This window comes from Fodinicola acaciae (genome assembly GCF_010993745.1).
GTDB classification, from domain to species: Bacteria; Actinomycetota; Actinomycetes; order Mycobacteriales; family HKI-0501; genus Fodinicola; species Fodinicola acaciae.
In genome coordinates this window covers 1,954,672-2,185,357 of the sequence record NZ_WOTN01000001.1, presented here as the reverse complement: position 1 = coordinate 2,185,357, position 230,686 = coordinate 1,954,672, and the positions used below count along the sequence as shown (strand labels likewise).

Here is a 230,686-nt window from a genome sequence, read left to right as displayed (position 1 = left end):
CACCCTGGCAACCGACGTGGCAGAGTGGCTCGTCCGCCAGGGCGTCGCCTTCCGCGACGCACACGAGATCGCCGGCGAGTGCGTACGCGCGTGCGAAGCCCGCGATATCGAGCTGTCCGACCTCACCGACACCGACCTCGCCGCCATCTCCCCACACCTGACTCCAGCCGTCCGCTCAGTGCTCACCGTCGAGGGCTCCATCGCCTCGCGCAATGCCATCGGGGGGACGGCGCCTGAGCGCGTACGCGAGCAGCTGGCTGGGGCCCGGAATGATGTCGAGGTCCAGCGGGAGTGGGCTGCTCGGGGGTAGTCGGTCTAGGAGTGTCCTAGGAGCGGCTGGTTTTCATGATTGTTGCGTTTGGGGTGGTTGGGTTCTCATTTTTGTTGCGTTTGGGGGTGGTGGCGCCTTCGCGGCGGGCGCTCCTGCGCGGAGGGCGACCTCAAGGGGAGGGGCGCGCGGGGTTTCGTTGTTGGTTGGGTTGGGTGCGGCGGGTGCGGTTGTGTTTGTGGTGTGGTCCGGTTTGTCCGTTCTCCCCCGCCGGCGTCCGGAGGATGAGCACATTCTGGCCGGGCCTGCCGAGCTTTCGTGCGTGGTTGGTTTGCGTACGCGGCAGGCCCGGCCAGAATGTGCTCAAGCAGAGCTCGCCGACGGGGGAGAACGGACAAACCGGACCAGGAGTGTGGCTGGGGCGCCGGCGGTGCCGTGGCGTCTCAGCGGGTGGCGTGGGGGTCCAGTATGTGGGATGCGAAGGCGTATGGAGCGCTAAATGTCCGGCTTGTGAGGGTCGTGGATGGCATGAATGTCGAGTTACTTGCGTTGGACGCAAGGAACAAGGCTTTCACGCCGCCGTGATCTCCGGAGGCTGTGACGGGTGTGACTACCGAGGCTGATAATGCTGTTGTGGCTGCTCGGCTGCAACAGATGTCGGTTTTGATGTCTTGTTAAACAAGTATTACGCAGTCAGCCGCTACGGCACGATCGTTTAGCGTCCATCCCGACGGGTTGCTTCCCATACGTGACCGAGCAAGCCTGGAGAACCCAGCCCCGCCCGCAACCGCCGCCCGCATCCCCAATGCACATGATTGGCGGCCACGCGCCCCCTCCCTTGAGGTCGCTCGCCGCGTAGGCGCGCCCGCCGCGCAGGCGAAAAAACCAACCACCCCCTGACGCAACAAAACATAAAACGCAACCACCCACCCAACGCAACAATCAGAAAACCCAACCCCCTCGCCAACGCAGCAACCTGAAACCCCAACCACCCCTCACCGACGCAACAACCGGAAACTCCAACGATCCCCGGACACTCAGTCGTCCTCTTCCTCCGACACCGGCGACACCGACAAAATCCGACCGAGATGAAAAGCGCGATCGTCCTGCCGCAAACGACACCACGCATGCAGCACCGGACCGTCGAGATCGAGCTGCTCGATCACCCGACGGCTACGTTTCCCGCTCTGTGACCGATATTCGATCATCACCGGCCGCTCATCGTCGATAGCGAAGGCCAGCGTGACCAGCTCCGGGGCGCTGAGTTGCGGCACCAGTGGCGCGATCTGTTCGGCGGTGGGGCTTGGCTGTGGCAGCTCAGGTTCGCCGTCCTCACCGGCGAGGAGCTGGCGCGCGACGGCGGCGTAGTCGACGCGCTTCAACTGGACGCGGCGGCGCGGTGGCGAGCGGTGTGTCGTCAGGCGCTCGACGACCGGCTCGCCGTCGGCGGACTCGGCGACTGGTGCGAAGCCGGCGGCGCGGAGTGCAGCGATGGTGTCTTTGAGCGGCTTCGGACTCGCCAGTACGGTCGGCGCCAGCAAGCGCAGCCCGAGCTTGCGCAGCCGCTTGTCCGCGGCCACCTCCGCCAGCAGCGCGGTGTCCTCGGACCGCAGGCAGCAGGCGACCTTGATCGCGCGGATGTGTCCGTACGTACGGCCAACGTCGCGGATCAGGTAGCCGAGCGGCTGCGGCAACGTGCCGGCGGCGACCGCCTCGATCTCGGCGAGCAGCTGCTCGGCGGTGTAGCCGGCGTCGAAGGCACGGCGCACGCTGGCGGGCGAAAACCGCCATGTCGACGCGGTGCCGGACGCCTCCGGATCGGCGGCCAGGTCGAGCAGCTTGCGCAGTGCCGCGCTCGGTGTGCCGCCGACGATCGCGGTCAGATCGCTCTGCAGCCGTACGGAGTGCTCGGTCTCGCCGACACCGGCGAGCACCTTGGTCAGGTCGTCGCCGGCCAGCAGCGCGTGGCCGATCGGACTGACCGCGCCGGCGCCGACGACGCCGAGGAACTCCGCCTCCTGCCAGCACGCATGCGCGGCGGCCTCGTGTTCGGAGCCGTCCTGGCCGTCCTCGTCGGCTGGCCAGGCCAGCGCGGCCGACCAGCGGGCGTGCTCGATCACCGAGTCGAGGTCGACGCGGCCGTACGGTGCCGCCGACCTGATCAGCTGCTGGCGGAACAGCGCCACGCTGAGCTCGGGACGCCTGGCGATGGACCGTGACGGCGGGACGGGCACTTCCCACCAGATGGCCAGCAGGCTGGCGATCTGTTCGGCCGGCTGCTGCGCCCGCCAAGCGTCGTAGTCCGCTGTCGGCGACACGCCGCGCTCATCGACCGACGCGATCCCCAGCGATCCGGCGAGCCGCAGCGCGGTGTGCACCTCCAGCTCATCGGCGCTGTGCTCCTTGCCGATCCGGCGCAGCTCGCGTACGCCGATGTGGCCGCTCTTCAGCACTGGGATCGGCTTGACGCCGGCCTGGTCCAGCGAGGCGGTGACGACGCGCAGCAGCCTGCCGACGCTGGCCATCGCGTCGGCGGTGACGCGCTCGCTGTCGACCGGCTCGTGCGCTACCTCCGGCGGCACCGGCTGGAACGGAGCGTGGTGCTCGTCGTCGCGCAACGCGAGCATCACCTCGGCCGGCATCACCAGGGCGTTGTAGTACCAGTCGCTGGGGATCAGCAGTCCACGCTGCTGGGCCCACTGCGCCGGCGTCTGTCGCTCGGCGAACATCGGCGGAGCGACCACCTCGCCGGTACGCGAGATTCGGTGCAGTAGCGCGCCGACCTCCTCGTCCGCCTCGTCGACGACCTGCCGGACGAAGTCGTGGTCGGTCAGCGCGGCGACGACGGCGTCGATCAGGTCCTGCTTGCGGGACGGCCGGTCGCGGCCGAGCGCGGTGAGGATGCCGGCGAGGGCGGAGACGGTCAGCTCGGCCAGGTACGGGCCGATCGGGGGACCGAGGTCGAGCGGCGACTCCCAGGCCAGCGCGGCCGTGGTGACCAGCCGTACGCGGCCGACCGTCGCGCCGTGGTCGGTGACCACTGAGAGATGGCGCTGCGCCGCCACCTCGTCCAGCAGCCCGTATGCCCGAAGGACGCTGAGACAGCGCTGGAGGTCGTCGTCGCGCGGACTGACCCCCAGCAACCGCGCCAACTCCTTGACCGACGGTTCGCTGCCCAGCGCGGCGAGCGCTTCGCAGACCTGGATCGTCGGCAGGTCGAGCCGCTGCAGCGCGCGTACGACGGAGTTGGGGTGCTGGAGATGGTTGGCCAGTGCGAGCAGGCTGTCCGGCGCCGGGTCGGCGGCGTCCGGCCGGCGGCGGAGCAGCTCGGCGAGCCCGTCCTCACCGAGCCGGCGCAGGCCTTCCGCGTCCACGCCGTCAGCTCACCTTTCGCAGCCGGGTCGCGAAGAACTCTGCGGCGGCGCGCGGGTCCTCGGCCTGCGTGATGGCGCGTACGACCACGACTCGCCGCGCGCCGGCCTCGATCACCTCGTCGAGACGATCGGCGTCGATGCCGCCGATCGCGAACCACGGCCGCTCGGAGCCGGCGGTCGCGCGCACCAAGCTGAGGCCCGGCGCCGGCCGGCCCGGCTTGGTCGGCGTCGGCCAGCACGGCCCGGTGCAGAAGTAGTCGACGCCTGGCTCGGTCGCCGCGGCCGACGCCTGGCCGACGTCGTGTGAGGACCGGCCGATCACGACATCGTCGCCGACGATCCGCCTGGCCCAGGAAACCGGCAGGTCGTCCTGTCCGAGATGCAGGACGTCGGCACCGGCGGCGAGCGCGATGTCGGCGCGGTCGTTCACCGCGAACAGCGCACCGTGCCGCTCGCACGCCTCAGCGAGGATCTCCAGCGCGGCCAGCTCCTCGCGCGCTTCCAGCGGACCGTCCGGACCCTTGTCGCGCAGCTGCACGATGTCGACGCCACCGGCCAGCGCCGCGTTCACGAACTCGGCCAGATCTGCGCGGTCGCGACGCGCGTCCGTACACAGATAGAGCCTCGCGTCGGCGAGGCGGTGGCGGGGGTCGCTGTTCATGGTTCCGACCGTAGCGAGTCTCCGGGTTAGGATGGCAGTTGGTCCGCACGGGAGCCTGGGCAAGCCGGGCTGAGAGGAAGCGCGATCCGCTTCGACCGTCGAACCTGATCCGGGTCATGCCGGCGCAGGGAGCGTGGTGATCGGTGACAGCTCGTACGTTGATCGTGGTCGGCGGTGGCGTCGTCGGTCTCTCCATCTGTTGGCGCGCCTCGGCGTCATGGCAGGTCACACTGGTCGATCCTGCCGCCGGCAGCGGCGCGTCGGCGGTCGCTGGCGGGATGCTCGCGCCGGTCACCGAGGCGTGGCACGGCGAGGAGCCGTTGCTGGAGCTCGGCGCCGCCTCGCTCGATGCCTGGCCCGCATACGCCGATGATCTTGCGTCCGCCGCCGGCGTGCCGGCCGGTCTGCGGACGGACGGGACGATCGTGGTCGCCGCGGACGGCACCGATCGCGCCGAGCTCGACCGGCTGGCGGCCTTCCTGGACGGTCTCGGCCGCCAGGTGCGGTCGCTGCGGCCGCGCGAGGTCCGCGAGCTGGAGCCGGCGGTCGCCGGTCCGGTCCGCGGCGGGTTGTCCGTACCGCACGACCACGCGGTCGACAACCGTCAGCTGATGACCGCGTTGTCCCTGGCCATCCGTGACGTGCCGGTCGTACGGACAGCGGCCGCGTCGGTACGCGGCGGCGAGGTGACCCTCGCCGGCGGCGGTGTCCTGCGCGCCGATGCCGTCGTGCTGGCGGCCGGTGCGTACAGCGGCCGGCTCCACGAGCGGTTGTCGCGGGTCGTACGACCGGTGAAAGGCGAGATCCTGCGGCTGCGCGCGCGTCCTGGCACTGTCGGTCCACCGCGGCGGACCGTACGCGCGCTGGTCGCTGGCCGCGCGATGTATCTGGTGCCGCGCGATGACGGCGGTGTGGTGCTCGGCGCGACGCAGTACGAGGCCGGCTTCGACACGCGGGTGACGGTGGGCGGCGTACGCGATCTGTTGGCCGACGCCGAGCGGATCGTGCCGGAGATCGGGGAGTACGAGCTGGTCGAGTGCTCCGCCGGATTGCGGCCGGGCACGCCGGACAACCGGCCGGTGATCGGCTGGCTGGAGGACGGCCTGCTGGTCGCCACCGGCCATCACCGCAACGGCATCCTGCTCGCGCCGGTGACGACCGACATCGTGCGGGACGTACTGGCCGGTGGCGAGCCGCCGGCGGCGGTCCGTCCGGACCGCTTCAGCGTGGAGGTGGCGAGATGAAAGCGCAGGTCAACGGCGTCGATCGGGAGCTGGCCGACGACGCGACGGTGGCCGCGGTGATCGACCTTCTGGCGATCCCGACCGGTGGCATCGCGGTCGCGTTGGACGACGCGGTGGTGCCGCGGTCGGAGTGGGGCACGACGTACGTACCGGATGGCGGCCGGGTGGAGATCCTGACCGCCACGCAGGGAGGTTGACCGATGGACGACCCACTGGTGATCGCCGGCCGTGAGTTCACCTCGCGGCTGGTCATGGGGACCGGCGGGGCCACCAGCCTGGAGGCACTGGAACGCGCGCTCGTCGCGTCGAACACCGAGCTGACGACCGTCGCGATGCGGCGCGCCGACGCCGCCGGCCGCACCGGTGTGCTTGATTTGCTGCGAAAACTCGGCATCGAGCCGTTGCCGAACACCGCCGGGTGCCGGACGGCCGCCGAGGCGGTGCTGACCGCGCAACTGGCTCGCGAGGCGCTGGCTACGTCGTGGGTCAAGCTGGAGGTGATCGCCGACGACCAGACGCTGCTGCCGGACCCGGTGGAGCTGCTGGACGCGGCCGAGCGGCTCGTCGACGACGGCTTCACGGTGTTGCCGTACACCAACGACGATCCCGTCCTGGCTCAACGACTCGAACAGGCCGGCTGCGCCGCCGTGATGCCGCTGGGGTCGCCGATCGGCACTGGACTGGGGATCCGCAACACGCACAACATCGAGCTGATCGTCGCGCGCGCCGGCGTGCCGGTGATCCTCGACGCCGGCATCGGCACGGCCTCCGACGCGGCGCTCGCGATGGAGCTCGGGTGCTCTGCCGTGCTGCTCGCGACCGCGGTGACCCGCGCCGACGACCCGGAACGGATGGCCGCCGCGATGCGCCTGGCCGTCGACGCCGGCCGCCAGGCCCACCGTGCCGGCCGCATCCCCAAACGTTTCTGGGCCCAGGCCTCGTCCCCGGCCCGCTGAACTACCCGCTACGCCGCGAAACTGTCATACCCACCTGCCAATCTGGCCCCCACCCAGAACGGGTGGGGGGTGGGTTCGCGTGGAATGTTGACAAGCAAGAAAAGTTGATCTTGAGGAGAGGCGTGGCGAGGACGCTTGAGCAGGCACTGGCCGGCGACCCGGTGACGGCGGCGAAACGGCTGTTGGGCTGCACGCTGGTTGCCAACGGCGTGACCCTGCGGCTGGTCGAGGTCGAGGCGTACGCCGGCGTCGGCGAGGACCCGGGCTCACACGCTCACCGCGGCCGGACACCACGCAACACGTCGATGTTTTCCCAGCCTGGCACGCTTTACGTCTACTTCACGTACGGGATGCACTTCTGCGCCAACGTCGCCTGCCGGCCCGCCGGGGTCGGGTCGGCGGTGCTGCTGCGCGCCGGCGAGGTGGTCGACGGCGTGGAGCTGGCCAGAGAACGCCGGCGTGGCTCGACCGATCGCGATCTGGCGCGCGGCCCGGCGCGCCTGGCGCAATGCATGGGCCTGGATCGCACCTCCGACGGCGTCGATCTGCTGGCGGAGGGGTCGGCGGTACGCCTGGTCGCCGGCAAGCCGGTCGCGGCGAAGCGGATCCTCAGCGGTCCGCGGACCGGTGTCGCCGGTGACGGAGCGGCCACGCCGTGGCGGTTCTGGATCGACGGCGAGCCGACCGTCTCGCCCTACCGGCCGGCGGTGAAACGTGTTCGTACCGGCAAAAACCAGACCGCATAGCCGGTCACCAGCGCAAACAATCAGCTGTTGCGTGGGTGAACGGCTGTGGCTGGTGAGGTGTGACCGGCGACACTGGCCGCGGATTTGACTCGGCCGTCCACTCGCACGTAACTTTCTCTCTGCCAGCGGGGCACCGGACGGAAATCGGACGGCCTGCTGGAACCTCCGACCCCCACTCAGGCGGTGAAAATCCGCCGAGGTAAGGTTGTGGGGTTGGCAAAAACCAGGAGCGAACCGCACGACCGGGTGAGCGACTGGAGGGGGACCCCCACTACGACGGCGAAAACCGACGGAGTAAGGTTCTCCGAGGCGCCAGGGAGACCGAGAGGCGAAACTGGCGGCGGTTGTTCTTTGAGAACTCAACAGCGTGTTGGATTGTCAGTGCCAAATTATCCCGTGCCTGGCGTTCTGGCAAGGCCCCGTCGGGGCCGGTGTCGGTCGGCAGGTCGGATTCCTTTGGTATGAGAACAAGTGTCAGCTTGTTTGATTGCCAGGTTCTGCCAAGTTTTGCTTGGCGCTTCGTTGTGTCGATGATCCTGCTCTTTGTTGGGTGGGGGATTCTTATATGCATCTACGGAGAGTTTGATCCTGGCTCAGGACGAACGCTGGCGGCGTGCTTAACACATGCAAGTCGAGCGGAAAGGCCTTTCGGGGTACTCGAGCGGCGAACGGGTGAGTAACACGTGGGCAACCTGCCCCCAACTCTGGGATAAGCCTAGGAAACTGGGTCTAATACCGGATATGACCTTGCACTGCATGGTGTGGGGTGGAAAGTTTTTCGGTTGGGGATGGGCCCGCGGCCTATCAGCTTGTTGGTGGGGTGATGGCCTACCAAGGCGACGACGGGTAGCCGGCCTGAGAGGGCGACCGGCCACACTGGGACTGAGACACGGCCCAGACTCCTACGGGAGGCAGCAGTGGGGAATATTGCGCAATGGGCGGAAGCCTGACGCAGCGACGCCGCGTGAGGGATGACGGCCTTCGGGTTGTAAACCTCTTTCAGCAGGGACGAAGCGTGAGTGACGGTACCTGCAGAAGAAGCACCGGCTAACTACGTGCCAGCAGCCGCGGTAATACGTAGGGTGCGAGCGTTGTCCGGAATTATTGGGCGTAAAGAGCTCGTAGGCGGCTTGTCGCGTCGATTGTGAAATCCCGGGGCTCAACCCCGGGTCTGCAGTCGATACGGGCTGGCTAGAGTGCGGTAGGGGAGACTGGAATTCCTGGTGTAGCGGTGAAATGCGCAGATATCAGGAGGAACACCGGTGGCGAAGGCGGGTCTCTGGGCCGTAACTGACGCTGAGGAGCGAAAGCGTGGGGAGCGAACAGGATTAGATACCCTGGTAGTCCACGCCGTAAACGTTGGGCGCTAGGTGTGGGTTCCCTTCCACGGGATCCGTGCCGCAGCTAACGCATTAAGCGCCCCGCCTGGGGAGTACGGCCGCAAGGCTAAAACTCAAAGGAATTGACGGGGGCCCGCACAAGCGGCGGAGCATGCGGCTTAATTCGACGCAACGCGAAGAACCTTACCAAGGCTTGACATACACCGAAAACTCGTGGAGACACGGGGTCCGTAAGGGCGGTGTACAGGTGGTGCATGGCTGTCGTCAGCTCGTGTCGTGAGATGTTGGGTTAAGTCCCGCAACGAGCGCAACCCTCGTCCTATGTTGCCAGCGGGTTATGCCGGGGACTCATAGGAGACTGCCGGGGTCAACTCGGAGGAAGGTGGGGACGACGTCAAGTCATCATGCCCCTTATGTCTTGGGCTGCACGCATGCTACAATGGCCGGTACAAAGGGCTGCGAAACCGTAAGGTGGAGCGAATCTCAAAAAGCCGGTCTCAGTTCGGATTGGGGTCTGCAACTCGACCCCATGAAGTCGGAGTCGCTAGTAATCGCAGATCAGCAACGCTGCGGTGAATACGTTCCCGGGCCTTGTACACACCGCCCGTCAAGTCATGAAAGTCGGTAACACCCGAAGCCGGTGGCCTAACCCTTTGGGAGGGAGCCGTCGAAGGTGGGATCGGCGATTAGGACTAAGTCGTAACAAGGTAGCCGTACCGGAAGGTGCGGCTGGATCACCTCCTTTCTAAGGAGCAATACCGTTCCCGGGCCGAACGTGTCCGGACGGTGCTCATGGGTGGAACGCTGACAACGGATCGGCTCGATAGAGCCGCGTAACCAGTACTGCTCCCTACAGAGCGTGGAACGTGCGCGGGGATGTCGTTTCGATCTTCTGACACGCTGTTGGGTCCTGAGGGAACAACCGCAAGGTTGTGACCGAAGTGGATCCCATCCGCACCGAACAGCCCGTTCGCCGGACGTTTCGACAAGTCCGGCGAACGAGTATGCGGTGAGCACGGTTGGTGTCCGGGCGTACCTTGAGAACTGCACAGTGGACGTAGAGCATCTTTTATCTTTGTGGCCAAGTTATGAAGGGCACACGGTGGATGCCTTGGCACCAGGAGCCGATGAAGGACGTTGGAGGGTGCGATAAGCCTCGGGGAGTTCCCAACCTAGCTTTGATCCGAGGGTGTCCGAATGGGGTAACCCGGCTGGAGTTATGTCCAGTCACCCGCGTCTGAATATATAGGGCGTGTGGAGGGAACGCGGGGAAGTGAAACATCTCAGTACCCGTAGGAAGAGAAAACAATTGTGATTCCGTGAGTAGTGGCGAGCGAAAGCGGATGAGGCTAAACCTGGCACGTGTGATAGTCGGCGGGCGTTGCGTGTTGGGGGTCGTGGGACCATTTTGATCATTCTGCCGGATGGTCGGGGAGTTAGAAAATTCTTCGTTAGTCGAACATCATGGAAATGGTGGGCGTAGTGGGTGATACCCCCGTAGACGAAAACGAGGAGTCTCCTGAGTGGGATCCCAAGTAGCAGCGAGCTCGTGAAACTCGTTGTGAATCTGGCAGGACCACCTGTCAAGCCTAAATACTCCCTGGTGACCGATAGCGGACAAGTACCGTGAGGGAAAGGTGAAAAGTACCCCGGGAGGGGAGTGAAATAGTACCTGAAACCGTGTGCCTACAAGCCGTCAGAGCGTCCTCAGCCCTTTGTGGTTGTTCGTGATGGCGTGCCTTTTGAAGAATGAGCCTGCGAGTTAGTGGTACGTGGCGAGGTTAACCCGGGTGGGGTAGCCGTAGCGAAAGCGAGTCTGAATAGGGCGTTTGAGTCGCGTGCTCTAGACCCGAAGCGGAGTGATCTACCCATGGCCAGGTTGAAGCGCGGGTAAGACCGTGTGGAGGACCGAACCCACCAGGGTTTAAAACCTGGGGGATGAGCTGTGGGTAGGGGTGAAAGGCCAATCAAACTTCGTGATAGCTGGTTCTCCCCGAAATGCATTTAGGTGCAGCGTTGCGTGTTTCTTGCCGGAGGTAGAGCACTGGATGGCCTAGGGGGCCGACAAGCTTACTGAAGTCAGCCAAACTCCGAATGCCGGTAAGTGAGAGCGTGGCAGTGAGACTGCGGGGGATAAGCTTCGTAGTCGAGAGGGAAACAGCCCAGACCACCAGCTAAGGCCCCTAAGCGTGTGCTAAGTGGAAAAGGATGTGGAGTTGCATAGACAACCAGGAGGTTGGCTTAGAAGCAGCCACCCTTTAAAGAGTGCGTAATAGCCCACTGGTCAAGTGATTCCGCGCCGACAATGTAGCGGGGCTCAAGCACATCGCCGAAGCTGTGGCATTCACACGTTAGCTTGGCCCACTCTTTCGAGTGTGGGTCTAGGTGTGTGGGTGGGTAGGGGAGCGTCGTGCGGCGGGTGAAGCGGCAGGGTGACCTAGTCGTGGATGCCGTGCGAGTGAGAATGCAGGCATGAGTAGCGAAAGACGGGTGAGAAACCCGTCCGCCGGATGACCAAGGGTTCCTGGGCCAGGCTAATCCGCCCAGGGTAAGTCGGGACCTAAGGCGAGGCCGACAGGCGTAGTCGATGGACAACGGGTTGATATTCCCGTACCCGCGAAGAAGCGTCCATGATGAGGCAGCTTTGTGCTAAGCCCCCAAAGCCGCGGATCCCTTCGGGGTGAGGTGGTGGAGCGGGTGACCCCGGGTTGTAGTAGTCAAGCGATGGGGTGACGCAGGAAGGTAGCTGAGCCCGGTGGATGGTAGTGCCGGGGTAAGCGTGTAGGACGAGGTATAGGCAAATCCGTACCTCATGTGTCTGAGACGTGATGCCGACCCGATTGAGGGGAAGTCAGTGATCCTATGCTGTCGAGAAAAGCCTCTAGCGAGCTTCGAGTGGCCCGTACCCCAAACCGACACAGGTGGTCAGGTAGAGAATACCGAGGCGATCGAGTGAACTGTGGTTAAGGAACTCGGCAAATTGCCCCCGTAACTTCGGGAGAAGGGGGGCCGGACGCGTGAAGGCACTTGCTGCTGGAGCGTGGTATGGCCGCAGAGACCAGGGAGAAGCGACTGTTTACTAAAAACACAGGTCCGTGCGAAGTCGTAAGACGATGTATACGGACTGACGCCTGCCCGGTGCTGGAACGTTAAGGGGACCGGTTAGTCCATTCGTGGGCGAAGCTGAGAACTGAAGCGCCAGTAAACGGCGGTGGTAACTATAACCATCCTAAGGTAGCGAAATTCCTTGTCGGGTAAGTTCCGACCTGCACGAATGGCGTAACGACTTCTCCACTGTCTCAACCGCAGACTCGGCGAAATTGCACTACGAGTAAAGATGCTCGTTACGCGCGGCAGGACGGAAAGACCCCGGGACCTTCACTACAGCTTGATATTGGTGTTCGGTTCGGCTTGTGTAGGATAGGTGGGAGACTGTGAAGCTGGCACGCCAGTGTTGGTGGAGTCATCGTTGAAATACCACTCTGGTCGTACTGGATATCTAACTTCGGACCGTGATCCGGTTCAGGGACAGTGTCAGGTGGGTAGTTTAACTGGGGCGGTTGCCTCCTAAAGGGTAACGGAGGCGCCCAAAGGTTCCCTCAGCCTGGTTGGCAATCAGGTGGTGAGTGTAAGTGCATAAGGGAGCTTGACTGTGAGACGGACGTGTCGAGCAGGAGCGAAAGCTGGGACTAGTGATCCGGCACTGGCTGGTGGAAGCGGTGTCGCTCAACGGATAAAAGGTACCCCGGGGATAACAGGCTGATCTTCCCCAAGAGTCCATATCGACGGGATGGTTTGGCACCTCGATGTCGGCTCGTCGCATCCTGGGGCTGGAGTCGGTCCCAAGGGTTGGGCTGTTCGCCCATTAAAGCGGCACGCGAGCTGGGTTTAGAACGTCGCGAGACAGTTCGGTCCCTATCCGCCGCGCGCGTAGGAAACTTGAGAAGGGCTGTCCTTAGTACGAGAGGACCGGGACGGACGAACCTCTGGTGTGCCAGTTGTTCCGCCAGGAGCACGGCTGGTTGGCTACGTTCGGAAGGGATAACCGCTGAAAGCATCTAAGCGGGAAGCTCGCTTCAAGATGAGGTTTCCCACCAGGTTAACTGGGTAAGGCCCCCGGCTAGACCACCGGGTTGATAGGCCGGAAGTGGAAGCGTGGAAACACGTGGAGCTGACCGGTACTAATAGGCCGAGGACTTGACCACATACACAGATTTCTGCTGCTCTCACGTCCACTATATGGTTCCCGAGAAACGAGCGACCCGATCCGGTGTCAGAGTTTCGGCGTCATCGCCGAGATTGCGACGCCGGATCGGTCTGGGTCGAGTTTCTCGACAGTGTTTCGGTGGTCATAGCGAGAGGGAAACGCCCGGTCCCATTCCGAACCCGGAAGCTAAGCCTCTCAGCGCCGATGGTACTGCACTGGTGACGGTGTGGGAGAGTAGGACGCCGCCGGACTTACTTTCGAAAAGCCGCTAACGGGTAGTCCCGTTAGCGGCTTTTCGCTGTTGATGACAAGCTGGTGAGCGTACGACCGGCACCGCTGGTCGGCTCCTTTTGACGCGTCGGGGTGTGAAGTTCGGTGAACCAGAACGGGTCGCGCGGCTCCGGCGACGGTGGCTCGCGCCGCCAGGGCCCACGTGGCGGTGGCAGAGCACAAGGTGCGGCGGGTGGCCCGCGGAAGAGCTCCGGCGGAGCGGGGAAGTCGTCGGACTTTCGCGGCAAGTCCGCCGGACGTACGCCGAGAGGGCAGGACGGTCGAGGCGACGGCACGCGTGACCGCGCATCGCGCGAGCGGCAGGGCGACGAGCGTGGCCGAGGCGCACCGCGCGGTGGAGCGGCATACAGCCCAGGCGGCCGGCGGACTGGAAGGCCGGCCGGAGCCGATGACCGGCCGAAGCGAGAGCGGTCGAACGACGGCCGCGCTCGTCGTGACGAGAAAGGCGGTCGGCCCGCGCCGGCGGACGACAGAATGCGGCGTGATCGGCCGGCTGGAGGCGACCGGTCCGAGACTGGCTATCGACCGCGGCGCGAGGGTCAGACCGGTGGTGATCGGCAGCGTACGGGCAAGCCCGCGGCTGGCGGCCGGCCGGTGCACGATCGGTCAGCTGGCGGCAGTGATCGGCCGCGTCGCGAGGGTGCGGCCAGTGCTGACCGGCCGCGTCGAAGCCCTGCGGCGGGTACGGATCGGCCGCGGCGAGAGAGGCCGGCCGGAGGCGACCGCCGAGGCAGGTCCGCGGTTGGTGACCGGCCGGATCGTACGGCCGAGAAAACCGACAAGCGGCAGGACAACTGGCCGGTGTCGGCGCGTGAGCAGCAGCGTCGTGAGCAGAAGCGCGTCGCGATCCCGGAGGACATCGAGGCGTCCGAGCTCGACCCGGCGATCCGCCACCAGCTCTCGTCGCTGTCGAAGCAGACGGCCGACACCGTCGCGCGGCACCTGGTCGTGGCCGGTCAGCTGATCGACACGGATCCAGCGACCGCACTCCTACACGCCACCGCGGCTCGTGCCAGTGGTGGCCGGATTGGCGTGGTACGCGAGGCGGTCGGCCTGGCCGCGTACTTCGCCGGCGAGTGGTCGACGGCGTTGACCGAGCTGCGGTCCTTCCGGCGGATGACCGGCAGCGTCGAACACTTCCCGGAGGAGGCCGACTGCGAGCGTGCGCTCGGCCGGCCGGAGCGTGCGATCAAGATGCTGAAGGCGCCGGAGGCCGCACAGTTGGACGCCGACGGCAGGATCGAGCTGCTGATGGTCGCGGCCGGAGCGCGGCGCGATCTCGACGACGTGCCGGCGGCGTTGGCGATGCTGCTCACCGAGGCCAAGCGCGCGCGCCCGTCGCGGCCGTCGACGCCACGGCTGTGGTACGCGTACGCCGACACGCTGCTGGCCGCCGGCCGCGAGGAGGAGGCACGGCGCTGGTTCGCGCTGGCGGCCGAGGCCGACAAGGACGGCGAGACCGACGCGGCCGAGCGGCTGCTGGTCCTGGACGGCATCGAGATCGAGGAAGGCGAAGACATCGACGAGGCCGCTGGGGACGACGTTGAATGAGCTGCGGGGAAGCGGGCCGCTAACCGAGGCGTACGACGTGGCACTGCTCGACTTGGACGGCGTCGTCTACACCGGCGAGGAGCCAGTGCCCCATGCCGCCGAAGCGTTGGCCGAGGCCCGCAACCGTGGCATGAAGCTGGAGTTTGTCACCAACAACGCCTCGCGCCGGCCCGACGCCGTTGTGGCGCTGTTGGCGAAGGTCGGCGTGCCGGCCGAGGTCGACGCGGTGGTGACCTCGGCGCAGGCGGCGGCGAGCTCGTTGGCCGACCGGTTGCCGGCCGGGGCCGAGGTGCTGATCATCGGCAGCGACGCGCTGGCGGCCGAAGTCGCCGACGTCGGGCTCGCGCCCGTACGCGCGACCACCGAGAAGACCGTCGCCGTGGCACAGGGGTTTGGTCGCGAGGTCGGCTGGCTCGACCTCGCCGAAGGTGCCGTCGCGTTGCGGCAGGGCGCGCTGTGGGTCGCCAGCAACGGCGACAGTACGTTGCCATCGCCGCGTGGACCGCTGCCAGGAAACGGCGCGCTGGTGCAGGCACTTGCGACCGGCAGTGGCCGGCGGCCGGACGAGGTGGTCGGCAAGCCGCATCCGCGGCTGCACCAGGAGTCGATCACGCGCAGCCGCGCGCGGCGGCCGCTGGTCGTGGGGGACCGGCTCGACACCGACATCGAGGGTGCCAACAACGCCGGTACGGACAGCCTGCTGGTCCTGTCCGGCGTGACGACCGCCGCCGAATTCCTTGCCGCGGAGCCGAAACACCGGCCGACATATGTGGCGACCGACGTACGCGGCCTGCTCGTCCCACACGCCGCGCCGGAGACCGCCGGTGAGGTCGTGCGGTGCGGCGGCTGGACCGTACGCGTCGGCGATGACCTGACGCTGTCTGGCTCAGGCGACCCGCTGGATGCCTTGCGTGCGCTTGGTGCGGCGGCCTGGTCGGCGGCGGCCACATCCGTACGCGCGGATGGATCCGGCGCCGACCAGGCGCTGTCGGTGCTCGGCCTCAGTGCACCACGAGGAAACTGAGCGGACCGTAGGCCATCAGGAACACGATGAGGCAGAAGCCGGCCAGGAAGATCAGGCTCCACAGGAACGTACGCCGGACCAGCTGTCCTTCCTGACCCGCGAGCCCGACCGCCGCGGCCGCGACGGCGAGGTTCTGCGGGCTGATCAGCTTGCCGAGCGCACCGGCCTCGCTGTTGGCGGCGGCGGTCAGATACGGACTGAGGTGCGTCTGCTTGGCCGCGGCGACCTGTACGGCACCGAAAAGCGCGTTCGCCGAGGTGTCCGACCCGGTCGCCGCGACGCCGAGCCAGCCGAGTATTGGTGACAGGAAGGCAAAAGCGACGCCGGTGTGGGCCAGCAGCGTGCCGATCGTGACCGCCTGGCCGGAATAGTTGATGAGGTAGGCCAGCGCCATCACGAACATCACGGTGAGAGCCGCCGAATACACCTGGACGATCCCGCGGCCGTATTCCCTGATCGCTTCGGCCACCTTGATCCGCTGGATCGCCAACGTGATCAGTCCGGTGATCAGCAGGATCGTGCCGGTCGCTCCGATCCAGTTGATCGAGAAGAGCGGCAGCGTGAGTGGTTTGCCGCTGACGCCGATCGCGCCGGCACCTGGCCACTTGAACTGCGTGGTGATGCTCTGCACCCAGTCGCCGACCGGATTTTTCAGCGATACCAACGCGAGCAGCACGATCAGCACCGCGTACGGCGCGAACGACGGCAGCCAGTGCCGGCGATCTTCCGGCGCGGTCTCCTCGACCGGTTTCGCCTCGGTGCCGTCTGTCGGCGGCGAGAGCACCTCAGTCGGCGACCACAGCCGCAGCAGCACGGCGGCCGCCGCGCCGGCCAGCAGCGCACCGATCAGGTCGGCCAGCTGGAAGGCGATGAAGTTGGACGCGACGAACTGACCGATGGAAAAGCCGAGACCGGTGGCCAGCGCGACCGGCCAGAGCTGCTTGAGGCCGCGTTTTCCGTCCAGTACGAGCAAAAGCGCGAACGGTACGAAGAAAGCGACGATCGCCGACTGCCGGCCGACCATCTCACCGAGACCTTCGGTCGGCAGGCCGGTTGCCTTGCTGAGCGCGAAAATCGGGTTGCCGACCGAGCCGAAGGCGGTGCCGGCGGCGTCCGCGAACAGCGCGACCGTCGCGGCCCGGATCGGCGAGAATCCCAGTGCCAGCAGAATCGCCGCGACCACCGCGATCGGCGCTCCGAAGCCGGCCATGGATTCCAGCAGCGAGCCGAAACAGAAGGCCACGACCAGCCCCTGGACGCGATAGTCTCTGGACAGCAACAAAAACGTACGCCGGACCGTGTCCAGATGGCCGGACTTGGTGATCAACCGGTTGAGCCAGATCGCGTTGACGATGATCCACACGATCGGGAACAGGCCGAAGGCCGCGCCTTCCAGCGCTCCGCTGAACGCTGGCACCGGCGGCAGCAGATACACCGGGATGGCGATCACGAAACCGACGGCCAGGCTGATCAGCGCGGCCCAGTGCGCGCGCATGCGTACGATGCCGAGCAACACCAACAGCAGGATCAACGGCACCGCGGCCACCAGGGCCGACAGCGCCAGTGAGTTGAAGACCGGTGCCAGTATCTGATGATGCATATTCCGCCGCTCCCTTGAGGCGAAGAATTATGGCACTACGACAACCTTGACCGGATCGCCTTCTCGCTCGGACATGACCCGGAATGCTTCGGTGATCTGGTCTAGCGGAAAACGATGTGTCACAAGCTCTTTTCCGCGCATCTGCCCGGAAGCGGCCAATGCCACCGCGCGTTCGACGTTGTTACGGCCCTCACCGCGTGAGGTGTACATGGTGATGTCCTTACGGACGATCGCCGACAGATCCATCTCGACACGGCCGGAATAGAACGCGACGAACAGGATCTTGCCGCCGCGCTTGGTGATCTCCCCGCACTGCTGCGGAGTGTCCAGGCCGCCGGACGCCTCGATGGCGAGGTCGACGCCTTCGCCGTCGGTCAGCTCCAGTACGGCCTCGACGGTGTCGACCTCCTTGGCGTTGATCGTGTGCCTTACGCCGAGTTTGGTCGCCAGCTCAAGGCGGGACGGCCGGGTGCCGATCATGATCACCTTGGTGGCGCCCATCAGCTGGCAGACCTGCGCGGTCATCAGGCCGACCGGTCCTGGCCCGAAAATCGCCACGCTCTGGCCGGCGATGTAGCCGCCGGCCACGTCCAGGCCGTACAGGCCGGTGCCGGCCGTCGTGATCAGCACGGCGTCTTCCGGCGTGAGATGGGGCGGCAGGTGATAGAGCGCGCTCACGTGGTGCACGGCGTACTCGGCGAAACCACCGTTCGCGGTCATGCCGCTGGCCCGGTGACCCTTGGCCGGGTTGCCGTAGTTGAGGCAGGCGGTGTAGCTGCCGACCAGGCAGTTGGCGCACCGGCCGCAGCCTCGATGCGCTTCGATGCACACGCGGTCGCCAGGCTTGAACTCGTCGACCGTCTCACCGGTTGCGACCACCGTTCCGGTCCACTCGTGGCCCGGCGTGAACTCACCGTACGGCGGGGTCAGTGGAAAATGGCCACCGAGGATCTTCAGGTCGGTGCCGCACATCCCGCACATCTCGACGCGTACGAGCACGTCCTCGGGGCCCGGCTCTGGCACCGGACGGTCGACGACACGCATGTCGCCGGGTCCGAACAACACGGCGGCGCGCATGCTGGAGGGGGGCTTGGCGATCATGCGTAGAGGCTAGTGGCGCCGGCCACCCAATGCAATCGTTTGCGGTATCCGGATCGAGACACTACGCCGCGATCCGCGAGACGGACATGTGCTCGGCCTCCACGTAGCCGTAGACCTCCGGCAGGATGTAGCGAGCGGCCAGGAACCCGGCGAGCGCGATGAGCGAGACGATCGCGGTGGCACCGGCCGTGCCGACCGCCTCCAGCAGCACCGGAAACAGGAAGAGCGTCACGGCACTGCCGAGTTTTACGAAGATGTAACCGAAACCGCAGGCGGTGGCCTTGTAGCGGGTCGGCGCCACCATCGCGGTGACGGTCATCCCGTTGGTGCCGGCCCAGTACTGTCCCCACATCATCGCGGCCGCCGCGATCAGCAGCACGATGCCGAAGTTGGCCTGGATGGCGATCGCGGCGACCAGCAGCGACACGAACGAGATGCCAAAGCCCCACTGGGCGATGCCGCGGTGTCCGATCCGCGAGGTGATCTGCGGACCGATGAAACCGCTGACCGCGGCCAGGCAGTAGATCGCGCCGGTCATCAGGTTGGTGCCGATCGGGTCCTTCGAGAATCCGGCGAGCCCCAACACGGTCGGCAGGTAGAAGCCGAACGCGCCGAAGGACGCGGTCTGCGCGGCGTTGGAGATCCAGCCGAAGACGCTGGCCCGCCGGCGCACCGGATCCGACCAGATGCTCTTCAGGAAGTTGGCCGTACTCGGCCGCTTGATCCGGTAGTCGCGGTCCGGCAGCATGTCCAGCGGGTCGTGGAACATGACCTGCGAGACCTGCTTGGCCTGGTGGAACTTTCCGCGCAGGATAAGCGAAGGCGCGGTGTCGGTGATGTTCATCCGGCCCAGCAGCAGGAAAAGCGCCGGCACCGCACCGAGCGCGAGGCCGATCCGCCAGAGCAGCGAGTGGTCCACGCCGGCGATCATCATGACGGTGATGACGGCGATCGCCAGCACCTCGCCGACCGCGAACATCGCCTGTTTGCGGTTTCCCATCACCTCGCGCTTGCCGCGCGGCATCGCCTCCATGATGTACGCGTAACCGGAGGCGAGGTCACTGCTCAGCGGAAAGCCAAGCAGGAACCGGATGATCACCAGCTGCCACATCGCGGTCACAAAACCCTGCAGTGGCGCCAGGATGACGAAGAGCACCATCGTCGAGATGAACACCCAGCGGCGGCCGAGCCGGTCGGCCAGCCAGCCACCGAAGATGGCGCCGAACAGACCGCCGAGCTGGACCGCGCTGGAGGTGAGGCCCAACAGCAGGGCGCTGGGGTGGAAATCGTGCTTGATGAAGACCAGGAGAAACGAAATCGAGTAGATGTCCCAGGACTCCACCAGGATGGTGGCCATCATCAGCCAGCCCACGCCCTGGCCGCTCTTGGTGCCCTGGGTGTTCATCACGCGGCGCGCGGCCTGGTCGGAAAGAGCGAGCAGTTCTTCGTGTGTGGCAGCCGAAAATGGCCTGTCGCTGGACATGGAAAGAAATCACCTAGGTCAGGGGGACGTGGATGATCACCATAGCCCCGCGTACGAAAGTGGTAAACACCGTCCAGCGATGTCGCGGCACTTACCGCCAAAGTAAAGAAAATTTGGTGTTTAGCGCGAAAGTAGTGCGCTGGCTTCTTGCGCGGCCGGTCCGGCCTCGGCCAGGTGCGCCAGGTTGGCCGGCACCTGCTCGCCGCGGGTACGCACGGCCTGCGCGTACAGCCGGCCGGCGCGATAGGACGAGCGGACCAGCGGACCGGACATCACGCCGGAGAAGCCGATCTCTTCGGCCTTTTCGCGCAGCGAAACGAACTCCTCCGGCTTGACCCAGCGGTCGACGGGGTGGTGGCGTACGGAGGGGCGCAGATATTGCGTGATGGTGAGGATTTCGCAGCCGGCTTCGTAAAGGTCCCGCATGGCCTCGACGACCTCGTCGAACTCCTCACCCATGCCGAGGATCAGGTTGGACTTGGTGACCAGGCCGTCAGCGCGCGCGGCGGTGAGCACGTCGAGCGAGCGCTGATAGCGGAAGCCCGGACGGATCCGCTTGAAGATCCGCGGCACGGTCTCGACGTTGTGCGCGAGCACCTCCGGCCGCGAGCCGAAGACCTCGGCGAGCTGCGCGGGGTCGGCGTTGAAGTCGGGGATCAGCAGCTCGACGCCGGTGCCGGGGTTGAGCTCGTGGATCTGTCGTACGGTCTCGGCGTAGAGCCACGCGCCGCCGTCATCCAGGTCGTCGCGCGCGACGCCGGTGATCGTCGCGTAACGCAGGCCCATCGCCTGCACGCTCGCGGCCACCCGGCGGGGCTCGTCGCGGTCGAGCGCGGCCGGCTTGCCGGTGTCGATCTGGCAGAAGTCGCAGCGCCGAGTGCACTGGTCGCCGCCGATCAGGAAGGTCGCCTCGCGGTCTTCCCAGCACTCGAAGATGTTCGGACAGCCGGCTTCCTCGCAGACCGTGTGCAGGCCCTCGCGCTTGACCAGGCCCTTGAGCTCGGTGTATTCCGGCCCCATCTTGGCCTTGATCTTGATCCACGGCGGCTTGCGCTCGATCGGGGTCTGCGAGTTGCGGACCTCCAGGCGCAGCAGCTTGCGGCCTTCCGGCTGAACATCGGTCACGTTCGCACTCTACGTCGTACGCGGGTGAGCTTCCATTGGCCGTAAGCCAGCGAACACCACCTCGAGCATGCGGTCGCGCGCGGTGTCGTCCAGCTCCATCGCCGCGGCGCCTCGAGACGCGCCGATCAGGAGCGCGTAGAACTCGTCGAGCCCCAGGTCATCGCGTACGGCGCCGGCTTTCTGTGCTCGCGACAGCAGCTCGCCGACGGCCGTGTGCAGCGCGTACGACGCTCGCTCGGCCTCCGTGTCGTCGCCGCCGCTGGCTCGCAGTGCCTCGGCGATCGCGAGCTTGCCGGCCGCGTCGATGACCAGATGAGCGAAGAAACCGCTCAGGGCCGCGCCGGGATCGTCGGCGTCGAGCAGTGCCTGGGCCTGGTCGCGGAGACGTTCGAGGCGCGTGACGAGTACGGCCTCCAGGAGCGCGGCCTTGGTGGGGAAGTGGCGGAAGACCGTGGCGATGCCGACGCTGGCCAGCTCGGCGACCCGTTCGGTCGAGGCGTCCGCACCGGAGGCGTACACCTCCTCCGCCGCGGCCAGAATCCGCCGTCGATTGTCCTGAGCATCCGCGCGCATCATCATTGCCATCCGAAGTCGTCACTCCGTATAATCGGAGTCGTCACTTCGGATCATAGGAGAGCGTGTCGATGAGCGACAAACCACGTGAGGTGTTCCTGCGCCTGGTCACCGACATCTGCGACGGCAAGCTGGACGGCCTCGCCGATCTTTACGCGGAGAAGACGGATGTGCGGCATCCGATGGCGACTCCGGAGGTGCCGGCGCTGGTCAGCCGCGACGATCTGCGCGAGCACTTCGGCTTCGCCCGTGACCTCCGCCCGGAGTTCACGCGTCGCGTCGTCGATCTGGTCATCCACGAAGGTGCCGACCCGGAGGTCGTCGTCGCGGAGTTCAGCTATGAGTTCGCCTATCCGGACGGCCGGACGTTCCGGATCCCGGCGATCTTCGTGACGCGCGTACGCGACGGAAAGATCGTCGAGTCGCGTGACTATTTCGATCCGATCCGTGGTGCGCGAGCGCGCGATGGCATCGACCAACTGGTCGCGCATCTGATGTCAAGCCCGGCCTAGCCGCTCCGACCAGTCGGTGTCGCCAACACCAACTGGAGGATCGATGAGCACACCGCGGATCGGCGTCAGCCTGCCGCATTTCGGCCCGTATGCCGGACCCGACTCGGTCGCGACGATCGCGAAGGCCGCCGAGCGGCTCGGATTCCACGCCGTGTCGGTGACCGAGCGGCTGCTGATGCCGGTCGGTCCCGGCTGGGACAACGGCGCCGGACTGCCGGAGGCGTACGTCTGGGACCCGCTGGAGGTGCTGACCTGGGCCGCCGCGCACACGAGTCGTATCCGGCTGGCGACCACGATCGTCAACACGATCTTCCAGCCGCCGATCGTCCTGGCGCGCCGGCTGGCCACGCTGGACCAGCTGTCCCGCGGCCGGCTCGACGCCGGCCTCGGCCAAGGCGGTGGCGGCACGCCGGAGAGTCGGTTTGGTATTCCCGAGGAGTTCGTCGCCGCCGGGGTGCCGGTCAGCCGTCGCGGTGGCGGCTTCGAGGAGCACCTCGCGGCGATGCGCGCGTGCTGGGGACCGGATCCGGTCGAGTTTCGCGGCAGCCACTATGAAATCCCGCCGTCGACGGTCGGCCCGAAGCCGTACGCCGGCCGGATCCCGGTGCTGCTCGGCGGTAACTCGCCGGCGGCCGTACGCCGGGCGGCCAGGATCGCGGACGGTTTCATCACGGTCGGCCATCCGGCCGGGTGGGACGACGCCCGGCGGCAGGCGGAGGGCTATCGCGAGGCCGGCGGCACCGGCCGCCTGGTGGTGCTCGCCATCCAGCCGTTCGCGGACGCGTCGGTTTCCGAGCGGCAGTTCGTCGAGGCCGTACGCGCCGACCTGGAACGGACGGCGGCGATCGGTGGTGCGGAGATGCATTTCACCCTCAACCTGCTCGGCATGCCACCGGCCCGCCAGGTCGAGCTGCTGGAAGCATTGTCGAGTGCGGGAAAATCCCGCACCTGAGGGCCGGTCTTACCGGCATTTCCCGGACTCGTTCCTGCCTCGCCCGTCACGGGAGTGGCGAGCGCTTCGACCTCTACGAGAAAGGCATCGTTCATCGGCACGGTGGCATCGCTTCGGTGATCCGGTGGTCCGACATCGCGTCGGCCGAGCAGGCCGCTAGGTGATCTATTCCAAGGGTAGGAGTGCCAGGTTGGCGTGATGGCCAGGCGACGCCGGAGGGCGATGGCGTCCCGGTGAGCGGCTAGGAGGTCCACTATATGGGACTCAAATGGCGCATGTAGCGCTACATGTCCATCTTGCGAGGTTCGCCGATGGTGTGAATGTCGATTTACTAGCGATAGATGCAAGAAACAAGGCTTTCGCACCCGCGCGACCGGCAGGTGCTGTGACGGGTGTGACTGTTGAAACAGGTAATGCTGCTGTGACTGCCGGCGCGCAACGGATGTCCGATGCAATGTCTTGTTAACCAAGTATTACGCGGCCGAGCCGCCTCACCTGCACTGTCAGCCACACCAGTCCACCCCGGCCAAAGGCCTGATTCTGGCATCGGCATAAGACGTACGCGGGTGAGGCCTCTAAGCTAGATCGTCCTCAGTGGGCGGGCGGCAGCATGGGCTTGACCAGGTGGGTCAGCTCGGTCTGCTGACCGTCCAGCTGTGGTGCGGTGATGACGGTGGCGGCCATGCCGTCCTGGAGTTGTACGAGCACAGGGCCGGTCGCGAAGGCACGCAGTGCCTCGGTCAGATAGCGAGCGCGGAACGCCGTCGTCATGTGGTTGCCGGTGACCTCGGCCTTGATGGTCTCCTCCGACTCGCCGGCCAGCGGGTCGTGGCCGGTGACGGTCACGCCGGCGTCGGAGGTGGTCAGCGTGACGACGCCGCTCACGCCGGAGTAGAGCGAGGCGCGGCGGATCGCGGCGGACAGCTCGTCGGCGTCGGCCAGCACGGTGCACTCGATGGTGGTCTCTAGCAGCTTCGTCAGCTGGCGGTCCGGATACTGACCGGCGAGCAGGACGCTCGACACGCTGGTGCCACCCCAGCGCAGCGCGATCCGGTCGCCGTCGGCGTGCAGGTTGACCGCGTCCGCGTTGCCGAGCCGGCGTGCCGCGTCGATCAGCATGCCGGCCGGCGCGAGCGCGTCGACCGATGCCTCCGGCGCGGCGCCGACCCACGGCAGCCGGCCGACGGAGAGCCGATAGCGGTCGGTGGCCAGCAGCTCCAGCCGCTCGCCGTCGGAGCGGATGCGTACGCCGGTGAAGATCGGCAGCGCGTCCTCGGTGGAGGCGGCGCCGGCGACCGCGGACACGATGTTGGCGAACGTCTCGGCGTGCAGCGTGCCCTGCAGCGGGGGTGGCGCGGCCACACCGGGATGCACGCCGATGTCCAGCAACGGCAACGCGAACCGTGCCGACGGCGTACGGATGGCCAGCCGTGACCCCTCGGTCACCAGCCGGACCTCCGGATCCTCCAGCGCACGCAACGTGTCGGCGAGCGGCCGCGCCGGCACCAGCACGGTGCCCTCGGTGTGCGTGGTCGCGCCGGTGCTCGCCTCGGCGAACCGCTCGCGGTCGGTGCCGGCCAGCCGTACGCCGGTCGCGCCCGCGGTCAGCAGCACGCCGGCCAGCACCGGCTCGCTGATCCGGCCAGGCAGCAGCCTGGTGAGCTCGACGGCGGCCGCGGCCAGCGCGGACGTGTGTGCGGTGAAGTCGACGGCCATGACAGGACGGTAGCGGTCGGCTGTGACAGTTCAGCCGTCGGTCCTGGCCAGATAGCGCGCCGGCAGGCTGTCGACCAGCCAGGTACGCGGGTCGGACGTGCGATAGAAGACGACGCCGTCGTCATGGGCGGCTTTGGCGTCCACGCGGAAGATTGTCGGCGTGGGACCGCGTCGTGAGCCGACTTCGCGCGCGACGTCTTCGGTGGTGCTCAGGTGCACGTACTGCCGGCGCATCGACCTGAGACCGTCGCGTTCGATCGCCTCGGCGGCTTGCGTGCCGTGGAAAAGCGTGTCCGGCGGGGTCGCCGCCACCTGGTCGATGCGGTCGGCGGTGGAGTGGCCATAACCGGCGCGGATACGTTCGCCGCTGATCTCGTAGCGCTTTTTGGCCGACTCGTCGATCAGGCTCGTCACATCGTCGCGGCTGATCGCCGGCCAGCGTTTGGCGAGCGCGCCGACGAGTGCGTCGAGGGTGACCCAGCCTTCGGAGTCGAGCGTCAGGCCGTACGCGGCCGGGTCGTGCCGCAGCGCGTGCGCCATCGTCTTGCTGATCGCCACTCTGTCCACGCACGCATCATGCCATCGGCGTCTATAGGATCTTGGCTATGGCGATGACGTTGCGAATTTTCACCGAGCCCCAGCAAGGTGCCTCCTACGACGACCTGCTGGCGGTGGCGAAGAAGACCGAGGAGAACGGCTTCGACGCGTTCTTCCGCTCCGACCACTTCCTCAAGATGGGTGGCCACGTGCCGGGTCACCCCGGGCCGACCGACTCGTGGGTCACGCTCGGTGCGTTGGCGCGCGAGACCTCGCGGATCCGGCTCGGCACGCTGGTGACCTCGGCGACCTTCCGCAACCCCGGCGTACTCGCCGTCGAGGTGGCGCAGGTCGACCAGATGTCCGGCGGCCGCGTCGACTTCGGCCTCGGCTCGGGCTGGTACGAGCAGGAGCACACCGCGCTCGGCCTGCCGTTTCCGTCGCTGGCCGAGCGGTTCGAGCGGTTCGCCGAGCAGCTGGAGCTGATCACCGGCATCTGGGCGGTGCCGGACGGTGAGACGTACTCCTTCGACGGCAAGCACTACCAGATCGTCGACTCGCCAGGCCTGCCGAAGCCGGTGCAGTCGCCGCGGCCGCCGATCATCATCGGTGGGGGCGGCAAGAAGAAGACGCCGGCGCTGGCCGCCAAGTACGCCGACGAGTTCAACTTCCCGTTCCGGAATGCCGCCGAGACGGCCGCGCAGTTCGACGTCGTACGCGCCGCGCTGGTCGAGGCCGGCCGCGCGGAGAGCGACATGATCTGGTCGACCGCGCAGACGACCGTCGTCGCCAAGGACGAGCAGACGCTCAAGCGGCGCGCGGCCGCGACCGGTCGCGATCTGTCCGACCTGCGCGAGAACGGCCTTGCCGGCTCGCCGGCCGAGGTGGTCGACAAGATCGGCACCTACGCGGAGGCCGGGGTGTCGCGCGTGTACGTACAGATTCTCGACCTGGCCGACCTGGAGCACCTGGACCTGATCGCCGCCGAGGTCCTGCCGCAGGTATAGCCGAGGGACTCCCTGCGAGCACCACGCGCACGTAGGGAGTCCCCACGGTCAGAGTTGGCGGAAGGTCCAGCGCTGGCAGGCGCCTTCCCAGTAGAGCCAGGTGATCACCAGCGCGCCGTGGTTGGGGTCGCAGCCGGAGACGTCCATCGAATAGCCGGTGCTCACCATCGTCACGCTGAACGTGCCGCCGGCGCTCGGCTCGATCCGCCACAGCTGGCATTCGGAGTCACTGCGCGGCCACGTCTCGACCGTGCCGTGTGTGAGCTTCGAACAGCTGTTGACGTCGATCGGCCGGTTGGCGCGCGGATCAGGGTCGATGATCTTGTATACGTCGTCGCCGAGGCTTTCCAGCTGCCAACCCTGGCACGGGCTGCCGGTGACCCAGTCCCACATCCGCACCTGGCCGCCGCCGTTGTCCGGGGTCTCGCAGTTGGTCACGTCCAGCACCATGTTGTGGTTGGTGTCCGCCTCGACCCGATAGCGCGCGGTGCCGTTCTCGCCGAGCTGCGTCGGGTTGTACGTGGCGCGCAGGATCCACTGCTGGTCCGCGCTCTGTCCACAGGTGACCTGCTTGACCGGCGCGAGGTCGTCGGTACGCGCACCGTCGACGCCGGCGCATTTGCCGCTGTGCGCGAATTTCAGCTGTACGACGGTGTCATAGCTGGCACCTTCGACGTATTGCAACGTGACCTGCTGGTTGGCGTACGCCTCGCCGTTGCCGCCTCCACACGGATGTTGCACGAGCTGTGCGCCGTCGTCGACGCTCGCGTACGCGACATCCGCGCACATCACGCCGGCCGGACTGCCGTTGGCGATGTGCATCGGCCGGATCGTGTACGTGCCGAGACCGTTGACCGCGTCGATCCGGAAACGCGCGTTGAGGTCGAGCGGCAGGCATTGGTACTGGATGAAGTTCGCCATGTCGGCGGTGCTGACACCTTGTACGTTCAGGCATTTGCCGCTGTTGCGGTTGACCAGCTCGTAGTTTCGGTGCTCCAGGTCGAATTTCGGCCCGGTGCTCGCGTCGACCTCGCCGTCCCAGGCCAGCACCGCGTCCTCGAACGCGGTGCCGGTGGAATGGAACGTGAAGACCTGTTGGTGGCCGGCCGGCGCGCCGGCGTTGAGCAGCGCGACATCGGATTTGCCGTCACCGTCGTAATCTCCGGCCAGCAACGTCATGACCGAGAGGTCCAGAGCGCCTTGCCGCCGCAGCCAGCTCGACTGCGTCAGCGTGCTTCCGTTGGACAGGAACACGTTGTAGCCGGTGTCACTCGGTCCGTACTCGTAAAGCGAGACGATGTCGTCCTTGCCGTCGCCGTTCACATCGGCGACGACCGGTTTGTTCTTCTCCCAGCAGTAGTTTCCGGCGCCGGAGTCGTAGATCGTCGTGGGGGAGCCGAAACCGCTGCCGGTGGACGGATAGACGTCGATGGCGGTCCGGCACGTGCCGGCGCTGCGTACGCTCACCAGGTCGGCGTTGTGGTCGCCGTCGATGTCTGCGATGAGCGGCGTGCTCTGGGCCCAGCTGTTGCCGGCCGCTGCCGTCGTCCAGACCGTCGGCGTCTTGAACCCGGTTTTCGCGGTGAAAACCAGGGCCTGCCAGTTGTTGTTGGTGCCGGCGTTCTGGACGATGATGTCGGTCTTTCCGTCGTTGTCGACGTCGCCGGCCACCACACGCGCGGTGCTCAGCGGGAAGGCGTTGGCATCACTGGTCCACACCGCCGGGAAGGCGTTGTATCGGTTTCCGTCCGACAGCAGCAGGTAAAGCGAGATCGTCCGGCCGGCGCCTTCGCGGAACATCGCGATGTCGGCATGGCCGTCGCCGTCGAAGTCGCCTTGTACGGGACGCGTGCGATACAAGGCGAAACCGCCGCCGTCGCCGCTGTCCCAGCCGATGTAGCCGTTCACGAACCCGCCGTTGGCCGCCGAGGTCACGTTCCACACGGTCGTACGGCCGAAACCCTGGTCGATGACCGCGGTGATGTCGGCCTTTCCGTCACCGGTGGCGTCGGCGCGTACGTGCCGCACCGGATGCGGATTACCGGCGTCCTCGTCGAGTGCCTCCAGGTCCCAGGACGGCCGGATCGCGCTGACGTTGCCGGCGCGGTCCACCGCGCGGACGTAGAGTTTCTTGCTCGGTACGCCGGTTGTCGGGTCCGGCGCGACGGTGATCGGCACCTTGGCCGTGCCGTCGGCGGCGGCCTTCACCCGCATGGTGACCTTGTCCTGCTGGAAACCGTAGACATATTCGGCGATGTCGTTGTCGGCGGTGCTGCCGGGCTGGAAGGTGACCGTGCCGGTCGTCCGCACGTAGAGCGTCGGCTCGCCGTCAGGATAGTCCGCGGAAACGATCTTCGGGACGCTCGGTTTCACCGTGTCGACAATGAAATAGCAGTCGGGGGTGGCCGGACTGGTGATGCCGCTGCTGTCCGTACTGGTCGCGTGGTAGTGGTAGACGACGCCGTTGGCCAGGCTGCCGGTCGGCACCTGCGGCCAGGAGAACGACGAGCCGGCCACGGTCGGACCGACATCGTTCTGGTACGCGACATTGCCGCTGGGGTCGACGATCTGCAGCCGCGAGGTGATGTTGTCGCCGGAGTCCGGATCGTCGGCGGCGCCGGTGAACTGCGGGGTGTTGGTGCCGATCGCCACCGGGGCGGAGGCGGTGCCACAGGTGACCGGCCGCGTCATGTTCAGACCGCGCGGCATCCGCGGCGGATTGTCGTACGTGATCGACAGGACCGCGGTGTTCGGCTGGAATTTCTTCCACTGGTAGATGTTGCGCTCGTCCGGTGCTTTCAGGCCGATCGACATCGTGGTGGCTCGCCGGTTGGCGACGTCCTGGACGGCGTTTTTCAGGTTGTCGCCGGCAAAGGTCATGTTCTTGGGATCGGGCCGCGGATAGGCCTCGGCCGACTGTGTGCTGAACCAGGTCTTCCAGTAGCCGCCGGTGTTGTCCCAGTCGAGAAACGCGTTGGGGTCGAGGTCCTGGAGCAGCCAGGCCTCGACCGGAGTGGCCGTGCCGGACGGACTGTAGTCCAGCACGATGTGGAAGCTCGCGTCCGTGATCGTGGCGCCGGCGATGGTCTGCGCGCCGTTGACGGTCGACAGCAGGAACATCGAGCGATAGAGGTTGCCGCTGTTGTCGTAGGCCCAGCCGACTTTCGCGCCACCGTCATTGGTGTCGTAGCCCCAGCCGGTCTGGTTTCCCATCCGTACGTTGACGTGCATCCACCTGATCAGGCCGCCGCTCAGCGACGGGTCGATGTAGAGCGGAAAACGCGCGGCCGGGTCGTCGAGCATCCCGGTGTCCGGCGTCAGTACGAACTCGGTCGGACTGGCCGCGGCCGGTGCGGTGCCGGCCTTGGCCAGCTGTCCGGCGGCGGTCGTGGCCAGACCGACCCGCGCGTATTTCGGCGGCTGCTTCCCGCCGAGGCCGGCGACGGCGGCTTTCTGCGCGGCGCTGACCGGTGCCGGCGGCGTGTCCCACATCATCGGATTTCCGGCGGTGAAAAGGATCTTGCCGGCGCGGTCGACGGCGACCGTACGCCCGTCGGCCTTCGTACGCAGCGTCACGCCGGTCGCGCTGACCGGATAATGGAGCGTCCGCAGCGCCGGATTCTGTGCGGCGGCGCGGTCCTTCACCACGAGCAGATGCGAAAATCCGTCGATGGTGACCTGGATTCGCAGGTCGACGCCGGGAAAAACGTCGGGATAGGTGGCCGTGTCGGCGGAAACCTCCGGCGCCGGCAGTTTCGCGATCCATCCCATCCGCACCTGGGCGTCCGGATGTCCGATGCTGAGCAGGTTGGTGCTGCCGCCGCCGGAAAGCACGATCGGAACGGTCGTGGCGGCCGGCCGGATCGAGCCGTCCGGCTGGCGGTGCAACGTGGTGTCCGGCGCGACCCAGCCGTCGCCACGACGTACGCGCACCGGCATCGCGTGCTGCTCGAGCGTACGCGTGCCGTCCGGATTGGCGTACGTCGTCGAGGTTTCCGAGCGTAGGCTGGGAATCTCCACGCGTTTACCGGATGTTTTGGCGCTTTGTATCGCTTTCGCGTCCGGTGACGCGTATGGGTCGACCTTCCGCGCCGGCGTTTTGGCCGGAACTGGACTGGCCTGTGCGTCGGTGACCATGGACAGCGGCAGCAATACCGCCGCCACGAACGAGACAAATGCGATCAGACGTCCGCGACGGCGGCTTGGACCCATGGATTCACCCCGGAAAAAGGAGAGGTCAGCGCAGCAACCTTGGCACGTCGGCGTTTTCCCGGCCATCACTGCGATATCCCTCGAAGTAATGAAAAGGTAAAACACCGCGATGATTGTCGAACTGATGGCAGCCGCGATCGCGTACGTGTGAGACTCCGGCCGGAATATCGCCGGCTTTGGAGATCTCCATGCCTATTTCCCGCCGTTTACGACGCCGCGTCCAGGCGTCCCTGGTGCTCCTGCTGACGATCACGCTGGTGGTGACCAGCCATGACCCGGCGGTGGCCGCGCCGTGGAAACCGGCCGACCCGGTTTTCCAGCCGAAGAAGGAGAAGTCCGTACCGGTCAGCAAGGTCACGCCGAAGGCGTTGCCGGCCGACCCAGGTGCGAAGCTGCGGATGACGAAGGCACCGGCGGTGAGCTGGCCGGCGGCCGCGACCGCCGACGCTCAGGTCGCCGCGGCGCCGACGGCCAGGAGCGGCAAGATGGCCGCGCAGGTGCCGGCGACCGGCAGGGCCGGCACGCTGCCGGTGTGGGTCACCGCGCCGACCGGCAAGCAGGCCAAGGCTCAGGCCAACACGCCGGCACCGACCAAGGTGCGGGTGGAAAACCTCGGCCGCAAAGGCAACGCGCTGTGGCTGCGGCTGGCGCGTACGGACGGCGTCGAGCAGCCGGGGACGGTCGGCCTGCAGGTCAGCTACCAGTCCTTCCGCAACGCCTACGGCGGTGACTGGGCCAACCGGCTGCAGCTGGTGAAGCTGCCGGCCTGTGCGTTCGCCAACCAGGCGGCCGCCGAGGCCGGCCAGCCGCCGGCGGTCGCGGCCGGCTGCGTGCCGACCGTGGTCCCCAGCCACAACGACGGCTCCGGCGTGATCACCGCCGACGTGCCGGTGGCCGCCGACGGCGCCGCACCGGCCGCCTACGCGGTGCAGGCCGCGATCGGTGGCTCGGCCGGCACGTTCGCCGCCACCAGCCTGGCGCCGAGCGCGACCTGGCAGGTCGGCGGCGCGGCCGGCGACTTCAACTGGTCGTATCCGATGGAGATGCCGCCAGCGATCGGCGGTCCGGCGGCGAAGGTGTCGCTCGACTACTCCTCCGGTGGAGTCGACGGGCGTACGTCCGCGACCAACAACCAGCCGTCGTGGGCCGGCGAGGGGTTCGAGCTGACACCCGGCGGCTCGGTCGAGCGCCGCTATGCCTCGTGCGCCCAGGACACCAAGGGAAACAACGGCACCAAGCCGGTCGGTGACCTGTGCTGGAAGACCGACAACGCCACCTTCACGCTGAACGGCAAGGGTGGCGAGCTGGTCAAGGACGACACCACCGGCCAGTGGCACATGAAGGGTGACGACGGCACCGTCGTGACCCGGCAGACCGGCGCGCCGAACGGCGACAACGACGGCGAGTACTGGATCTTCACCACCAAGGACGGCACGAAGTACTACTTCGGCCTGAACCACCTGCCCGGTTACGACTCGACACCGGACGACCCGAAGAAGAACACCAACTCGGCGTGGACCGTGCCGGTGGCCGGCAACGACGTCAACGAGCCGTGCCACAAGACGGCGTTCGCCGACTCGTTCTGCGACCAGGCATACCGGTGGAACCTCGACTACGTCGTGGACCGGCATGGCAACACGATGAGCCTGTTCTATGCCACCGAGATCAACCACTACGCGCGCAACGCGACCGCCACGACGGTTAGCGCGTACGTCCGCGGCGGCAACATCGACCACATCGACTATGGCCAGCAGGACGGGCGCGTCTACACCGACCCGGCGATCGCGCGTGTGCTGTTCACCACCGCCGAGCGGTGCGTGCCCGGCAGCGCGTGCACGTACAGCCAGCCGCAGACCTATCCGGACACGCCGCTGGACCAGCTGTGCGACAGCACCACCAACTGCGACAAGCGGTTCAACCCCGGTTTCTTCACCACCAAGATGCTGACCAAGGTGACCTCGCAGGTGTGGCGCGGCAGCGCGTACGGCGACGTGGACTCGTGGTCGCTGGCGCACTCGTTCCGCGATCCCGGTGACGGCACGCGGGCTGGCCTGTGGCTCGACGGCATCGGCAATGCCGGTCTGGTCGGCGGCTCGGTGCAGACGCCGCAGGTCACCTTCGACTCCATCCAGCTGGCCAACCGCGTCGTCATCCCCGGCGACAACGAGCCGCCGATGAACTGGCTGCGGGTCAGCACGATCAAGTACGGCACCGGCGGCACGCTGGCGGTGACGTACTCGCCGCCGGAGTGTGCGGCCGGCAACCTGCCCGCGGCCGCGGACACCAACACCATGCGCTGCCATCCGATCAAGTGGACGGCACCGAACGAGACCGCGCAGCGCACCGACTGGTTCCACAAGTACGTGGTCACCCAGGTGACCGAGGCGGACCTGGCCGGCGGCAACGAGCCGGTGGTCACGCAGGTCAAGTACCTGTCCGCACCGGCGTGGCGACACGACGACGAAGACGGCCTGGTGCCGATCGGCGAGAAGACCTGGGGCCAGTGGCGCGGCTATGACCACGTCCAGGTGCTCAAGGGCAACCCCGGCGGACCGCAGACCGTCACCGACTCACGCTATTTCCGTGGCATGGACGGCGACCTGAAGGCCGACGGCAGCCACAAGAGCGTGCCGATCACCGACTCGACCGGCGGTACGGTCGCCGACCATGTGGCGCTGGCCGGGCAGCTGCGCGAGCAGGACACGCTCAACGGCACGCAGTTGGTGTCGCGGACGATCACCGACCCGTGGGTCTCGGCGGCGACCGCGGTCAGCAAGAAGGACTGGGGGACGACCAGCGCGTACGAGACGCAGCAGGCCGGCAACCACCAGGCCGAGAGCCTGGACGGCGGAGCGCTGCGGCAGAGCGCGGCCAACAACATCTATGCCGCCGACGGCACGCTGCTGGCATCCAACGACCAGAAGGACCTGTCCAACCCCAACGACGACACGTGTACGCGCTACGAATACGCCAACAACGCCAGCGCCGGCCTGTCCGAGCTGCCGACCCGCAAGCAGACGGTCGCGGTCGGCTGCGACAAGTCGTACACGCCGCAGCAGGTGCTCTCCGACGAGCGCACCTACTACGACGGCGCGACCTCGCCGACCACGCCGCCGACCAAGGGTGACGTGACGCGTACCGACCGGCTGTCCGGTTTCGACTCCGACGGCACGCCGCGCTACCAGACGGTGAAGACGGCCAAGTACGACGCGATCGGCCGCGCCACCCAGATCACCGACGCGCTGAACAACGTCACCACGACCGACTTCACACCGTCCGGCGCCGGACCGCTGACCAAGACGACCATCACCCAGGCCAACGGCCAGACCGCGGTCACCGAGCTGGAACCGGCCTGGGGCAAGGAAACCGCGGTCACCGACGCCGGCGGCCACCGCACCGAGGCCACCTACGATCCGCTCGGTCGCGCGGTCAGCGTCTGGCTGCCCGGCCGTTCCGGCGGTGCGACGCCGGCCGGCGACCCGGCGGCCAAGGCCGGCGCGAACATCGCCGGCAAGGCGGCCGCCGCGGACAACGCGTCGGTGCCCAACATGCACTACACGTACTCGGTGCAGGCCGACGCGGCGAGCTCGGTCACCACCGACACGTTGCAGACCGACGGCAGCCTGCGCACCACGTACACGATGTCGGACGGCCTGCTGCGCAAGGTGCAGACACAGGAGCCAGCACCTGGCGGCGGCCGTACGTTGACCGACGTACGCTACGACAGCCGTGGCCTCGAGGTGAAGAGCGACGGTCCGTACTACAACGACGCACCACCGAACACCGACGTCCTCACCCCGGACGAGTCGGCGCTGCCGACCCAGAAGATCACCGAGTACGACCTGGCCGCCCGGCCGACCGCCGAGGTCTTCCGGTCCGACGGCGAGGAGAAGTGGCGGACGACCCACACGTACGCCGGTGACCACCAGACCGACGACCCGCCGGCCGGTGACGCGCCGAGCACCAGGTTCACCAACGTGCAGGGACAGGTCACCGAGCTGCGCGAGTACGCCGGCAGCTCGCCGACCGGCAGCTACGACAAGACCGCCTACACCTACACACCGGCCGGTCAGCTGGCCAGCGTCACCGACCCGAGTGGCAACAAGTGGACGTTCGACTACGACGTACGCGGACGCAAGATCAAGGAGACCGACCCCGACCGCGGCGCCACCACCTACACGTACAACGACCTCGACCAGATGACGTCGAGCACGGACGCGCGCGGCACGACGCTGGCGTACACCTACGACGCCATCGGCCGTAAGACCGGTGAGTTCCTCGGCTCGACGAGCGGCACGAAGCTCGCCGACTGGGTCTACGACACGCTCACGGTTGGGTCGCCGACCTCGTCCACGCGATATGTCAACGGTCAGGCGTACACGACGCGGATCACCGGCTACAACTCGGCCGGCAAGCCGCTCGGCGCGCAGGTCACCATCCCGTCCTCGGAAGGTGGACTGGCGGGGACCTACACGACGACCAACACCTACAACGTCGACGGTGAGATCGCGACCTCGGCGCTGCCGGCGATCGGCGACCTGCCGGCCGAGACCATGCAGTATGGCTATGACGCCAACGACCAGCCGACCACGCTGTCGTCGAACCTGACCACGTACGTGCGCGGCACGCAGTACACGCCGTTCGGCGAGGTTTCGTTGGTGACGCTGGGATCCACCGGCGGCAAGTGGGTCCAGCTCGGCTACGAGTACGAGCAGGGGACCCGGCGGCTGCAGAAGGTCACCACCGACAAGGAGACGCTGCCGCGGCGGATCTCCAGCGTGGCCTACACGTATGACCCCGGCGGCAACATCACCAGCGTCACCGACACGCCGTCGTCCACCAGCGGCCAGCCGGCGGACACGCAGTGCTTCAACTACGACAACCTGCGGCGGCTGACGTCGGCGTGGACGCCGTCCAGCAACGACTGCTCGACCGCGCCGAGCCAGAGCGCGCTTGGTGGTCCGGCGCCGTACTGGAACGCCTACACCTACGACGCGAGCGGCAACCGCAAGACCGAGACGCGGACGACCCCGACCGCGTCGACCACGTCGACGTACAGCTATCCGGCGCCGGGACAGCCGCAGCCGCACGGCGTGACGCAGGTGCAGACCACCGGCAGCACGACCGGCACCAGCACGTATTCGTACGACGCCACCGGAAACCAGCTCACCCGCAACGGGGAGAGCTACACCTGGGACGCCGAAGGCAACCTCACCAAGGTCACCAACGGCGGCAAGTCGACCGACTTCGTCTACGACGCCGACGGCAACCGGCTGCTGCGCCGCGACTCGACCGGCACGACGCTGTATCTCGGCGACACCGAGGCACTGCTCAAGCCGGACGGCTCGGTGGCCGGCACGCGCTACTACAAGCACGGCAAGCAGACCGTGGCGATCCGGACCGCCGGCAAGCTGACCTGGCTCGGCGCCGACCAGAACGGCACGTCCAACACCGCGATCGCCGACACCGCGACGCAGGAGGTCGTACGCCGGTTCTTCGACCCCTTCGGCAACAACCGCGGCACCGCGGCGCCGGTCTGGCCGGGACAGCGGTCGTTCGTCGGCGGCACCTCGGATCCGTCGACCGGACTGATACACCTCGGCGCACGTGAGTACGACCCGACGATAGGCCGGTTCATCTCGGTCGACCCGAAGGTCGATTACCAGCAGCCGGACACGCTCAACGCGTACTCGTACGCGAACAACAACCCGGTGACCTTCACCGACCCCGACGGCACGTCGTGGTTCAGCGACATCATCACCTCGGTCAAGAGCGTCGCGCAGACGGTCGTCAACCGGGTCGTGGACACCGTCAAACAGGCGGTGCAGGTGGTCACGCCGGTGATCAACTGGGTGAAGGACCAGGCCACGGCGGCCTTCGAGGCAGTCAAGAGCTTCGTACAGAAGACCGTCGAGGTGGTGAAACAGGTCGTCAAGACGGTCGTCAAGGTCGTCAAGAAGGTCGTCAAGGAAGTCAAGAAGGTCGTCAAACAGGTCGCGAAAGTCGCGAAGAAAGTCGCCTCAGCCGTCAAGGACACGGTGAAGAAGGTCGCGTCCAAGGTCGGAGCGGCGGCCGTCGCGGTCGGAAAGGCCGTCGCGAAGGCGGCCACCGCGGCGGCGAAGTGGGCCTGGGAGAACCGAGAACAGATCCTCTGGACGGCGCTGGACGTAGGACTGACCATCGCCGCCTGTGCCGGCACCGCCGGCGCCGGATGCATCGCGCGCGGCCTGCTCGAGGTCGCGGCCTGGACAGCGGCGTCGAACCTGCTGCCTGACCCGCCGGCGCCGGCCGCGGAGTCGGCGGCCGAGCCGAAGCAGTATTCCGGCACGGTCACCTTCGGCAGCGACGGCAAGATCCAGCGGCCACCGGAGTACGACCCGGCCAACTGGAAGACCGGGACGGTCGCCGACCAGTCGATGGAGCAGTTGAGGCATGGCAAGGAGGAGGACTTCAAGTATCGAGGACACACTCCGTCGACCTTCGACGGCCCGGCGCCACGGCGAGCGAAGCTGGTCGGTTGGGCCCTGAGCGCGATGGACGTGATCTTCAAGATCGGCCACTGATCCGACGGCCCGGCCCGGACGCTGTGACGGCGTCCGGGCCGGCCTGTTTTTGGCCCCGTTTTTGGGCCCCCGATGCCAGAGTCCGTGGCGCGTACGACAAACCAGCGACCATCGCGCGGCCGGTGTCTGGCGGCGGTCAGCGCGCGAAGATCTCGACCAGGTTGTCGCCGCGTGCGGAGCGGTGGATCATCACCGAGCGCTGCCAGCGGCGGCGGTGGATGAGGCCGGCGCGCTCCAGATACTGGCAGTGGTGCGTCATCGTCGTGGCGCTGCACGAGGCCAGCGCGGCGGCGTCGCTCATCGTCATCGGCGCGGACAGCGCGCGCAGCAGGATCGCGCGTACGGACCCCACGACCGTGTTGAGCGGATCGTCGGTCTGGCCGATCACCGGCTGGCGTTCCCACACGCTGCCGATCGCCGGCACCGGATAGCCGACCCACACCATGTCCGGCAGGTCCGCGTTGAAGACGCTCGCGCGCAGGCCCGAGACCATCGGCACGAGCACGAGCGGACGGCCGCCGAGGTCGATCACGGTGGGGTGGCGGTCCGGCAGCGTCAGCGCGCCGTCCGCGTACGAGAAGCGGCTGCTCAGGCTGCCGAGCAACAGGTCGACGGCGTCGGTGACGACGGCGGCACCGACGCGCTCGGTCTCCAGCGACAGCAGGTTCTTGGCTCTGGCCCAGATCCGCTCGGTCGCGCTCCACGCCTCCCCAAGCGCGTCGGCGTACGCGCTCAGCCAGCGGCCCGGCTGCGCCAGCACCGGCCGCCAGGACTCCGGCGGATGTCCCAGGTAGGTCAGCTCGAGCTCGGTCACCAGCAGGTCCGGCCGTACGGATCGGATCAGGTCGAACTGCTCGGCGATCGGCACCTGTCCGGGCCGGCCGAGCGGCACCAGGCAGTCCGGGATGGACACCGTGTCCGGCGCGAACAGCGGCCGCAGCACGTCCGGCCGGGTCACCGCCCGGCGGACCGCGGCCCGCACCTCCTGCGGCGTACCCTGCGCCGGGCCGCCGAGGCTGTCCGCGACCGTGGACAGCAGGCTCACCAGCGGGTTGACCGACAGCTGTACGGTCGCGTCGCCGGACATCCGCAGCGACGTGCCGGCGACACGCCGCGTCCTTTTCGCCACTGCGCCAGTCATCCCATCGGCCCTTCGTCCGGCACACTGACCCGGTTGTCCGGTGACTCACCGTTTACTGAAAAGGCCTGACAACGTCAAGAGATCCCTGCCGGGAGGGTAGTTTCCGCTCAAAATCAACGGCGGCTATTCCGGCAACTGTGGCGTTACCGGATTTCTTCCCGCACCGACAAAACGGTTGAGCGCTAAATGGCGAGCAGCCGCGGCAGCGCCGCCTCGACGACCGGGGTGACTTCGGCGACGGTCACCTGGCGGCCGAGCTCGGCGGTCAGCGAGGTGACGCCGGCGTCGGTGATGCCACACGGTACGAACGTGCCGAAGGCGGCCAGGTCGGCGTCGCAGTTGATGGCGAAGCCGTGCATGGTGACCCCGCGGGCGACCCGCAGGCCGATCGCCGCGACCTTGCGGTCGGGGCCACGCTCGTCGGCGGCGACCCACACGCCGCTGCGGCCTTCCACCTGCACGCCGGTCACGCCGAAGGTGGCGCACACGTCGATCAGCATGAGCTCCATCCGGCGTACGAACGCGACCACGTCGACCGGCTCCGGCAGCTTGACGATCGGATAGCCGACCAGCTGTCCCGGCCCGTGCCAGGTGATCTTGCCGCCGCGGTCGACGTCGACGACCGGCGTGTCACCGGCCGGCCGTTCCCACGGCTCGGTCCGCTTGCCGGCGGTGTAGACCGGCGGATGTTCCAACAGCAGCACGGTGTCCGGCCCGTCGCCGGCGACCCGTGCCGCGTGCAGCTGTTTCTGCCGTTCCCACGCCTGGACGTACTCGACCGTGCCGGCGCGTACGACCGTCAGCCGCGATACAGATGTCGTCACGTCGCCAAATCTACGCCGACTTCATCCGGCCGGTCGCGATGCCGGCCAGCCGTCGTACGAGTGTGCGTGGAGTGAGCCGGGTGGCGGTGGACAGCGCGGAGTTCAGCGCACCGGGCACGACGGTGGCGCGGCCGTACGCGCAGGCCGTCAACGCCGCACGCGCGACGTTTTCCGGTGTGTCCCACAGCAGCGCCGACGCGCCGGTCTCGCCGACACCGGTGGCGCTGCCCATCTCCGTCCTGGTGAAACCCGGCATCGCGACCGTCACCACGACCGACTTGTCGCGCAGTTCCTCGTGCAGCGACTCGCCGAAGTTGGTCAGGAACGCCTTCGTCGCGGTGTAGACCGCGAACAGCGGCGCCGGCTGCAGCGCGCCGAGCGACGACACGAGCAGGATCCAGCCGCGTTGGCGCTTCACCATCAGCGGCAGCGCCGCGCGGGTCAGCCGCATCGGCGCGACCGTGTTGAGCTGCAGCAGCCTGGTCGACTCGTCGGCGCCGATGTCGGCGAACGGTCCGAACGTACTCGCCGCCGCGTTGTTCACCAGCAGGTCCAGCGGCCGGCTCGGGTCGCCGAGCCGCGCCTCCACCCTGGCCAGCTCCCTGGCGTCGCTGAGATCCGCCGGCAGCACCTCGACCTCGACGCCGTGCCGGCTGGTCAGCTCGGCGGCCAGCTGGTCGAGCTTGCCGGTCGACCTGGCGACCAGTACGAGATCGACGCCGGCGCCGGCCAGCAGCCGCGCCATGGCGGCTCCGATCCCCGAGCTCGCCCCGGTCACCAGAGCGCTTGTGTACGGCAACGGCATGGCGCTCACCGTACCGGCCTACTGCCTGTGTGGATGCGCGGAGTAGTGGGCGGCCAGGATGTCGTCGCCGAAGTCGGCGCGCGGGAACCGGCAGACGCTGTGGATGTGGTTGGCGTCGTTCTGGGTGTTGTCGTATTCGACCAGGAAGTCCGGTGCCTGCAGCCGGTAGTAGTGGCCGCGACCCGGCTCGATCGAGCCCTCCCAGGCGAAATGTACGTCGTCCAACGCGGGCCGGCGGGCGGCTGCGATCGGCGCCGGCAGCCGGTCGACGTATGTGTCGACCAGCCGGCGCAGGATGTCGCTGGCCGCGCCGGGCAGCTTGGCTCCGGAGACGCCGAGCGGTTGCAACGGATCTGGGCTGATCCGCGGCGAGTACGTCGTGTGGATGTCGTGCGGCGCCGCGTCCGAGACGATCGCGGCCGACCGGCAGCCGGCGCCCATCGCGGCCAGCAGCTCGCGCGGAAGCACGGCCTCCTGCGTCAGCGGCGCGATGATCGGGGTGCCGCGGTAGTCGACGATGGCCGGGTTGGCGCCGAGGAAACACGGACTGATCGACACGTCGTCGCCGACCACCGTCACGTTCACCGACACGTGGTGGCCTTCGAACCGCCAGGCCCAGGCCTCGTCTTTTCTCGGGTCACCGAAGAAAATCGTCCAGTAGTCGGTGTTGTGCCGCTGCCGGTCGCCGCCTTCGCGCAGGTCGAGCACGTCCTCCAGCGCGATGATGCTGGCCGCCTGCGCGTACGCGTGTGGACTGAGCGCGCTCGCCAGCAGCCGGTGCACACCCTTGCGCTGCGCGCGGTCCAGCTCGGCGAAGGTCAAACCGGCGCGGTCTCTGGGCACGTACGTCCAGTCGCGCCGCACCTGCTCCTCGGTGAGCGGTCGGCACATGTCGGCGCTCTGGTCGTCGGTCAGCGACCCGAAGAGCGCGGCCGCCGCGGCTGCCATGTCCGGTTGCGTTCCCACCGGATCACCCTATCGGGGATGCCGGACCGGCTCTAAGTCCGCAGCAGGACAACGGTTCATCCCGGTGTCGGACGCGACCGCGCGATCGTACGGAAATCGTAAGAGGGTCTCTATCCGAGCAAAAGGAGAGATCTATGCGAAAAATCAGACGTTGGGGAGCTGTGACGGCGGCCTTGGTGGTCACGGTGGCGTCGCTCGTCGGCAGCGCGCCGGCACACGCCGCCGGCACGATCGACTGGGGTGCCTGTCCGCCGGAGATCGCCAGCCAGCCTGGCGGCTCGGCGTTGCAGTGCGGGTCGGTGTCGGTGCCGCTGGACTATACGAAACCGGCTGGTCCACACATTTCCGTCGCGGTCTCCCGGCTCGCCGCGCCGCCGGAGCACCGGCGCGGAGTCCTGCTGCTCAACCCCGGTGGTCCCGGCGGTCCGGGACTCGACATGCCGCTGATGATCGGCCAGCTCGCGCCGGCGAGCGTGCTCGACTCCTACGACCTGATCGGCTTCGACCCACGCGGACTCGGCCACAGCACGGCGCAGACCTGCGCGCTGACGACTGACCAGCAGATGGGCCTCATCCCGTATCCGCGTGCCGGCGGATTCGACGCGGACGTGGCCTTCCAGAAGCAGGTCGTCAAGCAGTGCTTCGACAACAGCGGCGCGGTGCTGCCCTACATCACGACCGCCAACACCGCCCGTGACATGGACCAGATCCGGACGGCTTTGGGGGAGCGGAAGATCTCCTACTTCGGCGTCTCGTACGGCACCTACCTCGGTGCCGTCTACTCGTCGCTGTTCCCGCAGAACACCGACCGGGTGATCCTGGACAGCTCGGTCGGCTCGCAGCTGATCTGGCGTGATGAGTTCCGAGCCTGGGGACCGGCGACCGAGCTGCGGTTCCCGGACTTCGCGAAATGGGCCGCGGCGCGCAATGGCGCGTACGAGCTCGGAGCGACGCCGGCGGCCGTACGCGCCACGTACTTCCGGCTGGCGGCGAAGCTGGACAAGACGCCGGTCGGTCCGTACACCGGCAACGTCTTCCGCGGCCAGACCCGCGGTGGGCTCTACAACGACAGCCAGTTCGCGTCGCTCGCGCAGCTCTGGCAGGCACTCGACCGCGCCGACGCGGCGACGGCGACCGCCGTCGCCAAGCGGGCCTCGCTGGCCACGCCGCCGGCGGACGACGGGGCGGCCGTGCTGACGGGTGTCCTGTGTGGAGACACCGCGTGGCCGAAGGATCTTTCCCGCTATCAGGCCGATCGCGAGCGGGACGCCAAGCGTTATCCGATCTCCGGCGCGATGGCCTCCAACGTCTGGCCGTGCGCTTTCTGGCCGGTGCCACCGAAAGAACCGCTCGTGAAGATCGACGCGGACGGTCCGTCCAACATCCTGATCCTGCAGAACCTGCGTGATCCGGCGACCATCTACAGCGGCGGCGTTCAGATGCGGGCCTCTTTCGGCGACCGCGCTCGGCTGGTGACGGTCAACCAGGGCGGTCACGGCGTCTATCTGTTCACGCAGAACGCGTGCAGCACCAACCTCGCGACGCAGTGGCTGGTGAACGGGACGCTTCCCAGGCACGACCAGTATTGTTCGGCCGGTGATGTTTCGCTGAAATCCAAGGCGATCGGCGCCAACCGGGACAGGATCGTGCAGCAGTTGCAGGCCAGGCAACGACCCTTCTAGGGTCTGTTTCGAAACAGACCCCAACCCCACCCGCCGGCCGGCGTACGCGTGCGGCCGGCGGACCCAGAGGTCGGGGCTTGGCGGCGCCGCGCGACGATGGCGGCATGTGGCTTGAGCTGCTGAGGTTGACGTTGACCAGCGTCCACGTGCTGGTCGAGGCGCTGTGGTTTGGTGCGATGGCATACAGCATCGCGGTGGTGCAGCCGCGGATCCTGGCCGACGCCGGGTCCGCGGCGGCCGCCGAGCCGCTGGCGACGACGATCGCGGCCGGCGCGCGCTGGAAGGTCGTCGGTCTGATCGCGACCCTGGTGGTCACCGGCGTCGCTTTGGCTCTGTTGCACGAAAACCGTACGCCCCTGTGGTGGGTCGTCACCGGCGTACGCGCGTTGATCCTGCTGACTGTCGGCGGCCTGTTCTGGCACGTGTCGTGGCGCATGTGGCCGCGGCGGATTTTCGCGCTGCCCGCGGAGATCCCCGGTCATCAGGCGGCTTTTCGCCGTATCGGCTGGACAATGCTGAGCCTGGTCGGCGCTTTTGTCGCCCTGGGCGTCGATCTCTAGGAGTCCTCGCGGGCCGCCTCGATGAGGGCCTCCATCGCCTCGGCCATCTTCCGCAGCGCGTCGTCGTCCATCTTGCGCAGCAGCCGCCGCTTGTTTTCCCTGCCTGCGTCGCGCATCTCGTCGATCAGCCGGGTCGCCTTCGGGGTCAGGTGGACGCGGCGTATCCGCCGGTCGTTTGGATCGACCGCGCGGCGCACGTAACCGCGCGCGGACAGCCGGTGGACGACACCGCTCACGCCGGCCAGTCCGATGCCGAGCGCGGCGGCCAGCTGCTGGCCGGAGGCGGGGCCGCCGACCGCCACGATCATCAGCACCTTGAGCTGCTGCATGGTCAGGTCGACCGACTGCAGGGGACTGTTCACGGTGGCCGCGGCGACCCGGACGAACTCGTCGTCGGCCTGCTCGATCCGGTCGATCAGGCTGTCCTGCTCCGCCACGGCAAGAACTTTACACTATGCAAATAGTTCGCGTCATGCGTAGTATTCGGGCCATGGACGTACTCATCGCAGGTGCTGGACCTGTTGGCCTGTTTTTGGCCGCCGAGCTGCGATTGGCCGGTGTCGAGCCGGTTGTCGTCGAGCCGGTGGCGGAGTTCGCGACCGAGCGCGTGGACGACGACCGCGGACTGACCGACCGTACGATGCGGACCTTCGACGCGCGGGGGATCGCCGGCTCGTTCCGCGTGGTCGCGGCGTCGGCGATCCGCCGGCTCGCGGAGAGTGGAGGCGTGTCGACCGATGCCACCGATCTCGCCGGACTGTTGGAAAGCCTCGGCATGGCGCACATGAAAGGCGACTTCTCCATGCTGCCGCTGATCGACCCCGGCGACATCGCGCCGGAGCTGACCGCGCCGGTGATGGTGATGCAGAGCGACGTCATGCGGATCCTGGGCGCGTACGCCGACGGAGTGGCGGTCTGGCGCGGATGTGCGGTCGTCGGTGCCACGGCTGACGACGACGGCGTGACCGTCGAGCTCAGCGACGGCCGGACCGTACGGACGCGTTACCTGGTCGGCTGCGACGGTGGCCGGAGCGTGGTGCGCGAGGCCGCCGGCTTTGACTTCGCCGGCACGGATCCGTCGATGGTCGCGGTGGTCGGCGAGGCCGAGGTGACTGGCGTCGAACCGGGTTTTCACAGGTTTCGCAACGGAATCGCGGCCGTATCTGCGGGGCCGTGCGCGGTGATGGAGTTCGACGTGGACGACCTGGACCGTGCTGCCGACGTGACCGCTGAGGAGTTCGAGCGCCGGCTGCGCCGCGTGACCGGTGTCGAGGTGGAGGTGTCGTCGATCGCCGGTGCTTACCGGGTCACCGACCACGCTCGTCAGTCGTCGACCTACCGGCGCGGCCGAGTGTTCCTGGCTGGTGACGCGGCGCACGTACACTCGCCGATCGGCGGCCAGGGGCTCAACCTGGGGTTGCAGGACGCGGCGAACCTCGGCTGGAAGCTGGCCCTGGTCGTACGCGGCCTGGCGCCGGAGGCGCTGCTGGACACCTACACCGCTGAGCGGCATCCGGTCGGCGCGGCGGTTTTGCGTAACAGTCGGGCCGAAACGGCGTTGTTGCGCACCGATCCGCAAACCGAGGCTCTGCGCGACCTGATCGGTGAGCTCATGCCGGAGCCGGCGGTCACGCGGTTTTTCCTCGACCAACTGCATGGTGCCGGCGTGCGCTACGAATGTGGTGGATTCTTCGATGGCGATGTTTCGGTGCTACGAGCCGGATTGCCGGTGTTGCTGACCGACTCGCCGGACGCTCGCGAGGTCGCCGCCAAATGGGGGGCGCGCGTCCGGATCGTTGACAGTCAACGGCAGGCGCTCGTACGCCCCGACGGCTATGTCGCCTGGGCCGCGGACGACGGCCCCGACCTCGCCAGCCTCGCCGCGGCACTCACGCACTGGTTCGGCGCCGCCTGACTATCCGCTACGGCGAGAAACTGTCATACCCAGGTGAGAATGTGGCCCCCACCCAGTGGTCGGGGTGGGGGGTGGGTTCGTGAGGTTACCTAGGAAATGAAGTTGATCTTGAGCCCCGGTCCGACGATGTCGATCTTGAGACGCAGCCTGGCGACGTTGATCTTGAAACACGGCCCGACGAGGTTGATAGTGAGATGCCGTCCCGCGAGGTTGATTTGAGACGCCGCCTCGCGAAGTCGACCCTGGTCAGAGCAGCGACCGCGGCTCGATCCGCGTCTCGACGGCGGCGCCCTCGGGGGAGCGCTCCACGTGGTAGGCGCCCTTGCCGGGGATCTCGGTGACGGCCTCCACGAACCTCGTGCCGCGATACACGAGCCCGACGCCGTCGTCGGTGGCATAGCCGGCCGGCAGTGTCTTGTCGGCGATCAGCTCGTGAAACAGCGGCCGGCGCTGTCGCTCGCCGTCATAGTGCACGCCGTTGGAGTACGGCAGCATCGCGAGGCCGTTGGTGACCGGCCGCAGGTCCGGTCCGTACGAGTCGGTGGTGCCGCCGACGTGCCAGCAGATCGAGCCGGCCGACACGCCGGCCAGCACTACGCCGGCCTGCCAGACCCGCGGCATGATCGCGTCGAGTCCGTGCACGCGCCACACGGCGAGCAGGTTGGCGACGCTGCCGCCGTTGACCCAGATGACGTCCTGCTCCAGCAGGTGGCCTTCGATGTCCTCGACGTTCGGCATGCTGAACAGCGACAGGTGGCTCGCGTCCACGCCGGCGATGCGGGCCGCCTCGTCCTCCCAGGCCATGAACCACTGCTGGTCGCCGCCGGCGGTGTCGATGTGGCAGACCTTCGGCCGGCGGCCGTCGACACCGGACAGCTCGATGGCGTAGTGCAGGAGCGGAGCGTACGTGAGCTGGTAGCGCGCGCCGCGTCCCCAGCCGCCGGACGTGGCGAGAATCGTCGGTTCGTCAGTGGTCATGGCGCAATTCTGCTGCGCCGCGTCTGTCTGGTCACATCAGATAAAACCGGCATTGCCGGCCGGAACGTCACTTAGTTAAGCTAAGCTAAATATCTTGAGGAGGGGATCGGATGACCCGGACGTTCCCGATGAGCCGACAGTGTCCGTACGACCCGCCGCCGGACTACGGGCGACTGCGAGAGAGTGAGCCGGTCAGCCGGGTCCGCACCTGGGACGGCACGGAGGCGTGGCTGATCACCCGATACGCCGACTCTCGAGCCGTACTGGCGGACCGGCGGTTCAGCTCGGACAGCCGGCGACCCGGATATCCGTCGGTCAGCGCGGCAAGCGCGGTCAGCCGGCGGCAGATGCGGTCGTTCATCAACATGGACGATCCGGAGCACGCGCATTTTCGCCGGATGCTGATCAGCAGCTTCACGATGCGCCAGGTCGAGGCCTTGCGGCCGCGCATACAGTCCATTGTGGACAGTCTGGTCGACGACATACTGGCGGCCGGCCCGCCGGTCGATCTGGTCCAGGCTTTCGCGCTGCCGCTGCCGTCACTGGTGATCTGCGAGCTGCTCGGCGTGCCGTACGCGGATCACGACCGGTTCCAGGCCTGGAGCCGCACGACGATCAACGCGGCCAGTACGGCCGAGCAGGCGCAGCGGGCGGTCACCGAGCTGGCCGGCTATCTCGGTGAGCTGGTCGACGCCAAGGATCGCGAGCCCGGTGACGACCTGATCAGCCGGCTGGTCGTCAACCAGCTGCGGCCGGGGCACGTGACACGCGCGGACGTGGTCGGCATGGCGCGGCTGCTGCTGGTGGCCGGCCACGAGACCACGGCCAACATGATCGCGCTCGGCACGGCCGCCTTGCTGGCACATCCCGACCAGCTCGAACGGCTGCGTACGGACCCGTCGGTGGTGAAGTCGTCGGTCGAGGAACTGCTGCGGTATCTGACGATCACGCATTCCGGCCGGCGGCGCGTGGCGACCGAGGACGTGACCGTCTCTGGCCAGCTCATCAGCGCCGGCGAGGCGGTGATCGTCGCCGGCGACGCGGCCAACCGCGACCCGGAGGTGTTCGCCGAGCCCGACCAGCTCGACGTTGCGCGAAAGGCGCGGCAACATGTCGCCTTCGGGTACGGGATCCACCAGTGTCTGGGGCAGCCGCTCGCGCGCGTCGAGCTGCAGGTCGTCCACGGCACCTTGTACGGCCGGATTCCGACGCTGAAACTTGCCATACCGGCCGAGCAACTTCGGTTCAAGCACGACATGATCGTGTATGGAGTGCACGAACTTCCGGTGAGCTGGTAGGAGAGAAAGCATGAAGATAGTCGTGGACCGTGACAAGTGCATCGGGTCGGGCCAGTGCGTGATGACTGACCCGGCGGTGTTCGACCAGGACGAGGACGACGGCCTGGTGATCCTGCTGCAGCCCGAGCCGCCGGCCGATCACCAGGCGGCGGCCCGGGATGCCGCGATGATCTGTCCCTCTCAGGCCATCACGATCCAGGAGTAGGCGCGCGGCGGCGCAGGTAGTAACCGGCGGTGGCGACGATCAGCCCCACACCCCACAGCGGCAGGAGCAGCATCGTCGCCAGGCCGAACAGGCCGTTGACCGAGTCGACTGGCGCGGTGGATCCGTGCCGTACCAGCGCCGCGACCAAGTCCGGCACCATCGTCACCAGTGCGACGGCGACGAGCAGGAAACACGTGACCGGAAAGGCGACCGGCACGCGGCGGCCACTCAGCCAGAGCGTCCAGCGGGGGAAGACCTCACCCCAGCGGTGGATCAGGCCGAAGGTCATCACCACGCCGAACAACGCCATCAGTCCCAAGCTCAGGCCGGCCAGCCAGCCGCCGTTGCTGTGCAGCATGGCGACCAGCTCCGGTGAGCCGCCGAGCGGTACACCGAAGGCCCACGAGATCCGCTCGCTCGCGTAGAGGCAGGGCGGGATCATCGACAGGTACGCGGCCGCGCGACCCCACCGGGCCGCTGCCGCGGGAGTCGTCCAGCCGCATTTCTCGGACGCGTTTCGGCCACGCCGCAGATATCTGAGCGTGGTGACGGTCCACAGCGCCGCACCGCCGAGGCAGAGCAGCTGGAACCGCACCGGCCACGGATAGAGCATGCCGACCGCCTGGCCGAACGACATCCGGTCGGATCCGAGGCCCAACAGCACCGGCACGGTGTAGCCGAGCGAGGTGATCAGCCGCGAGTTGACCAGCAGACACAGCGAAACGGCCACGACTGCGCCGTAGCCGGCCGGTGCGTACGCACGACTGCGGCGTGTCATCCAGAGCGCCGCGCCGACGCCGACAGTGGCCATCGCGGCAACGATGAGGCCGGCCAGTCGCCGGTCCGGAAGCGCCAGCAGGCCGTCGGTCGCCGGAAACCCGGGACCACCGAGACTCCACACGACGCCGAGCGCCGCCAACACCGCGGACCACCCGGCCGCCGCGTACGCCGGCCAGCGATTACCTGCTACGGCGCGTAATTGTCGTACCGGTGCGTCATTCTGGCCCCCTCCCAACCGGGTGGGGGGTGGGTTCGTGGGTGTTTTCCCTAAAGAAAAACGATCTAGGTGCATCGGAGCCATCCCTTCGCATTCGGACGGCTCCAGCCTCGGCTCGCCGGACCTTCCGGCACAGGTGCCGATCGGCCACGGAGGCGACCTCTCGGCCGCCCACCAGTGCCGTTCGGCACGGGTTTTCTGTCGGTCGGCCGTTCTAGGCTGCAAGACGTGGGTAAGACCTGGTTGCGCCGGAGCGTGGCGGTGGTGTTCGCCGCCGCGTTCCTGGCCGCGACCACCACCGCGGCCTCGCAGCTGAGCGCGTACGACCTGGTGCCGGGTTCGGTCGTGGCCGCCGTCGCGACCGCCACGCTGCTCTGGTGGCCGCCGCGGTTCTGGCTGCTGGCGATCGCTGCGGCGGTCTCGATCGGCGGCACGATCGTCTACGCCGGTCCGCCGCGCGACCACGCACCCGGCTGGCTGTTGGTCGAGCCGGCGACTCTGGTCGCGCTGGTGTTCCTCGCCGTGCGCTGGGGCGGGACCAGGTGGACGTTCGGCGCGGCGGGCGTGGCCGGCCTGGCCGTCGCGTTGGCCGTGCTCCGTTTCCTGCCGCCGGCCTCGTTCGTTGAGGCGCTGGCGTCGTGCGCGCTGTGGGGGATGCCGGCGATCGCCGTGGCGGCGGCAGCCGCTTACCTTCGCTGGAACGCCGTCGAGCGCGTGCGCGCGGTGTCCGAGGCTCGCCGCGAGCAGCGGCTGCGGCTGGCTCGCGACCTGCACGACTTCGTCGCACACGACGTGAGCGAGATGGTCGCGCAGGCGCAGGCCGCGCGGTTTCTCAGCGACGGCGACACCGCGGCGCTTGAGCGCATCGAGGCCGCCGGCCTGCGTGCTCTCGGCTCGATCGACCAGACCGTGCACGCGCTGCACTGGGACAGCGACCGAGAGCCGGTGCCGGGGCTGGCCGACCTTGCCGAGCTCGCCGAGCGGTTCACCGCCGCCGGATCGGCGCGCGTACGGCTCGACATGTCGCCGGATCTCATTCAGGCCGTGCCGCGCGATGTCGGCAGCACGGTCTATCGCGTGGTGACCGAGGCGTTGACCAACGTACGCCGGCACGCGCCCGACGCTCAGGAGGTGCTGGTGAGCCTGGTACGCAGCGGTCAGAGCGTGCGGCTGACGGTGACCAACGACGGCGAGCCCGTCCTCGACACCGGCCGGCGCGGCGGCCTCGGCCTGTCCGGACTGGCCGAGCGGGTCGAGGTGCTCGGCGGCACGCTCACCGCCGGCCCGGCCGAGCCCGGTTGGTGCCTGTCGGTGCGGCTGCCGGTGGCGGCCGCGTGATCGGCCGGGCAATTCGCATCGTGATCGCCGACGACCAGGAAGGCATCCGTACGGCCTTCCGGATGGTGTTGGAGGCGCAGCCGGACATGACCGTGGTCGGCGAGGCGGCCGACGGCCGGGCCGCCGTGGAGACCGCACGCCACCTGAAGCCCGACGTGCTGCTGGCCGACATCCGGATGCCGCGGCTGGACGGCCTGGAGGTCACCCGCCTGCTGGCCGACTCGACACGGGTCATCGTCGTGACCACCTTCGACCTGGACGAATACGTGCACACCGCGCTGCGTGACGGCGCTTGCGGCTTCCTGCTCAAAAGGTCGGGGCCAGCGCTGCTGATCGAGGCGGTCCGCGCGGCGATGGCCGGCGACACGCTGATCAGTCCGCAGCTGACCGTACGGCTGCTCCGCCAGCTCGGACCGCCGCGCCGGCTGTCGCCGTCACCGGCCGGCGAGCCGCTGACGCCGCGCGAGCTCGACGTGGTGCGGCTGGTGGCCGGCGGCAGCACCAACGCCGAGATCGCCGACGAGCTGTATCTTTCCGCCGGTACGGTGAAAAACCACCTGGCCAGCGTCCAGCGCAAGCTCGGTGTGCGTAACCGGGTCGGCATCGCCGCCTGGGCCTGGCAGACCGGCACCGCCGACCCCGCTCGGCTTCCTAGGGCCTGTTTCGAAACAGACTCTAGGCCCGCAAACGGGTCGGCGTGACCACGACGGCCGTGTCGAACATGCTCGCGAAGCGCTCCGGCGTCTCGAACAGCGCACCGATCCGCTCGGCGTACTTCGCCACATACGCCGGCACCTCGTTGGCCGGCGGCTGGTCCGTGACCACCTTCGCGGTGCCGTCGATGGTGATCACGTCACGGCCGAGGTCGCTGACGTCGAGCGCCAGCGTCACGTGCGGATTGCTGGCGAGGTTGGTCAGCTTGGCCTTGCCCGGCCGGCTGTAGATCAGGATCGTGTCGTCGTCGCGGATCAGAAACCACACCGGCACGGTGCGCGGCTGGCCGTCCGGCCGTACGGTCGTCAGCCACGCCATCAGGTTGCCGCGGAGCCGGGCCTCGACGTGCTCGCGCCGGTCGGCGGCAAGGCCTGCTGTCAGGTTCATGCGTACGTTCTCCTCCGGGGTCGATGTCGCGCCTGGAGACTAGTGTCCCGAGTCGGACTCGGGACACTAGCTCCCACCTCCGACATTTTCTCGGCGTTGGCACAAAACGGGGATCTGCCGGCCGTGAGCGGCTCCTAATCTCGACAGTCGTCGGGACGAGGGAGGTCACCATGCCGCTTGGTTCGCCCGCCTGGAAAGGCGATCGCGGTCGGTCCGTCGTGTTTCCGGTCCGGAGGTCGGGCGCTCGCGCCCCGCTGCCCGCTTGCTGCGTACGCCACGGTCGTCCGACCATCGCACACGAGTCTTTCAACGCTTTGCAGCCGACGCTCGCCAAGTACGGGGAGAGCCGGCGGACCTTCGCGCTGAGCCGTCGGTCGGACGCCGACCGCGCCTATCGTGCGACCGCCGGCTTCAGCTTTCCGGTTTCGATCAGCGGCTGGCCGTTCTGCCCGCGCTGCCTGCTGCGCCGGAGGATCCTGCGATGGGTGGCCGGCGGGTGGTTTTTCGGCACGCTGGCTGTGTTCGCGGTCATGCTCGGCGCGAGCGGCTATTTCGGCCTCGCGCTTCCCGAGTGGACCCGCGTGGCGGCGGCTTGCGCCGCATTTGCCCTTCCCGGCGCCCTGGTGCCCCTGCGGGCAAGCCAATGGGACCGCGTGGCGCGGCTCAACTCCAACCGCGGTGCCGGCGTGGAGGTGACCGCAGCGCATCCGCGCTTCCTCGCGGCGCTCGGGTTAGACCAAGCGTGAGGCGATCCACCGCATGGCCTCGTCGAGCCGCGGATGCTGGAAGGTGAATCCCGCGTCGAGGAGCACCTTGGGCACCACCCGCTGGCCAATGAGGACACCCTCGTCGGCGAACTCGCCGAGCGCCAACCGCAGCGCGAACGCCGGCGCGGGAACGATAGCCGGCCGGTGGAGCGCATTGCCCAAAGCCGTGGCGAACTCGGCGTTGGTGGCCGGCTGCGGCGCCACCAGGTTGACGGCGCCAGAGACTTCCCGGTGCGTCATGAGAAACCGGATCGCGGCAAGCTCGTCGGGCAAGGTGATCCACGGCCAGCACTGCCGCCCAGAGCCCATCGGGCCACCCGCGCCGAGCCGGAAGATCGGCAGCAGTTTGCGCATCAGCCCGCCGGAGCGGTCGCAGACCAGGCCGCTGCGCAGATGGGCGACCCGTACGCCGGCATCCTCCGCCGGGCCGGTCGACGCCTCCCACTCGCGCACCAGGTCTGCGAGAAACCCACCGCCGCGCGGGCTCGACTCGTCTACCTCGTGGTCGCTCGCGTCGCCGTACCATCCGACCGCCGACGCCGACAGCAGCACACGCTCCCGCCCGTCCGCGGCCACCGCAGCCAACGCGCCCGCGACGGCCGTCGTGCCGTCGATGCGACTGTCCAGCAGCGTCTTCTTGTACGTCGCCGACCACCGGCGGTCGCCGACGCCGGCACCAGCGAGATGCACGACGGCGTCGATCTCGGCGAACACCTCCGGATCCAGCTCGCGCCGCGCCGGGTCCCACCGCACCTCGCCAGCCGCTGGCTCGCGCCGTACGAGCGTCACGACCTCGTGCCCGTCGGCGACCAACACCGGCACCAACGCCGACCCGATCAAACCGCTCGCTCCGGTAACCGCGACCCGCATGACCTCATCCTCGCTTGTACCAGTAGCTGTCGAGTTCGCGAGCTTGACGTTTTGGAGGCCATTTCCGGCATGTCGACCTCCAAAACGTCGAGGTCGCGGAAGAAGCGGCGGTGTCGCTAGGACAGGCCGAGCTCGCTCTGGAAGGAGCCGCCTTCCAGCCGCTCCTTGATGGTGACCAGGAAGCGAGCCGCGTCGGCGCCGTCGACCAGGCGGTGGTCGTACGTGAGCGCCAGGTAGACCATCGAGCGCGGCACGATGATCTCGCCGTGCTCTTCGTCGTCGACCACGACCGCGCGCTTCACGACCGAGCCAGTGCCCAGCATGCCGACCTGCGGCTGGTTCAGGATCGGCGTGTCGAAGAGCGCGCCACGGCTGCCGGTGTTGGTCAGCGTGAAGGAACCGCCGCCGAGCTCGTCCGGACTGGCCTTGTTGGTGCGTACGCGCTCGGCCAGGTCGGCGATCTTGCGGGCCAGGCCGGCCAGATTGAGGTCGCCGGCGTTGTGGACGACGGGTACGACCAGGCCGCGCGGACTGTCCACCGCAATGCCGAGGTGCTCGGCGTCGTGGTAGGTGACGGTCTCCTCGTCCTCCCAGGTCGCGTTGAGCAGCGGGTGCTGCCGCAGCGCCTCGACGGTGGCCAGCGCGAAGAACGGCAGGAACGACAGTTTCACGCCTTCGCGCGCGAGGAAGTCGTTCTTGACCTGCTGGCGGAGCTTGGCGATCTTGGTGACGTCGACCTCGATGACCGTGGTCAGCTGAGCCGCGGTCTGCAGCGACTGCACCATCCGCTTGGCGATCAGCTTGCGGATCCGCGACAGCGGCTCGGTCTTGCCGCGCAGCGCGGCGGCCGCGTCGCTGACCGCGCCGGTGGCGCTCGGCGCCGGGGCCGTCGACGGCGCGGCGGCCGGAGCCGGAGCGGCCGCGGCGGCCTTGGCCTTGGCGGCCGCGTCGAGGATGTCCTGCTTGCGAATCCGGCCGCCGACGCCGCTGCCCTGCACGCTGGACAGGTCGACGTTGTGCTCGGCGGCCAGCTTGCGGACCAGCGGCGTCACATACGCGCCGGACGCGTCACCGTTCGCGGTCTGCTGAGCCGGAGCCGGAACCGGAGCCGGAGCAGCTGGAGCCGGAGCTGCGGCCGCCGGAGCCGGCGCCTCCTGCTTCGGTGCTTCCTGCTTCGGTGCTTCCGGCTCAGCGGCAGGCTGAGGCGCCTCAGCCGCCGGCTCGGGCGTGGCGGCAGGAGCTGCGGCAGGAGCCGCGGCGCCGTCGCTCGTGCCGACCACCGCGAGCTGCGCACCGACCGGCGCGGTCTCGTCCTCGCCGACGGTGATCTCCAGCAGGGTGCCGGCCACCGGCGACGGGATCTCGGTGTCGACCTTGTCGGTGGAGACCTCCAACAGCGGCTCGTCGACCGCGACGGAGTCGCCGACCTGCTTGAGCCAGCGCGTGACGGTGCCTTCGGTGACCGACTCGCCGAGCGCCGGCAGGCTCACCGGCGTACGCGCGCCGTCGCCGCCAGACGCTGCTGCCGGCGCCGGCTCCGGCTCGGCGGCTGGAGCTTGCGCCTCAGCGGCCGGCTCGGGCTCGGGCTCGGGCTCGGGTGCCGGCTCAGCGGCGGCAGGCTCCTCGGCGGCCGGCGCCGGAGCGGCTTCGCCGGATCCGCCGTCGTTGATGATGGCCAGCTCGGCGCCGACCTCGACCGTCTCGTCCTCGGCGACCACGATCTTGCTCAGCGTGCCTGACGCCGGGGACGGGATCTCGGTGTCGACCTTGTCGGTCGAGACCTCCAGCAAAGGCTCGTCAGCCTCGACCTGATCGCCTTCCTGCTTCAGCCAGCGGGTGACGGTGCCTTCTGTGACGCTTTCGCCGAGCGCGGGCAGTTTGACGGAGACCGGCATGTCGGTTGCGACTCCCTCTAGTTTCTCGTTAGCGGTTTCAGTTGTGGAAGTGCAGTGGTTTGCCGGCCAGCGCCAAGTGCGCCTCGCCGATGGCCTCCGACTGCGACGGGTGGCCGTGGATGAACTGCGCCACCTCGGCCGGGAACGCCTCCCAGTTGTAGATCAACTGTGCCTCGGCGAGCAGCTCGCCGACCCGCGCACCCACCATGTGGACACCGACCACCGGGCCGTCCTTGACCGCGATCACCTTGACCGCACCCTGCGTCTGCAGGATCAGCGACTTGCCGTTGGCGGCCAGGTTGTAGGACACCTCGTTGGTCTCGCCGTACTTTTCCTTGGCCTGCTCGGAAGTCAGGCCGACCGAGGCGACCTCGGGGTCGGAGTAGGTGATCCGCGGGATGCCGGCGTAATCGATCGGCAGCACGTCCAGGCCGGCCAGCCGCTCGGCGACCAGGATGCCTTCCTGGAAGCCGACGTGAGCGAACTGCGGCGTGGCGATCAGGTCGCCGACCGCGGAGATGGTCGGCACGCTCGTGCGGCACAGCTCGTCGACCACGACGTTGCCGCGCTCGACGCGTACGCCCTGCTCTTCGTAGCCGAGCTCGGCCGACACCGGTCCGCGGCCGACCGCGACCAGCAGCAGCTCGGCCTCCAGCTCCTTGCCGTTTTCCAGCGACACCTTGACGCCGCTGTCGGTCTTCTCGACCTGGGTGGCTTTGGTGCCGGTGTGGAAGGCGATCTTCCGCTTGCGGAACGCGCGCTCCAGCAGCTTGGAGGAGTCCTTGTCCTCCAGCGGTACGAGGTTGGGCAGCGCCTCGACGATCGTCACGTCGGCGCCGAAGGAGCGCCAGATCGAGGCGAACTCCACGCCGATCGCGCCGGCGCCGAGGATGACGACGCTGGCCGGTACGCGGTCGAGCTTGAGCGCGTGGTCGCTGGTGATGATCCGCTCGCCGTCCGGCTCGAATCCGGGGAACCATTTCGGCTGCGACCCGGTGGCCAGCACGACGTGACGGCCTTCGTAACGCTTGCCGTCGACCTCGACGGCGGTGGGGGAGACCAGCTTGCCGGGGCCTTCGACGTAGCTGACGCCACGCGATTTCAACGTGCCTTGCAGGCCTTTGTGCAGCCGGTTGACCACACCGTCCTTGTACGAGTGCACCGCACCCATGTCGATGCCGGCCAGCGTCGTCTTGATGCCGAACTCCATCCCGTCGCGCGCGAGGTCGGCGACCTCGGCGGCGTGCAGCAGGGCCTTGGTCGGAATGCAGCCGTAATGCAGGCAGGTGCCGCCGGCTTTGTCTTTTTCGATCAGCGCGACCGACTTGCCGAGGTCGACCGCGCGCAACGCGCATGCGTACCCACCGCTGCCGCCACCGAGGATGACGATGTCGTACGCGGTGTTGCCGTCTGTCACGGGTTCTCCTGACGTTTGACGTGGGACGATCCCCATCTTGGCACTGTGGCTGGGATAGCGCTGTCGCGAGGTCCCCCGGCGCTGGCTAGTGTTGCTGATCACAGGACTTGACCGGCCAGTCAGGGAGGCGCGCGATGGCAGACACCCCGACCGAAACGTTCCGGAAAGCGCGGGATTTCCTGCTCGAGCACCGTGAGGACTACGCCACCGCGAAGGCCGATTTCCGGTGGCCGGAGCTGGAGGAGTTCAACTTCGCGCTGGACTGGTTCGACGCGGTCGCGCGCGACAACGACGGGTTGGCGCTCTGGATCGTCGAGGAGGACGGCTCGGAGCGGAAACTGACGTACGCGGAGCTGTCCGAGCGTTCCAACCGGCTGGCCAACTGGCTGCGCGCGCAAGGTGTCGTACGCGGCGATCGGCTGATCCTGATGCTCGGCAACCAGGTCGAGCTGTGGGAGACGATCCTCGCCTGCGTCAAGCTCGGAGCCGTGCTCATCCCGGCGACGACTCTGCTCGGCCCCGCCGACCTGCGCGACCGGGTGGACCGTGGCGGCGCCAGGCACGTGGTGGTGGGCTCCGCCGATGCCGCCAAGTTTGCCGATGTCGCCGGCGATTACACGAAAATCGCCGTCGGTGCGGCGGTCGATGGCTGGCTGTCGTACGCGGACGCGTACGACGCCCCGGCCGACTTCACGCCCGACGGTCCGACCCGTGCGTCCGATCCGCTGCTGCTGTATTTCACCTCCGGCACGACCGCGAAGCCGAAGCTGGTCGAGCACACGCACGTCTCGTATCCGGTCGGCCACCTGTCCACGATGTTCTGGATCGGCCTCAAACCCGGCGACGTACACCTCAACATCTCCTCGCCGGGCTGGGCCAAACACGCGTGGAGCAACGTGTTCGCGCCGTGGATCGCCGAGGCGACCGTGCTGATCTACAACTACAAGCGGTTCGACGCGGCGGCGCTGTTCGACCAGCTCGTACGCTGCAACGTCGCGAGTTTCTGCGCGCCGCCGACGGTCTGGCGGATGCTCATCCAGGCCGACCTGAGCACGGTGAAGGTGCCGCTGCGCGAGGTCGTCGGCGCCGGTGAGCCGCTCAACCCGGAGGTCATCGAGCAGGTCAGGCAGCACTGGGGCCTGACGCTGCGGGACGGCTTCGGCCAGACCGAGACGACCGCGCAGATCGGCAACCCGCCGGGACAACCGCTCAAACCCGGGTCGATGGGCCGGCCGCTGCCGGGATATGTCGTGGCGTTGGTCGACCCGATCACCGGCCAGCCGGCCGAGGAAGGCGAGATCTGCCTCGACCTGGCGCACCGGCCGGTGGCGCTGATGACCGGCTATCGCGACGACGCGGACCGTACGGCCGAGGCGATGCACGGTGGCTACTACCACACCGGCGACGTCGGATCGCGGGACGCCGACGGCTACATCACATACGTCGGGCGCACGGACGACGTGTTCAAGGCGTCGGACTACCGGATCTCGCCGTTCGAGCTGGAGAGCGTGCTGATCGAGCACGAGGCCGTGGTGGAGGCGGCGGTCGTGCCGTCACCGGATCCGATCCGGCTCGCCGTGCCGAAGGCGTACGTGGTGCTGGCCGCCGGCTACGAGCCCACCGCCGAGACCGCCGAGTCGATCATGCGGTTCGCGCGCGAACATTTGGCGCCATACAAGCGGATCCGCCGGCTGGAGTTCGCCGAGTTGCCCAAGACGATCTCCGGCAAGATCCGCCGCGTCGAGCTGCGCGGCCGCGAACAGGACGTCCACGCCTCGGCAGCGGCTCGCGTCGATGGCGAGTTCACCGAGGACGACTTCCCCTCGCTGAAGTCCTGACCGGTTTGCGCGTTTGTCACCTTGTTGACCGCGACTGGCGCGTACGCGGTCGACAAGGTGACAAACGGGCACCAAAAGCAGGGCCCGAATGTCACCCCGGAAGATAAAGCCGCAGGTCAGACCCCATCGGAAGACGCAATTGGATTCCGATTGTTTTGGTGGGCCTAGGACTCGGTAGCGATGTCGGTGAGCAGCGCCAGCAGCGTCCGCACCGGTACGCCGGTGCCGCCGGCCACCACATAGCCGTACGCGCCGCCGGAGTGGTAGCTCGGGCCGGCGATGTCGATGTGCGCCCAGTCCAGGCCTTCCGGCACGTACTCGGCCAGGAACGCGCCACCCTGCAGCATGTGACCGGCGCGCTCGCCGGCGTTGTTGGTCTGCGACACGTCGGCGATCGGTGAGTCCATGCCGCTGCGTACGTCCTCCGGCAGCGGCATCGGCCACATGTTCTCGCCGACTCGGTCGCCGGTCTCCACGACCCGCGTACGAAACTCCTCCGACCCCATGACACCGCTGGTGCGGTTGCCGAGCGCGACCACCTGGCCGCCGGTCAGCGTCGAGGTCTCGACCAGGTAGTCCGGGTCGTCCTCCGCCGCGCGTGCGATCGCGTCGCCGAGCACCATCCGGCCTTCCGCGTCGGTGTTGATGATCTCGACGGTCTTGCCGCCGTACATCGTCACGACGTCACCCGGTCGATACGCCGAGCCGGAGAGCATGTTCTCGGCCAGCGGCGCGTACGCGGTGATCTTCACCTTCAGCTTCAGAAGAGCGGCGGCGACGATCGTGTTGACGACCGCCGCGGCGCCGGCCATGTCGCTCTTCATCTTCCCCATGCCGGCCAGCGGCTTGATCGAGATGCCGCCGGTGTCGAAGGTGATCCCCTTGCCGACCAGCGCCACGTGTTTTTTGGCGCCACGCGGCGCGTACGTGACGCGGACCAGCCGCGGCGGTGCCTCGCTGCCTTCGCCGACGGCCAGGATGCCGCCGTAGCCGCCGGCGCGCAGTGCCTTCTCGTCGAGCACCTCGACCTTCGCGCCACTGCCGCTGACCGCCTCGGACATCGCCTCGGCCAGCGCCGGCGGCCGCAGCAGGTTGCCGGGGACGTTGACCCAGTCGCGCGCCCGCAGCACCGCCTCGGCGACCGTGTTGGCGCGCTCGATCTCGGCCTTGGCGGCCTTGTCGGCGGTCAGCAGGGTGAGCCGCTCGAGCGGCTCCTTCTGACCGTTTGGTGGCGGCGTCTTGTACGCGGCGAACTCATAGCCGCCGAGCTGCGCGCCCTCGGCGACCGCGCCGAGGGCGTCGAGGCTCGCGTACGGCAGCGCCACGGCCGCGTGACCGGTGCCTTTCAGCGCGCGTACGACCGCGCCGGCGGCACGCCGCAGCACGTCGAGCTCGATCTCATCCTCGTCCGGCTCGGCACCGAGACCGACGGTGGCCACGACCGGCGCGGTGGTGGCGCCGAGGCTGGCAAGCTTGGTCACCTCACCAGCCGACCCGGTCGCGCCGAGCTGCCGCAACGTCCGCGCGAGCGTGCCGCCGAGGGCCTTGTCGACACTCTCCGCGCCGGCGGCGAGCACGATCGCGTCCTCGTCGGCGACGGAGTGGATGCCGATCACCACCGCGTCGGCTTTCACGGTGGCGGGGGAGTCGGCGGCAAGATCGAGTCGGATCACGGCAGCTATCGTAGATGGACGCGTTTGCGCAGGCGGACCGACGGTGGGTTACGTTCGCGGACATGACTGCCACAAACGGCCAGCTGCGCCGCTCTCCGTTGCACGCACGCCACGTCGAAGCCGGCGCCAAGATCGCCGACTTCGGCGGCTGGGAGATGCCGATCGAGTACGCCGGCGGCGGTGTCATCGCCGAGCACACGGCCGTACGGGAGGCCGTCGGGGTCTTCGACGTGTCCCATCTGGGCAAGGCGACCGTACGCGGACCAGGTGCCGCCGACTTCGTCAACGGCTGCCTCACCGCCGACCTCGGCAAGATCGGTCCCGGCCAGGCGCAGTACACGCTGTGCTGCGACGACCCGACCGGCGGTGTCGTCGACGACATGATCGCCTACCTGTACGGTCCCGACCACGTTTTCCTGGTGCCCAACGCGGCCAACACGGCCGAGGTCGTACGCCGGCTGCAGGCGGCCGCGCCAAGCGGTGTCGACGTGCTCGACCGGCACGAGGCATACGGTGTCATCGCCGTGCAGGGGCCGAAGTCGGCCGAGCTGCTGGGCAAGCTCGACGTGCCGTCCGGCCACGACTACATGTCTTTCGTGGAAAGTGCGGTGGCCGGCGCGGAGATCGTCGTGTGCCGCACCGGCTACACCGGCGAGCACGGTTACGAGCTGGTGATCCCGGTCGAGCACACGGTCGAGGTGTGGGACGCGCTGCTGGCGGCCGGTGAGCCGCTCGGCGTACGCCGTGCCGGCCTCGGTGCGCGCGACACGCTGCGCACCGAGATGGGTTATCCGCTGCACGGCCAGGACCTGTCGCTGGACATCACGCCGGTGCAGGGCCGGTCGGCCTGGGCAGTCGGCTGGGACAAGCCGGCGTTCTGGGGCCGCGACGTGCTGGTCGCCGAGCGGCCGGCGCCACGCCGCCGGCTGACCGGTCTGAAAGCGGTCGGTCGCGGCATTCCGCGCGCGCACATGCAGGTGCTGGCCGGCGACACCGTCGTCGGCGAGGTCACCAGCGGCACGTTCTCGCCGACGTTGAAAACCGGCATTGGGCTGGCGTTGATCGACACCGCCGCCGGTGTGAAAGCCGGTGACGAGGTCGAGGTGGACGTACGCGGCCGCCGCCAGGCGATGATCGTGACGACTCCACCTTTCGTGCCGTCGCACGTACGTTAGGAATTGGTGCGTTCACTCACATCGTGGAACATGAGGGGGAGTTCCGTTCGATGAATTAACTGAAGTGATCGCGGCAACCCGTAAAGGACCATGACAGCACGGAAAGACGAGGAAACGCCGAAGCCGTCCCTGAGGGAACGGCTGGATTTGAGTTTTTCGCAGGTGCTCGGCGGCGCGCTCGCGGCGGTGACGTCTGCGGTGGCGGCGTCGTATCTCGGCGTCGCCGGCACCCTGATCGGCGCGGCGCTCGGCTCGGTGATCATCACCGTCGGCACGTCGATCTACAAGTTGTGGTTGCGCAGCACCAACGAGCGGCTGCGCAAGGTCGTACCGGTGCAGGCGCTGTCCAACCTGCGCGTCGTGCCGGAGGACAAGCCGTCCAACCGGCGGCCGAGCAACGTTCGCGGAGCCGGCGCGCCGCGGCCGGCCGACGAGACCACGCTGCTGCCGAAGCTGACAGATCCGTCCGGCAAGCTCTGGTCGCCGCCGGACGCACCGCCACCCGAGCCGGTCGCCAATCGCTGGCTCACGCTGTTCAAGCGACTGCCGTGGCCGCGGATCGCCGTCGTGGCGGCGATCGTTTTCGTGCTCAGCACCGGCGTCGTGGTGGCGGCTGAGCTGATCGGCGGCGGCTCGTTGTCGTCGCTGCTACACGGCCGGCCGGACGGTGGTACGAGCATCGGCGGCGGTCATGCTCCGCAGCAGGGCGATTTCGACCGCCGGCCGAGTGAGGACAGGTCGCCGGCGCAGTCCAGGAGCCCGGAGTCGACGCCGAGTCCGACGCCGTCGTCCATACCGACACCGTCGAGGACGCCGAGCCCCACGCCGTCCACGCCGCAGTCGCCGACCGTCTCGCCGTCGGCGCCGCCGCAGTCGCCGGCCGGCCAGGAGCCGACCCCACCCTGATCCGGCCAGGTGGGATATCTGGCACCAGCCACACCGGCCGCCGTCGAGGACCCAGGATGGACCCGACGGAAGGAGCGGACATGGAGGCCGTACGCGATCTGTTGATGGCGCACGGTGCCGACCGGATCGCGCATCCCGGTGGCACGTTGCTCGCGCATCTCGAGCGGGTCGGTGAGGTGTTGGGCGAGTGGGGTGCGCGGCCGGCTTTGCGGGTGGCCGGCCAGGCGCACGCGTTTTACGGCACGGACGGCTTCGCCGAGTCGCTGATGCCGGTGGACCGGCGCGACCGGCTGCGTACGGTCATCGGGGCCGAAGCCGAGGAGCTGGTCTACTTCTACGCCAGCTGCGACCGCGGCGTCACCTATCCGACGCTGGACCGCGACCAGGTCGGGTTCCGCGACCGTTTCACCGGCGAGACATTCCAGCCGGCCCAGCGGCAGCTGCGCGATTTCGCCGAGCTGACCGCCGCCAACGAGTTGGACCTCATCCGGGCCAGTACCGTGTTTCGTGCCGCGCACGGCGCCGCGATCATCGCTTTCCTCAAGCGCCTGGACCGCTGGCTCACGCCAGCGGCGCGCGCCGCTCGCGACCTCTGAGTCAGGTGCGAGCGGCGAGGGTGAGCAGCGACTGCAGGAGTGGTACGACGGCCAGCGCGCCAGCGCCGTCGCCGAGCCGCAGTTTCAGGTGGCCGGCCGGGTCGGTCAGGTGCAGCGCGTCGGTGGCCTTCGTCTCCGCCGGATCGTCGCCGGCCTGCGGAGCCCACCACCAGTCGGTGCCGGCGTAGGACACCTCGGAGGCCACCAGCGCGGCGGCGAGCACGGTGAGACCGTCCAGCAGCACCGGCGTACGCCGATGCGCCGCCTGCAGCACCAGGCCGGTCGTCACGGCGATGTCGACGCCACCGGCGGCCGCGAGCATGCCCGCCGGGTCGGCCGGCCGGGAACGCGCGCGCCGCAGCCCGTCGCGGATCGCCGCGCACTTGCGCATCCACGCGTTGTCGTCGATCCCGCTGCCGCGGCCGGTCATCGCCGCCGGCTCGTCGCCGAGCACTGCCGCGACCAGCGTGGCGGCCGGGGTCGACGAGCCGACGCCGACGACACACGGCACGATCAGGTCGGCGCCTTCGTCCACGTAGGTGTCGGCCAGCGACCGGCCGAGCCCGATCGCGGCGGCCACCTCGTCGGCGGTCAGCGCGTCCTCGGCCCCGAGTACGCCGCTGCCGCGCCGGATCCGCTTCGCCGACGGCTCACCGAGCGGCTCGGCGTCCAGACCGACATCGAGGATGGCCAGCCGCGCGCCGGCCTTCTCGGCCAGCAGGTTGAGCGGCGAGGCGCCGGACAGCGCCGCCTTCGTACGCTCGGTCGAGACGGCGGGCTCGTACACCGACACCCGGTGCGCGGCGATGCCGTGGTCGGCGGCCAGCACCACGGCCTGGATCCGCTCGAAGGGCGACCGCCGGCCGCCGCGTACGGTCGCGACCCAGCGCAATCCGGCCGCCAGGTCACCGTACGGCCGGTCGACGGTGGACGATCCGCCGTGCAGTGCCTGGAAAGCCGCCAGGTCCGGCAGGTCGATCGCCAGACCGTCGAACGGGTTGTCCTCAAGCTGCTCAGCCGTCACAACGGCAGCTTAGAGGTCGCGCAGGAAGGGGAATGGGTGAGAGTCGAGATCCAGGCGGCGCCTGGGCTCGGCTATCGCCTGCTCCGCTATCTGCGCGACCTCTTAGCTAGGGTTGCCGAGACGGCATGGCGCGAGTTGGAGGGTCGATGAACTGGACCTGGCGGTACGAGGCGGCGGACGGCACGGTCGTGGACGGGCCGGACGCGGGGACCTTCAGCAGCCAGTCCGACGCGGAGACCTGGCTCGGCCTCAACTGGCAGTCGCTGGCCGAAGCCGGCGCCACGCAGGTCACCTTGCTCAACGACGACAAGGCCGAATACACCATGCCGCTCACGGCTGAGTAGCGATCTCGCTTGCCGCCGTGACGAGGCAGGCGTACGGTCGTCTGTGAACAAAAAACCAATCTGTTCACAGAGGCGGAGGTGGGTCGGTTGCCGGCCAGGTTCGGTCAGGCGGAGCGAGCCGCCATCACCGAGGCGCTGCGGACCGCCGGCCGGCGGCTGTTCACCACACAGGGGCTGCGCAAGACCTCGTTGGACGAGTTGGTCAAGCCGGCCGGCATCGCCAAAAGCAGCTTCTATGCCTTCTACGAGTCCAAAGAGTCGCTTTATCTCGACCTGATGCTGCGCGAAGCGCCGCAGCGGCAGGAAAAACTCCGGCGGATCCTCGACGCGGACGTGTGCGCGACCGAGAAGATCCGCCGGTTTCTGCGCCATGCCGTCGACATCCTGGAAAACGACCCGCTCTACCACCGGCTGATCACGCATCCGGAGGAGCTGGCCGCGGTCGCCCGCCGGCTGAGCCCGGCCGAGTCGGCCAGGATGGCCGAGCTCTCGATGCTGCCGCTTACCGACTTCATCAAGGGGGCACAGGAAAACGGCCAGCTCGTCGACGGTGACCCGGAGGTGCTGCTCGGCGCCATGCAGGCCGCGTTGTTCCTGCCGAGCCACCGCCATCAGCTCGATCCACGGCATTACGACGCGATCGTCGGCCAGACGATCGACACCATCGCGATCGGTCTCACGAGGACCGGCTGGAGAGGCGAGAGGACATGACGACGGCGCGGTTGAGCGTCACCGAACGCGTACGGACGGACACCGTGATTTCGGTGCGGGGGCTGACGTTCCGCTATCCGAAGGCGGCCGAGCCGGCCGTACGCGGGATGGATTTCACCATCGGAAAAGGAGAGATCTTCGGATTTCTCGGCCCGAGCGGCGCCGGCAAGTCGACGACCCAGAAGATCCTGACCGGCCTGCTGACCGGTCACGGCGGCGATGTTTCGGTGTGGGGAAAGGATCCGGCGGCCTGGGGAGCCGACTACTACCAGCGGGTCGGCGTGTCCTTCGAGCTGCCCAACCACTACCAGAAGCTGACCGCGCTGGAAAACCTGCGGTTCTTCGCTTCCCTGTACGACCGGCCGACCACAGATCCGATGGCGTTGCTGGACCTGGTCGGCCTGGCGGACGCCGCGGACACCCGGGTCGGCAGGTTTTCCAAGGGAATGGCCATGCGGCTGGTGTTCGTACGCGCGCTGCTGCACGACCCCGACCTGCTGTTCCTCGACGAGCCGACCTCCGGCCTGGATCCGACCAACGCGCGCCGGATACGCGAGATCATCCTGCGCAAGCAGGCGGAGGGAAAGACGATTTTCCTGACCACGCACGACATGGCGACCGCGGACGCGTTGTGTGACCGGGTGGCGTTCGTGGTCGACGGCCGGATCGTGGCGATGGACTCGCCGCGCGAGCTCAAGGTGCAGCGCAGCCAGCGGCGCGTACGCGTCGAGTTCCGCGATTCCGGTGGAGCGGTGACGCAGCGCGAGTTTCCGCTCGACGGCCTGGCCGACAACGCCGATTTCGCTGACGTCGTACGCCGTCACCGCGTGGAAACCATCCACAGCAAGGAAGCGTCGCTGGACGAGGTGTTCACCGAGACGACCGGCCGGAGCCTGCGATGAGGCGGTTTTCCGCTGCGCTGCGGCTGGATCTGCGCCTGCAGCTGCGCTATCGGTTTCTCTACGCGGCGGCGTTCTCGGCGGTCGCGTGGTTGGCTTTGCTGCTGCCGATCCCGGCCGGCCTGCGCGTCGCGGCCGAGCCGCCGGCGATCATGGGTGACCTGGTCATCGTCGCGTACTTCTTCATCGCCGGCGCGGTTTTCTTCGAGAAAGCGGAGCGGACGCTGTCGGCGGTGATTGCCAGTCCGCTGCGGTTCGCCGAATATCTCGCCGCGAAAATCGTCACGCTGACCGGTCTTTCCGTTGTGCTGACCGTGTTCGTGGTGACGGCGACGCACGGCTTGGATGTCAACCTGCCGCTGGTGGTGCTGGGCACCGGCCTGTCGGCGATCCTGATGCTGCTGGTCGGATTTCTCACCGCGCTGCCGTTCGCGTCGGTCACCGACTGGTTCCTGCCGGCGATGCTGCCACTCGCGATCGTCGCGCAGCCGTGGTTTCACGTCACCGGCCTGTCCGACAGTCCGCTGTTTTTCCTGATCCCCACGGACGGACCGATTTTCTTGCTGGCCAAAGCTTTTGGGCTGGTCGAGCTGCCGGCGTGGCAGCTGGCGTACGCGATCGGCTATCCGCTGCTGTGGATCGCCGCGCTGTGCTGGCTCGCTCCGCGCGCGTTTCGGAAGTTCGTGACCGACAAGACCGGAGGTGCCTGAGATGGCCGGCGCGTACGCGGCCTTCGGCAGCAACGACCTCAAAGGCGTACGCCGCGATCCGCTGTTGGCGTTCGTGGTTTTCTCGCCGTTCTGCTACGCCGGCCTGGTGGCGATCCCCACCGGACCGGTGACCGGATATCTGGCCGACCGGTTCGGCTTCGACCTCGTGCCGTATTACCCGCTGATCATGACGTCGTTCCTGACGCTCGGCTGCGCGATGATCGTGGCGGCGTTGGCCGCGCTGCTGATCCTCGACGAGCGTGACGCCGGCACGCTCACCGCGCTGCGCGTCGTGCCGGTGCCGATGCGTGCGTTTGTCGGTTATCGCGCGACGACGATCGTCCTGGTCACCACGCTCTACATCGTCGTGTCGATGGTGATTTCCGGTTTCGCGGTGCCGGCGCTGCTGCCGGCGAGGCTCCTGCCGGTGACCGTGCTGCACGGCCTGCTGGCCGGCCTGTCGGCTGTGGTCGTGGCGCTCCTGATGGTGTCGGTCGCGCACAACAAGGTCGAAGGACTGGCCGTGATGCGTGGCGTCGGCATCCTGGTCGTCGGTCTGCCGTGCCTGCCGTTCTTCATTCACAACGGCTGGCAGTTTGCCTTCGGGGTGTTGCCGACGTACTGGCCGAGCGCGATGTTCTGGGCAGCAGCGCGCGGCGAAACCTGGTGGCCGTACCTGTTGATCGGCGTGGCGTACCACATCGCGCTGATCGTGCCGCTCTATCGCCGCTTCGCGCGTACGGCCGGCTGACCGCATGGCCACCATGCTTGCGTTGGACGCAAGCATGGTGGCCATGCGCCCCTCAGGGCCGCGAGGTGGGGGAGGCGTTGATCGAGGGGTCGCGCTCGACCGCGTCGCCGAGCGCCTCGTCGATCGCCTTCAGCAGGTCGTCGTCGAGCTTCACGCCGGCCGCCTTGACGTTGTCGTGCACCTGCTCCGGCCGGCTGGCGCCGATGATCGCGGACGCGACGTTTTCGTTCTGCAGGACCCAGGCGACGGCCAGCTGCGCCAGCGACAGGCCGGCGTCGGCGGCCAGCGGCCGCAGTTTCTGTACGGCGGTGAGTACGTCGTCGCGCAGCCACCGCGAGATCATGGTGGCGCCGCCCTTGTCGTCGGTGGCACGCGATCCGGCCGGCGGCTGCTCACCCGGCTTGTACTTGCCGGTCAGTACGCCCTGCGCGATCGGTGAGAAGACGATCTGGCTGATGCCCAGGTCGCGGCTGGTCGGCACGACCTCGGCCTCGATGACCCGCCACAGCATCGAGTACTGCGGCTGGCTGGACACGAACGGGATCTTCAGCTCGGTGGCCAGCTCGTGGCCGCGCCGGATCTGGCCGGCGGTCCACTCGGACACGCCGATGTAGTGCGCGCGGCCGGAGTGCACGATGTCGGCGAAGGCGGTCATCGTCTCTTCCAGCGGCGTCGCGTAGTCGTAGCGGTGCGCCTGGTAGAGGTCGACGTGGTCGGTCTGCAGCCGGCGCAGCGACGCGTCGATGGACTCCATGATGTGCTTACGGGACAGGCCGCGGTCGTTCTTGCCGGGACCGGTCGGCCAGTAGACCTTGGTGAACAGCTCGTACGACTCGCGCCGCACGCCGTTGAGCGCCTCGCCGAGCACCGTCTCTGCCTTGGTGCCGGCATATACGTCGGCGGTGTCGAAAGTGGTGATGCCGGCGTCAAGAGCGGCGTGCACACAGGCGACCGCGGCGTCCTGCTCCACCTGGGAGCCGTGGGTGAGCCAGTTACCGTACGAGATTTCGCTGATCAGCAGGCCGGACCGGCCGAGGTGTCGGAATTCCATGACCTGAAACCTACCCGCCGGCCAACGGACCGCCACCGCAGAAGGTAGGACGAAATTTCCGATCGGTGTTGTACAACGTTGTATCCTCGGTTCGGTGTACGCGATTGAACCGTTTCGAGACCTTGACAACGAACCGTCCTTTTGTAGCGTTACGGCGAATGTTTAGCGCTACATGTGGAGGTTTGGTGGACACCGGCCGCCTCTCATACCGAGCATCGCTCGCTGACGTTGATTTGGCGGCGCTTCGTGCGCACGTGCCGCGGCAGAGCGTCGAGATCGCGCCGACATCGGTACGCCGGCGGCGGTCGCTGCGGCAGCCGAGGTCGCCGAGTTCGAGAGCGACCTCGAGTCGTTCGTACGGTCCACTGTGGACGATCGTGCCGAGATTTTCCGCCGTTCCAAGGAACGTTTCCAGAAGCTGACCGGCGTCGCGGCCAGCCGTGGAGCCGGACGGCACTACGCGGACCGCGCGATCTTCTACGAGGACATGCACAGCGGCCTGCGGGACGTGCGCATCGGCGGCAACGTGGCCGAGTTCCTTGCCGGCGAGCTGGGGATCGTCTACCAGGTCGCGCTCGCGGTGCCGCGGCTGCGATTGGCCAGAGAGCGCGAGGTCCTGTCCGACTGGGCCAGGCAGCGCTTCCGGATCGGTGAGACCGTGCCGCTGGATCGGTTCTACGCCGCGTTCTTCGCCGACCGCGAGGCGATTGCCGACCGATGCGCGCCGGTGGAGGCCGAGGTCGCGGCGCTCCAGCGCTCGTTGACGGACGCCCTGGTCGGCGACCGGCTGGACGCGGCCGAGGTCGTCGTCGAGCCGGACCGGGTCGCCGAGATCCTGGCCGACCAGCCGTCAGGTCCGCCGACGCTGTGCAATCCCGACGTGATGATCGCCGCCGCTGACCGCGAGGCGCTCGCGGCCGGCAGGTTCACCGCGGTGATCGGCGACCTGCACGCCGTACGCGAGTTGCTCACGCACACTTGCTTCGCGCCGATCGCGCAGCGCTACCAGCCTGACCTGCTGCCGTCCATCCACGCGGCGTATCGGTCGCTGCTCGCACCGGACGAGCTGCTGGTCGACCTGATCCGCGACCATCCGATGAAAACCGAGGTGCAGCTGCAATATCCCGGCTGGCATCTGGAGCTGGTCGGTCGCTCGCCGAAGCCGCGGTCGCAGGTGTTGCAGCCGGCGCGGTTGTCCGTGACGGTCACGGCCGGCGGCCTGGAGCTGCGAGCGCACGGCGTCGAAGGACGACTGCGGCTGCTGGCGCCACTGGCCAGCGGCGCGACCATCCGACACGATCCGCTCGCCGTCTTCTCCTTTCCACGCCATTTCGGTGACTCGATCCTGCACGTCGACCACGTCGAGCACCTGCCGCGGATCCGGTGCGGACGGGTGGTGCTGCAACGCGAGACCTGGCGCGTACCCGCGACGGAGTTTCGGGGCCGGCGGTTGGACGGCCAGCCGGTCGCCAATGACACCGCCGCGGATTACTACGCGGCCTGCCAGTTGCGCGACCGGCTCGGCCTGCCGCGCCGGATGTTCGCGAAGGTGCCGGGCGAGCGCAAGCCGGTCTATCTGGACTGGGACGCTCCGTTGCTGGTCCGGCAGGTGTTCCGGCTGGCAGGCGACACCGGCGTGGTCGAGTTGTCGGAGATGCTGCCGGATCCGGACCAACGCTGGCTGGAGGTCGACGGCCAGCGATTCACCAGCGAGCTGCGGTGCGCAGCGTTCTCGGTGACCTGAGAGGCGGCGGCTATCGGACCGTGCTGGCGGCCGCCGGAGCCTCGGCGGTCGGTGACGGCGTACGGGATGCCGCTCTGCCGCTGCTCGCGCTCGCGGTCCTGCGCGACCCGGTCCAGGTGGCCGTCGTCTCGGCCGCCAACAAGCTGCCGTGGCTGCTGTTCGCACTGCCGGCCGGCGCGTACGCGGACCGGCTCGACCGCCGCCGGCTGATGGTTGGCGCGGATCTCGTACGGTCCGCGTCGCTGGCCGTCGGGGCCGGTCTGCTGGCCGCCGGTCAGTTGAGTTTCGCGTCGTTGGTGGCACTGGCGTTCGTGCTCGGAACCGGCGGCGTTGTCTTCCAGTGCGCCTCCTACGCGCTGGTCCCGAGCATGGTCGGCAAGGACCTCCTGCAGTCGGCCAACGGATGGCAGTTCGGCGTGCAGACCCTGGGTCGCGAGCTGCTCGGCCGTACGCTCGGCGGAACGCTGTTCGCGGCCGGTCGTGCGATTCCGCTGTTGGTGGACGCGGCCAGTTTTGGGATGTCCGCACTTTTGCTGAGCACTGTCGCGATTCCGCGGCGGCCGCCGTCGCGCCGCGGTCGGCGTCTTCTCGTCGACATCGCCGATGGCTTCCGTTTTCTTGCCAGCGACCGGTTGCTGGTGGTGCTCACCGTCGCGGCCGCACTGATCAACCTGGTGCTCGGTGGCCAGACCGCCGTACTCGTCCTGCTCGCCGTCGACGAGTTGCATGTCGAACCGTTCGGATACGGTGTTTTGTTGGCCTGCGGCGGCATCGGCGGTGTCGTTGCCGGCGCCGTCGCCGGCCGGCTGGTCGGACGCATCGGTGCGCGAGCGGTCATGGTGGCCGCGGTCGCGGCGCTCGGTGGCTCGGGCCTCGCGACGGCGGTTGCCACCGGTCTGCCGCTGGCCGCCGTGGCGGCGTTCGTCCAAGGTGCCGCCTTGATGCTGTGGAACGTGCCGAGCATGTCGGCGCGGCAGGCGACGGTGCCGGACGTGCTGCTCGGCCGGGTCATCGGTGTGCACCGGCTCGCGTCGTGGGGTGCGATGCCGGTTGGCGCGGTGGTCCTCGGTGCGCTGACTGGCGTGGCCGGGGTCCGGCCCGCCTACGCCGCCGGCGGCGCTCTGCTGGTTGTCCTTGCCGCGGCGGTCGCTCGGCCGCTGAAAGCCTGGGGCCGGCAGTCGCCGGCCGCCGGATAAAGGCGTATGCACCCGGCTGGCCGGTGCTGTTAAGCTGCGTCCATGATCTGATCTTCCGTTTCACGAGCCTCTGCCGGCTGCCGTCGAGCTGACCAGCCGTTTTTCTCTTGCCTCGTTCGGAAGGAGCACATCTTGTCATCGAAACCTGAGTCCACGCCGGAGCCGACTTCCGAGCACGACGCCGACCAGCCGGCGCCGCCGATGAACCGCGCGGAGCGGCGTGCGCAGAAGAAGGGCAAACAGGTCAACCACAGCCAGGTGCCGAGCCACATCCAGGCACGCGGCTCGCAGAACACCCAGGGTGCGCCGCGGTCGTACAGCTCGCGTCGCGCCGGCTAGCCAGCACTGTCGTCAAGGAGCCGCGGCCGTACGGTCGCGGCTCCACTCGTGTCCGGCGGCGACCCGCCACTGAACGATCGCTCAGTCAGCTATTGACAACTACGTCACAGTTGTCAAAACTCGGCGGCACACCGGCCGAACGGAGGCACTGATGTCCCTTCAGATGCTGGCAACTCCGCCCGTCGACAGCGAGTTGCGGCCGGTGCCCGGCGAGCCGGGGCCGCCGCTGGTCGGCCAGACCCTGCGGATGCTGCGGCATCCGCACGCGGCCAACCGCGAGCGCTATGAGACCTACGGCCCGGTGTCGTGGGCCAACCTGTTCGGCAAGCCGACCGTGGTGATGCTCGGCCCGGACGCCTGCGGAGCGGTGCTGGCCAACCGCGACCGTGCGTTTTCCAGTGGCCTTGGCTGGGGGCGGTTCCTGGACAACTTCTTCTACCGCGGCATCATGTTGCTGGACTTCGAGGAGCACCTGCACCACCGCCGGATCATGCAGCAGGCCTTCACCACCGAGCGGCTGGCGAGTTATCTGAGCCACATGAGTCCGGCCGTACGCGCCGGCGTCGGCCGGTGGCCGGACCGGGGCGACCTGAAGTTCTATCCGGCGGTGAAACGGCTGACGCTGGACCTGGCCGCCGGCATCTTCATGGGCGAGGAGAAACTCGGCGCTCGCGCCGAGGAGATCAACAGGGCGTTCATCGGCTGCGTCCAGGCCGGCACGTCACTGATCCGCTTTCCGGTGCCAGGCGGACGATGGCGCAAGGGGATCGTCGGCCGGCGCGTCTTGGAGCAGTTTCTCCGCGAATACCTGCCGAAAAAGCGGTCCGTCGACGGCGCCGACCTGTTCACCGCGCTGTGCCACGCGGAGTCCGAGGACGGCCACCGGTTCACCGACGACGACGTCATCAACCACATGATTTTCCTGCTGATGGCGGCACACGACACGACGACGATCACGCTCACCACGATGGTCTGGAAACTCGGCCAGCACCCGGAATGGCAGGAGCGCTGCCGGCAGGAATGCCTCGCGCTCGACAACGACCAGCTCGCATACGCCGATCTGGACAAGCTCGCGTCGCTGGACCTGGTGATGAAGGAGTCGCTGCGGCTGGTCGCGCCGGTGCCGTCGGTGCCGCGCCAGGCGGTCAAGGACACCGAGGTGCTCGGCCATTTCATCCCGGCCGGCACCGACGTGACGATGGGCCTGCATTTCACGCAGCACATGCCGGAATACTGGCCGGACCCGGAGCGCTTCGACCCCGACCGGTTCGCCGAGCACCGCCGCGAGGACAAGGTGCACCGCTATGCCTGGCTGCCGTTCGGCGGCGGCGTACACAAGTGCATCGGCCTGTATTTCGCCGGCATGCAGGTGAAAGCGGTGATGAACGAGCTGCTGCGCCGATATCGCTGGCAGGTCGATCCGGCGTACGAGGCGCCGCTGAATTACGTCGCGCTGCCCTATCCGACCGACGGACTGCCGATCGCGCTGGAGCCGGTTAACCAGTAGCTCGGGCGGCAAGCCGGCCGGTACAGTGCGGCCAGTGACCGGGACGATGCTGGCTGATGTGCGCCGGCGTCAGGGAAATCCGGTCGCCGACTGGCTGCGGATGGCCGCGGCCGTCACCGCGGCCGGTTTTCGCCGCTATTCGACCTACCGCCAGGCGACCGTCGGCGCGGCCGTCACGGTGACGGTTTTCGGTTTCCTCAAGTGCTATCTGATTCTCGCGGTCGCCGGTCCGGCCGGCACGGTCGCCGGTTACCGCGGCGACCAGCTCGTCGCCTTCATCTGGATCGGCCAGGGGCTGTTCGGCGTGGTCGCGATGTGGGGCTGGAGCGAGCTCTCCGACCGCGTACGCACCGGTGACGTCGCCGCCGACCTGCTGCGGCCGGTGAATCCACTGTGGACGTACGCGTGCACCGATCTCGGCCGGATCGGTCACGCGCTGGCGATGCGGCTGCTCGTGCCAGTCGTCGTCGGCGCGCTGACCTTTCATTTGTACGCACCGAGACTCTGGGCCACCTATCCGGCTTTCCTGGTGAGCGCGGTGCTCGGCGGGATGGTCTCCTTCGCGCTGCGATATCTGGTCAACCTCAGCTCGTTCTGGCTGCTGGACATCCGCGGTGTGATGACCGCCTGGGTCCTGTGTTCCAGCCTGTTCAGCGGCCTGACCATGCCGATCGGCTTCTTTCCAGCGTGGGCGCGCGCGGTGCTGTGGCTGACGCCGTTTCCGGCGATCATGCAGGTGCCGCTGGACACCGCGCTGGAGCGCCACGTCGGCTGGCCGGCGGCGGGGATGATCGGCCTGCAGGTGGCGTGGGTCGTCGCGCTGCTGGCGATCTGCTGGCTGGTGCAGCGCCGGGCCGTACGACGGCTGGTGGTGCAGGGCGGATGAGCACCGCGGTGATCTATTTACGGCTCGTCGGCGCGCAGATCCGCGCGCAGGCCAGCTATCGGCGGTCGTTCGTGATCGACCTGCTGTCACAGGCGGCGCTGGCGCTGGTGGAGATCTCCACGGTCGCGATCTTCTTCGGTGTCACCCGGTCGATTGGCGGCTTCACGCTCGCGCCGGCGATGCTGATCAGCGCGCTGGCACAGACCTGTTTCCGGCTGGGGGACCTGGTCGGCGGTGGCATGGACAACATGGCCGAGCTGGTGCGTCGCGGCCGGATCGACGCGCAGCTGGTACGTCCGATGTCGGCGCTCGGCCAGATCTTCGTGAACACCCTGGAGGTGCGTGTCTTCGGCGGTGTCGCGCAGGGGATGATCGTGCTCGGCATCGCCCTGGCATTCAACGACATCGCCTGGTCACCGGTGAAGGTGCTGCTGCTGCTCGTCACGCTGGTCAGCGGCATGGTGTCGGTCTCGGCGATCTTCGTCGCCGGCGGCACGCTGACCTTCTGGATCATCGACTCGCGGCCGATCAGCGACGCCTTCACCTACGGCGGACGCGACTTCATCACCTATCCGATCACCATCTACGGACCGGTCTTCCGCACGCTGTTCGCCTTCGTGCTGCCGTTCGCGTTCGTCGCGTACTACCCGGCGCTGGCGCTGCTGGACCGGCCGGATCCGCTCGGCCTGCCGGCCTGGCTCGGCTACTGCTCGCCGGTCGCTGCGGCCGTGCTGGCGCTGGCCGCGACGGCATTCTGGCGCGTCGGCATCCGGCACTACCGAGGGACGGGGTCATGAACACCATCGAGGCACGCGGACTGCGCAAGACCTTCAGCGTGGCGAAGAAAACCGGCCGGGTCCGGCGTACGCGGGTCGAGGTGGCCGCGGTGGACGGCATCGACCTGACCGTCGAGGCCGGCGACATGATCGGCTACATCGGCCCCAACGGCGCCGGCAAGTCCACCACGCTCAAGATGTTCACCGGTGTGCTCATGCCGAGCGGGGGAGAGCTGCGGGTCTGCGGCCTGCGACCGGTGCCGGACCGGCTCCGGCTGGCGCACCGGATCGGTGTCGTCTTCGGACAGCGCAGCCAGCTGTGGTGGGACCTGCCGCTGTGCGAGTCGTACGCGTTGTTGCGGCACATCTATCGCGTGCCGGCGGCCGACCACCGGCGCCGGCTGGCCGCGTACGTGGAGCTGCTCGACCTCGGCCCGATCCTCGACACCCCGGTGCGGCAGCTCTCGCTCGGCCAGCGGATGCGGTCAGAGGTGGCCGCAGCGCTGCTGCACGAGCCGGAGGTGCTGTTCCTGGACGAGCCGACGATCGGCCTCGACGTGGTCAGCAAGGAGGCCGTACGCTCCGCACTCGCCGAGCTGCACGCGACCGGCCGCGTCACGGTGGTGCTCACGACGCACGACCTGGCCGACATCGAGCGGCTGTGCCGGCGGCTGGTGGTGATCGACCACGGCCGGGTCATCCACGACGGCACGTTGGAGGAGCTGCACGACGCGTACGGGTCGCGGCGGCGGGTGATCGTCGAGCTGGACGGTCCGCATCCGCGGCTGGACATACCGGCGGCGACCGTCGACCTGGTGGAGGCTGACGGTCGCCGTCAGACACTGTCGTTCTCGCCGTCGCAGACCACGGCGGCCGCGGTGATCGGCGCGGTCGCCGCGACCGCGCCGTTGCGCGACCTGCAGGTGGCCGAGCCGGACATCGACGAGGTCGTACGCCGGCTCTACACGCGCTGACCCTACTTGGTCTTCGCCGCGCAGAAGACCTCGCGGTGGCCGAGCTTCCACAGCGCCTCGCTCGGCGAGACGTAGCTGATCGTGCTCTCGTCGGCCGGCTTGCCGCTGGCCGACAGGCAGGCCTTTTCAGCCGCCTTCTGCACCTGCGTGCTGCCGGGGAAGTCGCCTTCCGGCAGCACCGGGATAGCGTAGACCTTCCCCACGTCACCTTGTCCGCAGGTGACCTTGGTGACCAGGCCGGTGTCCTTGTCCTGGCCGATGCAGTCGCCGACCTTCACGTCGGCGTTGGCGATCTTGTTGTTGAACAGGTTGACGCCACCGGCGATGATCGCGCCGTACGCGACTATCCACAGGATCGACAGCACGATGCCGATGACCGCGAGCACCTTCAGCTTCTGGGTCTTCTTCACCATCGCGACGATGCCGATGATGATGCTGATCGGGATGGTGATCACCAGGAAGCCGAGAACACCGAGGACCAGCGCGGTGATCGACAGGCCGGCGGTCTTGCGCTCCTGCGGCGGGTCGGCCGGGATCGTCATCGAACCCGAGTCGGGGTAGGACATCTGCTTACGTGCCTTTCTGGTACGCGCTCCGTTGCGGCGCTCGCAGCAGCGTCCCTGACCCCGCTGCCGGTTGACTGCCGTTTCACTGCCGTCCAGCGGCAGGCGGTGTTTGTGCGGGTCAGCGCGTATCCGGGCGGCGATGGCCGGCCGGATCGAACACCGCGCCGGCAGTGGCCACGACCGCCGACAGCACCACCTGCGACACCACCGACCAGGCTGGCCACACGTCGGTGTCCGAGAGCGCGAGCGCGACGAGAGTGTTGGCGCTCACCGCCATCAGGCCGGCCGCGGTCAACCAGAGCGCGCGACTGCGCCGCCGTACGGCGTAGTAGAGGGGCACGACCCAGTTGCCGAAGCCGAGCGTCGCCAGCGGCGCGACGAAGGCGGCGATCCGGATCGCCGTCGAGACCGCCGACTGAGCGTCGCGCGGTGGCGCGTCCACGAGCAGCGCCGCGTGTACGGCGCCGCCGATCTGGATCACCGTGAGATCGCCGGCGACCCAGGCCAACAACTGGTTGCCGGTGAACATGGCCAGGCCCGGGACGATGGCACAGGCCAGCACGAGATAGCCGGCCGCGGCCGCCAGGTTGGCCGGCAGGCCGCCGCGGCCGCGGGTGAACCGCCAGGCGGCCAGCGCGCCGACCACCGCCCAGGTCGCCAGCCCGAAGCTCATCACCGGCACCGCGATCGCGAGCAGCTTGGCACCCCAACGCGCCGAGTCCGGCAGATCGGCGTCGCGGTCGGTCGCCGTCAGCACCGGCCGCGCGACCGGTGGATCGGCGTTTGGCCCGACTTCCGGCTCGTCAGGTGTCTCCGGTTCGGCGCGCAGGATGCGCTGGTGCAGCTCCTGGACGCGTACGCCTGGTTCGATCCCCAGCTCGGCGGCCAGATGCGCGTGGTAGTCGCGATAGGCGGCCAGCGCTTCCGGCTGCCGGCCGGACCGGGACAACGCGAGCATCAGCAGCTCACGCGGACGTTCGCGGAGCGGATAGTCGGCCACCAGCCGCACCAGATCCGGCACGGCCGTCCGGTGCCGTCCGGCCGCCAGCTCCAGCTCGGCGAGCTTCTCCAGTACGCCGGCGCGCACCTCCGCCAGCCGGTGGCGAGCGCCGTCGAACAGCGGACCGGTCAGCCCGGCGAGCGGCTCGCCCTGCCACAGCCGCGCGGCGGCGGTCAGCTGGCCGGTCTCGGCCGGACCGCCGGCCAGGCCGGTGAACACGTCGGCGTCCAGGCTGCCCGGCGCGACCCGCAGCAGATAGCCGGCCGGCGTACGCGTCAACAGCTGTCCAGGTGAGCGCGGTGCGCGGCCGGGCTCGAGCACGCGGCGCAGGCCGGCGACGTACTTCTGCACGACGTTGGCGCCGTTGTGCGGCGGCTCGTCGTCCCACACCGCGTCGACGATCTGGCTGGTCGAGACCGGCTTGTTGGCGTTGACCAGCAACGCGGCCAGCACCGCGCGTTGTTTGGCCGGTCCGAGCACCAGCTCCTGGTCACCGTGCCACGCGCGCAGCGGTCCCAGGATCTCGAACCGGATGAGCGGCTCACCAGCCACCACGTTCTCCCCGTTTCCCCATGGTCCCCCATGCCAGGACGAGGAGTTTACCGGTGGGTCAGACCTTGTCGCCGATGTTGACGGCCGCGCGAGGAGCGCGCATCCGGCGGAACACGGTCGCCCGCATCGCTCCGTAGAGATAGAGCGACATCATCCGCTCGGTGTTCTTCGGGAACCGTTCCCTGACCAGCTTCTTGATCTTGAAGGAGAGCAGCACCGAGTCGGTGAGCAGCGCCAGCAGCAGCACGGCCCACAGGATGTTGGCGAAGAACCGCACCTGCGCCGGCAGGCCCGGCTGAGCGGCCAGGAAGACCACCAGCGTGCCGCCGAGGAAGAAGGTGCCGACGGTGCGCCGCGAGTCGACGATGTCGCGTACCAGCCGGCGGACCGGGCCCTTGTCGCGCGGCAGCAGGTATTTGTCGTCGCCGCGCATCATGCCCTCGCGGGCCTCGGCACGCTCGACCCGCTGCCGCTCGCGCATCCGCGCCGCGGCCTCCTTGCGGTTGGCCGGCGGCGGCTCGACCATCCGGCGGCGGGCCTGCGCGTCCCTGCGCTTCGGCGTCGGCCGTCCCTTGCCGCCCGGTTTGGTGACCACCACCGGTTCGGGCTCGGGTTCGGGCTCGGACTTACGGCGGAAAAGCGACTTCAGTTCCACGGTCGGCAGCGTTCCTTCAGGTGTACGCGGAGGCGCTGAGCGGCATCCGCGGTGTGGGGATGCCTCTCAGCCTAGCCGTTTCGCGTCCTACGCGGCGCTGGCGTCGGTGCTTCGCTCCGCGCGAGCGCCGAGAGCGGCCAGTTTGGTGTCGAAGTCGGAGTAGCCGCGGTCGATCAGGTCGACGCCGTAGACATGCGAGGTGCCTTCGGCCGCCAGCGCGGCGATCAGGTGCGAGAAGCCGCCGCGCAGGTCGGGGATGACCAGGTCGGCGGCGTGCAGCTTGGCCGGGCCGCTGATCACCGCGGAGTGGGTGAAGTTGCGCTGGCCGAAGCGGCACGGCGTGCCACCGAGGCACTCGCGGTAGAGCTGGATGTGCGCGCCCATGCTGACCAGCGCGTCGGTGAAGCCGAGCCGGTTCTCGTACACGGTCTCGTGGACGATCGACAGGCCGGAGGCCTGGGTCAGCGCGACCACCAGCGGCTGCTGCCAGTCGGTCTGGAAGCCGGGATGCACGTCGGTCTCCAGCGCGATCGGCTTGAGGTCGCCGCCGGGGTGCCAGAACCGGATGCCGCCGCTGGGGGAGTCGTCGATCTCGAACTCGCCGCCGACCGTACGGAAGACGTTGAGGAACGTCATCATGTCGGACTGGCGCGCGCCGCGCACGTACACGTCGCCGCGGGTCGCGAGCGCAGCGCAACCCCAGCTCGCCGCCTCGAGCCGGTCCGGCAGCGCGGTGTGGTCGTAGCCGTAGAGCCGCTCCACGCCGGTGATCCGGATCGTCCGGTCGGTGAGCACGCTGATCAGCGCACCCATCTTCTGCAGGACGGCGATCAGGTCGATGATCTCCGGCTCGATGGCCGCGTTGCGCAGCTCGGTGACACCATGCGCGCGTACGGCCGTGAGCAGGACCTGCTCGGTGGCGCCGACGCTCGGATAGGGCAGCTGCAGCTTCGTACCGTGCAGGCCGTCCGGCGCCGAGATGTGCAGGCCCTCCGGGTCCTTGTCGACGGTCGCGCCGAACTGCCGCAGCGCCTCAAGATGGAAGTCGATGGGCCGGCCGCCGATGTTGCAGCCGCCGAGGTCGGGGATGAACGCGTGACCGAGCCGGTGCAGCAGCGGGCCGCAGAACAGGATCGGGATGCGGCTGGAGCCGGCGTGCACGTTGATCTCGTCGACGCTGGCGCGCTCCACCCGGCCGGGGTCCAGGACCAGCTCACTGCCGGTGTCGCCAGGGCGTACGTCCACGCCGTGCAGCGCGAGCAGGCCGGTGACGATCTCCACGTCGCGCACCGCGGGGATGTTGCGCAGCCGGCTCGGCGACTCACCGAGCAACGCCGCCACCATCGCCTTGGGGACGAGGTTTTTCGCGCCGGGGACGCGGACCTCGCCGCGCAGCGGCACGCCACCATGCACGATCAGGACATCGTTGTCCATCGTGCTCCTCTCTACGTCTGGACCTCGTTGGGCCGGAGCTGTCTCAGGTTAGCCAGTGCCCGCCCCTTCTCCATGGACCGGCCCGCCGGGTAATTCGGTTGACACGGATTTTCCGCTACGTCATCGTGTGCATTGGCCGTTGTTCGGTGACGACTCGGAGGAGGTGTGTCAGATGGCCGTCTTTGTGCGATCCCGCGTGTCCGCAGCCATCCACCTCCCGGCATCCGTGCGTCCCTGAGCTGGACGTTTCCTCGGGTGCCGCCACCCGAGGAGTTTTTCTCCAGTGCGAGTCCCGTTTCGCTATGACGCGTCACGTGACAGTGACGACGATCTCTATGACTACTACGACGCCTATGACGATCCGCCGGTTGCACCCGCCGGCCGGCGTACGCGCGTCGAGCCTCCCGCCGGCTTCGAGGACGCGGTCGCGGAGGAGGAAGAGGACGCCGACCCGGACGGTCCGCCGGAAGGCGACCGCTGGTCGACGTGGGACGGCGCCAGCCATGGGCCCAAGCCGTGGCCGGACTGGCTGGTCACCGACCTGGGCGCGGTCGACCACGAGCTCGGCGTCCTGAAGACCGGCAAGGAGGCCGACGTCTTCCTGATCCGGCGCGAAGTGCCCGGCGGGCGGTCGTGCCTGCTGGCCGCCAAGCGCTACCGTACGGCCGAACACCGGTCCTTCCGCCGTGACGCCGGCTATCTGGAAGGCCGCCGCGTCAAGGAGTCGCGGCAGAGCCGCGCGATGGCCCGGCGGACCGCGTACGGTCGCGAGCTGATCGCCGGCCAGTGGGCCGGAGCCGAGTTCGGCGTGCTCGGCTCCCTGTGGAAGGCCGGCCTGGCGGTGCCGTATCCGGTGTCGCTGGACTACACCGAGGTGCTGCAGGAGTTCATCGGCTCACCATCCGGCGAGGCGGCGCCCCGGCTTGCGCAGGTGCGACCATCCGGTGCGTTGCTGCGTACGCTGTGGGACCAGCTGCTGGACGCGATGTCGCTGATGGCCAGGATGGGCCTGACACACGGCGACCTGTCCGCGTACAACCTGCTGGTAGACGGTGAGCGGCTGGTCATGATCGACCTTCCGCAGGCCGTCGACATCGTCGGCAACCCGCAGGGTGTCGAGTTCCTGCACCGCGACGTGGTCAACGTCTGCGAGTGGTTCGCCGCTCGCGGTCTGACCGCCGCCGACCCGGAGGCGGTCCTGGACCTCCTCAGGTCCGAAGCCCACCTCACCTGAACTGGTCCGACCAGCCGACGGCGAGACTGAAGATTGTATGCAATTCGTGGGTAAGGCAGGATGGCCGCGTGCGCGTACTCGTGGCTCCTGACTCCTTCGGTGGCACCATGACCGCTCGCCAGGCCGCCGAGGCGGTGGCGGCGGGATGGCGGCGGGCGGCGCCTGGCGACGAGATCGTCCTGCGGCCGCTGTCCGACGGCGGCCCCGGCTTCCTGGACGTGCTCAACACCGCGCTCGGCGGCGAGTACGTGAAGGTCGCGATCCCGGATCCGCTGGGCCGCGACACGACCGGCAGCGTGCTGCGGGTCGGGGACGACGCGTACGTCGAGAGCGCCGACGCCACTGGCCTGCATCACCTGGCCAAAGACGAGCGCGACCCCAAGCGCACCACCTCGTACGGGGTGGGGCTGCTCCTCGCCGCGGCCGTCGAGTCCGGCGCGCGCCGCGTCGTGGTCGGCCTCGGCGGGTCGGCGACGAACGACGGCGGCGCCGGGATGCTGGCCGCCCTCGGAGCCGTTCCGCTGGATGTCGGCGGCAGTGCGTTGCCGTACGGCGGGGCCGCGCTGGCGCAATGCGACCGGCTGGAAGGCGTGCCGGCGTTGCGCGGCGCGGAGTTGGTGATCGCCAGTGATGTCGACAGTCCGCTCACCGGCCTGCACGGCGCCTCCGCGGTGTTCGGTCCGCAGAAAGGCGCCAGCAGGGAGGACGTGCTCCTCCTCGACGCCGCCTTGGCGCGCTGGGCCGAGGTGCTCGAACGTGACCTGCCGGGTTGTCCGCCGGGCATCGCCGAGCTGCCAGGTGCCGGTGCGGCTGGCGGCCTCGGCGCCGGTCTGTTGGCACTTGGCGCGCGGCGCGAGTCGGGGATCACGCTCGTACGCTCGCTGATCGGCCTGGATGCGGGGCTGGACGCGGCAGATCTCGTGGTGACCGGCGAGGGCTCCTTCGACTTCCAGTCGCTGCGCGGAAAAGTGGCCGCCGGTGTCGCCGCCGGAGCCGCCGAACGAGCGTTGCCGTGCCTGGTCGTGGCCGGCCAGGTCTCGGTCGGTCGCCGCGAGGCCGCTGCCGCCGGGATCGAAGCCACCTACGCCGTGGCGGATGAGCTCGGCTCCGTCGACGCGGCCATCGCCGCCGGCGCGGACGGCCTGGAGCGGCTGGCCGAGCGGGTTGCGCGTGAGTGGTCCCGGCGGTGAGATCGGCCACTGGGCTGAACGTACGTGCCGGATGCGGCCGGTGGGCCCTGGCAAATCCGATCGCCTGTGGGAGGATGGAATCGCTGGGAACAGCGCGAGCACAGCGGTTGTTGCCTGGTGGATAGAGCACTGGGGCCGACTTCTACGGGAGCAAACGTGACCACTCCGACCACCGAAACGTCCGTCGTCCTGACCGACGGCGCCGCCGCCAAGGTGAAGGCGCTGCTGGAGCAGGAGGGCCGCGACGACCTGCGGCTGCGGATCGCCGTGCAGCCAGGCGGCTGCTCCGGTCTGCGCTATCAGCTGTTCTTCGACGAGCGCTCGCTGGACGGCGACTTCGTCGAGGACTTCGGTGGCGTCGAGGTCGTCGTCGACCGGATGAGCAAGCCGTATCTCGGCGGCGCCACCATCGACTTCGTCGACACCATCGAGAAGCAGGGGTTCACGATCGACAACCCCAACGCCACCGGCTCCTGCGCCTGCGGCGACTCGTTCCACTAGACATCGCAATACGCGAGGGGCTCGGCCACCACGGTCGGGCCCCTCACGTTTGCGGCTCCAAGAGATCAGCGGGATCGAAGGAGATTGGAAACGGCCGGTCGCTCGCCAGAGTCGAGCCGGCGGACGCATTCGCGATTGGCCGGTAGTTGCCGTCACGAAGCTCGTAGAGGTGAGCATCCGCGCCGGGCAGCCGGTCGGACACCTCAACGACGAGATAGAAGGGGATGCCGGCACCCGCGGCGAGGGCAGGCTTGTCTATGCGGTCGCGGCGCCGAGACGACGGCGAGACGAACTCGATCGCATGAGGACGTGCTCGGCTGGCACCCACGTCATCCTCGACACTGGCTGCCGCAGCACGACCAAGTCGGGCCCGATCCACGTGTCCGGAGTGAAAATCACGTTGAGCGCAGGGTAAAGCGCATGGCCGGCGGCGGTTGCGGCCGCGTCCAGGCCGATCGCCAACCGCTTCGCTGCCCAGCTGTTGGCGCTGCCCTCCCGGGGGCTCATGACAAGCCTCCCGTTGATCGCCTCATAGCGCGCCGGGTGTGCGCCATCGATGGGCAAGTAACGATCGGCGAACTCGGCCGTCCACATGCCGGCCAGCTCGACCAGCGGGTCGAAGTCATCGAGGGACACGGGCAATGCTGACACGGCCGACCTCCTCCTGCACACCAGCGTACCGGCGGGGCCGGTCGCGAGATCACCCGAAATCCTGACATGTCTTGACCGTACGGATGGGTCCGGCGGAACCTTCGCCGGAGCTGCGGCCAAATGCCGTCGTTCCGGTCTGAAAGGTGGAGAGTTTGTCCCGAGCGGACTGGCGGATCGTACGAGCCGGGGATGAAAATTCTCTCGTGGACCGTCAGTCCCCGGGACTGGTTGCTGCGGGTTAGGGTCGTGAGTCCGTGTTCCCGACCGGGGCGTGAGCCCCACCGAGGCTGGGTAATGAAGATCGTCGTCACCGGATCCATCGCCACCGACCACCTGATGCATTTCAAGGGTCGGTTCGCCGAGCAGTTGCTGCCCGACCAACTGCACCAGGTCTCGCTGTCCTTCCTGGTCGACCGGTTGGTCATCCGCCGTGGTGGGGTGGCGGCCAACATCGCCTTCGGTATGGGGGTGCTGGGGGAGCGGCCGATCCTGCTCGGCGCGGTGGGTCCGGACTTCGACGACTACCGGGCCTGGCTGACCAAGCACGGCGTCGACTGCGAATCCGTGCAGGTTTTCGAAAACCTGCACACCGCGCGGTTCAACTGCACGACCGACGACGACATGGCGCAGATCGCGTCGTTCTACACCGGCGCGATGGCCGAGGGCCGCAACATCTCGCTGCAGCCGACGGTCGACCGGCTCGACGGCGTCGACCTGGTGATGATCGGCGCCCACGACCCGGAGGGGATGCTGCGCAACACGCGCGAGTGCAAGGAGGCCGGCATCCCGCGGGCCGCCGACTTCTCGCAGCAGATCGCGCTGATGGACGGAGAGCAGCTGCGCGAGCTGGCCGAAGGCGCCGCGTACCTGCTGACCAACGACTACGAGAAGAACCTGTTCGAGCAGAAAACCGGCTGGTCGGAGTCGGACGTACTCGACCATGTCGGCATCCGGGTCACGACGCTCGGCGAGCGCGGTGTCGAGATCACCGGCCGCGACGTCGAGCGCGTACACGTGCCGATCGCGCGGGAGGTACGCAAGGTCGACCCCACCGGCGTCGGCGACGGCTTCCGCGCCGGCTTCTTCGCCGGCCTGTCCTGGGGCCTGTCGCTGGAGCGGGCCGCGCAGGTCGGCAGCATGCTGGCCACGCTGGTCATCGAGACCGACGGCCCGCAGGAGTACGTGGTGGACCGCGCCGAGTTCGTCAAGCGGCTCGGCGAGGCGTACGGCGACACCGCGGCGTCCGAGGTCGCCGAGCACCTGGCGTAGGACCAGCCGCAGGGCCTCTGCACGTGCGCGGGACGCACGTGCAGAGGCCCTGCGGTCGTACGGGTCACAAACGGCGGCGCGTCGAGCCACCCGGTACGGCGGTGGAGAACCAGGTCGGATAGTCTTCGGTTGCTCGTTCTACGGCGTGTAGACCACGCCGCTTGGGTGACTGGCTTGAGCGGGAGGACCTGTCGGGTGGCAAGGCAGAAGCGGGTTCGGCCCGGTCGTGCGGTGCTGGCCCTGGCCACGCTGGGATTGCTGGCGCTGGCACTGGCCGGCTGTGACCGGGACCAGGCGCTACGGTTCGGATGGCCGGCCGGAGTGACCGTGCAGTCGCAATGGATGCTCCAGCTCTGGGTCGGTTCCACGATCGCGGCGCTGCTGGTCGGCGTGCTGGTGTGGGGCCTGATCTTCTGGGCCGTCATCGCCTACCGGCGGCGCGCCGGTGACCCGGAGATCCCGGTGCAGACCAAGCTCAACCTGCCGATCGAGATCCTCTACACGATCGCGCCGCTGCTGGTCGTGGTCGTCCTCTTCTACTACACGGCGGTCGTGGAGACCGACGTGGACAAGCAGGACGCCAACCCGGACGTGACCATCTCGGTCGTCGCGTTCAAGTGGAACTGGCGGTTCGGCTACAACGGCCAGACCGGCGTCGACGGCCAGCAGGTGCAGACGGTCGGCTCCTCCGACCAGATCCCGGTCCTGGTGCTGCCGACCGGCAAGACCGTACGGTTCGTCGAGACCTCCGAGGACGTGATCCACTCCTTCTGGGTGCCGGAGTTCCTGTTCAAGCGCGACGTGCTGCCCGGTCACCCGAACTCGTTCCAGGTGACCATCACCAAGACCGGCAACTTCGTCGGCCGCTGCGCCGAGCTGTGCGGCACCTACCACTCCAACATGAACTTCGAGGTCCGCGCGGTGAGCCCGGAGCTCTACCAGCAGTACCTGACGCTGCGCAAACAGGGCTTGTCCAACCCCGACGCGTTGGAGAAGCTGCAGGGCAAGGCGATGCGGTACGCGGTCACCACGCATCCGTTCAACACCGACCGCCGCGACACGTCGGCCAGCTGAGCCGGCCACAACAGGAGGATCGCAGCGATGCGCATTGAGTCGAGGGTCTTCAACGGCTTGGCGCTGTTCTGTTTCTTGGCGGCGCTCGTCTACGGGTTGTGGACCACCAACACGGTCGAGCACACCGAGTGGGTCGGCGTCGTGGCGCTGATCCTGACCGGCTGCCTGTGTGGCATGGTCGGCCAGTACTTCGCCTTCGTCGCGCGGCGGATCGACGCCAGGCCGGAGGACCGGCCCAACGCCGACGTGAGCGACGGCGCCGGTGACCTCGGCTTCTTCTCGCCGGGCAGCTACTGGCCGTTCATCCTGGCCGCGGCCGCGGCGCTGGCTGGCATCGGCGTGGTGTTCTGGGCGGTCTGGCTGCTGATCATCGGCGGCGTGGCGATCCTGCTGGCCACCGGCGGACTGGTTTTCGAATACTACGTCGGCACTCGCGGCGAGCACTGAACCTTCGTACGCACGGCCCTTCGTAGGCCACGGCCCGCCGGCAGCACGCCGGCGGGCCGTCGTCATGTCAGCCGGTCGGCCAGCGCGATCGCGTCGGCCGGGGCGTGCACTTTCGCGTCGTTGTCGAAATAGACGTAAGTGTCGAGGCCGGCAGCGCTCCAACCGCGGATCTTCTCGGCCCAGCCGTCCAGCGCCGCGGCCGAATAGCCGCTCACGTAGAGCTCCCGGTCGCCATGCAGCCGCACGTAGACGAAGTCGGCCGTCACGTGCTCCAGATACGGAAACGTGCCGGCGGTGTCGGCGACCACCAACGCGATCCCGTAGTGCCGCAGCAGCTCCACAGCCTCCGGCTGGTCGAAGCTCGCGTGCCGCACCTCCAGAGCGTGTCTGAGCGGCCGGTCCGCCTCGGTGGTCAGCCAGACCCGGCCGGCCAGCTTCTCGTCGTGACCGGCGGCCAGAGCGGCCGCCTCGGTGGTCGTACGCGGCAGCTGCTCGAAGAAGCCGGCGAGCCGGTCCGGGTCGAAGCGGAGCACCGGCGGCAGCTGCCAGAGGAACGGGCCGAGAGTGTCGCCGAGCGCGAGCGGACCGGAGGCGAAGAAGTTGGCCAACGCCGTCTGTACGCCGGCGAGCTTGTGCATGTGGGTGATGTAGCGGCCGCCTTTGACGGCGAAGACGAAGCCGCTTGGCACCTCGCGGCGCCAGGCCTGATAGCTGGACGGCCGCTGCAGCGAGTAGAACGAGCCGTTGATCTCGACAGAGTCGACCAGCCCGGAGAGGTACTCCAGCTCGCGTCGCTGGGGGAGTCCAGGCGGATAGAAGGTGCCGCGCCAGGGTGGATAGCGCCAGCCGGACGTACCGATGCGGATCATCACTGGCAACTGTGGACGCCACCGAGGCCGGTGACAAGCGGTCGCAAGGGCGTATCGATCGCTGGCCATCCGGCCTCGGCGTGGCGTGATGATCGCGTCGGCCGACCGTCGCCACAACCGGCTGGCCCCAATACACGTAGCCGGTTGCGGGCTGGTCGATGCGCCGGCGTAGCCCTCGCTACCCCCTTACGTGAGCCGCTCGGTCTCGGCTCGCCGGCGTCATAGCGGACGCTCCTGATCGCTCCCGCCGACCACGTCGTCGTGGACCGGGGCTGGAGGACGAGCCAACCCGGAGGGTGTGCCGGTGCCCGCTGGCTCATCCAGTGCCGTGCCGTCACGAACGTCGGGTCTTTTCGAAAGGTCTCCCGGTCGTCGCAACAATTCGGAGATTACCGGACATTCCGTCGTATTCCTAGAATTACTTCATTGGAATTCGAGTGCACGCATGGCCACCATGCGTGCGTTGGACGCACGCATGGTGGCCATGCGACCCAAACCAAGCGGCCCCGCTCCGACGTGCGGAGCGGGGCCGGGGAGGCACTGCGACGGTGTCAGTCGTCCGTGTGGGTCAGCTCGCGCTGCTCCGTCGGGGCCGGGGAGACCGGGGTCTCGCTCGGCTTCTCCAGCGGTACGAAGAAGCCCTTCACCGCGTGGCCGAGCGCGCCGACCCGGTTCATCTTCTTCGGCACCGCCCAGCCGCGGTATTCCAGGTGGCTGTGCCCGTGCTCGTCGACCGGGCCGAGCGGCTGGTGGATCTCGATGAACTTGCCGTTGGGCAGCCGCCGGATGATGCCGGTCTCGATGCCGTGCGCCAGCACCGTACGGTCGGCCTGCTGGGCGCCGAGGCACAGCCGGTAGGTGACGTAGTACGCCACCGCCGGCGCGATCAGCACGCCGATCCGGCCGATCCAGGTCATCGCGTTGAGCGAGATGTCGAACTTCTCCGCGATGATGTCGTTGCCGCCGGACATCAGCAGCACGGCGATGAAGGTGATCGCCATGGCGCCGAGGGCCGTACGCGTCGGCGCGTCACGCGGCCGCTGGAGCAGGTTGTGATGGGCGGTGTCCTTGGTGAACTTGGCCTCCAGGAACGGATACATGATCAGCATCCCGAAGACCAGGCCCATCAGCGCCGCCGAGGCCCAGAACATCGGCGGGATGGTGAACGGGCCGAGGTAGATCTCCCACGGCGGGAAGATCCGCATCGAGCCGTCGCTCCAGGCCACGTACCAGTCCGGCGTGGTGCCGGCGGAGACCACCGAGGCCTTGTACGGGCCGAACAGCCACACCGGGTTGATCTGGAAGATGCCGCCCAGCGCCGCGATGACGCCGAAGACGATCATGAAGAAGCCGCCGGCCTTGGCCGAGAAGTTGGGCACCATCCGTACGCCGACCACGTTCTTCTCGGTGCGTCCCGGCCCTGGATACTGCGTGTGCTTCTGTTTCACCAGCAGGCCCATGTGCGCCGCGATGAGGCCGAGGATCAGGCCGGGCAGCAGCAGCACGTGCGCGATGTAGAGCCGGGGGAGGATCTCGGTCCCCGGATACTCACCGCCGAACACCGAGAAGGTCAGCCACGTGCCGATCACCGGCGTCGACTGCATGATCGCGCTCATCACCCGCAGGCCGGTGCCCGAGATCGCGTCGTCCGGCAGCGAGTAGCCGGCGAAGCCCTCGAAGAAACCGAGGATGAACAGCAGCGCGCCGACCACCCAGTTGATCTCGCGCGGCCGGCGGAACGCGCCGGTGAAGAACACCCGCAGCATGTGCACGACCATCGCGGCCATGAACAGCAGTGCGGCCCAGTGGTGGATCTGCCGCATGATCAGGCCACCGCGTACGTCGAACGACAGGTTGATCGTCGTCTCGTACGCGCGCGACATGTCGATGCCGAACAGCGGGGTGTAGGACCCCATGTACTTGACCTCGAGCGGCGACGGCTCGAAGTACAGCGCCAGGAACGTTCCGGACAGCAGCAGGATGATGAACGAGTAGAGCGCGATCTCACCCAGCATGAACGACCAGTGGTCCGGGAAGACCTTGTTCATCAGCTTGCGGACCGGGCTGGCCGCGGCGAACCGGTCGTCCACCCAGCCGGCGCTCTTCTCCGGGATCTCCGCCGGTTTGATCTTCGGCAGTAGCGAGACCATGACTAGTGCCCCCAGTACGAGTGCGCGCGGTTATTTTTCGTCATCGGGGTGCTCCCAGAGAGCCGGTCCGATCGGCACGCGGAAGTCGCTCTGTGCCGCGAAGTATCCCTCAGAATCGACCATGATGGGGAGCTGGGGCAGCCGCCGGGTGGCCGGACCGAAGACCGGCTTGCACCAGTCGAGCACGTCGAACTGGCTCTGGTGGCAGGGGCAGAGCAGGCGCTGGGTCTGCTGTTCGTACAGGCTGGCCGGGCAGCCGGCGTGCGTGCAGATCTTCGAGTACGCGAAGTAGTTCTGGTAGCGGCCCTCGGCGAACTTCCAGTTGTTCACCGGCTTCTGCACCCGGTCGGCGTCCTCCGGCCGCAGGTGGATCAGCAGCACCGGCGAGTCGGCGTACTTGTTGGTGTTGCCGCCGGGGATGCCGGGAAAGACCGTCTCGATGCCGCCGGCGTGCAGGTCGGACGGCCGGATCGGACTGCCGTCGTCGCGGACCAGCCGGATGCCGCGCTTCCACGCCGTGGTGGTCGGCGCGTCGTGCGGGTTGGTGATCAGCGCTCCGACCAGCGGCGCGGCGGCCGCGATGCCGAGTGGCGCGGCACCGGCGGCGATCGCCACCTTGAGCAGCGGCCGGCGCTTGATGCCGGTGTCCTCGAAGGTCTTCAGCAGCGTCGCGCCGGTCAACCGGCGCTCGTCGTCGGGGGAGGCGCCGTCGTGGCGGTCCTGGACGGCGAGCTCCTCGGGCAGCAGCTTCTTGGCGAAGGTGATGACCGCCGCTCCGACGCAGAACAGCGCCAGGCCGAGCGTGGCGCCGAGCAGCGGTGTGTAGAGCTTGGCGATGTTGACACCGAGCTGGTAGTCGTACGGCCACCAGATGTAGATCACCAGGAACGCCAGGCCGAAGAAGCCGGCGCCGCCGAACATCAGCGCGATGGTGCGCTCGATCCGCTTCTCCACCTTGGTGCCGGACACCGGGAAGCGCGGCCGGTAGTGCACCAGCTCCACGCCGTCGCGCCGGGCACCCTCGCGGACCAGGTCGAACTGGTCGGCCTCCGGGTCCTCGGTGTCGACGTACGGCTCCTTGCCCGGCATCGGGTAGGCGGGCGTCTCGGCACCGGTGTGCTCAGAGCGCTCAGTGTGCTCGGTGTTCTCTTCAGTGTGAGTGGTCACGACTTCCCCGCAATCCACAGGCCCACGAACAACAGCGCGACGATTCCGACGACGAACACGACCAGGCCCTCGGGCACCGGACCGGACCGGCCGATGCCGAAGCCACCCTGGTCCATGTCGGCCTTCTGCGCCTGCACGTACGAGACGATGGCCTTCTTCTGGTCGGGGGTGAGCTGGTTGTTGCCGAACACCGGCATGTTCTCCGGGCCGGTCAGCATCGCCTCGTAGATCTGCCGGTCGGTGGCGTCCACCAGGTTCGGCGCGGTCTTGCCCGAGGACAGCGCGCCACCCTTGGTGCTCATCGCGTGGCAGGCCGCGCAGTTGAGCCGGAACAGCTGGCCACCTTCGGCGATGACGCTCTTGTCGTCGCTGCGCAGCTGGCCGGACGGCACGTCCGGTCCGCCACCGTTGGCCTGCACGTACGCGGCGAGCTGCGCGATCTGCGCGTCGTTGAACTTGGCCGGCTTGCGGGCCGCCTGCGCGGCCTGCGCCGCGAGCGGCATCCGGCCGGAGGAGACCTGGAAGTCCACCGCCGCGCCGCCGACGCCGATCAGGCTCGGACCGCGGCCGGGCACACCCTGCAGGTTGCGGCCGTGGCAGCTGATGCAGCTCTCGTTGAACAGCCGCTGGCCCTCGCGTACCGCCACCGAAGGCTGGTCACCGGGCGCCGCCGAACTGCTCGGCGTGAACGCCGCGTAGCTGGCGCCGATCACGGCGAGCGCCGCGACCAGCAACAGCGCGCCGGAGCGGCGCTTGGCCAGGTCCGCCGTACGGCGGTAGGCCCGGCCTGCGAAGGAGGAAATCATCGCCTCACCTTGCGGTTGTCTCTCAACAGTTCTGACGGTGTCGCGGACGTTTTCGTGACAGCTGGTGTGACAGCGCGGCTTCCCGGCTCGGTCACGTGCCCGGCAGGCTGGTCGGCATCAGGTAGATCATCGCGAACAGCACGATCCAGACGATGTCGACGAAGTGCCAGTAGTACGAGACGACGATGGCGGCGGTCGCCTGCGCCGGCGTGAAGCGGCCCATGGTCGACCGGATCATCAGGTAGACGAAGGCCACCAGACCGCCGATCACGTGCAGCGCGTGGAAACCGGTGGTCAGGAAGAACATCGAGCTCCACCCGTTGGTGGACAGGTTGATGCCCTCGGTGTAGAGCTTCGAGTACTCGCCGACCTGGCCACCGACGAAGACCGCGCCCATGATCAGCGTGATCGCGTACCAGCGGCGCAACCCGTACACGTCGCCGCGCTCTGCGCAGAAGACGCCGAGCTGGCAGGTCACCGACGACAAGACCAGGACGATGGTGAACGGGGTCGCGTAGAGCAGCTCGAGGTGCTCGTGGCTCTCGTGCCACAGCTCAGGATGGATGGCCCGGATGGAGAAGAACATCGCGAACAGAGCCGCGAAGAACATCAGCTCACTGGAGAGCCAGATGATCGTTCCGACGCTGACGATGTTCGGCCGGGTCAGCGAGTGGACCTGAGACTTGTCGAAAACGGCGGCGGAGGCTGTCACGCCTCGCATTATGGCCCGTCCGCCACGGCCCTCGCGCGCCGGGTACTACTGCGTGTCGAAGTTCGTGCCTGATCTGGGGAGTGACGCTTGTCGCACAGCTTTCCGGCACGGCTCTACGAGCAGGCGAATGTCCGTTTTGCCGGACGGTCGCGCGGACTCGCTACGTGCACCCGGTGCACGCAGGGAGTCCGCGCGACCTTTCGCGGCAGCCAGCCCGCTGCCTCGCCGCGGTTTGGTTTACGCTTCGCTGCATGAGTGCAGTCCGCCGTCCTGCCGACAAGACGATCCTGGTTTTCAGCGACGACCCCGCCGTACGCGAGCGGGTGCGGATGGCGATCGGACGCCGTCCGGCGCCGGATGTCGGGAAGGTCGCGTGGCTGGAGGCGTCCACCGGTGACGAAGTGGTGGACGCCGTGGACGCGGGCAAGGCCGACGTGCTGATCCTGGACGCCGAGGCGCAGCCGACCGGTGGCATGGGGATCAGCCGGCAGCTGAAGAACGAGGTCGACCACTGTCCGCCGACCTGTCTGCTGCTCGCCCGCGACGCCGACCGGTGGCTGGCGAAGTGGTCGCAGGCCGAGGCCACCATCACGCATCCGATCGATCCGGTACGAGCCGCCGCGGTGGTCGCCGACCTGCTGCGCCGCGCACCCGTGCCGGCGCGGACCTGACGTCATGACGGCCGAGGCGACGCGTGCCGCGGTCGAGACGTACAGCTGGCCCAAGCTGCTCAACGCGCTGCTCGGCGGCGAGTCGCTGAGCGCCGACGCCACCGCGTGGGCCATGGGAGAGATCATGGGCGGCGAGGCGACTGGCGCGCAGATCGCCGGCTTCGCCACCGCGCTGCGGGCCAAGGGCGAGACCGCCGAGGAGGTCTCCGGGCTGGCCAGGGCGATGCTCCAGCATGCCACCAGGCTCGACCTCGGTCCGGGGCCGGTCGACGCGGTCGACGTGGTCGGGACCGGTGGTGACCGGTCCAACACGGTCAACATCTCGACCATGGCGGCCGTGGTGGTGGCGGCAGCGGGCGTACGCGTCGTCAAGCACGGCAACCGTGCCGCGTCCTCCGCGTGCGGATCGGCCGACCTGTTGGAAGCGCTCGGAGTGGCGATCGAGCTGACGCCGGAGCAGGTGGTCCGCTGCCTGACCGAGGTCGGCATCGGCTTCTGCTTCGCGGCCAAGTTCCACCAGGGTTATCGGCACACCGCCGCGCCGCGGCGTGAGCTCGGCGTGCCGACGGTGTTCAACTTCCTCGGCCCGCTGACCAATCCCGGACAGCCGCGCGCCGCCGCGATCGGCTGTTTCTCGCAGCAGATGGCACCGGTGGTGGCCGGTGTGATCGCCGGCCGCGGTCAGTCGGCGCTGGTCGTACGCGGTGAGGACGGCCTCGACGAGGTCACCACCACCGCGCCGACGCGTTTCTGGGTCGTCAACGGCGGCACGGTCACCGAGGCCGTGTACGACGTGGCCGACCTCGGACTGCCGCGAGCCGAGCCGGCGGCCTTGCGCGGTGGGGATCCGTTCTTCAACGCCAAGGTGGCGCGTGCGCTGTTCAGCGGCGAGCGCGGCCCCGTACGCGACGCGGTCCTGGTCAACGCGGCCGCGGCGCTCGCCGCGTACGACGGTGTGACCGGTCCGCTCGGCGACGCGTTGTCGGCCGGGCTTGGCCGGGCCGCCGAGGCGATCGACTCCGGCAAGGCGGCCGCGCTCCTGGACCGTTGGGCCGCAGTCTCCACGCTGCCCTGACGTCTAACGCGCGTACTTCGCGAAGAGCGTGTTGAGGTCGTGCTGTGGATACTGCGCTCCGGCGAGGGTGAAGGTGCCGCGCTCACGCAGTTCCCAGGCCACATCGCGGACGAAGCCGAGTGCGGCACGCGCGATGGCTCCGCCGGTGCTGATCCGGGTCACGCCGGCGGCGGCCAGCTCGGCGATGGTGTCTTTCGGCCCCAGCAAAGCGTTGACCGGACCGGACACCTGCGGTAGGAGCGCCGACACGTCGCAGAACGGCGCATACAGGCAGTCGGCACCGGCTTCGTGGAAGCGGTTGAGCCGGCGCGCGGCCTCCTCGAGCGGATCCGGTCGCAGCTGGAACACGTCCGTACGCGCGGTCAACGCGAAATCGGTCCCCTGCCTCGCCTCATGTGCCGCGGCGATCCGCTCGACCGCCAGCTCCTCGTCGTAGAGCTGGCCGTTGCGCTGGTCCTCGATGTTCGCGCCGGCCAACCCCGCGTCGATCGCCAGCCTGACCGTCTCTGCGACTGCTTCCGGCGACTCGCCATAGCCGTCTTCCAGGTCACCGTTGACCGGGATGGTGACCGCCGCCGTGATCGGTCGTACGCGGTCGAACATCTCCGCCCGCGACAGCGGCTTCGCCTCGCCGACCAGATAGTCGCCGCGACCTGACGCGAAGGCCACGCCGGCGCTGGTCGTCGCGAGGGCCTGGAATCCGGCGTCTGCCAGCAAAATCGCGCTGCCGGGGTCCCACGCGTTCGGCATCACGAAGCATGGACCGGAGTGCATGTCACGAAAGCTCATGACGCCACGCTATTGACGCGCAGGCCATCTGCCTAATGCATACTTCTGGGGTGACCCATCAGGTGCATGCATAGTGGATGTCGAGGCGCTGCGTACCTTCGTGGCGATCCACCGCTCTGGTGGCATCACGCGTGCCGCGACGACGCTGTTCCGCTCGCAGCCGGCGGTCAGCCGCCGGCTGACCCTGCTGGAGAAAGAGCTCGGCGTTGCGCTTTTCGAGCGTACGGCCGCCGGTGTCGTCCTCAGCGAGGCTGGCCAGGCGCTGCTGCCGTTCGCGGAGACCGCGTTGGCTGCCCTGAAGGACGCGGAGGACGCCGTCCACGCCGTACGCTCACAGGCTTCCGGTCCGTTGGCGATCGCGCTGGTCGGCACGCTGGCCAGCACCGAGCTCACGCCGGCGTTGCGGCGGTTCGCCGACGAGCATCCGGCGGTCGAGCTGCGGCTGCGGACGGCCACCAGCTCCGAGGTCAGCGATCTCGTACGCCGCGCCGATGTCACGATCGGCCTCCGCTATGGCAGCGACGCGTCGCCGGAGCTCGTCTGCGACTCGCTTTTCGGCGAACGCAGGCTGATGGCCGCGGCTGCCGACCACCATCTCGTCGGAGCGCGCCTCGCGTTGAGTGACCTGGCGGCCGAGCGATGGATCGCCTTCCCGGAGCCGCCGGGGCGACCGGAGGTGTCCGCGCGGTTCGCCCGGCAGCTCTACGACGCGGCCGGTGTCGCGGAGCGGGACATTCTCCGCGTGGACAGCCTCACGGCACAGAAACGGCTGGTGGAGGCCGGTTTCGGCATCGCCCTGCTGCCGCTGAGCGGCATGCGCGAGGAACTGGCCGCCGGCACCTTGGCTGTACTCGACGTCACCGACCTCGACGTAAGCGCACCGGTCGTGGTGGTGACCCGCGCCGGCGGCTATCTGAGCACCGCCGCGCGCACGCTCTTGCGTGAGTTACGTGCTCTGGCCGGCCCAGGGGACGCGGCAGGCGTCGCCGGAGTTGAACCCCTGCGCGGTGATGCCGAGGGCTGAGTAGGTGCGGGAACGCATGTTCTCCAGGCCGATCTCGTAGGTCAGCTCGACCAGACCGGCGCGGCCGAAGCGCCGCTCCAGGTCCGCGACCTGCTCGTCGGTGATCTCGGTTGGGTCGGAGGTCATGGCGTCCGCGTACGCGATCGCGGCGCGCTGGTCGTCGTTGTAGACCGGCGACGTCGCGTAGTCAGCGATCTCGCGCAGCTGAGCCTCGTCCAGGCCCTTCAACCGGTGCAGCATCGAGCCGAAGTCGACGCACCACGAGCAGCCGACGACCCAGGCGACCCGGTAGACCGCGAGGTCGCGTACGGCCGCGGGCAGCACGTTCGCCGCCCGGTTGGCCATCCCCTCGTGGACGGCCGCCGCGGTGAACAGCTTCCGGTGGTGTGCGAGCACCGCGAATGGCTCCGGCACCTCGCCGAACTGGCGCTTGGCGTACGCGTACATGAGCTTCATCAGCGGCCCGGCGGCGGCGCGGGACACCGCGGGAAGGCGTGCCATCTGCTCTCTCCTGTCACTCAGAGGCCTTTACCCGTGAGACGAGAGAACAGGCACCGTTGTGACTAGTAGAGCGTCGCCGCGAGGCAACGTCGATCTTGGACATCCTCGCCTTCGTTGGCCATCACGCCACGCCGGCACTCCTACCCTTGGAATAGATCATCTAGGTGGCGTCCGGGAAGCCGATGGAGAACGTCTCCTCCAGATCGTGCTTGGAGTACGCGCGGAAGGCGATGTGGGTGTCGGTGTGCACGACGCCAGGGACCTTGGCGATGCCGCCGGCGATCACCTTCTCGACGTCGTCGAACTCGCGCACGCGGACCATCGCGATCAGGTCGACGATGCCGGTGGTCGAGTAGACCTCGCTGACACCGGGAAGCTCGGCGATCTGGTAGGCCACCTCCGAGATCGAGTTCGAGTCGCAGGAAATCATGACGATCGAGGTGATCACGGCCAGCTCCCTTTCTTGCGTCCACCACCAGTATGACGCGTCCACGGTCAGCCGATGACCAGACATTCGGGTAGCAGTCGTCCATCGAGAAGCGTCAGCCTGCCCCGGCCGCCTGTCGACGCTCACTATAACAGAAAGTATCCATGCAGTCACTCACCGCGATATGGCTGGATTCGTGGGGTGGCCGTCATTGCGGACGGCGCGGCAGGCTCGCCACGATGGGCGCATGCGCAGTCAGGTCCGCCGTGTTGTCCTCGTCGCATATCCCGGTGTCCAGCTGCTGGACGTGGTCGGTCCGGCTGAGGTCTTCAACGGCGCGAGCCGGACCGTGAAGAGCGCGCGCTACGAGCTGACGATCGCGACTCCGGACGGGCAGCCGGTCGCCGGCGAGTCCGGCCTTCGGCTGCAGGCCGACGCACGGCTGTCCGATCTCGATGGTCCGATCGACACGCTGCTGGTCGCCGGCGGCTGGTCGTACCGGGAGGCGATGGGGTGCGGTGAGCTGCTGGCGCAGATCAACCGGCTGGCGCCGAGCACGCGGCGCGTCGGGTCGGTGTGCAGCGGCGCGTTCGTACTCGCGCAGGCCGGCCTGCTGGACGGCCGCGCGGCGACGACACACTGGGCGGTGTGCCAGCGGCTGCAGTCGCAGTTTCCGGCCATACGCGTCGAACCGGACCGGATTTTCGTTCGGGACGGCGACGTCTTCACGTCCGCCGGCGTGACCGCCGGGATGGACCTGGCCCTGGCGTTGGTGGAGGCCGATCACGGCGTCGAGGTGGCGCGTACGGTCGCGCGGTGGATGGTCGTCTTCGTACAACGGCCCGGCGGTCAGTCACAGTTTTCCGAGCGGCTGGCGCACGCCGTTTCGCCGGACTCGCCGCTGCGTACGCTGCTGGACGAGATCGTGGCCGATCCCGCCGCCGATCACACCGTGCCGCGGCTGGCCGAGCGTGCCGCGTTGAGCGAGCGGCACCTCACGCGGCTCTTCGTCGTGGAGACCGGCACGACGCCCGGACGATTCGTGGAACGGTCGCGGGTCGAGGCCGCGCGCGAGGCGCTCGAGTCAGGGCCGACGCCGGTCGAGGCGGTCGCGCGGCGGGTCGGCTTCGGATCGGCCGAGACGATGCGACGCGCTTTCCTGCGCGTACTCGGGATCGGGCCGGCCGACTATCGCGCGCGCTTCAGCGGCACGCACCTGCGGCCCGCGAGGGTGACTTCTTAGGCCGCCTGTCAGAACGTCACCTTCGCGAGGAGGTTGGCGGTCGGCCGGGTCAGCGGTGGCAGTGCGTCGAGCGGATACCAGTCGGCCTCGATCACCTCGACGGGGTCGAGCCGCAGTACTGTGTCGGGGTCGGCGGTCGCGGTGAAGACCACGTCGACCTGCTGCGTACGCGGGTTGACCAGGGCCGCCGGTGTCGCCGCGGTGAAGCGGTCCAGCGCGAGCCGGACGCCGGTCTCCTCCCGCAGCTCCCGCGCCGCCGCCTCGACCGCCTCCTCGCGCCGGTCGAGCAGGCCGCCAGGCAACGACCACCCCAGCCCCGGCGGCTGGCGCAACATCAGCAGCCGCTCCTTCTCATCTCGCAACAGCACAACCGCGCCGACGGTGTAATTTGGCGTGATCGCGCGTACGACCCGCTTGCGCAGCCGCTTCGGAAGCCGGGTGAAGATCGCGTACGCCTGTCGCTTTGTCTCCAGCAGCAGTTTTCCCGGCACACCGCCAGGCTATGTCACCTCACCAGCAGCAGCGGCGGCACGGGTGTGTCGCCTTCGGGGTGGGGTTCGCGGATCTGGGCTGCCTGGGATTGGGTCTCGTTTGGTTGGTGTGGACCAGGAGTGTGGCTGGGGCGCCGGCGGTGCCGTGGCGTCCCGGTGGGTGGCGTGAGGGTCCAGTATGTGGGATCCGGAGGCATGTGGAGCGCTAAATGTCCGGCTTGTGGGGGTCGCGGGTGGCATGAATGTCGAGTTACTTGCGCTGGATGCAAGAAACAAGGCTTTCAGGCCGCCGCGACTCCTGGAGGCTGTGACGGGTGTGACTGTTGAGGCTGATAATGCTGCTGTGATCGCTCGGCTGCAATAGATGTTCGTTTTGATGTCTTGTTAAAAAAGTATTACGCAGTCAACCGCTCGTCACTGATGCCAACCCCCGTGTGTCGTGGACGACAGAGCTTACGCGGAGGCGCGTGCCGGGCGGTGCAGCGGTCGCAGCTGGCGACGGTCGGCGAACGGGTCGGCCGATTCGCTGGCCACCTCGACGCGGTCGAGCAGGCCGCGCCAGCGCTCGGCGGCACTCGCGGGCATCGCCCACGTGCCGTCGATCGCCACGACCTTGCTTTGCGGCTGCGCGATCCAGGCCAGGATCCGCTCGGACTCCTCGGCCGACGCGCATGGCACCGGACCGATGCCGGGCAGCACGGTCTCGGCGGTGGCGCGCATCGCGTCGACCACCGGCCACGGCGGTACGCCACGCGCGGCGACGCCGGCCGCGGCCAGCCGGCCGTGCCGTACCAGCGAGATTTCCCAGCCACCATTGCCATCCGCGCGCGCCACGACCAGCTCGGCAACCGACGTGAAGGCGCGCAGCCGTTGCGTACGCAGGACCGCCCGCAGAAACGACGCCAGCCGGTCACGCGCGTGGGCGGCGTCCTCGAACCGCAGCGCGCCGCGCAGTTTTTCGATCCTGCGCAGCAAACGATGCAGGATGATGCCCGGGTCGCTGGCCACCGCGAGCCGGAAGATGTCGACGTGATACGCGTAATCCTCGACCGACTCGCGAAGCTCGCACGGAGCGCCGCATTTTCCGATCTCGGCCAGCGCGCAGGCCGACGACGGCCTGCGAGTGGACAGTTTTCTCGTGCATTGCCGCAACGGCAGCGCGTCCTGGATCGCGGTCATCGCCGCCTCGACCTGCCGCCGCGAGGAAAACGGGCCGAGACAGCCGTCGCCGTCGCGCGGGCTGCGGGTGACCGACAACCGCGGATAGGGCTCGTCGGTGAGCACCAGCCAGAAGACCCGCTCCGGAAACTTGGACCGCCGGTTGTACGGCGGTTTCTGCGCCGCGATGATGCGCAGCTCGCGCACCTCGGCCTCCAGCGAATGCGCGCACTCGATCGCCTCGACCCGCTCGGCGGCGGTGATCATCTCGGCCATCCGGCTGCGCTGCTCGCTGGACACGAAATACTGCCGGACGCGGGCTCGCAGGTGCTTGCTCGTGCCGACGTAGAGCGCGCGTTCCTTGGCGTCGCGGAAAATGTAGACGCCGGGACCGTCCGGGACCGAGTCGGCCAGGTGCCGTTTGCGGCGCTGTGCCTCGGAAACCTGCTGCGTGAAGGTCTGCAGCTCGTCGAGCGTCTGCACGCCGATGTTGCCGATCCGCTCCAGCAGGCCGTGCAGCACGTCGACGGTCGCCTGCGCGTCGGCGAGCGCGCGGTGGCACGGCTCGGTCCTGGCGCGGAAAAACCTGGCCAGCGAGGAAAGCTTGCAGTTGGGCGTCTCGTCCCTGGTCAGTACGCGGCGCGCCAGCACCGCCGTGTCGACCTTGCGAAACCCCGGCCAGCGATAGCCGTGTGCCGCGCAGGCGGCCTGCAGGAACCCCAGGTCGAACGGCGCGTTGTGCGCCACCAGCACCGCACCCTCGGCGAACTCCAGGAACGCGGGCAGCACCGTGTCGATCGTCGGCGCCGGCAGCACCATCGCGTTGGTGATGCCGGTCAGCACGGTGATGAACGGCGGGATCTCATAACCGGGGTTGACCAGCGTCTGGAACTCGGCCAGCACCTCGCCGCCGCGCACCTTCACCGCGCCGATCTCGGTGATCTGGCTGTCCGCCGGCGACCCGCCGGTGGTTTCCAGGTCCACGACGACGAACGTCACCTCGCGCAGCGGCTCGCCGAGCGAGTCGAAGGTGTCCTGGACATAGCGCGGGCCCGCGGTCTGGCGCGAACCCGTTGCGGACATGTCTGTAGACCGTAGAAGCGAGGTCTGACAAAACCGGTGGACCGACACGCGACAATCCGCGTACGGATGGGACACTCGCTGTCATGCCGATGCCGACCGCCGAGACCCGCTGGCGCTGCGGCCAGTGCGGGAACCTGACTCGTTTCGACGTGACCAGGACCGTGCGGACCCGCGAGTACGTGCACGTCGACCTGGCCGGGGACGCGGCCGTCGAGGAGCGTGAGGTGCTCGCCGAGACGGTCGAGCGGGTGGAGTGTCGCTGGTGTCGCGGTGCCGACACGGTCGAGGTGGTGCCGCGGCCGGACGCGGAGACCAGCGCAGAGACCAAGGCACGGTGACCGTCGTCCTTCCGGACGAAGTCCGCCGCCGGGTGGTGGCGTACGCGTCGGACGCCTTGGGCCGTCTGCCGCTGGACCAGATCCCCGGGCCGCTGCGCGCGGTGGCCCGCTTCACGCCGAGCCGCCGTGCGCGGCACGCGGCCGCCGAGATCGTCACCCTGCTGGCCACCGACGAGGAGTTTCGCGACCGGGTCGCCGAGCGCGCCAGCCTGGCCGCCGGTGAGCTGGGGAACGCGCTGGTCGACGGCGTCGTACCAGCCGCGGCCGACCCGGTCGAGGTGGCCGCGCTGACCTACCTGCTGCGCACCGAGGGGTGGCAGGAGCGGCTGGCGGCGTACGTCGCGGACGTACGCGGCCAGCACGACCAGGCCGCGCGGGCCGGTCAGGCCGAGGAGGTCGGCCGGCTGCGCGAGCAGCTGGAGACGCTGCGGTCGCAGCATCGCGCCGAGGTCGAGCGACTCCGCGAGCAGGCCCGCGCGGCTCGCCGGGAGGCCGAGGAGGCGCAGGGACAGGTCCGCGAGCTGCGCCGTACGGCCCGCGCGGCGCAGGCCGAGGCGGAGAAGGCGACCGCCGCCGCGTCCACCGAGCGCGGCCGGATCACCGCTTTACGCAGCGAGACCGACGCCGAGCTGCGGCGCCTGCGGTCGCGGCTGACCGAGGTCGAGGAGGCGCTGCGGTCGGCGCGGCAGGCGACTCGCGAGGAGCGGTCGGTCGACGAGGCACGGCTGTGGCTGCTGCTGGAGACGATCAGCCAGGCCGCTCGCGGGTTGCAGCGCGAGCTGGCGATCAGCGCGCCGTCCACCCTGCCGGCCGACGCGGTCGCCAACGAGCAGCAGCTGGTCAGCGGCGGCGCGGTCGGCGAGCCGGCCGCCCGCGGCCTGGCCAGCGACGACCCAGCCTGGCTGGACCAACTGCTGGCGCTGCCGACGGCGCACCTGATCGTCGACGGCTACAACGTGACCAAGACCGGGTTCGCGCAGCTGTCGCTGGAACGGCAGCGTGGCCGGCTGATCGCCTCGATGGGGACGCTGGCGGCGCAGACCGGCGCCGAGACGACGATCGTCTTCGACGGCAACGGCGTGGCCGCGCCGACCGGTCCGTTGCCGCGGCGCGTACGCGTGCTGTTCAGTCCGGCCGGCGTGACCGCCGACGAGGTGATCCGCCGGCTGGCTCGGGCCGAGCCGCCGGGCCGGCCGGTGATCGCGGCGTCCTCCGACCGCGAGGTCGCCGACGGCGTACGCCAGGCCGGCGGATACGCGGTCAGCGCGGCGCTGCTCATACGCCGGATGCAGCGCGCCTAGCCGTTGTCGCAGGGACTCCCTGCGCGCGTCGCGCGGCCGGCGATATGTGCGCTTTGGAAAGCGCACAAGTCACAGGAGTACGCAGGCGTCACGCGGGTATCGGATCAGCGGCGGCCCGGAATTGTCGTACCCACCCCCTAGCGTGAGGTCTGTCAGCGAACGAGGTGACTGCGGAGGGTGACATGCTGATCGACTGCGACACGTGCGCGGGCCGGGGGCGCAGCTGCGGCGAGTGTGTCGTCAGCCTGCTGCTCGAACACTCGACGGCACCGGCGGCGCACCGGCACGATGAGCCGCGACTGGATCCGGCGGCGATCCTCGAGCAGCCGCCCGGCGGTTTCGACGCGGCCACGCGGCGCGCGATCGCCGTGCTGCTGGACGCGAGTTTGGTCGCGCAGCTGCCAGCGGAGGCGGAGCAGCGGCAGGAGCAGCGGCAGGAGCACGGCCGGCCGGCGACACTGTTCGGCATCGACTCGGTGCGCCAGGCCAGCTGACCGGCATCTGTGACACGCATGACGTGTCAGAGCGGCGTAAACGTACGGCAAAACAGGTCAAAAAGCGGCAATACTCCAGGTGTGGTCAGCCGGCTGGTCGGACCGCCGCCGAGATAACCCGTCGGGTTTCGTAACATTGGCGGTCGCGACACCGAAATCCCCATCGAGAAGTGTCCATTCGGGGGATCCGGCGACACATCGAGGAGTGAGTACGCGACGGTGCCTGGACCTCTGCTGACAGTGACACCGAACGTGCGTCGGCTTCTGACGCGGCCGCTGATCGTCCTGTGCGCGGTCCTCGCGGTGGCCGCCAGCCTGCTGTCGCCGCTGACCGTGGCGGCCGAGCCAGGCGACGACTCCGGCGAAGGCGGCAACGCCACGCTGCTGGCCAAGCTGGAAGCCGCCGGCAAGGCATACAACACAGCCGAGAAGACGCTGAAGGCCTCACAGGCGCAGCAGGCCGCCAACCAGAAGCAGATCAAGACCCTGCAGGGCCAGCTGGACGTGCTCACCACGCAGTTGGACGCGATCGCCGCCAACCTGTACGTCAACGGCCGCACTGGCACGCTGACCGCGGTGATGAACAGCGGGTCGCCGGAGGCGTACCTCTCGCAGGCCTCGATCCTGGACCGGCTCGGCTACCAGAACGACAGCGCGATCCGTAACTACCTGACCACCAAGGCCGCGTTGAGCCGCCAGCAGGCCGCGCTCAACCAGGCGATCGCCACCGGCAAGGCACAGCTGGCGATCATGGCCAAGCGTAAGAAGGACGCGCTGGACGCGCTGGTCGCTGCCGGTGGTGGCGTGCCGGACGGGTTCTCGGTCTCCGGTCTGCCACGCGCGGCACGGTCCGGTCCGCGCGGCGACGGTTGTACGCAGACCGACCCGACCAACCCCAGCGGTTGCCTGACGCCGACCATGCTGCACGCATACCAGGAGGCCAGGTCGGCCGGCTTCACGCATTACACGCACTGCTTCCGGCAGGCTTCCTTCGGCGAGCACCCCAAGGGCCGTGCCTGCGACTTCGCCGCCGCGAAGGACGGTTTCGGCGGCGAGGCGACCGGCGCCGACAAGACCTACGGCAACCAGCTGGCCGGCTGGGCCATCCAGAACGCCAGCACGCTGGACGTGCTCTACGTGATCTGGTTCAAGCGGATCTGGATGCCGAGCACCGGCTGGCGGTCATACAGCGGCGACGGCACACCGAGCGGCGACCACCGCAACCACGTCCACATCTCGGTCAACTGACGCCTGTGTCGGCTTTGCCGTAGTTCGTCACCTCAGCCATACTCTGATGCGCCTTCCCCTCGGCGGTGCAGAAGGAGCAACGGCGCTCATGGATGGTTCGTGCGGAGGCAGTCGCAGGTCCCTCACCAGCGGTGTGGTCGCGTTCCTGGTCGGCGCGGCGGCCGTGCTGACCGCGTCACCGGTACGTGCTGATCCGCCGCCGAGCCTGCACCAGGTCGAGCTGGCGATCGGCACGTTGCAGGCTCGGATGCAGGTCGCCACCGAGCAGTACAACCAGGCTCGCGACGCGCTCGACGGCGTCAACTCGCGGCGCCGGCGGATCGGCGCGTCGATCGCCGCGCTGGAGCCGCGGCTGACCGCCGAGACCTACCGCGTCGCGACGTTCGCGGCGAGCGCGTACCGCGGCGGCGACGTGGGGATGCTGACTGTGCTGCTCAGCAGCGGTTCGCCGGAGACGCTGCTCAGCCAGCTGGCGACCCTGCAGGTGCTCAACCACCAGCGGCGCGCCGGTCTGGACGGTCTTCTGGCGCTGCGCCGGCAGCTGGCCGGCCAGCGGTCGGCGCTGGTCGCGGCCGTGACGGCGCAGAATCGGGGGATGCACGCGATCGCCATGCGGCAGCGCGCGATCCAGACGGACCTGGCGCGGTGGCAGCAGCTGCGCGACAAGTACTTTCCGGATTCCGGTGAGCCTGCGGTCTATCCACAGGTGTACGACGGCTCGGCCACCGGTGCCGCGCGGGTCGCGTTGACCTACGCGTACGCGCACATGGGAAGCCCCTACCGGTGGGGTGCCGATGGTCCGGACGAGTTCGACTGCTCCGGGCTGACGATGGCCGCGTGGCGCGCGGCCGGCGTGACGATGCCGCACTCGGCGAGCGGACAATACGCGGCGTTTCGCAGGGTGCCGCTCTCACAGGTGCGGCCAGGCGACCTCGTCTACTACCCGCACCACATCGCGATCTACGCCGGCGGCGGTTACGTCGTACACGCGCCGCAGGCTGGGGACGTGGTGCGACGCGCGCCGATGTCGACGGCCGGACAGGGGGTCATCGGGGTGGTGCGGCCGTCCTGAGAGAGCCACGCTGGATGGTCCCGGCCGCCGCGGTGCTCGTCGCGCTCGAGCTGGCGGTCGGGATCGGGTTTCTGGCCGCGCAGGCCACGGCCGTACGGCCCAGCGCGCCGCGTGTGTCGCAGTCGTCGTCGCCGCCGTACGACGATGTGCAGGCGCTGCTGACGGCTCGCGGCATCGCCTTGGCGCGACACGACAGGACTGCGTTTCTGGCCGGGGTCGACCAGCCGTTCGTGGCCGCGCAGTCGCGGCTTTACGACAACCTGCGCAAGCTGCCGTTGAAGGTGGCGACCTACGCGCTGGACACGCGGGTGCGGCTGGACCCGCCGACGCGCTATGGCGTGCCGGCCTATCTCGGATCGGTCGACTTCACCGTGCAGTTGGCCGGATTCGACCAGACGCCGAGCGTCGAGACGCAGTATCTGACCTTCGTCCAGCGCGATGGCCGGTGGTTGCTGGCGTCCGACAGCGACCTGGACGGCGGCACGCGTGGCCTGTGGGATCTCGCGGCCATCGACACGATGACCTCGGATTCTGTCCTGGTCGTCTATGACCCGGTCGAGCGGTCGCTGGCGGCGGAGTGCCTGGCTGCGGCGCAGCGTGCGGTCCGGCGAGTGGTCGCCGTCGTGCCGTCCGGTTGGACGCGCCGGGTGGTGATCGTCGTACCGTCCGCGGCGGCCGTCCCGAAGCTGACGCAGTCGACCGCCGACCTGACGCGGATCGCGGCTGTGACGACGGCCGACCTGTCGGCCAGCGGCGGGCCGAGTGGCGCGCGGGTCGTGATCAACTCACCGACCTTCCGTACGCTCAGCCGGCCGGAGGTGTTGCTGGCGCACGAGATCACGCATGTGGCAACGCGGAGCGTCACGACCGCGTCGACGCCGCTGTGGCTGACCGAGGGGTTCGCTGACTATGTCGCGTATCGGGACGCGGGGTTGCCGGTGCGTACGGTGGCGCGCGAGCTGGCGGCGTCGATCGGATCGCGGCGGCTGGACGCGTTGCCGGTGCGGTCGGACTTCACCGGTCCGGGCCTCGCCGTGGCGTACCAGGAGTCGTGGCTGGCCTGTCGGTTGATCGCTGCGCGCGCGGGGGAGGCGGGCCTGGTGCGGTTTTACGCGGTGGTCGGTGGTGCTGGTGGTGATGTCGACTCGGCGGTGTCGACGGGTTTGCGGGAAGTGCTGCGGATGACACCGGAGCAGTTCGTGGCGACATGGCGCGCGTACGTCACGACCCAGGTCGGCTGATTGGTCGCATGGCCACCATGCTTGCGTTGGATGCACGCATGGTGGCCATGCGTGCGGTGTCGAGGAGGTCGGGATGGCCTGGTCGGTGGGGTTGGCGGCGGTGGTGCTGGTCGCGCTGGTCGCCTTCGCGGCGATCCACAGTGCGCGTACGGTGCCGTGGCACGCCGCGCCGGTGCCGGAGGGCGGACGTACGAGGCCGGATCCGCTCATCGACTTCAGCGACGAGGAGCGCGCTGTGTCGCGCAGGTACGTGACGACCATGAAGCCACTGGCGTACGCGAGTGGGGTGATCGGGCTCATCGTGCCGCTGGTCCTCGGCTTCACGCCGCTTGGCGCCTGGCTGATCCGGGCGGTCGCGGCGCCGTTTGGCGGCAGCTATCTGGCTCAGCTGGTCGTCGCCGTGCCGCTGCTGGCGCTCCTGCTCGACCTCGTCACACTGCCGATCGGCGTACGCCGCGAGATCGTCCGCCGGCGCTATGGCCTGTCGCGGCGCACCTGGGGGCTGTGGCTGTCGGACGCCGCGAAAGGCTGGTTGCTGAGCATCATCCTCGGCGAGCTGGCGCTGCTCGTCCTGTTCGCGCTGATCTGGGTGTTGCCGCAGTGGTGGTGGCTGCCGGCCGCCGCCGGTGCCGCGATTTTGTTGACGGGCATGGCTTTTCTGCAGCCGCTGGTGTTCGAGCCGTTGTTCATGCGGTTCACCCCGTTGGCCGAAGGCCCCCTGCGCGACCGGCTGTTCGAGCTGGCCGCGCTGGACAGCGTGCCGGTCAGGACGGTGCTGGTGGCCGACGCGTCGCGCCGGACCAGCGGCGTCAACGCGTACGTCTCCGGTTTCGGTGCCAGCCGGCGGATCGTTCTCTTCGACACGTTGCTGGACGACCCGCAGGCGCAGACGCAGGCAGAGCTGGTCGTCGCGCACGAGCTCGGCCATGCCTACCATCGCGACGTACACCGTGCCGTCTGGCTCGGCGCGGCCGGCGCGGCGATCGCCGCGTGCGCGCTTTTCCTCGCGCTGCAACTGCCCTGGCTGCTGGGCATCGCCGGCGTCGTCTCGGCCGGCGACCCGGCGGCGATCCCGCTGATGCTGGCACTCGCCGCGCTCGGCGGTGTCGTCCTGATGCCGTTCGAGACGGCCACCTCGCGTCGGGTGGAGGCGCGTGCCGACGAGCACGCGTTGGAGCGTACCGGTGATCCGGCGAATTTCGCCGCCATGCAACGACAACTGGCCGTACGCAACCTCACCGACCTGTATCCGAGCCGGTTCGACGTGCTGTTTTTCGGTACGCATCCGAGCATCCCTGAGCGGATCGCGCACGCGCGCGACTGGGCCAGGCGGCACGACCTGGCGCCGCCGGCCGGCCTGGCGTCATGACGACTTTGTTGGTGACGAACGACTTTCCGCCCCGCGCCGGCGGCATCCAGACGTTCGTCCACGCGCTCGCCTGCCGTCAGCCACCGGGATCGCTCGTCGTGCTGGCGCCGGACCACGAAGGCGCGCGCGAATTCGATATGGCGCAGCCGTTTCCGGTCGTACGGCTGCGCCACCTGGCCGTACCGACACCGAGGCTGACCCGAGAAGTCATTGCTCAGGCGGAAAGTTTCGGGTGCGACACGGTGTGGTTCGGCGCGGCGCTGCCGCTCGCGTTGATGGCCGCGCAGCTGCGAAAGGCGGGAATCTCGCGGATCGTGGCGCAGACTCACGGACACGAAGCCGCCTGGTCGCCGATGGCGTATCCGTTGTTGCGGCGGATCGCTGAGCATTGCGACGCGGTGACTTTTCTCGGCGACTACACGCATCGACGGCTCGCGGCCGCCATGCCTGACCTCGTACGCCTGTCACCCGGGGTCGACACCGACGCCTTCCATCCGGACGTGGATGGCAGCGACATCCGGGAAATCCACGGTCTCGGCGACCATCCGGTCATCGTCTGTGTGTCGCGGCTGGTCCGCCGGAAAGGCCAGGACGTGCTGATCCGCGCGCTGTCGTTGGTCCGGCGGCAGGTGCCGGACGCCTTGCTGCTGCTGGTTTCCTCCGGAGCGGACGAAAAGCGGCTGCGCCGGATGGCCGGTCCCGGGGTGGTGTTCACCGGCGAGGTCGACGACCTGCCGGCGTATCTCGCGGCCGGCGACGTCTTCGCGATGCCGTGCCGTACGCGACTCGGCGGCCTCAACGTCGAAGGCCTCGGCATCGTCTATCTGGAGGCGTCGGCGAGCGGCCTGCCGGTGGTCGCCGGCCGCTCCGGTGGCGCGCCGGAGACCGTACTCGACGGCGAGACCGGCTATGTCGTCGACGGCCGGTCCGTGCGCGAGGTCGCCGACCGGTTGATCGCGCTGCTCACCGACCCCGACCTGGCACACGCCATGGGCGCCGCCGGCCGCGCCTACGTCGAGAAGTCCTGGCGCTGGGACACCTCCGCCGCCACCCTCACCAACCTCCTCGCCGGCAGGAGTTAGAAGCGGGGGGAGTTGGGGGCTTCCAGGAGGCCGAGACGCAGGGCGGTCATCAGGGCCTGTGCACGGTTGCCGGCGCCGAGCTTCTCGTACAGCTTGGAGATGTGCGTCTTGGCGGTCGACTCGCTCACGTACAGATGCTTGGCGATGCCGGCCACGCTCATCCCGTCGGCCAGCAGCTGCAGCACCTGACCCTCGCGCGGCGACAGCTGCGGACCGGTCGGAGCGAGGCGGCGCTTCATCGCCTCGGCGAGGTCGGAGGCGGTGAAGGCGGTCGGCGCCGACGCGGCGTGCCGCGCGGCCGCGACCACCTCGTCGGACGGCGCGTTCTTCGGTACGAACGCGCTCGCGCCGGCCTCCAGCGCCCCGAACAGCTGCTCGTCGCCGGCGTACATCGTCAGCACCACGATGCCGACCGACGGCATCGCCGAGCGCAGCTTGCGGGTCGCGTCCAGGCCGCTGCCGTCCGGCAGCCGCAGGTCCATGATGACCACGTCCGGCTTCGTCTCGTCGGCCTGCGACAGCGCCTCCGCGACCGAGCCGGCCTCGGCAACCACGCGGAACTGCGGGTCGCGCTCGAACGCGTGCCGCAGACCCTGCCGGATCAGCTCATGGTCATCGACGAGCAGCACGGTGGTCACGGTGTTCTCATCGGTCGTCATGTGTACCCTGCGCCTCCTTTGGTGCCGCTACGCTACCGCCTCGCGGTCGAGCCCCGAGAACGACCGAGACGGTCGTCCCGGACGGCTTGCGAGGCCCCACGTCCAGCCGAGCCCTGATCCGCCTGGCCCGTTCGGCCATGATGCTCATCCCGAAGCTGTCCTCGCGACTCTCCGCGCCGACGCCACGACCATCATCGCTTACTTGAAGCTTCACGTACGGCGGATCGAGCTCACAGCTCACCCACAAGTTGCGGGCCCGAGCGTGTTTGCGTGCGTTTGTGATTGCCTCCTGCGCGATCCGCAGGAGCTCGCCCTCGATGGCGGCCGGCATCCGCGCGCCGCCTTCGTCCAGTGACAGGTGTACGCGCATGCCGCCGGCGGCCCCCATGGTGCGCGCGTACTCGGCGATCGCCGCCGCGAGGCCGCCGTGCGGATCCACGTCGCTGCGCAGCTCGAACAGGCTCAGCCGCAGCTCGGTGATCACCCTGGTGACCTCGTCGCGCAGCGAGCTCAGCATCGAGCTGGCGTCCTCCGGCCGGTCCGGCAGCAGCGCGAGCGCGTTGTCGATGCCATAGCCGACCATCACCAGCTCCTGCGCGACGCCGTCGTGGATCTCGCGCGCCAGCCGCTGGCGCTCCTCGGTGGTCGCCAGGCTGCGTACGTCGTCGAAGAGCAGCGCGGTCTCCAGCCGCAGCACCGCCGACGCGGCGACGCTCGCGGCCGCCGACACGGTCTGCGAGTCGAACGCGCGCGGCCGGTCGGCCTCTGCGACGATCAGGCCGACCGTGCGTACGCCGGTGACCAGCGGCAACACCATCGAGGTGACCGCGCCGCGGGCCGGCGTACGGGTCACCGAGGTGGCAGCGACCTGTGGCTGCTGCGACAGCCAGGCCTCGGCGATCGGCGCGTCGGTGGCCAGCGAGGTCTCCCAGTCGGCGCGGTCCTCGCCGCTGTTGGCGATGCCGGCCTGCGCGAGCACGACCAGCCGGCCGCCGCCGCTGCCGATGAGGACGGCGGAGCGGTCGGCCGGCGCGACCGCGCGGATCTCGTCGAGCAGCCGCTCGGCGATGCTGCCGGGATCGAGCGTGCCCGGCAGCTGGCGCGCGACCGTACGCAGCTGGGTCAGCAACCGGGTCGCCTGGGCGTAGTCCGCCGACGCCTCCCGCTGCTGTCCCGGCACGCTCGCCTCGTCCCTCGATACTTTGCGTTTCCTTGGGCCGCCAGCTTAGCGCCGCCGGCGGCGCCGTGACCCGAAGGTCCGACTTGTCCGCGGGTTGCGGCAAAACACCGGTCAGGTGTAGAGGGCGGAGATGTCCTCGGAGCGTGCGCTGCCGACGACCGCGCGGCGGAGCTTGAGGGTCGGGGTGAGCTCGCCGGACTCCTCGGTGAAGTCGGCGGCCAGGATCCGGAACCGGCGGATCGACTCGGCGCGCGACACCGCTTTGTTGGCGTCGTCGATGGCGTGCTGGATCTCCGCGACCAGGTCGGGGTCCTCGGCGAGGTCGGCCACCGTGGCGTCCGCCGGCTTGCCGGCCTTCTCCTTCCACGGACCGAAAGCATCCGGGTCGATGGTGACCAGCGCGGCCACGTACGGCTTCTGGTCGCCGACGACCATGCACTGGCTGACCAGCGCGTGCGCGCGAACCCGGTCCTCCAGCACGGCCGGAGCGACGTTCTTGCCGCCAGCGGTGACGATCAGCTCCTTCTTGCGGCCGGTGATCGACAGGAAGCCGTCGGCGTCCAGCTCACCGAGGTCGCCGCTGTGGAACCAGCCGTCAGCGTCGATCGCCTCAGCGGTCGCCTCCGGGTTTTTCCAGTAGCCGTGGAAGACCTGCTCACCCTTGATGAGGATCTCGCCGTCGTCGCCGATCCGGATCGTGGTGCCCGGGATCGGCCGGCCGACCGTGCCGATCCTGGTCTGGCCGAGCGTGTTGACGGTGGCGACCGGCGAGGTCTCGGTGAGGCCGTAGCCCTCGTAGACCGGCACGCCGATGCCGCGGAAGAAATGGCCGAGCCGGTTGCCGAGCGGGGCGCTGCCGGACAGTACGGCGCGGCAGCTGCCACCGAGCGCGGCCCGCAGCTTGGTGTAGACGAGCCGGTCGAATAGCGCGTGTTCGGCCTTGAGCGTGACCGGGATCCTGCCGGTGTCCTGGCCTTCGCTGTACGCGATCGCCGCGCGCTCGGCGCGGTCGAAGATGGCGCCTTTGCCTTCGGAATGCGCGCGGTGCTGCGCCGCCGTGTAGATCTTCTCGAACACGCGCGGCACGGCCAGCACGAAGTCGGGGGAGAACTCGGCGAAGGCGGCCGGCAGGTCGGAGACGTTGGACAGGTGGCCGAGGCGTACGCGACTGTAGATCGAGCCGCACTGGATGATCCGGCCGAAGACGTGTGCCAGCGGCAGGAACAGCAGCGTCGACTGGCCGGGGGAGAAGACGTGGCTGAGCACCGCCGCGTTGGCCAGCGTGTTGGAGTAGAGGTTGCGGTGGGTCAGCTGGCAGCCTTTGGGCCGGCCGGTCGTCCCGGAGGTGTAGACGATCGTCGCGAGGTCGTCGGCACCGGCCGTCCGCCGGCGTGTGTCCAGGTCCCCGTCGGTGACAGCCGCGCCGAGCTCGCCGATCGTGTCGACGGCGCCGTCCTCGATCTGCCACAGGTGCTTGAGCGCCGGCAGGTTGCCGCGTACGGACTCGACGGTCTTCTGCAGGCCGGCGTCCTCGACGACGACCGCGACCGCCTCGGAGTTGCCCAGGACCCACTCGACCTGCTCGGCGGAGGAAGTCTCGTAGACCGGCACAGTGACCGCGCCGGCGGCCCAGATGGCGAAGTCGATCAGCGTCCACTCGTAGCGCGTGTGGCTCATCAGGCCGACCCGGTCGCCGGGCCGTACGCCGGCCGCGATCAGGCCTTTGGCGACCGCGGCCACCTCCTCCTGGAACTGGACGGCGGTCACGTCGTGCCAGCGGCCGTCGAGCTGCCGCGACAGCAACACGTCGGTCGGGTACTTCTCCGCGTTGTGCCAGACGAAGTCGCTGAGGTTGCCGTCGGCCGGCACCTCGGCCGCGGCGGGGACGGTCACTTCGGACACGGGCGGACCTCCAGGACGGTGCGGTGCGACGGACGGCTTCGAAGCAGGCTACCGTCCGGTAACGCCGACGTTACCGCCTGACCGATCCGGAAGCCGGCAAATCACACCGGCTGACCGGACACACCGGACCGGCCGCCGCAATCGGAATCCGATTGTGCTCGAGTTGGCTGGTCAGAGCGACGCAGTACGCTCGGCGGCATGCCGCAGGTGGATCTGGTGGAGGAGACGTTCATCGCGGCCGCGCCGGCGCTGGTGGAGGCGCGGATCCGGCGGCCGGAGTTCCAGGCGGAGCTGTGGCCGGACCTGCGGCTGACCGTGCAGGCCGACCGCGGCCGCGAAGGCCTGCGCTGGACGGCGCAAGGTGCGTTGGTCGGCTCGACCGAGATCTGGCTGCAGGCCTACCGCGACGGCGTGCTGGTGCACACCTACCTGCGCTGTGACCCGACCAGGCGGGGGGCGCCGACCGAGCCCGTGCAGGTGTCGCCGCGCGCGGCCGTACGCGAGTTGCATCGGCGGGCGAAGTACGCGAAACGGGTGCTGTGGCGGCTGAAGGACAGCGTCGAAGCCGGCCGCGGGCCGGGCGAGCCGGCGGTGGCATAACCCGGTCTCACCAACCGCCGCGGTCGCGTCGTAGGCTGGCGATCATGCGCGTGCACGTGGTCTCCGATGTGCACGGAAACGCCGCCGCGCTGGCGAAAGCCGGCGAAGGCGCGGACGCCGTGTTCGTGCTGGGTGATCTGCTCGACGCGGTCGACTACCGCAATCCGGCCGGCGGCATCATGGGCCGGATGTACGGCGCGGAGAACACCGCGAAGTGGATCGAGCTGCGGACCGCCGGCCGGTTCAAGGAGGCGCGCGCCTACAGCCGCGAGCTGCTCACCCGGGTCGCCGACGAGCGGCAGGCCGACCCGAGCCAGCTGCTGGCCGAGGCGATCCGCGCCAACTACCAGGAAGTCTTCGGCATGATGCCGAAGCCGGCTTGGTGCACGTACGGCAACGTCGACGCGCCGGAGTTCTGGTCGGAGTACGTCACCGCCGGCATCACCGTGCTGGACGGCACGGCCACGGACATCGACGGCGTACGCGTCGGTTTCGTCGGCGGCGGCATTGGCCTGTCCAGCAGCAGCTATCCGTATCTGCTGCCGGAAGGCAGCTTCACCGAGAAGGTCGAGGGCCTCGGCCCGGTCGACGTGCTGTGCAGCCACATTCCGCCGGCGGTGCCGGAGCTCTGCTACGACACGGTGGCGCGCCGGTTCGAGAAAGGCAGCGAGGCGTTGCTCGCGGCGATCCGCGAACACCAGCCGCGGGTCGCGTTGTTCGGCCACGTGCACCAGCCGTTGCAACAGCGCATGCGCATCGGCCGTACGGAATGCGTGAACGTCGGCCACTTCCGCCAAACAGAGGTCCCATACGCGCTGACTTGGTGAGCAACAGTAACCTCATCGGACATGGCAGAGTCCTCAACCCAGTCGCTGGTCATTCGTGCCAAGCCGGCGGAGGTCGCCGCGGTGGTGAGCGACTTCGAGGCGTATCCACAGTGGGTCAAGGCCACCAAACGCGTCGAGGTGCTGTCCCGCTATGACGACGGCCGCGCGAAACAGGTCGAGTTCGAGCTGGACGCCGGCGTCTTCAAGGACACGTATGTGCTGGAGTACGCGTACGGAGACGAGCGCGTCGACTGGCACCTGGTGCGCGGCGAGACGCAGAAAAGCCAGGTCGGCTCGTACGTCTTCACCGCCACCGACGGCGGCACCGAGGTGACCTACAGCCTGGCCGTCGACCTGACCATCCCGATGCTCGGAATGTTCAAGCGCAAGGCCGAAAAGGTCATCATGGACACCGCGCTGAAGGAGCTCAAGAAGCGGGTCGAGGGGTGACTGCCCAGCAACTCGAGCTAGGTGCAACAGGCCCTGTCGTCAGAGTGATGTCGGACAACGTGCGGGGGATGCGCGACGACTACGCGGCGCTGACACGGGTCATCCGCGAGGCGCGGCCGCACGTGGTGTTCGTCCAGGAGTCGCCGCTGATGTTCCGCTGGCGTGCGCGCGCCGCCGACCTGGCGCGCCGGTCAGGCCTGGTCTACGTGTGCGGTGGCGGATATTCCGGCGGCAACGTGATCCTGTCGTCGGTGGCCGCGCGGGTGCACGAGTCGCGCGATTATTTGATGCCGTTGCAGAAAGGCAAGCATCAGCGCGGCGCCGCGATCGCGCGGCTGTCGGTGCTGGGACGCGAGTTTTACGCGGTCGGCACGCACCTGAGCCTCTGGGACGAGGAGCGCGAGGAACAGGCACATCTGCTCGCGGACGAGGTGCCGGACGACCTGCCGGTGCTGCTCGGCGGAGATCTGAACGAGACGCCTGGCGGACCGGTGACCAAGATCTTCGGTGTGCGCTGGCGCGATGCGTCGGCGAGTCGGTCCGACCCACCGACGTACTCGACGGTGTGGCCGCACCAACGGCTCGACTATCTGTGGGTCGATCCGCTGATCACGGTGCGCGACGTTCGAGTGATCGATTCAGTTGACGCGAGGCGCGCGAGCGACCATTTTCCGCTGGTCGCGGAGGTCGAGCTGCCGGCCTAGCGCGCGACCAGTCGGCGGACGCGGCGCATCAGGCTTTCGGTGCCTTTGCGAGGAGTGCGCCGGCGGGACGGGTAGTTGGAGCTGAACGTGATCGGTGGCATCATGCTGGCTTTCCTCCCAACAGTGAGTCGGTGTGGTTCCGTACGACCATCAGGTTACCTGGATCGGTACAGAAACGCACCGTGACGGCACTCATAGGGTGCCGGTCACACCGTCAGTGCGTGGCCTTGGCTGCCGGACGGACCACCTGGACGGCCGCCAGCCAGCGCTCGAGCGGCAGCGACCGGCCCTTGCGCGCCACTGAGGCGGCGTCGTTGAGGACGGAGTCGGGAGTCGCGCAGAGCGCGGCCATCTGGGGCCGGGCGAAGAAAGCCGCGCGGTCGTCGGTGTCGAATTCGGTGGAGTCGGTCCCCGTGAGCGCGCACCACAGCTGGAAGACCGCGTTCTCGCGGGCCGTCGCCGGGTTCGTCAGATCGATGGTTGCCATCGCTGCTGCCTGGTCGTACGCGGGGCCGAGCCCGGTCGTACGCATGGCTGGTCACCTCCGCCGACCAGGATGCTCTCGGCAAACGACGCGCGCCATGCGAGCAGGTAACGGTTGAGCAAACGGTCTGTCTCGATTTGGCCACTGCCGACGTGCCGTCAGACCTGCGCTCCGTCGTCGTACGGATCGTCGTCGTCGCGGTCGCGCATCCGGTAGATCCCGATCGCGAAGCCGGACACCACGCCGGCCAGGCCGAAGAAGCGCACCACGTACTCGTTGATCGGCAGCAGGTTGGGGAAGAACACCAGCAGCAGGCCGAGCGCGACCAGCAGCAGCGCGAGCGCGGTGTACTTGCTGAGCCGCGGCAGCGGTGGCGGCGCCGGTGGGACGTAGCCCTCGTCCTCTGGGTCGACGACGCGCTCATTGGGGTCGAACGGGACGTCCAACCCGACGATCGGCGCCGGCTTCGGCCGCGGCGGCTCCGGCGGCGGCTTTTCCAACACCGGCGCGGGTTCGGTGGCCGCCTCGGTGGCCGTCGGCTCGGTGTCCACGGTCAGCTCGGTCGTACGCGCCGACCCGGACTGTTCGGCGGTGTCGTCCCAGCCGGCGACGATCTGAGCCCACGCGGCCTCGACGTCCAGCTTCGGGTCCAGCTCTCGCCGCGGCCGCTCGTCCGGCACGTTGTCCACGTCGAGCCGGCCGATCAGCGCCTTGGCCTCCTCCAGGTGCCGCTCGTCGACCCACAGCCGGTCGGTCGGCCGGGACGGCAGCGTGGTCGTACGCGTGATCGGATGCAGGTCGGAGCTGGGGATCAGGTAGGCGGCGATGCCGGCCAGTCCGAGCACGTCGAGCAGGTGCTCGCCGACCCGCGGGTCCACGTCGGCGGCCGGGGTGAACTTGGCCGCGGACAGGCCGTTGTCGCGGCGGCCCCGTGACCCGTTGCCGCCGCGGCCGGCGTCGGCCGCGGTCACGAGGAGGCCTCGGCCAGCTCGGTCCCCAGCCGTCTGGCGAACTCCGCGCTGCCGGCGAAGATCGTCTCGGCGTCGTTGTCCAGCGTGGCGACGTGATAGCTGTTCTCCAGCACGACCTCGGCGACGTTCTCCGACGACACGCCTTCGACCAGCAACCGCGAGTTGACACTCTCCACGATGTGGTCGACCTTGCTGCGATAGAGCAGCACCGGCGCGACGACCTTGGCCAGCTCGCCGCGAGTGAGCCGCCACAGGTGCGACAGCGAGTTGGCCGCGCGCAGCGGCGTGCGGTCGTACGCGAGCTCCTGCACGCCGGTCTTCTTGATGTCACCGCCGATGGCGGCCACCGACGGCAGCACCTTGGACAGCACTGGCAGGAACCGCGCGTCCTTGCGCAGCGTGGTCAGTGAGGGGTTGACCAGCACGATGCCGGCCACCTCGTCGGGTCGTTGCTCGGCCAGCCGAATGGTGAGCGTGCCACCCATCGACAGCCCCATCACGAACACCACGCGATGCCGGTCGAGCATCGCGTCGAAAGCGCGCTCCAGCTCGCCGTACCAATCCTCCCAGCGGGTGGCGTTGAGGTCCTGCCAGCGCGTGCCGTGACCCGGCAGCCGCGGACAGCGCACCGGGAAGCCAGCCGCGCGCAGGTGCTCACCCCAGGCGCGCATGCTCTGCGGACTGCCGGTGAAACCGTGGCAGAGCACCACCGCGGCGATCGCCTTGTCAGGTGCTTCCGGCTCCAGCGCGAAAGGCTCGGCTCCGGGCAACACCGCCACCAGAACCACCCCTTTCTCGGCGCGCGTGCCGGACGAATGCCGGTAACCATCGTGACACGCCGCCGAGCCGTTCGGCGAACGGTTACGGCTCCTCCGTCCGGATTGAAATTGCCTGTACGACAGGATAATCGGGGAGCATTCGGCGTACTTCCGGCAGTCGGGGAATACCGCCGGCGGCGGCGAGGATATTGACCAGGCACAGGCACGTTCACGTTGTCCCGGATCGTCGACCAGGAGACCTTTCGATGCTCAGACGTACGTCCCGGCTGGCGGTGGCTCTCGTCGCCGTGGTGGCCGGTTTGTCAACGTTGTCATGGGGTGGCCAGGCGGTGGCCGCCGCGCCGTCGCCATTGCCTTCACCATCGCCGTGGGTCGCGGCGTGGACCGGAAGTCCGCAGCAAGGTGACACCGGAACGCCGTTCTTTCCGCCGCCGGAGACCTTCCAGGGTCAGACCGTGCGGCAGGTCGTACATCCGAACGCAGGTGGTCCGGCGGTCCGGATCCGGCTGTCCAACCTGTTCGGCGACCAGCCGCTGGTCGTCGGTCACGCGACGGTGGCGACGCGTACGACCGCGTCGTCGGTCGACCCGGCCTCGGCTCGGCCGGTGACCTTCTCCGGCCACGCCGGCGTGGCGATCCCGGCCGGCCGCGAGCTGCTGTCCGACCCGGTGCCCTACCGGTTGGTGTCCGGGCGCGACCTGGCTGTCGACCTCTACCTGCCGGTGAAGACGGTCGGCGCGACCCGGCACGCCGACGCGCGTACGACCTCGTACGTCTCGACCGCCGGTGACCACGCCGGTGCGGCGGCGCTGCCGGTCGGCAAGACCATCACCAGCTGGTACTTCCTCACCGACGTGCAGGTGGTCGCGCCGCTGTCCACCGGGATCGTCGCGTTCGGCGACTCGATCACCGACGGCACCGGGTCGACGACCGACGCCAACCACCGGTGGCCCGACTACCTGGACGGCGCGCTGCCGGCGCGTTATGCGGTCGCCGACGAGGCGATCGCCGGCAACCGGCTGCTGCACGACCTGATCGGTCCGTCGGCGGTGAGCCGGTTCGACCGTGACGTACTGTCCAAGCCGTCGGTCCGCTACGTGGTGGTGCTGGAAGGCATCAACGACATCGGCCTGCCGGGCAGCCTCGGCCGCACCGGCGAGGACGTGACGGTCCAGCAGATCATCGGCGCGTACCAGCAGCTCATCGCGCGTGCCAAGGTGCGCGGAGTGACCGTGTACGCCGGCACGCTGACGGCGGTCGGCGGCTCCGGCTACGACACGCCGGTCAACGAGGGCAAGCGCGACGCGGTCAACGCGTGGCTGCGGTCGACGGCCGGAAAAGCCGGCGGTTTCGCCAAGATCGTCGACTTCGACGCGCTGACCCGTGACCCGGCCGACCCCGACCGGATCCTGCCGGCGTACGACAGCGGCGACCACCTGCACCCCAGCGACGCCGGCTACGCGGTGATGGGTAAGGCGGCTGCTCGGCTGTTCTGACCGGCCGGCCTCCTCACGCGCGTGACCTGCGCGTGAGGAGGCTGGCGGCATTCGGTCCGGAACGCGATGGCGGTCCAGTAGGCTCTAGCAACCCAGCGGCGGAAGGGTAGGTGCGAGTGTTCTACTGGCTCTGCAAGTACGTCCTGCTCGGACCGCTGCTCCGCCTGGTGTTCCGACCGGACGTGGAGGGCCGCGAGCACCTGCCGGAGACCGGCGCGGCGATCCTGGCCAGCAACCACCTGTCGTTCGTCGACTCGCTGTTCCTGCCGCTGGTGGTCTCACGCAAGGTCACCTTCCCGGCCAAGGCCGAATACTTCACCTCGCCCGGCATCAAAGGCTTCATGATGCGGCTGTTCTTCACCGCGGCCGGCCAGCTGCCGATCGACCGCGGCTCCGGCTCGGCCGCCAAGGCGACGCTCGACGCCCTCAAGGGCCTGCTGAAGGACGGCGACCTGGTCGGCATCTATCCGGAGGGCACGCGCTCGCCGGACGGCCGGCTCTATCGCGGCAAGACCGGTGTGGCGCGGCTGGTGCTGGAGTCCGGTGCGCCGGTCGTTCCGTGCGCGTTGCTGAACACCAACCAGATCCAGCCGCTGGGCAAGCGGATGCCGCGGATCATGCGGGTACGCATCCGGATCGGCAAGCCGCTCGACTTCAGCCGCTACGCCGGCATGGAGAGCGACCGGATGGTGGCGCGGTCGGTCACCGACGAGATCATGTACGAGATCATGCGGATGTCCGGCCAGACCTACGTCGACATGTACGGCTCGAAGGCCAAGGCGATGCTGGAGAAGCAGGCGCAGCCGGTGGAGGAGAAGACGCCGGTCGGCGCCCCGGCGTGAGCACGCTTCGCCGGCTGGTCCAGCCGCTGCGCCGGCCACTGGGTCTGGAGTTGTCGCTCTGGCGCGCGGTGACCGTCTACCGGGTCATCACGGTCGCGCTCGCGATCGTCAACAACACGACCGAGCTCGGCAACCGGTCGCAGCCGGCGTCCCTGCCGTGGATCGTCGGCGTACTCGCCGTGATGGTCGTCTGGACCGCGGTGACCGCGTTGCTCACCTGGACCGACCAGCGAAACGGCGGACGGCCGTCGTGGTGGGTCCTCGGGCTCGACCTGGCGATCGCCGGCGTCGCCTACCTGGCCTCGATCCCGGCGGTCGGCTTCGCGCAGCTGCAGCTCGGCGCCGGTACGGTCCCCGGCCTGTGGGTCGCGTCGGCGATCCTGTCGTGGGCGCTGGCCGGCGGCATCCGCGCCGGTGTCGCCGCGGCGACGGTCATCAACGCGCTGGCCATCGCCTTGCACGGTTGGCATCCGGGATCGGTCGCCGACAACGTGGTGTTGGCCTATCTCGCCGGCATCGTGGTCGGCTTCACCGGTGGCCTGGTGCGGCGCGCCGAGCTGGCGCTGGCCGAGGCCGTACGCCTGCAGGCCGCGACGGCAGAGCGCGAGCGACTGGCGCGGCACATCCACGACGGTGTGCTTCAGGTGCTCGCGATGGTCAGCCGGCGTGGTGGCGAGCTCGGCGGTGAGGCGGCGCGGCTCGGCGCGCTGGCGGCCGAACAGGAGGCGGCGCTGCGCGCGCTGATCGTGTCCGGCTCGGTGTCCGGCTCGGTGTCCGGCTCGATGGCGGGTGGGGCCGCCGGGCCGGCTGGAGAGGCTGGCGACCGCGACCTGCGCGAGGCGCTGGCGGAGGTCGCGTCGGCGCGTACCGTCACGCTCAGTACGCCGGCTGGCGCGGTGCCGCTGCCGGTGCACGACGCCACCGAGATCGCCGACGCCGTCCGTGCGGCGCTGGACAACGTCCGCGTACACGTCGGCGCCGACGCACCGGCCTGGGTCCTGGTGGAGGACACCGGCGACGAGGTCGTCGTGACCGTACGCGACGACGGTCCCGGCATTCCGGACGGCCGGCTGGCGCAGGCCGCCGCGGACGGTCGGCTCGGCGTCGCGCAGTCGATCCGCGGCCGGATCGGCGACCTCGGTGGCACTGTCGCGGTGGTGTCGGCGCCGGGTGAGGGGACCGAGGTGGAGTTGCACGTCCCGAAGCGCGATGTCACGCGGCGAGGGGGGCGATGAATGTGCACTCTGGACAGATCGTCTAGTGCTGGACGAAGTGTCTAGAGTGCGTGCGCGTGGCAGGCTCGGCCATGGGCGATCGGGTGATTGGTTGAGTGGGCGAGTGGGCGACGGAATGGCCGAGGGACGGAACGGCCCAGTGGCTCGGTGATCGGTGGCTCGGTGATCGGTGGCCCGGTGATCGGTGGCCCAGTGACCCGGTGGCCCAGTGGCCCAGTGGCCCAGTGACCCAGTGGCACCGAGTGGGCAAGGCGCTCGCGCGACGCGCGGGAGGCGGGGACGGAGGTCGAGTCGCATGTCCCCACGCGAGATGTTCCGCGGTGAGCGGACTCCTGATCGCGCACTCTCGACAGATCGTCTAGCGCTGGACGAAGTGTCTAGAGTCCCTCCGCGAGGCAGTCTCCGTCGCCTCGTACGGCCGACCGAGCGGCCAAGGCGTCCCCGCGAGCTGGAGGCGTCTCTGTGGCGGGCGCTCGCCGCCTTCCGGATCCTCGCGATCGTGCCGTCGACGGTCTTCAGCGCGCGGTTCTTCGACCAGTTGGCGACTGGCATGTGGGCGGGCGCGGCGTTGGCGATCATGATCGGCTGGACCGCGGTCGCGACGCTGCTGACCAGCCGGCGTGGCTCGCGGCGGACGATCGCGGCCGGCGACCTGGCGGTCGCTGTGCTGACCACGCTCATGTCGGTGCCGGCGGCCGGCTGGCAGCATCCGTACCAGCTCTCGCAGCCGATCAGCGGCCTCTGGGCCGGCACCGCCGGCCTCGCGTGGGCCCTGTCCGACGGCGCGGTCGCCGGCATCGCTGTCGTCGGCGTCAACCTGCTGCCGAACATCGTGATCCGTGGCGGCTGGACCGGTGGTTCGCTGGAGTCGAGCATCCTTTACGTGCTGGCGGCCGGGGTCGCCGGCTACGCGGTCGGCCTGGTACGCGAGGTCGAGCGCACCTTCGCCGAAGGCGTACGCCTGCAGGCCGCCACCGCCGAGCGCGAGCGGCTGGCGCGCGAGGTGCACGACGGCGTACTGCAGGTGTTGGCCCTGATGAGCCGGAAAACCGAGGACGCCGAGCTGGCCCGGCTGGCCGCCGAGCAGGAGAGCGCGTTGCGCAAGCTGATCCAGTCGCGTCCGGCACGCGGCACCGAGCCGACTGGCGAGGCCGACCTGAAGGAGCTGCTGGCCGACCGCGTCCAGCAGCCGACCGTGCATTTCTCCTCGCCGGCGCAGCCAGTGCTGCTCGCCGCGCCGGTCGCCGACCAGGTGGCCGCCGCCGTTGGCGCGGCACTGGACAATGTGCGTGCGCACGTCGGCGCCGACGCACCGGCGTGGGTCCTGGTCGAGGACACCGGCGACCACGTCGTCGTGACCGTACGCGACGACGGACCCGGCATCCCCGACGGCCGGCTCCAGCAGGCCGCCGCCGACGGCCGGTTGGGGGTTGTGCAGGCGATTCGCGGCCGGATCGCCGATGTCGGCGGTACGGTCGAGATCGTGTCCACGCCGGGGGAAGGGACGGAGGTCGAGATCACTGTCGGCAAATGACCTGCCCGTGGGGGAATCGTCCTTGGACGACACCGATATCACCGTCATGGTGGTCGACGACCATCCACTGTGGACGGACGCGGTGAGCCGGGATCTCGGCTCGGCCGGCTTCTCGGTGGTGGCCACCGCCGCCGACGGCGACGAGGCGGTCCGCCGCGCGCTCGCCACCAGGCCGGCGGTGGTGCTGATGGACCTGCAGCTGCCGAAGGTCAACGGCGTGGAGGCGACCAGGCAGATCCGCGAGGCGCTGCCGGACACCAGAATCCTGGTCCTGTCGGCCAGCGGCGAGCAGCAGGACGTACTCGACGCGGTCAAGGCCGGCGCGCTCGGCTATCTGCTCAAGTCGGCCAGAGCGGAGGAGCTGTACGAGGCCGTCCGCCGGACCGCGGCCGGTCAGGCCAGCTTCACGCCGGGCCTGGCCGGCCTGCTGCTCGGCGAGTATCGCCGGCTGGCCACCGCGGACCCGGCCAAGCCGGAGCGGCCGGAGCTGACCGAGCGCGAGACCGAGGTGCTGCGGTTGATCGCCAAGGGGCTGACCGCCAAGCAGGTCGCCAGCCGGCTGGTGCTTTCGCACCGTACGGTGCAGAACCACGTCCAGAACGCGATGGGCAAGCTGCAGGTGCACAACCGCGCGGAGCTGGTCCGATACGCGATCGAGACAGGCCTGGACGGCGAGCCGGAGCAGCGCCAGTAACGTAGCGGCTGTGACGCAACCCCGGGCGCTCAGGCGGATCTTCTACGACACCGAGTTTCTCGACAACGGGAAGACGATCGAGCTGGTCTCGATCGGCGCGGTGGACGAGGATGGCGCGGAGTTCTACGCGGTGTCGACCGAGTTCAACCCGGACGACGCCATCCCGTGGGTCCGCAAGAACGTGCTCGACAAGCTGCCGTCGCCGGCCGACCCGGCGTGGAAGTCGCGCGAGCAGATCCGCGACGAGTTCTGGCGCTATCTGTCCGCGCGCGACGAGCAGCTGGAGCTGTGGGCCTGGTTCGCCGCGTACGACCACGTGGCGCTAGCGCAGCTGTGGGGAGACATGCGTTCACTGCCGCGGCGGATCCCGCGGTTCACCAAGGACCTGCGACAACGCTGGGACGACCTCGGCAACCCGCCGCTGCCGGAGGCCAACGGCGCGCGGCACGACGCGCTGACCGACGCCAAGCACAACCTGGCCCGCTGGCAGGCCATGGAGGTGCATCGTGGCGGACGTCTCTGGATCGGTTCTGCATAAGACCGCTACGGTATGCGCGGACAGCTGGTTCTGGGCCGGCACGGCTTCTTGAGCACGAAGGGCTTTGCACTATGCGCATCGGCGTACTCACCGGAGGCGGGGACTGCCCCGGCCTCAACGCGGTCATCCGAGCCGTGGTCCGCAAGGGTGTCGCGACGTACGGCCATGAGTTCGTCGGCTTCCGGGACGGCTGGCGGGGTCCGGTCGAGGGGATCAGCGGTCCGCTCGGCATCGAGCAGGTGCGCGGGATCCTGCCCCGCGGCGGCACCATCCTCGGCTCGTCGCGCACCAACCCGTACAAGCTCGACGGCGGCGTCGACAAGATCCGGCAGAACCTGGCCGAGCTGGGCGTCGACGCGCTGGTCGCCATCGGCGGCGAGGACACGCTCGGCGTCGCGAAGCGGCTGACCGACGAAGGCATCCCGGTCGTCGGCGTGCCGAAGACGATCGACAACGACCTCGGCGCGACCGACTACACGTTTGGCTTCGACACCGCGGTCACCATCGCCAGCGAGGCCATCGACCGGCTGCACACGACCGCCGAGTCGCACCACCGCGCGCTGGTCGTCGAGGTCATGGGCCGGCACGCCGGCTGGATCGCCCTGCACTCCGGCCTGTCCGGCGGCGCCAACGTCATCCTGGTGCCGGAGAAGCCGTTCGACATCGACCAGGTGGTCGCGTACGTCGAGCGGCGGTTCGAGGACCACTACGCGCCGATCATCGTGGTCGCCGAAGGCGCACTGCCGTCCGGCGGTGCCGAGTCGCTGCGCAACGACAAGAAGGACGCCTTCGGTCACGTGCAGCTCGGCGGCATCGGCAACTGGCTGGCCAACGAGCTGGAGCAGCGTACCGGCAAGGAGTCGCGCGCGGTCGTCCTCGGCCACGTCCAGCGCGGCGGGACGCCGACCGCCTTCGACCGCGTGCTGGCGACCCGCTTCGGCCTGCACGCCATCGACGCCGTCCACGAGAAGGACTTCGGCAAGATGGTCGCGCTGCAGGGCACGAACATCGTGCGCGTACCGATCGAGGAGGCGACCGCCGAGCTCAAGACGGTGCCGGAGGAGCGCTACGCCGAGGCCGAGGTCTTCTTCGGCTGAGCCGCGTCGGCCGCATGGCCCCCATGCGTGCGCCGGACGCACGCATGGGGCCACGCGGCCTCACTGCGTAAGGTGCCAATAACGCCGGCCCGTATCCTTGAAGCCGTGACCAGTACGCAGTCCGACACTGCCGACGATCTGATGACCGATGTCATGAACGACAGCACCGAGCGGCACTCCTGGCGCCGGCTGCCGGCCGCGCAGCAGCCGACCTGGCCCGACCCGGCCGTGCTGGCCGACGTACACCGGACGCTGTCCACCGTGCCGCCGATCGTCGCGCCGTACGAGGTGGACGACCTGCGCGAGAAGCTCGCCGCGGTGGCGGCCGGCAAGGCTTTCCTGCTGCAGGGCGGCGACTGCGCGGAGACCTTCGACGACAACACCGAGCCGCACCTGCGCTCGCTGACCCGCACGCTGCTCGGCATGGCCGTCGTCCTCACCTACGGCGCCAGCGTCCCGGTGGTGAAGGTCGGCCGGGTCGCCGGCCAGTACGCCAAGCCGCGGTCCTCCGACAAGGACGCGCTCGGCCTGTTCAGCTATCGCGGTGACATGGTCAACTCGCTGGAGCCGACCGAGGCGGCACGCCGGCCGGATCCGCAGCGGATGGTCCGGGCGTACGCCAACTCCGCGGCCGCGATGAACATGATCCGCGCGTACGCGCGGGCCGGCCTGGCCGACCTGACCACGGTGCACGACTGGAACAACAACTTCGTCAAGCAGTCCGCCGCCGGCGAGCGTTACGAGGCGATCGCGCGCGAGATCGACCGCGCGCTGGCGTTCATGGCCGCCTGTGGCGTCGACGACGACGCGCTGCGCCAGGTCGACCTGTTCTGCTCGCACGAGGCGTTGATCCTGGACTACGAGGACGCGCTGACCCGGCCGGAGGAGGGCCAGCTCTACGACCTGTCCGCGCACATGGTGTGGGTCGGCGAGCGGACCCGGCAGCTGGACGGCGCGCACGTCGAGTTCGTGTCCAAGATCGCCAACCCGGTCGGCGTGAAGCTCGGTCCGACCACCACGCCTGAGACCGCGGTCGAGCTGGTCGAGCGGCTCAACCCGCAGCGCGTACCCGGCCGGCTGACCTTCATCAGCCGGATGGGTAACGACAAAGTACGCGAGGTTTTGCCGCCGGTGGTGGAAAAAGTGACGGCGACCGGCCACCAGGTGGTGTGGGCCTGCGACCCGATGCACGGCAACACCTTCGAGTCGGCCAGCGGCTACAAGACCCGCCACTTCGACCGGATCGTCGACGAGGTGCTCGGCTTCTTCGAGGTGCACCGCAGCCTGGGCACCTATCCAGGCGGCATCCACGTCGAGCTCACCGGCGAGGAGGTCACCGAGTGCCTCGGTGGCGCGCAGGAGATCAGCGACGCCGACCTGGCCGGCCGCTATGAGACCGCCTGCGACCCGCGGCTGAACACGCAGCAGTCGCTGGAGCTCGGCTTCCTGCTCGCCGAGATGTTGCGCGGCTGACCGTATTTTCCGAAAAACTCAGCCGAGCGTCAGGATGGCCTTGCCGGAGATCTGCCGGTTCCAGAGTTTTTCAATGATCGGCCCGAAATCGTCCCACCGCACGGTCTCGCCGATCCGCGGGTCGAGCCGGCCGGCCGCGATCAGGTCCAGCAGGAAACGCAGGTCGTTGCCGCCGGTACGGCGCCGGCCGACCTCGTCGAGCAGAGACAGCCAACTGTAGGAGAAGTTCCGGCGGCTGAGGCCGTAGTCAGGCGGCAGCACCACCTCCGCGCCGGCCGAGTTGCCGACCGAGACCGCGATCCCGTGCGGATTCAGCTGTGACATGGCGGTGGTGAAGACCTTGCCGCCGGCCGACTCGACCAGCACGTCGGCGCCGCCGGCCGGGGGATTGTCATACGTACCAACGACATCGGCGCCGAGCTCGGTCAGTCCGGCGCCGCGCTCCGCCGAGCCGACCAGCGCCGTGACGTGCGCGCCGCCGCGAGCTGCCAGCTGTACGGCGAAAACTCCGACGCCGCCGGCGGCGCCGGTGATCAGCACGCGGCGACCGAGCAGCCAGCCGGCGCGCTGCAGGGCGTAGAGCGCGGTCATGCCGGCGACCGGAGTCGCGGCCGCCTGCTCTGCGGCCACGTCGTCCGGGATGGTAGCCAGCGTGTGACCGGCCGCGGCGACCCGCTCGGCCCACGCGCCCTGCGCGACCGCTCCGGCGACGCGCGCGCCAGCCGGTGGTCCGCTTCCGTCGGCGGCCGGCGTCAACACGACGCCGGCGTAGTCGTAACCGCGTACGGTGCCGGCCGGCGAGTTCCTGGCCCAGAACGTGTCGCCGCGGTTGACGCTGGCCGCCTCGACCTGGACGACGGCCTGGTCGGGCAGTGGTCGCGGCTCAGCTACGTCGGCGAACCGGAAACCGGTCGGTCCGCCGCCGGTGGTGACAATCGCTTTCATCGCTCACTTCCACGTCGTAGACAGTGCTCAGCCGAAGTAAACCACACGGTGTAGTTTAGTGTCAGTACACTCGCCGCATGGTGGACCGGAGGATGCCGGCGAAACGCGAGGCGATCCTCGCGGCGGCCACCGCCGTGTTCCTGCGCGAGGGATATGCGCGGGCCAGCGTCGACACGATCGCGGCGAAGGCGGACGTGTCCAAGCGCACGGTCTACAGCCACTTCGCCGACAAGGAAGCGCTCTTCCTGGCCGTGGTGAACACCGCGCACAACGAGCTGTTCGGCACCGCGAGCGTCGACATCGCCGACCTGCTGTGCCGGCCGGACCGCGTCGACCACGACATCCGGCTGATCGGCCGGCGCGTACTCGACTATCTACTGGAGCCGGAGGTCGCTGCGCTGCGCCGGCTGATCATCGCCGAGGTCGCACACCATCCCGGCATCGGCGCGGCCTGCCGGCACGGCGTGCCGCACCAGATCGCGCAGTGGATGGCCGGCCGGCTCGGTGAGTTGGCCGCGGCCGGCGCGCTGAGCGTCGACGACCCCGTACGCGCGGCACACCAGTTCATGTCGCTGCTGGTCGCCAACGGACTGTCCGAGTCGCTCTACGGCACGTCCGCATTGGACGAGACACAGGCCGCCGCGATCGTCGACGACGCGGCCGACATCTTCCTGCGAGCCTATCGCCGGCGATAATGGCGGCTCCATAATGGCGGTATGGCCAACCCCGCCGCCGGCACGGCACTCGGTCCCATGTCGATCGTCGCGATGGACCAGTACGAGGAGCATCCGCTGATCGACGATCCGCTGGCCGGCCGGTTCCTCCCGAGCGGCACGCGGACGATGGTGGCGGCGACGAAGTGGTCACCGTTGCGCCATCTGATGGTCAACGCGACCGAGCGGCAGATCCCCGGCCTGTGGGGGAGCATGTTGTGCCGGAAACGGTACGTGGACGACAGGGTCCGCGAGGCGGTGAGCGCCGGCGCCGGCCAGGTCGTCATCCTCGGCGCCGGTTGGGACACGCGCGCGTACCGTATGGGGCTCGGTGTCCGCGTGTTCGAGGTCGACCTGCCGGAGAACATCGATCGCAAACGCGCCGCTCTGGAGCGGATCTACGGTCGGGTGCCGGACGAGGTGACGCTGGTGCCGCTGGATTTCCAGACGCAGAGCCTGCCCGATGTGTTGACGCTCAGCGGAAAAACATTTTTCGTCTGGGAAGCGGTCACGCAGTATCTCAGCGAGGAAGCCGTCCGCGCGGTTTTCCGTTACCTGTCAACGGCCGAGCCTGGCAGCGGCCTGGTTTTCACCTACGTACGCGAGGATTTCATCGCCGGCACGGCGATGTACGGAGCGGAGGCCGCGTACAAGCGGTTCGTCGCCTCGCGGCCCCCGCTGTGGACCTTTGGCATGGATCCAGAGAAAGTCGCCGGCTTCCTGGCGGAGTACGGCTGGCGGCTGACCGAGGACGTGGGCCCGGCGGAGTTCACCGAGCGCTACGTGCGGCCGGCCGGCCGCCAGCTCGCAGTGACCGAGATCGAGCGGTCGGTGTCAGCCGTACGCGCGGAAGAAGCCGCGGATCTCGGCAACTAACTCGGCAGGCACGGCCATCGCGACCATGTGGCTCGGGCTGCGACCGTGGCCCCAGTGCACCAGGTTGTTCTTCTTGGCCGCGATCTGCCGGAAAACGTCCGGACCGCCGAACGAAACGCCGACCGGCGTGGCTTTCTGGTCGATCGGCATGCCGGCGGCACCTTCGTAATAGGTCCACGACGACGATCCGCCGGTCCGCGTGAACCAGTAGAGGCTGACGGTCGTCAGCATCTCGTCCAGATCGATCGTCTCGACGTCGGCTGTCGACCAGCCGTCGAATTCCTTGTATCGCTCGACAATGTAGGCCAGCTGTGCCACCGGGGAGTCGGTGAAGCCAAAACTCAGTGTCTGAGCGCGGTTGGCCAGATAGGGGCCGTAGCCGCTACCACCGGCGAAATGTCCGGCCATTTCCTGGACGGCGGCCAGGTCCTGCTCGGACAGGCCGTCCAGATCGGCCGGATCACCGGTCGGAATTCCGAGGCCGGCGGTGATGTGGGCGGCTACCACATGCTCAGGATCGATCGCCGCCAACTGCGCGGTCACCAGAGCACCGGCGTCGTTTCCGTGCGCGCCATAGCGTTCGTAGCCGAGCCGGTCCATCAGCGCGGCCCAGGTTTCGGCGACCCGCAACACGCTCCACGGCCGCTCGTCAGCCGGCTCCGGAAACGCGGAAAACGCGAATCCCGGCAATGACGGCGCCACCACGTGAAAAGCCTGGCCACCGTCCGGTGGGTCGGTCAGTGGACCGATGATGTCGAGAAACTCGGCGACCGAATTGGGCCAGCTGTGCGTGAGCAGCAGCGGAAGCGCGTCGGAGTGTTGTGATCGTACGTGCAGGAAATGGATCCGTTGGCCGTCGATGTCGGTGACGAACTGCGGAAACTCGTTCAGCGCCGCCTCGTACGCGCGCCAGTCGTAGCCGTTTTGCCAGCGGTCGGCCAGTTTCCGGAGATAGTCGACCGGCACGCCGCGGCTCCACCGGCCACCTGGCAACGCCGCCGGCCAGCGCGTGTTGGCGAGCCGCTGGTGCAGGTCGTCGAGGTCGCGCTGCGAAATCTCGATACGGAAGGGATGGATGGTAGTCGGCATCGGAAGTCCTCTCTGCGTGCTGTCCTCCGACACCGTATTGCCGATCTAGGCCAGATCATGACCTAGATAGGCGCGAACCCGATACCGCATGCGAGCGGCTGTTTTCGCGCACCGCGCATCGGCCGGCACGTAAGGTGGGATGACGTGACCGTAGACCTGCGAAGCGACACTGTGACCAGGCCGACCCCCGGCATGCGCGAGGCGATGGCCAACGCCGAGGTCGGCGACGACGTGTATGGCGAGGACCCGGAGATCAACGCGCTGGAGGCCGAGGTCGCCGCGCTGTTCGGCCATGAGGCCGCGCTGTTCGTGCCGACCGGCACGATGGGCAACCAGATCGGCGTCGCGCTGCACGCGCAGCCCGGCGACGAGGTGCTGTGCGACGTCGGCGCGCACCTGCTCGCGTACGAACGCGGCGGCTCGGCCGCGTTCTTCGGCATCACCAGCCGGACCATCGTCTCGCCCGACGGCATCTGCGTCCCGGACGCGTACGCGGCGCACGTGCGTGAAGGCGACTGGCACACGGTCGGCACCGCCGTGCTCCAGGTGGAGAACACGCACAACCGCGGCGGTGGTCGCGTACAGCCGCTGGAAGCGTTGCGTGGCCTGCGAAAAGTCGCCGACGACAGCGGGATCGCCGTGCACTGCGACGGCGCTCGGATCTGGAACGCGCACATCGCCAGCGGTGTGCCGCTGAGCGAGTACGGGCCGCTTTTCGACACCGTCTCGGTGTGCCTGTCGAAAGGGCTCGGCGCTCCGGTCGGTTCGGTGCTGGTGCTGCCGGCTCGGCTCAAGGCGCGCGCTCGCATCCTGCGTGGCCGGATGGGTGGCGGCATGCGGCAGGCCGGCGTACTCGCCGCCGCCGGTCGCTACGCGATCAAGAACCACCTCGCCGGCCTCGCCGACGACCACGCTCGCGCGCGGCGGCTCGCCGAGGCCCTGGAGCCGTACGGCGTGGTGGACCTGGCCCAGGTGGAGACCAACCTGGTGATGATCAACCTGTCACAATCGGGACCCGATTCCGCGGCCTTCGCCAAGGCGGCTGCCGACGCCGGCGTGCTGGTTTCGGCGATGGACCCTCGTCGCGTACGCCTGGTGACACATCTGGACGTGTCGGACGACGACATCGAGGTGGCCGCGAAGGTGCTGACCGGCCTCGTCGCTGGCTGACGGTCCGTAGACTGACGCGTACCAACGGTCCACGCACACGGAAGGTGTCGTCCATGCCAAAGGTCATCGTCCCGGTCGGCTTCGACGGCGGACCGTTCTGGTCGATGGAGCCCGGCGAGCACCCGCAATACTGCCGCGTCTTGCTTGGCGACCAGACAATGCACCTTCCAGAAGACGCTTACCTCGTGTGGGGTACGGCGATGCTTGACCAACCCGCACACGCGGAGAGTCGCTTTACCAAGGCCGATCTGGTGCGGCTCAGCTCGGATGACAGCCGGATCGTTGATCCAGAAGGAACGGTAGACAGACTGTCCAACGCAGGACTTTTGGTTGAATTCGATCCCGAGGATGCACTGACCTTCCTACGTTCCTACAAGCTTTATCTCCTCGCAGAGGGTTCGGGTAACAGCAAGGAACGACCTGAGAGCTTCCGGCTCAGCCGGCGCGGTGAGGTCGTGCTGGAGCTCTACTACGACGCCTACGCGATCCTTGAGGGCATGCCGTATGCGGCGAACATGTGGGATGAGATTCAGGACTATGTCAAGACGCTGCCGTCTGAAGGCACCTTCAGCCTCGAGCAACTGACGCTCATGTTCGCCAGTGCTGTGCCTGCGCTCGTCGCGTCTCGATGCGGATATCTGCAGCCGTCATGACGACCCCAGGTAGCGACATCACGAGCCAGCCGCGCAAGGGCGAGCTGGGACAGCATGCGGCGTCAGCGAAGTCGCGACTGTCGGCATTGGTTGGAATTTCCGACGCCGACGAGCGCAAGAGTTTTCGCGAGAAGGCGATTGACGCCGGGTTGAAATTGGCATTGACCTATCCGGCTCGCCTCCTAGCCGGCGGCACTGCGTTTGTAAGCACCGGTTCGAAGGAGCTGATCATCGGACTCGGCGTCGCCACGGTCATGGACGTTGCCGTTAATCGGATCCGGTCGAAGTTGAAGGATCGGTCGGCGGCGAAGAAGAAGGCGGAGCAGATCGAGAAGGGGCTCGATCCCGACAAGGATCCGCTTGAGCAGCTGCAGGATGCGCGCCAGGAAATCGACGGCCTCCGTGAGGAGCTGTCGCAAACACGGGCCGACCACAAGGCGTTGCAGAACCGGGTCACCGAGCTGGCGCAGAAGCTGAGTTACACCAACCAGGCGGCGACCCGCGCGGACCAGAAGGCGGATGCGAGCCTCGACCAGCTCTCGGCCGTACGCACGTCGGTGCAGGGCCTGGCCGCTCAGCAAAGCCAGACTGTCAACGATCCGCACGTACGGTTGATGATCCAGAGCGCGGTCGAGCAGTCACTCGCGCAGAACAACGAGACCTGGCAACGGCAGGTGGCCGCCTGGAACGGTCAGATCGCCGCGGAGCTCCAGGCTCGCGACGCGCGGATCAACGCTCTCGAAGCGGCTCAGGCGATGCCCCAGTACACACCGGCGCAGCAACCACCGCCGCAACAACAAGCGCCACCGGAGCAGCCGGCGAAACAGAGCTGGTGGGATCGCGTACGTGGCCGGTCACCGGAGCCAGCGCCGGCGCCCGCCCAGCAACCGCAGCCTCAGCCGGAGCCGAGGCCGGTGTATCCCGGCACGGAAAGCCAGGCCGGCATGCCGGCTCCGGGCTGGCAGCAGTTTCGCGGTGCCGAGCCGCGACCGGACAGCCAGCAGCCACAGCACCAACAGCAAGCGCCGACGCTGCGGCAACAGGGACCGCTGGCGACGCCGCCGAGCGCGTCGAAGCCAGGCAGGGGACCGAAAATCAGCTGAGTCAACGTAGGACGAGAATGGCAATCGCGATCGCAGCAATCATGAGCACGGCGATGGCGAAGCCGGCAAGTACGAGAGCGATGACGATGGTCGACGATCGAGTCTCGGTGCCCTGCGCCGGTGGCGGCTGCAGGCTGACGTAGCCGTCGTCGCGTACCAGATTGTGCGGCGCATGGTAGTAAACGTGCACGGGTTCGTTCCTGGCAACGACGTCAATGTCGGCGAAACCCCGGCGCAGGTTGAAGAAACCGATGCGCAAATGGTGTTGCCCTGGGCTCACCGTGATCGTCGCGGGCTTGTCGCCGAGCGACACGGGCGGCGAGCCGTCGATCGAGACGCCGAGCCCGTTGACTCTGGTCAGTGACGGGACGGGCTGCATCAGCTCAACCCACAGTGACGCTCGCTTGGGGTCGAAGGTGTGCACGACCACGCAGGCGTTGTGGGGTGAACGCGTCACGCTGTCACACTACGCCCACTGGTCAGAGGCGGCGTTCCTTGACGGCCGTGACGAAGGTGCGCCAACCGCCGGTGGTGAAGATGAGGACAGGGGAGGCGCCGCCAAGTTTGCTGTCGCGCACCACCGTCTGAGCCGGCGGACCGTCACTCACCTCGACGCATTCGCCGTCCTGGTTGCTCCTGCTGCTCTTCCTCCACGTCGGGTGTCCGCTCACCGATCCGCTCCTCGTAGCTCGCCATCGCCACCTTGAGCCTAGACCTCGAAGCGGTGGGACCCAGCGTGATGGAGCGCATCTTGGCGAAAGATCTCGCGCAGATCTGCAGGCGTTCTGCGCCCTCGATGATGACGTTGCCGGCGACCGTGTCGACGGAGACGATCGTTTCGGACGGATCCTGGTATTCCAACAGGGTGAAGGCGCCAGGCAGTCCGGGATTGCCTGGTACGGCGAGCGGCATCACCTGCACGGTGAGGTTGTCTCGCTTACTCAGCTCCAAAATCTTGCCGATCTGGTCGCGCATGACGGTCGGGCCGCCGACCGGACGCAGCAGGACGGCCTCGTCGATGATCAGGCAGACGGTCGGGGGATCGGTGCCGACGAGTCGTTTCTGCCGCGCGAGCCTGGCCTCGACTCGCGCTTTGCCTGCGTATCGTTGAGAACATTGCCGCCGCTGCACACCACAGCACGCGCGTAGTCGGCGGTTTGCACCAGACCCGGCATCAAACCGTCGTTGTAGATGTTGATGACCAGCGCTTCGGACTCAAGCGCCAGCAAATCACTGAGTCGCGTCGGAACGTTGTTCTCGTACGCCTCCCACCAGCTGGACTGTTTGGCCTCGCGGGCCAGCTCGACCAGCTCGTCGATCTCGTCCTTGTCCACGTCCCAGGTGACCAGCAGGGCGCGTACGATCGCCGGCCGGATCGTCGCCTTGCCGGTCTCCAGCCGGTGCATGGTCGACTTCGACACGCCGAGCTCGGCGGCCGTGCGGTCCAGGTTCCAGCCGAGCCGGTTGCGGTGTTCGCGCAGCGCGATGCCGAGGCGGCGACTCCGACCGGTTGCTTTCAGCATGCCCGCATCGTTCTCACTGTCAGCATCGAGAGCGTCACTGTCGAACTTGTGTCATGGGAATTTCATGATCACTGTTTCGCGTCGCGCACCGCATCACGGAGGATCCATGACCAGAGCTCACCGCCGCCGAGGCGTCAGCTTCGGGTTGAGAACGGTCCTGCACGACAAGCCGTTCGGCCGGGTCCGCTGGGAGTCCCACCCGGATCTGGTCAACGAACTTCGGCCCTGTTCCGCGCAAACGTGATGCCGGCCTGGCTCGCGCTGGCCATCATGCGCCGCCGTTCGGCCCGGCACCAGGAGCGCGCCGCCGACCTGCAGGCGCTCAGCAGTGACACGTACGACGCCATGGCCTTGTTTCTTTACGCGACAAGTCCATATGACGCCCTGGCTCCGCGAGCCCACCATTTTCTCGTGCTGGCGGCCAGACCACTGCGCGAGCTGAGGATCGCGCTGGCGCGCATGTGCCCGCTGTCGCCACGCCGGGATTCGGCGCGCCACCTGCGCGAAGTCCAGCAGGTCGCCGGACAGCGGCCGCCGACCTGGTGGTGCAGCGGCGACCGTCGCGAGGAGCTTGTCAACCTCGCCACGGCGATCCGGGCCGATGGTCCCGCGCACCGGGCTACCGACGAGACGCATCTGCGCATCGCCGGCGAACTGCTCGCGTTGACCGCGGCCAGGATCGGCGTGCTCAGCGCACACCTACCACGCCGTCGGCAAGCCGATCTGACCGGCACTCCCGACCTGCTGCAGACCATGAGCGGCAGCGCCGACCTCCTGCACCCCGATCCACCGCAGCCGTCGCCAACCGCCGTACGGTCGCTCTTTCCGCAGTTCTACTGAGTCGTCAGCGCGCCGCTTCCTTCGCGTACGCCTTCTTCCGGTCGGTGATCGGCGCCGGTTCGGCGATCACCGGATACGTCCGCGCGATGACCACAGTGGACAGTGCCGCCACCGAGCTTGCCACCGCGGTCAGATTTCCGTTGGAGCCACGGATGCACCGGGCGGCCGCCGCGCTCATGCCGTAGAAGCTGGTCAGGCAGTTGGCAAACTGCGTGTGACCGCTGGCGTTGGGGTGCAGCGACTGCTGGACGAGCTGGCCGCCGACGCCGTTGCGCAGCTGCGCGAGGTCGATCTTGATGCCGCTGCCCCATTCCTGCGCGTGCGAGATGCCGTTGGCGCACACCTCGCGGCCATAGAAAGCTCGCGACATGTCGAGGAAACGCGCGCCGGCCTGTCGCGCGACACTGGCCATCGTCGAGGAAAACTGCGCGACCGCGGTCAGCTTGGCCCATTTGGCGTCGTCGTTGCGCAGCGGGCAGCCCTCGAAGATTTTCGTGAACACATAACGGTTGTCGTCGGTCACGACGGACGGATACGACTGCAGCACCAGCTGATAGCTGGAGTCGGCATAGCCAGCCTGCCGCATCACCGTGCGGATGTCGGCCAGGTTCTGCCGGATCTTCGGCGCCGTCGCGGCGAGCGCCGCCGGCAGCTTGCTGGCCCAGGTGTCCTGGCAGCGGCTCGAAATCTGGAAATACGCCTTGATGCAGTCGAGCACGATCGAGGTGAAACCGGCGTCGTTCCCACCGATCGACAGGACGATCAGTTTGACGTCGTTTTGCGCGGCGACCGTGCGCAGCCGGTCGGCCTGCGGCGCCTCGCCGTTTTGTGGCGTGCCACCGAGTCTGACGTTCGCGGTGGTGGCGCCCGAGCAGGCCAGGTTGACCTGCCTGTCCGCGGCGATGTGCGTACGGTGGATCTCCGACACGGCCGACCGGTGGCAGAAGTTGCCAGGCTGGTTGGTGCCCGGATCGTACGACCCGGCCGACTCGCCGGAGATGTAGCTGTCACCCATGGACACGATCGCGGTCGGCCTGGCGGCCAGCGCCGGCGGCGAACCGGTGAGAAATCCGGCGGAGAGCGCCAGAATCCCGATCCCGACGGAAATTCTCCGGGCAGCACCGACGAACATCCGAGACTCCCTCCGCACGGACGACGCAGTTATCGTGCCGGTCCGCGGAGAAAATGGCAACAACTACGCGCTTGGGCGGCGGCCGGTGAACAAACCGATCGCCGGCGTGCCGTTGACCTCCACCACATCGGCGGCGTCGAGGCCCGCCCGCCGCAGCCACTTCTGGTAGGTCTCCGGCGAATAGAGTGCGCCGCCGCGTGTACGTAGATAGAGCGACAGCTCGTGCACCGCCGCACCGCGGCCGCCGGCCAGCGTTTCCAGCAGCGCCAACGTGCCTCCCGGCCGCAGCGCGCCGACCAGCCGGTCGATGAGCCGGACACAGGTCGGTTCGTCGAAAAGATGGCAAAGTTGTCCGACGATGACCAGGTCGTACGTGTCGACCGGCAGTGGCATCGAGAAAACGTCGCCGGCCAGATAGGCGAACTGGTCGGCAACGTCGGCGGCGGCGGCGACGGCGCGCTTCGTCGTGGAGAGCACCGGCGGCAGGTCCAGCGCCACGACGCGACTATGCTTGTTTTGCTTGGCGATCGCGATGCTCCAGGGCGCCGCACCGGCGCCGACGTCGAGGATGCGCGTGGCGGCCGGCAGCAGCTCGGCGGTGCGTACGGCCGCGTCCCGCCACATGTTCGCCAGCGAGGCCACCACGTGCGGATACATCTCGGTCGCGGTGTCCGGCGAATCCATGTCCAGCGCGGGTTTTCCGGTGCGTACGGCCTCCGGCAGCTGGTCCCAGATCGGCAGCAGCGGATGCAGCGACGCGAGGCCCGGTGCGGTCGGTTGGAAGCGGCCACCGGGCACCTCCTCGACGAATCCGTCGGCGACCAGTGCCGCCAACAAAAGTCGCACGCCACGCTCGTTGGCACCACACCTGCGCGCCAGGTCGTCCACTGTGGACGGTTCGCGGTCGATCGCGTCCAGGAGACCGAGCTGGACGGCAGTGGTGAACATGGCAACACGAGCCGCCGCCTCGGTCAGCGCGGCCATCGGCGTGCTCATACGATCTCCACGGTGCCGCGATCGCCGTCCACGACAACCGTCTGGCCGTCGTGCAGCACCGTGGTCGCGTTTCCCATCGCCACCACCGCCGGAATGCCGTATTCCCTGGCGATAATCGCCGGATGCGACAGCGCGCCACCGGAGTCGGTGACGATCGCGCCCATCAAAGGGAAAAGCACCGACCAGCTCGGCCGCGTGGACGGACAGACCAGCACGTCACCTTTGCGCAGCCGGTCGAAATCCGGTTCCCCCACGACGACTCGCACCTCACCGCGATAGCGTCCTTTCGACGCCGGCGTGCCGGTGAGCACCTGATTCTGCGGTTCGGCCGTGCGTACGCTGAGATTCTGTTGCAGGATCTCGTTGATTCCCCAGGCGACGGCCTCGGTGAAGTCGCGGATCCCGGCCGGCAACCAGCGCGTCGACGGCGGTGGTCCAGGGTCCTTGCCGTAGGTCGGCGGCCCCGGGTTGGCGAGCATCAACTGGTGAAGCGCGCGGTTTTCCTTCACGACGGGCCGCAGATCGCGCCGATCGGTGAGTGCGGCGATGACCTCGTCGATCTCGACGAAAAACACGTCGTCGCACTCGTCGAGCTGGTCGCGTTCGGTCAGGCGCCGGCCGGCCTCGACGACGACCCGGCGCGCGATGCCGACCGGTCCGTCCATGCAGTAGAAGACGTTGTCCTCGCGTGCCGGATATGCCTTGGTCGCAATAGCCAACGCTCGGTCGAAGGCCGTACGATCGGCTCCATGCAACAGTTTCCGCGCCGCGGCGACCTTTTCCTCGCGTTGCCGCGACAGCGCGCCGTCATCGCCTGACTTTCGCAACAGTCGCCGAGTCAGACCCGGCATCTCGCCGAGCGTCGGCTCGGCCACCTCCAGGATGAGCGAACGAAATCCGTATTCTCGCAGGAAAACGGTGTCATCCTCGGCGAGCGCGTCGAGCGGTTCGGTGGTCTTGCTGGAAAGACCAGCGAGCAACGCCATCACCTCGCGCTGGTCCCAACCGAGCAGGCGCTGGCAGATGACGCCGAGCTCGCCGACACCGGCGACGTGCGCCATGATCACCGGAAAATGCGCGTGTACGCCGTCGTGGCACAGCGCTTTCGCTTCGGCCAGCAGCTCGGGCAGGTTGTCGGCTGCCGGCAGGTCGGTGTCGCGCAGGCGGTGGATGCGCTCGCGGAAAACCGGCTGCTGCTCGGCATACCAGCGGTCGACGACCCGCTCGGCGTGGCCGGTGCGGACGACCTCGCGGCAGCGCCGCAGCCGTCGCCTGGCGTCGGGGGACAGGCGCAGCAGGATCGGCAGCAGCCAACCAGGTGGCGGCGCGGCGCCGGCCGGGCCGCCGACGGCCTCGATCGAGCCGTAGAACCAGCCGCCGATGTCGGTCACCCGCGGCGTCAGGATCAGGCCGAAATCCTCGCTGGCCGCGACCAGCCCGTCGTCCTCCGGCAACAACGAGTTGGTCATCGGCGTACGCGGCAGCGGACCGTGTGCGGCGTCCCGCTGCCAGAATCCCGGCGGTGCTTCCATGCCGGCAATCCTGCGGTCGCGGCGCACTCTGCCGCTATCCGTGCCGGTACGTAAATTCACAGCTTCTCAGTGGCCCAGCGCACCAAAGCCAGCCGCGAGGGCAGCTCAAGGCGCGCGTAGATATTGCGCAAATGGGTCTCGACCGTACGTTCGCTCAGAAAAAGCCGCGCCGCGATTTCCCGATTGGGCAGGCCGTCGGCGACCAGCCGGGCGATCTGTGCCTCCCTTTTGGTCAGCTCACCGGTCTTTCGCCCAGTCGGCGCGCGTACGCCGAGCGTGCGAGCGACCTGCCTGGCGCGGTCCAGCCAGCGCGCCGCGCCGGCGCGTTCGAACGTCGCCAGGCAGTTTTTCACCGCCTCCTGAGCCCGCGGTGCCGGCGCGATCCGCGCAAACCAGAGTTGCGCCTGAGCGGCCAGAAAGTGCATCTCCATGGCGGTCAGCCGCTCGATGGCCGTCGTCAGCAGCTGGTGGTCGGCGTACGCGACGCCGTCCATCAGGTCGGCCAACGCGTCCGCGAACGGTGCCGTGCGGCCGATCTCCCTCAGCCACTTTCCTGCCTCCGCCGCCTTTTCCCGGCTCGGATAGCCGGCGAAGACGACCCGCAGGCAGGTCGCGAGCGGATCGTTGAACAGCAGCAACGGATCGGGGACGACCGGTAGGCCCATATCGTCGCGGTCGAACTGAAAGGCGACGACAGCGTCGAGAAGCTCGTTGTACACCACGATCGACGGCTCGGTGAGGGTGGTGTCCATCGGGCTCTCGGTTTCACCGCGCTCGGCAAGCAAAATCGCCCGGATCCTGGTGCCGCGAGCCAGCGACCGGCTGATTTTCGCGTTTCGCGCGTATTCCAGCCCGTGGCTGCTCTCGTCCAGTGCGGCGTCCAGGTCGCCGGTCAGGTAATGCGCCATCGCCAGCCGTTCGGCTGTCGACGCGTGCGAGGACGGCACGTCCAGCCGCAGCCGTTTCATCGCGTCACGCACCGAAATCTGCTCGACGGCGCCGCGCAGGTCGCCGGCCAGGATCGACAGCATGAACAGCCAGCGGGACATGCCGCCGGCCACCATCGAGGTCGGCGAGTCCGCCATCAATGCCTTGCATTCCTCGATTTCGCTGGTCGCGAGAGCGAAATCGCGGTCGATCATGGCGTGCAGGGCCTGACCGTAGTGACCGACGGCCCGCGCTGTCTCGCCCGGATGTGTCGCCGCGAACTCGACCATCTGGTCGGCGTGCCGCTGCGCGTCGGCGATGGTGCCGTGCCGCAGGCCGGTCACCACGTTGACGAACGCTGACTCGGCGACGTCGTCGGACGGATGCGAAAGGTCGATCACCTTTTCGCCGACATCTGGCACAATCCCGCGTTCGGAGTTCAGCAATGCCAGCCGATATTCAAACATTCGCTGCCAGCTGTCGTCATCGAAGCGCTTGGCGGCGGCGATCCCGTCGGTGACGGTACGCGCCGCGGCGTCCAGATCGCCGAGTCCGGAATACGCGCGGGCCAGGCCGCTGAGCAACGGAATCGTCGCGCGCCCTTCCGGCATCGCGTCGATCGCCGCGCGTAGGTATTCCACCGCCTCGGCGCCGGATCCGACGCCGAGCGCGCGGTTTCCGGCCGCGGCAAGCACTTCGGCCGTACGTGTCGGGTCGAGTAGATTGCCGGCCGCGCGATAATGCGGTGCCAGAGCGAGCACGTCGTCGGGACCGATTTTTTCGATGGCGGTGGCGACTTTCGCGTGCAACGTCCGTCGTTCGCCGCCGGTGAGCTCGGCGTACGCGACCTCCGCGTACAACGGATGGGCGACGCGATAATGCGGCGGCTGGCCGGCAACGTCGTCGACGAGGCCGTCACGGATCAAGTCGCGCAGGCCATCGAGCGTGTCCTGGTCACAAATGTGGCCGAGCACCTGGTCCGAGCACGACGGTCCGGCCACCGCGATGATCTCCAGCAACCGGCGATGGTCGTCGTCGAGCCGGTGCAGCCGGCTGACCACCACGTCCCGCACGATCACCGGCAGCCGGTCGGCGCGCAGGTGTCCACTGTGGACGAGCGCGGTGACGAACAACGGCACGCCACGTGCTCTGGCCGTGACGTTCTTCAACAACCGCGGTTGTGGCTGCTCGCCGAGCACGGCCGCCGTGAGCCTGGCAACGGCGGAGTCTGTCAGTGGTGTCAACGAAATCTCGTCGGCCTGGTCGGCGCGGCGTACGGCCATCGCCAGCTCGCGCAAGGAACCTTCGGCCTCGCCGGCGCGGTAGGTGGCCAGGATCATCAGCCGCTGTTCCGGCGCCTCGCGGCCGATGTAGTGCAGCAGTTCGACCGTGCCGCGGTCGGCCCAGTGCAGGTCGTCTATGAAAAGCAGGACGCTGCCGCGTCTGGCGGTGAAACGTACGAGCTGCGCGGCCGCCTCGAACATCCGGGTCCGTTCCAGCTCCGGATCGTCCAGCGGCGCGGTCTCCGGCAGTCGCGGGTGGGGGATCAGCCGGCGCAGATCCGGCAGTTGCGAGATCTCCTGGCCGGCCAGCGTGTCGATCACCGGCCGCAGCGCCTCGACGATCGGCGCGTACGCGAGGCCCGTGTGCAGGGGGTGGGCGCGGCCGGTCAACACCGTGAACTGCCGGGCCGCCGCGGTTTCGACGAGCTCGGCGGCCAGTCGTGACTTGCCGATGCCGGCCTCACCGCGGAGCAGGACCATCCGGCCGCTGCCGCCGGCCGTACGGTCGACCGCGGACACCAGCGACGCCAGCTCCGCATCCCGCCCGACCAGCTCCGACACGCATTCCTCCCAGGTGGTCCACAGCAGTCAACCACATTTGCCGAAGGCCACGGAGAAATGGGTGAAGGCCCCTCGCGCCGCGCACGGCCGCATAACGCGAGGGGCCTTCGGTCTGTGTCAGTCCACGGTCTAGCTCACGGTCAAAGCCGTGTCGTCGATCGTGAACGACGTTTGCAGGCTGCTGTCCTCCGTGCCGGTGAACTTGATCGTCACGGTTTGGCCTGCCAGCGAGGAAAGATCCAGGCTGCGCTGCGCGTAGCCGCTCGCCTTGTTGAGGTTGGAGTAGGTCGCCAGCGTGCTGGAGCCGGCCGTCACGGTGAGCTTGTCGTACGCCGTCGTGGTGGTCGTCTCCGAGCTGTCAATGTGCAGGTAGAACGTCAGCGTCGCGTGGCAGCCGGCCGGAATGGCCACCGACTGCGAAAGCGAGTCGGTGTGCGTTGTTCCGTAACCGTCGAGCCACGCGAGGTAGCTTCCGCTGTGCGAAGGCTCGGAGCTGGAGGTCGCCGAAATGACACCGGAGGTCGCCGTCCACGGCGACGTGCCGGACTCGAATCCGGGATTGCCGAGTTTCTGGCCGGAACAGTTGCCACCGGTCGGGTTGATCGTCCAGCTGAACGAGGTGTTGGCGGTCGCGCCGGTGCTGTCTTTTACCGTCGCGTTGACGGTAAAGGTGCCGGCGGCGCTCGGCGTACCGGAAATCAGGCCGGACGAGCTGACCGACAGTCCGGTCGGCAGGCCGGTCGCGGTCCAGGTGTACGGCGAGGTGCCGCCGCTCGCGGACAGCTGCAGGCTCGCCGCCGTGCCGACGGTGCCGGTCTGGTTGCCGGGGTTGTTGGCCGCCAACGGGCCGGGGCCGCCTCCGCCGGCGGTGAAGGCCGCGGTGCCGTTCGGCGTGCCGAGACCGGTCGGTCCGTCCCATCCCGCGGTTCCGTTGCACAGCACCGAAGGAGAGCAGGAGCCGTTGCTGCCGCTGGTCACGTCGAAAAGATTTCCGGTGTGCGCGTACGGATACGAGTTCGGCCGGTCGGACGAACCCGGCGTGCCGGCGAGCGCGTAGACGGAGGCGATGATCGGCGCGGACGCGCTCGTGCCACCGTAGACGGCCCAGCCACTTCCGCCGTATGTCTGGTAAACCGCGACACCGGTCTGCGGGTCGGCGACCGCGGACACGTCGGTGTCGGCGCGCTTCGAGCAGGCCGAGATGCCGCTCTGGAACGACGGCTTGGAAACGCTGACCGAGCAACCGCTGCCGGCGCCGCTCCACACGGATTCGGTCCAGCCACGGGAATTGCTCGACGTGTTCAGCGACGTGCCGCCGACCGAGACCACGTATTGCGACGTGGACGGGTAAATCGGGCCGGCCGAATAACCGCTGTCACCGCTGGACGCGGTGTAGACGACGCCCGGGTGGTTGAAATACTGCGAGTCGTAGGTGGGGGAGTCGCTCGCGTCGGCGCCACCCCAACTCATCGACACGTATTTCGCGCCGAGGTTCACCGCCGTGTTGACCGCGGTGAACAGGTTGTCGGACGCGTCGTTGCCCTCGACCAGCAGAATGTGGCACGACGGACAGACCGCGGAGACCATGTCCAGGTCGAGCGAGATCTCGCCGGCCCAGCCGGTGTCACCGGTCGGCAGCGGGCTCGCCTGGCCGTTTTGGTTGACCTTCTTGAAACATCCGTTGGCCGTGGTGCAGGCCGGCAGGCCGTACGTCGAGCGATAGGTCGACAGGTCCGACTCGGCGCTCGGGTCGTCGTAGGCGTCGACGATCGCCACCGTCGCGGCGGTGTTGCTCGACGGCAGTTTGTACGCCGACTGCAGATTGGACGGACCGTAGCCGCTCGGCAGGAGTTGCGGGCTGACCGCCTTCGGCGCGATGTCCGTACGCTTGATCGCGAAGCATCTGTTCTGGCCGGCCTTCACCTGTTGGTTACAGGAATAGACGGCGTCCGAGGAAAACTGCTGTCCGGTCGGGGTCGCGGCTTGCGCGGGGGCCGAAAGACAGGCCACAATCAACGCGGTGCCGTAAAGGATCGGTAAAGCACGCTTGAGAATTCGCACGCTGCCTCCTGGGTTAATCCTTAACCCCGCCTTAAAACCGGCCGGAATGTCGCGAGGGGTGCCACATATGTACAAGCGGGGGGCCGAAAACGGTGTCATCGTTGTGTCAGTGGCACTAATGTGTCAGTTCGTGATTTCCGACCATGTGCGGCACCTGACCAGGCTCGGGCTGCCGGCGGCCGAGGCGGAGATCTACGGCCATCTGCTCGCCGTCGGATCGTCCGGCGTGGAAGAAATCGCTCAGCTGTCCGGATATCCGGCGGAAACCGTCAAAAAGGCGTTTGTCACGCTCAACGACAGTGGTCTGGTCGGTCGGGTCGGCAACGACCCGACCACCGCCGTACCGGTCCGTCCAGATGCCGCTCTGGATCTTCTGGTCCGCTCACGCGAAACCGAGCTCGCCGAGGCGCGGGTCGCCGCCCGCGGCGCGTACGACGCCTTCCGTCGCACCCTGATCGGCGATGCCACCGACCAGATCATCGAGGTGATTCCGGCCGCATCGGTGGAAAACCGCATCGCCCAACTGGAGCGCGGCGCGGTGGCATCCGTACGAGCATTGGATTCGCCGCCTTATTACGCGGCGAAGCATGCCAACAACGTGGAGCTGGAAAACCTCGCGCGCGGCGTACGTTATCGTGCCGTCTACGCCAAGGCCGCGTTGCTGGACTCCGACTTTCTCACCGAAAACGTCGTTTCGTGTGTGAAAGCGGGCGAGGAGGCGCGCACTTTGCCGGAAGTGCCGGCCAAACTCCTCATCGTCGACGACGAATGCGCGGTCGTGGCATTGTCCCTTCCGGAGGCGGACGTCGGCCGGCTGGCCATCCTCATCCGGCCGTCGTCGTTGCTGTCGGCTCTGATCGGCTTGTTCGAGATCTGTTGGCGATCGGCTCTGCCGCTGGACTTACGCGAGGAGTCCGGACCATATCTGCAGCCCAGCGAGCGCCGGCTGCTCGGTCTGCTCGCCGCCGGCATGGGCGACGACCAGGCGGCACGCAGCCTCGGTGTGAGCCGACGAACACTGTTTCGCTATCTGGAGGGACTGATGGCGCGTACCGGCGCCGCCAATCGCTTCCAGCTCGCCCTCTACGCCGTCCGTAACCGCTGGATCTAGCCTTCGGTTTACCGCTATATTCATCTGCTGGCTCGATGAGATCCGCGACGGGCGCGGACTGGGCGGGATCGGAAAAGAACGGGGAATCTGTGGCAAAACGTAGGTTAGCGCTGCGCGGATTCGGGGCTTTTGTCGCCGCCGCGTTGGTTGTGGGGCTTTTTCCGGCGGCCGCCTCGGCGGCCACCCCGGCGCCGACGGTCTGGTCGGCGGAGTATCCGGATGACGACGCGTCGCATGGCGGCGTGGGAATTGCCGGTAACTTCACCTTCGGCGCCAATGGCGTCGCCGATGTCGCGGCCTACTACTACAGCTTCGGGGGAAGCTGCGAACCGCTGAACATGCAGCGAGTCGATGCCGACAGCACCGGCGGGGCGACGGTGACGTACGCGCCCACATCCGCCGGTCAGAACACGCTGTGCGTACGCTCGACGAGCCCGTCGGGCCTGTCCGACCCGGCTCTGCACCGCTACAACGTCAGCTCGCCCGGCACCGTCCAGCTCACCTTCACGGACTCGACGACCGGCGCACCGATCACGGACATGTGCGCGCGGGTAGCTGAGATCGAGCGCTGCGGCTCGGCAAACGGGGTAATTCTGCTGGAAGACGTGCCGAGCGGTTCGTACACCGCCAGCGTCTACTCGCAACACCGTACGCACTGGGGCCAGGATCTCGAGATCCTCGTCCAGTCGCACCAAGTGACCGAAAAGGCGGTCGTGCTCGCTCCGGCCGCCGCCATCGCGACGATGGCGCTGGACGCCAGGACCGGCAAGCCACTGGCCGATGTCTGCGTCAGCGAGCTGACACTGCCGATGCGTTCTCTCTATTCGGAAGGCGGCGGCTACTGCAGCGGTGCGAACGGCCGGATCGTCATCGGTCCGGTCGCGGCCGGCACCTACGTTTTCATGGCCACATCCGGCAACACGGCCTATGGCCTGCAGTGGGTCGGCGTTCGCGGCGGCACCGGCGATGTGCGGCTGGCCAGGACGGTCACCGCGACGACGGGACGGTTGGTGTCGATGCCGCCGGTCCGAATGGACCTCGCCGGTGCCATCACCGGGCAGGTGACCGACGTGGCGACCGGCGCCGCGGTCGGCGGTGTCTGCGCCTATCCGTACGCCAGGCATCCGGCGAATCTGGGTTTCGGACCCAACTGCTCGAATTCCACCGGGACGTACACGATTTCCGGCCTGGGGCCATACAAATGGCCGGTGCAGTTCACCTCGCGGCCACACAAGTACGCGACGCAGTGGTCCGGCGGAGCCGCGGACCGGCTTGCCGCGACGCCGGTTCAGGTGACGTCAGGCAAAACCGTGACCGCTGACGCGAAGATGGCCGCCGGTGGATCGGTGACCGGCCGAGTCCTGGACACAGCCGGCCAGCCGACGTTCGGGTACGTCGAGGCGTACAACGCGAGGTCCGGCGATTTGTTGCTGTCGACGAGCACTCCACCGGACCGGACCGGGACGTACGCGATCGCCGGCCTGGCAACGCAGGACCTCAAGATTGTCTCGAATGTCGAAGGTAGCGCGCTTTGCTGGTACCAACGCGCGTCGGATTTCGACACGGCCACTGTTGTGCACAGCACGGCAGGTCAAGCGGTCGACGGGATTGATCTCGCGCGCTGCTGACCGTCAATCCGACTACGTCAATGTGGGGCACCTGGCGCGGACCAGGTGCCCCCATTTTCGATGTCGTCAAGCCGGGACCGGCACCGCGACAGTGCGGTCGGTGGCGGCGGCGAGCGTACGCACGGCAGACCCCAGAGCCGGCAGCTCGGAGTGCGTCAGGGCCTGCGGGCCGTCGCACCGAGCCGACTCGGGATGCGGATGCAGATCGACCATCACCGCATCGGCCCCCGCCGCCAGGCCGGCACGCGCCAACGGTACGACCAAATCGCGCCGGCCGGCCGCGTGTGACGGGTCGACGATGATCGGCAGATGCGACAGCGACTGGATCATCGGTATGGCGGAAACGTCAAGCATGTTGCGAATAGCCGGCTCGAACGAGCGTACGCCGCGCTCACACAACACAATGTCGAGATTTCCACGCTGGGCGATGTACTCGGCCGCCATCAGCCATTCCTCGTAGGTGGCGGTCAGGCCGCGTTTCAACATCACCGGCTTGCCGACCGACCCGACCGCCTGCAACAGACCGAAATTCTGCATGTTGCGGGTGCCGATCTGCAGCATGTCCGCGTACGACGCGACAGTGTCCACATCGGACGGATCCATCACCTCGGTGACGATCGGCAGACCGGTCTCGGCGCGTACGTCGGCCAGGATTTTCAGGCCGTCGACGCCCAGCCCCTGGAAAGCGTACGGAGAAGTGCGCGGCTTGAAAGCCCCGCCGCGCAACAGGGAAGCGCCGGCGGACACCGCCATCTGAGCGGCCTCCAGGGTCTGCGTCGGAGTCTCGACGGCACACGGACCGGCGATCAACGTCACCGTGCCCGGTCCGATCGGCACCCCGCCGACCCGGATGACCGAGCGTTGCGAATGATGTTCGCGGCTCACCAGCTTGTACGGCGCGGTGATCCGGACGACCTCGGAAACCCCAGGAAGACCGTGCACCTCAAGGGTTTCCAGCACTTCCTCGCCGGCGACGACGCCGACGATCGTACGCTGCACGCCGCGGGACACGAACGCGTGTCCGCCGGCCGCCTCGATGTTGCCGACGACCTCGGCGAGCTCGGCATCGCTCGCGTCCGGATTCATCACGATGACCATGGTCCAGCCAACTCCTGACAGTTAAAGAGCCCCGGGCCAGCGGGGCCCGGGGCTCAATACAAAGGTGGTCGGCTAACGCGGCACGCGCTCCGCCACCTGGTCGGCACCAGGCGGTCGAAAATAGCCGTACCAAAATCGCATGACCATCACTCTAGCGCGTCGGTGGCAGCTCGCGAGTGTCACCCTCCTCACCGTGGTGATGCAGTGCCTGGTTGACCGCGCGAGCCTGCGCCTCGGTCATCTCGGACGGGTGCACCGGCGGAGCGGCCGGCGGTCGCGGCTGTTCGACGGTGTCGGCCGCCTCCCAACCGGGAGGACCGGCCACCACGCCGACCAGCTGACCCTCGGCCGGACCGACGGCCGGCGACACCGGATGCTTGGCGGCACGCCGCCGCGCACGGCGTTGCTTGATGCCTTCGACGATCGAGTAGAGCACCGGTACGAGCACGAGCGTCAGCAGCGTCGAGGTCACCAGGCCACCGATCACCACCACGGCCAGCGGCTGCGAGATGAACACACCGCCGCCGGTCAGGCCGACCGCCATCGGCGTCAGCGCGAAGATCGTCGCGACCGCGGTCATCAGGATCGGCCGCAGCCGGTGCCGGCCGCCCTCGATGATGGCGTCCCGGATCTCCAGGCCGTCCGCTCGGTATTTGTTGATCAGGTCGATCAACACGATCGCGTTGGTGACCACGATGCCGATCAGCATCAGCAGTCCGATCAGTGCCGGCAGACCCAGCGGAATGCCGGTGATCAGCAGCAGGCCGAGCGCGCCGGTGGCCGCGAACGGGATCGACACCAGCAGGATCAGCGGCTGGATCAGGCTGCGGAAGGTGGTGAGCATGACCAGGAAGACCAGCACGATGGCCGCGACCAGCGCCAATCCGAGGTTGCCGAAGGCCTCCGCCTGCTGCTGGCTCACCCCGCCGATCGAGTACGTGGCGCCGGCCGGCAGCTTCAGCGCGGTCAGCTTCTGCCGCAGCTGTACGTTGATGCGCCCCAGGTCGTCGCCGCTGACGTTGCCGGTCACCGACGCCGTGCGCGAGGAGTCGGTGCGGGTGATCGACTCCGGCCCGTTGGCGACCTGCACGTCGGCCACCTCGCGCAGCTTGATGTCGCCGTACTGCGTGGTCAGCACCAGGTTGCGGAGCTGCTCGATGTCCTGCGGCCGGGCCACCGTACGCACGATCACGTTCTGTTCGTTGTCGTTGACGACGAACTTGGTCACCGTCGTGCCGTCGAAGGCGGCACTGACCGCCTGCGCGACCGCGCTGTCGGTGAGGCCGCGGCTGGCCGCCTTCTCGCGGTTGACGGCCACGTCGACCTGCGGCGAGGTCGGTGCCAGCGTGCTGGTCACGTCGGTGACGCCGGACAGGCCGGCCACCGCCTGCTGGACCTGCGTGGTGGCCTGCCGCAGCACGTTGTCGTCGGCCGCGCTCACGTCCACCGACAGCTGGTTGGACGTGCCGGACGAGCTGGCGCCGTTGATGGTGATCTTGCCGGCGCCGCTGAGCTTGCCGACGGCCGTACGGATGCTGTTCTGGATGGCCTCCTGGTTGCCGTCCGGGTCGGTCGTGATGTTGTACGACGCGTTGGTGCCGCCACCACCCCCGGCGAAGGGGTTGCGGCCGCCGCCACCACCGCCGATGGTCACCTGGTAGGACTTGACGCCCTTCGTGTCGTGCAGCACCTGCTCGACCTTCTGGGCGGCGGCGTCGGTGCTGGCCAGGCTGGTGCCGACCGGCATGGCCTGGCTGATCGACATGGTGTTCTGCTGGCCGCCGTCCAGGAAGTTGGTCTTCAGGAACGGATACATGGCCAGGGTGCCGAAGAAGAGCAGTACCGCGACGAACAGCGTGATGAACCGGTGCCGCAGGGTCCAGCCGAGTACGGGGACGTACGCGCGTTGCAGGATGCCGCGGCGCTCCTTGGCCTCGGCCTTCTCACGCGCGGCCGCCACGTCCGCGGCGGTGCCCTTCGGCGGCCGCAGGAACCAGTACGCCAGCACCGGCACGACCGTCAGCGACACCAGCAGCGAGGCGAGCAGCGCGACCGTCACGGTGACACCGAACGGCGCGAACAGTTGGCCGACCAGGCCACCGACGAACGCGATCGGCAGGAACACCGCGACCGTGGTGAGCGTGGAGGCGGTGACCGCGCCGGCGACCTCCTTGACACCGGTCAGCACGGCGTGTTGTCGCTCCTCGCCGTAGGACAGATGTCGTTTTATGTTTTCCAGTACGACAATCGAGTCGTCCACCACGCGGCCGACCGCGATGGTCAGCGCGCCGAGGGTCAGCAGGTTGAGCGAATAGCCGCCGGCCCACAGCGCGATCAGCGCGATCATCACCGACAGCGGGATGGACACCGCGGTGACCAGCGTCGAGCGGATCGACAGCAGGAACACCAGGATGACCAGCACCGCGAAGGCGAGGCCGAGCAGGCCTTCCGTGCCGAGGTCGTCGATCGACTGCTGGACGAACGGCGCCTGGTCGAAGACGACGGTCAGGTCGCCGCCAGCCTGGCCTTCCAGGTCCTTGGTCTTGTCCCGGATCGCGTTGGAGATCGCCACCGCGTTGCCGGTCGCGGTCGCGGTGACCGAGATGCCAAGGCTCGGCTTGCCGTTCGTACGCGTCAGGCTGGTGGCCGGCGAGTCGGCCTGCGTGACGGTCGCGATGTCGCCGAGTTTCACCGGCGCCTGCGGCTTCTGCGAGCCGCTCACTCCGCCCGGGATGCCGGCGCCACCGCCGGCGCCCGCACCGGCCCCACCGCCGGGGATCGGCGGGTCGGCGGCCGGAAGGCCGGCGACGTACGCGGCCGGCGCGACCGCCGGCGTACCCGACGTGGACGCCGACGACGAAGCGCTGTGCGTGGTCGACGGACTCGGTGAGGTCGGTACGCAGGTCGGCGTCGGATGCGGCGTGCCAGGTGCCGGCGACGGGGTGGCGCCGGGCGGACAGGACACGCTCGGCGTCGGCGTCGGGGTCACCGGCGGCTTGGTCGGCGGCGTGCCCCCCGGCGGCTTTCCACCGGGATAGCCGCCCGGCGGCAGGCCGCCCGGAAGTCCACCGGGAAGACCGCCAGGAAGACCGCCGAGACCGGGAATGCCGCCGAGTCCGCCGAGGCCGCTCAGGTTGGGGATGCCGCCGGTCGGCAGTTTGGGATCGCGGGTAATGAAAAGGTTACGAATATCGTTGACCGTGGCGAACGTCCGGCCGACCGAGACGGAATAGGTTTTTCCGTCGCTGGTCAGGGATCCGCCGGGGGTGTTGATGCCGTTGGCGGACAGGGCGCTGACGACCGAGCTGATCGAGACGTCCTTGTCCTTCATTTTCTTGGTGTCCAGCTGGATGGTGATCTGCTGGTCGCGTACGCCGGACAGCGTCGCCTCGCGTACGCCGGAAATGCCCTGCAACTCCGGGATCACGTTGTTCTTGATGCGCTGCGCCAAAGCCTGCTGGTTGCCGTCCGCGCTGGTCGCGGCCAGCACCACCACCGGAATGCTGTCGGTGCTGCCGGAACGCACCTGCGGGTCGACGTTTTGCGGCAGCTGCGCGGAAATCTTCGCGACATCGCTTTGCAGCTCGCTGACCGCTTTGTCGATGTCGGTGCCGAAGTCGAATTCCACGTTGACGGACGCGAAACCGGAGCTGGAGGTGGAGGTGACCGAATTCGCGCCGTTGGCGCCGCGTACGGCCTGCTCGATCGGGATCGTCAGCTGTTTCTCCACGATCGCCGGCGTGGCACCGGGATAGGCCGCGGAGATGCTGACGACCGGGAAACTCAGCTCGGGAAAGAGCTGCTGTTTCAGCTGTGGCACAGCCCACACGCCAAAACCCAACACCGCGATGGCGACGATCGCGATGAGGCTGCGATAAGCGAGGCTCAGTCTGGCGAGAAGGGACATCGATGAGTGCTTTCTTCTATCGTCGACGTTGACGTTGCAGATATCAGTGGCAGGACACCTGGAATTGTGTCAGTGGTGTCCGGCCGGCACCCCCCACCGGGGGTCGATTTCGTTCTCCACCCGGAGGAGGAGTGGGTCAGCCTCATCCTCGGGGAAAACTCGCAGGGGTGCGCGGCAGGCTCAGCCGTCTCTCAGAGAAAAATCCACGGAAGACCCTGATAAGCCTAGAAAACGTACAAAGTGACGGTGCTTCCCAGCGCGACCTTGCTGTTCGGCGGGGGATTCTGGTTGAAAACCTGACCCTGTCCGCCGGGCAGCGTCTGCACCTGCGGATTGAGACCGAGGCCACGCAGTTTCGCGCTCGCCGCGTCGGCGGTCTGGCCGCGCAGATCGGGGACGGTCACCACGTTGGGGCCTTTGCTGACGGTCAGCGTGACCGTGCTGCCCTTGCCGACCGTGCTCGGTCCGGGGTCCTGCGCCAGCACCGTGCCGGCCGGCACGGTGTCGCTGAACTCGCGCTTGACGCTGACCTTCAGGCCGAGACCGCTCAACGTGTCGGACGCGCGGCTCTGGCCCTGGCCGACCAGGTTGGGCAGCTGCACCGGCTGGGCGCCCTTGCTCACCACGACCTTGATCACCGCGTCACGCTTGACCTGTGTGCCGGCGGCCGGATCGGTGGACACCACGTTGCCGGCCGGGATCTTGTCGTCGTACGCCTCGGTGGTCTGAGGACTCAGGTGCGAGCCGCGCAGCGTGTTCAACGCCGCCGCCTGCGGCTGGTTGACCACGTCCGGCACGGCGTAGCGCTCGGGTCCCTTGGACAGTACGAGCGTGACCGTGCCGCCGCCGACGACGTCACCGCCGCCGCTCGGGTCCTGGCTGACGACGCTGCCTTTCGGGACCTTCTCGTCGAAGGCCGGTGTGTCGTAGCCGGCGTGCAGGCCGGCCTGGGTCAGTTTGGCCTCGGCGGCGGCCTTGGTCAGGCCGACCACCCTCGGTGCCTCGACGTAGCGGCCGGCGCCGAGCCACCAGGCCATCGTGCCGACCAGGATCGCCAGCACGGCGATCACCGCGATCACCACGTAGCGCCTGTGCTGTGGCGGGATGGCGTTGACCAGCGTGGCCAGCCGCGACGGCGGGCCCTCGTCGTATGGCAGGTCGTCGACGTCGACGTCGTGTTGCTGCGGCGGTGGTACGACGGCGCGGCCAGGCTGGTTGGGATGGTTGCTCGGGTGGTTGGCGCCCTGGGTCTGCGCCGGCGGCTGGGGTCCGCTGAGCAGGGTGGCCTTCGGCACCGCCTCGGTCGGCATCTCCCACTGCGGCGCCGGCGGCTCGATGGCCGGCGGCATCGCGGTCATGCCGAGGTCGCTCACCACGTCACGCAGCTCGGCGAGCATCGCGCCGGCGTCCGGCGGCCGTGCGCCGGGCTCGCGCATGGTGGCGTGCAGCACCAGGTCGTCCAGCGCGTACGGCACGCCCTGCGCGCGCTCGGACGGCACCGGCATCTCGGAGTGGACGTGCTGGTAGGCCACCGCCACCGGGGTCTCGCCGCGATACGGCGGCTGGCCGGTCAGCATCTCGAACAGCACGATGCCGGCCGCGTACACGTCGGCGCGCGGATCGGCGCTGCCAACCGTGACGATCTCCGGCGCCACGTACGCGACCGTGCCGAACATGACGCCCTTGGTCGCCGTCGCACGGCTCGACTCGGCGATCCTGGCCAGGCCGAAGTCGGCCACCTTGACCGTGCCGTCGGTGCTGAGCAGCACGTTTTCCGGCTTCACGTCCCGGTGCACCATGCCGATGCGGTGCGCGGCCGCCAGTGCCGACAGCAGTGGGCCGAGGACGCCGACGGCCTCCTCGGGGGCCAGCCGGCCGCGCTCGGTGAGCAGGTGGCGCAGCGTCCGACCCGGCACGTACTCCATCACCAGGAACGCCAGGCCGTTGTGGCTGCCCTGGTCGTAGACGGCCACCACGTTGGGGTGCGAGAGCCGCGCGATGCTGCGGGCCTCGCGGGTGAACCGGTCGACGAACGACGGATCGGTCGCGTAAGCGGGATGGATGACCTTGATGGCGACCGTACGCTCCAGCCGCTCGTCCAGGGCGTGATAGACGGTCGCCATCCCGCCGCGGGCGATCATCCCGCGGATCCGGTAGCGATCCTCGAGCACCGCTCCGACGAGGGGATCGGTGGCCGTCTTGTTCACCCGAACAGGATACGGTCGGCAGGTGTCCGACCTCGACACGCCGCGCGGACTGTCCGCATGCTGTGGCAAAGTGAGGTTATGAGCGCCGAGGTAGACCGGCCGATGTCCGCGGGAGTAGACGGCGAGCCGGGTGCCTGGCTCGTCCTGCCCGACGTGGCCGAGCAGTTAAAACTTCCCGTCAACCGCGTCCATCAGCTCATCCGCGACGGCAAGCTGGTGGCCGTACGCCGCGACGGCGTGCTGAAGGTCCCCGCCGACCTGGTCGTGGACGGGGCGGTCGTCAAACACCTGTCGGGGTTGCTGACCCTGCTGTCCGACGCCGGTTACGACGACGAGGAGGTGGTCCGGTGGCTCTACACCGCCGACGACAGCCTCCCCGGCACGCCGGCGCAGGCGCTGGTGGAAAACCGCGCCACCGAGGTCAAGCGGCGCGCGCAGGCGCTCGGCTTCTAGCCGGTGGCCTATCTGCTGGTGCTGGCCGGCTGCCTGGCCGGCGCGCTCTGGCTGGAGCCGTTCCTGCACGTACACGTGCTGCGCCGGTGGCGTCGGCTGGCGTTGACGCTGCTGCCGGCCCTGGTGGTCTTCGGGACCTGGGACGCGTTGGCGATCGCGGCCGGGCACTGGACCTATGACCTGAGTCAGCTGACCGGTGTCCGGATCGGCAACCTTCCGCTGGAAGAGGTGCTGTTCTTCCTCGTCGTGCCGACCTGCGCGGTCCTGTCGTTCGAGGCCGTACGCGCGGTCAAGCCGCACTGGCGCGCGGGCGACGAGTGACGTACACGGTCGCCGCGCTCGTCGGTGTCGCGGCCGCGCTCGTCGTCGATCTGCTGGTGCTGCGTACGCGGCTGGTCACCCGCCGGGTCTGGTGGGTCTCGTACGCGATCACGCTCGGGTTCCAGCTGCTGGTCAACGGCATCCTGACCGGGCGCCGGATCGTCGTCTACGCGCCGGCGGCGATCCTGGGCTGGCGGATCGCGTACGCGCCGGTGGAGGACCTGCTCTTCGGCTTCGCGCTGGTGCTGCTGACGGTGTCGGTCTGGGTCTGGCTGGGACGCCGTGGAGTGGACCGAAACCCGCGAGCCGGTGCATAGCTCAGCGTCCATGATGGCATGGCCGGCCGGGCCGTACGACGGCGGGCTTGTGTTGACACGGGCGGGAAAATTTGTCCGTCGCTGAGGTTGCCGCGCGGCGCCAGCCGAGCGAAACTCAGTGCTTGTCCCGGGGGGTCGGGCACAGGGGGCGTGTCCGGGGGAGGGGAGTCGTTCTGTCGGCCAACGGCGGTGGGTTAGCAACCCGCACTCTCCGGCTGCTCTCAGTCGTTCTCGCGGTCCTCGCGGTCCTCGAGGTCGTGGTGTTGGCGGGTTGTGGCCAGGCCGCCGCGCCGGAGCGGGGGACACGCGCGTCGGCGTCGTCGACGATCGTCGACGGCCTGCCGACGGTGTCGATCGGCGAGCTGCCGCCGCAGGCCCGCGCGACGCTCGCGCTGATCGAGAAGGGTGGCCCGTTCCCGTACCGGCAGGACGGGGTGGTCTTCCAGAACCGTGAGCGGGTGCTGCCGGTGCGCGCACGCGGCTACTACCACGAGTACACGGTCCCCACACCCGGGTCACGGGACCGGGGAGCCCGCCGGATCATCACCGGCGGGCAGGCGGAACGCTATTACACCGACGACCACTACCGGTCGTTCCGGAGGATCGTGTCATGAGCAGGCTCACCAGCACCCTGTTGAACGGCAGCAAGCCGCCGGGTATGTACCGGTGGCTGTCGCGGGCCCATCCGGCCGCGATCAGTCGCGAGCTGGAGAGCACCGGCTGGCAGCTGCACGTCCTGGAAGGCGGTCGCGCCAAGGACGCGCCGACCTTCTTCGACGAGTGCGCGCGGACGCTGGAGTTTCCGGCCTGGTTCGGCCGTAACTGGGACGCGCTGGCCGACTGCCTTTCCGACCTGAGCTGGCTGTCGGCGACCACGCACGTGTTGCTGTGGGAACGCTGTCGCGTACTCGCCAGGCGCGATCCGGTCGCGTGGGCCAACGCCGGCGAGATCATGGCCGAGAAGGCCGCCGAGTCCGGCCGGCACGGCGTGCCGCCGCTGTACGTGTTGCTGCGCGGCGACGGACCGGGAGACTCCATCCCGCTGCTCTGAGGGGTCGAGCACGGTTACGCATTGTTGTTATGCGTCTCTGTGGATGTGCCTGAAAACGATTGCATCCGGCATCGTTACTGGCAGAATAATCGCAGGTGGACCGGCTCGTGCAGGGTGGACGCAAGGGGAACGGGATGCGAACGGTGAGTAATCAGAAAGGAACGCTTTCCGGGGTCGTACGATGACATCCGTCAAGCTGGTGGTCTGCGCGGCGCCGCCGGCGCGCCGGATCGGCCGGCTCGTGGAGATCGGCCACGAACGCGGGTGGGATGTCGAGGTGCTGGCCACGCCGTCCGGTGTCGACTTCCTGGATGCCGACAAGGTCGAGGCCGCCACCCTCTCGCCCGTCGTCGTCGGCGGCCACCATGCCGCCGATCCACGCTCGATCCGCGCCGACGGCATCATCGTCGCGCCGGCCACCTTCAACACCATCTGCAAACTCGCCGCCGGCATCGCCGACTCGTACGCCCTCGCCGTCGTCGCCGAGGCGATCGGCGAAGGCATCCCGACCGTCGTCGTCCCGTACGTCGGCGCCGGCATGGCCGCCCGCACGCCCTTCCTCCGAGCCGTACGCGCGTTGCACGCCGAGGAGGTCAGCGTCCTCATGCCCGACCCGACCGGCCCGCCGCTCGTACGCCCCGTGCCAGCCGTACCCCGATCGGCAGCCGCACTGGCCGATGCCGCCGACGGCTTCCCCTTCCACGGCGCCGCCGACGAGTTGTTGCGGATCATGACCGGCCGCCGATCAGAGGTGCGCCGCGTCCGGTCTGACGTGGGGTAGGTGGTTGTTGGAGAGTGGTTGGGTTTTCCTTTTTGTTGCGTTTTTGGGGGAGGTTGGGTTTCTCTGGTTATTGCGTTGGGTGGGTGGTTGCGTCCCGATGGTTGTTGCGTTTTGGGGTGGTTTCGCCTGCGCGGCGGGCGCACCCGCGCGGAGGGCGACCTCAACGGGAGGGGTGCGCGGGGTTTCGCTGTTGGTCCGGTTGGGTGCCGCGCGTGCGATTGGGTGGGCGGTGTGGTCCGGTCTGGGCGCCGGCGGTGCCGTGGCGTCCCGGTGGGTGGCGTGAAGGTCCAGTATGTGGGATGCGAAGGCATATGGAGCGCTAAATGTCCGGCTTGTACGGTTCGCTGCTGGCATGAATGTCGAGTTACTAGCGTTGGACGCAGGAAACAAGGCATTCACGCCGCCGTGATCTCCGGAGGTTGTGACGGGTGTGACTGCTGAGGCTGATAATGCTGTTGTGACTGCTCGCGTGGGACAGATGTTCGTTTTGATGTCTTGTTAAACAAGTATTACGCAGTCAACCGCCACAGCACGATCGTTTGGCGTCCATCCCGACGGGTTGCTTCCCATACGTGACCGAGCAAGCCTAGAAACCCAGCCCCGCACGCAACCCCCATGCACACCGATTGGCGTTCCCGCGCCCCTCCCTTGAGGTCGCCCTCCGCGCAGGAGCGCCCGCCGCGCAGGCGAAAACCCAACCATCTCGCCCACGCACCATTCAGAAAACGCGCCACCTCCCCAACCGCACCAATCAAGAAACGAGCCACCCCTCAACGCACTAATCAGAAATTGCACTCCCTTTCCACCGCTCAAAAGCACCAACCACCTCACCACGCAAAAAGAAAGCCCACCACCACCTACGCAACAAAACCCCTCAACCGCACCCCGCGCCGTACGACCCCCTCCGACCCGCACGCCACGACCAAAAGCGTTGGGGTCGCCACGCCGACGACCCCAACGCTCGGAGTGAAACTAGGCCAGCTGCAGGCCGTACGCCTGGAGCTCCCGGTTGAGCGGGTAGAAGTACGTGGTCACGGTGTCGCCACCGGACAGCGTTCCCTGGCCCGCGGAGCCGCTGTAGCCGGTGCCGCCGGAGTCTCCGTGGTCGGAGTGCAGCTGCGCGCCGGTCATGTGCTCCAGTACGCCTACGTCGAAGTTGACGGACTCGTCGACGGAGGTGATGTTGCCTTCGGTGATGCCGGTGGTGGAGCCGCTCTTCTTCATCGACTGGCCGACGGTCGGGTTGGCGGCGCTGGTGATCTGGGTGCCGTCGTTGACCTCGCCGGGGCCGGTGCCGTTGGGCCGGGTGATCAGGCCGGAGTCGGCGCCGGGGCAGTCGCTCTCGACGACCTGACCGCCGGACACGTCGCCGCCGCTCCAGGTGCCGCCGAGGTTGGTGCAGTGGCCGGCGGTGAGCATGAACGGCTCGCCGTTGCGGGTCACGTTGAAGCCGAGCGAGCAGCGTGCGGAGCCGTTCTGGATAGCGTCGCCGCCGCGGATGTAGAGCTCGTTGCGGCCCTGCTGGTGCACGACCGTGACCCGGTCGCCGAGCTTGGCGGCCGCGTCGGTGACCTTCTTGGCGACCGCGGGGGTGGCGGCCGAGAGGATCTTGACGACGACCTTGTTCTGCGACGGGTCGATTCCCCACGCGGTCTGCGGCACGTTACGCAGCTGGTCCAGCGTGGTCTTGGTGCTCAGCAGCGCCGAGTACGTGTACTTGACCTGCTTCGCGGACAGGCCGGCGGCGCGCACCTTGGACGCGGAAGCGGAGTCCACCACGCCGACGACCGCGCGACCGGTCGAGTCGAGGTAGTAGCCGGCGGACTTCGACCCAAGTGAGTCGGAGACGCGGTCAGCGGCGGCCCCCTGCGCGAGCTGCGCCTGGGTCGTCAGCGGCACGGAGGCGGCGGCCGGCGCACCGGCCGCGCCGACGAGAGCACCGGCTGCGAGCGCCACCGCCGCGACGATCGCACCGCGGTTCCTCAGCTGCATGCTGTTCTCCTTCCGGATGGGGTGGGGTGGTCCCCACTGTCATCCGGGGTCGGAGAAGGAACAAGGAGGGTAGTTCTAGGCAGAACTACGCAATTAATACGTCTCGCCTCCGATATACTGCGCGGTATACATCCTGGAGGTGCGGTGGCGCCGACCGATCGCCTTGCCGAAGGCATCTACCAGCGCGTACGCGAGGACATCCTGCGCGGTCACTATCGGCCCAACCAGCGGCTGGTCGAAGTCGACATCGCCGCCGAGCTGGCCGCGTCGCGTACGCCGGTGCGCGAGGCGCTGCACCGGCTCGGCAGCGAAGGCCTGATCGTGCGCCACCAGCGAGCCTGGCTGGTACGCGAGTTCAGCAAGGTGGAGATCCAGCAGATCTACGAGATCCGGCTGGCGTTGGAGGCGTACGCGACCAGGCTGACCGCCGAGCGTGCTTCGGACGCCGATCTGGACGGCATCGGCGCGCTGATCGACGACCAGTTGCACGCGCAGGCGGCCGCGGCGGCCTCTCGGCAGTTGCTGGTCAGCGTCAACGACCGCTTCCACGGCACGATCGTGGCGGCCTGCGGCAATCCGCGGCTGATCGAGACGATCCGGCACAACCAGACGTTCTACTTCAACCAGCGGATCGCCGGCCTCTACTCCGACGACCAGGCCGCCGACTCGCTCGACGAGCACGTGGTCATCGCGGCGGCGGTCCGCCGCCGGGCCGGCGAGAAGGCCGAGGCGTTGGTACGCCAGCACGTCGCGCACGCGTTGGAGATCATCATGGACCGCCTGACCTGAGCTGTGATGTATACAGCAACGTATCCGGAGGTGTGGATGTTCGATCTGACCGGCAAGGTCGCGGTGGTCACCGGCTCCAGTCGGGGACTCGGCAAGGCGATGGCGGCGGCGCTCGTCGCCCATGGCGCGTCGGTGGTCGTCAGCGGCATCTCCAAGCAGGAGGCGGTCGAGGCCGCGACCGAGATCGGTGGCTCGACGGCCGCGGTGTGGCACGACAGCAGAGACCGGCGCAGCTGCCAGTCGCTGATCGACTTCGCGGTCGATCGCTTCGGCCGGCTCGACGTGCTGGTCAACAACGCCGGCGTCGACGTCATCAAGCCGGCCGAGGCGTACGACGGGACCGAGTGGGACGAGATCATCGCGATCAACCTCGGCGGTTATTTCCACACCGCGCAGTCCGCCGCGCGGCAGCTGATGGCGCAAGGCAGCGGCGGCTCGATCGTGATGACGTCGTCGATCGCCGGCGCGGTCGGCATTCCCGGACTGGCGCCGTACGCGGCCAGCAAAGGCGGAGTCGACCAGCTGGTGCGCACGATGGCGGTCGAGTGGGCCGCCTACGGCATCCGGGTGAACGCGATCGCGCCGGGTTATTTCGACAACATCATGGAAAACGCCGCCGGCACGCACGCGGATCCGGCGAAACAGGCCCAGATCGAGGCGTTCACGCCGATGGGCCGGCGCGGGCGGCCCGCGGAGCTCGGCGGTCCGGTGGTTTTCCTCGCCAGCGAGGCATCGTCGTACGTGACTGGTCACGTTCTGTACGTCGATGGTGGTTACACGGCGAACTGACCAGATAGGTAGGCTGTTTCGGACGTGACTTTGGGGGGCGGATGGCGGACGGCGCGTTTCGGGTCGACACGGGGCGGCCGAACAACGCGCGTACGTACGACTATTTGCTTGGCGGCAAGGACAACTTCGACGTCGACCGGCAGGCCGTCGCCGCCCTGCTCTCGGTGGCTCCACAGCTCGGCGACGTGGCGAAGGACCTGCGCCGCTGGTCGCAGCGAGCCGTACGGTTTCTCACCGCCGAGTGCGGCATCACGCAGTTCCTCGACTGCGGCTCCGGCCTGCCGACCATGCAGAACACCCACCAGGTCGCACAGGTCATCAACCCGGACGCACGCGTCGTCTACGTCGACAACGACCCGGCGGTGGTCGTACACAGCCGCGTGCTGCTGCAGGGTGAGAACAACACTCGCTTCGTCGAAGGCGACCTGCGCCGGCCGGACGAGCTGTTGGACGACCCGGCGATCCGCGGCTTCCTGGAGCTCGACCAGCCGATCGCGCTGATCCAGGTCGCCACCATCGACTACGTCGAGACCTTCGTGGACAAGAAGGCGATCATGGCCGGCTATGTGGACCGGCTGGCCAGCGGGTCGTACGTCGCGATGACCCACGTCTTCGACCCGGACGACGGCAGCGAGCTGAGCGGCTTGGCCAAGCGGATCGACGCGGTGATGCCGCCCGGCGCGCTGCGGCTGCATCCCGGCGACGAGGCCGAGATCCGCACGCTGTTCGCCGGCCTGGAGCTGGCCGACCCCGGCCTGGTGCCGCCCTACCGCTGGTGGCCGCAGGGGCCGACGGTCCAGCCGGTCGACCCGTTGTACGAGCTGGTGCTGAGCGGAGTCGGCCGCAAGGCCTAACGCAGCTCGGCCAGCCGCCGGTCGATGTCGATCGGCGCGAGATCCAGTGGAGGACCCTCCGGTGGCCGGCGGATCGCCTCGCGGATCTTCACGTTGACCGCCTCCAGGATGCGCCGCGCCTCCTGGTCGCTGGCGGCCTTGGCCGCGGCGTCCAGCGCGTCCTCCACATCCTTGCGCAGCTGCAGAGTCGGCGGCAGATAGGACAGCCGCTCGCGGCGCATCTTGTCCTTGACCCACCACATCGCGTCGTAGCGCTGGTCGAGGTCAGGCAACGGTTTGCCGGCGCCGGGCAGGTCGTCGAACTCACCGCGCTCGGCGGCCTCGCGGATCTGCCGGTCGACCAGGCTTTCATAGCTGGACGGCGTCAATCTGGCCATGCCTCCATTCTGCCAAATAGCAACTAAAGTCGGGTAGTCACGGACGTTCTGATCTGGTGACCGCGGTCTCCGCCGCGCTGCAATCGACGGATGAAACAGACAACTCTTCGCGCGGTGGTGGCTCTCGGCGCCATCGCGGCGTTGTTGCCGGTCGCTCAACCGGTGTCGTCAGGTCGCGTCGCGAGCCTGGTCAGGCAGCTGACGCTGGACGAGAAGCTGTCGTTCCTGCACGGCATCGGCGACCCGAGGAGCCTCGGCCAGTCCGGCTATCTGCCTGGTGTGCCACGGCTCGGCATTCCGGAGGTGCGGATGGCCGACGGCGCGGCCGGCATCCGGGTCAGTGCCACCGCCACCGCGCTGCCGGCGCCGGTGATGCTGGCCTCGACTTTCGACCAGACGTTGGCAAAACGGCACGGTGCGGTGATCGGGCGCGACGGCCGGGCGTTGAAGATGGACGTGTTGCTCGGACCGACGGTCGGGGTGATCCGGCAACCGTACGGTGGCCGCAATTTCGAGTCGTACAGCGAAGATCCGTTGGTCTCGGCCAACACCGTGGCCGGCCATGTCCAAGGTGTGCAGTCGCAGGGAATGATCGCGACCGTCAAGCATTACGCCGAAAACAACCAGGAGGCCAACCGCGACGGGATCGACGTCACGGTCGGCGAGCAGGCGTTGCACGAGATCGAGCTGCCGGGATTCAAAGCCGCCGTGGATGCCGGTGCTGGCTCGGTCATGTGCGCGTACAACCAGGTCAACGGCGAGCCGGCGTGCGGAAACAGCACGTTGCTGCGCACGATCCTCAAGGAACAGTGGGGATTTCGCGGCTGGGTCATGTCGGACTGGGACGCCACCCACTCCACCGACTCACTGGTGAAGGGCCTGGACATGGAGATGCCAGAGGGTGTTTTCCTGGCCGACAAACTGAAAGCCGCGGTGCTCAACGGGGCCGTTCCGATGTCGGCGGTCGACGCCGCGGTGACGCGCATCCTCACGCAGTTTGACGGGTTTGGCTTGCTGGACGGCAAACCGCGGCCGACGCGGGACCGGGCCGGCGCCGCGCGAGTGGCTCAGCGGGTCGCCGAACAGGGTGCGGTCCTGTTGAAAAACCGGGCAAACACGCTGCCGCTGCGCGGCGACGGGTCGATCGCGGTGATCGGCCCGACCGCCAAAACGCCGAAGGTCAGCGGTGGTGGCAGCGGGAAAGGCAATCCTGACCACGCGAACGCGCCCGTCGACACGATCCGCGCGCGGGCCGGCGGTCGCACGGTCACGTACGCGCCAGGCGGCGATCTTTTTGGCACACCGATCCCGGCGTCGGCTGTGAATCCGCCGTTGAACAGCGCCGACGACGGCACGGTGACCGTGCCTGGTCAGTACTATGCCGGCGCCTTGACCGCCCCTGTTGACGGCGACTACCGGATCTCGATCGGTGCGACAGCGCCCGATCAGCTCGTACAGCTGATCGTCGACGACCGTAACGTGATCGCCGGTGCATATGGTCTCGGCGACGGCGAGCTGCCGACGCATCTGACCAAGGGGCCGCACAAGATCGTCGTCATCCCGATCACCGGACCACACAAGGTGAGGCTCGGTCTGGTGACGCCGGCCGAGACGCGCCAACTGATCAGGTCAGCGGCGGCTGCCGCGAAACGGGCGACGACCGCGGTGGTTTTCGTGTACGACGACGAAAGCGAGGGACTCGATCGCCCGTCGTTGTCGCTGGCCACCTATCAGGACGAGCTGGTTTCCGAGGTGGCGAAGGCAAATCCGCGCACGGTCGTGGTGCTCAACACCGGCTCGTCGGTGGCGATGCCGTGGCTCGGTCAGGTGAAGTCGGTGCTCGACATGTATTACCCCGGCCAACAAGGTGGCGAGGCCACCGCCGCGCTGCTCTTCGGCGACGCCGCGCCAGGCGGTCGACTGACCCAGACTTTCCCTTTGTCGGAAAAGCAAACGCCGGTGGCTGGTGATCCGCGGCGCTATCCCGGTGTTGGCAAGCGGGTCGATTACGGGGAGGGGATCGAGGTCGGGTATCGCTGGTATGACGCGCATGGCGTGAAGCCGCTGTTTCCGTTTGGCTTTGGCCTCACGTACACGTCTTTCGCGTACGGCGGTCTCGCGGTGGTGCCGGATGGTCGCGGTGGTGCGGATGCCTGGCTGACCGTACGCAACACTGGATCGCGCACGGGTGACGCGGTGCCGCAGGTCTATCTCGGACCGAGTCCGCGCGTGACCGAGCCGCAGGCGGTGCGGTCGTTGGCCGGCTATCAGAAGGTGACGTTGCGGCCCGGCGAGCTGCGGCGGCTACGGATCCACCTGGATGCGGCTCGGTTCCGATACTGGGACACCACGAGTCACAGCTGGGCGGTCGGTGCCGGCGTACGCGACATCTTCGCCGGTCCGTCATCGGCGGACCTTCCGCTGCACGGCCGGCTCAACGTGCGCTAGCCGCGACGTCTTTGCCGAGCGCCGCACAAAAGTCAGCATTCAGCGTTCAGCGCTGCCCAAAACGCGTCACTCGACGGGTGCCGGGGTTGGTGCGGCGGTCGGTGAGTGGCGTACGAATGGCGTCGTTGGGTGGTCGGTGGCGGCGGAAGTGCGGGGGTCGGTTGGTGCCGTGAGTTGTGTGGCGCTCGCCGGGTGCCGGGGTTGGTGCGTCGCTCGGTGGGTGGCGTGGGAACGGCGTCGTTCGGTGGTCAGTGGCGGCAGAAGTGCGCCGGTCGGTGCGTGTCGGGATTGGTGTGGCGCTCGCCGAGTGCCGGGGTTTGCCCGGCGGTCGGTGGGTGGCGTGCGAATGGCGGCATTCGGCGTTGAGTGCCGCGGAAACCGCGTCGCTCGTTGAGTCCCGTGATTGGTGTGGCGCTCGCCGCGTGCCGAGGTTTGCCCGGCGGTCGGTGGGTGGCGTGGGAATGGCGTCGTTCGGCGGTCAGTGGCGGCAGATCTGCGGCGGTCGGTGAATGCCGTGATTTGTGCGGTGACGGCAGAAGTGCGGCGGTGGGTGAGGGCCGTGAATGCTGCGGTGGTCGGCAAGTGGTCAAGAGGGGCCAGGAGGGGCCAGGAGAGAGAGTGGTGGCCGTACGGCGCGAGAGGCGCACGTTCGTACGCTCCCGATGGGCCGACGGACCCGGTGCCTCGGTGGATAAGCTGTGTCCACCGAGGATGGAGGAGGCGTTGGGGCTCGACCGGAGCAGGGTCGCCGAGCTGATCGTGTCGCACGCGCATGGCGAGCGGCGCGCTTCTGGCTATCTCGTCCGCGGCGGCGAGGTCCTGACCGCCGCGCACGCGCTCGCCGACGCGGTGTCGGTGCGCGTACGGTTCGAGCCGGATCTGCCTGGCCAGCGCGAGTTCGCCGCGCGGTCGTGGGAAACCGAGAACGACGTCGCGCTGGTCCGGATCGACCACGAGGACGTGCCGGCGGTGGCGTTCGGTCGGATCGGCGTACGGCCGGCCGTGTTGGCCGCTCAGGCGGTCGGTTTTCCACGGTGGAAGCTGCGTTTCGAGGACGGCTCCGCCTATCGCGACGCGTGCCACGCGCACGGCTCGATCGCCGTGTTGTCCAACTGGCGCGAGGACACGCTGGAGCTGACCGTGCCGGCGCCGGCCGACGTGTCGGAGGGGTCGCCGTGGGAGGGGATGTCTGGCGCCGCGGTCTGGGTCGGCGACCGGATCGTCGGCATAGTCGCGAAACATCACCGCAGCGATGGTCCGGGCCGGCTGACGGCGGCACGCGTCGACCGCGCGAATGCGTTGCTGTCGCTGGGATCGCTGACCGACGCGGTGCCGCCGAGCCGTGAGCGTGCGACGCTCAGCGCGTACGAGGCCGAGCTTCACCACATCGCACCCGACCAGCTCGACGACCGTGTCGACGAGCTGGCCGAGCTGGTCCGCTTCTGTGCCGGCGACGACCGGTATTTCTGGTGGCAGGCCGGACCGTGGGCGGGGAAGTCCGCGCTGTTGTCGTGGTTCGTGCTGCACGCACCGGCCAATGTGGACACCGTCTCGTTCTTCATCACCAGCCGGTTCGCCGGCCAGTCGGACAGCGACGCGTACACCGACGCGCTGATCGAGCAGTTGGCGACCTTGGTCGGCGAGTCGCCGCAGGCCGCGCTGGAGTCCAAAGCGCGGCACGGCCATGCGTTGCGGCTGCTGACCGCCGCTGCCACCCGCGCGTACGAAACCGACCGCCGGCTGCTGCTCGTCGTCGATGGCCTCGACGAGGACACCAGTCGCGGCATCGACCGGCCGAGCATCGCTTCTTTGTTGCCACGAAAGGAAATCCCCGGCCTGCGCGTGCTGGTGGCCAGCCGGCCGCATCCGGACCTGCCGCCGGACGTGCCGGGTGACCATCCGCTCCGCGCGGTGACGCCGCGACGGCTCAGCCGGTGGCAGTTCGCCCAATATCTGGAAAACAAGGCGATCTCCGAGCTGCACGGCGTCTTCGGCAACAAGCCGCTGGCGCGCGACGTGCTCGGCCTGATGACCGCCTCCGGCGGTGGCCTGACGTTCCGGGATCTGGAGCAACTGACCGGCCGGCCACCGTACGCACTCGGCGCGATCATGCAGGGTCCGCTCGGCCGGAGCCTGGACACGCGCGCATACCAGTCGCCGGAGGTGCTGGTCTACATTTTCGCGCACGAGACGTTGCGTGCGATCGCCGTCCGACAGTTTGGCTCTGAGGTTGAGAAATATCGCGCGCAGCTGCACGCGTGGGCCGACCGCTACGCCGAGCGCGGCTGGCCGTCCGGCTCGCCGGCGTATCTGTTACGCGGCTATTCGCGGATGCTCGCCACGACCGGCGACATCGAGCGTTTGCTGGCATTGGTGACGGATCGGCGGCGGCTCGATCGGAAGCGCGAGCACACCGGCGGCGACGCCTCGGCCCTCAATGAGCTGAGTACGACCTACGATCTGCTTGCACAGCAACGACATCCCGACTTCCACTCGCTGCTGTCGATCGCGGTCACACGCGAGGAGTTGTACGAGCGCAACCGTCATGTCTCACGGGACCTTCCGGCGACGCTCGCGCTGCGTGGCCAGACCTCTCCGGCGTTGGCGATCGCCGACAGCATTCCTGGCAACGATCGCAGGGCCGCCGCGCTGGCCGGTGTCGCGGCGGCCCTTGTCGTCGTCGGCGATGCCGACTTCGCGGTCAGGACGGCGAAAAAGGCCGAGCGGTTGGCGAGGGACTATGACGATCCCTATGCCGCCGTCTATACGCTCGCCACGCTGGCGATCGTCTCGGCGGCGCGTGGCGACACGGAGAAGGCCGGTGAGCTGGCGGCCGCGGCGGCCGCGGCGATCGATGAGCTTCCCTATCCGTGGGCTCAGGATCCGGCCAGGATCTGCGCGGCCGTCGCGCTGTCCGCGGCCGGATTGGCCGAACCATCCGCGCAAATGGCGGCCACCGTGGTCCGCGAGGACGAGGTCGCCCTGCTGGAGCGGAGAATGGCCGCGTTGACCGCGGGCGACGTTCTCGGTGCGGCTGGCTATCTGACCGACTCGAATGGCCAGGAAAAACACCAAAATCCCGATCGCGGCACGCCGTGGCGGCCGATCGTCGCCGCACTCGCGGAGGCCGGCGACATCAGCCGGGCGGTGGCTCTCGCGGCGGACGACGCGTACCTGCTCAGTGTCGTGGCGGGACAGGCGGCCATTGCCGGAAAATCGGAGCAGGCCGCGCAGCTGGCGGTCGACACGGAGCACGTGATCGCGGCGAGCGATCGTGACGAGTCGGACGCGTTGGAGCGTACGGCCCAGGTTTGGCTCGATCTCGGCGATGTCGACCGCGCGGAGCGAGTCGCCGAGTCGGTGCCGAATCGGATCGGCCATGCCGCCGCTCTCGGGACGGTGGCCGCGCGGATCGCGACGGCGGGCGGATATCAGCGCGCGCAACGGATCGTACGGTCCATCGGCGTGTCCGACCGCCGCCGTGCCGGCGCGATGACGGCTGTCGCGCTCGCTCTCGCGAAAGCCGGCCAACTGGACCGCGCGGCGGACATGGCCGTGGCCGCCGAAGACGCGGCTCGCGAGGTGGAGAGCCCCTTCTACTCGGAACTTGCACTTGGCGCTGTGGCGACCGTGTGGATCGCCATCGGTGACCTCCAACGTGCCGAGGCGCTGGCCGAGAGCCTGTTCCGGCTCGCGGAGGAGGCGCCAGGCGACGTGACAGCCTTTGTTTTGGCGCTGGACAAGGTGAAACGAAGCGACGAGCTGATAGCGAAGATCGCCGACCCGGATACGCGGTCGACTGTGGCCGAGGCCGTGGCGATCGCGCGTGCGGCGGCCGGCGCGTACGAGGATGCCGAGCGACTGTTGCCGGAGATCACCTCGGTCGGCGGCCGCGTACGTCCGTTGGCGCAGCTGGCGGCGTCGTACGCGTCAGCAGGCGATCGTCACCGCGCGTCAAGCCTCGCCGCCGAAGCCAAGGCGGTGGCATCGGCCATCGTCGAGGAGTTCGCGCGTGCCAAGGCACTGGCAAGGCTGGCGGCGAAGGTCGTCGACTCACCGGGACTGCGCCAGATCGTTCCGATCGAGCCGCTCCTTGCCGAAGTGCTCGGCACGAATGGTTGGCATTATGCGCTGAAATCGGTCGCGGTGATCGATCTGCCGGCGTTGCAACGGGTTGCCGATCATCTCATCGAATGTCAGTAGCGTTCGCCGGCCGCGACCCGTACGGCGGGTAGAGTCGCCGGCATGACGGTGTTGGACGGCATCCTGGAAGGCGTACGCGAGGACCTCGTGCGGCGGCAGCGCGCCGTGCCGCTGGCCGAGCTGCAGGCCAGGGTCACCGACCGTGCGCCGGCGCTCGACCCGATGCCGGCCTTCGGGGCGCCGCGCACCTCGATCATCGCCGAGGTCAAGCGGCGCAGTCCGAGCAAAGGCGCGCTGGCCGACATCCCCGACCCGGCCGAGCTCGCCTCGCGTTACGCCGCCGGCGGCGCCGCGGCGATCAGTGTGCTGACCGAGCGGCGTCGCTTCGGCGGCAGCCTCGCCGACCTCGACGCCGTACGCGCCGCGGTCGACATTCCGTTGCTGCGCAAGGATTTCATCGTCACGCCGTATCAGGTGTGGGAGACCCGCGCGCATGGCGCCGACCTGATCCTGCTGATGGTCGCCTGCCTGGACGGTCCGGCGCTCGGTGAGCTGCTCGGCCTGGCCACCGATCTCGGCCTCACCGCGCTGGTCGAGGCGCACACCGACGAGGAGCTCGACCGCGCCGTCGAGGTCGGTGCGCGGCTCATCGGCATCAACGCGCGCGACCTCAAGACGCTGGAGGTCGACCGCGCGGTGTTCGGCAAGCTCGCGCCGCGGCTGCCCGACGGTGTCGTACGGGTCGCCGAGTCCGGCGTGGAAACCGTCGATGACGTGCGCCAATATCGCGGCTGGGGCGCCGACGTGGTGCTGGTCGGCGAGGCGTTGGTACGTGCCGGCGACCCGGAGGCATCGGTCGCTTTGTTCAGCTCCTAAGCCTTCGAGTAGTCCATCGAGGACCAGCGTTCCGGGCGCATCCGGATCAGTACGGTCGGCGCGTCTGACGCGGATTCCAGGTAGGCGTCGCCGTCGTCGCCGAGATAGCGGCGCGCGATCCGGGTGATGACATCGGTCGGCGCCGGCTCCTGCCAGCCCACCACCGGGCCGTCCACGCTCACGTACTGATAAGGCGGCTCTTCCCGCTGTACGCAGAGGCTGAAGCGGCCGGCGGACTTGATCAGCGCGGCCTTGCGTGACTGTTGCTCGGTCCAGATGATCACGTCGCCGTCGGCGTAGTCGTACCAGATCGGCACGGTGAGCGGCGCGCGGCCGTCGCGCTCGATGCTGATGACGCCGACGTGCAGGTCGGCCAGGAATGCCTCGCGTTCGTCCTTGGTGAACTTCGGGTCAGCCATCGGAACTCGCTTTCGTCGTCGTTGGTGGCTCAAGTAAATCCGCGGCTGATGCGACGCGCGATGGCTCAGAGTCTCCTTTTGATGTTTGTGCGTCTACGCTCGGCGGCGTGGACATGGTGGAGGACCTGCTGGAGTCGGTACGTGCGGAGGGTGCGTCGGTGGAGCAGATCCACCTCGGTCCACCGTGGTCGATCAGCTTCGAGGACGGCGCGCCGCTGCGGTTGCTGACCATGGCGCGCGGCGACGCGTGGATCCTGCCGGCAGATGGTCAGCCGGTGCGGCTGGCCGCCGGCGATGTGGCGCTGGTGCGCGGCCCGCGGCCGTACGTCGTGGCCGACTCGCCGGACAGCCGGCCTGCGCTGGTCGCGCGCGACGACGAGTGTCGCGGACCGGACGGCACGCCGGTCGATGGCATGGTGATCGGCGTACGGACCTGCGGTTATCCGGCGGACGGCCCGGATCTGCTGGTCGACGGGACGTACTGGGTCGCCGGAGCGGTGGGCCAGCGGTTGCTCGACGGCCTGCCGACGGTCGTCCACCTGGCGGCGGCACGGACGCGTACGTCGTTGACCGAGCTGCTGCTGACCGAGATCGCTGTGGACGAGCCGGGTCAGCGCGTGGTGCTGGACCGGCTGGTCGACCTGCTGGTGGTGGCGACGCTGCGCGCGTGGCTGACCGGTCCGGACGCCGGCCATCCGGCCTGGCATCGCGCGCTGGCCGATCCGGTCGTCGGTCCGGCGATGCGGCTGATGCACGACGATCCCGCGTATCCGTGGACGGTGGCGGTGCTGGCCGACAAGGTCGACCTGTCGCGAGCGGCGTTCGCGCGACGGTTTCGCGATGCTGTCGGCGAGGGGCCGATGAGCTATCTGGCCGGCTGGCGGACCTGCCTGGCCGCCGACGAGCTCCGGCTGACCGACGACACGGTGGCCGCCATCGCGCGGCGCGTCGGCTACACGAGCGCGTTCACCTTGAGCGTGGCTTTCAAGCGGCATTACGGCGTCAATCCGACCGAATACCGCCGGCCGACCGGCGTGCGACAGATTACATAGACGATCTATATAGAGGGTCTATAGACTTGCCGTCGTGACGGGACACACCGCGGCGGTCGAGGCGTTGGACGAGATCAGCCGGATGCTGACGCGGCAGCTGGCCTCGATCGGGGAGGTCAGCTTTTCCGCGCTGGCCACGCTGGCGACGCTGGACGCGTCCGGCCCGTGGCGGCTGACCGAGTTGGCCGTACGCGAAAACGTCAGCCAGCCATCGATGACCGCGATGATCTCGCGGCTGGTCCGCCAGGGGATGGTCGTACGCGGTGCGGATCCGGCCGACGCGCGGATCGCGCTGATCGAGATCACCGACGAGGGCCGCGCCGTGCTGCGCCGCCGCCGTGCCGGCCGGCTGGCTTTCCTGTCCAGCCTGGAAAACCGGCTCACCTCCGACGAACGCCACGCGCTGGCCGCCGCCGCGCCGGCGCTGCGCCGGCTGACCGAACCGGAGGGGGTGGCCGCCGCGCTGACCGCGGCCAAAGAGGCCGCCACCGACGCCTGAGAGGAAAACGGTGCACGACAACGAAAACGGCAGCATCCTGCGGCAACCCAAGTCGGTGTGGGCGGTCGCCTTCGCCTGCGTGGTGTCGTTCATGGGGATCGGGCTGGTCGATCCGATCCTGCCGACGATGTCCGCGCAGCTGCACGCCGACCCGGCGCAGATTTCGCTGCTGTTCACCAGCTATCTGCTGGTCACCGCGGTCGCCATGCTGGTGACCGGCTGGGTGTCCTCGCGGATCGGCGCCAAGCGTACGCTGCTGGCCGGGCTGGTGCTGATCGTCGTCTTCAGTGCGCTGGCCGGATTTTCCGGCGGTGTCGACCAGATCATCGGGTTCCGCGCCGGCTGGGGCCTTGGCAACGCGCTGTTCATCGCCACCTCGCTGGCGGTCATCGTCGGCGCGGCGAGCGGTGGTTTCGCCGGCGCGATCATCCTGTACGAGGCCGCGCTCGGCCTCGGCATCGCGCTCGGTCCGCTGGTCGGTGGATTCCTCGGCGGTTTCAGCTGGCGCGGTCCGTTTTTCGGCGTCGCCGTGCTGATGGCGATCGCTCTTGTGCTGATCGTCACTTTGCTTGCTCCGACGCCGAAACCGGCGCAGCGTACGTCGATCCTGGATCCGCTGAAGGCGTTGCGGCATCGCGGTCTGTTGACCGTCGGTGTCACGGCTTTGCTCTACAACTGGGCTTTCTTCACGCTGCTCGGCTATGCGCCGTATCCGATGAAGATCTCGGTGCACGGACTCGGTCTGGTGTTCTTCGGCTGGGGTGTGCTGGTCGCGGTGTTCTCGGTTTTCGTGGCACCGTGGGCGCAGCGGCTGATCGGCACCGCGGCGGCTTTGTACGTCACGCTTTTCCTGATGGCGCTGGACATGGCGGCGATCGCGATCTGGACGGCCAAGCCGCCGGTGCTGATCGTCTGCGTGATCCTGAGCGGTGCGTTCATCGGCATGAACAACACCCTGGTGACCGAGACGGTGATGAGCGTCGCGCCGGTGCCACGGCCGGTCGCGTCCGCAGCCTACAGCTTCATCCGGTTCATCGGCGGCGGCATCGCGCCTTACGCCGCTGGAAAACTCGCCGGAGCATACGGCGACCACCTGCCGTTCGCGATCGCCGCCGGTGCCGTCGTCGCCGCGATCGTCGTGCTGGCGACCGCGCACAACCTGCTGCGCCGTGCGCAGGTCGGCGAGGAGACCGACATCGAGGAGCGGCTCGGTGCGCTGGACGGCGAAACGCTTGAGCCGTCAGTCGTCCAGTAGGACCTGCTCAAGGACGTGCCGGCCGATCGCGGCCATCCGCGGGCTGTCGTCGGAGTGCACGGCGACGGCCGTACCGATCACGATGGCCCACGCTTTGGCGCGCAGCCAGGTGTCGGTGTCCACCTCCACTGCCGCGCGGAAGACTTTCCGTGCTGGTGCGTCGAAAACCATCCACCCGGCGGCGAGGTCGGTCGCTGGGTCGCCGCCGGTCAGGTCTCCGAAGTCGAGTACGGCGGCGAGCTTTCCGTTGCTCAGCAACAGGTTTGCCGGGTGCGGATCGCCGTGCAGCCACAGCGGCGGGCCGTCCCACCGTGGTGTCGCGAGGAGTTGCCGCCATAGCGTACGCAGCCGCTCGGAGCCGGCGATTTTGCCGCTGGCAAGCCGTTCCTCGACATCGACGGCCCGGTTGGCCAATGGCACGCCGCGAGCCGGATTCGGTGGCGCGTCCGGCGGCGCCGGCACGTGCAGCTCGGTCATGAACGCGGCGAGACCGGCGGCGGCGCTGGCCCGCTCGGCGGCTGGCAGCTCGGACGCGACCGTGCCGGCACGCCACGGCAGCACGCTCCACGGCCACGGATAGCCCGCGGTTGGCCGTCCACTGTGGACAGGCACCGGGATCGGGGTGCGTATGCGGCTGGCAAACTCCGGCAACCAACGTTGCTCGTTGACCACCAGTTGCACGGCGACCTGCCGCCTCGGCAACCGTACGCACAGGTCGTCGCCGAGCCGGTAGATCGCGTTGTCCCAACCGTTGGCGGTGAGCCGCAACGGATCGGACAGCTCCGGACACTGCGCCTCGATCAGCTTCGCCACCAGATTTTCGTCGATATCGACCTCGGCCGCCGGCATGTCCACCCGGACATTGTCGCGAGCGACGCAACCGATTTTCTCCGGCCTGGCAGGCCGATGGCAGTGCGGAGATCGGTGCACCGCGTCAGGGTAGGCTGACCGGCGATGACCGGAACGGAGTTCGTCGGCCGGGTCGCCGAGCGGCGGTTGCTCGACGACCGGTTGGCGGCCGCGCTCGACGGCGCCGGTCAGGTCGTGTTGGTCGCCGGCGAGCCCGGTGTCGGCAAGACCCGGTTGGCGGCGGAGCTGCGCGCCGAGGCCGGCATTCCGTGCCTTTGGGCCCGCGCCATCGAGGAGGAAGGCAGTCCGCCGCACTGGTTGTTTCGCCAGCTGCTCGCCAAGGACGCCTGGCCGGACGAGACCGACCGGTTCCAGCTCTTCGAGGCGGTCACCGATCTTTTCCTGAAAAAGGCGGAAAGACACGGCCTGCTGGTGGTGTTGGACGACATCCAGTGGGCCGATCCGGCGTCGATCCATCTGCTCGTCCACCTGGCCAGGTCGATGGCGTCGGCGCGGCTGCTGGTCGTCGCTACGTTCCGGCACACCGAAACCGGCGACGATCTGCGCGCCGGTCTGGCCGCGTTGGCCGGTGAGGAGCCGGTCACGCGGCTCAGGTTGAGCGGACTCAGCGAGCCGGAGGTCGCGGCGCAGTTGGCCGGCGTGACCGGCTGGCCGGTGCCGGAGAGCGTCGCGGCCGCGATCTGCCGGCGTACGCAGGGAAATCCTTTCTTCGTTGGCGAGCTCGGCCGATTTCTCACGCTGTCCGGTGGTGGGGACGAGCTGCCGGAGCGCGTACGCGATGCCATCCGTGGCCGGCTGCGGCGGCTGTCGCCGGCCTGTCAGGCGGTGGTCGCCAGCGCCGCGGTGCTCGCCACGGAAATCGACGCCACGTCGCTCGCGGAGGCGACGGCGACACCGATCGTCGACGTCGTCGAGGCCATCGATGAGGCATCGAGTGCTGGCATCGTCGCCGGAACGCGGTTCGCACACGATCTGATCCGCGAGTCGGCGCGGCTCGACGTGCCGACGGTCCGGCGGCTCACGCTGCACCAGCGGATGGCCGACTATCTGCGCGGTCGCGACGACGCGGACGCGAGAGTCGCACAGATTTCCTTTCATCTCCTGGAATCCTTGCCGGCTGGCGATCCCGGCCTGGCGATCGAGTGGACCGAGCGTGCCGCAGACGCGGCGATGGCGCAGCTGGCCTGGGAAGAGGCCGCGTCACTTTACGGCCGTGCCTTGGCCGTCGGTGGCCTGCCGCCGCGTCGTCGCGCGGAGTTGTTGTTGGCGCAAGCCAAAGCGCAGGTCAGGTCATACGATGTTGTCGGCGCCCGACAGTCGGTGTGTGCGGCCGCCGACATCGGTCATGCGGAAGCCAACGCCGACATCCTCGCCGAGGCATCGCTCAGCATGGAAGGCGTGACCGACTTCGCCTGGGCCGACACCGGCCGGCAGCTCTGCGAGGACGCGCTCGCCGCGCAGCCGGCGGGGGACAGCGCGCTGCGCGTACGGCTGATGGCGCAGCGGCTGGTCAACGATTCGTGGCGGTCGCTGGCCGACGCCGAGTCGCAATCCGCCGCAGCGCTGGAAATGGCCGAGCGAGTCGGCGATCGGCGTGCGCTCGCGGAGGCGTTGCGCGCGCGGCAGTTTGCTTGCAGCGGACCGGATCGCGTGACCGAGCGGCTCGCACTGGGCGACCGCATGCTCGCGCTCGAAGACGACGATTGCCTTCTGTGGGGCCGATTGTGGCGCTTCGACGCGTACGCGCAACTCGGTCGGCTGGACGAGGCTGAGGCGGAGTTGCCGCTGATCGCCGAGATAGCCGAGCGGCTGCGTTCGCCGCTGCGTCGCTGGCATGCCGTACGCTGTCATGCGGCGATGGCGCACGCGCGTGGCCGCCTCGCCGAGGCTCGAATGCTTGGTCTGGAGGCGGAGTCGCTGGCGCGGCGGGCCGGCCACGACGGCGCGGTCTTTCCGTCGCAGGGATTCCTGCTCGGCCTGCGCACGCAGACCGGTGATGCCAGTATTTTTCCTGACGATGTCATCGAAAAATACGCCAAGACCGTCGCGATCGTGTCGATGCGCGCGTTGGAGGCGGTCTGGACGCTCGCCGCTGGCAACCGCGAGAAGGCGCACCGGATTTACAAAACTCTGCCGGTGCCAGGCGACTCGCCACCGTTCGTACGGCTGGTGTCGCTGACCGGCATGGCCGAGCTGGCGGTCGAGTTCGACGACCGTGAGACGGCGGCGGAGGTGCATCGGCTGCTGCTGCCGCACGCGGACCTGTTTTCCTGCAGCGGCGCCGGAATGGTGGCAATCCTCGGATCGGTCCGGCTCTATCTCGGCATGACGTCGGTGACCTGCGGACGATACGACGATGCCATCCGTGAGCTGCGGAAGACGGTGGAGATCCACGACCGCGTCGGCATGCCGCTCTACCTTGCTCTGTCGACGTACTGGCTCGCCGTCGCGCTGAGCCGGCGCAAGCGCGCCGGCGATCGCGAGGAGGCCGCCGCGCTCGCCGCGACGGCCGCGGCGCAGGCCGAGCGGATCGGCATGGCGCCACTTTTCGCGCGGGCGCGAGCACTCGTCGGCACGCTCGGTGGCCGGCGGTCCGGGCCGCTGAGCCGCCGCCAGTACGAGATCGCCGGTCTGGTCGCGCAGGGCCTGATGAACCGCGAGATCGCGGCCGTGTTGCAGCTGAGCGAGCGCACCGTGGAGACGCACGTCAACCACATCCTGACCAGGCTGGACTTCGCCAACCGGACGCAGATAGCGGCGTGGGTGGCCGCGGAGCGGATGCGTACCGAGTCTCCGTAGTAGCACGGACGTGTGAGCGGCAGGTGGCGACGATCCTGGTCGCATGACAGTCACCGTGTTACGAGCCGCGGCGATGTTCGACGGCACCCGCCTGATCGCCGACCCCCGGGTTGTCATCCAGGACGGCAAAATCGTCGCGCTGGGGGAGATGCCGGACGCGGCCGAGGTGGTGGAGCTGCCCAGGCTGACGCTGGTGCCGGGTCTGGTCGACAGCCACGTCCACCTCGCCTTCGATGCCAGCGACGATCCGGTCGGCCGACTCGCCGAACGTGACGACGCGGCGGTTTTCGCGGCGATGGCGGCCGCGGCGCGTGCTGCCGTCCGCGGTGGCGTCACGACCGTACGCGATCTCGGCGACCGCGGCTTTCTCAGCCTCGGCCTGCGCGACGCGGCACCGTACGACTCGTCGCTGCCGACGATCGTCGCCGCCGGGCCGCCGATCACGTCACCCGGCGGGCACTGCCATTTTCTCGGCGGTGAGACGACCGACGTACGTGCCGCCGTACGCGAGCACGTGTCGCGCGGTGTCGACGTCATCAAAATCATGGCGAGCGGCGGAAACCTCACCGCCGGCAGCGAGCCGACGGCGTCGCAGTTTGGCCTGCAGGAGCTGCGAACCGCTGTCGATGAAGCACATCGGCACGGCCTGCCGGTGACCGCGCACGCGCACGGCGAGCAGGCGATCCGGGACGCGCTCGCCGCCGGCGTCGACGGCCTCGAACATGCCAGTTTCATGACCGCCGACAGCGTCGACCCCGTACCGGACGATGTCCTGAAGGAAATCGTGTCGCGCGAGGCGTTCATCGGCCTGACCGCCGGCATCCGGCCGATTCCCGGCGTGTCGCCGCCACCGGCTATCGCGAGCCGGATGCCACTGTTTTCGCGGAACATGCGCCGGATGTACGAGGGCGGCGCGAAGGTGCTGGCCGGCACGGACGCCGGCATCGGTCCGGTGAAACCACCTGACGTGCTGCGCTGGGGCGTTGGCCAGCTGACCACGCTCGGCATGACACCGTGTGAGGCACTGCGGATCGCTACGGTCGACGGCGCGGCCGCGTGTGGCCTGGCTGATAGGAAAGGTCGGATCGCGCCGGGTTTCGACGCGGACATCCTTGCGGTGGAAGGCAATCCGCTCGATGACCTGTCGGCTCTGCATCGCATCAAGGCCGTCTACGTACGCGGTGTCACGGTGTTCAAAGCTTGAACAGGTGGTAGGTATTTCGTCGCGGCTTTTGCTCGACATCCACATACGGCGGTGGAATGAACTCCGGGATGCCGTCGACCATGCGGACTTGCCGGTCACCATAGTGAATCCCGCGATGGTGAGCCTCGCAGAGCAGCACGCAATTGTCGATGGAGGTCGCTGTGAACTGATGTCAGCTTCCCGCGAACGTGCCGATCAGCAGGTATGCGTTCAGCGCGATGATCACCGCAGCACAGCAGCTCGCCAAAACCGTCGTGATCCGCCGGTTGGTGAACGGCCCCATCACCTCGCGGCTTCTGGTCAGCAACACCAGTGGAATCAACGCGAACGGGATGCCGAAGGACAGCACGACCTGCGAGATCACCAGGCTGTCGGTCGGCGGCAGGCCCAGCGCCAGCACGACCAGCGCTGGCAGCATCGTGAGGCTGCGGCGGAAAAACAGCGGCATGTTGCGTTGGATGAAGCCGCGCATGACGACCTGCCCGGCGTACGTGCCGACGCTGGATGACGACAGTCCCGACGACAGCAAGGCGACTGCGAATACGAGGGCTGCGGCGCCGCCGACGTAGTGGCCGAGGTCGGCATGCGTGAGCAGGATCGGATCCGCGTCGCCGAGACCACGGCCATGCAGCAGCGAGGCCGCGACGATCAGCATCGACGCGTTGACCAGGCCGGCGGTGCCGAGCGCGACGATCACGTCGAGACGCAGTTTGCGCAGCAACGACCGCCGTTGTTCCTCGCCTTGGCCGCGGCCGCGGATCTTCGTGAGTGACGAATGCAGATAGATCGCGTGTGGCATGACGGTCGCGCCGATGATGCCGACGGCGAGCAGGACGCCTTGCGTGCCACCGAAACTCGGCACCAGGCCACCGGCGACGCCGGCCGGGTCGGCGCCGACCGCGACCAGGTCGTACGCGAAACCGAGGAAGACGATGCCGAACATGCCGGCGATCGCCAGCTCGAACTTGCGATAACCGCGCTGTTCCAGCGCCAGGATGCCGAAAGCGACGACCGCGGTGATCAGGCCGGAAACCGGCATCGGTACGCCGAAAAGCAGGTTCAGGCCGATCGCGGCGCCGACGAACTCGGCCAGATCCGTTGCCATCGCGACCAACTCGGCCTGGACCCACAGGACGTACGACACCGGCCGCGGCAGGCGCTCGCGGCACATCTCGGCCAGGTCGCGGCCGGTGATGACGCCGAGTTTCGCGGACAGATACTGGATCAGCATCGCCATGACGTTGGCGACCAGGATGACCCACAGCAGCGCATAGCCATACTGCGCGCCGGCGGTGATGTTCGTGGCGAAGTTGCCGGGATCGATGTACGCGACCGCCGCCACGAAAGCCGGACCAACGACAACGCCGGCGCCAGGCGTCGTCCGCCGATGCGCACCGGTCCGGGAGGTCGGCGCCGCGATCGCGGGATCTCGCTCCAGCATCGCAAAACCTCCCAGACCGGGGTGCGAGAATTAACCGACGGACGGACCGAGACCGAGCGACTGCGGCGTGCTGGCATCCGGTGACGGCTGGTGCAGGCCCTCGTCCAGCGGCCCGAACTCGGTCATCAGCGCCGGACTTCCGCCCCACGGCGTCTGTTCCTCGGCGACCAGCGAGTCGGTGGTGAGCAGCAGGCCGGCGACCGAGGCGCCGTTCTGCAGCGCCGACCGGCAGACCAGCAGCGGGTCGATGATCCCCAGCTCCACCAGGTTGCCGTAGCGCTCGTTGAGCGCGTCGAAACCTTCGTCCTCGCCGAGTTCGCGCGTACGCGCCAAAATATCGGCGGCCGGATAGCCAGCGTTGCTGGCGATGAGGAAAGCCGGCGCGCTCAGCGCACGTCGTACGATGTCCGCGCCGATGGCGTAGTCGCCGGTCAATCCGTGATCCGCCAACACTTTCTCGGAGTGCAGCAGCGCCGCGCCACCGCCAGCGACAATGCCTTCGGCCATCGCCGCGCGGGTCGCCGACAATGCATCCTCGACGCGGTGCTGCAGTTCTTTCAGCTCGGCCGGAGTTGCCGCGCCAACGCGGATGACCGCGACTTTTCCAGTCAACGCGCCGATCCGCTCGGTGAGGACGTCCTCGTCGACGCCGAACTGCGCGCGCGCGAGCTCGGCGCGCAGCTGGTTGACTCGAAAGTCCACGTCGTCGCTGGAACCGGCGCCACCGATGATGGTGGTCGAGTTTTCGTTGACCCGCACCTGTCGCGCATGGCCGAGGTGCTCCAACGTCATCGTTTCCATGCTGAAACCGGAATGCCGCGACAGTACGGAGCCGCCGACCACCGCGGCCAGGTCTTCGAGCTTGTGCAGCCGCCGGTCGCCGAAACCCGGCGCACGGATGGCGACGGCCTGGAAGTTTCCGTTGACGTGGTTGTGCACCAGCATCGACAGCGCGGTGCCTTCCACGTTTTCGGCGATCAGCACGAGCGGCCGCGGCGCGCGCATGATCTTGTCCAGGATCGGCATCAGCTCCTGGACCTTGGTGACTTTCTCCGCACACATCAGGATGTACGGGTGGTCGACCACCGCCTCCAGCCGGCCCGGATCGGTCACCAGATACGGCGACAGGTATCCGTTGTCGAACTCGAACCCCTCGACGAAGTCGACGCTCATCCCGATCCGCGGCGTTTCCTCGACGGTGACGACGCCGTCCTCGCCGACGGTGTAGAGCGCCTTGGCGATGACCGCGCCGACGGCGTCGTCATCGTTGGCGGAAATCGCCGCGACCCGCGCGTAATCCTGCTCGGCACTGATCGGATGCGCCACCTTTTCCAGATGTGCCACCAGTTGACCGACGGCGCGGTCGATGCCGCGCTTGACCAGCACCGGATTGGCGCCGTCGCCGATCGCCCGCATGCCTTCGCGGATGATGGCCTGTGCGATGACGGTCGCGGTGGTCGTGCCATCGCCGACCACGTCGTTGGTCTTGATCGCGGCTTCCTTGACCAGCTGCGCACCCATGTTCTCGAACTGGTTCTTCAGGTGGATCTCGCGGGCGATGGTGACGCCGTCGTTGGTGACGACCGGAGATCCGGTGATCTTCTCGATGATCACGTTGCGGCCTTTGGGGCCCAGCGTGGACTTCACCGCGTCCGCGAGTTTGTCGACGCCGGACTGCAGCATTTTACGAGCGTCGGCACCGAAACGAAGTTCCTTGGCCATCTGTGATCTCCCCTCCAGGAGCTGCGCGGATGCGGTGGGACGGATTTACGGCGTCAGGATGGCCCGGCCGCGGACCTTTCCGGCATCCAGGTCGGCGAGCGCGTCCAGCGCCGCGTCGAGCGGATATTTCTTGGTGTGCAGGGTGACCTTGCCGGCCTGCGCGAGCACCATCAGCTCGGCCAGGTCGTTGTACGTGCCGACCAGGTTGCCGACGATGCTGCGTTCGGTGGAGATGATGTCGATGGTCGGCACGTCGATGTTGCTGCCATAGCCGATCACGTAATGCGAGCCGTCGCGTCGCGTCATCGCGAATGCGTCCTGTTGTGCGCCTTGCTCCGCGACGAAGTCCAGCACCACTTCGGCGCCCTGGCCGTCGGTCAGATCCAGCACCGCGTCGACGTGTTTTCCGTCCGCCGCAACGGTTTCGTCCGCGCCAAGCTCGGCGGCCAACGCCAACGCGGCCGGATTGCGGTCGACGACGACGATCCGCGTCGCGGTCAGCGCGGCCAGCGACTGGATGCCGATGTGGCCGAGGCCGCCGGCGCCGTTGACGACGCAGGTCGTGCCGGGATAGAGCAACGGCACGGCTTTGCGTACGGCGTGATACGCGGTGATGCCGGCATCGGCCAGCGCGGCCACGTCTTCCGGCCCGGTGGCCGGATCCAGCTTGATGCAGGCACGCGCCGAGGTGAGCAGAAACTCGGCCATGCCGCCATCGGTGTTGATGCCGGGAAAAGAGCCGTTGAGGCAGTGCATGTCGTTGCCGGCACGACAGGCGTGGCACAGCCCGCAGGTCGGTGTCGGATGCAGGATGACGGTGTCGCCGACCGCGACGTTCGTCACGGCCGAGCCGATTTCGTGGACCCAGCCGGCGTTTTCGTGGCCGATCGTGTACGGCAGCGTCACGCCGGACTTTTCCGCCCACTGCTCCTCGATGATGTGCAGGTCCGTCCGGCACACGCCGGCGCCGCCGATTTTCACGACGACGTCGAAAGGTCCTTTGGCGGTCGGCTCCGGCACTTCTTCCACGACTGGCTGCTGGTGGTATTTGTGCAGTCGTACGGCCTTCATCCCGCGTCCTCCTGTCTGACAAGCCCGGGATAGCGCGCCGCGAGCATGCCGCGGCAGACCCCGGAGTTGGCGTCCTGACTGACCCGGGTTACCCGAGCGACGCCCAGATGACGCCGAAGTTTGTTGGCCGGTACGGCCCGGCCGTCGGCCGGATCGATGATCAGCGCGTCGGTGTCCGCGGCCGGCAAACCAAGTTCGCGCCGGCGATCCCGCAGACGCCGCGTTTCGACGGTGTCCGGCGCGTCTGCGAGCGTCAACTGGGCCAGCCGCGTCGCGTCGGCGCCGATTTGGCGGCACACTCGGTCGGTGCCGGCCAGCACGGCCTTGCGGAGGAAATCGGCGCGCAGGTCGTCGAGCTCGTCGACCGCCTCTCCGGCAAAGCTGGCAACGAAACCCGAGCGCGCGGCGACGCCGCCGTTGATCGCGTCGGCGGCGAAATGGTCCTCCAGCCGTATGTCCGTGTGCGTCACGCCGGGGACGGCGCTGACCGCGTCGTACGCGTCGGCGACCATCAGATAGGCGAAGTTCGGCGCGCAGAAGTAGGTCGGCAGCCGCAGCCTTACGACGGCCACGCCGTCGCTGACCTCGCAACGTGAAACGAAACCGAGGTCGGTCAGCGGCTCGGCCAGCTCCGGATCCTGCACGGTGGCCAGCGCCGACCAGACCGCCGCGCGGACGGCGGTCTGGCCGGCGGTCGTGGGGACAGCGCTCATGATGCCGGCGCCGGCTCCGCGACGGCCGGTTCGGGTTGCGCGGTCTTCGGGTCGAGCCGCAGCTCGGCGGGCACGTCGATGTCGTAGAGCCGAGCCGCGTTCAGGCCGAGGATTTTCTTCTTCTGCGCCACGGTGAGTTTGGCGTAGTCGCCGAACTCCTCGCCGTCGGGCATGTTCCAGTCGACGAAACCCTCGACCTGCCACTTGGGTTCCCAGATGGCGTAGTCGGCGCCGAAGATGAGCTTGTCCTCGCCCAGCCAGAACATCAGCTCACCCATCACCTTGGCGAAAAACCGCGGCCGCGCGTGCATCAGGCCGCCGACGACGACCGACAGGCCGGCGTAGACGTTCGGCTCCTGCGTTGCCATGAAACAGAAGTCCTCGATGCGGGGGAGCCCGACGTGCTCGACGATGAAGTTGAGCTCGGGGAAGTTGGTCGCCACGTAGTCCACGTCGGACACGTCGAAGGCGTCCTTGTCCAGCGGCCAGATCGTCGGTCCCTTGTGGACGTGGATGTTCTTCAGGCCGAGCTCCTGGCACTTTTCCAGGTATGTGGCGGCTTCCGGCGTCTTCAGGCTCCAGCCGCGCGAGTCGCCGTACCACTCGGCGGTGTAGAGCTTGACGCCCTTGCTGTTCCACCGCCTGGCGCGCTCCTCGAGCTGCTTGAGGCCCTCGTCGCCGTCGCGCGGATCCCAGTTGGTGTTGACCAGGAAATTCCCGGGATGCTTCTCGGCCAGCGCGCCGTTCGTCTCGGTGGTGTTGAAACCGTTGGCATACCACTGCCGCAGGTTGGTCGGCTGGAAGATCGCGACGTCGACGTGGCCGTCCTCGAAGACGTCCTTCATCATGCGTTCTTCTGAGTATTTCTGGAAATCCTGAATGGACCAGTGCGTCTCGGCCGGGCCGAGGCCCTGGTAGGCGTGGAAGCACTCGATCCAGCCCTTGGCGTAGTCCTCCTGGCCCTTCACCCAGTTTTCCGGGCTCGCGTCCCAGAAATGCGTGTGGCCGTCGACCACGAAGTACTTCTCACCGTCTTTTTCGTACACTACCTTCCCCTCCTCGGACTGGATCGAGTGCTGTTCGCCTAGGCGCGGGCGACGAGGTCGAAGTCGAGGTATTCGGCCGCGTCCTCGGGGTTGGCGAACATGATGGTGCGGTCGTCCTCGTGGATCATCCGGCCGTAGTGCGTGGACATGCTCTCCTCGAACTCGGCCGAGTCGAACCAGCCCTCCTCCTCACCAGCGGCCTCGTCGATTTCGGCGTAGACAACGTCCATCCGGCCGCGCGCGTCGACCCGGATCATCGAGGGCAGCGGCGTCACGGTGACGTTTTCCTTGTGCCGCATGACCTCCGCGACGATCGCGCCGACCTGGTTGTTCATCAGCGTGAAGCCGCACATGTTGGACGCGGTGTTGTCTTGTTTGTAGGCGTCGTTGGCGCCGTAAACCGTGGCGGTCACTGGCTCAGCTCCTTCGGGGCTTGCAGGTCGAGGTCGGACAGGATGCCGGTGAACCGGCTCTTGGCCCGGTCGAGGCCGTCCTCGAAGCGCGGCGGCTTGGCGTCGGGCTGCGACCACAGCGGCTGCAACGTACGCGCCGCGGAGATGGCCTTCGGCACCCAGTTGGACAGCCACTGCTGCAGCAGCTTCCGGTTGTGGCTGGCGAACTCCCGGTCGTCGACCAGCAGCCGGAACATCGCCTTGGTGTAGCGCAGGTCGCGCTCGGCGAAGTCGTACTCCTCGGCGCCGATCAGCGTCGGCGTGACGAAGTCGCCGTTGGACGGCGCCGCCTGCTGGACCAGGTTGCTGCGGAACAGCTCGCCGACCAGCGGCTCGAAAACGACGTTCGCGGCGAAGATCGCCTCGCACCAGTCCCAGATTCCGGTCAGCTGCTCGGAAACGTCGCGTACGCCCTGCCAGGCCGGGTCGGAGTTCCACACCTCCAGGTGTGCGCTGCCGTCGAAGCCGGCGATTTCCTCGCTCAGCGTCAGGTTGTAGAGCGCGAGATCCTGCGCGGCGCGGATCCGGTGCATGCTGTTCACCGAGATCGCGTTGTTGTGCATGTTGGTCGGCGCACGCCGGTTTGCGTTGGCATACAGGTAAAGACCAAGACCGTGGTCGACGTGCATCCACGCGCCGACGTGCTGCGCGACGAAGGAGACCCAGTTGGGGTTCCACTGCTCGAACGCCTTGGACTGCCTGGCCGCCTCGATGTTCTGCGTCAGCTGTCGTACGACGTTGGAGTTGTAGCGATAGAGGGTGAGCTCCCATTCCTCGTTGGGATCACGGAACTCGTGCCAGCCGTGCGCGGGCCATTCGTAACCCTGGCCGCCGGATCCGGGGCCTCGCTCGGGCTCCGGCCGGTCCGACCCCCACGCCTTCAGCGCCGTCCAGTCCAGCGGATAGCCGCCGCGGCCGTCGGAGAAGCCATACAACCAGCCCTGCGCGAGATAGTGCCGCGGGTCCGGCTGGACCTCGACGGTGACGTCCTCGTAGTGGCTCTGCTTGCGTTTGGCCGGCTTGAAATAGTTGTACGTCCGCGACGAGGAGTCCGGAAACACCTTGGCGCCGGCTTCCGCGTCGGTGAAGACAACCTTGGGTACGCTGCGTTCGGTCTGTTCTGTCGTTGTCATCGGCGTTCCTTTACTCGTCAGCGTCTCCGGTAGTGGTGAACTTGTCGTAGAAGATCCGCTTGTCGGCGACCCCGAGCGCCGGCAGCAGTTCCAGTGCCGCCTCGACCATCGGCGGCGGTCCGCACACGTACGCGTCCGCGCCACGCAGGTTGGTTTCCAGCCGTCTCACCACATCGGTGACCAGGCCGGTCTCACCCTCCCACCGGTCGTTGCCGTCCGGCTCGGAAAGCGCTGGCACGTAACGAAAGTTGGGCAACCGCTCGGCCAGCGCCGTCAGCTCAGCGTCGAAACACAGGTCCTTGCGTCCCCGTGCGCCGTAATAGAAGGTCGCCTTCCGGTCGATCCCGCGCTCGGCCATCGACCGCAGCAGCCCCAGAATCGGCGCCATGCCGGCTCCGCCGCCGATGAACAACAGGTCGGCGTCCGGAGCGTCCCGCAGGGTGAAGACGCCGAACGGTCCGGTCAGCTCCAGTTGGTCGCCGACGGCCAGTTCCTCGTCCAGGAACGAGGAGAACAGGCCGCCGGGATAGATCCGGATGACGAACTCCAGGTTTCCCGCGCTGGGCACGTTGGCCATCGAGAACGACCGGGTCGCCTCGTGTCCGGGCACCGCGAAATCCATGTACTGGCCCGGAAAGAACTTCAGCGAACTGGGTTCGAGCAGCTTCACGACCAGGTGCACCATGTCGTGCGTGACGCGGTCCTTGGAGACCACCTCGACGGTGGCCTGCTCGATCGGCAGCCCCGACTTGATCATGTCCTCGTCGTAGTTGAGCAGCTCGATGGTCAGGTCCTCGTACGCGTGGGCGCGGCACAACAGCGTGAAGCCCTCGTCCTTTTCGAAGTCGGGCAAGGCAAAGGTCGAATAGCGGTCGTGCTCGACGTCGTCGCCGTCGAGGATGAACGACTTGCAGGCCGCGCACTGCCCTTCTTTGCAGCCGTGCATCAGCATGATTCCCTGTTCGGCGGCGCCGCGCAGGATCGTCTGGTCCTCGTCGACCTCGATCTCGATGCCGACCGGCTCGAACCGGACCCGGTGTTTGTCACCCATCGCATCCCCTCTCGGCGGAACGGACGGCCGGCGGTTTTCCCTGCACCGCCGGCCATCCCAGCTACGTCAGCGCGGTCGGGGGATCAGTTGGCGGCCGGGGCCGGACGGCCGGCCGGGCCCTGTCGGTTGTAGTCGGCGACGAACGCGGCGCGCTCGGCGTCGCTCATTTGGTTGAGCAACACGTTCGGCGACTGGACCTCGGGCATCCGGCGCAGGTGGTCCAGCGTCCACATCTTCTTCGGGTCGAGGTCGAGGTGCGGCTGCGCGACCATGGTCTTGCCGTCGTCGCGTACGAACCCCATGTCCTTGACGATGTCGGCCCAGTTCCAGCCGTGGTAAAGGGTTTCCCACTCGCGGGCCCCGATCAGCTGGCCCATGTTGGGGGTCTGCCGGCCCTGGTACGTCGGCCGGAACGCCTCGGCGTCGGTCCACCGGCAGGCCTCGTGACAGTAGGTTCGCCACTGGCCGTCGACCTGGTCGACGACCATGTCCTCGCGCACCAGACACGGCACCATGCAGGTCCAACAACGGTGCGGATAAACGTAATCGACGTTTTCCGCGACGATCGGATGGTGACCGTTGGGCACCGACAGGCGGGCGTAGTTTTCCCACCACTTGCCGTATCGGTCATACCAGCCCGGATACTTGTGCTCGAACCACTCGAAGTCCTTGTCGGTCATCGGGTCGATCCGCCAGTAGTTGGCGAGCCAGCCGGTGGCGAAGAACTGCGCGACCTCGTGCACGTAGCCCTTGTTCCAGATCTGGTTCCAGGCTTCCTCGATCAGGTCGTGCGGGATCACCAGACCGTATTTCTCCAGCGGCACGAGATAGCTGCGGTAGTAGTCGTCGTAGATCCACCGACGCCACATTTCCGCGTAGCTTTCCCGATCCTTGCGGCGGTCCTTGGTGCCGTACTCGATGAACGTGCCGATCGCCGCGTCCACCACGCGGTGGTTGTTCCACCAGGCGTAGCGAAGATCGCGCTCGAGCAGCTGGTGGTTGCTCTCGTCCGACAGCGCCATCAGCAAGGTCGCGTAACCGTTAGAAATGTGTCGCGACTCGTCGGACTGTACGGAGTGGAAAACGGTGGGGAGCAGGTAGTCGCCGTTGGCCGCGGCCTCGGCCGGCATCGCGACGAAAAGCGTGTTGGTGAACGCGGTTTCCGCGACGATCGTCAGATAGATCGACGCCGCGGTGATCGCGTCACCGGTGATGAAGCCTTCCGCGAACTGGCGGCCGATGGTGCCGCAGTAGTCGTTCTGGAAGTTACGCAGGCTGCTGTTGAACCCGGCCGGGTCGATGTAGTTGTTCATGTAGAGACGCTTGAGGTTCTGCTGGATCGTCGAGTGCCGGACCTCGTCGATCATCTGGATCGCCTGGCCGTTGTGCAGCTCGGGGTTGGGCACCGTACGGAACAGCAGTGGCATCGCCCGCGCGGCGGAGATCTCCGGCAGCGGAATGATGCTCAGGAACAACTTCTGCCATTCCAGCCAGCGCTCCTGCACCTGCCGGAACATGTTGCCGCGGATGGCGCCGTCCTCCGCGCCGTAGACGCGGTGGTCTTTTTCCTCCTGCATCGGGAAGTACGACCGCAGGACCTGCTTGAGTGGGTCCTTTTTCTTGGCTTTCTGGAACGTGTAGTCCGTCCCGTAGTGCGAGACCGGCTGGTGATAGGCCGGTTCCCAGGACAGTTCCTGGATTTTCTGGTGGGCTCGTGCCACGCTCTGGCGGCTCATGATCACTCCTTACCCGCCGATCGCCGGCGGCGCGTGCGTTCCGCCAGCCCGGAAGACATCGTCGGTTGGCCGGCACCGAGGATGGGGCTGAAGGGCTCGGTCCCTACGCCGCCGATTACATCCCGTACGCGGTGTGTCGCAAGTCTCAATATGAGACAGAGCGGATCAGTCGAGCATTCTGGCGCGCAGCTCGGCGAGCTGGTCACGGGTCGCGTCGGTCGTCCGGCGGTCGCCTTCGACGGTCGGCGTGATTCCCATGCACCGCAGCAGGGCCGCCGCCGGTTCTCCCGGATCGCCACCGGCGCCGAGGGTCGGCTGGAAACCCTGGTCGACCAGGTGTTGGAAAACCAGGTTCACGATTGTCCAATGGTTGTACGTGTCAGACATTCCCAGCCCTCCTGGCAGTAGTGCGCAGGCGTCAGGACCCGTACGGTCAAAGGGGAGTCCCTGGGACCCATGACACAACCGGCGATCCGGCCCAGCTGTCTCAATTTGAGACACCACGCACGGTCCGGCAGCCCTAACCTTGTGCCCCAGGACACACCCTGCGGTGCCCGCGATAGGCCGTCGCGGGCAGCGGTAGGAGGTCTTCGTGGAGGATGCCCGCAACACCCTGGAAGTGGTCGCGCCAGACGATCCCGCACTGGCGCGTGCGCGGCTGCGATTCCTGACCGCCGAACCGTTCGAGCGTTCCCGCGTACGGCTGCCGATCCTCGCCTCCTGGAACCGGTCGGTCGAGTTCCGCGTGCCGGCCGACCGGCTGGCCGTGCCGTACGTCCGCGACAAGGACGTCGACACCCCGCTGGTCAGGGCCGCCGAGCCGGTGCTGGAGCGGCTCGCCGAGCAGCTGGACGGCCAGCCGATCAGCATCATCCTGACCGACCCGACCGGCATCGTGCTGACGCAGCGCACCGGCGATCCGGACCTGCACCGGCATCTGGAGCGGGTCGAGCTGGTGCCGGGTTTCAGCTACGGCGAGAAGTTCGTCGGCACCAACGGGATCGGCACCGCGTTGGAGGATGGCCAGCCGACCCATGTCTTCGGCCACGAGCATTATGCGGAAAACCTGGAGAACCTGGCCTGTGCCGGGGCGCCGATCACGCATCCGATCTCCGGCAAGGTGATCGGCGCGGTCGACCTGACCTGCTGGAGCCGGGACGCCGGTCCGCTGATGGTGGCGCTGGCCAAGACCACCGCTGAGCAGATCCGCCAGGCCGTCCGCAGCAACACCCGCGAGCTCGCGCTTTTCGAGGCATACCTGCGCACCTGCCGGCGTACGACCGGGATCGTGATGGCCTTCAACGAGGAAGTCGTGATGGCCAACGACGCCGCGCGCCGGCTGCTCGCGCCGGCCGACCAGTCGATGCTGCTCGGCCAGGTCACCCACGCGCTGAGCGACCGGCGGCCGGCGGTCAGCGTGGTCGCGCTGCCGACCGGCGGCCGCGTACGCCTGCAGACCCGACCGGTGCCGGGGCCGCGCTACGACGAGGTCGCCGGTGTGGTCGTCAGCGCGAAGCTGGTCGAGACCGACGAGGAGCGTACCGAGTCGCCGGCGGTGCAGCTGCCGGTCTTCCTGCCAGGCGTGGTCGGCTCCGCGCCGCAGTGGCTGCGCTGTTGTCACGACGTCGACGCGTCGTACGGGCGCGGCGAGTGGCTGGTGTTGGCGGGGGAGGCGGGTGTTGGCAAATACACGCTGGCTCGCTGCGTCCACCAGCGCCGGTCGCCGACCGGCCGCATGCACACGCTCGACGCGCTGGACGCCGACTTCGGCGAGTGCGTACGCCGTGACCTGCTCGACGATCCGGTGGACGCGCTGGTGATCCGGCACGTGGACCGGTTGTCCGCCGGCGCGACAGCGTCTTTGGTGAGTCTGCTGCGCAAAGTCGACGGCTCCGGCACCTGGATCGCGGTCACGATGTCCGACGACACCGACAGCTTGTCCGAGCTCATCTCGCTCTTTCCGCGTACGGTCCGGGTGCCGCCGCTGCGCCGCCACGTCGAGGACATGACGCAGCTGATCCCGCTGTTCCTCAACCGGCTCTCGCCGCGCGGCCAGCTGCGTTGTTCGCCGGCCGCGATGCACCTGCTGATGCGCGCCAACTGGGACGGCAACGCGACCGAGCTCCACCAGGTGTTGAAGCAGGTCGCCCAGCACCGGCGCACCGGCATCATCCGGCCGGCGGACCTGCCGACCGAATACCGTACGGTCAATCGCCGGCAGCTCAACCGGATCGAGTCGATGGAGCGCGACGCGATCGTCGACAGCCTCGACGACGCCGGCGGCAACAAGGTGCGGGCGGCGCAGCTGCTCGGCATGTCGCGCGCGACGCTCTACCGGAAGATCCACGAGTACGGCATCGTCACGCCGGACAGGTAAAAGCGGCTTTCCTTCCGGCGCGGAAAATGACAGCGTGGCGGCATGTCCACCGTCACCGAAGCCACCGGCACGGCGTCGCGGCTGGCGTTCCGGCGGTGGCTGACCGGAAACCAGCTCGCCGCGCTGCCGCCGGCGATGGCGCCGCTCGCGTTTTCGCTGGCCACGGTGACGATGGCCGGCGGGTCGCGGGTCGGTGCCGCGATGGTGATGGCGATGACCGGCTGTCAGGTGGTCTTCGCCGTGCCACTCGGCCGGCTCGGTGACCGGATCGGCGCTGGCCGCTTCCTGCGCTGGATCCTGGTGCTGCGCGCGGTCGTCATCGCGGTTTTGGCTGTGGCGATCGTCCTGCGTACGGGTCCGGTCGTGGTGATTGTGATCGCGGCTTTTGGCGGCCTGGCCAACGGCGCGATCTCCGGCGCACTTCGGTCGCAGCTCAGCGATCTCGTGCCGACGAGCCGGATGGCCAGGGCCGTGGCGCTCGCCGCGACCGCCAACGAGCTGGTCTTCGTGGCCGGTCCGGTGCTCGCCGCGGTGTTGGCCGCCGCGGTGCCGGTCCTCGGCGTCGCCGTGATGGCGGCGGCGTCATTGTTCTCCGCGGCGTTGGTGCCGCTGGCCGGCGCGCCGCGACCGCGGTCGAAGGCGCACGACCGTACGCCCATCGAGCGGATTTTCCTGCTGTGGATGGCGTTCGCGGTCGCCGCCAGCCTGGCCGTCGCGCTGGTCGAGGTCGGTGCGGTGACCCTCACACTGCGGCTGGGGTTGGCTCCGGCGTACGCGGTCGTCTTCACGGTCGCGTTGTGCGTGTCGTCGGTGACCGGTGGCGCGCTGATCACCTGGCACGGCAGGCCGATCCGGCCGTGGCTCGTACTGGCCATGATTGGCGCGACGTTCGCCGGAGTCGTCGCGGTCGGCCTCGCGCCAGCGGTGTGGGTCGCTGTCGTCGGCGCCGTCCTGATCGGACTTTGCCTGGCTCCGCTGGCGACGTATTACTCGCTGCGCGCCGAGGAGGCGCTGCCGGTGCACCGCCGTGCGGAAGGCTTCTCGTGGCTGCGGACGATGACCGGACTCGGCGTCGCTATCGCGTCGCTGCTGATCTCCGTGCTGCCGTTCGCGGTCGCCGGCGTGGTCGTCGCGGTCGCGGTCACCACGGTTTTTGTGACCTTCATCCCATTTGTACGCAGGCGCTCTCTAGAACCCGGCTCTAGTATTCGGCCCGCGCCGTAGGTTACCTTCAGTAGGTAACGTCCACCTGCTCTGAGGGGATGAGGCCAGCATGTCGGTCGAACACGTGGATGTGCTGATCGTCGGTGCGGGTTTGTCCGGGATCGGAGCCGCCAGCCACCTCCAGGACGAATGTCCCGGCCGGACGTTCACGATCCTGGAGGCGCGCGACGCGATCGGCGGGACGTGGGACCTGTTCCGCTATCCGGGCGTACGGTCCGACTCCGACATGTTCACCCTCGGCTATTCGTTCCGGCCGTGGAAGCAGGCGAAGTCCATCGCCGACGGACCGTCGATCCGATCGTACGTGCGCGCCACCGCGGCCGAGCGCGGCATCACCGAGAAGATCCGCTTTCACCACAAGGTCGTCCGGGCCGACTGGTCGTCGGCCGACGCTCGCTGGCTGGTCGACGCCGAGCGTACGGACACCGGCGAGGTCGTGCGGCTCAGCTGTGACTTCCTGTTTTCCTGCTCCGGCTACTACAACTACGACCAGGGCTACACGCCCGACTTTCCCGGCGTCGACGACTTCGCCGGCGAGATCGTGCATCCGCAATTCTGGCCGGAGGATCTGGACTACACCGGCAAGCGGGTCGTGGTGATCGGCAGCGGCGCCACCGCGGTGACGCTGGTGCCGTCGATGGCCGAGAAAGCCGCGAAAGTCACGATGTTGCAGCGCTCGCCGTCGTATCTGCTGACGCTGCCGTCGACCGACTGGCTGGCTGACAAGATCATCGGCCGGCTGCCGGACAGCTTCGTCTATCCGGCCGTACGCTGGCAGAACGTGGCGAAGGCGATGCTCGCGTACAACGTCAGCCAGCGCGCGCCGGAGTTCGCGAAGAAGCTGTTGCGCAAGGGCGTCGTCGCGCAACTGCCGGACGGTTTCGACGTCGACAAACACTTCTCGCCGGCATACAAGCCGTGGGACCAGCGGATGTGTTTCGTGCCGGACGGCGACTTCTTCCGGGCCGTACGCGACGGCAAGGCCGACATCGCCACCGACACGATCGACACGTTCACCAGGACCGGCATCCGGTTGAGCAGTGGGGAGGAGCTGCCGGCCGACATCGTGGTGACCGCCACCGGTCTCAACCTGCTCGGCATCGGCGGCGTACAGCTGACGCTCGACGGCGAGCCGGTGGAGCTCGGCAAAACCATTGCGTACAAAGGGATGATGCTTTCCGGCGTGCCGAACTTCGCGCTCACCGTCGGCTATACCAACGCGTCGTGGACGTTGAAGGCCGACCTGGTCGCGCACTATGTGTGCCGGCTGCTCAACCACCTGGACCGACACGGATATCGCGTTTGTACGCCGCGCGCGCCGGCGACCGATGAGCTGGTGCCGCTGATCGACCTGAAGTCCGGCTATGTGAAGCGGAGCGCGCACCTGCTGCCGAAGCAGGGGCCGGTCGCTCCTTGGCGGCTCTATCAGAACTACGTACGCGACCGGATCATGCTTCGACACGGTTCGCTGGCCGACGCGGGGATGCGTTTCAGCCGCGCGCCGCTGCGGAAACCGGCTGCAGTGTCCTGAGCGCGTTTGACCAGGCGATGAGCTGGTCGAGCATCTCGGTCAGATCCCTGTCGCCGCTGGGCCGCCAGTTTTCCGGATCTACGAACAGATCCCGGTCGGTGTGCTTGGACAGCGCGACCTGGGTGCGTACCGTCGCGACCTTCATCTCGGCCAGGATCAGCCGCAACTGCTCGACCGCGCGCATGCCGCCGTAGGCGCCATAGCCGACGAAGCCGGCCGCCTTGTCGTTCCACTCGGCGTACAGGAAGTCGATCGCGTTCTTCAGTGCGGCCGGAAACGAGTGGTTGTATTCCGGCGTCACGAAGACGTATCCGTCGAAGCCGTCGATCGCCGCGGCCCACCGCTTGGTGTGCTCGTTGCGATAGTCGCCGGTCATCGCCGGCGCCGGCTCGTCGAGCATCGGCAGGCCGTACGCGCCGATGTCGACCAGTTCGAACTCCGCGTCGTGGTGCCGCTTGGCCACCTCGGCGACCCAGCGCGCCACGATCTCCGCGCGGCGGCCCGGTCGCGTACTGCCGAGCACGATCGCTATGCGTGTCATGCGTTCTCCTCTCACGCCCTCGATCGTACAGCGGGCGTTGTAATGGGTACAACGGTGTCTGCAAATCGAGGTCTGGAGACAGAGAAATCCCCACCGGCCACGGGGGGAGCCGGTGGGGACCTGTCTTCAAGTGTGCCACGCGGACCGGCGGCGTACAACTGGCGGGACGGTCGACCGGTGCCGGGTCGTTGGACCCTAGAGACGTGAGCGGACCTCCGGTCAGCCGCCGTGACCGGCGATGGTCACGCTGGCGAGCGTCTGCTCCAGCGTCGGCTGGACGTCCGCGCTTTCGCGGACCCGATAGCCGATCAATACCGGGATGCCGTGGATCTCCAGGCCGACGGCGACGACGTCGTACGCCTCGCCGTCTCGTCGATTGGTCCGAAGCACCAGTCGGCGCGCGGGTCGGCCGTCCACGACGTACGGTTCGTCGAGCGTTGTCGTCACGCTCGTCAGCGCGTCGGCAAGCGTGGCCGCGAACGCGTCGATCCGTTGTCCTGCGCCATACCGTACGAAAAATGTGCCGGCCTGGCCGGGGAGATGCCGGAAAACCGCCTGCCATTCCGCGCCAACGAAACGATCCTCCGGCCACTGCGGCTCAGCGGCGAAGGAGAGCCCCAGCTCCTCGATGACGTGTCGGTTCATCGCGGGATGCCAAGGTCGGACTCGAGCCGCACACGGTCGGCCGGGTCGGTCACTTTCTTTTCCACCAACTCGCGCCATTCACGGTTTCGGTTGATCTCCTGCCGCTCCTCCGCGGTGAGACCGGCGGCCAGACGCAGCACGTTCGTCCTGAGCGCGGGAAAGCTTCCGCCGTCCCATTCGGCGACGACTTTCTGCAGGTCGTCGAGGTTTTTGGAGAGGATCAGGTTGATGCCGTCCGGCCACACGTACCGGTCGACGGCTTCCCGAAATCCGTTGACGTTGTTGTCATAGTCCGGTTTCACGTACGGATAGGTCGCGTACAGTTTCTCGAAGATCGCGCGAGCGCGCGGCGATTTCGGTCCTGGCGCGGACATGTTCGGATCGACCTCGGTCGACAGGCAGTTTCCCGACGCGTTCTGGCAGGTCGCCTGGTCGGGTGGACCGAAGATGCCTTCCATCCAGTAGGCGCGAAACTCCGACTTGTAATGGTCGAGGTTGGTCGAATCGGCGCGATGGACGGTCGCGTCGAGCGCGTGGACCGCTTCGTGAACGGCAAATTTGATCACGTCGTCGTCGGCGATCTTCGCGTTGGCCGCGACGTCGAACGTACGCTCGACCCACATGACACCATGCAGCTCGGACGGTGTGGCGCCCCTGGTGCTGGCGCCGGACACGAAACTGTTGACGGTGTCGTTCAGGTCTCCGTACGTGACGCCGTGGAAGAAGCCGGTCTGCGACGGATCGCCGGCGGCCTTGTTCGCGACGTACGCTCGCGAGTCGTGGCGCGGTGTCTGCGGCTCGAGCTTGATGGTCCCCTGTGCGATCGCGGTCGCCACACGCGCCGCGTGTCCGCCGCGGTTTCGCAGCAAGGTGAGGAATGCGCCGCGAAAGAACGCCTGGTCCTCGCGCGCGCTCGCCAGTGCCTGGGCCTTCGTGAACGGCGTCCCGGGGCTGGCCGTCACGGTCAGGCGCCGCGTGGCCAGCACGGTCGTGCGGTCGGTGTCGAGCAGTTCGGTCGAAATCGTCAGTGTGTCGGCGGCTGGCGCCGGCGTTGGTTGGAGGATCGACAGACGACTGAAGGTGCCGTCGTCGCGCGGTGGAAACGGTTTGGTGTCCGGTGCTCCGACGACGGTCGAGCCGCGTAATGCGGAGCTACGGACGAAAAGCGCCAGGCCGGTGTTGGCGCGGCCGCCCTGCAGCTCAGTGTTGACGCCGAGCTGCAAGGTGCCATCCAGATAACGTACGACGGATCCGTTGGTGACGTCCTTCAGACCTGCGCCGGCGTCGACCCTGGCGCGCATCGTCCACAACGTGGCGAATGTCGCCTTGTCCAGCTGTGCTTGGGTGCGCTGACTGATGATCGCGCGTATCTCGATCCGTTGTGCTTCGTCGGTGACGTGTGCGTTGACGAGCTGTTGCCAGTCGTTGGAGTCGTCGAACGCTTTCCGGTCGGTCGCGTCCAGACCGGCCGCCGCCGTACGGATCGCGTTGCGAAACCGGGAAAAGTCGGCGACCGGTGCCTTGAACGCGAAAAACGCCTCGCGCAGTCGCTGCAGCCGCGGCGAGTTGACGCGGTTCATGCCGTCCGGTTCGGCGTAGGTGTCGATGACGCCCCGAAGTCCACCGGTGTTCGCGTCGTACGCGGCGCGGATCGTTGGCTCTTCGGTGAGAATACGGTCGAAAATCGCACGCGCTCGCCGCGTACGCGGGCCGCGGCTGTCCAGCGTCAGGTCGACGGCGTTGCTGAGAGCGTTGAATGGCGGCACGTCGAAAAGGCCGTTGAAGCGTGCCCGGTAGAGGTCGACCGACACTGGCTGTCCGGGATGGGTGGCCTTCGTGTGCGCGACTTCGGAAACAGCGGCGGTGATCCGTGACTGGATGTCTGCCTGTGCCAGGGGATTGTCCACATTGGCGTGGTCGCGTGCACGTACGTACACCCACGTACGTTTGGGACTGACCTTGTGTGTCGTCTGCGCGTCGAGCGTTTGCGATCCGGTGTAATTGTTTTGTCCGGGAAAGAAATGAATGGCTGGCGCGCCGACCGGTGAATCGTGTCGTGGTGTGAGCGCCGCCGGCACCCATTTCCGCTGTGTCATGAACTGCACGGCATTGCGCTGCTCGGCCGCCGCCGACGTACGCATCGCCGCGATTGCCGCGTCGATGGCTCGCTTCGCCTCTTTGGCTCGGCTCAACGCCTCCGCCTGGTTGGCCGGCAGCCGTGGATCGGCCGAATTGGCGCGCTGAAGAAGCAACCGCTGTACGCGCTGGTTGCCGATGGTGCGCTGCAGGTGCTGGATCGTCGCCTGGCCCGGAGAAACCGCCGAATTGTGGTTGAGATCGGGCTCGACCGGGACGTGTCGGCGCGGCGGCGGAAGGTGATGTGGTGCTCGGTCCATCGCCATCCCTCTCCTCGGGGATGGCAGCCACGATCCTCCGTACGACCGGTCACCGGCAAGGCCGGAGGATGAGATTTCGCAGGCAACTGCCGTTACCCGAAAGTGCAGCGCTCAGTTGTCCTCCGTGGAGACGACGTACGTTCGCCCGAGCGGCGAGGTCCAGGCGTACGTCACTTGCGTGACGTCCCAGCCGTGGTGCGTTTTGGCTTCATGGTGATACTTACAGAGGGGCTTGAGATTGTCGGCCGAGGTCGGGCCGTCCGGGAAGGGCACGGTGTGGTCGGGCTCGCAGCTCCTGGCTGGCCGGTTGCAGCACGGGAAGATGCAGGTGGGAGCGTTGGCTCGGACGTAGTCGGCGAGCGCGGTGTCTGGCTTGTATTTGAGCCGGCCGTAGTCCAGGACGGTGTCGGTGGGGCCGTCGGTCCAGAGCCGGAACCATTCGCTGCCGGGCCGCATGCCCGGCTCACGCGCGTGCTTGGCGGTGATCGGCCCGTGGCCGACTATCTGGCCAGGCTCGTTGTCCAGGCCCATCATGGTCGTGGCGTTTACCTTGACGTCGAGCCGAATTTTGACGTTGCTGGGGTCGCCGAGGATGCGGTCAGCGAGCACGTCGGCGATGAGCTGGTAGATCGCCTCGGTCTTTTCTGCCGGCAGCAACGCGCTGAGCCAGGCCATGCCGTCGTCGGCGTCGATGATCTCGGTTTGCTCGATCATTGTCCGCGCCTTGGCGATGTCGATGATGCCGGCGCACAGCGCCGCGAGCGTGCGGGGGAGAGTGGTGGTCAGATGCTCACGCGGCCCTGGTGGTCCATTTCAACGCTGAGGCGACCTCGGCGGCCGCGTACCGCCGCGCCAACGGATCGTACTGGGTGATGAACCGCCCCATCGACGCCAACTGCATCCCCTGCATCGCCGCGATCAACCGATTGGTCACCTCCATCACGGCAAGACATTCATACCGATCCGCAGCCGAAAGATCCAACCCCTGCAAAACCCGAACCGTCTCCGCATCCGGCGCCGCATCCACAAAATCCAACGCGAACAACGGATCCCCGATAACCCATGCCACCATCAAACTCCACAGTCCGACATTATGAGCCGCAACTTCCCATAAAACACAAGAAAGGCGGCTGTTTTTCGCCCCAACCACCTCCTCACCGCACGCTATGGCGCCCCAACCACCCTCCCCACCGCACAACACCTCCCAAGGCGCCAGACACCGCTCCGCACACCCGGCGCACTCCTAAAACGCCGCGTCGCCGAACCGATACGCGAAACTCACCTGATCCAACCGATCCTTCAGGTCCTCCGGCAGCACCACCTCACCCGCCGCAACCGTGTCCGTCAACTGGTCGGCCCTGCTGGCCCCGATAATGGCCGCCGTAACGGCAGGGTTGGCCAGCACCCAGGCAACCGCCAACGAGGTCACGGACAGATCGGCCTCCGCAGCCAACGTACGGATTTCCTCAACAGTGGCCAAGATGTCGTCGTGCCAGTAACGACTCCGATAAATCTCACGTACGGCGTCGACGGTGAAACGCGTGCCGCTGGCCGGCGTGCCGTTGCGGTGCTTGCCGGTGAGCATCCCACCGGCCAGCGGGTTGTATGGAAGCACGGCAAGTCCCTCTTCCTGGCACATCGGCAGGAGGTCTCGCTCGAACTGCCGGAAAAGCAGGTTGTAGCGCGGTTGTACGCTCACGAACGACACCAAGCCGCGCGCCTCGCTGCGGCCAAGCGCTCTGGCGACCTGGTGAGCGGCGAAGTTCGAGCAACCCACATAGCGCACTTTCCCTGACCGCACGAGATCGTCGAGCGCGGCAAGGGTCTGGTCGATCGGTGTGTCCGGATCGGGGCCATGCAGCTGGTAAAGATCGATGTAGTCCGTCCGCAGCCGGCGCAGCGAGCCTTCGACGGCGGCGAGGATGTGCTTACGCGAGTTGCCGCGTTGCCACGGCAGCGGTCCCATCGCGTGTGAGCATTTGCTGGCCAGGATGAACTGGTCGCGCCGTTTCTCCAGCCAGCGGCCGACGATTTCCTCGGTCCTGCCGACCGAGTCGAGCTGGCCACCCATCGGATAGACGTCCGCGGTGTCCAGGAAGGTGATCCCGGCCTCGGCTGCGCGGTCCATGATGGCGACCGCGGCCGGTTCGTCGCACTGTAGGCCGAATGTCATCGTTCCCAGGCAAAGCCGCGATACCTTCAGGCCGGTGCGTCCCAATCGAACGTGGTCCACGCGCGAGTCCTCTCGTGTCAGTCTTTTCGCTTCTGAGTCGACGCTCGACGCCGCCGTACGGCTGCAGAAGTCGCCGCGATCGCGGCAGTGGTCGCGTCGTACGTCCGCTGGGCAACCGCCAGGTAGAGCAGGTCGGCGACGAACATCTGCGCCTGCCGGCCGGCCAGGGCACCTGATCGAAACGTCGTGTCTCGTGCGGCGGTGGTCAGCGCGTGTTTGGCGGCGAGTGCTACTGGTGACCGGGGAAAGTTGCTGATCGCGACCGTGACAGCAGCGTTTTTGCCTGCCAGGGTAAGAATTTCCACCACGTCGCGAGTGTGACCGGAATGCGAGATGGCGATCGCCACATCATCGGGTCCCAGGAGAGCCGCACTTGCCAGCGCGTCGTGCGAGTCGGCCTGCGCGACTGCCGGCAGTCCGATCAGCTGAAACCGCCGTCCGAGGTCTCGTGCGACCGACCCGCTGCCGCTGACCCCGTAGATCTCGACCCGGCGCGCTCGGACGATCGCGTCCGCCACGGTTGCCACGGTGTCGAGGTCGAGGCTGGTGGCGGTGTCCTCCAAAGCGCGCACCTCGGAAGCAAGCAGGCCGGTGAGGACGTCAGACAATGAGTCGTCGGGCCGAATGTCGGTGCCTTGCGCCGCCTCCCAACCTCGGCCGCGGTTGAGTCCGGCCTCGTTGGCCAAAGCCACGCGCAGCTGCTGGTAGTTCTCCAACTCGAGTGAGCGACACAACCGCGTGACGGTGGTGAGGGACACCTCGGCGCGGCGCGCCAGCTCCTCGCTGGTGACCTGCGGAATGCCGTTCAGGTCCCGCAGGATCTGCTCGGCAACCCGCCGCTCCGAAGGCGGCAACGTCGGCATCGCGCCGACGATGCGCGCACTCAACCGCTCGTTAGACTCTAACCGATTCGGTGTCACAGATGTGAGTGTGTAACGTGTCCGACCCGTCTGTCAAACCGCGACGAGCCGCAGCGTCGCGATCAGGACCGGATATTCCGTCCATTGCCAGGATTCCGCGCCAGCTCCGCGGCGCCCACCGCGACCGCCCTTCGCCCCAACCGCGACCTCTCCACCTTCACCGCACCTCCCGACAGCAACCGCTGCCTTTCCAACACCTCAACGACGGCTGCCTCCATCAACCACCACGACCCCATCACTCCACCGCCGAGAAGCACCAGCTCAACCCCCAACAACCCAGCCGCATACGCCACACTCTGCCCCAAAACCCGTCCAGCGTCGGCAAAAACGCCGACAGGGTCACCGATCGCCGCCACCTCCTCAGCCGCCAGTCGCACCCCGGTCGCAGCCTCATGCCGCCGAGATATTGACTTCCCCGACACGTACGCCTCCAGGTGACCGCGCCGGCCACACGAACACGGCTCATCCCCGTAATTGCCCACATGACCAATCTCCCCAGCCCCGGTCGCACCACCGCCGCGCAGAATCCGACCGTCGACCAACAGCGCTCCACCAACGCCGGTCCCAATAATCACGCCGAGAGCATGCTCAACGCCGCCGATCTCCGCGACCTCGCCTCGCAAAAACGCGCGTGCGTCGTTTTCGGCGGCAACTGGTAGGCCAAGCCGGCCGGCGAGTCCTCCAGCGATGTCGGTCCCGATCCAGCCGGCAAAAGTGTTGCTGCTGGCGAGCACATGTCCGTCAGTGCTGATAACGCCAGCAGCTCCAACGCCGGCACCAACGAGGCGGCCCGCCGCTCCGGCCGACAGCTCCCGCACCAGCGCGGCCGCAGTCGCCAGAATGGCCGATCCGCCGGCGCGAGCCGCTGTCGGCGCCGTCGCCTCGGCGACGACGGAGCCAGCGGCGTCACACAGGAGTGCGAGAGTTTTGCTGCCACCGATGTCGATTCCGGCCCACAGCTCGGTCATGCCGCCGGAGTCGACTCGGCCAGCCGGCGCCGCCGGCGCTCGCGTTGCGCCGCCGGATCGGGCACTGGCGACGACAACAGCAGGGCACGCGTGTACGGATGCTCTGGTGACGACAGCACGTTCCCACCCGGCCCCTGCTCGACCAACTTTCCGGCCCGCAGCACCGCGACTCGGTCGCAGATCCGGTCGACGACCGCGAGATCGTGGCTGATGAACAGGCAGGCAAAGGAAAGTTCGTCATGCAGCTTGGCGAGCACATCCAGCACGGCAGCCTGCACGGACACGTCCAGCGCGCTCGTCGGTTCGTCCGCGATCAGCAGTCTCGGCCGCAGCACCAAGGCTCGAGCCAGGCTGACCCGCTGTCGTTGGCCACCGGACAGTTCGTGTCCATAGCGCCGCAACACCGACTCCGGCAGCTCGACCGCGTCGAGCAGCTCGCGTACGCGTCGCATTCGCTCGGCCTGGCTTTCGCTCGTATGGATGACAAGCGGTTCGGCGATGGTCCGCGCGACCGTCATCCGCGGGTCCAGCGAGGACGCCGGATCCTGAAACACCGCGCCGATCTGGCGTCGCAGTTCCCTGGCACGGCCGCGCAGCTGCCCACCAAACACCTCGACCGTGCCGGATGTCGGCCGCACCAGGCCGAGAACGCAGTTGCCGATCGTCGTCTTGCCTGACCCGGACTCGCCGATCAGGCCGAGGATCTCGCCGGGGCGTACGGCGAGCGACACGGCGTCGACGGCTCGCCGCGACCCGAATTCCACCACCACGTCGGAAAGACTGACCACCGGCTCACCGCTGGCAGGTTCGACAACCGGCCGATCGGCAGTCTCGCCGAGTCTCGGCACAGCGGACAACAACTGCCTGGTGTAGTCGGCCGCGGGTTCACCAAACAACGGCTCGGTCGCTGCCTCCTCCACGAGCTTTCCGTTACGCAGGACGACAACGCGATCGGCGATGTCGGCGACGACCCCCATGTTGTGCGTGATCAGCAGGATGCCGGTGCCCTCGGTCTCACGGATGTCCCGCAACAGGTCCAAAATCTGCTGTTGCACGGTGACGTCGAGCGCGGTCGTCGGCTCGTCGGCGATGATGAGCCGTGGACGAGCGGCGATGGCGATCGCGATCATGACTCGCTGCGCGAGTCCGCCGGACAGCTGGTGCGGATACTGCCGCAGCCGGTCGGCCGGCTCCGGCACTCCGACACGAGTGAGCAGCTCGACACATTGGTCGCGATAATGCCGGTGCCGCTTCGGCCGCGGATCGTGGTTACGAATCGCCTCGGCCAGCTGGAAACCGACGCGCAGCAACGGATTCAGCGCCCGCGTGGGCTCCTGAAAGATCATGCCGGCACCGTGACCACGCAGCCGTCGCAACGTGCCCAGACTCGCGCCGACCACCTTTTCGCCGGCCAACGTGATGTCGCCCCTGATCGTCGCCGACTCCGGCAGCAAGCCGAGACTCGCCAGCGCCGCCGTGCTCTTACCTGAGCCGGACTCGCCGACGAGCGCCACGATTTCGCCCTGACTAACGGAAAGCGACAGATCGTCGAGCGCGTCGACCGGACCGTACGACACCGACAGCCCGGAGATGTCGAGAATGGATTCCATGGTCATCGCCTGCCCTTGCCGGCGAACGCGTCGCGCAGGCCGTCTCCGACGAAGTTGACCGCGCACACCACCAGCACGATCGCGATGCCTGGCGGCAGGATCAGCCACCACGCGCCGTCGTAGGTGTAGGTGATTCCCTTGCTGAGCATGCCACCCCAGTCGGTCGTCGGCGGAGGCGCGCCAAGGCCGAGAAAACTCACGTATGTCACCAAAAGGATCGCGTCGGCGATCTGGAACGTCGCATTGACCAGGATCGTGCCGACGGCGTTGGGGATGAGGTGCCCAAACACGATCCGCGGCGGCCCGGCCCCCATCGCCTCGATGGCCTTGATGTAGTCGCGCTCTCGCAGGCTCACCGTCTCCGCGCGCATCAGCCGCGCCGGCACCAGCCAGGTGACGCATCCGATGAGTACGGCAAGGACGCCGACCGCCGGCGTGACCAGAGTGGCCGCGACGAGCAGCAGAAACAGCGCTGGGATCGCTACGCCGGTGTCGACGATCCGCATCAGAACGGTGTCGGCCCATCCGCCGAAATAGCCGGCGATCGCGCCCCAGACGGCACCGATCGCGGTGCCGAGCAGGCCGGCCAGCACGCCGATGATCAGCGACGTGCGGCCGGCGACCATCAGCCGTCCCAGCACGTCATAGCCGAGATCGTCGGTGCCGAGCCAGTGACTCGGCCGCGGCGAGAGGCGTGCCGACAGCAGGTCCGTGTGGACCTGGTCGGTGTGATGGATCAGCGGTCCGAGAAAACAGAAGAGCACGACCAGAAGCAGGATCGCCAGTCCGACGACCGCGCCGCGGCGCGTACGGAGGCGGGCGAGCACCGCCGTTGCCGGCAGCTCCGGCGTCAACGGGACAGGAGGCGTCACGGTCGTCATGCGGCCGCCCTCGCCGGCATGCGTACGCGCGGATCTATCAGCAACTGCGCCACATCCGCCAGCAACGCCCCGGTGACCGTGGCGATCGCGATCACCAGCACCACGCCAAGCAGGACCGGGAAGTCGGCATTACGAGCCGCCGTCCAGAACAGCAGACCGATGCCGGGATAGTTGAACATCGACTCCACCACCAGTGATCCGCTGAAAATGACCGGCACGTAATAGCCGAGCATCGCGACCACGCTGGTCAGCGAGTTCGGCCAGACATGTCGCCACAGAATGGCCCGCTCGGACGTCCCTCGCGCGCGAGCGCTGCGTACGTAGTCCTCCGCCAGGTTGTCCACTGTGGACGATCGCATGTATCGGCCGAGTACGGCCAAAGTCACACCGGTGCCGGCGACGATCGGCAGCACCAGCGAGGCCGGTTGCGAGAGCAGTGTGCCGATGTCCTCGCCCTGCGCGGCCTGCGCCGGAAAGACCGGCAGCAGTTGGGCGAAGACGATGATCAGCAGCAGAGAAAGGAAAAACACCGGTGTCGCGTAGAGAACGAAGCTCACGCCGGTGGCGGCGTGGTCGACCGCCTTGCCACGCCGTGTGGCCTGCCAGCTGCCGAGCGGCAGTGCGATCACCGTCGCGAGCAGCGTCGACGTGACGGTCAGCAGCAAGGTTTTCGGCAGCCGCTCGGCCAGAAGCGTGGTGACGTCCTCGTTCATCGTGTACGACGAACCCAGGTCGCCATGTAACAGCCGCAGCAGATAGTCCCAGTATTGAAGCGGAAGAGGCTTGTTGAATCCGTTCGCCTCGTTGAAGGCGGCGATCTGCTCGGCGGTGGCCTTGACGCCGAGTACGCCGCGAGCCGGTCCACCTGGCAGCAAGTGCAGCAGGATGAAGGTCACCACGGTGACCAGCAGGACGACGACGATGGCGAGAACGAGCCGCCTGGCGAGGTATCGCGTCATGATGTCACCTCGTCCAGAACCAGCGCTGTGGCTGCAGGCCGGCCAGCGGATCCTGGACCACGCCGTGCAGTGCGGAGTCGATCGCGGAGACCTGGTATGGCGGGTTGGGCATCCAGATCACCGGCAGCTGCTCGGCCAGGTGAGCGCTGTAGTCCACCATCGCGGTCCCGGAATCGCTACGGTTGGAGGCATTGATCAGATCGTCCGTGCGTTTGTCCGAGTACGAGCCGAAGTTCACGCTCGCGTTGGTGGCGAAGAGCTGCTCGCCGGAGGGGTTGGCCGGAAAATACCAGCTGCCCTGCGTGCCGAAATACGACAGCTGCCAGGCGCAGGAGGCGTCCGCCGGCTTGCAGGAGGTGCCTTTGCCCAGCACGGTGTTGAGTGGCTGGCCGTTGATCGTCATCTCGATGCCGACCTTGGAGAAGGAGGATTTCAACTCCTGCATGGTGTTGTCGGTCTCGTCCGATCCTGACTCGGTCAGCAACGTCATGGCAAACCGTGTCCCCGCCGCGACTCCGGCACCGCAGCTGGTCGCCGACCGGCAGACCAGGATGCCGTCGCTTCCGGCTTTCCAGCCGTGAGCGGCCAGCAGTTGCCGTGAACGGTTGAGATCGTACGGATAGGGATTGGTCCTCTGCCGGTCGGACAGATATTTCCTGTCATTGTCCTGCGGCACCGGTCCGTAATCCGGTTTGGCCGTGCCGCGCCAGATCACCGAGGTGATGGCCGGCTGGTTGACCGCGTGCTGGATCGCCTGCCGCACGTACAGCTGCGAGAAGACCTTTCCCATCGCCGGATTGTTGAAGTTGTACGGAATGTAGGTGATCGACCAGCCGTTCCACGGGCTGATCCGATAGCCCTGCTTCTCCAGCACCGTGCGCTGACCGAGGTTGGAGGTGGGGACATAGCCGTAGTCGAGTCCGCCGGAGCGCAACACGTTGTATTCGGCCGACGCGCTGGTGAACGTCACGAACGACACGCTGTCCAGATGTGCCCTGTCCGGCCCCGAATATCGGGGGTTGCGGGCCACGGTCACCGCGCCGGAGGAGGAGAAGCGCGACAGTGCGAACGGACCGTCGACGACCTTCCACAGTGGATCGGTCGCATAGCCGCCGAGGTTTTTCGCGCGGCTGGCCAGATACGTGAAGATCTGCTTGGCGCCGGCAGCCGTACGGTCGGCGTCGCCGATTGGCGTGCCGGGACCGGTGCGGCTCCAGGCGGAGTGCGGAAGCGGCGTGATCAGCGTCAGCTGGTTGGCCGTGAACCAGTCGGGGTTGTACGTCTTGTCCAGCGTCAGCGTGAAAGTGCGGTCGTCGACGGCGTGAAAGCCGACGATGTCGTCCGGCATCAGGCCTTCGGTGTATGCTGCCCACTCGCTCTTGTTGGCACGCACCAGGTTCAGCCAGAACTCCACATCCCGCGTGCTGAGTCGCTGTCCGTTGGACCAGGTCAGCGGGCGCAGCGTGATCGTCACCGTGCGGCTGTCGGCGGAGTATTTCGGTGGCAGCGCGGCACTTGCCAGCGGATCCATGGTGACCGAGCCGGAGGTGCCGTCATAGGCGTACAGCGGCACGAACAGCATGGACTGGATGGCTCCGTTGTAGCTCGCGGTGTAACCCGGTAACGCGAGCGGCAGGATCCAGTTTGGCTGCGCCGACGGCGGCAGCGCGAAGGACACCGTGCCGCCAGGGATCGGCTGGCCGCTGCCGCCACCGTGTTGACGCCGCGTGCCGGCACAGGCGGTCAGTGCCAGACAGATCGCCAGCAAAGCCGCGACCCAGCCGCGTGGAATGGTCCTCATGTGCTCACTTCCAACAAAAGTGATTGAAGATCTGACCGGCGGCTTCGTGATAACCTGCGTGCCGCGGGTTGGCTGAGATTGAATCACTCGAACGGGCCGCGGCCAAGAGGACAGCACTTAGATCATGGCTGGATTAACATGTTAGACGCGGCGGCGATCCGGCTGCTCTGGTTGGTCGCGAGCGGACAGGCGCGGTCGCGGATCGAGCTCACCCGGCTGCTCGACCTGCCGCAGTCGACGATTTCGGTGCGGATCCAGGCACTTATCGCGGCCGGCATGCTGACCGAGTCCGGCCAGGGCCGGTCCAGCGGTGGCCGGCGGCCGCGGCTGCTGCGCGTCAACGCCGACTATGGCCACGTGTGGACGGCCGACCTGGGGTCGCGGCACGTACGCATCGGCGTGCTCGACATCGCCGGCCGCATCCTGCACGTGGAGGAGCGGCCGCTGGACATCGACGGTGACCCGAGCGCGGTGCTGGCCGAGCTCGCCGGCGAGATTCGTGAGCTGGCAAGGCAAACGCGCGCACCGGGTGAGTGGCTCGGGGTCGCCGTCGGCCTGCCGGGTCCGGTGGATGTCGCTGACGGTTCGGTGCCATGGGGATCGCGGATGCCGAAATGGCGCGGGTTCAAAGCGCGGGCGGCGCTTTCCGATCATCTCGACGTGCCGGTCGCGGTCGACAACGACGCGAATCTGATGGCGCTGGGGGAGTCGCGGCTGCAGCCGCCTGGCGACACGCTGGTGGTGGTCAAGGCCGGCACTGGAATCGGCTCCGGCCTGGTGATCGAGGGGCGACTGCACCGCGGCCGCGCCGGCGTCGCCGGCGACATCAGCCACGTACGGGTGCCGGCCGGCGCCGACAAACCGTGCAGCTGCGGCAATCACGGCTGCCTGGAGACCGTCGCGAGTGGTGCCGCCCTGGTCGCCGGCCTGCGCGCGCAGGGCATGGACCTGGCCGACACGGCGGCGGTGATGGCGGCCGCGGAAGGGGGCGAGCCGGCGGTGACGACGGCCGTACGCCGCGCCGGCCTGCAGGTCGGCGGCATCCTGTCGGCAGTCGTCAACTTCGCCAATCCGGACGCGGTTCTGCTCGGCGGCGTGCTGTCCGGCTCGGAGGCGTTCGTGGCGGCCGTACGCGGCGCGTTGTACGAAAGGTGCCTGCCGCTGGCCACTCGCGCGTTGCGAATCGACCGCGTACGCGCGGGTGCCGACGCCGGCCTGGTCGGCGCCGGCGTGCTGGCGCTGGAAGAGGCGTTCAGCCGCACCGGTCAAAGTGGGAAGGTCGCGCGTTGAGGATCGGCATCGCTGGCATCGCGATCGAGTCGAGCACGTTTTCGCCGCACCGCACGACGATCGCCGACTTCCGGGTCACCCGTGGCGCCGATCTGCTTGCCAGATATGGCTTTCTCGGTGGTGACCTGGTCGACGGCGTGGAGTGGCTGCCGCTGCTGCATGCGGTGTCGCTGCCGGGGGGACCGGTGACGGCGCAGACGTACGCGGAGCTGTCCGACGAGATTTTCCTGCGACTGCGCGAAGCCGGCCCGCTCGACGGCCTGTTCGTCGACATCCACGGCGCGATGAGCGTGCTCGGCCGGACCGATGCCGAGGCGGACCTGATCGATGGCATCCGTGCGATCGTCGGCCCTGAGGTGCTGGTGTCGGCGTCGATGGACCTGCACGGCAACGTGTCGCGGCGGCTGGCCGCCGCGGTCGACCTGATCACCTGCTATCGCAAGGCGCCGCACACCGACGCCTGGGACACGCGTGAGCGCGCGATGCGCAACCTGGTCGCTCGGCTGCGATCCGGTGGCCGTCCCGGCAAAGCGTGGATCCAGGTGCCGGTTTTGTTGCCTGGTGAGAAAACGAGTACGCGGATCGAGCCGGCCGCCAGCATCTACGCCAAAGTCGACGAGGTCGAGGCCACCGACGGCGTGCTCGACGCGGCCATCTGGGTCGGCTACGCGTGGGCCGACGAGCCGCGCTGCCAAGCCGCGGTCGTGGTGACTGGCGACGATCGCGCGGTGATCGCGGCAAAGGCGGAGGAGCTGGCCCGAGCGTACTGGGATGCGCGCCGCGATTTCGCTTTCGTGGCACCGACCGGCACGTTGCAGGAGTGCGTACGGCAGGCGATCGACAGCACGGCCAGGCCGTTTTTCATCAGCGATTCCGGCGACAATCCGACCGCCGGAGGCGCTGGCGACACGTCCTGGACGCTGGACGTTTTGCTGCGTACGCCGGACATCGTGGCCTCTGACCTGACGACGCTTTATGCGGCGATCGTCGATCCGGTCGCGGTTTCCGCCGCGGTCGCCGCCGGTGTCGACGCGGAAGTTTCCGTTGATCTCGGCGGACATGTCGACTCGGGACCGTGCGCTCCGGTGCTGGTCCAGGCACGCGTCGCCGCGATCGATCTCGGCGATCCGGTGGCCGGGGCGGCGGTCGTCCTGGTCGTCGGTGGACTGCACATCATCGTGACCTCGCGCCGCAAGCCGTACCATCTGGAGGAGGACTTCGTCGCCCTCGGCCTGCAGCCGCGCAAGGCCGACCTGGTGATCGTGAAGATCGGCTATCTGGAGCCCGAGCTCTACGACCTGGCCGCCGGCTGGCTGCTCGCCCTGACTCCCGGTGGGGTCGACCAGGATCTGCTGCGCCTCGGCCATCACCGGATCGTCCGGCCGATGTTTCCGTTCGACCCGGAGATGGCCGATCCGGTGCTCAGGCCAGAATTGTTGGCGTGACAAACCTGGAGTTGAGTGTCGACACGGTGGCCGGAGCCGTGGCGGCCTACAACATGGGAGCTGACCGCATCGAGCTCTGCGCTGCCGGCACGCTCGGCGGGCTGACACCGGGCGCCGGCCTGATCACCTATCTCGGGTTGAAGCTGCCCGAGCCCATCCTGCATGTGCTCGTGCGGCCCAGGGAAGGCGATTTCGTCTATTCGACCGGGGAGATCCTGGCCATGGCGGCGGACATCAGCGCCGCCACCCAGTTTGGTGGGGTCGGGGCCGTGTTCGGTGTGCTGACGCCAGACCTGAAGGTGGCGGCCGACGCGATGGCGGATCTGATCGAGGCGGCCAAAGGGGCCACGATCACCTTCAGCCGCGCCATCGACCTGTGCCCGGATCCGCTGGCCGCGGTGGAAACCCTGGCCGAGTTGGGCGTGCACCGGATCCTTACCTCCGGCGGGGCCGTACGCGTGGAGAACGGCATCCCGACTCTCAGGAAAATGGTGCGGGTGGCCGATGGCAGGCTGGACATCATGGCCTGCGGCGGCATCCGTGCGAACAACGTCCGCGCTGTCATCGAGGCGACCGGCGTACGCGACGTGCACGCGGCGCCACGCCGGCCGGCGCGTCGGCCCAGTCCATCCGTTGTGGACTTCGGCGCGGCACCGGAGTTCGACGCGGCCGCCGCCGAGGCGTTGGTGGAGGCTATCCGGGCCAGTCGGCTTTGAGCAGCGCATACTCCACATCGCCGGGTTCGTCGCCGGGGATCCCGTATGGCCAGGGCGGGTGGGAATGGCGAACGGGGGTCAGAGCGGCCTTTTCCATCACCCGCCGCGACGCCGTGTTCACCGCCATCGCTTCCGCGTAGACCCGGCGTACGCCCAGCTCGGTGAAACCCTAGTGGTGTGTTTCCGAAATGGCACGCCGGTTCCGGCATCCCGTTTCAGAAACCACTAGCGGATCAACGCGCGCGATCCCTCGGTGCCATAGCCCCTTGCCCCACGCGGACTTACGCAGCCGATAGCCCAGTTCGACGTCCGGATCGCTGTCAACTTCGACGAGGTTGTCGATGTCGTCGGCGGTGAGCCGGCGCAGGACAAGCCGCTCGGTCTCCAGGAAAACCTGCATAACGTTCGATTGTCACGGGCCGGTCGGCGACCGGGTAACCGAATTGGTTCCGGGTGGAGTCCGATCATCGCGCAGCAGTCTGGCCGCCGTCAGCGCACTCGTCGTCCCCAGCTGACGGTCGAGATCGAGGCCTGATCGGTCCGGACAAAGTCCAGGTCATCCAGTGCCACCTCGCGGCCGGCGCTGTCCAGCAGTGCGACGCGGACCGGCCGGTTGGTGCGGCGTGACCGCCGTACGCACGTCGGACCGGACGGCCGCGGCCGGTTTTCGTCACCCCACTGCTGAAGTGCGGCCAGCACCAGCCGTAGTTGCCGGCCGGTCGCGGTCAGGTGATAGCTCTCCCTGGTGCGGCTGCCGGGCTCCTGATAGCTGTGCTGCTCGACCAGCCCGGCGGCGGTGAGCGTCTTCAGCCGGGTGCTCAGCAAGTTTGGCGCGATGCCGAGCTTCGCGCGCAGGTCGGCGAACCGGTGTGTGCCGCCGAACAGTTCGCGGAGGATCAGAAACGTCCAGCGTTCGCCGACGACCTCCAGCGTTCGCTCGATCGAGCAGGCGGGGTGGTCGGTCGGCACGTCGGTAATTGTAACCACCTAGTTATTATTTTGCAATTCAGCGATTCACGGATACGAACACCGTTGCGGTGCAACGAAATCGCTTTTTCGGATATTTTCGGCGTACGTCTGGACCCGCGGCATTGAAGTGGTTTAACTTGGCAGCCAGCACGGCCGAGCGCGACCCTCGGCGCACCTCCTTCAGGGCCTGACCCCCGTACTGAAAGGAGCACCGCCATGCCCGCACGTCCCGTCAAGCTCGTGACAGCGGTCGCGATCCCGGTCCTGCTGGCCGGCAGCATGCTGGCCGCGCCACCGGCACTGGCCGCCACCCGGTCGGCGACCGGTGTCGTCCAACCGGCCGCCTCCGGCGGCGACCTGTCCAGCCCGGCGAAAAAGGAGATCGCCATGGAGCTGGTCTCCAGCGCGGAGAACTCCACGCTGGACTGGAAGTCGCAGTACGGCTACATCGAGGACATCGGCGACGGCCGCGGTTACACCGCCGGCATCATCGGTTTCTGCTCCGGCACCGGTGACATGCTGGAGCTGGTCGAGCGCTACACCAACGCCGTACCGGACAACCCGCTCGCCAAATACCTCCCGGCGCTGCGCAAGGTGAACGGCAGCGACTCGCACTCCGGCCTGGGCACGCCGTTTGTCAACGACTGGAAGAAGGCGGCCAAGCTGCAGTCGTTCAAGGACGCGCAGAACGGTGAGCGCGACCGCGTCTACTTCAACCCTGCGGTCAACCAGGCCAAAGCCGACGGCCTCGGCGCGCTCGGCCAGTTTGCCTACTACGACGCGATCGTCATGCACGGTCCCGGCAGCTCGCACGACAGCTTCGGCGGCATCCGTTCGGCGGCCATGAAGAAAGCCAAGACCCCGGCTCAAGGCGGCGACGAGAAGGCCTACATCAAGGCGTTCCTGAACGTACGCAAGAGCGTCATGAAAGAGGAGGAGGCGCACGCCGACACCTCTCGGGTGGACACCGAGCAGCTGAAGTTCCTCAACGAGAACAACCTGGACCTGCACACGCCGCTGGACTGGAAGGTCTACGGCGACCCGTATCACATCGGTTAGCCGGAAACCCGCGGGCCGGACGCTTCGGGGGCGTCCGGCCCGTCGGTCACTCGAACCGGAACGACCCGCTGATCGCGAGGTGGTCGCTGCCGTTGCCGGGCAGCGTGCCGGCGGCCACCGGCCGCAGGCCGCGGGTCAGCAGGTGATCCGGCCTGGTGATGGGAAAACCGGCCGGCCAGGTGAAGCCGAGGCCGCTGCCGGCAGCCTGCTGGCTGTCGGTCAGGCCGGCGAAAGCGGTCATTTGACGGTCGGTGCTCGCGGTGTTCAGGTCACCGACGACGAGCACGTGTTTTCCGCTCTCGTCGCGGATGAGTTCGGCGAGCTCGGCCAGGCCGCGGTTGCGCTGCACGGTGGCGTCGACTCGCGCCGACGGCAGGTGTACGGCGTAGATGACGACGTTGCCGTTTGGTGTGATGACCTCGGTACGAAACGCGCGAGCCCAGTCCAGGCCGAGCATCAGCGGTTTGCTCGGGCGCAACGGATATCGGCTCCACAGCCGCACGCTGCTGGAGCGATAGCGATACTGGTACGCGTTGGACAGCGCGTCGCAACCTGAGGCGCGGTCGGTCAGCTCCTGCACGGCGACCAGATCCGCCTTCTGCGCGGCCAAAGCCGTCATGGCGGTGCACGGATTCGCGTTGCTGGCGCCGATGTTCTGGCTGACGACCGACAACTGCGCGGCACCGCCAGGAGTTTTCGGCAGCATCGCCGGGCCGAAGAGCGCGGTCCAGGCGATGGCCGGCACCAACAATGCGACCAGGCCGGCGCGTACGCCGCCGACAAGTCCCAGGACCAGCAGGATCGGTATGAGCAGACCGATCCACGGCAGCACGCTCTCCACGACCGTGACCAGGCCGGCGACATCGGGGATCGCCTGGTGAGCGACCAGCACGAATGCCACTACCAGCGCGAAAAACCCCAGCGCGACATCGCGTACGCGCAGGCCGGTGCGAGGTTTGCGGACCATCGTGGCGGTCAATCCGGCAGCCCGCCTCTGGCGACCAGCTGTGCCGCGATGACGTTGCGCTGGATCTCGTTGGTCCCCTCGCCGACGATCATCAGCGGGGCGTCACGGAAATAGCGCTCCACGTCGAACTCGGTCGAATAGCCGTAGCCGCCGTGGACGCGCACGGCGTTGAGGGCGATCGTCATCGCGGTCTCGGAGGCGAAAAGCTTGGCCATGCCGGCCTCCAGATCGCTGCGGTCACCGCTGTCGTAACGCTCGGCCGCGTGCAGCACCAGCTGTCGCGCGGCGGTGAGGCTGGCCGCCATGTCGGCGAGGTAGTTGCCGATCGACTGGTGCCGCCAGATCGGCTTGCCGAAACTTTCCCGCTCCTGCGCGTATCGCAGCGCGTCCTCGAAGGCGGCGCGACCCACTCCGAGCGCGCGCGAGGCGACCTGGATCCGGCCGATCTCCAGGCCTTTCATCATCTGCGCGAACCCCTGCCCCTCGACCTTGCCGAGCAGAGCGGAGACCGGTGTGCGGTAGTCGGCAAAGGAAAGCTCGCAGCTCTCCACGCCCTTGTAACCAAGCTTTGGCAGGTCCCGTGACACGGTGAGGCCGTCGCCGTGCTCGACCAGCAGGATGCTGATGCCGCGATGCGCCGGACGTGCGCGTGGATCGGTCTTCGCCAGCAACGCGATCAGGCCGGAGCGGCGGGCGTTGGTGATCCAGGTTTTGGTGCCGTTGACCACGTATTCGTCGCCGTCGCGAGCCGCGGTGGTGGTCAGCGCCTGCAGGTCGGAGCCGCCACCTGGCTCGGTGAGCGCCATCGTCGCGCGTACCTCGCCGGTCGCCATCCGCGGCAGCCACTGTTGTTTCTGTGCGTCGGTGCCGAAAGTCATGATCAGCTTGGCGACGACGGTGTGGCCACCCATCGCTCCGGCCAGGCTCATCCAGCCGCGCGCCAGTTCCTCGGTGACCCGCACATAGCACGGCGTCGAGACGGCGACGTCGCCGTATGGCTCGGGGATCGCCAGTCCGAAGATCCCCAGCTGCTTCATCTTGGCGATGAGTTCTTCCGGATATTCGTTGGCGTGTTCCAGGTCGCGCGCGACCGGCCGCACCTCGCGGTCGACGAACTCGGCCACGACGGCGACGATCGCGCGTTCCTCGTCGCTGAGCGTGGCCATGCCGGCAATGGTAACGGCCGCCGTGCTCGATGCACGGCGGCCGGTGACGGACGGATGGGGCGACTGGCTGTCACCGCGCGCGGCGGTGGCGGCGGGCCCGGCGAGCGGCCGTGAGTACGTGCCGGCGCTCGGTCTCGGCGATCAGCTCGTGGCGGCGCTCGTTGGCCAGTGCGGTCAGCATCTCGGGGTGCAGGTACATCGTCTTCTCCTCTGTCTTCGTTGTGCTTCCCATACTGGTCCGCACAAGCGTCGACGGCATCGGACGACGATGCGTATCTTCGCAGCTCAGGCCATACCTAGACGGTGCGTACGCACGTCCGGGCACGCCTAGGTATGCCTAGGTATGCCTAGGACGGCCGGGCCGGGGCGGTGGGGCGGACGGCGAGGGTGACCGTACGGTTGGCCGCCTTCGTCGAGAATGGATTGGCGGTCTGGTCGCCGGTGGTGAGTACGAAGGCGGTCAACGGCCGTCCGCTCGTACGGGCCAGCTCGCGTGCGGCGACCAGGGCACGCGCGAGTGCCAACACCGAGCCGCCCCGCTGGGGACCACCGGCGACGGGCACCGCGTGGCCGATCACCGTGACAGCGGCCGGCAGGCCGCGCAGCTTCGTGCCGACCTGCCGCAGACGCTCAGTGCCTTCGTCGGTAAGGGCGTCCTCGTACGAAAACACGCCTTTGGTGAACCGCACCTCGACCCAGTCGGCGTGTTTGAGCACCTGAACCCCGGGCACCGCCAAGCTCGCCGCCGTGCGATCCACAGCGGCGGCCAGCGCCGCGGCGGCAGCCGCTTTTTGCGCCTTCTCCTGGGCGTTCTGCTGTTGTACGGACCGCATTTGGCTCTGTGCGGCGACGACCCGCGGGTCCGGCGGCGCCGCAGGCAGGGAGTTGACCCAGGTCACGCCACCGGTCACCGCCAAGCCGGCGGCCACGACACCGGCGACCGCCACGCGGCCAGGCTGCCAGAACGGCCGCGCCGACCGGCCCGCGCGGATCCGTGCGATCTCGGCGCGGCCAGGAGCCGTTTCCGGCTCGCCGGCACGGATCCAGCAGGCGTCGGCCTTGTCGTAGTCACCGCGTTGTGCGTGTACGCGTGCGAGCAGGTCGAGGCCGGCATTGTCCAGCCTCGCGCCGTCGAGCAGCTGCAACGCGCGATCGAGATCGCCGGCGCGTGCGGCCGTACGCGCGCGATCGAGGACGAGGTCGATCATCGGCCACCACTTCGCTGCTGGCCAACGCCGCTGCGGCCGCTGCCGGGCGTCGGTTCCGTCACGCCGGGTGGCAGCAGGCGGCGCAGCCGCTGGTTGATGCCTGGCAGCACGCGATAGTTGCCGGCCGCGATGGCCTGCTCGCCTTCCCACAACAGCGTGTCGGCCTGCGCGGACGGCGACATCTGGTCACGCATCCGGCGCAGTGCATAGAAAATCTCCGCGTCCCAGGTGGGGCTGCGCCGTCGTACGTCGAAATACAGCTCGGTCGTGCGTTCGAGCAGCGCGGTCGCGGCGGTGCCGTCGCGGTTGGCGATGGCTTCGCCGGCGCGCTTCTTGATGTTGTCCAGCTCGCGCTGGTCCTCGCCGCGACCGTCGCGCCGCACCTCGTCGGCGCAGTCGGACAGCGCGTCCTGCAGGTCCTTGAACAGCGCCGGCAGCTTGATCAGCTGCTCGACCTCGTCGAGGATGGCCTCGATCTCGCGGATACGCTCGTCGGCGGTGGCGGCCGCGGCGCGGTCGACCCGCGCCGCACGGACCTGTTCCCTGGTGTTTTCCAGCATGTTCTGTTCGTCCAGTTTTGCCAGCGGCGTCAGGGCTTCCGGCGATCCGGACCGCTCGGCCTGTGCGTGCAGCTCGGTGAGCCTGCGCTCGGTGTCGGCGAGCATCCGCAGCAACTCGTCGGGGCTCGGCGGCTCGACCTGGTCGAGGTTGAGCGTCGCCTCGAAAAAGGTGCCGAGGGACGGAATCTCGGCCAACACGGCGACCAGCCGCGAGGTGTCGACCTTCAGCGTCACGTCGATCGGCGTGCCGACCGGCAGGTCGATGCGTACGTCGGTCGGCTTGATCTCCAGCATGCCGATCTCGCGGTTGCGCTCGGCCCGGTTGTTCTCGCCTTCGAAGACCGGGATGCGTACGACGGAGTCGACCATGTCACGGCGCAGCGCGACCGTGGTTTCGAACGGCTGTGTTGTCTCGGCCGGCAGCGGCTTGTTCTTTTCCAGCATCCGTGCGAAAGTGTCGTCGGCGCGGCCGATCCCCAGGGTCTGCGCCAAAACCGGGCCGCCAAACATCGGACCGCCGTGCGTGATGGAAAACGAGTCCGGCCGCAGCAGCTGTGGCCGGCCGGTGCCGTCGACCAGCTGGATAGACACCCGGGTCGTGGTGTCCGGCTGCACCTGCACCTCGGTGAGGAAGGTGCCGTCCGCCCGCAACGGCAGCCGTCCGCTGTCGAAGTCGTGCGGTCGGCCCGGTGCGCGCAACGACACCGAGTACGTCGTCCAGTCCACTGTGGACGCCGTCGACACCCGGCCGCCGACGGTCGGCTGCAGCGTGTCGACGCTCGGCTCGTACGACAGCTCCACAGCGAATTCGCCGGCTTTCGGCGCGGCCATCGGCCGCTCCAGCCGTACGGTGCTGGCGTACAGGGCGGCGCCGCGCGCGACGACGGTCGACGGATCCTGGCTGTGGTCCAACGGAATGCCGAGTCCGTCGCGCGGATCGGCGAGCAGCTCGCGCAGGCCGGGCGCGAGCGTCGGACTGCCGACCAGCAGCAGCCGGTCGATGGTGGCCGGGCTCAGGTTTCCTTCCGCGAGCGCGTTCCGGCAGTGGTTGATCGCCTGCAGATAGAACGGTGTCGCGATCTGCTCCAGCTGCTCTCGTGTCAGCGCGTATTCGAACGCCTCGAGCTCGGACCGGCGGCCAAAGTCGACGAGTACGTCGGTGTGATGCGTTTGCGAGAGCTGGATCTTGGCTTCCTCGGCGGCCTGTTTCATCCGCAGGAACTCGGTCTCCCAGCGCGGATTGTCCCGAGTGAAGTCCGCCAGCCGGTATTCGGCCGCCACGGTCGGTGCGACCAGTCGCTCGACGATCGCCCAGTCGATGAGTTTCCCACCGAGATAGGGATCCCCGGCGTGGTTGAGCACCTGCATCTCGCCGTCCCGCTTGGTGACGATGGCCGCGTCGAAGGTGCCGCCGCCGAGGTCGAAGACCATCCAGTAGGCACGCTCGGACTGGTCGGCGAAGCCGTACGCGAAAGCCGCCGCGGTCGGCTCCTGCACGAGCGGACAGTTCACCGTGAAGCCGGCCAGTTTGGCCGCCTCGTTGGTGGCGTTGGTCTGGTTGAGCGCGAAAGCCGCCGGGACGGTGATGACCGCCGACTCCGGCGGCTGGCCGTAGTCGCGGGCCGCGAACGACCGCAGCGTTTTCAGCACCTCCGCGGAAAGCTCGGTCGGCGTCAGCCGGCGGCCGGAGTTGGCGAAGGCGCGGCCGGCGTTGGCCATCCCCATCTTCAGCTTGAACTCCGCGGCCGCGTTGGCGGGATCGCTGTAGACGTACGGAAGCGCGCTGTCGCCGACCCGCACTTCCCCTTTGCCGCTGATCATCACCGCCGACGGGATGTAGTCGATCCGCCGGTTGCTCCTGATGACCTTGACCTCGCCGTTGTCGACCACCGCGATCGCGCTGTTCGTCGTGCCGAGGTCGATGCCGAAGTCGATGGTGTCACGCACCGCCGTCCCCCTCCTGTGTCTGCTCGAATGGCGGGCCGACCACGATCACCTGGCCCAGCTGGATCCGCTCGTCGCCGAGATAGACCGTCGGTCGTACGGTCTCGGCCACCGTCTCTTTTTCCGCGCCGGCGCTGGTCTCTCTGGCCAGCACCTCCAGCGACAGGCCGGGATGGAACAGCTCGCCGTCGTGGTCGTAGATGACCAGGCCGCCGTCGGCGAGCGTCTGCCGCACCTTGCGCAGATAGTGCTGCGCATGCCGTACGGCCGGGGCCGTGTCGTCGGCGTCCTGGAGTTTTCGCAGCGCTCGCCAGAGATTCGTGGCCGAGACCGCCAGCGCCTCCTGGTCGACCGCGGTGGATTCGGCCGGCAGCACCACCTCCGGAGCCGCGCCGAGGGTGTCGGCCAGCCAGCGTTGCTGTTCCTCGTCCCAGGTCGGCGGTGGGATGCGAAACGCCTTGCGATATCGGTGCTGGCGCACGGATGCGCGCCACTCGGCTAGCCGGCCGGTCACAGTAGTCCTCCGGGGGTTTTCTCGGGATCGAGGTGGACGGCGATCCGGCGGTCCAGCCGGATCCTGGCCCGCAGTGCGATCATTCCGGCGGCACCGGCCGCGATGACCACGACCAGCAGTGCCGGAATCAGGCCGGCGTAACGAAAAGTCATGAGGACGACGCCGGCGGCCACCGCGCCGCCGATCCACCAGTTTCGTTGCCGCGTCGCGCGGCGCTGCTGCTCGTCGGGCAGATGGCTGATCAGCATGACGTCCAACGCCGTACGGAAATCCGGGTCCGTCACCTCGCGTCGCCACTCCGCGAGCAGGGGATAGAGATAGTAGGCGTCGCCGGCGGCTGTCACGCCGTCGATCCACCCGTGTACGGACCGCATGGTCGCCGGATCCGTCCGCTTTTTCGAGGCCGGCTTGGGTTTCCGGCGCGGCGTGGACCGCGGCATCAGCGTACGGTTTTCCAGGATCGAGCAGCGGTCCTCGTCGACGGTGACGAGTTCGAGCGCGGTGTCGAACCATCCGAGGATCTGGTCGGCGAGATCGGCGTCGTAGTCGCCGGCTTTTCGTGCCGCCTCGCCGAGTTCGACAGCGCAGTTGTTCAGCACGACAGCCGCGTCATTGGCGACCGTCGCGGCTCGCCGGTGCGTGACCTCGGCGACGAGCGGACCGATCCGGGCCAGCGCTGGTTTCGCCTTTTCCAGCACCAACTCGGCCGCGTTGTCCGGCAGGTCGTCGTTGAGCAGGCGGCGCGCCTCGTCCGTCGCCGTGACGATGTCGTCCAGGAGCGGCGAAACCATCCTGTCGACCGCGTCCTCGATCAGCTCTGGCGACACCCGCCATGTGCGCAGATGCGGCAGATAACGCTCGTCGTCGGCAGCCATTCGTACGGTGAGGCAGACCAACGCCAACGGCACCGACGCCGCCAGGTCGTCGACAGTTGCCGCATCGAGCCGTGGATCGTCTATGGCCTCCCGGCGGCGCCGCAGATGATCGCGAAGACCGCCGGAAAACAAGAGATTCCAGTGCTTGGCGGCCGCGGCCAACGACTCGGGATCCTCGGTGTTGAACGCTCGTACGGCATCGTCGTGCTCGGCGTGTACGGCCTCAGGACAGCCGCAGTCGGTTGACGACCCCCAAAACCAGAAGATCTCGTGTGCGAGCCGGTCGACCGGCGAGGACATCACCTCGAAGGCGGCGGAAAGCTCCTGCTCTGACGGAAGATCGGCGGCACCGACGCGTACGGCCGACACGAGTTTCTGACGCCGGTTGCGGATGTCGCGGCCGGTGGCCGTGGTCGCCAATCCGGTCACGCGGAAGGCGTTTTTCCGATAGACGTCAACGGTCGCGAGGTCGACGGGGCTCATCCGAGGCCTTCCAGCTTGCCGGCGAGCCAGCCGAGTGCGCCGGCCACGATCATCGCCGGGCAGGCCCAGCCCCAGACCGCGTCGAAGCCGCCGTGGTTGCCGAAAGCCAGCATCACCAGCGCCACCACCAGTGCGATGCCGGCAGGGATCGCGATGACGGTGCCGATGACGCCGATGGCCTTGCCGGTCGTGCTCGCCGCTCGCCGTGCCGTCGCGGTGCGCGCCATGGTGGCGTTTTTCTGGATGGTTTCCAGCGTGTCGGCTTCGAGCGCCAGCTCGAGCGCGGTCGCGAACAGCTGCTGGATCAGGTCACCGCGGCCGTACGGCATCTTCTCGGCGATCGCCAGCGCGCAGTTGTTGAACAACACGGCGATTTTTTCGCGTACGCGCGCCACCACCCGGTGTTCGGCGTGCGGGGCGAGGCGTTCGACCTGACGCAGCGCCGGCAGGACCACATCCTTCAGGCTGTCCGCCGCGTCGACGAGTTTTCCCGCGTCCAGCTGGTTTCCGGCGCGCTGCAGGTGCTCGGTGATCCGGTCCACGTCGCTGGCGACCGTCTCCTCCACGATCGTGCGCAGAGTGTGATTGCCGATGTCCCACTCGGCGGCACGCGACAACAGTTTCGCCGGCTCCGGCGAGGCGATCGCCAGCTGGACAAGGGGACGGATGAGCGTACGCGGCAGCTCGGCGTGCATGGACTGGATGGCGTCCTCGGTGAGCCGAGGATCGTCCAAGGTTTCGATCCGGCGCCGCAGATGTTTCCAGAATCCGGTCCGGTGGAACGCGTCCGACCACTGCCGGGCTGCCTCTGTCCACAATGGACCGCTTGGATCGCCGGACAGCTCGGCGTCCAGGGCACGCGCGTGTGCACGTACGGCCGCGTCATGCGCACTGTGGAGCGCGGGCTCGCAGCCGCATGCCGTGTCGTCTCCCCAAAACCAGAGGAGCTCGTCGACGATCCGCAGCGCCGGATCGCCGATTGTCTCGAACGCGGCACGGATCTGTGCCTCGTCTGGCGTTTCCGGCAGGTGCCACTCGGTCGGCGTGTGACCGCCGAACGCGGCGGCGGTGACGAGCTTCTGCCGGCGTTCGCGTACGACCCGGCCGGTCGCGTCGGTGGCCAGGCCGGTGATCCGGAACGCGTTGCGGCGATAGAGATCCGGCACGGCGCTTTCGCGCATCCGCTGCGCGGTCGTCACATCATCACCCCGCGCCGCCAGAGCAACAGCTTGGCCATGTGCTGGTCGCGCAGCCGAGGTGAGCGGGTGACCGCCTCCTCCATGCGATCCGCGGCCTCCGCCAGCGTTTCCGGTCGCCGCGCCAGTTCGAGCGCCTCGGCCGCCAACCGCTGCGCGCGATCGCTCGGCGCTGGCGTCGGCGGTGTCGCGACCCGTACGCTTTTCGTTTGGCGGTCGTGAAATCGGCGCGCCAACGCGCCGGCGTCGCGCGGTCGCAGCGAAGGCTCCGGCTCGAGCGTCGACATGATGATGTCGTCGAGCTCGGCATCGACCTCGTCGTTGTACGCGCTCGGCGGCAGCGGCGTTTCCTCGAACCGCCTCGTCGATCGCAGCCCGGCCTCGGTCTTTGCCGCGTACGGCAACGAATTCGTGAGCAACAGGTAGGCGATCGTGCCGATCGACCACACATCGCCGGCGCGGCTGTAGCCGTCCTCGCGTACGACCTCCGGGGCCATGAACGCGTACGTGCCCTGTGCACTGGCCAGCAGGCTGACCGGGTCGGCGCGTCTGGCCAGTCCGAAATCGCTGATCCGGACCCGCAGGCCACCGGCGTCATAGCCGACCAGCACGTTGGCGAGCGTGAGGTCGCGGTGGATGATCGGCGGATTTTGGGCATGCGCCACGGCAAGACCGTTGGCCAGTTGCTCGGCGACTCCGACGGCGATGTCGGCCGGCACGATCCCGCGGTAGGAGTCGACCAGCCGTTCCAGGCTGCCGCCGGCCACGTACTCCATCGTGAAGAAGCCGCGCGTGCCGTGGCCGGTGCGCACCGTGCCGGCGTCGAAAAGCCGCACGATGTTGGGGTGGCCAATGGTCGACAGCAGCCGCGCCTCGTCCAGCATCGCCCGCGTCTCGCCGAGAGAGCCGACCCGCTTGAACAGCTTCAGTGCCTGCCAGCCGAGATATTCGTGGCGTACGCGGTAAACCTCGGCGAAGGCACCCTGGCCGAGTGGCCGGTCGACGACCACCGCGTCACTGACCCTGGCCCCCGGCTCCAGCAGGCTCACCGCACTCCCAACGTCCGCGTCGCACACCGCGTCCCCGGCGCGGCGGCACTGCCGCGCCGGGACCCGTCGCAGACGTTAGGTCCAAACCGCCGGGACCCCTCCCCGATGGCAGCAACCTGCGAGGTAAAGAGGGCGTCTGGCCACCACAGTTTCCAGACGCGCTCTCAGGCTTTCGGGACCCTGTCGACGAAGGCCGTCGTGTAGGTCCTCGACAGGTCGATCTCGTCCTTGCGCGGCTTCACGTTCACCGAGAAACCACCGAGGATCCGCAGCACGTTCCGCGCTCCGGCGGGGTCCATCCGGCCGTCGGCGTTGAACATCCCGATGCTGTCGCGGATCGCCTTGACGTACAACGCCTTGCCGCCGGCCGCGTACGACGGCGGCATGGCCGCGGCGATCTGCTCGGCGGTGTGCGACTTGATCCAGCGCAGCGTGGCGACGAACGCGTTGGCCAGTTTCTGTACGGCGTCGGGATATCGCTGCACGATCTCGCATTTCATGTACAACGCGGTCGCCGGATAGAGCCCGCCGAGGGCGGCGCGCGTGCCGGCCTCCGTACGCAGGTCGAGCATGATTTTGCCCTGGCCGCTGGTGGTCAGCTGCGCGACGGTCGGGTCGGTGGTCATGCCGGCGTCGATGCCGCCACTTTTCATGCTGGCGATGAACGTCTGGCCGGCGCCGACCTTGACCGGCGTGTAGTCGTCGACGCCGACCCCGGCCTTGGAAGCCAACGCCTTGGTGAGAAAGTCGGTGGACGAGCCGAGCGAGGTGATGCCGAGCTTGCGGCCGCGAAAGTCGGCCGGGGTCCTGATCCGGTCGGCCTTGCCGGCGGCGACCACCTCGACTTCGCCTGGTACGTCGGCAAACTGGACGACGCTGGTGATGCACTGGTCCTTGGCCTGCAGGTCGATCGTGTGGTCGTAGAACCCGACCACGCCTTGTACGTCGCCGGACAGCAACGCGGTCTCGGCGTTGGCGCCGGACGGCTGGCTCAGCAGCTTCACGTCCAGTCCCTGCGCACGGAAGCCACCGAGCCGCTCGGTCAGCATGGCCGGCAGGTAGATGACCTTCTCCAGACCGCCGACCATGATGGCGATCCGCGGCTTGCCGTCGGCGCCGACCGGCACGACACGCGAGTCGCGACACGCGGTCGCGCCGGTTATCACTGTGATGGCAAGGAAAATCGCGATGAGCATGCGTCGCATGTCAGATCCCCGCGGCCGGGTTGGTGACCATCGACGGCCGCCAGCGCAGCAGCCGGCTCTCCAGCCAGCCGATTCCCCATTCGGCGACCAGCGCGATCACCGTGATGATGATCATCGCCGCGTAGATGCCGGCGGAGTCGAACGTCCCCTGCGCGTTGGCGATCAGCAGGCCGACGCCTTTCTCGGCGCCGGCGTACTCACCGACGACCGCGCCGATCAGCGCGAAGCCGAAAGCCGTGTGCAGCGAGGAAAGGATCCACGAGGTGGCGCTCGGCAGCACGATGGTGGTCAGGATCTGCAACCTGCTGGCGCCGAGAATGCGGGCGTTGTTGATCAGGTTGCGGTCGACCTCGCGCGCTCCGGTGAACGCGTTGAAGAACACCGCGAAGAACACGAGTACGACCACGGTCGCGACCTTGGACGACAGGCCGAGGCCGAACCAGATGATGAACAACGAGGCCAGGACGATACGGGGAACGGCGTTCGCGGCCTTGATGAAAGGCGAGAGCACGTCGGCCAGGTATTGGCTGCGGCCGAGCACCACGCCGAGCAGGACGCCGGCGACCGCGCCGATGACGAAGCCGATGACGGCTTCCTCCAGGAAAATGCCGATCTGCAGCCAGATCGAGCCGAAGTCGGTGCCGATGGTGAACCATTCGTACAGCCGCCGCGCGATCGCCGACGGCTTGGAATAGAAGAACGGGTCGATCCACCAGGTGGCCGTCGCCTCCCAGGCGGCCAGCCAGACCACGATGATGCCGATCCGGGTGGCCCAGGTGGTGAACAGCCGCCGCCGGCGCGCGGCCAGCAGGACGTTTTTCTCGCCGTCGACCGTACGCAGGGTGGGGGAGGCCGTCGAGGTCGTCATGCCGCGCTCCTGTTCCGGCTCGTCTCGACCTCTTCGCGCAGTGACCGCCAGACTTCCCGGTGGATACGCAGAAACTCCTCGGTCAGCCGCAGCTCCTCGACGGCTCGCGGACGCTGCAGCGGCACGTCGAACACCGCCTTGACGGTCGCCGGACTCGCGGTCATCACCACCACTCGGTCGGCGAGCGCGATCGCTTCTTCCAGATCGTGCGTGACAAAGACGACCGCCGCAGACGTACCGGACCAGAGCCGCAGCAGCTCGTCCTGCATCAGGCTGCGCGTCTGTACGTCCAGCGCGCTGAACGGCTCATCCATCAGCAGGATTTCCGGACTGGTGACCAACGTCTGCGCCAGCGCGACACGTTTTCGCATGCCACCGGACAACTGGTGCGGATAGTAGCCCTCGAAGCCGGCCAGGCCCACCCGGTCGATCCAGTCGCGGGCCTTCTCTCGCGCGGGTTTCCTTGCCTCGCCACGATAACGGGGGCCGGCCGCGACGTTGTCGAGCACCGTACGCCACGGCATCACCGCGTCGTTCTGGAACATGTAGCCGACGCCGTCCGGGATGCCGCGCACCGGCTCGTCTCGGACCAGCACGCGGCCGGCCGACGCCGGCTCCAGGCCGGAGATCAGCGACAGCATGGTCGACTTGCCGCAGCCGGTCGGACCGACGACGGCGACGAACTCGCCGGACCGCACGGTCAGCGTCAGGTCACGCACCGCCGTGTGCACGCCACCGCTGGCCGTCGGAAAGCGTTTTGTCGCTTCTGTCAGGATGATCATGGCTCCCTCACCACATGATCGGGGTCACATCTGGCCGGACCGTACGCGCGGTCACCGGCCGATCCCACCTTGTGCGCGTAAACCGAAGCCGTCGCACGTTTCCCGCGTTCTGCGCCTTTTGCTCGGCACTGTGCAGCGGCCGGCCGAGGCGGTACGGTCTGGCCGTCATGGCAGCTCACCGGCGTCCGATGCGGTTCACCTGGCAGATCCTGATCCTGCAGGTGGCGGTGGTCGTGCTGTTGCTCGGCGTCGGGTTCGCGCTCGTCGCGTGGATGATGCGCCACCAGCTGACCGACCAGTTCGGCCAGCGCGCGTTGTCGGTCGCGCACACGGTGGCCGCCGATCCGTCCGTCGCCGCCGCGGTCGCGGAGCGCCAACCTGGTGGCATCGTGCAGCAGCGCGCCGAGCAGTCGCGGCTGGCCACCGGCGCGCTTTTCGTTGTCATCACTGACGATCGCGGCATCCGGCTGGCGCATCCGAACGTCGGCGAGATCGGCCGGCCGGTCAGCACCGACCCGTCGGAGGCGCTGGCCGGCCACGACGTGGTGAGCTCCGTGCAGAACGGCACGCTCGGCCTGTCGGTACGCAGCAAGACGCCGGTGCGCTGGCAGGGCCGCGTGGTCGGCGAGGTGAGCGTCGGCTTCGAGGTCGAGGACGTGTCCGAGCAGTTCACCCGGTTACTCGTTGTGATGTCCCCGTTCGCCGGCGGCGCGCTGCTGCTCGGGGTGGCGGCCTCGGCGTTGCTGACCCGTCGGTTGCGCCGGCTGACGCTCGGTCTTGAGCCGTACGAGCTGGCCGAGATGCTGACCGACCGCGAGGCTGTGCTGCACGGCATCGACGAAGGCGTGCTCGCGGTCGACAAGGACAACCGGGTTTCCATGTACAACTCGGAAGCTGACCGACTGCTCGACCTGCACGGCCTGGATCCGGCAGACGTACGGCTGCCACAGCGGTTGCGCAAGGCGGTGCTGCACGGCCGCCGGGTCGACAACCTGATCACGACAGTTGGCTCTCGCCGGCTGGTGGCCAACGTGCGAGAGGTGCGCCGCGGCGAGCTGCGGCTCGGTGTCGTCGTGACATTGCGTGATCAGACCGAGGTGGAGTCGCTGACCAACGAGCTCGACGCCGTACGCGCGCTGACCGACGGCCTGCGTGCGCAGCGGCACGAGACGGCCAACCGGTTGCACACCTTGTCCGGATTGATGCAGCTCGGTCATTACGACGAGGCTGTCGAATACCTGCAGTTGCTCGCCGGCGAGTCGGTCGAGGCACCGGCCGGCCTCACCGACCCGTACCTGCGCTCGTTCGTGGCCGCGAAAACGGCGGTGGCGCGGGAGGCCGGCGTCGTGCTGCGGCTCGCGCCGGACAGCTGGGTCAGCGGCCGAGTCCGCGATCCGATGCCGGTCACGACCGTCGTCGGCAACCTCGTGGACAACGCGATCCGCGCCGCACGGCTCGGAAAGCGGACGCCACCGACGGTCGAGGTGACCGTGCTCGACGACCGCGACGCGCTGCACGTGTCCATTGTGGACTCCGGTGACGGTGTGCCGGATTCCTTGCGGACGACCGTCTTCGCGGAAGGTGTGTCCACAAAGGATGGCGACGGGCACGGCCTCGGACTGGCGCTCGCCCGGCAGGCTGCCGAGGCGCTGGACGGTCACGTACGGCTGGCCGAAGCGTCCGGGGCCGACCACGGCGCGGTATTCGTCGCGGAGTTGCCAGGTGTGCTGGATGTGGAGGCATCAGGCGGAAAGGAGCACGGATGATCGAGGTTTTGGTGGTCGACGACGACTTCCGGGTCGCCACCGTGCACGCCGGTTTCGTCGCCGCGATCCCCGGATTCTCGGTCGCCGGCACGGCACGTTCCGGCGCGCAGGCGCGTACGAGAATCGCCGAGCTGCGGCCAGATCTCGTGCTGCTGGACGTCTATCTGCCGGACGAGTCGGGGTTGCGCGTGTTGGCGGACCTGGACGTCGACGCGATCATTCTCAGTGCTGCCAACGATCCGCGGTCCGTACGCCAGGCACTGCGGGCCGGCGCGCTGAACTATCTGGTCAAGCCGTTCACCGCCGGCCAGCTCACCGCGCGGCTCACCGCGTACGCGCGTTATCGCGCGCTGCTGGAGAAAAACGACCTGCTGCGGCAGGACGACGTGGACCGTGCCGTCCGCGCGTTGCACGACAACGACCGTGCGCCGGCGCCGAAAGGACAGTCGCCGGTGACCGCGAAGCTGGTGGTCGACCTGTTGCGCAAGGCCGGCGAACCGCGTTCGGCGGTGGAGATCGCCAATGAGCTGGGGATCGCGCGCGCGACGGCGCAGCGCTATCTCGGCGTACTCACCGAAACCGGCGCGGCGCAGGTGGGGTTGCGCTATGGCGCCACCGGCCGGCCGGAGCACGAGTACAGCTGGGTCGGTGACCCGGTCAACGGCTGAAGACGGCTCGGTGGTCGTGGACGAACTGACCGAAGCTGATCGGGTCGCGGCCGGTGAGGTCGCGTACGACGGTGCTGACCTGTTCGGCGCCACCGTCGCGATAGGCGCGATAAACAGCCAACAACGTGTCGGCCGGCGTTCCACGGGCGAGCATGGCGGCACGTGCCTCGTCGTCGGTCTGGCCGTGGAACTCGATGCGACGGCCAAGCGTGGCGGAGAAAACGTCGGCGACCTCCGCATAGGTGAGCGCGGCCGGGCCGGTGATGTCGTACGCGCGTCCCTCGTGGCGCGGCTCCACCAGGACTCGCGCGGCCACCGCGGCGATGTCCCGCGTGTCGACGAAACTGATCGCCGCCGTGCTGGCCGGCAGTGCGAACGCGTCGGTGCGGCGGATCGCGCCGGCGAGCTGGCGCGTGAAGTTTTGCATGTAGAAATTGGGACGCAGGAACGTCCACGCCAGGCCGGAGTCGCGGACGCGCTGCTCGGCGGCGTGGTGGAAGCGGCCGATCGGGGTCAGCTCCTCCGGCGCGCGCCACGCGGACAGCTTGACGATCCGCCGTACGCCTGCCCGCGCGGCCGCGGAGACCAGGTTGCCCTCGTGGTCGGCCTGCGTCGGGCCGCTGACGCTCAGCAGGAAGACCGACTCGACGCCGTCCACCGCCGGCGCGAGTGTATCCGGCCGGGCGAAGTCGATCGTCACGCCGTCGCCTCGCTGGCTGTGGAAGGCGAGGCGGGTCCTCTGGCCGGCCGCGGCCAACTCGGCGGCCAGCGCCCCACCGACGGCGCCACCTGCTCCGGTCACCAGGATCAACGCGCGCTCCTTCGGTCGGTCTTCGCCGACGAGCGTACGGACCGGGTGTGACAGTGGCGAGGTGTTAGCGGAGCGTGATGCGGGTGCCGCGCATGGTGAGCCTTTCCGTCGAGGTCGCCTCGACGCTAGTGTCCGACGCCTTTCACAACCCCTTCACAAGTGCTGCCGGTTTTGAAAGTCGGCCAGCGCGTGCACCTGCCCCCGGGTGGCCGGATAGAGCTCGGTGAAGGCCTGGTAGAGCTCGTCGTACGTGCCGGCGGTGGCCGGATCGGGGTGGATGGTGCGGTCGATGGTGGTCCAGTCGGTGGCTGACGCGGTCAGGCCGGTGCCGATCGCGGCCAGCAGCGCATCGCCGTAGCTCGCCCCGATCGCCTGCCGCGGCACGAGTTGCGGCTGTCCGATGACATCGCTGACGACCTGCGTCCACAGGCCACCCTGGGTGCCGCCGCCGACGGCGACGATCCGGCCGGGGCGGTCGAAAAGCGCGATGATCTGCCGGATGCCGTAGGCGATTCCCTCGTACGCGGCGCGATAAAGATGACCGCGTGTGTGACGCAGGGTAAGACCGGCGATGACGCCGCGCGCCTTCGGGTCGAAATGAGGTGTGCGTTCGCCGGCGAAGTACGGCAGCACCAGCAGGCCGTCGGCGCCGGGTGGTGTCGCGGCCGCTTCGCGTACCAGGTCGGCGAACGGTGTGTCTCCGGTCAGCTGGCGCAGCCACGCGGTGAGGCTGCCGGACGTGGCCATGCCGCCGGCGAGTTGGAAGGAGCCTGGCTCGGCGCCCACGGTCGACCACAGCGGCGGACTCGCGGCGAGTTTGTCGGTGACCTGCAAGAGAAACATCGTCGAGCCGTACATCACCATCAGGTCGCCAGGCTGGCGTACGCCGACACTGAACGCCTCTGCGGTCGCGTCGACGGTGCCGGCGCAGACCGGGATCCCTTGCCGCAGACCGGTTTCGGCGGCGGCCTCGGCGGTCACCGTGCCGACGATGTCGGCCGGCCAGGCAAGCCGGGGCAACGGCGTGTCGCCGCAGATGTCGGCAGACCAGTCCGCGGTCCACTCGCCGGCCTGGATGTCGAAAAGCGGATCGCACTGGCTGGCCGTGTGGAAATCCAGCACGTATTCGCCGGTGAGCTTCGCGACCGCGTACGAGTGCGAATTGTGCCACCTGCGGGTCTTTTCCCACACCTGCGGCTCATGCCGGCGCAGCCAGGCGATCTTCGGCCCGACGGACTGGCTGGACGGCGTCTTGCCGCACCGCTCCCGCAGCCGCCGTGGTCCGTACTTTTCAGTCTGCTCACGGATTTCCTCGGTCGCGCGCGTGTCGATGCCGTAGAGGATCGCCGGCCGCAGCGGATTGTCGTTGCCGTCACAGGGAAGCAGGCACGGACCGACGCCGCTGACACAGACGCCGGCGACCGCGTCGGTGGCCAACTCCCGGCACAGCGCGACAACGTCGCCCCACCAGAGGTTTTCCGCGTCCGCCTCGGCCCATCCCGGCCGCGGCAGGCTCAGCTCGTGCGGCCGGCTGGCGGTCGCGACGAGCTGGCCGTCCGGCGTCGCCAGCACGGCCTTGCTGCTGGCCGTGCCGATGTCAACGCCGAGAAGCAGCTCCGTCATCAGCCGGAGTATAGGCATCCGGCCGAGTTTTCCGGATGTTCCGGCGATTCGTCGCCGTCGTCAGGCCGGGATGAGGGAGACCTTGATGGAGCTGCCGCCGTCGGCGACCAGGTCCAGCCCCTCCTGGAACCGCTCGACCGGCAGCTGGTGCGTGCAGATCCGGTCCATCGGCAGCCGGCCCGACTCGATCATCCGGATGGCCGACGGCCACGAGTACGGTCCGAGGTGCGCGCCGCGTACGTCCAGCTCCTTGTCGTCGCTGATGATGCTCCAGTCGACCGTCACCGGCTCGCGGAACACGCTGTATTCCACGAAAGTGCCGAGCTTGCGGAGCAGGTTGAGGCCCTGCGGCACGGCGGACGGATGGCCGGTGCCGTCGATATAGACGTCCGCGCCATAGCCTTCGGTGAGGTCGCGGACCAGCTCGCCGGGGTCGTTCTCGGCGATGTTGACGGTCAGATCCGCGCCGCACAGCCGGGCCAGCTCGAGTTTCGCCGGCGCCACGTCCAACGCGATGACGTGCGCCGGGTTTTTCGCCGCTGCGGCGGCCACCATGCCGAGTCCGATCGGACCGCAGCCGGCGATCACCACGACATCCTCGAAATGGATGTCGGCGCGTTCGACCGCGTGCACGGAACAGGAAAGTGGCTCGGTGAAGGCCGCGTGGGCCGGCGGCAGGTCTTTGGACACACGGTGCACCAGAGCGCCGGCCGGATAGATCATGTACGAGGCCATGGCGCCGGGCGTACGCCTCTTGAAGCCATAGATGTCGTGTGGTGCGCACATCCAGTACTGGCCGCGCCGGCAATAGCGACACTGCCAGCACGGCACGATTTGCTCGGAAACAACGCGATCGCCGACGTCGACCCCCCATTTCCTCGCGGCGGCGTCATCGATGTCGACCACCTCGCCGACGAACTCGTGGCCGGGGATGACCTCGGTTTCGGCCCATGCCGGCCGATTGTCGTCACCCCAGAACTTGGCCGCGCCGTGATAGCACTTCAGGTCGCTCGCGCAGATGCCGACCGCCTCGACGCGTACCAGCGCCTCGCCGGGTCCGATGCTCGGACGCCGCACCTCCTGCAGCCGGTAGTCGCGAGGTCCGTGGCAGACCACGGCCTGCATGGACTCGGTCGCATTTCTCGGCACCACGCCTCCTTGAAGCCGGTCTGTCCGGGTCTGGGGTTGCTTTGTGGCGGGGCTCACTATAAACAGAGGGGGAACCGATGTCCAGAACGAATGTTCACCTGAGCGGACCGCGGTTTGCCTGCGGAAAGGGAGTGGCCGGTGGCTACGCTGGGACCCATGCCTGAGGGTGCTGGCCAGTCCGTCGCGGCTGTCCCGCGCTTCTCTCCGCAGCAGATGTACGCGGCCGCGCAGCTCTACTATCTGGCCGACGCCACCCAGGCCGAGATCGCCGAGCGATTGGGGACCAGCCGCGCGACGGTCAGCCGGCTGCTGTCGGAAGCGCGCCGGCAGGGGATCGTCCGCATCGAGGTCGTCGAGCCGGTCGCGGTCAGCACGGCGGAGCTGGCCGCCGAGGCCGCGTCCGTGCTGGGGATCGACGCCGTCCACCTGTCGCCGTTCAGCGCCGAAGGTGCGCTCGGCACCGTGCTCGCGCCGGTTTTGGCCGCGGTGCTGGCAAACCTGGGGTTGGCGGCCGGCGACAGCGTGCTTGTCTCCTCCGGTCGTACGGTTTTCGAGGTCGCGCAAAGCGGACTGCCGTCGTTGTCCGGCGTGCGGGTGGCGCCGACGGTCGGCGGCCAGGACGAGCCGGAAGCGTGGTATCAGACCAACGAGATCACCAGGATGGTCGCCGCCAAGGTCGGCGGCACGCCGAGTTTTCTGTACGCGCCGGCACTTCCCGGTCCCGAGCTGCATGAGCGGCTGCTGGAGGACCCGTCGATCAAAGGCGTACTGGAGCTGTGGAGCAGAGCCAAATGCGCACTGCTCGGCGTCGGCGCGCCGCCCACCACCAACCGCGCGCTGCCGAAGTTCGTGCCGATCGACGCGGTGAGCGAGGCGGTCGGCGACATTTGTTCGCGTTTCTACGATCGCGCCGGCGAGGACGTGCCTTTTCCCGGCAGCGAACGGCTGATGGCGACCAGCCTGGAGCTGTTACGCCGGATCCCGGCCAGCATCGCGTTGGCGGTGGGGGAGGAGAAGGTCGGCGGCCTGATCGCCGGTGCGCGCGCCGGCTATTTCAACCAGCTGGTCACCGATCCGCCGACCGCGGCCGCCGTCATCGCGGCTGGTGCCTGATGCCGGCAGATTTCAGCTACGACGCGCTGCCGGGCCGAGTCGTTTTCGGTGCAGGCAAAGCACGCACGGCGTTGGCCGCCGAGACCAAGCGGCTCGATGGCGAGCGCGTACTCGTCATCGCGTCCAACCGCGACCGCGCCCTTGTCGACGAACTCGTCGCACCACTTGGCGACCGGCTGGCAGGTGTGTTCAGCGGCATCGGCCAGCACGTGCCGATCGAGGTGGCCACCGCCGCCCGCGACCGCGCCGAAGAACTCGACGTCGACTGCCTGCTGTGCATCGGTGGCGGCTCGGCGATCGGCGCCGCCAAAGCGATCGCGCTCGACCGGCCGGTGCCGATCGTCGCGGTGCCGACGACGTACGCCGGCTCGGAGATGACACCGGTCTGGGGGTTGACCGAAGGCGGCCGGAAAACCACTGGCCGCGACCCGAACGTGTTGCCAGCCACCGTTGTCTATGATCCGTTGTTGACTTTGTCTTTGCCGGCAACGATCAGCGCACCGAGCGGCGTCAACGCCATCGCGCACTGCGTCGAGGCGCTGTGGGTGCCGGCCACCAGTCCGGTCGCCGGATTGCTTGCGGAGGAAGGCATCCGCGCGCTCGGCCGGAGTTTGCCCGCTGTCGTCGCGAATGGCGACGACGTGGAGGCGCGTACGGACGCACTCTATGGCGCCTATCTGGCCGGGGCCGCCTTCGCGGTCACCGGATCCGGCCTGCACCACCGGATCTGCCACCTGCTCGGTGGCAGTTTTGGCCTGCCACATGCGCAAACGCACACGATCGTGCTGCCGTACGTGGTGGCCTTCAACGAGCCGGCCGCGCCGGAGGTGATGCGCCGGATCGCCGCCGCGCTCGAGGTTTCGTCGGCACCGCGCGGATTACAGGAGCTGACACGGCGTCTCGGCACACCGCGG

At 68.1% G+C, this 230,686-nt stretch carries 202 protein-coding genes, 3 rRNA genes, 1 pseudogene and 1 riboswitch (2 of these 207 running past the window's edge); of the genes and pseudogenes, 104 read left to right on the top strand and 102 right to left on the bottom strand.

Features of this window, described 5'->3' with window-relative positions; all coding sequences use genetic code 11:
- Positions 1 to 310: the 3' end of an argininosuccinate lyase gene (gene argH, locus GNX95_RS10150; RefSeq protein ID WP_163506842.1), read on the top strand. 1,145 nt of this gene lie to the left of the window's left edge; 310 of the gene's 1,455 nt are visible here — the last part of the coding sequence; its start codon lies off the left edge, out of view; it ends in the stop codon at positions 308 to 310.
- 995 nt (positions 311 to 1,305) lie between these two features.
- Here argH and GNX95_RS10145 read toward each other — a convergent pair.
- A complete protein-coding gene (locus tag GNX95_RS10145) occupies positions 1,306 to 3,642 on the bottom strand; it encodes a helicase-associated domain-containing protein (RefSeq protein ID WP_163506841.1) in 2,337 nt (778 codons plus the stop codon).
- Between the two features lie 4 nt (positions 3,643 to 3,646).
- Positions 3,647 to 4,303, bottom strand: a complete 657-nt coding sequence (gene thiE / locus GNX95_RS10140; protein WP_163506840.1) for a thiamine phosphate synthase — start codon at positions 4,301 to 4,303, stop codon at positions 3,647 to 3,649.
- 37 nt (positions 4,304 to 4,340) lie between these two features.
- A riboswitch (TPP riboswitch) is annotated at positions 4,341 to 4,451 on the top strand.
- On the opposite strand from thiE, the gene thiO reads away from it, so the two are divergent.
- The 9 genes from thiO (at position 4,447) to GNX95_RS10095 (ending at position 15,662) form a co-directional block, all read left to right on the top strand.
- The gene (thiO, locus tag GNX95_RS10135; RefSeq protein ID WP_163506839.1) at positions 4,447 to 5,547 is read left to right on the top strand and encodes a glycine oxidase ThiO; all 1,101 of its coding nucleotides are present in this window, start codon (positions 4,447 to 4,449) and stop codon (positions 5,545 to 5,547) included. (Overlaps the previous riboswitch by 5 nt.)
- Positions 5,544 to 5,744 carry a sulfur carrier protein ThiS gene (gene thiS / locus GNX95_RS10130; protein WP_163506838.1) on the top strand — a complete coding sequence of 67 codons (201 nt, stop codon included), beginning with the start codon at positions 5,544 to 5,546 and terminating at the stop codon, positions 5,742 to 5,744. Before thiO ends, thiS begins: the two co-directional genes overlap by 4 nt.
- A 3-nt stretch (positions 5,745 to 5,747) precedes the next feature.
- The gene (thiG, locus tag GNX95_RS10125) at positions 5,748 to 6,503 is read left to right on the top strand and encodes a thiazole synthase (protein WP_163506837.1); all 756 of its coding nucleotides are present in this window, start codon (positions 5,748 to 5,750) and stop codon (positions 6,501 to 6,503) included.
- 122 nt (positions 6,504 to 6,625) lie between these two features.
- Positions 6,626 to 7,249, top strand: a complete 624-nt coding sequence (locus GNX95_RS10120) for a DNA-3-methyladenine glycosylase (protein ID WP_222853494.1) — start codon at positions 6,626 to 6,628, stop codon at positions 7,247 to 7,249.
- A 570-nt stretch (positions 7,250 to 7,819) separates the two neighbouring features.
- A 16S ribosomal RNA gene (locus tag GNX95_RS10115) occupies positions 7,820 to 9,334 on the top strand.
- A gap of 334 nt (positions 9,335 to 9,668) precedes the next feature.
- Positions 9,669 to 12,794 (top strand): 23S ribosomal RNA (locus tag GNX95_RS10110).
- Between the two features lie 136 nt (positions 12,795 to 12,930).
- A 5S ribosomal RNA gene (rrf, locus tag GNX95_RS10105) occupies positions 12,931 to 13,047 on the top strand.
- Together the 16S, 23S and 5S rRNA genes form the textbook arrangement of a ribosomal RNA operon.
- An 841-nt stretch (positions 13,048 to 13,888) precedes the next feature.
- Positions 13,889 to 14,638, top strand: a complete 750-nt coding sequence (locus GNX95_RS10100; RefSeq protein WP_163506835.1) for a Replicase polyprotein 1ab — start codon at positions 13,889 to 13,891, stop codon at positions 14,636 to 14,638.
- A gap of 37 nt (positions 14,639 to 14,675) precedes the next feature.
- Complete coding sequence (locus GNX95_RS10095) at positions 14,676 to 15,662, top strand: HAD-IIA family hydrolase (protein ID WP_222853493.1); 987 nt, start codon at positions 14,676 to 14,678, stop codon at positions 15,660 to 15,662.
- Here GNX95_RS10095 and GNX95_RS10090 read toward each other — a convergent pair.
- The 5 genes from GNX95_RS10090 to GNX95_RS10070 form a co-directional block, all read right to left on the bottom strand.
- Positions 15,640 to 17,262, bottom strand: a complete 1,623-nt coding sequence (locus GNX95_RS10090) for an L-lactate permease (RefSeq protein WP_222853492.1) — start codon at positions 17,260 to 17,262, stop codon at positions 15,640 to 15,642. The genes GNX95_RS10095 and GNX95_RS10090 overlap by 23 nt on opposite strands.
- A 27-nt stretch (positions 17,263 to 17,289) precedes the next feature.
- Positions 17,290 to 18,363 (bottom strand): zinc-dependent alcohol dehydrogenase, encoded by a 1,074-nt coding sequence (locus GNX95_RS10085; RefSeq protein WP_163506834.1) that lies wholly within the window; start codon positions 18,361 to 18,363, stop codon positions 17,290 to 17,292.
- 61 nt (positions 18,364 to 18,424) lie between these two features.
- Positions 18,425 to 19,846 (bottom strand): MFS transporter, encoded by a 1,422-nt coding sequence (locus GNX95_RS10080; RefSeq protein WP_163506833.1) that lies wholly within the window; start codon positions 19,844 to 19,846, stop codon positions 18,425 to 18,427.
- Between the two features lie 120 nt (positions 19,847 to 19,966).
- Positions 19,967 to 20,971 (bottom strand): lipoyl synthase, encoded by a 1,005-nt coding sequence (gene lipA / locus GNX95_RS10075; RefSeq protein WP_163506832.1) that lies wholly within the window; start codon positions 20,969 to 20,971, stop codon positions 19,967 to 19,969.
- 9 nt (positions 20,972 to 20,980) lie between these two features.
- Positions 20,981 to 21,556: a TetR/AcrR family transcriptional regulator gene (locus GNX95_RS10070; RefSeq protein WP_222853491.1), complete on the bottom strand. Its 576-nt coding sequence runs from the start codon at positions 21,554 to 21,556 to the stop codon at positions 20,981 to 20,983.
- Between the two features lie 59 nt (positions 21,557 to 21,615).
- Here GNX95_RS10070 and GNX95_RS10065 point away from each other — a divergent pair, with 59 nt between their 5' ends.
- Together GNX95_RS10065 and GNX95_RS10060 are read left to right on the top strand one after the other, a co-directional pair.
- The gene (locus tag GNX95_RS10065) at positions 21,616 to 22,056 is read left to right on the top strand and encodes a nuclear transport factor 2 family protein (RefSeq protein ID WP_163506831.1); all 441 of its coding nucleotides are present in this window, start codon (positions 21,616 to 21,618) and stop codon (positions 22,054 to 22,056) included.
- 43 nt (positions 22,057 to 22,099) lie between these two features.
- The gene (locus tag GNX95_RS10060; RefSeq protein WP_163506830.1) at positions 22,100 to 23,008 is read left to right on the top strand and encodes a TIGR03619 family F420-dependent LLM class oxidoreductase; all 909 of its coding nucleotides are present in this window, start codon (positions 22,100 to 22,102) and stop codon (positions 23,006 to 23,008) included.
- A 591-nt stretch (positions 23,009 to 23,599) separates the two neighbouring features.
- Here GNX95_RS10060 and dnaN read toward each other — a convergent pair.
- The gene (dnaN, locus tag GNX95_RS10055; RefSeq protein ID WP_163506829.1) at positions 23,600 to 24,724 is read right to left on the bottom strand and encodes a DNA polymerase III subunit beta; all 1,125 of its coding nucleotides are present in this window, start codon (positions 24,722 to 24,724) and stop codon (positions 23,600 to 23,602) included.
- A gap of 30 nt (positions 24,725 to 24,754) precedes the next feature.
- Positions 24,755 to 25,291: an RNA 2'-phosphotransferase gene (locus GNX95_RS10050; RefSeq protein WP_222853490.1), complete on the bottom strand. Its 537-nt coding sequence runs from the start codon at positions 25,289 to 25,291 to the stop codon at positions 24,755 to 24,757.
- A gap of 44 nt (positions 25,292 to 25,335) precedes the next feature.
- On the opposite strand from GNX95_RS10050, the gene GNX95_RS10045 reads away from it, so the two are divergent.
- Complete coding sequence (locus tag GNX95_RS10045; RefSeq protein WP_163507965.1) at positions 25,336 to 26,268, top strand: LLM class F420-dependent oxidoreductase; 933 nt, start codon at positions 25,336 to 25,338, stop codon at positions 26,266 to 26,268.
- Positions 26,269 to 26,316: 48 nt separating this feature from the next.
- Here GNX95_RS10045 and GNX95_RS10040 read toward each other — a convergent pair whose 3' ends face one another.
- Together GNX95_RS10040 and GNX95_RS10035 are read right to left on the bottom strand one after the other, a co-directional pair.
- A complete protein-coding gene (locus tag GNX95_RS10040; protein WP_163506828.1) occupies positions 26,317 to 30,288 on the bottom strand; it encodes an RICIN domain-containing protein in 3,972 nt (1,323 codons plus the stop codon).
- Positions 30,289 to 30,505: 217 nt separating this feature from the next.
- Positions 30,506 to 30,670 (bottom strand): hypothetical protein, encoded by a 165-nt coding sequence (locus GNX95_RS10035; RefSeq protein ID WP_163506827.1) that lies wholly within the window; start codon positions 30,668 to 30,670, stop codon positions 30,506 to 30,508.
- 43 nt (positions 30,671 to 30,713) lie between these two features.
- Between GNX95_RS10035 and GNX95_RS10030 the strand changes: the two genes are divergently transcribed.
- On the top strand, positions 30,714 to 37,043 hold the full coding sequence (locus GNX95_RS10030) for an RHS repeat-associated core domain-containing protein (RefSeq protein ID WP_163506826.1): 6,330 nt from the start codon (positions 30,714 to 30,716) through the stop codon (positions 37,041 to 37,043).
- Positions 37,044 to 37,179: 136 nt separating this feature from the next.
- On the opposite strand, the gene GNX95_RS10025 is transcribed toward GNX95_RS10030, so the two are convergent.
- The 4 genes from GNX95_RS10025 to GNX95_RS10010 form a co-directional block, all read right to left on the bottom strand.
- Positions 37,180 to 38,184 carry a winged helix-turn-helix domain-containing protein gene (locus GNX95_RS10025; protein WP_163506825.1) on the bottom strand — a complete coding sequence of 335 codons (1,005 nt, stop codon included), beginning with the start codon at positions 38,182 to 38,184 and terminating at the stop codon, positions 37,180 to 37,182.
- Between the two features lie 182 nt (positions 38,185 to 38,366).
- A complete protein-coding gene (lipB, locus tag GNX95_RS10020; protein WP_163506824.1) occupies positions 38,367 to 39,008 on the bottom strand; it encodes a lipoyl(octanoyl) transferase LipB in 642 nt (213 codons plus the stop codon).
- 10 nt (positions 39,009 to 39,018) lie between these two features.
- On the bottom strand, positions 39,019 to 39,813 hold the full coding sequence (locus tag GNX95_RS10015; RefSeq protein ID WP_163506823.1) for an SDR family NAD(P)-dependent oxidoreductase: 795 nt from the start codon (positions 39,811 to 39,813) through the stop codon (positions 39,019 to 39,021).
- A gap of 18 nt (positions 39,814 to 39,831) precedes the next feature.
- A complete protein-coding gene (locus GNX95_RS10010) occupies positions 39,832 to 40,779 on the bottom strand; it encodes a DUF3500 domain-containing protein (RefSeq protein ID WP_222853489.1) in 948 nt (315 codons plus the stop codon).
- A 134-nt stretch (positions 40,780 to 40,913) separates the two neighbouring features.
- Between GNX95_RS10010 and GNX95_RS10005 the strand changes: the two genes are divergently transcribed.
- Both GNX95_RS10005 and GNX95_RS10000 read left to right on the top strand, forming a co-directional pair.
- Positions 40,914 to 42,461 carry an alpha/beta hydrolase gene (locus tag GNX95_RS10005; protein ID WP_163506822.1) on the top strand — a complete coding sequence of 516 codons (1,548 nt, stop codon included), beginning with the start codon at positions 40,914 to 40,916 and terminating at the stop codon, positions 42,459 to 42,461.
- A gap of 104 nt (positions 42,462 to 42,565) precedes the next feature.
- Complete coding sequence (locus tag GNX95_RS10000; RefSeq protein ID WP_163506821.1) at positions 42,566 to 43,021, top strand: hypothetical protein; 456 nt, start codon at positions 42,566 to 42,568, stop codon at positions 43,019 to 43,021.
- On the opposite strand, the gene GNX95_RS09995 is transcribed toward GNX95_RS10000, so the two are convergent.
- On the bottom strand, positions 43,018 to 43,458 hold the full coding sequence (locus tag GNX95_RS09995) for a MarR family winged helix-turn-helix transcriptional regulator (protein ID WP_163506820.1): 441 nt from the start codon (positions 43,456 to 43,458) through the stop codon (positions 43,018 to 43,020). The two genes, GNX95_RS10000 and GNX95_RS09995, sit on opposite strands and share 4 nt — an antisense overlap.
- Positions 43,459 to 43,493: 35 nt before the next feature.
- Here GNX95_RS09995 and GNX95_RS09990 point away from each other — a divergent pair, with 35 nt between their 5' ends.
- Positions 43,494 to 44,936: an FAD-dependent monooxygenase gene (locus tag GNX95_RS09990; protein ID WP_163506819.1), complete on the top strand. Its 1,443-nt coding sequence runs from the start codon at positions 43,494 to 43,496 to the stop codon at positions 44,934 to 44,936.
- A gap of 246 nt (positions 44,937 to 45,182) precedes the next feature.
- Here the strand turns inward: GNX95_RS09990 and GNX95_RS09985 are convergent, their stop codons facing one another.
- Entirely contained in the window at positions 45,183 to 45,914 is a 732-nt protein-coding gene (locus GNX95_RS09985) for a Type 1 glutamine amidotransferase-like domain-containing protein (protein ID WP_163506818.1), read from the bottom strand.
- Between the two features lie 110 nt (positions 45,915 to 46,024).
- On the opposite strand from GNX95_RS09985, the gene GNX95_RS09980 reads away from it, so the two are divergent.
- Entirely contained in the window at positions 46,025 to 47,212 is a 1,188-nt protein-coding gene (locus GNX95_RS09980; protein ID WP_246281562.1) for a cytochrome P450, read from the top strand.
- A gap of 10 nt (positions 47,213 to 47,222) precedes the next feature.
- The gene (locus GNX95_RS09975) at positions 47,223 to 47,417 is read left to right on the top strand and encodes a ferredoxin (RefSeq protein WP_163506817.1); all 195 of its coding nucleotides are present in this window, start codon (positions 47,223 to 47,225) and stop codon (positions 47,415 to 47,417) included.
- Here GNX95_RS09975 and GNX95_RS09970 read toward each other — a convergent pair.
- Positions 47,401 to 48,339: a hypothetical protein gene (locus GNX95_RS09970; RefSeq protein WP_163506816.1), complete on the bottom strand. Its 939-nt coding sequence runs from the start codon at positions 48,337 to 48,339 to the stop codon at positions 47,401 to 47,403. The two genes, GNX95_RS09975 and GNX95_RS09970, sit on opposite strands and share 17 nt — an antisense overlap.
- A gap of 303 nt (positions 48,340 to 48,642) precedes the next feature.
- On the opposite strand from GNX95_RS09970, the gene GNX95_RS09965 reads away from it, so the two are divergent.
- Positions 48,643 to 49,752, top strand: a complete 1,110-nt coding sequence (locus tag GNX95_RS09965; RefSeq protein WP_163506815.1) for a sensor histidine kinase — start codon at positions 48,643 to 48,645, stop codon at positions 49,750 to 49,752.
- Positions 49,749 to 50,453 (top strand): response regulator, encoded by a 705-nt coding sequence (locus GNX95_RS09960; protein ID WP_281356890.1) that lies wholly within the window; start codon positions 49,749 to 49,751, stop codon positions 50,451 to 50,453. The genes GNX95_RS09965 and GNX95_RS09960 overlap by 4 nt, the downstream gene beginning before the upstream one ends.
- Here GNX95_RS09960 and GNX95_RS09955 read toward each other — a convergent pair.
- Positions 50,428 to 50,853 (bottom strand): TIGR03667 family PPOX class F420-dependent oxidoreductase, encoded by a 426-nt coding sequence (locus tag GNX95_RS09955; RefSeq protein ID WP_163506814.1) that lies wholly within the window; start codon positions 50,851 to 50,853, stop codon positions 50,428 to 50,430. The two genes, GNX95_RS09960 and GNX95_RS09955, sit on opposite strands and share 26 nt — an antisense overlap.
- 170 nt (positions 50,854 to 51,023) lie before the next feature.
- Between GNX95_RS09955 and GNX95_RS09950 the strand changes: the two genes are divergently transcribed.
- A complete protein-coding gene (locus tag GNX95_RS09950) occupies positions 51,024 to 51,599 on the top strand; it encodes a hypothetical protein (RefSeq protein ID WP_163506813.1) in 576 nt (191 codons plus the stop codon).
- Here GNX95_RS09950 and GNX95_RS09945 read toward each other — a convergent pair.
- The 3 genes from GNX95_RS09945 to lpdA all read right to left on the bottom strand — a co-directional run bounded on the left by GNX95_RS09945 (position 51,585) and on the right by lpdA (position 55,838).
- Entirely contained in the window at positions 51,585 to 52,490 is a 906-nt protein-coding gene (locus GNX95_RS09945; protein ID WP_163506812.1) for a TIGR01777 family oxidoreductase, read from the bottom strand. The genes GNX95_RS09950 and GNX95_RS09945 overlap by 15 nt on opposite strands.
- Positions 52,491 to 52,606: 116 nt before the next feature.
- Positions 52,607 to 54,385: a 2-oxoglutarate dehydrogenase, E2 component, dihydrolipoamide succinyltransferase gene (sucB, locus tag GNX95_RS09940; RefSeq protein WP_163506811.1), complete on the bottom strand. Its 1,779-nt coding sequence runs from the start codon at positions 54,383 to 54,385 to the stop codon at positions 52,607 to 52,609.
- A gap of 37 nt (positions 54,386 to 54,422) precedes the next feature.
- Positions 54,423 to 55,838 carry a dihydrolipoyl dehydrogenase gene (lpdA, locus tag GNX95_RS09935; RefSeq protein ID WP_163506810.1) on the bottom strand — a complete coding sequence of 472 codons (1,416 nt, stop codon included), beginning with the start codon at positions 55,836 to 55,838 and terminating at the stop codon, positions 54,423 to 54,425.
- Between the two features lie 98 nt (positions 55,839 to 55,936).
- On the opposite strand from lpdA, the gene GNX95_RS09930 reads away from it, so the two are divergent.
- Positions 55,937 to 57,640 carry an AMP-binding protein gene (locus tag GNX95_RS09930; RefSeq protein ID WP_163506809.1) on the top strand — a complete coding sequence of 568 codons (1,704 nt, stop codon included), beginning with the start codon at positions 55,937 to 55,939 and terminating at the stop codon, positions 57,638 to 57,640.
- A gap of 164 nt (positions 57,641 to 57,804) precedes the next feature.
- On the opposite strand, the gene GNX95_RS09925 is transcribed toward GNX95_RS09930, so the two are convergent.
- Positions 57,805 to 59,313: a leucyl aminopeptidase gene (locus GNX95_RS09925; protein WP_246281560.1), complete on the bottom strand. Its 1,509-nt coding sequence runs from the start codon at positions 59,311 to 59,313 to the stop codon at positions 57,805 to 57,807.
- Between the two features lie 62 nt (positions 59,314 to 59,375).
- On the opposite strand from GNX95_RS09925, the gene gcvT reads away from it, so the two are divergent.
- The 3 genes from gcvT to GNX95_RS09910 all read left to right on the top strand — a co-directional run bounded on the left by gcvT (position 59,376) and on the right by GNX95_RS09910 (position 61,990).
- Positions 59,376 to 60,488: a glycine cleavage system aminomethyltransferase GcvT gene (gcvT, locus tag GNX95_RS09920; RefSeq protein WP_163506808.1), complete on the top strand. Its 1,113-nt coding sequence runs from the start codon at positions 59,376 to 59,378 to the stop codon at positions 60,486 to 60,488.
- A gap of 90 nt (positions 60,489 to 60,578) precedes the next feature.
- Positions 60,579 to 61,394 (top strand): hypothetical protein, encoded by an 816-nt coding sequence (locus GNX95_RS09915; protein WP_163506807.1) that lies wholly within the window; start codon positions 60,579 to 60,581, stop codon positions 61,392 to 61,394.
- Between the two features lie 56 nt (positions 61,395 to 61,450).
- A complete protein-coding gene (locus tag GNX95_RS09910; RefSeq protein WP_163506806.1) occupies positions 61,451 to 61,990 on the top strand; it encodes a DUF6817 domain-containing protein in 540 nt (179 codons plus the stop codon).
- 1 nt (position 61,991) lies between these two features.
- Here the strand turns inward: GNX95_RS09910 and GNX95_RS09905 are convergent, their stop codons facing one another.
- Positions 61,992 to 63,014 (bottom strand): nicotinate-nucleotide--dimethylbenzimidazole phosphoribosyltransferase, encoded by a 1,023-nt coding sequence (locus GNX95_RS09905; protein WP_163506805.1) that lies wholly within the window; start codon positions 63,012 to 63,014, stop codon positions 61,992 to 61,994.
- A gap of 146 nt (positions 63,015 to 63,160) precedes the next feature.
- On the opposite strand from GNX95_RS09905, the gene GNX95_RS09900 reads away from it, so the two are divergent.
- The 5 genes from GNX95_RS09900 (at position 63,161) to GNX95_RS09880 (ending at position 66,429) form a co-directional block, all read left to right on the top strand.
- Positions 63,161 to 63,358 carry a hypothetical protein gene (locus GNX95_RS09900; RefSeq protein WP_163506804.1) on the top strand — a complete coding sequence of 66 codons (198 nt, stop codon included), beginning with the start codon at positions 63,161 to 63,163 and terminating at the stop codon, positions 63,356 to 63,358.
- A gap of 87 nt (positions 63,359 to 63,445) precedes the next feature.
- On the top strand, positions 63,446 to 64,069 hold the full coding sequence (locus GNX95_RS09895; RefSeq protein WP_163506803.1) for a TetR/AcrR family transcriptional regulator: 624 nt from the start codon (positions 63,446 to 63,448) through the stop codon (positions 64,067 to 64,069).
- The gene (locus GNX95_RS09890) at positions 64,066 to 64,971 is read left to right on the top strand and encodes an ABC transporter ATP-binding protein (protein WP_163506802.1); all 906 of its coding nucleotides are present in this window, start codon (positions 64,066 to 64,068) and stop codon (positions 64,969 to 64,971) included. Before GNX95_RS09895 ends, GNX95_RS09890 begins: the two co-directional genes overlap by 4 nt.
- Positions 64,968 to 65,678 (top strand): fluoroquinolone export ABC transporter permease subunit, encoded by a 711-nt coding sequence (locus GNX95_RS09885; RefSeq protein WP_163506801.1) that lies wholly within the window; start codon positions 64,968 to 64,970, stop codon positions 65,676 to 65,678. The genes GNX95_RS09890 and GNX95_RS09885 overlap by 4 nt, the downstream gene beginning before the upstream one ends.
- A 1-nt stretch (position 65,679) precedes the next feature.
- The gene (locus GNX95_RS09880; protein WP_163506800.1) at positions 65,680 to 66,429 is read left to right on the top strand and encodes an ABC transporter permease; all 750 of its coding nucleotides are present in this window, start codon (positions 65,680 to 65,682) and stop codon (positions 66,427 to 66,429) included.
- 52 nt (positions 66,430 to 66,481) lie between these two features.
- On the opposite strand, the gene GNX95_RS09875 is transcribed toward GNX95_RS09880, so the two are convergent.
- Positions 66,482 to 67,480 (bottom strand): aldo/keto reductase family protein, encoded by a 999-nt coding sequence (locus tag GNX95_RS09875; protein WP_163506799.1) that lies wholly within the window; start codon positions 67,478 to 67,480, stop codon positions 66,482 to 66,484.
- A 286-nt stretch (positions 67,481 to 67,766) separates the two neighbouring features.
- On the opposite strand from GNX95_RS09875, the gene GNX95_RS09870 reads away from it, so the two are divergent.
- From GNX95_RS09870 to GNX95_RS09840, 7 genes are all read left to right on the top strand, one after another.
- A complete protein-coding gene (locus tag GNX95_RS09870; RefSeq protein WP_163507960.1) occupies positions 67,767 to 69,224 on the top strand; it encodes a lantibiotic dehydratase in 1,458 nt (485 codons plus the stop codon).
- Positions 69,200 to 70,420 (top strand): MFS transporter, encoded by a 1,221-nt coding sequence (locus GNX95_RS09865; RefSeq protein WP_163506798.1) that lies wholly within the window; start codon positions 69,200 to 69,202, stop codon positions 70,418 to 70,420. Before GNX95_RS09870 ends, GNX95_RS09865 begins: the two co-directional genes overlap by 25 nt.
- A gap of 132 nt (positions 70,421 to 70,552) precedes the next feature.
- Positions 70,553 to 70,759, top strand: a complete 207-nt coding sequence (locus GNX95_RS09860; RefSeq protein WP_163506797.1) for a hypothetical protein — start codon at positions 70,553 to 70,555, stop codon at positions 70,757 to 70,759.
- Between the two features lie 151 nt (positions 70,760 to 70,910).
- A complete protein-coding gene (locus GNX95_RS09855; protein WP_163506796.1) occupies positions 70,911 to 72,266 on the top strand; it encodes a cytochrome P450 in 1,356 nt (451 codons plus the stop codon).
- A 34-nt stretch (positions 72,267 to 72,300) separates the two neighbouring features.
- Positions 72,301 to 73,152 (top strand): ABC transporter permease, encoded by an 852-nt coding sequence (locus GNX95_RS09850; RefSeq protein ID WP_222853488.1) that lies wholly within the window; start codon positions 72,301 to 72,303, stop codon positions 73,150 to 73,152.
- Positions 73,149 to 73,949, top strand: a complete 801-nt coding sequence (locus GNX95_RS09845; protein WP_163506795.1) for an ABC transporter permease — start codon at positions 73,149 to 73,151, stop codon at positions 73,947 to 73,949. Before GNX95_RS09850 ends, GNX95_RS09845 begins: the two co-directional genes overlap by 4 nt.
- Positions 73,946 to 74,902 carry an ABC transporter ATP-binding protein gene (locus GNX95_RS09840; protein ID WP_163506794.1) on the top strand — a complete coding sequence of 319 codons (957 nt, stop codon included), beginning with the start codon at positions 73,946 to 73,948 and terminating at the stop codon, positions 74,900 to 74,902. Before GNX95_RS09845 ends, GNX95_RS09840 begins: the two co-directional genes overlap by 4 nt.
- A gap of 2 nt (positions 74,903 to 74,904) precedes the next feature.
- Here the strand turns inward: GNX95_RS09840 and GNX95_RS09835 are convergent, their stop codons facing one another.
- From GNX95_RS09835 to murA, 4 genes are all read right to left on the bottom strand, one after another.
- Positions 74,905 to 75,468, bottom strand: coding sequence for a hypothetical protein (locus tag GNX95_RS09835; protein ID WP_163506793.1), 564 nt, complete (start codon positions 75,466 to 75,468; stop codon positions 74,905 to 74,907).
- Positions 75,469 to 75,586: 118 nt separating this feature from the next.
- Positions 75,587 to 77,020 (bottom strand): BTAD domain-containing putative transcriptional regulator, encoded by a 1,434-nt coding sequence (locus tag GNX95_RS09830; protein WP_222853487.1) that lies wholly within the window; start codon positions 77,018 to 77,020, stop codon positions 75,587 to 75,589.
- Between the two features lie 58 nt (positions 77,021 to 77,078).
- Entirely contained in the window at positions 77,079 to 77,675 is a 597-nt protein-coding gene (locus tag GNX95_RS09825; RefSeq protein ID WP_222853486.1) for a DUF3043 domain-containing protein, read from the bottom strand.
- Between the two features lie 87 nt (positions 77,676 to 77,762).
- Entirely contained in the window at positions 77,763 to 79,109 is a 1,347-nt protein-coding gene (gene murA / locus GNX95_RS09820) for a UDP-N-acetylglucosamine 1-carboxyvinyltransferase (RefSeq protein ID WP_163506792.1), read from the bottom strand.
- A 283-nt stretch (positions 79,110 to 79,392) separates the two neighbouring features.
- Here murA and GNX95_RS09815 point away from each other — a divergent pair, with 283 nt between their 5' ends.
- The 3 genes from GNX95_RS09815 to GNX95_RS09805 all read left to right on the top strand — a co-directional run bounded on the left by GNX95_RS09815 (position 79,393) and on the right by GNX95_RS09805 (position 82,034).
- The gene (locus GNX95_RS09815; RefSeq protein ID WP_163506791.1) at positions 79,393 to 80,343 is read left to right on the top strand and encodes a serine protein kinase RIO; all 951 of its coding nucleotides are present in this window, start codon (positions 79,393 to 79,395) and stop codon (positions 80,341 to 80,343) included.
- A gap of 68 nt (positions 80,344 to 80,411) precedes the next feature.
- On the top strand, positions 80,412 to 81,533 hold the full coding sequence (locus tag GNX95_RS09810; RefSeq protein WP_163506790.1) for a glycerate kinase family protein: 1,122 nt from the start codon (positions 80,412 to 80,414) through the stop codon (positions 81,531 to 81,533).
- A gap of 156 nt (positions 81,534 to 81,689) precedes the next feature.
- The gene (locus GNX95_RS09805; protein ID WP_163506789.1) at positions 81,690 to 82,034 is read left to right on the top strand and encodes a HesB/IscA family protein; all 345 of its coding nucleotides are present in this window, start codon (positions 81,690 to 81,692) and stop codon (positions 82,032 to 82,034) included.
- Between the two features lie 255 nt (positions 82,035 to 82,289).
- On the opposite strand, the gene GNX95_RS42455 is transcribed toward GNX95_RS09805, so the two are convergent.
- Positions 82,290 to 82,670 (bottom strand): Uma2 family endonuclease, encoded by a 381-nt coding sequence (locus tag GNX95_RS42455; RefSeq protein WP_222853678.1) that lies wholly within the window; start codon positions 82,668 to 82,670, stop codon positions 82,290 to 82,292.
- Between the two features lie 309 nt (positions 82,671 to 82,979).
- Here GNX95_RS42455 and GNX95_RS09795 point away from each other — a divergent pair, with 309 nt between their 5' ends.
- From GNX95_RS09795 to GNX95_RS09785, 3 genes are all read left to right on the top strand, one after another.
- The gene (locus GNX95_RS09795) at positions 82,980 to 83,954 is read left to right on the top strand and encodes a carbohydrate kinase family protein (protein ID WP_163506788.1); all 975 of its coding nucleotides are present in this window, start codon (positions 82,980 to 82,982) and stop codon (positions 83,952 to 83,954) included.
- A gap of 195 nt (positions 83,955 to 84,149) precedes the next feature.
- Complete coding sequence (gene ctaC, locus GNX95_RS09790; protein WP_222853484.1) at positions 84,150 to 85,028, top strand: aa3-type cytochrome oxidase subunit II; 879 nt, start codon at positions 84,150 to 84,152, stop codon at positions 85,026 to 85,028.
- Positions 85,029 to 85,055: 27 nt separating this feature from the next.
- Positions 85,056 to 85,475 carry a cytochrome c oxidase subunit 4 gene (locus GNX95_RS09785; protein ID WP_163506787.1) on the top strand — a complete coding sequence of 140 codons (420 nt, stop codon included), beginning with the start codon at positions 85,056 to 85,058 and terminating at the stop codon, positions 85,473 to 85,475.
- 62 nt (positions 85,476 to 85,537) lie between these two features.
- Here the strand turns inward: GNX95_RS09785 and GNX95_RS09780 are convergent, their stop codons facing one another.
- The 5 genes from GNX95_RS09780 to ctaE all read right to left on the bottom strand — a co-directional run bounded on the left by GNX95_RS09780 (position 85,538) and on the right by ctaE (position 91,188).
- Positions 85,538 to 86,344: a DUF72 domain-containing protein gene (locus tag GNX95_RS09780; protein ID WP_163506786.1), complete on the bottom strand. Its 807-nt coding sequence runs from the start codon at positions 86,342 to 86,344 to the stop codon at positions 85,538 to 85,540.
- Between the two features lie 551 nt (positions 86,345 to 86,895).
- Entirely contained in the window at positions 86,896 to 88,494 is a 1,599-nt protein-coding gene (qcrB, locus tag GNX95_RS09775; RefSeq protein ID WP_163506785.1) for a cytochrome bc1 complex cytochrome b subunit, read from the bottom strand.
- A gap of 30 nt (positions 88,495 to 88,524) precedes the next feature.
- Positions 88,525 to 89,661 (bottom strand): cytochrome bc1 complex Rieske iron-sulfur subunit, encoded by a 1,137-nt coding sequence (qcrA, locus tag GNX95_RS09770; RefSeq protein WP_222853483.1) that lies wholly within the window; start codon positions 89,659 to 89,661, stop codon positions 88,525 to 88,527.
- Positions 89,658 to 90,467, bottom strand: coding sequence for a cytochrome bc1 complex diheme cytochrome c subunit (gene qcrC, locus GNX95_RS09765; protein WP_163506784.1), 810 nt, complete (start codon positions 90,465 to 90,467; stop codon positions 89,658 to 89,660). Before qcrC ends, qcrA begins: the two co-directional genes overlap by 4 nt.
- Before the next feature lie 91 nt (positions 90,468 to 90,558).
- Entirely contained in the window at positions 90,559 to 91,188 is a 630-nt protein-coding gene (ctaE, locus tag GNX95_RS09760; RefSeq protein ID WP_163506783.1) for an aa3-type cytochrome oxidase subunit III, read from the bottom strand.
- A 242-nt stretch (positions 91,189 to 91,430) separates the two neighbouring features.
- Here ctaE and GNX95_RS09755 point away from each other — a divergent pair, with 242 nt between their 5' ends.
- Both GNX95_RS09755 and trpD read left to right on the top strand, forming a co-directional pair.
- On the top strand, positions 91,431 to 91,850 hold the full coding sequence (locus GNX95_RS09755) for a helix-turn-helix domain-containing protein (RefSeq protein WP_163506782.1): 420 nt from the start codon (positions 91,431 to 91,433) through the stop codon (positions 91,848 to 91,850).
- Between the two features lie 4 nt (positions 91,851 to 91,854).
- Complete coding sequence (gene trpD, locus GNX95_RS09750; RefSeq protein WP_163506781.1) at positions 91,855 to 92,925, top strand: anthranilate phosphoribosyltransferase; 1,071 nt, start codon at positions 91,855 to 91,857, stop codon at positions 92,923 to 92,925.
- Positions 92,926 to 92,928: 3 nt separating this feature from the next.
- On the opposite strand, the gene GNX95_RS09745 is transcribed toward trpD, so the two are convergent.
- Positions 92,929 to 93,714: an isocitrate lyase/PEP mutase family protein gene (locus GNX95_RS09745; RefSeq protein WP_163506780.1), complete on the bottom strand. Its 786-nt coding sequence runs from the start codon at positions 93,712 to 93,714 to the stop codon at positions 92,929 to 92,931.
- A gap of 73 nt (positions 93,715 to 93,787) precedes the next feature.
- Here GNX95_RS09745 and GNX95_RS09740 point away from each other — a divergent pair, with 73 nt between their 5' ends.
- Positions 93,788 to 94,738 carry a LysR family transcriptional regulator gene (locus tag GNX95_RS09740; protein WP_163506779.1) on the top strand — a complete coding sequence of 317 codons (951 nt, stop codon included), beginning with the start codon at positions 93,788 to 93,790 and terminating at the stop codon, positions 94,736 to 94,738.
- On the opposite strand, the gene GNX95_RS09735 is transcribed toward GNX95_RS09740, so the two are convergent.
- Positions 94,661 to 95,239, bottom strand: a complete 579-nt coding sequence (locus GNX95_RS09735) for a carboxymuconolactone decarboxylase family protein (RefSeq protein WP_163506778.1) — start codon at positions 95,237 to 95,239, stop codon at positions 94,661 to 94,663. The genes GNX95_RS09740 and GNX95_RS09735 overlap by 78 nt on opposite strands.
- A gap of 160 nt (positions 95,240 to 95,399) precedes the next feature.
- Positions 95,400 to 95,687, bottom strand: coding sequence for an Lrp/AsnC family transcriptional regulator (locus GNX95_RS09730; protein ID WP_163506777.1), 288 nt, complete (start codon positions 95,685 to 95,687; stop codon positions 95,400 to 95,402).
- A 226-nt stretch (positions 95,688 to 95,913) separates the two neighbouring features.
- On the opposite strand from GNX95_RS09730, the gene GNX95_RS09725 reads away from it, so the two are divergent.
- Positions 95,914 to 96,909, top strand: coding sequence for a GlxA family transcriptional regulator (locus tag GNX95_RS09725; protein WP_163506776.1), 996 nt, complete (start codon positions 95,914 to 95,916; stop codon positions 96,907 to 96,909).
- A gap of 8 nt (positions 96,910 to 96,917) precedes the next feature.
- Here GNX95_RS09725 and GNX95_RS09720 read toward each other — a convergent pair whose 3' ends face one another.
- Together GNX95_RS09720 and GNX95_RS09715 are read right to left on the bottom strand one after the other, a co-directional pair.
- Positions 96,918 to 97,400: an NUDIX hydrolase gene (locus tag GNX95_RS09720; protein ID WP_163506775.1), complete on the bottom strand. Its 483-nt coding sequence runs from the start codon at positions 97,398 to 97,400 to the stop codon at positions 96,918 to 96,920.
- 453 nt (positions 97,401 to 97,853) lie between these two features.
- Positions 97,854 to 99,641, bottom strand: coding sequence for a DEDD exonuclease domain-containing protein (locus tag GNX95_RS09715; RefSeq protein ID WP_163506774.1), 1,788 nt, complete (start codon positions 99,639 to 99,641; stop codon positions 97,854 to 97,856).
- Positions 99,642 to 99,724: 83 nt separating this feature from the next.
- On the opposite strand from GNX95_RS09715, the gene GNX95_RS09710 reads away from it, so the two are divergent.
- The 8 genes from GNX95_RS09710 (at position 99,725) to GNX95_RS09675 (ending at position 107,786) form a co-directional block, all read left to right on the top strand.
- Positions 99,725 to 99,979 (top strand): hypothetical protein, encoded by a 255-nt coding sequence (locus GNX95_RS09710; RefSeq protein WP_163506773.1) that lies wholly within the window; start codon positions 99,725 to 99,727, stop codon positions 99,977 to 99,979.
- Positions 99,976 to 101,280 (top strand): NYN domain-containing protein, encoded by a 1,305-nt coding sequence (locus GNX95_RS09705; RefSeq protein ID WP_163506772.1) that lies wholly within the window; start codon positions 99,976 to 99,978, stop codon positions 101,278 to 101,280. Before GNX95_RS09710 ends, GNX95_RS09705 begins: the two co-directional genes overlap by 4 nt.
- A gap of 182 nt (positions 101,281 to 101,462) precedes the next feature.
- Positions 101,463 to 101,774: a hypothetical protein gene (locus tag GNX95_RS09700; protein WP_187369614.1), complete on the top strand. Its 312-nt coding sequence runs from the start codon at positions 101,463 to 101,465 to the stop codon at positions 101,772 to 101,774.
- Positions 101,775 to 102,026: 252 nt separating this feature from the next.
- Positions 102,027 to 103,022 (top strand): coiled-coil domain-containing protein, encoded by a 996-nt coding sequence (locus GNX95_RS09695; protein WP_163506771.1) that lies wholly within the window; start codon positions 102,027 to 102,029, stop codon positions 103,020 to 103,022.
- An 88-nt stretch (positions 103,023 to 103,110) separates the two neighbouring features.
- A complete protein-coding gene (locus GNX95_RS09690) occupies positions 103,111 to 104,094 on the top strand; it encodes a C40 family peptidase (protein ID WP_163506770.1) in 984 nt (327 codons plus the stop codon).
- 14 nt (positions 104,095 to 104,108) lie between these two features.
- Positions 104,109 to 105,335: a hypothetical protein gene (locus tag GNX95_RS09685; RefSeq protein WP_163506769.1), complete on the top strand. Its 1,227-nt coding sequence runs from the start codon at positions 104,109 to 104,111 to the stop codon at positions 105,333 to 105,335.
- 73 nt (positions 105,336 to 105,408) lie between these two features.
- Complete coding sequence (locus GNX95_RS09680) at positions 105,409 to 106,704, top strand: M48 family metallopeptidase (protein WP_163506768.1); 1,296 nt, start codon at positions 105,409 to 105,411, stop codon at positions 106,702 to 106,704.
- Positions 106,701 to 107,786, top strand: coding sequence for a glycosyltransferase family 4 protein (locus GNX95_RS09675; RefSeq protein ID WP_163506767.1), 1,086 nt, complete (start codon positions 106,701 to 106,703; stop codon positions 107,784 to 107,786). Before GNX95_RS09680 ends, GNX95_RS09675 begins: the two co-directional genes overlap by 4 nt.
- On the opposite strand, the gene GNX95_RS09670 is transcribed toward GNX95_RS09675, so the two are convergent.
- The 3 genes from GNX95_RS09670 to GNX95_RS09660 all read right to left on the bottom strand — a co-directional run bounded on the left by GNX95_RS09670 (position 107,783) and on the right by GNX95_RS09660 (position 111,527).
- On the bottom strand, positions 107,783 to 108,445 hold the full coding sequence (locus GNX95_RS09670; protein ID WP_163506766.1) for a response regulator transcription factor: 663 nt from the start codon (positions 108,443 to 108,445) through the stop codon (positions 107,783 to 107,785). The genes GNX95_RS09675 and GNX95_RS09670 overlap by 4 nt on opposite strands.
- Complete coding sequence (locus tag GNX95_RS09665; protein ID WP_222853482.1) at positions 108,432 to 109,625, bottom strand: sensor histidine kinase; 1,194 nt, start codon at positions 109,623 to 109,625, stop codon at positions 108,432 to 108,434. Before GNX95_RS09665 ends, GNX95_RS09670 begins: the two co-directional genes overlap by 14 nt.
- Positions 109,626 to 109,736: 111 nt before the next feature.
- A complete protein-coding gene (locus GNX95_RS09660; protein ID WP_163506765.1) occupies positions 109,737 to 111,527 on the bottom strand; it encodes an AMP-dependent synthetase/ligase in 1,791 nt (596 codons plus the stop codon).
- Between the two features lie 198 nt (positions 111,528 to 111,725).
- On the opposite strand from GNX95_RS09660, the gene GNX95_RS09655 reads away from it, so the two are divergent.
- Genes GNX95_RS09655 through GNX95_RS09640 form a run of 4 tightly spaced genes read left to right on the top strand, consistent with a single transcriptional unit; the run spans position 111,726 to position 114,108 of the window.
- Positions 111,726 to 112,127, top strand: coding sequence for a polyketide cyclase / dehydrase and lipid transport (locus tag GNX95_RS09655; RefSeq protein WP_163506764.1), 402 nt, complete (start codon positions 111,726 to 111,728; stop codon positions 112,125 to 112,127).
- Positions 112,128 to 112,171: 44 nt separating this feature from the next.
- Positions 112,172 to 112,954 carry a metallophosphoesterase family protein gene (locus tag GNX95_RS09650; protein WP_163506763.1) on the top strand — a complete coding sequence of 261 codons (783 nt, stop codon included), beginning with the start codon at positions 112,172 to 112,174 and terminating at the stop codon, positions 112,952 to 112,954.
- A gap of 21 nt (positions 112,955 to 112,975) precedes the next feature.
- Positions 112,976 to 113,404 carry an SRPBCC family protein gene (locus tag GNX95_RS09645; RefSeq protein WP_163506762.1) on the top strand — a complete coding sequence of 143 codons (429 nt, stop codon included), beginning with the start codon at positions 112,976 to 112,978 and terminating at the stop codon, positions 113,402 to 113,404.
- A gap of 47 nt (positions 113,405 to 113,451) precedes the next feature.
- The gene (locus GNX95_RS09640) at positions 113,452 to 114,108 is read left to right on the top strand and encodes an endonuclease/exonuclease/phosphatase family protein (RefSeq protein WP_163506761.1); all 657 of its coding nucleotides are present in this window, start codon (positions 113,452 to 113,454) and stop codon (positions 114,106 to 114,108) included.
- A gap of 214 nt (positions 114,109 to 114,322) precedes the next feature.
- Here the strand turns inward: GNX95_RS09640 and GNX95_RS09635 are convergent, their stop codons facing one another.
- The 3 genes from GNX95_RS09635 to GNX95_RS09625 form a co-directional block, all read right to left on the bottom strand.
- Positions 114,323 to 114,640 carry a hypothetical protein gene (locus GNX95_RS09635; RefSeq protein ID WP_163506760.1) on the bottom strand — a complete coding sequence of 106 codons (318 nt, stop codon included), beginning with the start codon at positions 114,638 to 114,640 and terminating at the stop codon, positions 114,323 to 114,325.
- Between the two features lie 110 nt (positions 114,641 to 114,750).
- The gene (locus GNX95_RS09630; protein WP_163506759.1) at positions 114,751 to 115,563 is read right to left on the bottom strand and encodes a DUF308 domain-containing protein; all 813 of its coding nucleotides are present in this window, start codon (positions 115,561 to 115,563) and stop codon (positions 114,751 to 114,753) included.
- A complete protein-coding gene (locus GNX95_RS09625; protein WP_222853481.1) occupies positions 115,560 to 116,342 on the bottom strand; it encodes an alpha/beta hydrolase in 783 nt (260 codons plus the stop codon). The genes GNX95_RS09630 and GNX95_RS09625 overlap by 4 nt, the downstream gene beginning before the upstream one ends.
- A 245-nt stretch (positions 116,343 to 116,587) precedes the next feature.
- On the opposite strand from GNX95_RS09625, the gene GNX95_RS09620 reads away from it, so the two are divergent.
- The 8 genes from GNX95_RS09620 (at position 116,588) to GNX95_RS09585 (ending at position 125,251) form a co-directional block, all read left to right on the top strand.
- The gene (locus GNX95_RS09620) at positions 116,588 to 117,838 is read left to right on the top strand and encodes an SGNH/GDSL hydrolase family protein (protein WP_163506758.1); all 1,251 of its coding nucleotides are present in this window, start codon (positions 116,588 to 116,590) and stop codon (positions 117,836 to 117,838) included.
- Between the two features lie 116 nt (positions 117,839 to 117,954).
- Positions 117,955 to 118,680: a lysophospholipid acyltransferase family protein gene (locus GNX95_RS09615; RefSeq protein WP_163507952.1), complete on the top strand. Its 726-nt coding sequence runs from the start codon at positions 117,955 to 117,957 to the stop codon at positions 118,678 to 118,680.
- Complete coding sequence (gene macS / locus GNX95_RS09610) at positions 118,677 to 119,915, top strand: MacS family sensor histidine kinase (RefSeq protein WP_222853480.1); 1,239 nt, start codon at positions 118,677 to 118,679, stop codon at positions 119,913 to 119,915. Before GNX95_RS09615 ends, macS (GNX95_RS09610) begins: the two co-directional genes overlap by 4 nt.
- Positions 119,916 to 120,288: 373 nt before the next feature.
- The gene (gene macS, locus GNX95_RS09605) at positions 120,289 to 121,449 is read left to right on the top strand and encodes a MacS family sensor histidine kinase (RefSeq protein ID WP_163506757.1); all 1,161 of its coding nucleotides are present in this window, start codon (positions 120,289 to 120,291) and stop codon (positions 121,447 to 121,449) included.
- 46 nt (positions 121,450 to 121,495) lie between these two features.
- Complete coding sequence (locus tag GNX95_RS09600; RefSeq protein WP_343034859.1) at positions 121,496 to 122,143, top strand: response regulator; 648 nt, start codon at positions 121,496 to 121,498, stop codon at positions 122,141 to 122,143.
- A gap of 10 nt (positions 122,144 to 122,153) precedes the next feature.
- The gene (locus GNX95_RS09595) at positions 122,154 to 122,681 is read left to right on the top strand and encodes a polyadenylate-specific 3'-exoribonuclease AS (protein WP_163506755.1); all 528 of its coding nucleotides are present in this window, start codon (positions 122,154 to 122,156) and stop codon (positions 122,679 to 122,681) included.
- A 71-nt stretch (positions 122,682 to 122,752) separates the two neighbouring features.
- Entirely contained in the window at positions 122,753 to 123,778 is a 1,026-nt protein-coding gene (locus tag GNX95_RS09590; RefSeq protein ID WP_163506754.1) for a 6-phosphofructokinase, read from the top strand.
- Positions 123,779 to 123,919: 141 nt separating this feature from the next.
- Positions 123,920 to 125,251, top strand: a complete 1,332-nt coding sequence (locus tag GNX95_RS09585; protein WP_163507950.1) for a class II 3-deoxy-7-phosphoheptulonate synthase — start codon at positions 123,920 to 123,922, stop codon at positions 125,249 to 125,251.
- Between the two features lie 18 nt (positions 125,252 to 125,269).
- Here the strand turns inward: GNX95_RS09585 and GNX95_RS09580 are convergent, their stop codons facing one another.
- Entirely contained in the window at positions 125,270 to 126,196 is a 927-nt protein-coding gene (locus tag GNX95_RS09580; protein WP_163506753.1) for a zinc-binding dehydrogenase, read from the bottom strand.
- A 77-nt stretch (positions 126,197 to 126,273) separates the two neighbouring features.
- On the opposite strand from GNX95_RS09580, the gene GNX95_RS09575 reads away from it, so the two are divergent.
- Together GNX95_RS09575 and GNX95_RS09570 are read left to right on the top strand one after the other, a co-directional pair.
- Entirely contained in the window at positions 126,274 to 126,891 is a 618-nt protein-coding gene (locus GNX95_RS09575; RefSeq protein ID WP_163506752.1) for a TetR/AcrR family transcriptional regulator, read from the top strand.
- Positions 126,892 to 126,912: 21 nt separating this feature from the next.
- On the top strand, positions 126,913 to 127,785 hold the full coding sequence (locus tag GNX95_RS09570; protein ID WP_163506751.1) for an SAM-dependent methyltransferase: 873 nt from the start codon (positions 126,913 to 126,915) through the stop codon (positions 127,783 to 127,785).
- On the opposite strand, the gene GNX95_RS09565 is transcribed toward GNX95_RS09570, so the two are convergent.
- Positions 127,744 to 128,874, bottom strand: coding sequence for an epoxide hydrolase family protein (locus tag GNX95_RS09565; protein ID WP_163506750.1), 1,131 nt, complete (start codon positions 128,872 to 128,874; stop codon positions 127,744 to 127,746). The two genes, GNX95_RS09570 and GNX95_RS09565, sit on opposite strands and share 42 nt — an antisense overlap.
- 144 nt (positions 128,875 to 129,018) lie before the next feature.
- On the opposite strand from GNX95_RS09565, the gene GNX95_RS09560 reads away from it, so the two are divergent.
- From GNX95_RS09560 to GNX95_RS09550, 3 genes are read left to right on the top strand one after another with little or no spacing between them, the layout of a single operon-like run.
- The gene (locus tag GNX95_RS09560) at positions 129,019 to 130,044 is read left to right on the top strand and encodes a threonine aldolase family protein (protein WP_163506749.1); all 1,026 of its coding nucleotides are present in this window, start codon (positions 129,019 to 129,021) and stop codon (positions 130,042 to 130,044) included.
- A 53-nt stretch (positions 130,045 to 130,097) separates the two neighbouring features.
- On the top strand, positions 130,098 to 130,697 hold the full coding sequence (locus GNX95_RS09555; RefSeq protein ID WP_163506748.1) for a hypothetical protein: 600 nt from the start codon (positions 130,098 to 130,100) through the stop codon (positions 130,695 to 130,697).
- Positions 130,694 to 131,800 carry a hypothetical protein gene (locus GNX95_RS09550; protein ID WP_163506747.1) on the top strand — a complete coding sequence of 369 codons (1,107 nt, stop codon included), beginning with the start codon at positions 130,694 to 130,696 and terminating at the stop codon, positions 131,798 to 131,800. Before GNX95_RS09555 ends, GNX95_RS09550 begins: the two co-directional genes overlap by 4 nt.
- Position 131,801: 1 nt before the next feature.
- Here the strand turns inward: GNX95_RS09550 and GNX95_RS09545 are convergent, their stop codons facing one another.
- From GNX95_RS09545 to GNX95_RS43100, 3 genes and pseudogenes are all read right to left on the bottom strand, one after another.
- Positions 131,802 to 132,257, bottom strand: coding sequence for a hypothetical protein (locus GNX95_RS09545; protein WP_163506746.1), 456 nt, complete (start codon positions 132,255 to 132,257; stop codon positions 131,802 to 131,804).
- A 22-nt stretch (positions 132,258 to 132,279) separates the two neighbouring features.
- Positions 132,280 to 132,408, bottom strand: a complete 129-nt coding sequence (locus GNX95_RS09540; RefSeq protein ID WP_246281557.1) for a DUF397 domain-containing protein — start codon at positions 132,406 to 132,408, stop codon at positions 132,280 to 132,282.
- Positions 132,401 to 133,323: pseudogene (locus GNX95_RS43100) on the bottom strand (helix-turn-helix domain-containing protein). Before GNX95_RS43100 ends, GNX95_RS09540 begins: the two are co-directional and overlap by 8 nt.
- A gap of 243 nt (positions 133,324 to 133,566) precedes the next feature.
- Here GNX95_RS43100 and GNX95_RS09525 point away from each other — a divergent pair.
- Positions 133,567 to 134,163, top strand: coding sequence for a hypothetical protein (locus GNX95_RS09525; protein WP_163506742.1), 597 nt, complete (start codon positions 133,567 to 133,569; stop codon positions 134,161 to 134,163).
- Between the two features lie 4 nt (positions 134,164 to 134,167).
- On the opposite strand, the gene GNX95_RS09520 is transcribed toward GNX95_RS09525, so the two are convergent.
- The 5 genes from GNX95_RS09520 to GNX95_RS09500 all read right to left on the bottom strand — a co-directional run bounded on the left by GNX95_RS09520 (position 134,168) and on the right by GNX95_RS09500 (position 142,655).
- Positions 134,168 to 135,295, bottom strand: a complete 1,128-nt coding sequence (locus GNX95_RS09520) for a GDSL-type esterase/lipase family protein (protein WP_163506741.1) — start codon at positions 135,293 to 135,295, stop codon at positions 134,168 to 134,170.
- A gap of 63 nt (positions 135,296 to 135,358) precedes the next feature.
- Positions 135,359 to 136,291, bottom strand: a complete 933-nt coding sequence (locus GNX95_RS09515) for a methyltransferase (protein ID WP_163506740.1) — start codon at positions 136,289 to 136,291, stop codon at positions 135,359 to 135,361.
- Positions 136,288 to 137,823, bottom strand: coding sequence for a PEP-utilizing enzyme (locus tag GNX95_RS09510; RefSeq protein WP_163506739.1), 1,536 nt, complete (start codon positions 137,821 to 137,823; stop codon positions 136,288 to 136,290). The genes GNX95_RS09515 and GNX95_RS09510 overlap by 4 nt, the downstream gene beginning before the upstream one ends.
- 56 nt (positions 137,824 to 137,879) lie before the next feature.
- Positions 137,880 to 140,594, bottom strand: coding sequence for an ATP-binding protein (locus GNX95_RS09505; protein ID WP_163506738.1), 2,715 nt, complete (start codon positions 140,592 to 140,594; stop codon positions 137,880 to 137,882).
- A 129-nt stretch (positions 140,595 to 140,723) separates the two neighbouring features.
- Entirely contained in the window at positions 140,724 to 142,655 is a 1,932-nt protein-coding gene (locus tag GNX95_RS09500) for a putative Ig domain-containing protein (RefSeq protein WP_246281556.1), read from the bottom strand.
- Between the two features lie 130 nt (positions 142,656 to 142,785).
- On the opposite strand from GNX95_RS09500, the gene GNX95_RS09495 reads away from it, so the two are divergent.
- Together GNX95_RS09495 and GNX95_RS09490 are read left to right on the top strand one after the other, a co-directional pair.
- Positions 142,786 to 143,766, top strand: a complete 981-nt coding sequence (locus tag GNX95_RS09495; RefSeq protein ID WP_222853478.1) for a helix-turn-helix transcriptional regulator — start codon at positions 142,786 to 142,788, stop codon at positions 143,764 to 143,766.
- Between the two features lie 89 nt (positions 143,767 to 143,855).
- Complete coding sequence (locus GNX95_RS09490; protein ID WP_163506737.1) at positions 143,856 to 145,394, top strand: collagen binding domain-containing protein; 1,539 nt, start codon at positions 143,856 to 143,858, stop codon at positions 145,392 to 145,394.
- Positions 145,395 to 145,460: 66 nt separating this feature from the next.
- On the opposite strand, the gene aroF is transcribed toward GNX95_RS09490, so the two are convergent.
- From aroF to pknB, 3 genes are all read right to left on the bottom strand, one after another.
- Entirely contained in the window at positions 145,461 to 146,492 is a 1,032-nt protein-coding gene (gene aroF / locus GNX95_RS09485) for a 3-deoxy-7-phosphoheptulonate synthase (RefSeq protein WP_163506736.1), read from the bottom strand.
- Between the two features lie 151 nt (positions 146,493 to 146,643).
- Positions 146,644 to 150,399 (bottom strand): efflux RND transporter permease subunit, encoded by a 3,756-nt coding sequence (locus GNX95_RS09480; RefSeq protein WP_163506735.1) that lies wholly within the window; start codon positions 150,397 to 150,399, stop codon positions 146,644 to 146,646.
- A 224-nt stretch (positions 150,400 to 150,623) separates the two neighbouring features.
- Positions 150,624 to 152,606, bottom strand: a complete 1,983-nt coding sequence (gene pknB, locus GNX95_RS09475) for a Stk1 family PASTA domain-containing Ser/Thr kinase (protein ID WP_163506734.1) — start codon at positions 152,604 to 152,606, stop codon at positions 150,624 to 150,626.
- Positions 152,607 to 152,684: 78 nt separating this feature from the next.
- Here pknB and GNX95_RS09470 point away from each other — a divergent pair, with 78 nt between their 5' ends.
- From GNX95_RS09470 to GNX95_RS09445, 6 genes are all read left to right on the top strand, one after another.
- The gene (locus GNX95_RS09470; protein ID WP_246281555.1) at positions 152,685 to 153,059 is read left to right on the top strand and encodes an Rv2175c family DNA-binding protein; all 375 of its coding nucleotides are present in this window, start codon (positions 152,685 to 152,687) and stop codon (positions 153,057 to 153,059) included.
- A gap of 3 nt (positions 153,060 to 153,062) precedes the next feature.
- Positions 153,063 to 153,380, top strand: coding sequence for a lycopene cyclase domain-containing protein (locus GNX95_RS09465; protein WP_163506733.1), 318 nt, complete (start codon positions 153,063 to 153,065; stop codon positions 153,378 to 153,380).
- On the top strand, positions 153,377 to 153,697 hold the full coding sequence (locus tag GNX95_RS09460) for a lycopene cyclase domain-containing protein (RefSeq protein ID WP_163506732.1): 321 nt from the start codon (positions 153,377 to 153,379) through the stop codon (positions 153,695 to 153,697). The genes GNX95_RS09465 and GNX95_RS09460 overlap by 4 nt, the downstream gene beginning before the upstream one ends.
- A 215-nt stretch (positions 153,698 to 153,912) precedes the next feature.
- Complete coding sequence (locus GNX95_RS09455; protein ID WP_163507946.1) at positions 153,913 to 154,311, top strand: guanyl-specific ribonuclease; 399 nt, start codon at positions 153,913 to 153,915, stop codon at positions 154,309 to 154,311.
- Positions 154,308 to 154,748, top strand: a complete 441-nt coding sequence (locus tag GNX95_RS09450) for a barstar family protein (protein ID WP_163506731.1) — start codon at positions 154,308 to 154,310, stop codon at positions 154,746 to 154,748. Before GNX95_RS09455 ends, GNX95_RS09450 begins: the two co-directional genes overlap by 4 nt.
- A gap of 181 nt (positions 154,749 to 154,929) precedes the next feature.
- Positions 154,930 to 155,529, top strand: a complete 600-nt coding sequence (locus tag GNX95_RS09445; protein WP_163506730.1) for a flavoprotein — start codon at positions 154,930 to 154,932, stop codon at positions 155,527 to 155,529.
- 972 nt (positions 155,530 to 156,501) lie between these two features.
- Here GNX95_RS09445 and GNX95_RS09440 read toward each other — a convergent pair.
- On the bottom strand, positions 156,502 to 157,521 hold the full coding sequence (locus GNX95_RS09440) for a S1 family peptidase (protein WP_163506729.1): 1,020 nt from the start codon (positions 157,519 to 157,521) through the stop codon (positions 156,502 to 156,504).
- 144 nt (positions 157,522 to 157,665) lie between these two features.
- Between GNX95_RS09440 and GNX95_RS09435 the strand changes: the two genes are divergently transcribed.
- Genes GNX95_RS09435 through GNX95_RS09425 form a run of 3 tightly spaced genes read left to right on the top strand, consistent with a single transcriptional unit; the run spans position 157,666 to position 159,953 of the window.
- The gene (locus tag GNX95_RS09435) at positions 157,666 to 158,310 is read left to right on the top strand and encodes a GntR family transcriptional regulator (RefSeq protein ID WP_163506728.1); all 645 of its coding nucleotides are present in this window, start codon (positions 157,666 to 157,668) and stop codon (positions 158,308 to 158,310) included.
- A gap of 36 nt (positions 158,311 to 158,346) precedes the next feature.
- Entirely contained in the window at positions 158,347 to 159,099 is a 753-nt protein-coding gene (locus GNX95_RS09430) for an SDR family NAD(P)-dependent oxidoreductase (protein WP_163506727.1), read from the top strand.
- 41 nt (positions 159,100 to 159,140) lie between these two features.
- Positions 159,141 to 159,953 carry an SAM-dependent methyltransferase gene (locus tag GNX95_RS09425; RefSeq protein ID WP_163506726.1) on the top strand — a complete coding sequence of 271 codons (813 nt, stop codon included), beginning with the start codon at positions 159,141 to 159,143 and terminating at the stop codon, positions 159,951 to 159,953.
- On the opposite strand, the gene GNX95_RS09420 is transcribed toward GNX95_RS09425, so the two are convergent.
- Positions 159,950 to 160,330, bottom strand: a complete 381-nt coding sequence (locus GNX95_RS09420; RefSeq protein ID WP_163506725.1) for a DnaJ family domain-containing protein — start codon at positions 160,328 to 160,330, stop codon at positions 159,950 to 159,952. The genes GNX95_RS09425 and GNX95_RS09420 overlap by 4 nt on opposite strands.
- A 90-nt stretch (positions 160,331 to 160,420) precedes the next feature.
- Here GNX95_RS09420 and GNX95_RS09415 point away from each other — a divergent pair, with 90 nt between their 5' ends.
- The 3 genes from GNX95_RS09415 to trpC all read left to right on the top strand — a co-directional run bounded on the left by GNX95_RS09415 (position 160,421) and on the right by trpC (position 167,797).
- Positions 160,421 to 162,778 (top strand): beta-glucosidase family protein, encoded by a 2,358-nt coding sequence (locus GNX95_RS09415; RefSeq protein WP_163506724.1) that lies wholly within the window; start codon positions 160,421 to 160,423, stop codon positions 162,776 to 162,778.
- A gap of 711 nt (positions 162,779 to 163,489) precedes the next feature.
- Entirely contained in the window at positions 163,490 to 166,981 is a 3,492-nt protein-coding gene (locus GNX95_RS09410; protein ID WP_163506723.1) for a P-loop domain-containing protein, read from the top strand.
- Between the two features lie 42 nt (positions 166,982 to 167,023).
- On the top strand, positions 167,024 to 167,797 hold the full coding sequence (gene trpC / locus GNX95_RS09405; RefSeq protein ID WP_163506722.1) for an indole-3-glycerol phosphate synthase TrpC: 774 nt from the start codon (positions 167,024 to 167,026) through the stop codon (positions 167,795 to 167,797).
- Here trpC and GNX95_RS09400 read toward each other — a convergent pair.
- Positions 167,794 to 168,216: a pyridoxamine 5'-phosphate oxidase family protein gene (locus GNX95_RS09400; protein WP_163506721.1), complete on the bottom strand. Its 423-nt coding sequence runs from the start codon at positions 168,214 to 168,216 to the stop codon at positions 167,794 to 167,796. The genes trpC and GNX95_RS09400 overlap by 4 nt on opposite strands.
- A gap of 113 nt (positions 168,217 to 168,329) precedes the next feature.
- Here GNX95_RS09400 and GNX95_RS09395 point away from each other — a divergent pair, with 113 nt between their 5' ends.
- Genes GNX95_RS09395 through GNX95_RS09385 form a run of 3 tightly spaced genes read left to right on the top strand, consistent with a single transcriptional unit; the run spans position 168,330 to position 171,022 of the window.
- A complete protein-coding gene (locus GNX95_RS09395; RefSeq protein WP_222853647.1) occupies positions 168,330 to 169,268 on the top strand; it encodes an AraC family transcriptional regulator in 939 nt (312 codons plus the stop codon).
- Between the two features lie 34 nt (positions 169,269 to 169,302).
- Positions 169,303 to 169,767 (top strand): MarR family winged helix-turn-helix transcriptional regulator, encoded by a 465-nt coding sequence (locus GNX95_RS09390; RefSeq protein ID WP_222853477.1) that lies wholly within the window; start codon positions 169,303 to 169,305, stop codon positions 169,765 to 169,767.
- Positions 169,768 to 169,777: 10 nt separating this feature from the next.
- Positions 169,778 to 171,022, top strand: coding sequence for an MFS transporter (locus tag GNX95_RS09385; RefSeq protein WP_281356888.1), 1,245 nt, complete (start codon positions 169,778 to 169,780; stop codon positions 171,020 to 171,022).
- Here GNX95_RS09385 and GNX95_RS09380 read toward each other — a convergent pair.
- Complete coding sequence (locus GNX95_RS09380; RefSeq protein WP_246281636.1) at positions 171,008 to 171,871, bottom strand: aminoglycoside phosphotransferase family protein; 864 nt, start codon at positions 171,869 to 171,871, stop codon at positions 171,008 to 171,010. The genes GNX95_RS09385 and GNX95_RS09380 overlap by 15 nt on opposite strands.
- Before the next feature lie 105 nt (positions 171,872 to 171,976).
- Here GNX95_RS09380 and GNX95_RS09375 point away from each other — a divergent pair, with 105 nt between their 5' ends.
- Both GNX95_RS09375 and GNX95_RS09370 read left to right on the top strand, forming a co-directional pair.
- Positions 171,977 to 174,691, top strand: a complete 2,715-nt coding sequence (locus GNX95_RS09375; protein ID WP_163506718.1) for an ATP-binding protein — start codon at positions 171,977 to 171,979, stop codon at positions 174,689 to 174,691.
- Positions 174,692 to 174,734: 43 nt separating this feature from the next.
- Positions 174,735 to 175,895 carry a metal-dependent hydrolase family protein gene (locus GNX95_RS09370; RefSeq protein ID WP_163506717.1) on the top strand — a complete coding sequence of 387 codons (1,161 nt, stop codon included), beginning with the start codon at positions 174,735 to 174,737 and terminating at the stop codon, positions 175,893 to 175,895.
- Between the two features lie 172 nt (positions 175,896 to 176,067).
- Here the strand turns inward: GNX95_RS09370 and GNX95_RS09365 are convergent, their stop codons facing one another.
- From GNX95_RS09365 to GNX95_RS09320, 10 genes are all read right to left on the bottom strand, one after another.
- Entirely contained in the window at positions 176,068 to 177,336 is a 1,269-nt protein-coding gene (locus GNX95_RS09365; RefSeq protein ID WP_163506716.1) for an Nramp family divalent metal transporter, read from the bottom strand.
- Between the two features lie 30 nt (positions 177,337 to 177,366).
- Positions 177,367 to 179,058 (bottom strand): chaperonin GroEL, encoded by a 1,692-nt coding sequence (groL, locus tag GNX95_RS09360; protein WP_163506715.1) that lies wholly within the window; start codon positions 179,056 to 179,058, stop codon positions 177,367 to 177,369.
- Positions 179,059 to 179,103: 45 nt separating this feature from the next.
- Positions 179,104 to 180,129 carry an NAD(P)-dependent alcohol dehydrogenase gene (locus GNX95_RS09355; RefSeq protein WP_163506714.1) on the bottom strand — a complete coding sequence of 342 codons (1,026 nt, stop codon included), beginning with the start codon at positions 180,127 to 180,129 and terminating at the stop codon, positions 179,104 to 179,106.
- Positions 180,126 to 180,842 (bottom strand): iron-sulfur cluster assembly protein, encoded by a 717-nt coding sequence (locus tag GNX95_RS09350; protein ID WP_163506713.1) that lies wholly within the window; start codon positions 180,840 to 180,842, stop codon positions 180,126 to 180,128. Before GNX95_RS09350 ends, GNX95_RS09355 begins: the two co-directional genes overlap by 4 nt.
- Complete coding sequence (locus GNX95_RS09345) at positions 180,839 to 181,888, bottom strand: amidohydrolase family protein (protein WP_163506712.1); 1,050 nt, start codon at positions 181,886 to 181,888, stop codon at positions 180,839 to 180,841. Before GNX95_RS09345 ends, GNX95_RS09350 begins: the two co-directional genes overlap by 4 nt.
- Before the next feature lie 38 nt (positions 181,889 to 181,926).
- On the bottom strand, positions 181,927 to 182,241 hold the full coding sequence (gene mimD, locus GNX95_RS09340; protein ID WP_163507943.1) for a propane 2-monooxygenase effector subunit MimD: 315 nt from the start codon (positions 182,239 to 182,241) through the stop codon (positions 181,927 to 181,929).
- A gap of 56 nt (positions 182,242 to 182,297) precedes the next feature.
- The gene (locus GNX95_RS09335; protein WP_163506711.1) at positions 182,298 to 183,473 is read right to left on the bottom strand and encodes a ferritin family protein; all 1,176 of its coding nucleotides are present in this window, start codon (positions 183,471 to 183,473) and stop codon (positions 182,298 to 182,300) included.
- Between the two features lie 10 nt (positions 183,474 to 183,483).
- Positions 183,484 to 184,524 (bottom strand): NADH:ubiquinone reductase (Na(+)-transporting) subunit F, encoded by a 1,041-nt coding sequence (locus GNX95_RS09330; protein ID WP_163506710.1) that lies wholly within the window; start codon positions 184,522 to 184,524, stop codon positions 183,484 to 183,486.
- A gap of 83 nt (positions 184,525 to 184,607) precedes the next feature.
- On the bottom strand, positions 184,608 to 186,260 hold the full coding sequence (locus GNX95_RS09325; RefSeq protein ID WP_187369611.1) for a ferritin family protein: 1,653 nt from the start codon (positions 186,258 to 186,260) through the stop codon (positions 184,608 to 184,610).
- Between the two features lie 165 nt (positions 186,261 to 186,425).
- A complete protein-coding gene (locus tag GNX95_RS09320; RefSeq protein ID WP_163506709.1) occupies positions 186,426 to 186,647 on the bottom strand; it encodes a hypothetical protein in 222 nt (73 codons plus the stop codon).
- Between the two features lie 205 nt (positions 186,648 to 186,852).
- Here GNX95_RS09320 and GNX95_RS09315 point away from each other — a divergent pair, with 205 nt between their 5' ends.
- Genes GNX95_RS09315 through GNX95_RS09305 form a run of 3 tightly spaced genes read left to right on the top strand, consistent with a single transcriptional unit; the run spans position 186,853 to position 191,392 of the window.
- Entirely contained in the window at positions 186,853 to 188,637 is a 1,785-nt protein-coding gene (locus tag GNX95_RS09315) for a sigma-54-dependent Fis family transcriptional regulator (RefSeq protein ID WP_222853476.1), read from the top strand.
- 42 nt (positions 188,638 to 188,679) lie between these two features.
- Positions 188,680 to 189,861 (top strand): MFS transporter, encoded by a 1,182-nt coding sequence (locus GNX95_RS09310; protein ID WP_163506708.1) that lies wholly within the window; start codon positions 188,680 to 188,682, stop codon positions 189,859 to 189,861.
- A 49-nt stretch (positions 189,862 to 189,910) separates the two neighbouring features.
- On the top strand, positions 189,911 to 191,392 hold the full coding sequence (locus GNX95_RS09305; RefSeq protein ID WP_163506707.1) for a flavin-containing monooxygenase: 1,482 nt from the start codon (positions 189,911 to 189,913) through the stop codon (positions 191,390 to 191,392).
- Here the strand turns inward: GNX95_RS09305 and GNX95_RS09300 are convergent.
- The 12 genes from GNX95_RS09300 to GNX95_RS09245 all read right to left on the bottom strand — a co-directional run bounded on the left by GNX95_RS09300 (position 191,352) and on the right by GNX95_RS09245 (position 204,346).
- Entirely contained in the window at positions 191,352 to 191,933 is a 582-nt protein-coding gene (locus GNX95_RS09300) for an NADPH-dependent FMN reductase (protein ID WP_163506706.1), read from the bottom strand. The two genes, GNX95_RS09305 and GNX95_RS09300, sit on opposite strands and share 41 nt — an antisense overlap.
- 219 nt (positions 191,934 to 192,152) lie before the next feature.
- Positions 192,153 to 192,578, bottom strand: a complete 426-nt coding sequence (locus GNX95_RS09295) for a hypothetical protein (protein ID WP_163506705.1) — start codon at positions 192,576 to 192,578, stop codon at positions 192,153 to 192,155.
- A complete protein-coding gene (locus GNX95_RS09290; RefSeq protein WP_163506704.1) occupies positions 192,575 to 194,980 on the bottom strand; it encodes a hypothetical protein in 2,406 nt (801 codons plus the stop codon). Before GNX95_RS09290 ends, GNX95_RS09295 begins: the two co-directional genes overlap by 4 nt.
- 105 nt (positions 194,981 to 195,085) lie before the next feature.
- Positions 195,086 to 195,688: an HNH endonuclease signature motif containing protein gene (locus GNX95_RS09285; protein WP_163506703.1), complete on the bottom strand. Its 603-nt coding sequence runs from the start codon at positions 195,686 to 195,688 to the stop codon at positions 195,086 to 195,088.
- Positions 195,689 to 195,764: 76 nt separating this feature from the next.
- Positions 195,765 to 196,124: a hypothetical protein gene (locus GNX95_RS09280; RefSeq protein ID WP_163506702.1), complete on the bottom strand. Its 360-nt coding sequence runs from the start codon at positions 196,122 to 196,124 to the stop codon at positions 195,765 to 195,767.
- A 93-nt stretch (positions 196,125 to 196,217) separates the two neighbouring features.
- A complete protein-coding gene (locus tag GNX95_RS09275; RefSeq protein WP_163506701.1) occupies positions 196,218 to 197,207 on the bottom strand; it encodes an aldo/keto reductase in 990 nt (329 codons plus the stop codon).
- Between the two features lie 17 nt (positions 197,208 to 197,224).
- Positions 197,225 to 198,070, bottom strand: coding sequence for a MurR/RpiR family transcriptional regulator (locus GNX95_RS09270; protein WP_163506700.1), 846 nt, complete (start codon positions 198,068 to 198,070; stop codon positions 197,225 to 197,227).
- A gap of 119 nt (positions 198,071 to 198,189) precedes the next feature.
- Complete coding sequence (locus GNX95_RS44005) at positions 198,190 to 199,095, bottom strand: ROK family protein (RefSeq protein WP_163506699.1); 906 nt, start codon at positions 199,093 to 199,095, stop codon at positions 198,190 to 198,192.
- Positions 199,092 to 200,705 carry a dipeptide ABC transporter ATP-binding protein gene (locus GNX95_RS09260; RefSeq protein WP_163506698.1) on the bottom strand — a complete coding sequence of 538 codons (1,614 nt, stop codon included), beginning with the start codon at positions 200,703 to 200,705 and terminating at the stop codon, positions 199,092 to 199,094. The genes GNX95_RS44005 and GNX95_RS09260 overlap by 4 nt, the downstream gene beginning before the upstream one ends.
- 2 nt (positions 200,706 to 200,707) lie before the next feature.
- Complete coding sequence (locus tag GNX95_RS09255; protein WP_163506697.1) at positions 200,708 to 201,586, bottom strand: ABC transporter permease; 879 nt, start codon at positions 201,584 to 201,586, stop codon at positions 200,708 to 200,710.
- Positions 201,583 to 202,545 (bottom strand): ABC transporter permease, encoded by a 963-nt coding sequence (locus GNX95_RS09250; RefSeq protein WP_163506696.1) that lies wholly within the window; start codon positions 202,543 to 202,545, stop codon positions 201,583 to 201,585. The genes GNX95_RS09255 and GNX95_RS09250 overlap by 4 nt, the downstream gene beginning before the upstream one ends.
- 4 nt (positions 202,546 to 202,549) lie before the next feature.
- Positions 202,550 to 204,346 (bottom strand): peptide ABC transporter substrate-binding protein, encoded by a 1,797-nt coding sequence (locus GNX95_RS09245; protein ID WP_163506695.1) that lies wholly within the window; start codon positions 204,344 to 204,346, stop codon positions 202,550 to 202,552.
- A gap of 138 nt (positions 204,347 to 204,484) precedes the next feature.
- On the opposite strand from GNX95_RS09245, the gene GNX95_RS42450 reads away from it, so the two are divergent.
- Genes GNX95_RS42450 through GNX95_RS09230 form a run of 3 tightly spaced genes read left to right on the top strand, consistent with a single transcriptional unit; the run spans position 204,485 to position 207,797 of the window.
- The gene (locus GNX95_RS42450; RefSeq protein WP_163506694.1) at positions 204,485 to 205,636 is read left to right on the top strand and encodes an ROK family protein; all 1,152 of its coding nucleotides are present in this window, start codon (positions 204,485 to 204,487) and stop codon (positions 205,634 to 205,636) included.
- Complete coding sequence (locus GNX95_RS09235) at positions 205,633 to 207,081, top strand: M81 family metallopeptidase (protein ID WP_163506693.1); 1,449 nt, start codon at positions 205,633 to 205,635, stop codon at positions 207,079 to 207,081. Before GNX95_RS42450 ends, GNX95_RS09235 begins: the two co-directional genes overlap by 4 nt.
- On the top strand, positions 207,078 to 207,797 hold the full coding sequence (locus GNX95_RS09230) for a copper homeostasis protein CutC (protein WP_163506692.1): 720 nt from the start codon (positions 207,078 to 207,080) through the stop codon (positions 207,795 to 207,797). Before GNX95_RS09235 ends, GNX95_RS09230 begins: the two co-directional genes overlap by 4 nt.
- Before the next feature lie 169 nt (positions 207,798 to 207,966).
- Here the strand turns inward: GNX95_RS09230 and GNX95_RS42445 are convergent, their stop codons facing one another.
- Both GNX95_RS42445 and GNX95_RS09220 read right to left on the bottom strand, forming a co-directional pair.
- Positions 207,967 to 208,197: a GNAT family N-acetyltransferase gene (locus tag GNX95_RS42445; protein ID WP_222853473.1), complete on the bottom strand. Its 231-nt coding sequence runs from the start codon at positions 208,195 to 208,197 to the stop codon at positions 207,967 to 207,969.
- 89 nt (positions 208,198 to 208,286) lie between these two features.
- A complete protein-coding gene (locus tag GNX95_RS09220) occupies positions 208,287 to 208,766 on the bottom strand; it encodes a winged helix-turn-helix transcriptional regulator (protein ID WP_246281553.1) in 480 nt (159 codons plus the stop codon).
- A gap of 216 nt (positions 208,767 to 208,982) precedes the next feature.
- Between GNX95_RS09220 and GNX95_RS09215 the strand changes: the two genes are divergently transcribed.
- A complete protein-coding gene (locus tag GNX95_RS09215; protein ID WP_163506691.1) occupies positions 208,983 to 209,825 on the top strand; it encodes a chitosanase in 843 nt (280 codons plus the stop codon).
- Between the two features lie 46 nt (positions 209,826 to 209,871).
- Here the strand turns inward: GNX95_RS09215 and GNX95_RS09210 are convergent, their stop codons facing one another.
- From GNX95_RS09210 to GNX95_RS09160, 12 genes are all read right to left on the bottom strand, one after another.
- Positions 209,872 to 210,792 (bottom strand): endonuclease/exonuclease/phosphatase family protein, encoded by a 921-nt coding sequence (locus GNX95_RS09210; RefSeq protein ID WP_163506690.1) that lies wholly within the window; start codon positions 210,790 to 210,792, stop codon positions 209,872 to 209,874.
- Positions 210,793 to 210,800: 8 nt separating this feature from the next.
- On the bottom strand, positions 210,801 to 211,958 hold the full coding sequence (locus tag GNX95_RS09205; RefSeq protein WP_163506689.1) for an acyl-CoA dehydrogenase family protein: 1,158 nt from the start codon (positions 211,956 to 211,958) through the stop codon (positions 210,801 to 210,803).
- Positions 211,959 to 212,028: 70 nt separating this feature from the next.
- On the bottom strand, positions 212,029 to 212,157 hold the full coding sequence (locus tag GNX95_RS43790; protein ID WP_281356886.1) for a hypothetical protein: 129 nt from the start codon (positions 212,155 to 212,157) through the stop codon (positions 212,029 to 212,031).
- A 148-nt stretch (positions 212,158 to 212,305) separates the two neighbouring features.
- Complete coding sequence (locus GNX95_RS09200; protein ID WP_163506688.1) at positions 212,306 to 213,166, bottom strand: tetratricopeptide repeat protein; 861 nt, start codon at positions 213,164 to 213,166, stop codon at positions 212,306 to 212,308.
- Positions 213,163 to 215,673, bottom strand: a complete 2,511-nt coding sequence (locus tag GNX95_RS09195; protein ID WP_163506687.1) for an Hsp70 family protein — start codon at positions 215,671 to 215,673, stop codon at positions 213,163 to 213,165. The genes GNX95_RS09200 and GNX95_RS09195 overlap by 4 nt, the downstream gene beginning before the upstream one ends.
- Entirely contained in the window at positions 215,666 to 216,184 is a 519-nt protein-coding gene (locus GNX95_RS09190; RefSeq protein WP_163506686.1) for a hypothetical protein, read from the bottom strand. Before GNX95_RS09190 ends, GNX95_RS09195 begins: the two co-directional genes overlap by 8 nt.
- The gene (locus GNX95_RS09185) at positions 216,181 to 217,542 is read right to left on the bottom strand and encodes a hypothetical protein (RefSeq protein ID WP_163506685.1); all 1,362 of its coding nucleotides are present in this window, start codon (positions 217,540 to 217,542) and stop codon (positions 216,181 to 216,183) included. Before GNX95_RS09185 ends, GNX95_RS09190 begins: the two co-directional genes overlap by 4 nt.
- Positions 217,539 to 218,741, bottom strand: coding sequence for a hypothetical protein (locus GNX95_RS09180; RefSeq protein ID WP_163506684.1), 1,203 nt, complete (start codon positions 218,739 to 218,741; stop codon positions 217,539 to 217,541). Before GNX95_RS09180 ends, GNX95_RS09185 begins: the two co-directional genes overlap by 4 nt.
- Entirely contained in the window at positions 218,738 to 219,787 is a 1,050-nt protein-coding gene (locus GNX95_RS09175; protein WP_163506683.1) for a serine/threonine-protein kinase, read from the bottom strand. The genes GNX95_RS09180 and GNX95_RS09175 overlap by 4 nt, the downstream gene beginning before the upstream one ends.
- A 164-nt stretch (positions 219,788 to 219,951) precedes the next feature.
- Positions 219,952 to 220,992, bottom strand: a complete 1,041-nt coding sequence (locus GNX95_RS09170; protein ID WP_246281552.1) for an ABC transporter substrate-binding protein — start codon at positions 220,990 to 220,992, stop codon at positions 219,952 to 219,954.
- A gap of 1 nt (position 220,993) precedes the next feature.
- Positions 220,994 to 221,860: an ABC transporter permease gene (locus GNX95_RS09165; RefSeq protein ID WP_163506682.1), complete on the bottom strand. Its 867-nt coding sequence runs from the start codon at positions 221,858 to 221,860 to the stop codon at positions 220,994 to 220,996.
- On the bottom strand, positions 221,857 to 222,642 hold the full coding sequence (locus GNX95_RS09160) for an ABC transporter ATP-binding protein (RefSeq protein WP_163506681.1): 786 nt from the start codon (positions 222,640 to 222,642) through the stop codon (positions 221,857 to 221,859). Before GNX95_RS09160 ends, GNX95_RS09165 begins: the two co-directional genes overlap by 4 nt.
- Positions 222,643 to 222,809: 167 nt before the next feature.
- On the opposite strand from GNX95_RS09160, the gene GNX95_RS09155 reads away from it, so the two are divergent.
- Both GNX95_RS09155 and GNX95_RS09150 read left to right on the top strand, forming a co-directional pair.
- Positions 222,810 to 224,408, top strand: a complete 1,599-nt coding sequence (locus tag GNX95_RS09155; RefSeq protein ID WP_246281551.1) for a sensor histidine kinase — start codon at positions 222,810 to 222,812, stop codon at positions 224,406 to 224,408.
- Positions 224,405 to 225,076 carry a response regulator gene (locus GNX95_RS09150; RefSeq protein ID WP_163506680.1) on the top strand — a complete coding sequence of 224 codons (672 nt, stop codon included), beginning with the start codon at positions 224,405 to 224,407 and terminating at the stop codon, positions 225,074 to 225,076. The genes GNX95_RS09155 and GNX95_RS09150 overlap by 4 nt, the downstream gene beginning before the upstream one ends.
- Here the strand turns inward: GNX95_RS09150 and GNX95_RS09145 are convergent.
- The 3 genes from GNX95_RS09145 to GNX95_RS09135 form a co-directional block, all read right to left on the bottom strand.
- Positions 225,066 to 225,878, bottom strand: coding sequence for an NmrA family NAD(P)-binding protein (locus GNX95_RS09145; protein WP_246281635.1), 813 nt, complete (start codon positions 225,876 to 225,878; stop codon positions 225,066 to 225,068). The genes GNX95_RS09150 and GNX95_RS09145 overlap by 11 nt on opposite strands.
- A 162-nt stretch (positions 225,879 to 226,040) precedes the next feature.
- On the bottom strand, positions 226,041 to 227,510 hold the full coding sequence (locus GNX95_RS09140; protein WP_163506678.1) for an FGGY-family carbohydrate kinase: 1,470 nt from the start codon (positions 227,508 to 227,510) through the stop codon (positions 226,041 to 226,043).
- Between the two features lie 60 nt (positions 227,511 to 227,570).
- Positions 227,571 to 228,635: an alcohol dehydrogenase catalytic domain-containing protein gene (locus GNX95_RS09135; protein WP_163507937.1), complete on the bottom strand. Its 1,065-nt coding sequence runs from the start codon at positions 228,633 to 228,635 to the stop codon at positions 227,571 to 227,573.
- 180 nt (positions 228,636 to 228,815) lie between these two features.
- On the opposite strand from GNX95_RS09135, the gene GNX95_RS09130 reads away from it, so the two are divergent.
- Complete coding sequence (locus GNX95_RS09130) at positions 228,816 to 229,772, top strand: sugar-binding transcriptional regulator (RefSeq protein ID WP_163506677.1); 957 nt, start codon at positions 228,816 to 228,818, stop codon at positions 229,770 to 229,772.
- Positions 229,772 to 230,686, top strand: partial view of a maleylacetate reductase gene (locus tag GNX95_RS09125; RefSeq protein WP_163506676.1) — the 5' portion only. The gene runs 147 nt beyond the window's last position; the window shows 915 of its 1,062 coding nt (coding positions 1-915); its start codon is at positions 229,772 to 229,774; its stop codon lies beyond the right edge, outside the window. Before GNX95_RS09130 ends, GNX95_RS09125 begins: the two co-directional genes overlap by 1 nt.

Bases quoted from the DNA above. Each gene is read 5' to 3' on its own strand.
- GNX95_RS09715 (WP_163506774.1), bottom strand. From the start codon at position 99,641: ATGTCCGCAACGGGTTCGCGCCAGACCGCGGGCCCGCGCTATGTCCAG.
- GNX95_RS44005 (WP_163506699.1), bottom strand. From the start codon at position 199,095: ATGACCGAGCTGTGGGCCGGAATCGACATCGGTGGCAGCAAAACTCTC.
- GNX95_RS09290 (WP_163506704.1), bottom strand. From the start codon at position 194,980: ATGGCGATGGACCGAGCACCACATCACCTTCCGCCGCCGCGCCGACAC.
- GNX95_RS10090 (WP_222853492.1), bottom strand. From the start codon at position 17,262: ATGCATCATCAGATACTGGCACCGGTCTTCAACTCACTGGCGCTGTCG.
- GNX95_RS09325 (WP_187369611.1), bottom strand. From the start codon at position 186,260: ATGAGCCGCCAGAGCGTGGCACGAGCCCACCAGAAAATCCAGGAACTG.
- GNX95_RS09640 (WP_163506761.1), top strand. From the start codon at position 113,452: ATGTCGGACAACGTGCGGGGGATGCGCGACGACTACGCGGCGCTGACA.
- GNX95_RS09620 (WP_163506758.1), top strand. From the start codon at position 116,588: ATGCTCAGACGTACGTCCCGGCTGGCGGTGGCTCTCGTCGCCGTGGTG.
- GNX95_RS09355 (WP_163506714.1), bottom strand. From the start codon at position 180,129: ATGAAGGCCGTACGACTGCACAAATACCACCAGCAGCCAGTCGTGGAA.
- GNX95_RS09130 (WP_163506677.1), top strand. From the start codon at position 228,816: ATGCCTGAGGGTGCTGGCCAGTCCGTCGCGGCTGTCCCGCGCTTCTCT.
- GNX95_RS09915 (WP_163506807.1), top strand. From the start codon at position 60,579: ATGACAGCACGGAAAGACGAGGAAACGCCGAAGCCGTCCCTGAGGGAA.
- GNX95_RS09650 (WP_163506763.1), top strand. From the start codon at position 112,172: ATGCGCGTGCACGTGGTCTCCGATGTGCACGGAAACGCCGCCGCGCTG.
- GNX95_RS10005 (WP_163506822.1), top strand. From the start codon at position 40,914: ATGCGAAAAATCAGACGTTGGGGAGCTGTGACGGCGGCCTTGGTGGTC.
- groL (WP_163506715.1), bottom strand. From the start codon at position 179,058: ATGGCCAAGGAACTTCGTTTCGGTGCCGACGCTCGTAAAATGCTGCAG.
- GNX95_RS10000 (WP_163506821.1), top strand. From the start codon at position 42,566: ATGTGGCTTGAGCTGCTGAGGTTGACGTTGACCAGCGTCCACGTGCTG.
- GNX95_RS10080 (WP_163506833.1), bottom strand. From the start codon at position 19,846: ATGTCCAGCGACAGGCCATTTTCGGCTGCCACACACGAAGAACTGCTC.
- sucB (WP_163506811.1), bottom strand. From the start codon at position 54,385: ATGCCGGTCTCCGTCAAACTGCCCGCGCTCGGCGAAAGCGTCACAGAA.
- GNX95_RS09685 (WP_163506769.1), top strand. From the start codon at position 104,109: ATGGTCCCGGCCGCCGCGGTGCTCGTCGCGCTCGAGCTGGCGGTCGGG.
- GNX95_RS09795 (WP_163506788.1), top strand. From the start codon at position 82,980: ATGAAGATCGTCGTCACCGGATCCATCGCCACCGACCACCTGATGCAT.
- GNX95_RS09690 (WP_163506770.1), top strand. From the start codon at position 103,111: ATGGATGGTTCGTGCGGAGGCAGTCGCAGGTCCCTCACCAGCGGTGTG.
- murA (WP_163506792.1), bottom strand. From the start codon at position 79,109: ATGGACAACGATGTCCTGATCGTGCATGGTGGCGTGCCGCTGCGCGGC.
- GNX95_RS09245 (WP_163506695.1), bottom strand. From the start codon at position 204,346: ATGAGGACCATTCCACGCGGCTGGGTCGCGGCTTTGCTGGCGATCTGT.
- GNX95_RS09945 (WP_163506812.1), bottom strand. From the start codon at position 52,490: ATGCGGGTCGCGGTTACCGGAGCGAGCGGTTTGATCGGGTCGGCGTTG.
- GNX95_RS09295 (WP_163506705.1), bottom strand. From the start codon at position 192,578: ATGAACCGACACGTCATCGAGGAGCTGGGGCTCTCCTTCGCCGCTGAG.
- GNX95_RS09515 (WP_163506740.1), bottom strand. From the start codon at position 136,291: ATGAGCACGCCGATGGCCGCGCTGACCGAGGCGGCGGCTCGTGTTGCC.
- GNX95_RS09480 (WP_163506735.1), bottom strand. From the start codon at position 150,399: ATGTCCCTTCTCGCCAGACTGAGCCTCGCTTATCGCAGCCTCATCGCG.
- GNX95_RS09470 (WP_246281555.1), top strand. From the start codon at position 152,685: ATGAGCGCCGAGGTAGACCGGCCGATGTCCGCGGGAGTAGACGGCGAG.
- GNX95_RS09445 (WP_163506730.1), top strand. From the start codon at position 154,930: ATGACATCCGTCAAGCTGGTGGTCTGCGCGGCGCCGCCGGCGCGCCGG.
- GNX95_RS09575 (WP_163506752.1), top strand. From the start codon at position 126,274: ATGGTGGACCGGAGGATGCCGGCGAAACGCGAGGCGATCCTCGCGGCG.
- GNX95_RS09310 (WP_163506708.1), top strand. From the start codon at position 188,680: ATGTCCACCGTCACCGAAGCCACCGGCACGGCGTCGCGGCTGGCGTTC.
- GNX95_RS10015 (WP_163506823.1), bottom strand. From the start codon at position 39,813: ATGCCGTTGCCGTACACAAGCGCTCTGGTGACCGGGGCGAGCTCGGGG.
- GNX95_RS09285 (WP_163506703.1), bottom strand. From the start codon at position 195,688: ATGATCGAGCAAACCGAGATCATCGACGCCGACGACGGCATGGCCTGG.
- aroF (WP_163506736.1), bottom strand. From the start codon at position 146,492: ATGGTCATCGTGATGAATCCGGACGCGAGCGATGCCGAGCTCGCCGAG.
- GNX95_RS10025 (WP_163506825.1), bottom strand. From the start codon at position 38,184: ATGACTGGCGCAGTGGCGAAAAGGACGCGGCGTGTCGCCGGCACGTCG.
- GNX95_RS09550 (WP_163506747.1), top strand. From the start codon at position 130,694: ATGACGACCCCAGGTAGCGACATCACGAGCCAGCCGCGCAAGGGCGAG.
- GNX95_RS09450 (WP_163506731.1), top strand. From the start codon at position 154,308: ATGAGCAGGCTCACCAGCACCCTGTTGAACGGCAGCAAGCCGCCGGGT.
- GNX95_RS42450 (WP_163506694.1), top strand. From the start codon at position 204,485: ATGTTAGACGCGGCGGCGATCCGGCTGCTCTGGTTGGTCGCGAGCGGA.
- GNX95_RS09210 (WP_163506690.1), bottom strand. From the start codon at position 210,792: ATGGTCCGCAAACCTCGCACCGGCCTGCGCGTACGCGATGTCGCGCTG.
- GNX95_RS09425 (WP_163506726.1), top strand. From the start codon at position 159,141: ATGGCGGACGGCGCGTTTCGGGTCGACACGGGGCGGCCGAACAACGCG.
- GNX95_RS09170 (WP_246281552.1), bottom strand. From the start codon at position 220,992: ATGCGACGCATGCTCATCGCGATTTTCCTTGCCATCACAGTGATAACC.
- GNX95_RS09350 (WP_163506713.1), bottom strand. From the start codon at position 180,842: ATGAGCGCTGTCCCCACGACCGCCGGCCAGACCGCCGTCCGCGCGGCG.
- GNX95_RS09735 (WP_163506778.1), bottom strand. From the start codon at position 95,239: ATGGCACGCCTTCCCGCGGTGTCCCGCGCCGCCGCCGGGCCGCTGATG.
- GNX95_RS09420 (WP_163506725.1), bottom strand. From the start codon at position 160,330: ATGGCCAGATTGACGCCGTCCAGCTATGAAAGCCTGGTCGACCGGCAG.
- GNX95_RS09845 (WP_163506795.1), top strand. From the start codon at position 73,149: ATGAGCACCGCGGTGATCTATTTACGGCTCGTCGGCGCGCAGATCCGC.
- GNX95_RS09755 (WP_163506782.1), top strand. From the start codon at position 91,431: ATGAGTGCAGTCCGCCGTCCTGCCGACAAGACGATCCTGGTTTTCAGC.
- GNX95_RS09215 (WP_163506691.1), top strand. From the start codon at position 208,983: ATGCCCGCACGTCCCGTCAAGCTCGTGACAGCGGTCGCGATCCCGGTC.
- GNX95_RS09565 (WP_163506750.1), bottom strand. From the start codon at position 128,874: ATGCCGACTACCATCCATCCCTTCCGTATCGAGATTTCGCAGCGCGAC.
- thiS (WP_163506838.1), top strand. From the start codon at position 5,544: ATGAAAGCGCAGGTCAACGGCGTCGATCGGGAGCTGGCCGACGACGCG.
- GNX95_RS09570 (WP_163506751.1), top strand. From the start codon at position 126,913: ATGGCCAACCCCGCCGCCGGCACGGCACTCGGTCCCATGTCGATCGTC.
- GNX95_RS09410 (WP_163506723.1), top strand. From the start codon at position 163,490: ATGGAGGAGGCGTTGGGGCTCGACCGGAGCAGGGTCGCCGAGCTGATC.
- GNX95_RS09380 (WP_246281636.1), bottom strand. From the start codon at position 171,871: ATGCCGGCGGCCGAGGTCGATATCGACGAAAATCTGGTGGCGAAGCTG.
- GNX95_RS09780 (WP_163506786.1), bottom strand. From the start codon at position 86,344: ATGATCCGCATCGGTACGTCCGGCTGGCGCTATCCACCCTGGCGCGGC.
- GNX95_RS10045 (WP_163507965.1), top strand. From the start codon at position 25,336: ATGACGTTGCGAATTTTCACCGAGCCCCAGCAAGGTGCCTCCTACGAC.
- GNX95_RS09835 (WP_163506793.1), bottom strand. From the start codon at position 75,468: ATGTCCTACCCCGACTCGGGTTCGATGACGATCCCGGCCGACCCGCCG.
- GNX95_RS09430 (WP_163506727.1), top strand. From the start codon at position 158,347: ATGTTCGATCTGACCGGCAAGGTCGCGGTGGTCACCGGCTCCAGTCGG.
- GNX95_RS09890 (WP_163506802.1), top strand. From the start codon at position 64,066: ATGACGACGGCGCGGTTGAGCGTCACCGAACGCGTACGGACGGACACC.
- GNX95_RS09525 (WP_163506742.1), top strand. From the start codon at position 133,567: ATGCCGGCCTGGCTCGCGCTGGCCATCATGCGCCGCCGTTCGGCCCGG.
- GNX95_RS43790 (WP_281356886.1), bottom strand. From the start codon at position 212,157: ATGTACCTGCACCCCGAGATGCTGACCGCACTGGCCAACGAGCGCCGC.
- GNX95_RS10070 (WP_222853491.1), bottom strand. From the start codon at position 21,556: ATGGCAATGATGATGCGCGCGGATGCTCAGGACAATCGACGGCGGATT.
- GNX95_RS09300 (WP_163506706.1), bottom strand. From the start codon at position 191,933: ATGACACGCATAGCGATCGTGCTCGGCAGTACGCGACCGGGCCGCCGC.
- GNX95_RS09375 (WP_163506718.1), top strand. From the start codon at position 171,977: ATGACCGGAACGGAGTTCGTCGGCCGGGTCGCCGAGCGGCGGTTGCTC.
- GNX95_RS09635 (WP_163506760.1), bottom strand. From the start codon at position 114,640: ATGCGTACGACCGGGCTCGGCCCCGCGTACGACCAGGCAGCAGCGATG.
- GNX95_RS09700 (WP_187369614.1), top strand. From the start codon at position 101,463: ATGCTGATCGACTGCGACACGTGCGCGGGCCGGGGGCGCAGCTGCGGC.
- mimD (WP_163507943.1), bottom strand. From the start codon at position 182,241: ATGTGCGGCTTCACGCTGATGAACAACCAGGTCGGCGCGATCGTCGCG.
- GNX95_RS09725 (WP_163506776.1), top strand. From the start codon at position 95,914: ATGCGCAGTCAGGTCCGCCGTGTTGTCCTCGTCGCATATCCCGGTGTC.
- GNX95_RS09885 (WP_163506801.1), top strand. From the start codon at position 64,968: ATGAGGCGGTTTTCCGCTGCGCTGCGGCTGGATCTGCGCCTGCAGCTG.
- ctaE (WP_163506783.1), bottom strand. From the start codon at position 91,188: ATGCGAGGCGTGACAGCCTCCGCCGCCGTTTTCGACAAGTCTCAGGTC.
- GNX95_RS09980 (WP_246281562.1), top strand. From the start codon at position 46,025: ATGACCCGGACGTTCCCGATGAGCCGACAGTGTCCGTACGACCCGCCG.
- GNX95_RS09990 (WP_163506819.1), top strand. From the start codon at position 43,494: ATGCGTAGTATTCGGGCCATGGACGTACTCATCGCAGGTGCTGGACCT.
- GNX95_RS09590 (WP_163506754.1), top strand. From the start codon at position 122,753: ATGCGCATCGGCGTACTCACCGGAGGCGGGGACTGCCCCGGCCTCAAC.
- GNX95_RS10060 (WP_163506830.1), top strand. From the start codon at position 22,100: ATGAGCACACCGCGGATCGGCGTCAGCCTGCCGCATTTCGGCCCGTAT.
- GNX95_RS09985 (WP_163506818.1), bottom strand. From the start codon at position 45,914: ATGACCACTGACGAACCGACGATTCTCGCCACGTCCGGCGGCTGGGGA.
- lpdA (WP_163506810.1), bottom strand. From the start codon at position 55,838: ATGGGGATCGTCCCACGTCAAACGTCAGGAGAACCCGTGACAGACGGC.
- GNX95_RS09910 (WP_163506806.1), top strand. From the start codon at position 61,451: ATGGACCCGACGGAAGGAGCGGACATGGAGGCCGTACGCGATCTGTTG.
- GNX95_RS09510 (WP_163506739.1), bottom strand. From the start codon at position 137,823: ATGGAAGCACCGCCGGGATTCTGGCAGCGGGACGCCGCACACGGTCCG.
- GNX95_RS42445 (WP_222853473.1), bottom strand. From the start codon at position 208,197: ATGCAGGTTTTCCTGGAGACCGAGCGGCTTGTCCTGCGCCGGCTCACC.
- GNX95_RS09600 (WP_343034859.1), top strand. From the start codon at position 121,496: ATGGTGGTCGACGACCATCCACTGTGGACGGACGCGGTGAGCCGGGAT.
- GNX95_RS09555 (WP_163506748.1), top strand. From the start codon at position 130,098: ATGCCAAAGGTCATCGTCCCGGTCGGCTTCGACGGCGGACCGTTCTGG.
- GNX95_RS09745 (WP_163506780.1), bottom strand. From the start codon at position 93,714: ATGAGCTTTCGTGACATGCACTCCGGTCCATGCTTCGTGATGCCGAAC.
- GNX95_RS10035 (WP_163506827.1), bottom strand. From the start codon at position 30,670: ATGGAGATCTCCAAAGCCGGCGATATTCCGGCCGGAGTCTCACACGTA.
- thiE (WP_163506840.1), bottom strand. From the start codon at position 4,303: ATGAACAGCGACCCCCGCCACCGCCTCGCCGACGCGAGGCTCTATCTG.
- GNX95_RS09135 (WP_163507937.1), bottom strand. From the start codon at position 228,635: ATGCAGGCCGTGGTCTGCCACGGACCTCGCGACTACCGGCTGCAGGAG.
- GNX95_RS09330 (WP_163506710.1), bottom strand. From the start codon at position 184,524: ATGGGTGACAAACACCGGGTCCGGTTCGAGCCGGTCGGCATCGAGATC.
- GNX95_RS09270 (WP_163506700.1), bottom strand. From the start codon at position 198,070: ATGCCGACGTTGCCGCCTTCGGAGCGGCGGGTTGCCGAGCAGATCCTG.
- GNX95_RS09950 (WP_163506813.1), top strand. From the start codon at position 51,024: ATGCCGCTTGGTTCGCCCGCCTGGAAAGGCGATCGCGGTCGGTCCGTC.
- GNX95_RS09875 (WP_163506799.1), bottom strand. From the start codon at position 67,480: ATGGAATTCCGACACCTCGGCCGGTCCGGCCTGCTGATCAGCGAAATC.
- GNX95_RS09395 (WP_222853647.1), top strand. From the start codon at position 168,330: ATGGTGGAGGACCTGCTGGAGTCGGTACGTGCGGAGGGTGCGTCGGTG.
- GNX95_RS09165 (WP_163506682.1), bottom strand. From the start codon at position 221,860: ATGACGACCTCGACGGCCTCCCCCACCCTGCGTACGGTCGACGGCGAG.
- GNX95_RS09255 (WP_163506697.1), bottom strand. From the start codon at position 201,586: ATGACGACCGTGACGCCTCCTGTCCCGTTGACGCCGGAGCTGCCGGCA.
- GNX95_RS09785 (WP_163506787.1), top strand. From the start codon at position 85,056: ATGCGCATTGAGTCGAGGGTCTTCAACGGCTTGGCGCTGTTCTGTTTC.
- GNX95_RS09930 (WP_163506809.1), top strand. From the start codon at position 55,937: ATGGCAGACACCCCGACCGAAACGTTCCGGAAAGCGCGGGATTTCCTG.
- GNX95_RS09140 (WP_163506678.1), bottom strand. From the start codon at position 227,510: ATGACGGAGCTGCTTCTCGGCGTTGACATCGGCACGGCCAGCAGCAAG.
- GNX95_RS09150 (WP_163506680.1), top strand. From the start codon at position 224,405: ATGATCGAGGTTTTGGTGGTCGACGACGACTTCCGGGTCGCCACCGTG.
- GNX95_RS09520 (WP_163506741.1), bottom strand. From the start codon at position 135,295: ATGTTCGTCGGTGCTGCCCGGAGAATTTCCGTCGGGATCGGGATTCTG.
- GNX95_RS09585 (WP_163507950.1), top strand. From the start codon at position 123,920: ATGACCGATGTCATGAACGACAGCACCGAGCGGCACTCCTGGCGCCGG.
- GNX95_RS09320 (WP_163506709.1), bottom strand. From the start codon at position 186,647: ATGTCTGACACGTACAACCATTGGACAATCGTGAACCTGGTTTTCCAA.
- GNX95_RS09305 (WP_163506707.1), top strand. From the start codon at position 189,911: ATGTCGGTCGAACACGTGGATGTGCTGATCGTCGGTGCGGGTTTGTCC.
- GNX95_RS09260 (WP_163506698.1), bottom strand. From the start codon at position 200,705: ATGGAATCCATTCTCGACATCTCCGGGCTGTCGGTGTCGTACGGTCCG.
- gcvT (WP_163506808.1), top strand. From the start codon at position 59,376: ATGACTGCCACAAACGGCCAGCTGCGCCGCTCTCCGTTGCACGCACGC.
- trpD (WP_163506781.1), top strand. From the start codon at position 91,855: ATGACGGCCGAGGCGACGCGTGCCGCGGTCGAGACGTACAGCTGGCCC.
- GNX95_RS09185 (WP_163506685.1), bottom strand. From the start codon at position 217,542: ATGAGCCCCGTCGACCTCGCGACCGTTGACGTCTATCGGAAAAACGCC.
- GNX95_RS09675 (WP_163506767.1), top strand. From the start codon at position 106,701: ATGACGACTTTGTTGGTGACGAACGACTTTCCGCCCCGCGCCGGCGGC.
- GNX95_RS10065 (WP_163506831.1), top strand. From the start codon at position 21,616: ATGAGCGACAAACCACGTGAGGTGTTCCTGCGCCTGGTCACCGACATC.
- GNX95_RS09855 (WP_163506796.1), top strand. From the start codon at position 70,911: ATGTCCCTTCAGATGCTGGCAACTCCGCCCGTCGACAGCGAGTTGCGG.
- GNX95_RS09680 (WP_163506768.1), top strand. From the start codon at position 105,409: ATGGCCTGGTCGGTGGGGTTGGCGGCGGTGGTGCTGGTCGCGCTGGTC.
- GNX95_RS09415 (WP_163506724.1), top strand. From the start codon at position 160,421: ATGAAACAGACAACTCTTCGCGCGGTGGTGGCTCTCGGCGCCATCGCG.
- GNX95_RS09710 (WP_163506773.1), top strand. From the start codon at position 99,725: ATGCCGATGCCGACCGCCGAGACCCGCTGGCGCTGCGGCCAGTGCGGG.
- GNX95_RS10085 (WP_163506834.1), bottom strand. From the start codon at position 18,363: ATGATCGCCAAGCCCCCCTCCAGCATGCGCGCCGCCGTGTTGTTCGGA.
- thiG (WP_163506837.1), top strand. From the start codon at position 5,748: ATGGACGACCCACTGGTGATCGCCGGCCGTGAGTTCACCTCGCGGCTG.
- GNX95_RS09975 (WP_163506817.1), top strand. From the start codon at position 47,223: ATGAAGATAGTCGTGGACCGTGACAAGTGCATCGGGTCGGGCCAGTGC.
- GNX95_RS09370 (WP_163506717.1), top strand. From the start codon at position 174,735: ATGACAGTCACCGTGTTACGAGCCGCGGCGATGTTCGACGGCACCCGC.
- qcrC (WP_163506784.1), bottom strand. From the start codon at position 90,467: ATGATTTCCTCCTTCGCAGGCCGGGCCTACCGCCGTACGGCGGACCTG.
- GNX95_RS09250 (WP_163506696.1), bottom strand. From the start codon at position 202,545: ATGACGCGATACCTCGCCAGGCGGCTCGTTCTCGCCATCGTCGTCGTC.
- dnaN (WP_163506829.1), bottom strand. From the start codon at position 24,724: ATGGCCGTCGACTTCACCGCACACACGTCCGCGCTGGCCGCGGCCGCC.
- GNX95_RS09900 (WP_163506804.1), top strand. From the start codon at position 63,161: ATGAACTGGACCTGGCGGTACGAGGCGGCGGACGGCACGGTCGTGGAC.
- GNX95_RS09335 (WP_163506711.1), bottom strand. From the start codon at position 183,473: ATGACAACGACAGAACAGACCGAACGCAGCGTACCCAAGGTTGTCTTC.
- GNX95_RS09440 (WP_163506729.1), bottom strand. From the start codon at position 157,521: ATGCAGCTGAGGAACCGCGGTGCGATCGTCGCGGCGGTGGCGCTCGCA.
- GNX95_RS09200 (WP_163506688.1), bottom strand. From the start codon at position 213,166: ATGATCGACCTCGTCCTCGATCGCGCGCGTACGGCCGCACGCGCCGGC.
- GNX95_RS09955 (WP_163506814.1), bottom strand. From the start codon at position 50,853: ATGAACCTGACAGCAGGCCTTGCCGCCGACCGGCGCGAGCACGTCGAG.
- GNX95_RS09400 (WP_163506721.1), bottom strand. From the start codon at position 168,216: ATGGCTGACCCGAAGTTCACCAAGGACGAACGCGAGGCATTCCTGGCC.
- GNX95_RS09840 (WP_163506794.1), top strand. From the start codon at position 73,946: ATGAACACCATCGAGGCACGCGGACTGCGCAAGACCTTCAGCGTGGCG.
- GNX95_RS09655 (WP_163506764.1), top strand. From the start codon at position 111,726: ATGCCGCAGGTGGATCTGGTGGAGGAGACGTTCATCGCGGCCGCGCCG.
- GNX95_RS09155 (WP_246281551.1), top strand. From the start codon at position 222,810: ATGGCAGCTCACCGGCGTCCGATGCGGTTCACCTGGCAGATCCTGATC.
- GNX95_RS09160 (WP_163506681.1), bottom strand. From the start codon at position 222,642: ATGATCATCCTGACAGAAGCGACAAAACGCTTTCCGACGGCCAGCGGT.
- GNX95_RS09670 (WP_163506766.1), bottom strand. From the start codon at position 108,445: ATGACGACCGATGAGAACACCGTGACCACCGTGCTGCTCGTCGATGAC.
- GNX95_RS09205 (WP_163506689.1), bottom strand. From the start codon at position 211,958: ATGGCCACGCTCAGCGACGAGGAACGCGCGATCGTCGCCGTCGTGGCC.
- GNX95_RS09365 (WP_163506716.1), bottom strand. From the start codon at position 177,336: ATGCTGGAGCGAGATCCCGCGATCGCGGCGCCGACCTCCCGGACCGGT.
- GNX95_RS09580 (WP_163506753.1), bottom strand. From the start codon at position 126,196: ATGAAAGCGATTGTCACCACCGGCGGCGGACCGACCGGTTTCCGGTTC.
- trpC (WP_163506722.1), top strand. From the start codon at position 167,024: ATGACGGTGTTGGACGGCATCCTGGAAGGCGTACGCGAGGACCTCGTG.
- qcrB (WP_163506785.1), bottom strand. From the start codon at position 88,494: ATGGTCTCGCTACTGCCGAAGATCAAACCGGCGGAGATCCCGGAGAAG.
- GNX95_RS09645 (WP_163506762.1), top strand. From the start codon at position 112,976: ATGGCAGAGTCCTCAACCCAGTCGCTGGTCATTCGTGCCAAGCCGGCG.
- GNX95_RS09880 (WP_163506800.1), top strand. From the start codon at position 65,680: ATGGCCGGCGCGTACGCGGCCTTCGGCAGCAACGACCTCAAAGGCGTA.